Annotated in this window: 189 protein-coding genes, 2 tRNA genes, 5 pseudogenes and 1 riboswitch (1 of these 197 only partly in view); of the genes and pseudogenes, 83 read left to right on the forward strand and 113 right to left on the reverse strand. The window is 69.0% G+C overall.

Annotation, left to right across the window (positions count from 1 at the left end; all coding sequences use genetic code 11):
• The first annotated feature begins 162 nt into the window (after positions 1-162).
• From ACH4EW_RS14705 to ACH4EW_RS14730, 6 genes are all read left to right on the forward strand, one after another.
• On the forward strand, positions 163-1,212 hold the full coding sequence (locus ACH4EW_RS14705; protein WP_398256238.1) for an iron-siderophore ABC transporter substrate-binding protein: 1,050 nt from the start codon (positions 163-165) through the stop codon (positions 1,210-1,212).
• A 17-nt stretch (positions 1,213-1,229) separates the two neighbouring features.
• Positions 1,230-2,267, forward strand: coding sequence for a FecCD family ABC transporter permease (locus tag ACH4EW_RS14710; protein ID WP_398256241.1), 1,038 nt, complete (start codon positions 1,230-1,232; stop codon positions 2,265-2,267).
• Complete coding sequence (locus ACH4EW_RS14715; RefSeq protein ID WP_398256243.1) at positions 2,264-3,328, forward strand: FecCD family ABC transporter permease; 1,065 nt, start codon at positions 2,264-2,266, stop codon at positions 3,326-3,328. The genes ACH4EW_RS14710 and ACH4EW_RS14715 overlap by 4 nt, the downstream gene beginning before the upstream one ends.
• 124 nt (positions 3,329-3,452) lie before the next feature.
• Positions 3,453-4,307 carry a YndJ family protein gene (locus tag ACH4EW_RS14720; RefSeq protein WP_398256245.1) on the forward strand — a complete coding sequence of 285 codons (855 nt, stop codon included), beginning with the start codon at positions 3,453-3,455 and terminating at the stop codon, positions 4,305-4,307.
• Complete coding sequence (locus ACH4EW_RS14725) at positions 4,304-4,816, forward strand: DUF1990 family protein (RefSeq protein WP_398256248.1); 513 nt, start codon at positions 4,304-4,306, stop codon at positions 4,814-4,816. The genes ACH4EW_RS14720 and ACH4EW_RS14725 overlap by 4 nt, the downstream gene beginning before the upstream one ends.
• Positions 4,817-4,920: 104 nt before the next feature.
• On the forward strand, positions 4,921-6,357 hold the full coding sequence (locus tag ACH4EW_RS14730; RefSeq protein WP_398256250.1) for a lipase maturation factor family protein: 1,437 nt from the start codon (positions 4,921-4,923) through the stop codon (positions 6,355-6,357).
• Between the two features lie 67 nt (positions 6,358-6,424).
• Here the strand turns inward: ACH4EW_RS14730 and ACH4EW_RS14735 are convergent, their stop codons facing one another.
• Together ACH4EW_RS14735 and ACH4EW_RS14740 are read right to left on the reverse strand one after the other, a co-directional pair.
• Positions 6,425-6,601, reverse strand: a complete 177-nt coding sequence (locus tag ACH4EW_RS14735) for a hypothetical protein (protein WP_398256253.1) — start codon at positions 6,599-6,601, stop codon at positions 6,425-6,427.
• 350 nt (positions 6,602-6,951) lie between these two features.
• Positions 6,952-8,436: an SDR family NAD(P)-dependent oxidoreductase gene (locus ACH4EW_RS14740; protein WP_398256256.1), complete on the reverse strand. Its 1,485-nt coding sequence runs from the start codon at positions 8,434-8,436 to the stop codon at positions 6,952-6,954.
• Positions 8,437-8,753: 317 nt separating this feature from the next.
• Here ACH4EW_RS14740 and ACH4EW_RS14745 point away from each other — a divergent pair, with 317 nt between their 5' ends.
• A complete protein-coding gene (locus ACH4EW_RS14745) occupies positions 8,754-9,710 on the forward strand; it encodes a DMT family transporter (protein WP_398256259.1) in 957 nt (318 codons plus the stop codon).
• Here ACH4EW_RS14745 and ACH4EW_RS14750 read toward each other — a convergent pair.
• Positions 9,680-10,975, reverse strand: coding sequence for a transglycosylase family protein (locus ACH4EW_RS14750; RefSeq protein WP_398256262.1), 1,296 nt, complete (start codon positions 10,973-10,975; stop codon positions 9,680-9,682). The two genes, ACH4EW_RS14745 and ACH4EW_RS14750, sit on opposite strands and share 31 nt — an antisense overlap.
• Before the next feature lie 266 nt (positions 10,976-11,241).
• Here ACH4EW_RS14750 and gndA point away from each other — a divergent pair, with 266 nt between their 5' ends.
• From gndA to ACH4EW_RS14765, 3 genes are all read left to right on the forward strand, one after another.
• The gene (gene gndA, locus ACH4EW_RS14755; protein WP_398256264.1) at positions 11,242-12,684 is read left to right on the forward strand and encodes an NADP-dependent phosphogluconate dehydrogenase; all 1,443 of its coding nucleotides are present in this window, start codon (positions 11,242-11,244) and stop codon (positions 12,682-12,684) included.
• Between the two features lie 297 nt (positions 12,685-12,981).
• Positions 12,982-14,046, forward strand: a complete 1,065-nt coding sequence (locus ACH4EW_RS14760; protein WP_398256267.1) for a Dyp-type peroxidase — start codon at positions 12,982-12,984, stop codon at positions 14,044-14,046.
• Positions 14,043-14,840 carry a family 1 encapsulin nanocompartment shell protein gene (locus ACH4EW_RS14765; protein ID WP_398256270.1) on the forward strand — a complete coding sequence of 266 codons (798 nt, stop codon included), beginning with the start codon at positions 14,043-14,045 and terminating at the stop codon, positions 14,838-14,840. The genes ACH4EW_RS14760 and ACH4EW_RS14765 overlap by 4 nt, the downstream gene beginning before the upstream one ends.
• A 433-nt stretch (positions 14,841-15,273) precedes the next feature.
• Here ACH4EW_RS14765 and ACH4EW_RS14770 read toward each other — a convergent pair whose 3' ends face one another.
• Positions 15,274-15,477 carry a hypothetical protein gene (locus ACH4EW_RS14770; RefSeq protein WP_398256272.1) on the reverse strand — a complete coding sequence of 68 codons (204 nt, stop codon included), beginning with the start codon at positions 15,475-15,477 and terminating at the stop codon, positions 15,274-15,276.
• Positions 15,478-15,585: 108 nt separating this feature from the next.
• Positions 15,586-16,296 carry a ScbR family autoregulator-binding transcription factor gene (locus ACH4EW_RS14775; protein ID WP_398256274.1) on the reverse strand — a complete coding sequence of 237 codons (711 nt, stop codon included), beginning with the start codon at positions 16,294-16,296 and terminating at the stop codon, positions 15,586-15,588.
• 554 nt (positions 16,297-16,850) lie between these two features.
• Here ACH4EW_RS14775 and ACH4EW_RS14780 point away from each other — a divergent pair.
• The gene (locus ACH4EW_RS14780; protein WP_398256276.1) at positions 16,851-17,549 is read left to right on the forward strand and encodes an HAD family hydrolase; all 699 of its coding nucleotides are present in this window, start codon (positions 16,851-16,853) and stop codon (positions 17,547-17,549) included.
• Positions 17,550-17,733: 184 nt separating this feature from the next.
• On the opposite strand, the gene ACH4EW_RS14785 is transcribed toward ACH4EW_RS14780, so the two are convergent.
• Positions 17,734-18,261 (reverse strand): DoxX family protein, encoded by a 528-nt coding sequence (locus ACH4EW_RS14785; protein WP_398256278.1) that lies wholly within the window; start codon positions 18,259-18,261, stop codon positions 17,734-17,736.
• Between the two features lie 254 nt (positions 18,262-18,515).
• Between ACH4EW_RS14785 and ACH4EW_RS14790 the strand changes: the two genes are divergently transcribed.
• The 4 genes from ACH4EW_RS14790 (at position 18,516) to ACH4EW_RS14805 (ending at position 22,863) form a co-directional block, all read left to right on the forward strand.
• A complete protein-coding gene (locus tag ACH4EW_RS14790) occupies positions 18,516-20,531 on the forward strand; it encodes an FAD-dependent oxidoreductase (RefSeq protein ID WP_398256280.1) in 2,016 nt (671 codons plus the stop codon).
• Between the two features lie 89 nt (positions 20,532-20,620).
• Positions 20,621-21,160, forward strand: coding sequence for a PadR family transcriptional regulator (locus tag ACH4EW_RS14795; protein ID WP_398256282.1), 540 nt, complete (start codon positions 20,621-20,623; stop codon positions 21,158-21,160).
• A 116-nt stretch (positions 21,161-21,276) separates the two neighbouring features.
• Positions 21,277-22,104 (forward strand): SDR family oxidoreductase, encoded by an 828-nt coding sequence (locus tag ACH4EW_RS14800; RefSeq protein WP_398256283.1) that lies wholly within the window; start codon positions 21,277-21,279, stop codon positions 22,102-22,104.
• A gap of 66 nt (positions 22,105-22,170) precedes the next feature.
• Positions 22,171-22,863: a formylglycine-generating enzyme family protein gene (locus ACH4EW_RS14805; protein WP_398256285.1), complete on the forward strand. Its 693-nt coding sequence runs from the start codon at positions 22,171-22,173 to the stop codon at positions 22,861-22,863.
• Positions 22,864-22,933: 70 nt separating this feature from the next.
• On the opposite strand, the gene ACH4EW_RS14810 is transcribed toward ACH4EW_RS14805, so the two are convergent.
• From ACH4EW_RS14810 to ACH4EW_RS14820, 3 genes are all read right to left on the reverse strand, one after another.
• Positions 22,934-24,175 (reverse strand): cytochrome P450, encoded by a 1,242-nt coding sequence (locus ACH4EW_RS14810; RefSeq protein WP_398256287.1) that lies wholly within the window; start codon positions 24,173-24,175, stop codon positions 22,934-22,936.
• 225 nt (positions 24,176-24,400) lie between these two features.
• Positions 24,401-25,747, reverse strand: a complete 1,347-nt coding sequence (locus tag ACH4EW_RS14815) for a carboxylesterase/lipase family protein (protein WP_398256290.1) — start codon at positions 25,745-25,747, stop codon at positions 24,401-24,403.
• Between the two features lie 194 nt (positions 25,748-25,941).
• A complete protein-coding gene (locus ACH4EW_RS14820) occupies positions 25,942-26,691 on the reverse strand; it encodes a TetR/AcrR family transcriptional regulator (RefSeq protein WP_398256293.1) in 750 nt (249 codons plus the stop codon).
• A gap of 93 nt (positions 26,692-26,784) precedes the next feature.
• On the opposite strand from ACH4EW_RS14820, the gene ACH4EW_RS14825 reads away from it, so the two are divergent.
• A complete protein-coding gene (locus ACH4EW_RS14825) occupies positions 26,785-28,419 on the forward strand; it encodes an amidohydrolase (RefSeq protein WP_398256295.1) in 1,635 nt (544 codons plus the stop codon).
• A gap of 341 nt (positions 28,420-28,760) precedes the next feature.
• Positions 28,761-29,915: a PP2C family protein-serine/threonine phosphatase gene (locus ACH4EW_RS14830; RefSeq protein ID WP_398256297.1), complete on the forward strand. Its 1,155-nt coding sequence runs from the start codon at positions 28,761-28,763 to the stop codon at positions 29,913-29,915.
• Between the two features lie 166 nt (positions 29,916-30,081).
• Here the strand turns inward: ACH4EW_RS14830 and ACH4EW_RS14835 are convergent.
• Positions 30,082-30,155, reverse strand: a tRNA-Pro gene (locus tag ACH4EW_RS14835).
• A 50-nt stretch (positions 30,156-30,205) separates the two neighbouring features.
• Entirely contained in the window at positions 30,206-32,839 is a 2,634-nt protein-coding gene (locus ACH4EW_RS14840; protein ID WP_398256300.1) for an ATP-binding protein, read from the reverse strand.
• Positions 32,840-32,947: 108 nt separating this feature from the next.
• On the opposite strand from ACH4EW_RS14840, the gene ACH4EW_RS14845 reads away from it, so the two are divergent.
• Together ACH4EW_RS14845 and cobF are read left to right on the forward strand one after the other, a co-directional pair.
• Entirely contained in the window at positions 32,948-33,466 is a 519-nt protein-coding gene (locus tag ACH4EW_RS14845) for a DUF309 domain-containing protein (protein WP_398256302.1), read from the forward strand.
• A 43-nt stretch (positions 33,467-33,509) separates the two neighbouring features.
• Positions 33,510-34,265 (forward strand): precorrin-6A synthase (deacetylating), encoded by a 756-nt coding sequence (cobF, locus tag ACH4EW_RS14850; RefSeq protein WP_398256305.1) that lies wholly within the window; start codon positions 33,510-33,512, stop codon positions 34,263-34,265.
• A gap of 1 nt (position 34,266) precedes the next feature.
• Here the strand turns inward: cobF and ACH4EW_RS14855 are convergent, their stop codons facing one another.
• Positions 34,267-35,028, reverse strand: coding sequence for a cobalt-precorrin-6A reductase (locus ACH4EW_RS14855; protein WP_398256307.1), 762 nt, complete (start codon positions 35,026-35,028; stop codon positions 34,267-34,269).
• Between the two features lie 80 nt (positions 35,029-35,108).
• Here ACH4EW_RS14855 and ACH4EW_RS14860 point away from each other — a divergent pair, with 80 nt between their 5' ends.
• Positions 35,109-35,513, forward strand: coding sequence for a hypothetical protein (locus ACH4EW_RS14860; protein ID WP_398256309.1), 405 nt, complete (start codon positions 35,109-35,111; stop codon positions 35,511-35,513).
• Between the two features lie 7 nt (positions 35,514-35,520).
• Here ACH4EW_RS14860 and ACH4EW_RS14865 read toward each other — a convergent pair whose 3' ends face one another.
• The 3 genes from ACH4EW_RS14865 to ACH4EW_RS14875 are packed head-to-tail and all read right to left on the reverse strand — an operon-like array spanning position 35,521 to position 39,648.
• Positions 35,521-36,753, reverse strand: coding sequence for an FAD-dependent oxidoreductase (locus ACH4EW_RS14865; RefSeq protein WP_398256312.1), 1,233 nt, complete (start codon positions 36,751-36,753; stop codon positions 35,521-35,523).
• On the reverse strand, positions 36,750-38,195 hold the full coding sequence (locus ACH4EW_RS14870; protein ID WP_398256315.1) for an NAD(P)/FAD-dependent oxidoreductase: 1,446 nt from the start codon (positions 38,193-38,195) through the stop codon (positions 36,750-36,752). Before ACH4EW_RS14870 ends, ACH4EW_RS14865 begins: the two co-directional genes overlap by 4 nt.
• A 19-nt stretch (positions 38,196-38,214) precedes the next feature.
• Complete coding sequence (locus tag ACH4EW_RS14875) at positions 38,215-39,648, reverse strand: FGGY family carbohydrate kinase (protein ID WP_398256318.1); 1,434 nt, start codon at positions 39,646-39,648, stop codon at positions 38,215-38,217.
• Between the two features lie 438 nt (positions 39,649-40,086).
• On the opposite strand from ACH4EW_RS14875, the gene ACH4EW_RS14880 reads away from it, so the two are divergent.
• Together ACH4EW_RS14880 and ACH4EW_RS14885 are read left to right on the forward strand one after the other, a co-directional pair.
• The gene (locus ACH4EW_RS14880) at positions 40,087-41,094 is read left to right on the forward strand and encodes a hypothetical protein (protein WP_398256320.1); all 1,008 of its coding nucleotides are present in this window, start codon (positions 40,087-40,089) and stop codon (positions 41,092-41,094) included.
• An 88-nt stretch (positions 41,095-41,182) separates the two neighbouring features.
• Complete coding sequence (locus tag ACH4EW_RS14885) at positions 41,183-42,712, forward strand: amino acid permease (RefSeq protein WP_398256323.1); 1,530 nt, start codon at positions 41,183-41,185, stop codon at positions 42,710-42,712.
• A gap of 152 nt (positions 42,713-42,864) precedes the next feature.
• On the opposite strand, the gene ACH4EW_RS14890 is transcribed toward ACH4EW_RS14885, so the two are convergent.
• The 4 genes from ACH4EW_RS14890 to ACH4EW_RS14905 form a co-directional block, all read right to left on the reverse strand.
• Positions 42,865-43,497 (reverse strand): lactate utilization protein C, encoded by a 633-nt coding sequence (locus ACH4EW_RS14890; RefSeq protein ID WP_398256327.1) that lies wholly within the window; start codon positions 43,495-43,497, stop codon positions 42,865-42,867.
• Positions 43,494-45,038 carry a lactate utilization protein B gene (locus ACH4EW_RS14895; protein WP_398256329.1) on the reverse strand — a complete coding sequence of 515 codons (1,545 nt, stop codon included), beginning with the start codon at positions 45,036-45,038 and terminating at the stop codon, positions 43,494-43,496. The genes ACH4EW_RS14890 and ACH4EW_RS14895 overlap by 4 nt, the downstream gene beginning before the upstream one ends.
• Positions 45,035-45,802: a (Fe-S)-binding protein gene (locus ACH4EW_RS14900; RefSeq protein ID WP_398256331.1), complete on the reverse strand. Its 768-nt coding sequence runs from the start codon at positions 45,800-45,802 to the stop codon at positions 45,035-45,037. The genes ACH4EW_RS14895 and ACH4EW_RS14900 overlap by 4 nt, the downstream gene beginning before the upstream one ends.
• Positions 45,803-45,955: 153 nt before the next feature.
• The gene (locus tag ACH4EW_RS14905) at positions 45,956-46,690 is read right to left on the reverse strand and encodes a FadR/GntR family transcriptional regulator (protein ID WP_398256334.1); all 735 of its coding nucleotides are present in this window, start codon (positions 46,688-46,690) and stop codon (positions 45,956-45,958) included.
• Positions 46,691-46,755: 65 nt separating this feature from the next.
• Here ACH4EW_RS14905 and ACH4EW_RS14910 point away from each other — a divergent pair, with 65 nt between their 5' ends.
• The 3 genes from ACH4EW_RS14910 (at position 46,756) to ACH4EW_RS14920 (ending at position 48,330) form a co-directional block, all read left to right on the forward strand.
• On the forward strand, positions 46,756-46,965 hold the full coding sequence (locus tag ACH4EW_RS14910; RefSeq protein WP_398256337.1) for a hypothetical protein: 210 nt from the start codon (positions 46,756-46,758) through the stop codon (positions 46,963-46,965).
• 48 nt (positions 46,966-47,013) lie between these two features.
• The gene (locus ACH4EW_RS14915) at positions 47,014-47,883 is read left to right on the forward strand and encodes a DUF2510 domain-containing protein (protein ID WP_398256339.1); all 870 of its coding nucleotides are present in this window, start codon (positions 47,014-47,016) and stop codon (positions 47,881-47,883) included.
• A gap of 120 nt (positions 47,884-48,003) precedes the next feature.
• Positions 48,004-48,330: a hypothetical protein gene (locus ACH4EW_RS14920; protein WP_398256342.1), complete on the forward strand. Its 327-nt coding sequence runs from the start codon at positions 48,004-48,006 to the stop codon at positions 48,328-48,330.
• A 39-nt stretch (positions 48,331-48,369) separates the two neighbouring features.
• Here ACH4EW_RS14920 and ACH4EW_RS14925 read toward each other — a convergent pair whose 3' ends face one another.
• Positions 48,370-49,002 (reverse strand): class I SAM-dependent methyltransferase, encoded by a 633-nt coding sequence (locus ACH4EW_RS14925; protein WP_398256345.1) that lies wholly within the window; start codon positions 49,000-49,002, stop codon positions 48,370-48,372.
• 542 nt (positions 49,003-49,544) lie between these two features.
• Between ACH4EW_RS14925 and fusA the strand changes: the two genes are divergently transcribed.
• Positions 49,545-51,644 carry an elongation factor G gene (gene fusA, locus ACH4EW_RS14930; protein ID WP_398256347.1) on the forward strand — a complete coding sequence of 700 codons (2,100 nt, stop codon included), beginning with the start codon at positions 49,545-49,547 and terminating at the stop codon, positions 51,642-51,644.
• Positions 51,645-51,848: 204 nt separating this feature from the next.
• On the opposite strand, the gene ACH4EW_RS14935 is transcribed toward fusA, so the two are convergent.
• The 3 genes from ACH4EW_RS14935 to ACH4EW_RS14945 all read right to left on the reverse strand — a co-directional run bounded on the left by ACH4EW_RS14935 (position 51,849) and on the right by ACH4EW_RS14945 (position 55,587).
• Positions 51,849-54,152 carry a beta-N-acetylglucosaminidase domain-containing protein gene (locus ACH4EW_RS14935; RefSeq protein WP_398256350.1) on the reverse strand — a complete coding sequence of 768 codons (2,304 nt, stop codon included), beginning with the start codon at positions 54,150-54,152 and terminating at the stop codon, positions 51,849-51,851.
• A gap of 148 nt (positions 54,153-54,300) precedes the next feature.
• Positions 54,301-54,510, reverse strand: a complete 210-nt coding sequence (locus ACH4EW_RS14940) for a hypothetical protein (RefSeq protein ID WP_398256353.1) — start codon at positions 54,508-54,510, stop codon at positions 54,301-54,303.
• 141 nt (positions 54,511-54,651) lie between these two features.
• Entirely contained in the window at positions 54,652-55,587 is a 936-nt protein-coding gene (locus tag ACH4EW_RS14945; protein WP_398256355.1) for a MurR/RpiR family transcriptional regulator, read from the reverse strand.
• Positions 55,588-56,305: 718 nt separating this feature from the next.
• Between ACH4EW_RS14945 and ACH4EW_RS14950 the strand changes: the two genes are divergently transcribed.
• From ACH4EW_RS14950 to ACH4EW_RS14965, 4 genes are all read left to right on the forward strand, one after another.
• The gene (locus tag ACH4EW_RS14950; RefSeq protein WP_398256358.1) at positions 56,306-57,496 is read left to right on the forward strand and encodes a glycoside hydrolase family protein; all 1,191 of its coding nucleotides are present in this window, start codon (positions 56,306-56,308) and stop codon (positions 57,494-57,496) included.
• Positions 57,497-57,611: 115 nt separating this feature from the next.
• On the forward strand, positions 57,612-57,749 hold the full coding sequence (locus ACH4EW_RS14955) for a hypothetical protein (protein WP_398256360.1): 138 nt from the start codon (positions 57,612-57,614) through the stop codon (positions 57,747-57,749).
• Between the two features lie 142 nt (positions 57,750-57,891).
• Positions 57,892-58,230 (forward strand): hypothetical protein, encoded by a 339-nt coding sequence (locus tag ACH4EW_RS14960; RefSeq protein ID WP_398256363.1) that lies wholly within the window; start codon positions 57,892-57,894, stop codon positions 58,228-58,230.
• A gap of 645 nt (positions 58,231-58,875) precedes the next feature.
• On the forward strand, positions 58,876-62,544 hold the full coding sequence (locus ACH4EW_RS14965) for a S8 family serine peptidase (RefSeq protein WP_398256366.1): 3,669 nt from the start codon (positions 58,876-58,878) through the stop codon (positions 62,542-62,544).
• A 158-nt stretch (positions 62,545-62,702) separates the two neighbouring features.
• On the opposite strand, the gene ACH4EW_RS14970 is transcribed toward ACH4EW_RS14965, so the two are convergent.
• Positions 62,703-63,428, reverse strand: coding sequence for a GntR family transcriptional regulator (locus ACH4EW_RS14970; protein ID WP_398256369.1), 726 nt, complete (start codon positions 63,426-63,428; stop codon positions 62,703-62,705).
• Between the two features lie 304 nt (positions 63,429-63,732).
• Here ACH4EW_RS14970 and ACH4EW_RS14975 point away from each other — a divergent pair, with 304 nt between their 5' ends.
• The 11 genes from ACH4EW_RS14975 (at position 63,733) to ACH4EW_RS15025 (ending at position 74,868) form a co-directional block, all read left to right on the forward strand.
• Positions 63,733-64,821, forward strand: coding sequence for a sugar ABC transporter substrate-binding protein (locus tag ACH4EW_RS14975; protein WP_398256372.1), 1,089 nt, complete (start codon positions 63,733-63,735; stop codon positions 64,819-64,821).
• Between the two features lie 38 nt (positions 64,822-64,859).
• Positions 64,860-65,948, forward strand: a complete 1,089-nt coding sequence (locus tag ACH4EW_RS14980; RefSeq protein ID WP_398256374.1) for a mandelate racemase/muconate lactonizing enzyme family protein — start codon at positions 64,860-64,862, stop codon at positions 65,946-65,948.
• Positions 65,945-67,021 (forward strand): ABC transporter permease, encoded by a 1,077-nt coding sequence (locus tag ACH4EW_RS14985; RefSeq protein ID WP_398256377.1) that lies wholly within the window; start codon positions 65,945-65,947, stop codon positions 67,019-67,021. The genes ACH4EW_RS14980 and ACH4EW_RS14985 overlap by 4 nt, the downstream gene beginning before the upstream one ends.
• Entirely contained in the window at positions 67,018-68,088 is a 1,071-nt protein-coding gene (locus ACH4EW_RS14990) for an ABC transporter permease (protein WP_398256380.1), read from the forward strand. The genes ACH4EW_RS14985 and ACH4EW_RS14990 overlap by 4 nt, the downstream gene beginning before the upstream one ends.
• Positions 68,085-69,626, forward strand: a complete 1,542-nt coding sequence (locus ACH4EW_RS14995) for a sugar ABC transporter ATP-binding protein (RefSeq protein WP_398256382.1) — start codon at positions 68,085-68,087, stop codon at positions 69,624-69,626. Before ACH4EW_RS14990 ends, ACH4EW_RS14995 begins: the two co-directional genes overlap by 4 nt.
• Positions 69,623-69,946: an L-rhamnose mutarotase gene (locus ACH4EW_RS15000; RefSeq protein WP_398256384.1), complete on the forward strand. Its 324-nt coding sequence runs from the start codon at positions 69,623-69,625 to the stop codon at positions 69,944-69,946. The genes ACH4EW_RS14995 and ACH4EW_RS15000 overlap by 4 nt, the downstream gene beginning before the upstream one ends.
• Before the next feature lie 70 nt (positions 69,947-70,016).
• Entirely contained in the window at positions 70,017-70,868 is an 852-nt protein-coding gene (locus ACH4EW_RS15005; protein WP_398256387.1) for a fumarylacetoacetate hydrolase family protein, read from the forward strand.
• Positions 70,869-70,875: 7 nt separating this feature from the next.
• Complete coding sequence (locus ACH4EW_RS15010) at positions 70,876-72,240, forward strand: enolase C-terminal domain-like protein (RefSeq protein ID WP_398256389.1); 1,365 nt, start codon at positions 70,876-70,878, stop codon at positions 72,238-72,240.
• The gene (locus tag ACH4EW_RS15015) at positions 72,237-72,992 is read left to right on the forward strand and encodes an SDR family NAD(P)-dependent oxidoreductase (protein WP_398256391.1); all 756 of its coding nucleotides are present in this window, start codon (positions 72,237-72,239) and stop codon (positions 72,990-72,992) included. Before ACH4EW_RS15010 ends, ACH4EW_RS15015 begins: the two co-directional genes overlap by 4 nt.
• Positions 72,992-74,017 carry an aldo/keto reductase gene (locus tag ACH4EW_RS15020; protein ID WP_398256394.1) on the forward strand — a complete coding sequence of 342 codons (1,026 nt, stop codon included), beginning with the start codon at positions 72,992-72,994 and terminating at the stop codon, positions 74,015-74,017. Before ACH4EW_RS15015 ends, ACH4EW_RS15020 begins: the two co-directional genes overlap by 1 nt.
• The gene (locus ACH4EW_RS15025; RefSeq protein WP_398256397.1) at positions 74,014-74,868 is read left to right on the forward strand and encodes an amidohydrolase family protein; all 855 of its coding nucleotides are present in this window, start codon (positions 74,014-74,016) and stop codon (positions 74,866-74,868) included. Before ACH4EW_RS15020 ends, ACH4EW_RS15025 begins: the two co-directional genes overlap by 4 nt.
• A gap of 27 nt (positions 74,869-74,895) precedes the next feature.
• On the opposite strand, the gene ACH4EW_RS15030 is transcribed toward ACH4EW_RS15025, so the two are convergent.
• Together ACH4EW_RS15030 and ACH4EW_RS15035 are read right to left on the reverse strand one after the other, a co-directional pair.
• Positions 74,896-75,612 (reverse strand): GntR family transcriptional regulator, encoded by a 717-nt coding sequence (locus tag ACH4EW_RS15030; RefSeq protein WP_398256399.1) that lies wholly within the window; start codon positions 75,610-75,612, stop codon positions 74,896-74,898.
• A gap of 142 nt (positions 75,613-75,754) precedes the next feature.
• The gene (locus tag ACH4EW_RS15035; protein WP_398256401.1) at positions 75,755-77,962 is read right to left on the reverse strand and encodes a DUF4838 domain-containing protein; all 2,208 of its coding nucleotides are present in this window, start codon (positions 77,960-77,962) and stop codon (positions 75,755-75,757) included.
• Between the two features lie 523 nt (positions 77,963-78,485).
• Here ACH4EW_RS15035 and ACH4EW_RS15040 point away from each other — a divergent pair.
• The 9 genes from ACH4EW_RS15040 (at position 78,486) to ACH4EW_RS15080 (ending at position 92,375) form a co-directional block, all read left to right on the forward strand.
• A complete protein-coding gene (locus tag ACH4EW_RS15040; protein WP_398256403.1) occupies positions 78,486-79,625 on the forward strand; it encodes an ROK family transcriptional regulator in 1,140 nt (379 codons plus the stop codon).
• A gap of 384 nt (positions 79,626-80,009) precedes the next feature.
• Positions 80,010-84,224, forward strand: coding sequence for a carboxypeptidase regulatory-like domain-containing protein (locus ACH4EW_RS15045; RefSeq protein ID WP_398256406.1), 4,215 nt, complete (start codon positions 80,010-80,012; stop codon positions 84,222-84,224).
• A 221-nt stretch (positions 84,225-84,445) separates the two neighbouring features.
• Positions 84,446-85,588 (forward strand): ROK family transcriptional regulator, encoded by a 1,143-nt coding sequence (locus ACH4EW_RS15050; protein WP_398256409.1) that lies wholly within the window; start codon positions 84,446-84,448, stop codon positions 85,586-85,588.
• A 224-nt stretch (positions 85,589-85,812) separates the two neighbouring features.
• The gene (locus ACH4EW_RS15055) at positions 85,813-87,273 is read left to right on the forward strand and encodes a sulfatase-like hydrolase/transferase (RefSeq protein WP_398256411.1); all 1,461 of its coding nucleotides are present in this window, start codon (positions 85,813-85,815) and stop codon (positions 87,271-87,273) included.
• A 77-nt stretch (positions 87,274-87,350) separates the two neighbouring features.
• Positions 87,351-88,175 carry an ABC transporter permease gene (locus ACH4EW_RS15060; protein WP_398256851.1) on the forward strand — a complete coding sequence of 275 codons (825 nt, stop codon included), beginning with the start codon at positions 87,351-87,353 and terminating at the stop codon, positions 88,173-88,175.
• Positions 88,176-88,178: 3 nt separating this feature from the next.
• Complete coding sequence (locus ACH4EW_RS15065) at positions 88,179-88,961, forward strand: ABC transporter ATP-binding protein (RefSeq protein WP_398256414.1); 783 nt, start codon at positions 88,179-88,181, stop codon at positions 88,959-88,961.
• Positions 88,958-89,968 carry an aliphatic sulfonate ABC transporter substrate-binding protein gene (locus ACH4EW_RS15070; RefSeq protein WP_398256417.1) on the forward strand — a complete coding sequence of 337 codons (1,011 nt, stop codon included), beginning with the start codon at positions 88,958-88,960 and terminating at the stop codon, positions 89,966-89,968. The genes ACH4EW_RS15065 and ACH4EW_RS15070 overlap by 4 nt, the downstream gene beginning before the upstream one ends.
• A gap of 60 nt (positions 89,969-90,028) precedes the next feature.
• On the forward strand, positions 90,029-91,078 hold the full coding sequence (locus tag ACH4EW_RS15075; protein ID WP_398256419.1) for a formylglycine-generating enzyme family protein: 1,050 nt from the start codon (positions 90,029-90,031) through the stop codon (positions 91,076-91,078).
• Between the two features lie 175 nt (positions 91,079-91,253).
• On the forward strand, positions 91,254-92,375 hold the full coding sequence (locus tag ACH4EW_RS15080; protein ID WP_398256421.1) for a PucR family transcriptional regulator: 1,122 nt from the start codon (positions 91,254-91,256) through the stop codon (positions 92,373-92,375).
• Positions 92,376-92,519: 144 nt separating this feature from the next.
• Here ACH4EW_RS15080 and ACH4EW_RS15085 read toward each other — a convergent pair whose 3' ends face one another.
• The 12 genes and pseudogenes from ACH4EW_RS15085 to ACH4EW_RS15140 all read right to left on the reverse strand — a co-directional run bounded on the left by ACH4EW_RS15085 (position 92,520) and on the right by ACH4EW_RS15140 (position 114,004).
• The gene (locus ACH4EW_RS15085; protein ID WP_398256853.1) at positions 92,520-95,120 is read right to left on the reverse strand and encodes a carboxypeptidase regulatory-like domain-containing protein; all 2,601 of its coding nucleotides are present in this window, start codon (positions 95,118-95,120) and stop codon (positions 92,520-92,522) included.
• Between the two features lie 9 nt (positions 95,121-95,129).
• Positions 95,130-96,656 (reverse strand): annotated as a pseudogene (locus ACH4EW_RS15090) (S8 family serine peptidase); the annotation flags it as partial.
• Positions 96,657-97,451: 795 nt separating this feature from the next.
• Positions 97,452-101,567: a carboxypeptidase regulatory-like domain-containing protein gene (locus tag ACH4EW_RS15095; RefSeq protein ID WP_398256424.1), complete on the reverse strand. Its 4,116-nt coding sequence runs from the start codon at positions 101,565-101,567 to the stop codon at positions 97,452-97,454.
• Between the two features lie 165 nt (positions 101,568-101,732).
• A complete protein-coding gene (locus tag ACH4EW_RS15100; RefSeq protein WP_398256427.1) occupies positions 101,733-101,906 on the reverse strand; it encodes a hypothetical protein in 174 nt (57 codons plus the stop codon).
• A 514-nt stretch (positions 101,907-102,420) separates the two neighbouring features.
• Complete coding sequence (locus ACH4EW_RS15105; protein ID WP_398256856.1) at positions 102,421-105,015, reverse strand: kelch repeat-containing protein; 2,595 nt, start codon at positions 105,013-105,015, stop codon at positions 102,421-102,423.
• Between the two features lie 9 nt (positions 105,016-105,024).
• Positions 105,025-106,542: pseudogene (locus tag ACH4EW_RS15110) on the reverse strand (S8 family serine peptidase); the annotation flags it as partial.
• Between the two features lie 834 nt (positions 106,543-107,376).
• Positions 107,377-107,817 carry a hypothetical protein gene (locus ACH4EW_RS15115; protein WP_398256429.1) on the reverse strand — a complete coding sequence of 147 codons (441 nt, stop codon included), beginning with the start codon at positions 107,815-107,817 and terminating at the stop codon, positions 107,377-107,379.
• Positions 107,807-108,919, reverse strand: coding sequence for a hypothetical protein (locus tag ACH4EW_RS15120; protein ID WP_398256432.1), 1,113 nt, complete (start codon positions 108,917-108,919; stop codon positions 107,807-107,809). The genes ACH4EW_RS15115 and ACH4EW_RS15120 overlap by 11 nt, the downstream gene beginning before the upstream one ends.
• Positions 108,916-110,760 (reverse strand): hypothetical protein, encoded by a 1,845-nt coding sequence (locus ACH4EW_RS15125; RefSeq protein ID WP_398256434.1) that lies wholly within the window; start codon positions 110,758-110,760, stop codon positions 108,916-108,918. Before ACH4EW_RS15125 ends, ACH4EW_RS15120 begins: the two co-directional genes overlap by 4 nt.
• Before the next feature lie 152 nt (positions 110,761-110,912).
• On the reverse strand, positions 110,913-111,665 hold the full coding sequence (locus ACH4EW_RS15130; RefSeq protein WP_398256437.1) for a toll/interleukin-1 receptor domain-containing protein: 753 nt from the start codon (positions 111,663-111,665) through the stop codon (positions 110,913-110,915).
• Between the two features lie 14 nt (positions 111,666-111,679).
• Positions 111,680-112,924, reverse strand: coding sequence for a helix-turn-helix domain-containing protein (locus ACH4EW_RS15135; protein WP_398256440.1), 1,245 nt, complete (start codon positions 112,922-112,924; stop codon positions 111,680-111,682).
• 1,006 nt (positions 112,925-113,930) lie between these two features.
• Positions 113,931-114,004: transfer RNA gene (locus ACH4EW_RS15140), tRNA-Pro, on the reverse strand.
• Positions 114,005-114,130: 126 nt separating this feature from the next.
• Between ACH4EW_RS15140 and ACH4EW_RS15145 the strand changes: the two genes are divergently transcribed.
• On the forward strand, positions 114,131-114,832 hold the full coding sequence (locus ACH4EW_RS15145) for a transketolase (RefSeq protein ID WP_398256443.1): 702 nt from the start codon (positions 114,131-114,133) through the stop codon (positions 114,830-114,832).
• 59 nt (positions 114,833-114,891) lie between these two features.
• Complete coding sequence (locus ACH4EW_RS15150; protein ID WP_398256445.1) at positions 114,892-115,794, forward strand: transketolase family protein; 903 nt, start codon at positions 114,892-114,894, stop codon at positions 115,792-115,794.
• Between the two features lie 82 nt (positions 115,795-115,876).
• On the opposite strand, the gene ACH4EW_RS15155 is transcribed toward ACH4EW_RS15150, so the two are convergent.
• From ACH4EW_RS15155 to ACH4EW_RS15220, 14 genes are all read right to left on the reverse strand, one after another.
• Positions 115,877-116,440 carry a GAF domain-containing protein gene (locus tag ACH4EW_RS15155; RefSeq protein ID WP_398256858.1) on the reverse strand — a complete coding sequence of 188 codons (564 nt, stop codon included), beginning with the start codon at positions 116,438-116,440 and terminating at the stop codon, positions 115,877-115,879.
• A 20-nt stretch (positions 116,441-116,460) separates the two neighbouring features.
• The gene (locus tag ACH4EW_RS15160) at positions 116,461-117,021 is read right to left on the reverse strand and encodes a GTP-binding protein (protein ID WP_398256861.1); all 561 of its coding nucleotides are present in this window, start codon (positions 117,019-117,021) and stop codon (positions 116,461-116,463) included.
• Between the two features lie 301 nt (positions 117,022-117,322).
• Positions 117,323-117,694: a DUF742 domain-containing protein gene (locus ACH4EW_RS15165; protein WP_398256447.1), complete on the reverse strand. Its 372-nt coding sequence runs from the start codon at positions 117,692-117,694 to the stop codon at positions 117,323-117,325.
• A gap of 2 nt (positions 117,695-117,696) precedes the next feature.
• Entirely contained in the window at positions 117,697-118,131 is a 435-nt protein-coding gene (locus ACH4EW_RS15170; protein ID WP_398256450.1) for a roadblock/LC7 domain-containing protein, read from the reverse strand.
• A gap of 6 nt (positions 118,132-118,137) precedes the next feature.
• The gene (locus tag ACH4EW_RS15175) at positions 118,138-120,105 is read right to left on the reverse strand and encodes an ATP-binding protein (protein ID WP_398256452.1); all 1,968 of its coding nucleotides are present in this window, start codon (positions 120,103-120,105) and stop codon (positions 118,138-118,140) included.
• 513 nt (positions 120,106-120,618) lie between these two features.
• Complete coding sequence (locus ACH4EW_RS15180) at positions 120,619-121,905, reverse strand: vanadium-dependent haloperoxidase (RefSeq protein ID WP_398256455.1); 1,287 nt, start codon at positions 121,903-121,905, stop codon at positions 120,619-120,621.
• 500 nt (positions 121,906-122,405) lie between these two features.
• Positions 122,406-123,434 (reverse strand): LacI family DNA-binding transcriptional regulator, encoded by a 1,029-nt coding sequence (locus tag ACH4EW_RS15185; RefSeq protein WP_398256458.1) that lies wholly within the window; start codon positions 123,432-123,434, stop codon positions 122,406-122,408.
• A 58-nt stretch (positions 123,435-123,492) separates the two neighbouring features.
• Positions 123,493-125,385, reverse strand: a complete 1,893-nt coding sequence (locus ACH4EW_RS15190; protein ID WP_398256461.1) for a glycoside hydrolase family 36 protein — start codon at positions 125,383-125,385, stop codon at positions 123,493-123,495.
• 7 nt (positions 125,386-125,392) lie between these two features.
• The gene (locus tag ACH4EW_RS15195) at positions 125,393-126,208 is read right to left on the reverse strand and encodes a carbohydrate ABC transporter permease (RefSeq protein WP_398256463.1); all 816 of its coding nucleotides are present in this window, start codon (positions 126,206-126,208) and stop codon (positions 125,393-125,395) included.
• Positions 126,205-127,155: a carbohydrate ABC transporter permease gene (locus ACH4EW_RS15200; RefSeq protein WP_398256466.1), complete on the reverse strand. Its 951-nt coding sequence runs from the start codon at positions 127,153-127,155 to the stop codon at positions 126,205-126,207. Before ACH4EW_RS15200 ends, ACH4EW_RS15195 begins: the two co-directional genes overlap by 4 nt.
• A gap of 5 nt (positions 127,156-127,160) precedes the next feature.
• On the reverse strand, positions 127,161-128,492 hold the full coding sequence (locus ACH4EW_RS15205; RefSeq protein WP_398256468.1) for an ABC transporter substrate-binding protein: 1,332 nt from the start codon (positions 128,490-128,492) through the stop codon (positions 127,161-127,163).
• Entirely contained in the window at positions 128,477-129,679 is a 1,203-nt protein-coding gene (locus ACH4EW_RS15210; protein WP_398256470.1) for an aminotransferase class V-fold PLP-dependent enzyme, read from the reverse strand. Before ACH4EW_RS15210 ends, ACH4EW_RS15205 begins: the two co-directional genes overlap by 16 nt.
• A 382-nt stretch (positions 129,680-130,061) precedes the next feature.
• On the reverse strand, positions 130,062-131,303 hold the full coding sequence (locus ACH4EW_RS15215; RefSeq protein ID WP_398256471.1) for an MBL fold metallo-hydrolase: 1,242 nt from the start codon (positions 131,301-131,303) through the stop codon (positions 130,062-130,064).
• A gap of 127 nt (positions 131,304-131,430) precedes the next feature.
• Positions 131,431-131,871 (reverse strand): PPOX class F420-dependent oxidoreductase, encoded by a 441-nt coding sequence (locus ACH4EW_RS15220; RefSeq protein WP_398256473.1) that lies wholly within the window; start codon positions 131,869-131,871, stop codon positions 131,431-131,433.
• A 344-nt stretch (positions 131,872-132,215) separates the two neighbouring features.
• Here ACH4EW_RS15220 and ACH4EW_RS15225 point away from each other — a divergent pair, with 344 nt between their 5' ends.
• The 3 genes from ACH4EW_RS15225 to ACH4EW_RS15235 all read left to right on the forward strand — a co-directional run bounded on the left by ACH4EW_RS15225 (position 132,216) and on the right by ACH4EW_RS15235 (position 136,128).
• Entirely contained in the window at positions 132,216-133,838 is a 1,623-nt protein-coding gene (locus ACH4EW_RS15225; protein ID WP_398256475.1) for a thiamine pyrophosphate-dependent enzyme, read from the forward strand.
• Entirely contained in the window at positions 133,835-135,055 is a 1,221-nt protein-coding gene (locus ACH4EW_RS15230; RefSeq protein ID WP_398256477.1) for a Glu/Leu/Phe/Val dehydrogenase dimerization domain-containing protein, read from the forward strand. Before ACH4EW_RS15225 ends, ACH4EW_RS15230 begins: the two co-directional genes overlap by 4 nt.
• A 461-nt stretch (positions 135,056-135,516) precedes the next feature.
• Positions 135,517-136,128, forward strand: coding sequence for a TetR/AcrR family transcriptional regulator (locus tag ACH4EW_RS15235; RefSeq protein ID WP_398256480.1), 612 nt, complete (start codon positions 135,517-135,519; stop codon positions 136,126-136,128).
• 166 nt (positions 136,129-136,294) lie between these two features.
• Here ACH4EW_RS15235 and ACH4EW_RS15240 read toward each other — a convergent pair whose 3' ends face one another.
• On the reverse strand, positions 136,295-137,296 hold the full coding sequence (locus tag ACH4EW_RS15240) for a DUF6745 domain-containing protein (protein WP_398256482.1): 1,002 nt from the start codon (positions 137,294-137,296) through the stop codon (positions 136,295-136,297).
• A gap of 108 nt (positions 137,297-137,404) precedes the next feature.
• Positions 137,405-137,731, reverse strand: coding sequence for a hypothetical protein (locus ACH4EW_RS15245; RefSeq protein WP_114247858.1), 327 nt, complete (start codon positions 137,729-137,731; stop codon positions 137,405-137,407).
• A 200-nt stretch (positions 137,732-137,931) separates the two neighbouring features.
• Here ACH4EW_RS15245 and ACH4EW_RS15250 point away from each other — a divergent pair, with 200 nt between their 5' ends.
• The 6 genes from ACH4EW_RS15250 to ACH4EW_RS15275 are packed head-to-tail and all read left to right on the forward strand — an operon-like array spanning position 137,932 to position 143,283.
• Positions 137,932-138,888 (forward strand): STM4015 family protein, encoded by a 957-nt coding sequence (locus tag ACH4EW_RS15250; protein WP_398256485.1) that lies wholly within the window; start codon positions 137,932-137,934, stop codon positions 138,886-138,888.
• A gap of 6 nt (positions 138,889-138,894) precedes the next feature.
• A complete protein-coding gene (locus tag ACH4EW_RS15255) occupies positions 138,895-139,047 on the forward strand; it encodes a hypothetical protein (RefSeq protein ID WP_398256488.1) in 153 nt (50 codons plus the stop codon).
• Entirely contained in the window at positions 139,028-140,182 is a 1,155-nt protein-coding gene (locus tag ACH4EW_RS15260) for an STM4014 family protein (RefSeq protein WP_398256491.1), read from the forward strand. The genes ACH4EW_RS15255 and ACH4EW_RS15260 overlap by 20 nt, the downstream gene beginning before the upstream one ends.
• Before the next feature lie 37 nt (positions 140,183-140,219).
• A complete protein-coding gene (locus ACH4EW_RS15265; RefSeq protein ID WP_398256863.1) occupies positions 140,220-141,035 on the forward strand; it encodes an STM4013/SEN3800 family hydrolase in 816 nt (271 codons plus the stop codon).
• Entirely contained in the window at positions 141,032-142,396 is a 1,365-nt protein-coding gene (locus ACH4EW_RS15270) for an STM4012 family radical SAM protein (protein WP_398256493.1), read from the forward strand. The genes ACH4EW_RS15265 and ACH4EW_RS15270 overlap by 4 nt, the downstream gene beginning before the upstream one ends.
• An 8-nt stretch (positions 142,397-142,404) precedes the next feature.
• Entirely contained in the window at positions 142,405-143,283 is an 879-nt protein-coding gene (locus tag ACH4EW_RS15275; protein WP_398256496.1) for an STM4011 family radical SAM protein, read from the forward strand.
• 43 nt (positions 143,284-143,326) lie between these two features.
• Here the strand turns inward: ACH4EW_RS15275 and ACH4EW_RS15280 are convergent, their stop codons facing one another.
• The 3 genes and pseudogenes from ACH4EW_RS15280 to ACH4EW_RS15290 form a co-directional block, all read right to left on the reverse strand.
• Positions 143,327-144,172 (reverse strand): SGNH/GDSL hydrolase family protein, encoded by an 846-nt coding sequence (locus tag ACH4EW_RS15280; protein ID WP_398256499.1) that lies wholly within the window; start codon positions 144,170-144,172, stop codon positions 143,327-143,329.
• A gap of 237 nt (positions 144,173-144,409) precedes the next feature.
• On the reverse strand, positions 144,410-145,363 hold the full coding sequence (locus ACH4EW_RS15285) for a peptidoglycan DD-metalloendopeptidase family protein (protein WP_398256502.1): 954 nt from the start codon (positions 145,361-145,363) through the stop codon (positions 144,410-144,412).
• Between the two features lie 5 nt (positions 145,364-145,368).
• A riboswitch (cyclic di-AMP (ydaO/yuaA leader) is annotated at positions 145,369-145,527 on the reverse strand.
• Positions 145,528-145,858: 331 nt separating this feature from the next.
• Positions 145,859-146,374, reverse strand: a pseudogene (locus ACH4EW_RS15290) (alpha-galactosidase); the annotation flags it as partial.
• Between the two features lie 137 nt (positions 146,375-146,511).
• Between ACH4EW_RS15290 and ACH4EW_RS15295 the strand changes: the two are divergent.
• A complete protein-coding gene (locus ACH4EW_RS15295) occupies positions 146,512-147,324 on the forward strand; it encodes a tyrosine-protein phosphatase (protein ID WP_398256505.1) in 813 nt (270 codons plus the stop codon).
• Positions 147,325-147,340: 16 nt separating this feature from the next.
• On the opposite strand, the gene ACH4EW_RS15300 is transcribed toward ACH4EW_RS15295, so the two are convergent.
• The 18 genes from ACH4EW_RS15300 to ACH4EW_RS15385 all read right to left on the reverse strand — a co-directional run bounded on the left by ACH4EW_RS15300 (position 147,341) and on the right by ACH4EW_RS15385 (position 167,425).
• Positions 147,341-147,532, reverse strand: coding sequence for a DUF6126 family protein (locus tag ACH4EW_RS15300; protein ID WP_398256507.1), 192 nt, complete (start codon positions 147,530-147,532; stop codon positions 147,341-147,343).
• A 31-nt stretch (positions 147,533-147,563) separates the two neighbouring features.
• Positions 147,564-148,172, reverse strand: coding sequence for a helix-turn-helix domain-containing protein (locus tag ACH4EW_RS15305; RefSeq protein WP_398256510.1), 609 nt, complete (start codon positions 148,170-148,172; stop codon positions 147,564-147,566).
• Between the two features lie 84 nt (positions 148,173-148,256).
• Positions 148,257-149,654: an aspartate aminotransferase family protein gene (locus tag ACH4EW_RS15310; protein ID WP_398256513.1), complete on the reverse strand. Its 1,398-nt coding sequence runs from the start codon at positions 149,652-149,654 to the stop codon at positions 148,257-148,259.
• Entirely contained in the window at positions 149,651-151,552 is a 1,902-nt protein-coding gene (gene dxs / locus ACH4EW_RS15315) for a 1-deoxy-D-xylulose-5-phosphate synthase (RefSeq protein WP_398256516.1), read from the reverse strand. Before dxs ends, ACH4EW_RS15310 begins: the two co-directional genes overlap by 4 nt.
• A 134-nt stretch (positions 151,553-151,686) precedes the next feature.
• Complete coding sequence (hpnH, locus tag ACH4EW_RS15320) at positions 151,687-152,706, reverse strand: adenosyl-hopene transferase HpnH (RefSeq protein ID WP_398256518.1); 1,020 nt, start codon at positions 152,704-152,706, stop codon at positions 151,687-151,689.
• 5 nt (positions 152,707-152,711) lie between these two features.
• Complete coding sequence (locus ACH4EW_RS15325) at positions 152,712-153,371, reverse strand: 1-hydroxy-2-methyl-2-butenyl 4-diphosphate reductase (RefSeq protein ID WP_398256521.1); 660 nt, start codon at positions 153,369-153,371, stop codon at positions 152,712-152,714.
• The gene (gene shc / locus ACH4EW_RS15330; protein WP_398256523.1) at positions 153,371-155,371 is read right to left on the reverse strand and encodes a squalene--hopene cyclase; all 2,001 of its coding nucleotides are present in this window, start codon (positions 155,369-155,371) and stop codon (positions 153,371-153,373) included. Before shc ends, ACH4EW_RS15325 begins: the two co-directional genes overlap by 1 nt.
• 107 nt (positions 155,372-155,478) lie before the next feature.
• Entirely contained in the window at positions 155,479-156,582 is a 1,104-nt protein-coding gene (locus tag ACH4EW_RS15335; protein ID WP_398256526.1) for a polyprenyl synthetase family protein, read from the reverse strand.
• On the reverse strand, positions 156,579-157,967 hold the full coding sequence (hpnE, locus tag ACH4EW_RS15340; protein WP_398256528.1) for a hydroxysqualene dehydroxylase HpnE: 1,389 nt from the start codon (positions 157,965-157,967) through the stop codon (positions 156,579-156,581). Before hpnE ends, ACH4EW_RS15335 begins: the two co-directional genes overlap by 4 nt.
• Positions 157,968-158,085: 118 nt before the next feature.
• Positions 158,086-159,006, reverse strand: a complete 921-nt coding sequence (gene hpnD, locus ACH4EW_RS15345; protein ID WP_398256530.1) for a presqualene diphosphate synthase HpnD — start codon at positions 159,004-159,006, stop codon at positions 158,086-158,088.
• A 29-nt stretch (positions 159,007-159,035) separates the two neighbouring features.
• Complete coding sequence (gene hpnC / locus ACH4EW_RS15350; protein WP_398256533.1) at positions 159,036-159,956, reverse strand: squalene synthase HpnC; 921 nt, start codon at positions 159,954-159,956, stop codon at positions 159,036-159,038.
• A gap of 444 nt (positions 159,957-160,400) precedes the next feature.
• Entirely contained in the window at positions 160,401-161,186 is a 786-nt protein-coding gene (locus ACH4EW_RS15355; protein WP_398256536.1) for an ABC transporter ATP-binding protein, read from the reverse strand.
• A complete protein-coding gene (locus ACH4EW_RS15360) occupies positions 161,179-162,108 on the reverse strand; it encodes an ABC transporter permease (protein WP_398256539.1) in 930 nt (309 codons plus the stop codon). The genes ACH4EW_RS15355 and ACH4EW_RS15360 overlap by 8 nt, the downstream gene beginning before the upstream one ends.
• 111 nt (positions 162,109-162,219) lie before the next feature.
• Entirely contained in the window at positions 162,220-163,092 is an 873-nt protein-coding gene (locus tag ACH4EW_RS15365) for a glycosyltransferase family 2 protein (RefSeq protein WP_398256866.1), read from the reverse strand.
• Between the two features lie 8 nt (positions 163,093-163,100).
• Positions 163,101-163,880 (reverse strand): CDP-alcohol phosphatidyltransferase family protein, encoded by a 780-nt coding sequence (locus ACH4EW_RS15370; protein WP_398256541.1) that lies wholly within the window; start codon positions 163,878-163,880, stop codon positions 163,101-163,103.
• The gene (locus tag ACH4EW_RS15375) at positions 163,858-164,919 is read right to left on the reverse strand and encodes an iron-containing alcohol dehydrogenase family protein (RefSeq protein WP_398256544.1); all 1,062 of its coding nucleotides are present in this window, start codon (positions 164,917-164,919) and stop codon (positions 163,858-163,860) included. The genes ACH4EW_RS15370 and ACH4EW_RS15375 overlap by 23 nt, the downstream gene beginning before the upstream one ends.
• Positions 164,907-165,644, reverse strand: a complete 738-nt coding sequence (locus tag ACH4EW_RS15380; protein ID WP_398256546.1) for a sugar phosphate nucleotidyltransferase — start codon at positions 165,642-165,644, stop codon at positions 164,907-164,909. The genes ACH4EW_RS15375 and ACH4EW_RS15380 overlap by 13 nt, the downstream gene beginning before the upstream one ends.
• Positions 165,641-167,425 carry a DUF5941 domain-containing protein gene (locus ACH4EW_RS15385; RefSeq protein WP_398256548.1) on the reverse strand — a complete coding sequence of 595 codons (1,785 nt, stop codon included), beginning with the start codon at positions 167,423-167,425 and terminating at the stop codon, positions 165,641-165,643. The genes ACH4EW_RS15380 and ACH4EW_RS15385 overlap by 4 nt, the downstream gene beginning before the upstream one ends.
• 384 nt (positions 167,426-167,809) lie before the next feature.
• Between ACH4EW_RS15385 and galE the strand changes: the two genes are divergently transcribed.
• From galE to idi, 3 genes are all read left to right on the forward strand, one after another.
• The gene (gene galE, locus ACH4EW_RS15390; protein ID WP_398256550.1) at positions 167,810-168,790 is read left to right on the forward strand and encodes a UDP-glucose 4-epimerase GalE; all 981 of its coding nucleotides are present in this window, start codon (positions 167,810-167,812) and stop codon (positions 168,788-168,790) included.
• Between the two features lie 167 nt (positions 168,791-168,957).
• A complete protein-coding gene (locus ACH4EW_RS15395; RefSeq protein WP_398256552.1) occupies positions 168,958-169,899 on the forward strand; it encodes a cation diffusion facilitator family transporter in 942 nt (313 codons plus the stop codon).
• A 317-nt stretch (positions 169,900-170,216) separates the two neighbouring features.
• Entirely contained in the window at positions 170,217-170,810 is a 594-nt protein-coding gene (gene idi / locus ACH4EW_RS15400) for an isopentenyl-diphosphate Delta-isomerase (protein ID WP_398256554.1), read from the forward strand.
• 39 nt (positions 170,811-170,849) lie between these two features.
• Here the strand turns inward: idi and ACH4EW_RS15405 are convergent, their stop codons facing one another.
• Together ACH4EW_RS15405 and ACH4EW_RS15410 are read right to left on the reverse strand one after the other, a co-directional pair.
• A complete protein-coding gene (locus ACH4EW_RS15405; RefSeq protein WP_398256556.1) occupies positions 170,850-171,305 on the reverse strand; it encodes an ATP-binding protein in 456 nt (151 codons plus the stop codon).
• Positions 171,306-171,439: 134 nt separating this feature from the next.
• A complete protein-coding gene (locus tag ACH4EW_RS15410; protein ID WP_398256558.1) occupies positions 171,440-171,646 on the reverse strand; it encodes a hypothetical protein in 207 nt (68 codons plus the stop codon).
• A 31-nt stretch (positions 171,647-171,677) separates the two neighbouring features.
• On the opposite strand from ACH4EW_RS15410, the gene ACH4EW_RS15415 reads away from it, so the two are divergent.
• Positions 171,678-172,436 carry an enoyl-CoA hydratase/isomerase family protein gene (locus tag ACH4EW_RS15415; protein WP_398256560.1) on the forward strand — a complete coding sequence of 253 codons (759 nt, stop codon included), beginning with the start codon at positions 171,678-171,680 and terminating at the stop codon, positions 172,434-172,436.
• Positions 172,437-172,447: 11 nt separating this feature from the next.
• On the opposite strand, the gene ACH4EW_RS15420 is transcribed toward ACH4EW_RS15415, so the two are convergent.
• Both ACH4EW_RS15420 and ACH4EW_RS15425 read right to left on the reverse strand, forming a co-directional pair.
• Positions 172,448-173,086: a DJ-1/PfpI family protein gene (locus ACH4EW_RS15420; RefSeq protein ID WP_398256562.1), complete on the reverse strand. Its 639-nt coding sequence runs from the start codon at positions 173,084-173,086 to the stop codon at positions 172,448-172,450.
• An 18-nt stretch (positions 173,087-173,104) separates the two neighbouring features.
• Positions 173,105-173,413 (reverse strand): annotated as a pseudogene (locus tag ACH4EW_RS15425) (helix-turn-helix domain-containing protein); the annotation flags it as partial.
• A gap of 344 nt (positions 173,414-173,757) precedes the next feature.
• On the opposite strand from ACH4EW_RS15425, the gene ACH4EW_RS15430 reads away from it, so the two are divergent.
• Positions 173,758-176,166, forward strand: a complete 2,409-nt coding sequence (locus tag ACH4EW_RS15430; protein ID WP_398256565.1) for a Tex family protein — start codon at positions 173,758-173,760, stop codon at positions 176,164-176,166.
• Between the two features lie 131 nt (positions 176,167-176,297).
• On the opposite strand, the gene ACH4EW_RS15435 is transcribed toward ACH4EW_RS15430, so the two are convergent.
• Positions 176,298-177,935 carry an ABC-F family ATP-binding cassette domain-containing protein gene (locus tag ACH4EW_RS15435; RefSeq protein WP_398256567.1) on the reverse strand — a complete coding sequence of 546 codons (1,638 nt, stop codon included), beginning with the start codon at positions 177,933-177,935 and terminating at the stop codon, positions 176,298-176,300.
• A 133-nt stretch (positions 177,936-178,068) separates the two neighbouring features.
• Positions 178,069-179,340: an RNA-guided endonuclease InsQ/TnpB family protein gene (locus ACH4EW_RS15440; RefSeq protein ID WP_398256868.1), complete on the reverse strand. Its 1,272-nt coding sequence runs from the start codon at positions 179,338-179,340 to the stop codon at positions 178,069-178,071.
• Between the two features lie 77 nt (positions 179,341-179,417).
• Here ACH4EW_RS15440 and tnpA point away from each other — a divergent pair, with 77 nt between their 5' ends.
• Both tnpA and ACH4EW_RS15450 read left to right on the forward strand, forming a co-directional pair.
• Complete coding sequence (gene tnpA / locus ACH4EW_RS15445) at positions 179,418-179,774, forward strand: IS200/IS605 family transposase (RefSeq protein WP_398256570.1); 357 nt, start codon at positions 179,418-179,420, stop codon at positions 179,772-179,774.
• 212 nt (positions 179,775-179,986) lie between these two features.
• On the forward strand, positions 179,987-181,480 hold the full coding sequence (locus tag ACH4EW_RS15450; RefSeq protein ID WP_398256573.1) for a M1 family metallopeptidase: 1,494 nt from the start codon (positions 179,987-179,989) through the stop codon (positions 181,478-181,480).
• A gap of 126 nt (positions 181,481-181,606) precedes the next feature.
• Here the strand turns inward: ACH4EW_RS15450 and ACH4EW_RS15455 are convergent, their stop codons facing one another.
• The 3 genes from ACH4EW_RS15455 to ACH4EW_RS15465 all read right to left on the reverse strand — a co-directional run bounded on the left by ACH4EW_RS15455 (position 181,607) and on the right by ACH4EW_RS15465 (position 183,851).
• Entirely contained in the window at positions 181,607-182,524 is a 918-nt protein-coding gene (locus ACH4EW_RS15455; protein WP_398256575.1) for an oxygenase MpaB family protein, read from the reverse strand.
• A gap of 614 nt (positions 182,525-183,138) precedes the next feature.
• On the reverse strand, positions 183,139-183,615 hold the full coding sequence (locus tag ACH4EW_RS15460) for a macro domain-containing protein (protein ID WP_398256578.1): 477 nt from the start codon (positions 183,613-183,615) through the stop codon (positions 183,139-183,141).
• A 44-nt stretch (positions 183,616-183,659) separates the two neighbouring features.
• On the reverse strand, positions 183,660-183,851 hold the full coding sequence (locus ACH4EW_RS15465) for a hypothetical protein (protein WP_398256581.1): 192 nt from the start codon (positions 183,849-183,851) through the stop codon (positions 183,660-183,662).
• A gap of 90 nt (positions 183,852-183,941) precedes the next feature.
• Here ACH4EW_RS15465 and ACH4EW_RS15470 point away from each other — a divergent pair, with 90 nt between their 5' ends.
• Positions 183,942-184,673 (forward strand): MerR family transcriptional regulator, encoded by a 732-nt coding sequence (locus ACH4EW_RS15470; RefSeq protein ID WP_398256584.1) that lies wholly within the window; start codon positions 183,942-183,944, stop codon positions 184,671-184,673.
• A gap of 21 nt (positions 184,674-184,694) precedes the next feature.
• On the opposite strand, the gene ACH4EW_RS15475 is transcribed toward ACH4EW_RS15470, so the two are convergent.
• From ACH4EW_RS15475 to ACH4EW_RS15485, 3 genes are all read right to left on the reverse strand, one after another.
• Positions 184,695-186,902 carry a 3-hydroxyacyl-CoA dehydrogenase NAD-binding domain-containing protein gene (locus tag ACH4EW_RS15475; protein WP_398256586.1) on the reverse strand — a complete coding sequence of 736 codons (2,208 nt, stop codon included), beginning with the start codon at positions 186,900-186,902 and terminating at the stop codon, positions 184,695-184,697.
• Positions 186,903-186,940: 38 nt separating this feature from the next.
• Entirely contained in the window at positions 186,941-188,155 is a 1,215-nt protein-coding gene (locus tag ACH4EW_RS15480; protein ID WP_398256589.1) for an acetyl-CoA C-acetyltransferase, read from the reverse strand.
• Between the two features lie 127 nt (positions 188,156-188,282).
• The gene (locus ACH4EW_RS15485) at positions 188,283-189,425 is read right to left on the reverse strand and encodes a CaiB/BaiF CoA transferase family protein (RefSeq protein ID WP_398256591.1); all 1,143 of its coding nucleotides are present in this window, start codon (positions 189,423-189,425) and stop codon (positions 188,283-188,285) included.
• Between the two features lie 207 nt (positions 189,426-189,632).
• Here ACH4EW_RS15485 and ACH4EW_RS15490 point away from each other — a divergent pair.
• Positions 189,633-189,860 (forward strand): annotated as a pseudogene (locus ACH4EW_RS15490) (saccharopine dehydrogenase); the annotation flags it as partial.
• Positions 189,861-190,071: 211 nt separating this feature from the next.
• Here ACH4EW_RS15490 and mmpA read toward each other — a convergent pair.
• Together mmpA and ACH4EW_RS15500 are read right to left on the reverse strand one after the other, a co-directional pair.
• Positions 190,072-190,215 carry a morphogenic membrane protein MmpA gene (gene mmpA, locus ACH4EW_RS15495; RefSeq protein WP_398256594.1) on the reverse strand — a complete coding sequence of 48 codons (144 nt, stop codon included), beginning with the start codon at positions 190,213-190,215 and terminating at the stop codon, positions 190,072-190,074.
• Between the two features lie 57 nt (positions 190,216-190,272).
• Positions 190,273-190,950, reverse strand: coding sequence for an endonuclease V (locus ACH4EW_RS15500; RefSeq protein ID WP_398256597.1), 678 nt, complete (start codon positions 190,948-190,950; stop codon positions 190,273-190,275).
• Between the two features lie 141 nt (positions 190,951-191,091).
• Here ACH4EW_RS15500 and ACH4EW_RS15505 point away from each other — a divergent pair, with 141 nt between their 5' ends.
• Both ACH4EW_RS15505 and ACH4EW_RS15510 read left to right on the forward strand, forming a co-directional pair.
• On the forward strand, positions 191,092-191,232 hold the full coding sequence (locus ACH4EW_RS15505) for a hypothetical protein (RefSeq protein ID WP_398256599.1): 141 nt from the start codon (positions 191,092-191,094) through the stop codon (positions 191,230-191,232).
• A 60-nt stretch (positions 191,233-191,292) separates the two neighbouring features.
• Positions 191,293-191,592, forward strand: coding sequence for a YciI family protein (locus ACH4EW_RS15510; protein ID WP_398256602.1), 300 nt, complete (start codon positions 191,293-191,295; stop codon positions 191,590-191,592).
• Between the two features lie 30 nt (positions 191,593-191,622).
• On the opposite strand, the gene ACH4EW_RS15515 is transcribed toward ACH4EW_RS15510, so the two are convergent.
• Entirely contained in the window at positions 191,623-192,723 is a 1,101-nt protein-coding gene (locus tag ACH4EW_RS15515) for a WD40/YVTN/BNR-like repeat-containing protein (RefSeq protein ID WP_398256604.1), read from the reverse strand.
• A gap of 196 nt (positions 192,724-192,919) precedes the next feature.
• Between ACH4EW_RS15515 and ACH4EW_RS15520 the strand changes: the two genes are divergently transcribed.
• Both ACH4EW_RS15520 and ACH4EW_RS15525 read left to right on the forward strand, forming a co-directional pair.
• Complete coding sequence (locus tag ACH4EW_RS15520) at positions 192,920-193,336, forward strand: SsgA family sporulation/cell division regulator (RefSeq protein ID WP_398256606.1); 417 nt, start codon at positions 192,920-192,922, stop codon at positions 193,334-193,336.
• A 102-nt stretch (positions 193,337-193,438) separates the two neighbouring features.
• On the forward strand, positions 193,439-194,617 hold the full coding sequence (locus tag ACH4EW_RS15525; RefSeq protein ID WP_398256608.1) for a GDSL-type esterase/lipase family protein: 1,179 nt from the start codon (positions 193,439-193,441) through the stop codon (positions 194,615-194,617).
• A gap of 132 nt (positions 194,618-194,749) precedes the next feature.
• Here ACH4EW_RS15525 and ACH4EW_RS15530 read toward each other — a convergent pair whose 3' ends face one another.
• A complete protein-coding gene (locus tag ACH4EW_RS15530) occupies positions 194,750-195,223 on the reverse strand; it encodes an ATP-binding protein (protein ID WP_398256611.1) in 474 nt (157 codons plus the stop codon).
• A 152-nt stretch (positions 195,224-195,375) separates the two neighbouring features.
• Here ACH4EW_RS15530 and ACH4EW_RS15535 point away from each other — a divergent pair, with 152 nt between their 5' ends.
• The 3 genes from ACH4EW_RS15535 (at position 195,376) to ACH4EW_RS15545 (ending at position 197,940) form a co-directional block, all read left to right on the forward strand.
• Entirely contained in the window at positions 195,376-196,227 is an 852-nt protein-coding gene (locus tag ACH4EW_RS15535) for a helix-turn-helix domain-containing protein (RefSeq protein WP_398256614.1), read from the forward strand.
• A gap of 11 nt (positions 196,228-196,238) precedes the next feature.
• Complete coding sequence (locus tag ACH4EW_RS15540; protein WP_398256616.1) at positions 196,239-196,433, forward strand: hypothetical protein; 195 nt, start codon at positions 196,239-196,241, stop codon at positions 196,431-196,433.
• A gap of 532 nt (positions 196,434-196,965) precedes the next feature.
• A complete protein-coding gene (locus tag ACH4EW_RS15545; protein WP_398256619.1) occupies positions 196,966-197,940 on the forward strand; it encodes an acyl-ACP desaturase in 975 nt (324 codons plus the stop codon).
• Positions 197,941-198,210: 270 nt separating this feature from the next.
• On the opposite strand, the gene ACH4EW_RS15550 is transcribed toward ACH4EW_RS15545, so the two are convergent.
• Positions 198,211-198,465 carry a WhiB family transcriptional regulator gene (locus tag ACH4EW_RS15550; RefSeq protein WP_398256621.1) on the reverse strand — a complete coding sequence of 85 codons (255 nt, stop codon included), beginning with the start codon at positions 198,463-198,465 and terminating at the stop codon, positions 198,211-198,213.
• A gap of 73 nt (positions 198,466-198,538) precedes the next feature.
• On the reverse strand, positions 198,539-199,339 hold the full coding sequence (locus tag ACH4EW_RS15555) for a VOC family protein (protein WP_398256624.1): 801 nt from the start codon (positions 199,337-199,339) through the stop codon (positions 198,539-198,541).
• A 310-nt stretch (positions 199,340-199,649) separates the two neighbouring features.
• Between ACH4EW_RS15555 and ACH4EW_RS15560 the strand changes: the two genes are divergently transcribed.
• Positions 199,650-201,863 carry a DEAD/DEAH box helicase gene (locus ACH4EW_RS15560; RefSeq protein ID WP_398256627.1) on the forward strand — a complete coding sequence of 738 codons (2,214 nt, stop codon included), beginning with the start codon at positions 199,650-199,652 and terminating at the stop codon, positions 201,861-201,863.
• A gap of 5 nt (positions 201,864-201,868) precedes the next feature.
• Here ACH4EW_RS15560 and ACH4EW_RS15565 read toward each other — a convergent pair whose 3' ends face one another.
• Positions 201,869-202,963, reverse strand: a complete 1,095-nt coding sequence (locus ACH4EW_RS15565; protein ID WP_398256629.1) for a multicopper oxidase domain-containing protein — start codon at positions 202,961-202,963, stop codon at positions 201,869-201,871.
• A gap of 287 nt (positions 202,964-203,250) precedes the next feature.
• Between ACH4EW_RS15565 and ACH4EW_RS15570 the strand changes: the two genes are divergently transcribed.
• Positions 203,251-205,743, forward strand: a complete 2,493-nt coding sequence (locus tag ACH4EW_RS15570) for a ThuA domain-containing protein (protein WP_398256631.1) — start codon at positions 203,251-203,253, stop codon at positions 205,741-205,743.
• Positions 205,740-207,971, forward strand: coding sequence for an OmpL47-type beta-barrel domain-containing protein (locus ACH4EW_RS15575; protein ID WP_398256633.1), 2,232 nt, complete (start codon positions 205,740-205,742; stop codon positions 207,969-207,971). The genes ACH4EW_RS15570 and ACH4EW_RS15575 overlap by 4 nt, the downstream gene beginning before the upstream one ends.
• Before the next feature lie 12 nt (positions 207,972-207,983).
• On the opposite strand, the gene ACH4EW_RS15580 is transcribed toward ACH4EW_RS15575, so the two are convergent.
• Positions 207,984-209,063 (reverse strand): ABC transporter permease, encoded by a 1,080-nt coding sequence (locus ACH4EW_RS15580; RefSeq protein WP_398256636.1) that lies wholly within the window; start codon positions 209,061-209,063, stop codon positions 207,984-207,986.
• Complete coding sequence (gene ligD, locus ACH4EW_RS15585) at positions 209,060-210,070, reverse strand: non-homologous end-joining DNA ligase (RefSeq protein WP_398256871.1); 1,011 nt, start codon at positions 210,068-210,070, stop codon at positions 209,060-209,062. The genes ACH4EW_RS15580 and ligD overlap by 4 nt, the downstream gene beginning before the upstream one ends.
• Before the next feature lie 98 nt (positions 210,071-210,168).
• On the opposite strand from ligD, the gene ACH4EW_RS15590 reads away from it, so the two are divergent.
• Positions 210,169-211,236: an ATP-dependent DNA ligase gene (locus tag ACH4EW_RS15590; protein WP_398256639.1), complete on the forward strand. Its 1,068-nt coding sequence runs from the start codon at positions 210,169-210,171 to the stop codon at positions 211,234-211,236.
• Positions 211,237-211,282: 46 nt separating this feature from the next.
• Here ACH4EW_RS15590 and ACH4EW_RS15595 read toward each other — a convergent pair whose 3' ends face one another.
• The 17 genes from ACH4EW_RS15595 to ACH4EW_RS15675 all read right to left on the reverse strand — a co-directional run bounded on the left by ACH4EW_RS15595 (position 211,283) and on the right by ACH4EW_RS15675 (position 228,752).
• Entirely contained in the window at positions 211,283-212,479 is a 1,197-nt protein-coding gene (locus tag ACH4EW_RS15595) for a lytic murein transglycosylase (RefSeq protein WP_398256641.1), read from the reverse strand.
• Positions 212,480-212,501: 22 nt separating this feature from the next.
• Entirely contained in the window at positions 212,502-213,248 is a 747-nt protein-coding gene (locus ACH4EW_RS15600; protein ID WP_398256644.1) for a hypothetical protein, read from the reverse strand.
• 256 nt (positions 213,249-213,504) lie between these two features.
• Positions 213,505-214,035: a hypothetical protein gene (locus tag ACH4EW_RS15605; protein ID WP_398256646.1), complete on the reverse strand. Its 531-nt coding sequence runs from the start codon at positions 214,033-214,035 to the stop codon at positions 213,505-213,507.
• Positions 214,036-214,089: 54 nt separating this feature from the next.
• Entirely contained in the window at positions 214,090-214,680 is a 591-nt protein-coding gene (locus tag ACH4EW_RS15610; RefSeq protein WP_398256649.1) for a hypothetical protein, read from the reverse strand.
• A 23-nt stretch (positions 214,681-214,703) separates the two neighbouring features.
• Positions 214,704-215,225 carry a hypothetical protein gene (locus ACH4EW_RS15615; RefSeq protein WP_398256652.1) on the reverse strand — a complete coding sequence of 174 codons (522 nt, stop codon included), beginning with the start codon at positions 215,223-215,225 and terminating at the stop codon, positions 214,704-214,706.
• Positions 215,222-216,484, reverse strand: coding sequence for an MCE family protein (locus tag ACH4EW_RS15620; RefSeq protein WP_398256654.1), 1,263 nt, complete (start codon positions 216,482-216,484; stop codon positions 215,222-215,224). Before ACH4EW_RS15620 ends, ACH4EW_RS15615 begins: the two co-directional genes overlap by 4 nt.
• Positions 216,484-217,635 carry an MCE family protein gene (locus tag ACH4EW_RS15625; protein ID WP_398256657.1) on the reverse strand — a complete coding sequence of 384 codons (1,152 nt, stop codon included), beginning with the start codon at positions 217,633-217,635 and terminating at the stop codon, positions 216,484-216,486. The genes ACH4EW_RS15620 and ACH4EW_RS15625 overlap by 1 nt, the downstream gene beginning before the upstream one ends.
• Positions 217,632-218,753 carry an MCE family protein gene (locus ACH4EW_RS15630; protein WP_398256660.1) on the reverse strand — a complete coding sequence of 374 codons (1,122 nt, stop codon included), beginning with the start codon at positions 218,751-218,753 and terminating at the stop codon, positions 217,632-217,634. Before ACH4EW_RS15630 ends, ACH4EW_RS15625 begins: the two co-directional genes overlap by 4 nt.
• A gap of 1 nt (position 218,754) precedes the next feature.
• Positions 218,755-219,774 carry an MCE family protein gene (locus ACH4EW_RS15635; protein WP_398256662.1) on the reverse strand — a complete coding sequence of 340 codons (1,020 nt, stop codon included), beginning with the start codon at positions 219,772-219,774 and terminating at the stop codon, positions 218,755-218,757.
• On the reverse strand, positions 219,771-220,802 hold the full coding sequence (locus ACH4EW_RS15640; RefSeq protein ID WP_398256664.1) for an MCE family protein: 1,032 nt from the start codon (positions 220,800-220,802) through the stop codon (positions 219,771-219,773). Before ACH4EW_RS15640 ends, ACH4EW_RS15635 begins: the two co-directional genes overlap by 4 nt.
• Entirely contained in the window at positions 220,799-222,112 is a 1,314-nt protein-coding gene (locus tag ACH4EW_RS15645) for an MCE family protein (RefSeq protein ID WP_398256667.1), read from the reverse strand. Before ACH4EW_RS15645 ends, ACH4EW_RS15640 begins: the two co-directional genes overlap by 4 nt.
• Positions 222,112-222,915: an MlaE family ABC transporter permease gene (locus ACH4EW_RS15650; protein ID WP_398256670.1), complete on the reverse strand. Its 804-nt coding sequence runs from the start codon at positions 222,913-222,915 to the stop codon at positions 222,112-222,114. Before ACH4EW_RS15650 ends, ACH4EW_RS15645 begins: the two co-directional genes overlap by 1 nt.
• 3 nt (positions 222,916-222,918) lie before the next feature.
• On the reverse strand, positions 222,919-223,779 hold the full coding sequence (locus ACH4EW_RS15655; RefSeq protein WP_398256673.1) for an MlaE family ABC transporter permease: 861 nt from the start codon (positions 223,777-223,779) through the stop codon (positions 222,919-222,921).
• A complete protein-coding gene (locus ACH4EW_RS15660; RefSeq protein WP_398256676.1) occupies positions 223,776-224,771 on the reverse strand; it encodes an ABC transporter ATP-binding protein in 996 nt (331 codons plus the stop codon). Before ACH4EW_RS15660 ends, ACH4EW_RS15655 begins: the two co-directional genes overlap by 4 nt.
• A gap of 294 nt (positions 224,772-225,065) precedes the next feature.
• Complete coding sequence (locus ACH4EW_RS15665) at positions 225,066-226,547, reverse strand: DUF6801 domain-containing protein (protein WP_398256678.1); 1,482 nt, start codon at positions 226,545-226,547, stop codon at positions 225,066-225,068.
• A 318-nt stretch (positions 226,548-226,865) separates the two neighbouring features.
• Positions 226,866-227,531: a hypothetical protein gene (locus ACH4EW_RS15670; RefSeq protein ID WP_398256680.1), complete on the reverse strand. Its 666-nt coding sequence runs from the start codon at positions 227,529-227,531 to the stop codon at positions 226,866-226,868.
• Between the two features lie 288 nt (positions 227,532-227,819).
• Complete coding sequence (locus tag ACH4EW_RS15675; protein ID WP_398256683.1) at positions 227,820-228,752, reverse strand: hypothetical protein; 933 nt, start codon at positions 228,750-228,752, stop codon at positions 227,820-227,822.
• 903 nt (positions 228,753-229,655) lie between these two features.
• On the opposite strand from ACH4EW_RS15675, the gene ACH4EW_RS15680 reads away from it, so the two are divergent.
• A protein-coding gene (locus ACH4EW_RS15680) for a helix-turn-helix domain-containing protein (RefSeq protein ID WP_398256685.1) crosses the window boundary here: on the forward strand, positions 229,656-230,686 show its 5' portion. Its footprint extends 202 nt past the window's final position; only the first 1,031 of its 1,233 coding nucleotides appear in the window; its start codon is at positions 229,656-229,658; the stop codon falls past the right edge of the window.

The following is a 230,686-nucleotide window of genomic DNA, read 5'->3' on the forward strand; positions in this document are numbered from 1 at the left end:
CAGATCGGCCCAGACTTTTCGTCAATGAGCCCGAACCAAAGGCGATTACCGGTAACCGGAGGCCGGTTGTAGACAGAAGCCAACTTAGCTTAGGCTTACCTAACCCTTCGCAGTCCGCGTGGGATCCAACGGCTCCGTCCACCAACCCATGAGGAAACACCCATGTCCCGGTTCACCCGCGTGCGTCGCCGGACGCTCGCCGCAACTGCCACCGCGGCAGCTTTCGTTCTCGTCCTCGGCGGTTGTTCGTCGAACGACGACGGCAAGGAGACCTCCGGCGCATCCGGGAAGAGCGGCGGAGCGTTCCCCGTCTCGATCAAGAGCGCCCTCGGCACCGCCGAGATCGAGCAACAGCCCGAACGGATCGTCACCCTCGGCCAGGGCTCGGCGGAGACCGCCATCGCGCTCGGCCACACCCCGGTGGGCATGGAGAGCTACGAGTGGGGCAGCGACAGGACGGGCTATCTGCCCTGGATCCACGAGGCGGTGAAGAAGTCCGGCGACAAGCTGCCGACGCAGTTCACGGGTGGTGAGGACATCGACTTCGAGGCCATCACCGAGCTCGAACCGGATGTCATCCTGGCGCCGTGGTCCGGGATCACGCAGAAGGATTACGACATCCTCAAGGACATCGCCCCCACCGTCGCCTACCCCGATCTGGCGTGGAGCACGGACTGGGACCAGCAGATAGACATCATCGCCAAGGCGCTGGGGCAGCCGGACAAGGCGAAGACCCTCATCTCGGAGATCGAGAAGCAACTGTTCGACGCGGCAGCGACCCGGCCGGACTACAAGAACTACACATTCTCGTACATCTACAACACCGGCCCCGGCACCCTCGGCGTGTTCAAGCCCGACGAGCAGCGCGTCAAGATGGTGTCCTCCCTCGGCCTCACCGTCGACCCGGTGGTGAACACCTTCAAGGAGACCAAGGGCACCGACTCGGCGCTCATCGGTCTGGAGAACGCCGAGAAGCTGAAGGACAGCGACCTGGTCTTCACCTTCTACATGGACGACAAGTCCCGCAAGGAAATCGAGGCTCAGCCGCTGTACGCGGCGATCCCCGCGGTCAAGAGCGGCGCCGTGGTCTCCAGCAAGGACAACTCCTTCGTCACGGCCTCCTCGATCATCAACCCGCTCACCGTGCCGTGGGTGATCGACCGCTACCTGCCGCTGATCGACAAGGCCATCAAGGCCGCCGACAACGGCTGAGGCCGGCCACCACCCACATGGCCACCACCACACACGCACCGCCGAGCGGTGCCGGCACCTCACGGACCGTCACCGCTCGGCGGGTGTATTCCCTCGTCATCGCAGTCGTCGTCCTCGTTCTCGCCGTGTTCGCGAGCGTCATGTTCGGCAGCCGGACCACCTCGTTCAGCGATGTGCTGCACGTCCTGTCCGGCACCGCCGATCCGAATGTCACCACCATCGTCGAGAGCCGCTGTCCGAGGACCGCGCTCGGTGTACTCGCCGGTCTCTGTCTGGCCGTCTCGGGCACGCTCATGCAGGGCGTGACCCGTAATCCGCTGGCCGATCCCGGTCTCCTCGGTATCAACGCGGGCGCCTCCGCGAGCATCGTCGCCGCGACGGCCTTCCTGGGGGCGTCGGGCAGTACGGAAACCATGTGGTGGGCGCTGCCGGGAGCGCTGATCGCCGGCCTGCTCGTCCATGCGATCGGATCGGCGGGTTCGGGCAGCGGACCGGTGCGGCTCGTGCTCGCCGGTGCGGTGCTCTCCGCCGTGCTGATGGCGTTCATCCAGGCGGTGACCCTGAGCCGGCCGCAGGTGTTCGACAGCTACCGGTACTGGGTCGTCGGCGCGCTAGGCGGCAGGGACTTCGACGTCTTCCTGTCGGTTCTGCCGTTCGCCGTGGTCGGTCTGGTGATGGCCGCGGTGCTGGGGCCCGGCCTCAACACGCTCGCACTCGGTGACTCGACCGCGGCGTCTCTCGGGGCGAATCCGGCCCTGGTCCGGGCGGGCGGCCTGCTCTCGGCCACACTGCTGAGCGCCGCGGCAACTGCGGCGGTCGGCCCGATCGCCTTCGTCGGCCTGGCCGTTCCGCATGTGGTGCGGGCCCTGGTCGGTGTCGACTTTCGTGAGCAGATCCTTTTCTCGGCTCTGGTCGGTCCCGCGCTGCTGCTCCTCGCGGATGTCGTGGGGCGGGTGGTCATGCGCCCGCAGGAACTGATGGTCGGTGTCGTGACAGCGTTCATCGGGGCGCCCGCACTGCTCATTGCCGTACGCAGGATGAGGGGCAACGCATGACGTCGCATCAGGCCGGATTCCCTACCGCCTCGCCCAGGGGGTTGCTGACGATCGGCAGGGCGGTGGCGTTGCCGTTCCGGCGCGTGTCCGTGCTGACGGCACTTGTGCTGTTCGTGCTGCTCGTGGTGGCCGCCGTCGCCACGCTGTCGCTCGGGCGGCTGGGCATTCCGCTCGCCGATCTCATCGGGGCGGTGACGGGCGGGGCCGAGGGCAAGAACGCATTCGTCCTGGAACGCCTGCGCGGCCCGCGTCTGGTGGTCGCCATGGGCACCGGCGCGGCGCTCGGTCTTTCCGGGGCACTGTTCCAGTCCGTCACCCGCAATCCGCTCGGCAGCCCGGATGTGATCGGGCTGGCGTCCGGTGCCGGCGCGGGCGCCGCGATCACCGCGCTGATGTTCCCGGACACCGTACCGGTGGCACTCGGCGCACTGCTCGGTGCCGTCCTCGCCATGGTGCTGGTCCATGTGTCGACCGGCACCGGGTTCCGCAACCCCGCACGGCTCGTCGTCGCCGGAATCGGTGTCGCCGCGATCGGCACGGCGGTCACCCAGTACGTCGTCTACGCCATGGAACGCGACCGGGCCGCCGTCCTCACCGCCTACGTCAACGGCAGCCTGTCGGCACGGTCCTGGGACGACGCCACCACCATCTGGCTCGTCCTGCTGGTCGTGGCCCCACTCGCCGCCCTGATCGCACGGCGGCTGGACATCGGGGAGATGGGCGACGACATCGCGGGCGCACTCGGATCCGAGCCCCGCAGCACGAAGACGATCGCCATCGTGCTGGCGATCGTGCTCTCGGCGGGCGCCGTCAGTGTCGCCGGGCCGATCGCGTTCATCTCGCTGACGGCTCCGCAGATCGCCAAGCGGATCACCCGGGTCTCCGGCCCGCACCTGTTGCTGTCGGCGCTGACCGGCGCGCTGCTGCTGGTGATCGCGGATCTCTGTGCCCAGCAACTGCCGCTGTTCGAAAGCCTGCCCGTGGGGATCTACACGATGGCCATCGGGGGTGTGTACCTCGGCTGGCTGCTGGTACGGGAGTGGCGCCGGGGAGTGCTGTGAGGCCCTTCGGGGCCCCAGGCGTGCATCGCCTGCCCCCACCCCAAGGCCCATCTTGAACACGTTCAAGATGGGCCTTAGAGTCATCGCCGAGCACACTTGAACACGTTCAAGTCGGGGAGTGGTCATGTCAGTCCTGGTCGGTCTGATCGTCATGCTGGGCATGCTGGTGGTGGTTCCGGTGGGGCTGCGGCTGGACGGTGCGCCCGAGCTGGACCGGATGCGCCGTCTGTGGCCGCTCTTCGCCGTGCCCGGCGCCGTCGCACTCTGGCTGCCGCGCGGCGGGCCCGCCACCACCCTCGCAATCTGCTATGCGCTCGGTGCCGTACTCCTCGCCCTGCACGCCCCGTCACGGCTGCTCCGCAACCTCGCAGCGTCCGGAACCTCCGCCGTGGCGCCCAACGAAATCGCCCTGCTCACCGCCCTGGTCACCCCTTCGATCGCCGCCATCGCGCTGGTCGCCGAACGCTCGGGGCACACGCTCTTCGGCTTCGGGCTCGGCATCCTGGCACTGACCGTGCCGCACTTCCACTACGCCGGATTCGCCGCCGCGCTGGTCTCGGGGCTCGTCTGCCGGATCGCCGACAGCGCTGCGGGAAGGTTCGCTGCGCTGAGCGTGCCGCTGGGCACCCTGCTCGTCCTGATCGGATATTTCATCGGGGACTGGGCCGAGCTGGCCGGGGCAGTCGTTCTGACAGCGGGAATGTGGACCGTCGCCCTGCTCACCTGGCGATCGATCCGCGACGGGCAACGGGACCCGATCACCCGGCTGCTGCTCGCCACCTCGTCCGCCGTGCTCGCGGTCACCATGGTGCTGGCGCTGAGCTGGGCACTCGGCGAGGCCGCCGGACTCCCTCACCCCACGCTGACGTGGATGACCGCCACCCACGGTCTCGGCAACGCACTCGGCTTCGCGCTCTGCTCCATGCTTGCCTGGCGCAGACTCCAGAACCACACCGATCACGAAGGCAGGACCGCATGAACACCTTCACCTACCCCGAGGTCGGAGTCACTCGCCTCGGCCCGCTCCCCGACGGCTACAGCCACCTGCACCACCGGACCCGGGTCGGGCACGGCCGGGCCGACTTCGAGGCGGCGGGCGCGGCGGTCACCGAATGGCGCATGCATCGCACCAGCGGAGCCCGGGTCCGCGCGTCGGCGCCCCGCGCCGAGGCCGGGGTCCTCGTGCGGGTGTCGCTCGGCATCGGCCCGTTCCGGTTCGTCGCACCCTGCCGGGTCGTCTGGGCGGCGTACGAGAAGCACCGCATCGGATTCGGCTACGGGACGCTGGTCCGGCACCCCGAGTGCGGTGAGGAGTCCTTCGTGGTGGAGCTGGCGGACGACGGGGCCGTGTGGTTCACCGTCATGGCGTTCAGCCGACCGGCGGCCTGGCACACCCGGCTCGCGGGGCCTGTCGTACCGGTGATCCAGCGGTGGTACGCCCGTCGGCTCGGCACCACGCTGCGCCAAATCGTCACCGAAAGCCGGTAACGACCTCGCCCACGATGGGCCGCGACGCCGCTGACAATCGTGAGCGAGGTCGTGAGCGCGGGTCTGAAGGGCCGAGCCGCGTCACCGGACCGATACTGGAAACGATGGAGTGGTTCACCGCAGACGGCTACTGGCTCAGCCGGCTGATCTTCCAGCGGGCTCTGGCCGGCATCTATCTGGTCGCGTTTCTCACCGCAGCCCTCCAGTTCCGGGCGCTGATCGGCGAGAGCGGCATGCTGCCGGTACCCGATTTCCTGCGGCGTACGGACTGGCGCAGCACGCCCGGCCTCTTCCGGCTCCACTACTCCGACCGCTTCTTCGCCCTCGTCTGCTGGGCCGGCTGCGCGCTCGCCGTCGCACTGATGGCGGGCGTGGACGCTCATGTTCCGCTCTGGGCGGCGATGGTGCTCTGGGCGCTGCCCTGGGCTCTCTATCTGTCGATCGTCCAGGTCGGCCAGACCTGGTACGGCTTCGGCTGGGAGTCCCTGCTGCTGGAGACCGGCTTCCTCGCCGTCTTTCTCGGCAACGGGGACACGGCACCGCCCGTGCTGGTGCTGTGGCTGCTGCGCTGGGTGCTGTTCCGGGTGGAGTTCGGCGCCGGGTTGATCAAGATCCGCGGCGACGAGTGCTGGCGCAATCTGACGTGTCTGTACTTCCACCATGAGACCCAGCCGATGCCGGGACCGCTGAGCTGGTTCTTCCACCGGCTGCCGAGGCCCGTTCACCGGGTCGAGGTGGCGGCCAACCATGTCACTCAACTCCTGGTGCCGGTCCTCCTCTTCACTCCGCAGCCGGTGGCGAGCGCGGCCGCCGGGCTGATGATCGTCACCCAGCTGTGGCTGGTCGTCTCGGGTAACTTCGCCTGGCTGAACTGGGTGACGATCACTCTCGCCCTCTCCGCCGTCGACTGGTCCCTGTTCGCTGAGCCGCCCGCACAGTCCGCGCCGCCGCTCTGGTACGAGATCGTCGTCATCGCGGTCACCGCGCTGGTCGTGTTCCTCAGCTACCGCCCGGCACGCAATCTGATCTCCCGCCGCCAGGTGATGAATCGCTCGTTCGACCCGCTGCATCTGGTCAATACCTACGGTGCGTTCGGCAGCATCAGCCGGGTCCGGCTGGAGGTGGTGGTCGAGGGCACCGACGAGCAGCTGCTCCACGACGGCACGGTCTGGCAGGAGTACGGCTTCCGCGGCAAGCCGGGCGATCCGCGCCGGCTGCCGCGCCAGTTCGCCCCGTATCATCTGCGGCTCGACTGGCTGATGTGGTTCGCGGCGCTCTCCCCCGCGTACGCGGGCCCCTGGTTCGGCCCCTTCGTGGCGCGGCTGCTGGAGAACGACCGGGACACGCTGCGGCTGCTGCGTCACAACCCGTTCCCCGAGGTCCCGCCTGCACATGTCCGCGCCAGGTTGTACCACTACCGGTACACGACCTGGCGCGAACTGCGGGCCACGGGGCACTGGTGGCACCGCACCTACGTGCGGGACTTCATGCCCCCCGTCTCGCTCGGTCCCTCCCGGGTCAGCCCGACCGGACGGCCTTGAACTGCCGAGCTCCGCCCCACCCCCTCACGGGGGCGGACCGGAGCTCTTGTGTGAAGGTGTGAAGCGGTCAGTCGACGCTGGGCAGGATGTGCGGCTCGGCGAGGTCGTCCTCGTAGCCGGCCAGCCGGATCGGTGCGGACCTGGCCCAGACCTCGATGTTCCGGAGCTTCTCGGGCCTGCGGGGCCGCTCTCCGTGCCGTTCGTTCGGTCGCTTCTCGCGCTTCGTCAGTTCTGGTGTCGTCACCGCGCACTCCTTTGTGTCGCGTAACCCCGGGGGCGTCGCCGACGCCGCGGCCTCATTACCGGGGGTCGAGCACCCGCGAGGGGCAGGGGCAAGAACGGTTCGGTCGCGGTGGCGCCGGGTATGGGGCGGGACGGCGACGTGGTTGACAGGTCTGCCCCAGGACGGTCGAGGAGGTTTTGTGGACTCCTCGATGACGTCCGTTCGCATCAGGGTAACCAAATGAGCGCGATCGCGCTCGATAGAATGTGTGCACTAGGTCACTTTCAGCCATCGAGTACGGAAAAGACCCGGCCGGGAACGAGTCCCGGGCCGGGTCCACCGCGCCGCATGAACGCTGCGCAATCGGTTGACTACCAGTTGGCGGGCGCGTAGTCCTTGAGGAAGCAGCCGTACAGGTCCTCGCCCGCCTCGCCGCGCACGATCGGGTCGTAGACGCGGGCGGCGCCGTCGACCAGGTCGAGCGGGGCGTGGAAGCCCTCTTCGGCCAGGCGGATCTTGTCGGGGTGCGGGCGCTCGTCGGTGATCCAGCCGGTGTCGACGGCTGTCATCAGGATGCCGTCCTTCTGGAACATCTCCTGGGCGCTGGTGCGCGTGAGCATGTTCAGCGCGGCCTTGGCCATGTTGGTGTGCGGGTGGCCCGCGCCCTTGTAGCCACGGCTGAACACGCCCTCCATCGCGGAGACGTTGACCACGTAGGCGCGCTCGGCGGCGGTCGCCGCCATTGCCGGGCGGAGCCGGCTGATCAGGATGAACGGCGCGGTGGAGTTGCAGAGCTGGACTTCCAGCAGCTCGATCGGTTCGACCTCTTCGACGGTCTGGATCCAGCTGTTGGTGTCATGCAGGTCGGGTACGAGGCCGCCCGCGTCGATCGCCGTTCCGGCGGCGATCCGCTCCAGGGAGGCGGACCCGGTGACCAGGGCGAGCTCGGTGACGTCCTGCGCGCTCAGTCCTTCCTTGCGGGCGGCCGGGAGAGCCGCGACACGGTCGACGGTGCCGCTGCCGAAAGTACCGATGACCTCGGCGGCAGGAAGCTCACCCGCCGGAAGCGGGGCGGACTCGGCGTTGACCAGTTCGCTGTACGCGTTCGCGGAGCGGCGCACGGTCTGTGCCGCGTTGTTGATCAGAATGTCCAGCGGGCCCTCGGCCGCGACCGAGTCGGCGAGCGCGACGACCTGGGCGGGGTCGCGCAGATCGATGCCGACGATCTTCAGCCGGTGGATCCACTCGTCGCTGTCCGGCATCGCCTTGAAGCGGCGGATCGCGTCATTGGGGAATCGGGTGGTGATGGTGGTGTGCGCACCGTCGCGCAGCAGCCGCAGCGCGATGTACATGCCGATCTTCGCGCGGCCGCCGGTGAGGAGCGCGCGCCGGCCGGTGAGGTCGGTCCGTGCGTCGCGGCGCGAACGGTTCTCCTTGGCGCACTGCTGGCAGAGCTGGTGGTAGAACGCGTCCACCTCGACGTACCTGGTCTTGCAGATGTAGCAGGACCGGGGCCGCTGGAGGACGCCCGCGATCTCGCCACGGGTCGAGGACGACGGCAGGACCCCCTGGGTCTCGTCGTCGATACGGTCGGCCGAACCGGTCGCGGTGGCCTCGGTGACGGCCTTGTCGTGCGCGGTCTTGGCGGCGCGGCGCTCCTGACGGCGGCGCTGCTTCACGGTCCTGTAGATCCCGGCCGTGGCGCGGCGCACGGTGATGGCGTCGGGGTGGTCGACCTCGATGTTGTCGAGTTCGTCGAGCACGCTCAGGCAGACGGCCAGCCGCTCCGGGTCGATACCGGGACCGAACTCCTCAGTACCGGGAGCGAGCTCAGGGCTGTCCTCTGTCACCGTCATTGCCGTTCCTCTGTCGCTTGTCACTCGTGGCGCCGACCGCCATACATGGTCCTGCCGGGCCGAACGCCCCGATCAAGTCTGCCATGCACCGGATGCTGCTCCGTTCGCGTGACTTCACAGGGCTCGCGGTACGCAGTGCGAAGAATCCGCCCACGGAGGCCGCTGACGGCTCGTCCATCACGCTGCTCCTTCCTCCGGAGGGAGGACCACCGTCGGCAGGAGGACCCCGGAGCCATTCCCGTACTACCGAGGCAGTACGCAGGATCGCCGCCTCAAGGACGACGACGCAGCCGCTTCGAAGGGACATTGTGGTGTGCATGAGTTCCCTTGCGCTGTCCGTGCTTCTGTCACTGGTCTCCGCGGTCGCCTACGCCGCCGGGGCGATCGTCCAGGAGCGCGTGGCCACGGCTGGAGACGGCCGCTCGCTCGCGCCCTTACGCAACCGTGTCTGGTGGGCCGCCGTGGCACTGAACGGTGTGGGCGCGGTGCTGCATGTCGTGGCGCTGGCCTACGGTCCGCTCAGTCTCGTCCAGCCGCTCGGCGCGCTGACCATCGTCTTCGCCCTGCCGATGGCGGCACTCTTCGTACGCCGCCGGGCAGGTGCCACCGCATGGCGCGGCGCGATCATGGCGACCGTCGGTCTGGCCGGCCTGCTCGCGCTCACCGGGAACGCCGAGCCGCATACCCTGAGCGGCCCGGATCAGCTGATGCTCGCCGGCGTGGCGATCGGTGCGGTCGCGTCCCTCTTCCTGATCTCCAAGGGCTCGAACCGGCCGGTGGTGCGCAGCGTGATCCTGGCCGGGGCCGCAGGCGTCGCCTTCGGTATCGCCTCGGTGTTCACGAAGACGGTGACCGTGCAGTGGGCCTCCGGTGCGGCAGGGGCCGGTATGCCGGCGCTGGTGGCGATAGCCGCTTTTGCGGCCGCTGGGCTGCTGCTCTCCCAGACCGCATACCGGGGCGCCGGGCTGACCGCGCCGCTGGCCACGGTGACGGTGGTGAACCCGGTGATGGCCGCAGCTGTCGGCATCACCCTGTTCGACGAGCAGTTCCGGCTCGGCACGGCGGGCACCATGCTCGCGCTGGCCTGCGGGGTGGTCGCCGCGGGCGGGCTGATACTCCTCACGACGGAGCGGCTGGGCGCGGAGCACCGCGCCGAAGGAACTGCGGAACCGGCGTCGGGTCTGGCCCGGCCGACTGAGACGCGGACGGTCGTCGTTCTTCCCGAGCACGCGGCAGGGGCCGTTCAGACGCTGACGCCGCCCGCCCTGAGGTAGGCCAGCGGGTCGATGTCCGAGCCGTAACCGGGGCCGGTACGGATCTCGAAGTGCAGGTGCGGACCGGTGACGTTCCCGGTCGAGCCCGAGCGCGCAATCCGCTGGCCTGCGGAGACATGCCGGCCCTCACGCACATGAAGCGCGGACAGATGGGCGTACTGGCTGTACTTGCCGTCGCTGTGCCGGATGACGATCTGGTATCCGTACGCCCCCGCCCAGCCGGCCGATACGACCGTACCGGAGCCGACCGCCTTCACCGAAGTGCCGGTCGGGACAGGGAAATCGACACCGGTGTGATGGCCACTGGCCCAGGAACCGGCCTGGTGGTACGGGGTACCGATACCCGCCGCGACCGGCGCGACGAGGCCGTCGGAGTGCTTCTCCGCTCGCTGCGGTTTGTGGCTCTCGGTCTTCTTCGGGCGCTGCTTCGGCCTGGCGGGCTGGTGTTGGGGCTTCGCGGCCCCGTGTTGGGGCTTCGCCGTTTGCTGCTTCGGCTCGGTGGTCCGGTGCTGCGGCTCTGCCCTCTGATGCGGTACGGTCTCCGGCTTCGCGGCCGCCGTCGAGCCCGCCTCGGAATCCGCTTTCGGTGCCTGGGCCACATCGAGGCTCAGACGCTGTCCCGGAAAGATGAGATCCGGATCGTCCCCCACGACCGTGCGGTTCGCCGCATACAGATGCTGCCAGCCGCCCCTGACATGCTTGGTCGCCGCGATCGCGGAGAGCGAGTCACCGGTGGCCACGGTGTACGACTCGCGCTTGCCGGGCACGTTGGTCGGCTCGGCGGGCGTGGACGTCCGCTTGGTCCCCGGCTTCCCGGCGGCGGCCTTCCCGGGTGCTTGTACGTGGCTGGTCCGCTGCGACTGCGGGTTGATGCCGGGGGCTTCCCCGCCCTTGGTCAGCCCCGCCCGTGTCGAGCAACCCGGCCAGGCGCCGGGCCCCTGCCTTTCGAGCACCTTCTCCGCGATGGCTATCTGCTGGTCCCTGGTGGCCAGATCGGCGCGCGGGGCGTAGACCGTGCCGCCGTAGGCCGCCCAGGTCGACCGGGTGAACTGAAGGCCACCGAAGTAGCCGTTGCCGCTGTTGATGTGCCAGTTTCCGGTGGACTCGCAGGCGGCTACCTTCTCCCAGACATCCGTCGAGGCGGCGCCCGCCGACGCGGCTGCGATGAGCGGGAGCGCGATGCCCACACCGCCGACGGTCACCGTGAGCGAGGCACGGTTGAGCCGGCTGGGCTGATATCTGCGGTGCCGTCCGTTTGCGGCCATGACTTGGTTCCCCCACTGGCATTAGGACACGTCGCAAGCGCTCAACTTATGGTCGGACAAAGGCCGGTGACAAGAGCCTGAGACGAAGTCCCGCATCACGGACGGATGTACCGGTGGACATCCACCAGCACATCCGGACGGTGAGCGCCCGGCCTGTGAGACATCTCGGGCCGAGCCCATACGGCCCATGCTGAACAGGCTGTCTCCACTCCCCGTATCCATACTGAAGATCCCGGCGTCCCCCACACGGATTGAAGAGCAGACAGATGAGCGGCACTGCGCAGATCGGCATCACAGGGCTCGCGGTCATGGGCCGCAATCTCGCTCGTAACTTCGCCCGCAACGGCTTCACGGTCGCCGCGCACAACCGCACAACCGCGAAGACGGACGCCCTGGTCAAGGAGTTCGGCGACGAGGGTTCCTTCGTCGCCGCGCGCACACCGGAGGAGTTCGTCGCGGCTCTGGAACGTCCGCGCCGACTGGTCATCATGGTGAAGGCGGGGGATCCGACGGACGCCGTGATCCAGGAGTTCGCCCCGCTCCTCGAAGAGGGCGACGTCATCATCGACGGCGGCAACGCACACTTCGAGGACACCCGCCGCCGTGAGAAGAAACTGCGCGAGCGCGGCATTCACTTCGTGGGCATCGGCATCTCAGGCGGCGAGGAGGGCGCGCTGAACGGGCCGAGCATCATGCCGGGCGGCTCGTCCCAGTCGTACGAATCGCTGGGGCCGCTGCTGGAGAAGATCGCCGCCAAGGCGAAGGACGGCACCCCGTGCACCACCCACATCGGTCCCGACGGTGCCGGGCACTTCGTGAAGATGGTCCACAACGGCATCGAGTACGCGGACATGCAGCTGATCGCGGAGGCGTACCACCTGCTGCGTGCCGTGGCGGGCTACTCCCCCGCGAAGATCGCCGAGACATTCCGCAGCTGGAATACCGGCCGCCTGGACTCGTATCTGATCGAGATCACAGCCGAGGTCCTCGCCCACACCGACGCCACCACCGGAAAGCCCTTCGTCGACATCGTGCAGGACCGGGCGGAGCAGAAGGGCACAGGCCGCTGGACGGTGCAGATCGCGCTGGATCTGGGGGTGCCCGTCTCCGGTATCGCGGAGGCCGTCTTCGCCCGCTCGCTGTCCGGCCATGCGGATCTGCGCGAGGCGGCGCAGGGCCTGCCGGGCCCGTCGCCCACGGCACTCGGCGAGACGGAGGCGGCGGCCTTCGCCGACCGGGTGGAGCAGGCGCTGTACGCGTCCAAGATCGTCTCGTACACGCAAGGGTTCCACCAGATCCGGGCGGGCAGCGAAACCTACGACTGGAACATCGACCTCGGCGCGGTGGCGGCGATCTGGCGGGCCGGGTGCATCATCAGGGCCGCGTTCCTGGATCGGATCCGGGCGGCCTACGACGCCCGCCCCGGCCTGCTGAGCCTGCTCTCCGACGAGCAGTTCGCCGAGGAGATCGGTGCGGCGCAGGACGACTGGCGCAGGGTGGTCGCCGAGGCGGTACGGCAGGGGGTGCCGACGCCCGGGTTCGCAGCCGCGCTCTCGTACTACGACGGACTGCGCGCGGACCGGCTGCCCGCGGCGCTCACCCAGGGGCAGCGCGACTTCTTCGGGGCGCACACATACCGGCGTACGGACCGCGAGGGCTCCTTCCACACGCTCTGGGGCGGCGACCGGTCGGAGGTCGAAGCGGGCTGATGCACGCGGCGCCGGTGGGCGCTGAACGCCCCGCGCCTCGGATGCGTCGTCCTCCGGCCCGGCGGACGCCAGGGTGTCCGCAGTCCGCTCGGCGTTCTCCGGGGCGCCGTCGGCGTCGGGGTCCGGGCTGCCCTGTCCACGGCTGGTACGACACCGCCCGCGGCGGCAACGCCCGGTCGGGCGACCCGGGGTGCGGCGTCGTCGTACGTGTGCGTAAGTAGCAGCGGGCCTCTTGTCGCCACACCGCCCGCGAGCCCGCTGCCGTCCCGTACCGCTGACGCCCCATGGAGCACCCGTATGCCCGACGCCACGCCGGAACCGGTCGCGGCCCAGCCTGTTGTCGCGCCGCTGACGAGCGCCGCCCTGATCCTGGTCGCCACGATCGAGCCCGGCGGTGAACCCGTCGTACGCAAGGTTCTGCCGGATCTGGCGGCGATCGCCCGCTCCATCGGATTCCGGTTCCCGGGCGCCGGCCTGGTCCCCGTGACCGCTTTCGGCTCCGACGCCTGGGACCGGCTGTTCGCGGGGCCGCGGCCGGCGGGGCTCCACCCGTTCCAGGAACTGCACGGTGCCCGCCACCATGCCCCCGCCACCCCGGGGGATCTGCTGTTCCACATCCGGGCCGAGCGGATGGACGTCTGTTACGAGTGGGCGGCCCAGCTCCTCGACCGGCTCGGCGGGGCGGTGAAGGTCGTCGACGAGACACAGGGGTTCCGCTACTTCGACCACCGGGATCTGCTCGGCTTCGTCGACGGCACCGAGAATCCCGTGGGGGCAGATGCACGATCGGCGGCCCTGGTCGGCGCCGAGGATCCGGAGTTCGCGGCCGGCAGCTATGTCACCGTGCAGAAGTATCTGCACGACCTCGCATCCTGGAACGCGCTGAGCACCGAGGCGCAGGAGCGGGTCATCGGCCGTACGAAGTTCGCCGACATCGAGCTCTCCGACGACGTCAAGCCCGCCGACTCGCATGTCGCCCTCAATACGATCAACGAACCGGACGGCACGTCGCGCGAGATCCTGCGGGCCAACATGGCGTTCGGCAGCTTCGGACAGGGCGAGTTCGGCACGTATTTCATCGGTTACGCCGCCGATCCGGGCGTGACCGAGCAGATGCTCCGCAATATGTTCCTCGGCAGTCCGCCCGGTACGTACGACCGCATCCTCGACTTCTCGACGGCGGTCACCGGCACGCTCTTCTACGCCCCCAGCGCCGACTTCTTCGACACCCCGCCGCCGTCGCCCGCCGTGACCGAGGCCGTGCCGGAGCCGACGTCCGCGCCGGCAGTGGCACAGGCCCCGGTCCGTTCGGCCGACGGTTCGCTGCACATCGGCAGCCTGCAAGAAAGCGCCCATCGATGAACAACCTCCACCGCGAACTCGCCCCTGTCACGGAAGCCGCCTGGGACCAGATCGAAGAAGAGGCCCGGCGTACCTTCTGCCGCCATCTGGCGGGCCGCCGTGTCGTCGATGTCACCGGCCCGGACGGCCCCGAGCTGGCAGCCGTCGGCGACGGTCATCTGCGCGACATCGATCCGCCCACACCGGACGTGACCGCCCGGGCCCGCACCTCGGTGCCCGTCATCGAATGGCGGGTGCCGTTCACGGTGACCCGGTCGGCCGTGGACGATGTCGAGCGCGGTTCCGACGACAGCGACTGGCAGCCCGTCAAGGACGCGGCCCGCACCTGTGCGTTCGCCGAGGACATGTCGATCATCGACGGGTACGCATCCGCCGGGATCACCGGACTCCGGGACGGTTCCTCGCACTCACCGCTGCCGCTGCCTGCCGACGCCCGCGACTACCCGACCGCCGTCAGCCAGGGACTGACCCAGCTGCGGCTGGCCGGTGTCGACGGACCGTACCGGCTGCTGCTGGGTGCCGATGCCTTCACCGAGGCGACCGAGACCTCCGACCACGGATACCCGGTGGCCACCCACCTGGCCCGGCTGCTCGACGACCAGATCCTGTGGGCACCCGCCGTCACGGGAGGTGTGCTGCTGTCCACCCGTGGCGGCGACTTCGAACTGCGCCTGGGCCAGGATCTGTCGATCGGGTATCAGGACCACGACGCGACCAGCATCCGGCTCTACTTCCATCAGGCGTTCACCTTCCGAATGCTGACGCCCGAGGCCGTGATCCCGATCATCGCCTGAGGCATTACGCGTACTCACCGAAGCCGCGGCGCGGGCGAACGCCGTCCCGGCCGGGGCCTGAGGTGCACCGCCCGGACGGACAGACCCCGTGCAGCGCACCGGACGGCGGTCATCCGGCCGACCGGGGTGACGGCTCCGGTGCCGGCATCGGCTCGGGTGTGGGCGGCTGCGGAATCGGATCCGGTGACGGGCCGGGCGGGACGGGTCCGGGCGGCGGGGGCGGCGGGGGCGGCAGCGGCGACGGAGGCCCTGGCATCGGTCCCGGGGTGGGCGCCGGTGGCACGGGGTCGGGGTACGGATTGGTCATCAGGGGCCTCCGAGCGGTTCGGGGTGGATCTCCTTCCACCGTCCCCCGGAGCGGCTGCCCGCGCCTGGTGAGTCCATACGCACAGGTTCCGAATGATCCGTGCGGGTCCGGAACCCGAACGGCAGGTCAGCGCGCGGCGGCGAGTCCCGGCCGGGGGCCGGAGAGCACCGCGATCAAGGTGGCCGTACGGGTGACCGCATCGGCCATGGACGCCTGCGCCGGCACGATCACATCGGCATCCGTCACCGCGTCGGTCGCGGCCGAGGCCTCGACCAGGTCCGGACAGCCGTCGCGGTCACCGGCCTCGACGCACGCCCAGGCGCCCTCCACGAAGAGGGTACGGACATCGACAGGCCGGTTTCCCGCCTCTTCGGTGAGCAGCGCGAAGGGTCGGCTCCAGGGTGTCGGCTCGGGCAGAGCGGGACGACGGAGACGCCCTCACGGCCCGTCGTGGCGACCTGGCGCCGGGCTGTCTCGCTCGGACCAGGTGGGCGGGCCGTTCACAGGGAACCGTGCTCGAGCTCGTGCAATCAGGGCGGCGGGGTCGGGCCGCGCCTGGAGCGCGTTCAGGACCAGGAGCCACCACTGGTCCAGCCGTGACCCGAGTTCCTGTTCCCTCGCGACCTCGTCGGTGAGGCTGTACAGACCGAAGAGCGCGCACACGAGTGTCGTGGCGGTGCCCGACGGCTCGATCCCCTCGGCGAGTTCGCCGTTGGACCGGGCCTCGGCCAGAAGCCGTGTGGCGGCCGCCGTCCAGGCGGCAAACGGTGTGGGCACGGTCGCGTCGATGCCCTGGCGCTCGGCCCACAGGCGGGCGCCGGCGCGGGCTACGACGTCCTCGCGCAGGACTCTGGCGATTTCGAAGCTCAGAGCGACGAGCTTCTCAAGCGGCGGGACGTCCGGGGCCGCGTAGTGCTGAGCCAATTGCGGCCATGCGGCGAACTGTTCACCGACAACGGCGAGGGCCAGCTTTTCCTTGCTGGCGTAATGAAAGTAGATGGCTCCACTGGTCTTCCCGGAGCGGCCACTTATGTCATTGATGCTGGTGCCCGCGTATCCCTGTTCGACAAAAAGTTGTGCTGCGGCTTCCAATAGGGATCTCCGGGTAGCTCGCGCCCTGTCTTGCACGTATGTTCCACCTTCGTTCATTCATGCAATGAGTCGGCGCAGGAGAGTAGTGCGCCCGCGCATTGGCGGCACTGCACCGCCGGCCGCTGAGCTTTTATTATTCTTCGACCGTGCGTGCATGTGGGTGACATCTGTGAAATTTTCGACCTCATCCCGATGGCTCCGCGAATGAGGCTGCCCCCGTGCGGTCACTACGACAACGCTTGAATCAACTGACCTGTTTTACAGGGCAGTTGTGAAGACTTACGGCGCTCCACGGCCGCCCCTCGGCCGCCCCGCCCCTCGCGTCTAGCCTGCGACCGGCCTGCCCGTCAAACACTCGAAGTAGTGATTGCGCACCTCTTCGCACAAAATTAACGTAGCGACCACGATGTTTTCGGGCTCGACCCATGAGACAGCTGATGTCCGGAGCGACGGGCCCCACGCAGGCGAATCGACCACTTTCACGGACGGTCAAGAAGGAAGACGGTTCGGCATCCCGGTCTCAACAGTCGAGCGCATCCCTCCCGCAGTCCGGCATCTCGCGAACCGGTCGACAGAGCGGGGTCGGCAAACTCTCCGAGAACGGCAGAGAAATGACATCTCATCGCATCCTTGACTGGTCCCCGGCCGCTATCGTCTTCGATTGCGACGGAACCCTGATGGACTCCGAAATCCACTGGCAGGACGCACGCAACAGAGTCTTCAGAGAGTTCGGCCTCAAGCCCCCGGCCGGATTCGCCGAGCGAGCCAAGGGGGTGCATTACACCGAGTGCGGGAGCCTCATGGCCGAGGAGACCGGAAAGCCTGACCTCACCGCCGATATGACCGATTCGCTTCTCCGGCACTTCACGGCGCTGGTCGCCGCAAACCCCGTCACCATGCCGGGCGCGGCAGCGCTGGTCCGCCTGGCCGCACACCATCTGCCACTCGCGGTTGCCAGCAACTGCCCCCTGGACATGGTGAAGTCCAGCCTGGACCGGGCCGGACTGCTGGGCCACTTCGGCCACATCGTCGTCGCGGGCGGCACGTTGCGGCCGAAGCCCCATCCGGACGTCTATGCCGCCGCGGCGGATCTCTGCGGCGTGCGGCCACAGGACGCACTGGCGGTGGAGGACTCCGTCACCGGAATCGACTCGGCTCGAAGCGCCGGTTTGCGCGTGCTGGGGACCGGCCCCCGCCCCGCCGGCCGGGGTGCGGACCGGGCCGATTTATGGGTCCGCGCCCTGAATGACCCGGAACTGGTGGCCTGGGCCAACGCCCGGATCGCCAAGGCAGAGCCACCCCGCGAATGAGGTGCCGGGCACCTCGTCGAAATCCGCGCACAGGCTCTCCACCCAACCGGATCGGTCCGCACGTGCGTTGATGCGCCAGTACGAACGCTGGTCGACCTGGCGCTCACGCCGGGACGCCGGTGGCCCTGCGCCACCGGCACACCCGCGGTCCCTGTCCTCCCGGGTGGTCCGTCCTGCCGGGTGGTCAGGTCGTGTCGGGGTCGACCACGGCCCGGCCTCTGGCGCGCTTGCCGACGATGGCTGCCACCGCGACCGCGCTGCCCACGAAGGCGAGGGGGACCATCCATGGCTGGTTGAACACGTGCCAGGTGGCGTGGTCGAGGGAGTACCGGCCGGGTCCGGTCAGGCCGATCGCCGCAGCGGTGAAGCCGAGGAAGGCCGGGTACTCGTAGCCGCCCCCCTGTGCGAAGAATCCGGCGGGTGCGTGGACGGCCACGGCGCCCGCCATCGCGCCGGCAGCGGCCGCACCGGCCGCCGGGGTGGCGAGACCGAGGGCCAGCAGTGCGCCGCCGCCTGCCTCACCGAGTCCAGCAGCGACCGCGCTGTGCTTCGGCGGATGGAAGCCCATGGCCTCCATCGCGGCAGTGGTGCCTTCGATGCCCCCACCGCCGAACCAGCCGGCCAGCTTCTGGGCGCCGTGCGCGACCAGTACCGCGCCGGTACCGACGCGCAGGACGAGCAGGCCGAGGTCACGCCGGTCGAGGCAGGCCATGAGAGTCTCCGCGAGGTCCGGGGGTCAGGGGGCTTCGACGCGCCACCCGCGCCGTGGCGAACGGGCGCCACGGTTCCACTTGGCGCCACGGTTCCACTTTCCGTGACCCGGGGCGCCGGCGTGTCCTGGTGTTACGCCGTCCGAGGGACGACCGCACTCGTGACTCTGCGACGTACACCATTGTGCAACTTGTTGCACAATGGTGTACCGGTGGTCTACAACTGGCGCAACGACACTGCGCGAGGAGCCGCCTCATGAGCCCGTACCCGAATCTGCTGAGCCCGCTCGACCTCGGGTTCACCACCCTCCCCAACCGGGTGCTGATGGGGTCGATGCACATCGGTCTGGAGGAGGTCGAGCGCGGCTTCGAGCGGATGGCCGCCTTCTACGCGGAACGCGCCCGGGGCGGCGTCGGCCTGATCGTCACCGGCGGCATCGCTCCGAACGCCCGCGCCTGCTCACTGCCCGGCGGCGCCAAGATGACCACCGAGGCCGAGGCCGAGCAGCATGCGCGGGTCGCCGCCGCCGTGCACGAGGCGGGCGGCCGGATCGCCATGCAGATCCTGCATTTCGGCCGGTACGCGCACCATCCCGGCCTGGTTGCGCCGAGCGCGATCCAGGCGCCGATCAGCGCATTCACTCCGCACGCCCTCACAGACGACGAGGTCGAGGAGACCATCGAGGACTTTGCCAGGGCCGCCGAGCTCGCGCAGCGTGCCGGGTACGACGGTGTGGAGATCATGGGCTCCGAGGGCTATCTGATCAACGAGTTCATCGCCGCCGCCACCAATCACCGCACCGACCGCTGGGGCGGCTCGTACGAGAACCGCATCCGGTTCCCCGTCGAGATCGTGCGCCGGGTCCGCGAACGGGTCGGCAGCGATTTCATCCTGATCTACCGGCTCTCGATGCTGGATCTGGTGCCCGGCGGTTCCTCGCTGGAGGAGGTCGTGCAACTGGCCCGCGAGATCGAGGCCGCCGGCGCGACGATCATCAATACGGGAATCGGCTGGCACGAGGCCCGTATCCCCACCATCGCCACCTCGGTGCCACGCGGCGCCTACACCTGGGTCACCGAAAAGGTGCGCGGTGCCGTCTCCGTACCGCTGGTGACGAGCAACCGCATCAACACGCCCGAGGTCGCCGAGAAGATCCTCGCCTCGGGGCGGGCGGACATGGTGTCGATGGCCCGGCCGTTCCTCGCCGACCCGGACTTCGTCGTCAAGGCGTCCGAGGGCCGCGCCGACGCGATCAACACCTGCATCGGCTGCAACCAGGCCTGCCTGGACCACGTCTTCAGCGGCCAGGTCACCTCCTGCCTGGTCAATCCGCGGGCCTGCCACGAGACCGAGCTCACCTTGTCACCGACCCGCACCGTCAAGCGGGTGGCGGTCGTCGGCGCCGGGCCCGCCGGTCTCGCGTGCGCCGTCGCGGCGTCCGAGCGCGGTCACAAGGTGACCCTCTTCGACGCCGCCGAGGAGATCGGCGGCCAGCTGAATGTGGCGCGCAGGGTTCCCGGCAAGGAAGAGTTCAACGAGACGCTGCGCTACTTCCGTACCCGGATCGCGGAGGAGAAGGTCGAACTGCGGCTCGGTACGCGGGCCACGGCCGATGTGCTCGACGGCTTCGACGAGGTCGTCCTCGCCACCGGTGTCACGCCCCGCTCCCCCGCGATACCGGGTCTGGACCACCCCAGCGTGGTCAGCTACCTCGATGTCCTGCATGACGGGGCGCAGGTCGGCGACCGGGTCGCGATCATCGGGGCGGGCGGGATCGGCTTCGACGTCGCCGAGTTCCTGACGGACTCGGGTGATGCGGCAAGTCTCGACCCCGAGGTGTTCTTCCGGCAGTGGGGCGTCGACACCGACTACCGCGACCGGGGCGGTCTTCGCGCCCCGGAGCGTCCGAAGACGCCGCGCACCGTCCATCTGATCCAGCGCAAGACCAGCAAGGTCGGTGCGGGATTGGGCAGGACGACCGGGTGGATCCACCGCACCGAGTTGCGGCACCGCGGCGTCACGATGATCGCGGGCGCCTCCTACGACCGGATCGACAACGACGGACTGCACCTCACGGTCGACGGCGAACAGCACCTTCTGCCGGTCGACACGGTGGTGCTCTGCGCGGGCCAGGAGCCGCGCCGCGAGCTGTTCGAGCAGCTGCTCGCCGCCGGCCGCCCGGCGCATCTGATCGGTGGCGCCGATGTGGCCGCCGAACTGGATGCCAAGCGCGCGATCCGCCAGGGAACGGAGCTCGCGGCTTCGCTGTGACGGATCCGGAAACCCCCGGCCCGGGGGTTTCCGACCGGCCGGCCCCTCCGTCATGGGGCCACTGCCCGTCCGTCCTTAGGATGCACCCCATGTCACTCCCGCATGCGATCCTCACCGCTCTGCTCGAAAAGCCGTCGTCAGGGCTTGAGCTGACCCGCAGGTTCGACCGGTCGATCGGCTATTTCTGGTCCGCCACGCATCAGCAGATCTACCGCGAGCTGGGGAAGCTGGAGCAGGCCGGGCAGATCCGGGCGCTGCCGTCGGAGCAGCCCGCCCGTGGGCAGAAGAAGGAGTACGAGGTACTGCCCGCGGGCCGGGAGGCGTTGTCCGCATGGGTGGCCCGCCCCGAGGACCCCAAGCAGATCCGGGATCCGCTGCTGCTGCGGATGCGGGCGGCGGCGGTCGTCGGGGCGCCCGGCCTGGATGCGGAGCTGCGCCGCCATCTGAGGCTGCACCGTAGGCAGCTGGAGAAGTACCTGGAGATCGAGGAGCGGGACTTCCCGCCCGAGCGGAACTCCGACGAGGACCGGCTGCGGCATCTGGTTCTGCGTGGCGGCATCGATCTGGAAAACTTCTGGATCGGCTGGCTGACGCGGGCACTGGCCCGGGACGAGGAGCCGCGTCCGTAGGTGGGTTGCTTCAGCACGTGACAGTTCGGCCTTGGCGACGACTGGTTCACCAAACAAACGATTGGTAGCTTTATCGAACCGATCAGCGTGCACTTCGGCCCCAGCAGAGGCGGACCATGGACATCGGCAATCCGATCGACTTCACGGGACGGGCAGTGCTCGTCACCGGTGGCACGAAGGGTATCGGCGCCTCGATCGCCGAGGCCTTTCTCTCCGCCGGTGCGGATGTGCTGGTCTGCGGGCGCAACGAACCGCCAGAACCTGCGGCCGGCGGCACCCGGCAGGCACACTTCCGCGCGACCGATGTCCGCGACCCGGTGGCCGCCGCCGCTCTGGTCGACACGGCGGTGGAACGGTTCGGACGGCTGGATGTGCTCGTCAACAACGCGGGCGGCTCCCCCGACGCCGACGCGGCCACCGTTTCGCCGCGGTTCGTGGAGAAGATCGTCGCGCTCAATCTGCTGGCCCCGTTCTATGTGGCGCAGGCCGCCAACCGGATCATGCAGGGCCAGAGCGAGGGCGGCTCGGTCATCAACATCGGCAGCGTCTCCGCGCACACCCCGCAGCCCGGCACCGCCGCCTATACGGCGGCGAAGGCCGGGCTGCTCGCACTGACCCGGGCACTGGCTCTCGAATGGGCGCCGAAGGTGCGCGTCAACCACATCACGACCGGTCTGATCCGCACCGAGAGCGCCGCACCGGTGTACGGGGAGGACGGCGGCGCCGCGGTGGCCGGGGTGATTCCGATGCGACGGATGGCCGTACCGGACGATGTGGCACGCGCCTGCCTGTATCTGGCGGGCGGTCTGGCTCCGTACGTCAGCGGGGCCGATCTGGCGGTGCACGGCGGGGGTGAGGTGCCGGCCAGGTTCGTCGCCTCGAAGGGCGAACTGGGGCGCGGGTTCCGGTCTGTATCGTCACCTCTCGAAAGCCCAGACGTATGAGCCGCCCCCGGGGCCGCTGACAGTCAGCGCGCCGACCTCGTACGCCGACGCACATGAGGAGCTGCGATGAGCCCTGGATCGATACTCCGACAGGAGCTCGCCGCAGGCCTGAGGAGCATCCCTGCCGGGGAGATCACCCTGCGGGACGAGGGCACGAAGACGGAGTGGAACGTCGAGGTCGGAGCCTTCCGGCTGGCGCCGTATCCCGTGACCCGCGAGCTGTACCGAGCCGTTCGGGGAGAGGCGCCGGCGAGTTCGGCGGGGCCGAGGACTCCGGTGACGGAGGTCTCCTGGAAGCAGGCCGTTCGGTTCTGCAACCTGCTCTCGCAGGCGGCTGGACTCGAACCCTGCTACTCGATCGGTGACGACCGCGACGGGCAGGACGTGGTCTGCGACTGGGCGGCCGACGGCTATCGGCTCCCGTCCGAGGCCGAGTGGGAGTACGCGTGCAGGGCCGGTACCTCCGGTGCACGCTACGGAGAGCTGGACGAGATCGCCTGGTACCGCGGGAACTCCGGCGGCGAGGTGCACGATGTCGCGACCAAGGCACCGAACGCGTGGGGCCTCCACGACATGATCGGCAACGTGTGGGAGTGGTGCTGGGATGTCTACGATCCCCGGGTCTACGGCCCGTACCGCGTGTTCCGTGGCGGAGGTGGATACGATCACCCCCGAGGATGCCGGGCGTCGTGCCGCCGCAAGAGTCACCCGACCTTTCGTATCGACGACCTCGGATTCCGGCTCGCCCGATCGCTCTGAACGGGGGACGTGCAACGCGTCCGGTCGATGCTGTTCGTCCTGGGACGCCCCCACCGGCCGGGCAGGTGGCTCAGGAACGACTGCCGACGGTCGCGTCATCGGATGTGAAGGTGACCGGTAGGTGTTCGGGGCCGCGCAATCCGCCCGGCCGCCATCGCAGTTCGTCCGGGGGCACGCCCAGGGCGAGGTCGGGAAGGCGGCGCAGGGCGGTGCCGATCGCGATCTGGCCCTCCAGCCGGGCCAGCGGTGCACCCAGGCAGTAGTGGATGCCGTGTCCGAACGCGAGGTGGGCGTTGTCCTGCCGGGCGATGTCCAGGCGGTCGGGTTCGGGGAAGTGCTCCGGGTCGCGGTCGGCGATGGCGGAGGCGACCAGCACGGTCGCGCCGCGCGGGACGTTCACCCCGGCGATGGTGACGTCCTCGCGCGCGAACCGGGCGATGCCGGGGTTGACGGGTCCGTCGTAGCGCAGGAATTCCTCGATCGCGCCCGGCAGCAGCTCCGGGTCGTCCCGCAGCATCCGCAGCTGGTCGGGGTGGGCGAGCAGCGCGGCGATGCCGCTGCCGATCAGGTTGACCGTGGTGATGTATCCGGCCGCCAGCAGGAGGAATGCCATGGCGATCAACTCGTCCTCGTCCAGCCGCTGTTCCTCGTCCCTCGCCACGATCAGCGCGCTGAGCAGGTCGTCCCCGGGCCGGGCTCGTTTGGCCTCCAGGAGCTTGGTCAGGTACGAACGCATCTGCCCCCACGCCTCGTCCACCCGGGCCGGGTCCGGCGGCTCGGTCCCCCGGAGGGTCATGTCGTCGGTCCACCGCTGGAAGTCATGCCGGTCGGCCACGGGTACCCCGAGCAGTTCGCTGATCACGGTGACCGGAAGCGGCAGCGCGTAGCTCTCGATGAGGTCGGCGCGACCGGCGGGCACGATCTCGTCGAGCAGCCGGTCGGCGATCTCCTGGACGCGGGGCCGCAGCTCCGCCACCCTGTGCGCGGTGAACGCCTTGGAGACCAGTCGGCGCAGGCGGGTGTGGTCGGGCGGGTCGGATCGGAGCATGTTGCACAGCACCGACTCACGCTCGGTGGCGGGCAGCCGCTCGATGAGCCGGGGATCCGACGCATCGCGGACGTCGCTGCTCAGCTGCGGGTGGGACAGGGCCATGAGGCCGTCCTCATACCGCGTGACCAGCCAGGCTTCCAGGCCCCCGGCGATGACGGCGCGCCGCACCGGGCCGGCCTCGCGCAGCTGTGTGTAGAGCGGAAAGGGATCAGCCACGAAGGCCGGGTCGGTATAGGGCAGGAGGACCGGCTGCTGGCTCATCATGCCTCCCGTAGGGCATCGCGCCTCTTTGCGCGGCTTGAAATGTTTTGTACAGGGATGTCCCACCGTAATGGGTCTGCGGCGGCGCCGGAGGGAAGCCACTCGTCTGTCACCAGCACAGCTCGGCTTCAGACTGCGGGACCGCCTGCAGGCGACGCGCACGGGCAGTTCGATCACCTTCCCGGTTGCCTGTGCCCCAACCCCGCCGACGCCGCTCACAGCGGTTCAGGGCAGCAAAGTCTCACGTACACGACGCAGTGGGTCATGCAGCGTGCGGGGTTCGGTGGCCCATATTCGGGTCGCGCGGGTGTCGTGCGTGTAGGGCGGCCAGGCCGGGCCCGGGTCGATGTCGCGGACGAAACGGACCCAGGACGCGTGGATGGCGTCGGCGAGCGGCTGGGGTGGGTGGGCGCCCACGGCCTCGGGGACGCCGGGGGCGTTCAGGAGGTCGAAGGCGAAGGGGATGTCCACGCAGTGATGCGCCAAGCCCTCGAAGGCGGGCGCCGTCGCAGTCCACTCGAACTGGTAGAGCCAGGTGGGACGGGACGCCCGGGCTCGGGCCTCGGCGATGGCGATGGCGGGGGCGCGGAACAGCTCGTCCGTGAGGGACTGTCCCACCTCGGCGGGCTGGATCATGTTGAACTCGTGGGCGGTGAAGCCGATCATCAACGGCACGTCCGCGCCCGCCTCTTCGTCGATGAGTGCCTCCGGCACCGGCCTCGGAACGAGTTCGCCGTCGGCAAAGGGCGCGAGGACCAGCATCGGGAGTGCGTCGCGGTCCGGGCCCGGCTCGCCCAGCCTGTCCTGGAGGACGAGGAGTTCGTTGTCCGTCAGGTCGCGCAGCGCGGCCGCTGTCGCAGGTGTGCCGGTACGGGCGGTGAACAGCGTCGACACCATCTCGGCCAGGTCTCTGCCCTGCGGCCGCATGGTCGCGCCGGAAACCGATATCGCCGCCCTGAACAAACCTTGGGCTGCGGGCACGGCGAGCAGCGTCTGGACGGCCCCGCCGCCCGCCGACTGGCCGGCGACGGTGACCTTGGCCGGGTCACCGCCGAAGTCCGCGATATTGTCGCGGACCCACTCCAGGGCGGCGACCCAGTCCCGCACCCCCCGGTTGTCGGGGGCGTCCTCAAGGTGCAGGTAGCCCTCGATGCCCAGTCGGTAGCCGACCGACACCAGGATCACCCCGTCCCGGTTGAACGCGGCCCCGTCGTACCAGGGGCTGGCGGCCGAGCCTGCCACGTACCCGCCGCCGTGGATCCACACGAGAACCGGCAGCGGTTCGGCGGGGGCGAGGTCAGGGGTGAAGACATTGAGGTTCAGGACCGCGTCGCCCGGAATGGACGGCTCGGGAATGGTGGTGACCTCGGCGAACGGACGGCGCTGGGCTGTCGGGCCGTACGCGGTGGCGTCCAGCGGCTCGGTCCACGGCTCGGGCGGTACGGGCGCGGCGAAGCGGAGTTCGCCGACCGGCGGCTGCGCGTACGGGATGCCGAGGAAGCGGAGGCTTCCGTCGGTGCGGCGTTCACCTCGCACCGGGCCGTGCGTGGTGCGGACAAGGGTGTCGGTCATCGAAGAGTGCTCCTGTTGTGTGCGGCTCGGTTGCGGGGGCGTCGTGTTCGACGTAGTTGCGGATCTTCCGGGACGTCTCGGGATGGGGACCTTTGCACCGTACGCGCGGTCACCGGCGCCACCGTGATCCGGCCGTCGTGCAAGACTGATCCGCCGAAGCCAGGAGGGGGCGGCTGATCGGAGCCCGACAGGCTCTATCCAGCGGCCCCCTCCTGCTTCCCACCACCTGATCCTCCTGGGCCGCTCGTGGCGGGCCGTCGCGCCGCCATCGCGTCCAGTATCAGTTCCAGGGCAAAGGGATAACCGCTGTCGCGCATGTCGGCGGCGAGCAGGGGGAAGGTCGCGGCGATGTTCGGGTGCGTGGTGGCCGACAGCTTGCCGTACACCGTGTTCCAGACCTCCGTGTCCGCCTCCAGGGCAGCCTGCGGAAGGGCGAGGGCGGCGGCGTCCTGGGCCGCGAAGGCGAGGGCCTGGTCGACGAAGGCGTGGTACATCCGCACCGCGAGAGGGTCCGGGAAGCCCGCCGAGCGCAGGACGCCCAGGATCGTCTCTACGGCCTCGGTCTCGTGGACGCGTCCGGTCGTACGGTGCGCCGCCAGCAGGGCGGCCTGCGGATTGGACCGGTAGGAGGCATGAATCCGCAGACCGATCGCACGGAGGTCGGCGCGCCAGTCGCCGGTGGGCGCCCAGCCCTCCTGCGCGCGGCCGACCAGCTCGTCGGCGAGGGTGAGCAGCAGTGCGTCGGTATTGTGGAAATACCGGTAGATGGCGCTGGGGTCGGCACCCAGTGCGGCACCGAGCCGCCGCACCGAGAGCGCCTCCGCACCGTGCTGAGCGACCAGGCGCAGCGCGGTCTCGACGATCAGCCGTTCCGAGAGGACTGCGCCCTGCTTGGTCGGCCTGCGCCGCCGTCGCTCGCTTTCGGGAACCACGCGTTCAGCCATGCGGCGACATTACGTCAACACCCTTGACGTGTAAATGGCCGAACCGCTTGCATGGCGCCGCACCTCATGCTTCCTCACGTTCTGGAGCACCGTATGAGCACCGCCGATCTGGTCTTCACCCGCGGAGCCGTCTTCACCGCCGATCCGGCCCGCACCCGGGCCACTTCACTCGCCGTCGTCGGCGACCGGATCGCCGCCGTCGGGCACGACGACGTGCGCGATCTCATCGGTCCCGGCACCGAGGTCGTCGACCTTCGGGGGAAGCTGCTGCTCCCCGGCTTCCAGGACGCCCACATCCACGCGGTGTTCGGCGGGACGGAGCTGGCCGAGTGCGACCTGACCGGCACCGTCGGCGTCGAGGAGTACCTGGGCCGGATACGGGCCTACGCGGACTCCCACCCCGACCACCCGTGGATCACCGGCGGCGGGTGGTCCATGGAAAGCTTCGACGGTGGCCTGCCGACACGGCAGTTGCTCGACTCCGTGGTCCCGGACCGTCCGGTCCTGCTGTCGAACCGCGACCACCACGGCGCATGGGCCAACACCCGGGCACTCGAACTCGCCGGAATCACCGCCGCCACCCCCGACCCCGCCGACGGCCGCATCGAGCGCGAACCGGACGGCACACCCAGCGGGATGCTCCAGGAGGGCGCCACGGCGCTGGTCTCCCGCCTGGTCCCGGCGAGCACCCCCGCGGACCGGCTCGCCGGACTGCTGCGGGCCCAGAAGCTGCTGCACTCCCTCGGCATCACCGGCTGGCAGGACGCCCTGCTCGGCGAGTTCAGCGGCAGGCCCGACCCGTCGGACGCCTATCTGGCCGCCGCCCGCGACGGCTCGCTCACCGCCCGCGTCACCGGCGCGCTGTGGTGGGATCGTGAGCGCGGCGCCGAGCAGATCGACGAACTGGTCGCGCTGCGCGCGAAGTTGAGCCATGGCCGCTTCCGGGCCGGCTCGGTGAAGATCATGCAGGACGGCATCGCCGAGAACTTCACCGCGGCGATGACCTCCCCGTATCTCGACAGCTGCGGCTGTGCCACCGCCAACACCGGCCTGAGCTTCGTCGACCCCGCCGCTCTGCGCGATTACGTCACCCGGCTCGACGCCCTCGACTTCCAGGTCCACTTCCACGCCCTCGGCGACCGGGCCGTCCGCGAGGCCCTCGACTCGATCGAGGCCGCCATCGAAGCCAACGGACACCGAGGCAACCGCCACCACCTCGCCCACCTCCAGGTCGTGCATCCCGACGACCTCGCGCGCTTCGCCCAGCTCGGCGCCATCGCCAACATCCAGCCGCTCTGGGCCGCGCACGAACCGCAGATGGACGAGCTGACCCTCCCCTTCCTGGGCCCCGAACGCGCCGCCTGGCAGTATCCGTTCGGCGGTCTGCTGCGCCACGGCGCCACCCTGGCCGCCGGCAGCGACTGGCCCGTCAGCAGCCCCGACCCGATCGCGGGCATCCATGTCGCGGTCAACCGGATGGAGCCGGGGGCAACCGACGGCCGGGTCTTCCTCCCCGAGCAGCGTCTCGACCTGGCAACGGCCGTCGCCGCCTACACCGCGGGCACCGCCCATGTGAACGGCCTGGACGACACCGGCACCCTGCGTCCCGGTAACCTCGCCGACCTGGTGGTCCTGGACCGCGACATCTTCACGGCGCCGGCGGAGGAGATCGCCGAGGCACGCGTCCTGCGGACCTACGTGGGCGGCACGCTCGTGCACACCGCCTGAGAGCCGACGCCGGACGACCCGGCTCACCTGCCGTCCCCCGGGACATCGAATCGACCCGCACGCATGGGACTGTCAGTGCCGACTGCGACACTGACCGCAATCGCCAGGCGCGATCACCGTGCAGCGCTCCCCGCAAGCGGGGTGGCTCATTGTCGGGTCGGTGGTCGTGGTGGCGGCGGGCAGGCCGATGTGCCGGGACTGGATGCCTGCCCTCGCGCGCCGGGCCCGTGTCATGCGCATGTAGGTGACGGAGCGGGGTACTCTCCCGCCGGCACCGTCGCCTGGCAGGGGCCGGCCGGCTCCTCTCGCTATCCGCCCTGGGTGGGTGCAATGTGGAAGACATGGCTTCCAGGCGGCGCTTTGCCGGGATGGGGCAGCTACGGCCGGCCCATGCGTTGCTGGTGCTCCCGGTCGCGCTCATCGTGTTGATCACAGTCGTGGACGTAGCGACCCCCAACATCGTCCTCGGCCCCCTGCTGGTGATCGCGCCCGCGATCGCCGCGTCGTTCGCCGGGCCCTGGGCGACGGGCGGCATCGGAGCCCTGGCCGTGGCGGCGCAGGCGTTCATCGGCTGGCACCTCGGCGTGCAGTACTCGCAGAACCTGCTGGTGCAGGTGTTCGCCCTCACGGTGCTCTCCTTGCTGATCGTGTTCTTCTCCGTGGTGCGCCGTTGGCGCAGCCGCCAACTGGCCCAGGTGCGGTCGGTCGCCGAGGCCGCCCAGCAAGCCCTGCTGTGGCCACTACCCAGCAGGCTCGGCCCGCTGCAACTCGCCTGCCTCTACCTGTCCGCCGAGGAGGAGGCCGAGATCGGCGGCGACCTGTACGCCGCCGCCCGTACCGACAGCGCAGTGCGTGTGATGATCGGCGACGTACAGGGCAAGGGGCTGCCCGCCATCGGCGAGGCCGCCCTCCTGCTCGGCGCCTTCCGCGAGGCCGCTCACCAGCACGCCGCCCTGCCCCAAATGGCCCTTGCCCTGGAACGCAGCGTGACCCGCTACCTGGCCGACTTCGAACCGGCGGATGAGGCCGGGGAACGCTTCGTCACCGCTGTCCTGCTGGAAATCCCCGACGACGAACCCGTCATTCAAATGACCAGCTGCGGCCATCCGGCGCCCTTGCTGTTCGGTCCGGACAACACCGTGACCGTCCCGAACCTGCACCCCGCACCCCCACTGGGCGTCGGCATCACCGACCCGGACGACCACACCCTCGACGTGCTGCCCTTCGACTCCGACAACACCCTGCTCCTCTACACCGACGGCGTCATCGAGGCCCGCGACCGCCACGGCGCCTTCTACCCGTTCGCGGAACGCGCCGCCCAGTGGTCCGACAAAAGCCCCGAAGTCCTGCTTCACCACATCCAGCGGGACCTGCTCGCCCACACCGGAGGGAGCCTCGGCGACGACATCGCCCTCATCGCCATCCGCCGCGCAACCACCCCGCACCCCAGCCACCGCTCGTGGAGCCACCAGGCGACGCAGAAGGTGAGCGATTGAGGTGACCCCTGTCCGGTGGACACCTGAGAGGGCGGTTCGTGATTTTTGACGTGGGTCGTGGCACGGGGAGCGATGGGAGCATCAGGAGCAGGAGAGGGCGCCCCAGTTGCTCCCGGATATGGCTCAGGGGCCATCCGTAGATGGCCCCTGAACTGCGACGTTACCGTCGGGACGACAGGATTTGAACCTGCGACCCCTTGACCCCCAGTCAAGTGCGCTACCAAGCTGCGCCACGTCCCGATGCGATTCCCCCCGGTGTTCCCGGGCGGCTGCGCAGGACAAACATTACCTCACTCCGAGGACCGGATCGACGCCTGTGCCTGGTGGGCACGGTTTGCCAGGGTTTCGGCGCCGCACGCCGTGGCCAGTTTGTGGGCTCTGGCGAGTTCGCGCGGGGAGCGGATCGCGATGCCGTAGTCGACAAGGGCCAGGGCATGTTCGTACGCGGACGGGGACGCCTCCAGGTGGCGGACCGACTCGGCCAGCAGATGCGTGGCGTCCTCGGGGCCGGCGAAGAGGGCCGCACAGCGCAGGGCCTCACCGATCGCGGTGGCCGTGCCGAAGCGTTCGGCGTGCGCCCGGGCCGAGTTGGCGAGTTGGGCGGCGCGGCCCGGGTCCTCCTCGGCCAGTGCTCGGGCGAGATCGCCGGCCCAGGGAGCCCAGACGCCGTTGAACCTGCCGCGGGGTTCGAGGGCCTGACCGGCCGCTTCCAGTTCGCTGGCCGCTTCCTTCGTACGGCCTTCGGCCAGCAGCAGCCGTCCGCGTACGCATGGCGCGTCGGGCAGCACCATCGCGCTGGGGTAGGGCGATCCGAAGTCGTAGCGGTCGGCGACTGCGCGGGCCTTGGTGACACGGCCGCGGGCGACCAGTGTGTCGATCAGCAGGCAGGCCGCGTCCCAGTGGACGGGAAGTCCGCTGCCGACACGGTCGGCGAGGCGCAGTCCTTCGCGGAGGAAGCCCTCGGCCTCGGCCAGCCGGCCACGACGGCGGTGGACCAGCCCGAGCAGGGTGTGTGCGAACGCGAGATGTGCACCGCTCCAGCCTGAGATCTCGAAGGCGCGGACGGCCTCGCCGAAGAGCTCCTCGGCCCGGTCGAGCTGGTCCGTGAAGGCGTAGGTGATGCCGACGAGGGTCGGGAGTTCGAATCCCCACTCGCTGTCGGTCCAGCCGAGCCCGCGCGCTGGGTGGCCGTCGACCAGGGCGCGTTCGCAGAGGTCGACGATGAGCTGGGAGTTCTCGCCGCGCATCATGGCGTCGAAGGCGCGGATGGTGAGCAGGGCACGCTCGGCATTGTCGCGGCCGGACAGCTGGTCGGCGTTGCGGGCGAGCCGGGCCGAGCGGGCGGGTCCGTCATCCTCGGCGGCCTGCATGCCCTCCCAGAGGAAGTGGGCGGCCTGGAGCCGCATCAGGCCTGGGCCGGGTGCGGTGCGTGCGGCCTCGGCCGCGAGGGCGCGTGCCGCTTCCTTCAGCTGGTTGTTGTGGGAATGCGCGGCCGCGAGCCGGTAGGTGGCGTCGACCCGCTGGTCGTCGGAGAGTCCGGGCATCTCGAGGGCGGCCCGCAGATGCTGGACGGTGGTGGCCGGGGAGCTGAGTAGCGTGGCGCAGCCCAGTTCGTACAGCAGGGTGGCCTCGACCGGATGGCGCGGCGATTCCTGCAGGGCGCGTTCGAGGCAGCGGCGGGCGGCCTCCGGGGCACCGACCGCGAGGTGGTGTTTGGCTGCTTCGCGGAGCTGCTCGACCAGTTCCTGGTCGTCGTCGGGGTGTACTTCGAGGAGGTGGCGGGAGGCCGCGGCGGGGCCGAGTCCCGCCCGGGTGATCGCCCAGGCGGCCTGACCGTGCATGGCGGTGCGGGTGGCCGGCGGGATGGAGCGGTACACCGCGGTCGCGATCAGCGGGTGGACGAACTCCAGCGGGTCGAAGCCGGTGACGATACGGGCCTCGCGCAGGCGCGCCGTGCAGTCGGCGGCCTCGGCGGGGCTCATTCCGGCAAGGGTGGCTGCGAGATCCTGCGAGATGTCCGTACCGAGGACGGCGGCGGCCCAGGCGAACCGGGTGGCGCTGGTACCGATCCGTTCGAGCCGGGCGACGAGTCCGCTGCCGCGGGCCGATGCGCCGAGTTCGCGCAGCAGTCCGGCCGACTCCTCCAGGGGCGCCAGTTCGCGGTCCTGGACCTTGGCGACGAGTTCGACGGCCTCGTAGGGGTTGCCGCCGGTGACGGCCCACACCTCGCGGCAGAACGGGTCGTCGGCGTGTTCACCGAGGCCTGTGCGGACCAGTTCGGCGGTGGCGTCCGGAGTGAGGGCGCGCAGCGCGACCCGGACCTGGGAGAGGTGGGCGCTGCCCGGTGCGCTCTCCGTCTGCCGCGCTGCCAGTTCTTCCGGCCGGTGGGCCTGGACGACCAGGACGGGCAGTTCACCGAGGCGCGCGGTGAACGAGGCGAGCCAGGCGAGGGATTCGCCGTCCGCCCAGTGTGCGTCGTCGACGACGAGCATCGGCGGACGGTGCCTCAGCCGGGATGCGAGCTGGGAGACAACCCAGTCGAGGCCGTCCCGCACACCCTGCGGATCGGGCTGGGGGCCGCTCGGTTCGGCGAGTCCGAGTGCGGGCGCGGCGATCTCGTACCAGGCCCCGAACAGGGCCCGCACCTCGTCGGGCGGGAACTGGTCGAGGGCGGGCTGCAGGAGTTGGCGCACGACGTGGAACGGCACGGATGTGACCGTTTCGCCGCCGCGTGCTGACCAGACCGTGCAGCGGTCGGCAGCCATCGCCTGGATCTCGGCGAGCAGTGCGGTCTTGCCGATGCCTGCCTCGCCGCTGAAGACCAGCAGCCCGCCGGCTGCCTGGGCGCCGCACAGAGCTTCTACGGCTTGTGCGGCAGCGGCGAGTTCCGGTTCGCGCTCGTACAGCGGCCGGGACTGCTTCATCCCTACCCTCCCCAAAGTGGTGCAGACGACTGTCGACACTAGTCGTGCGCGGGGGTCCACGGACAGTGGTTCGGGCAGTTCGTCGCAGGTACGGGGCACAATCGAGGGGTGGAGGAGACTCACAGGGACCGCGATGCCGAGGGCCGCGCGCGCAATGCGCGCCCGCGTGACGGCCTGGGGCGCCCCCTGCCGTACGGGGCACCGGGAGTGGAGCGGCAGCCCGAGGGTGCGGCCCGTACCCCCGAGGAGACATTGCGTGAGGCGCAACGGCTGCTGGACGCGGGGATGCCGTTCCATGCGCACGAAGTTTTCGAAGATGCGTGGAAATCGGGCCCGGTGGCGGAGCGGGAGTTGTGGCGCGGTCTTGCGCAGCTCGCCGTGGGGCTGACGCATGCGGCGCGGGGCAATGCGACGGGCGGGGCCCGGCTGTTGCGACGGGGCGCGGCGGCGCTCGCGGAGTTCGGCGCCACCCTTCCTCACGGGATCGGGGTCGATGGGCTGATCGGCTGGGCCGAGGAGCTGGCGGAGCGGGTCGAGGCGAAGCAGTCCTGCGCCTCGGACGCGGGGCGTGTGCGGCCCGTCGACGCGGCCGACGAGGCGCCGTGTCTGCGGCCCGGGGGCCGGTAGCCCGGACGCCCGGGATGTTGAGGCATAGGGCAGACTCGGTGCAGTGAGAAAGATCTATGTCATCGGCATCGGCGCGGGCGACCCCGACCATCTGACCCTCCAGGCCGTCAAGGCGCTGAACCGGGCGGATGCGTTCTTCATCCTCGACAAGGGTGAGGAGAAGTCAGATCTGACCGGGCTGCGGCGGGACATCCTCGATGTGCATGTGAAGAACTCCTCGTACCGGCTCGTCGAGGCGCGGGATCCGGAGCGGGACCGCAGGACGTCGGACTACTCACCCGCGGTGGACGACTGGCGCAGGCGCCGCGCGGATCTGTACGAGCGGTTCATCGCGGAGGATCTCGGCGAGGACGAGTGCGGGGCGTTCCTGGTGTGGGGTGATCCCGCGCTGTACGACTCCACGCTCGGCATCCTCGAAGAGATCCTCGACCGGGGTTCGGTCGCCTTCGACCACGAGGTGGTGCCGGGGATCAGCAGTGTCTCCGCGCTGCTGGCCAAGCACCGGACGGGGCTGAACCGGGTGGCGAGGCCGGTGCAGATCACGACGGGCCGGCGGCTGGCCGAAGGCTGGCCCGAGGGAGTCGACGACGTGGTGGTGATGCTCGACGCACGGCAGGCGTTCACCCGCCATCTCGACCAGGATCTTCACATCTACTGGGGCGCGTACGTGGGGACCGAGGACGAGATCCTGGTCTCGGGGCGCCTCGCCGAGGTGTCGGACCGGATCGAGGAGCTGCGGGCCGGGGCGCGCGCCCGCAAGGGCTGGATCATGGATACGTATCTGCTGCGTCGCGACTGAATCAGCCTTCCTGGCACAGCAGTTGGAGCGCAGACGCCACATCGTGCACGACGGGTACGCCGTCGGGCGATGGCGGTCGGCGGACCACGACCACGGGCAGGCCGAGGTTTCTGGCGGCGGTGAGTTTCGCCGCGGTGGCGGGGCCGCCGCTGTCCTTGGTGACGAGGACGTCGATGACGCGGTCGCGCAGCAGCGCCGTCTCTCCTTCGACGGTGTACGGACCGCGGTCGAGGATTACGTCGGTGTGACGGGGCAGCGGTGGCTCGGGGGGTTCCACGGACCGTACAAGGAAGTGGAGCGCGTCCGCGCCCGGGGCGGTGGCGAAGGCGGCCAGGCCCAGGCGGCCGGTGGTGAGGAAGATCCGGCGGCCCAGGTCGGGAAGTTGCGCGGCGGCGTGCGCGAGGTCGTCGGCCGGGTGCCAGCGGTCGCCGGGGCCTGCCGTCCACCCGGGGCGGCGCAGCGCGAACAGTGCGGTACCGGTGGCCTTCGCGGCCTCGGCGGCGTTGGCGCTGATGGTGCCGGCGAACGGGTGGGTGGCGTCGACGACGGTGTCCACACTGTGCGTACGCAGCCAGTCGGCGAGGCCCTGGGAGCCGCCGAAGCCTCCGATGCGTACGTCGCCGGCGGGCATCCGGGGCCGGGCGACCCGGCCGGCCAGCGAGGTGGTGACGCGCACCGTCGCATCGCCGCCGGTCCCGGTCAGCTCGGCGGCGAGCTGCCGGGCTTCGGTCGTACCGCCGAGGATCAGAATGTGGCCGGACATGCACCGAACCTACGTCACCTTCGCCGCCCGACGCGCGGAGCGGTGAACAGGGCGGCCCGCAGCCATTACGATCCGGCGTCATGAGCACTTCTGACCAAAACCAGGCCGTGCACACCCCGATAGCCGCTCCCGAGGCCGTTGCGGAATCCGATTCCGAGGCTGTTTCGGAAATTGTTCCCGAGACCGATTCCGAGGCTGCTGCCGAGACCGTCACCGAGACCGAGGGCCGAAGGCTGACGCCTCGCCAGGCGAGACGGTTGCGCATCGTCCTCTCGTCGGTCGGCATGGCGGCGATGGCGGTCGTTCTTGCGCTGCGGATCGCCAGCCGGTCGTCGGTACTGGTGGTCGGGGTGTACGGGATCGCGCTGATCCTGTGCGGAATCGTGATCGAGCTCAGCAGGAACGGCCGTACCCGGCTGGGCAGTTGGCTGCTGGCCGTCAATCTGCTGGCGGCGATCGGTTCGGACTGGCTGCTGATTCCCTGACGTACGGTCAGCGCACCGCGATCCGCACGGTCGCGCCGTGCGGATCGACCCGCTCGAGCCAGTCGGCGCGCAGTTGGAACGGACGGCCCGGTACGGCGGGCAGCAGCAGTCGCTGACGGTGGAGCACACGGCCCTCCTGGCGGACGACGAGCAGCGGTGAGGGCAGTCTCCGGGTGGTGCGCAGCGTGAAGCGGCCACGGAGCCGGGTGTCGCGTCCGGGACCGATGAGGTTCGGTGCGATCCACTGGAGCGGGGAATCGACCGCGACGGACAATCGGTCGGCAGGCCAGGCATCGGCTGCCAGGTGACGCAGTACGGGCGCGGCGACGGCGCGTCCTTCGGCGGCCGCGATGCCGGCGCTTTCCACACCGTGCAGCAGATTGCCGACGGCGAAGACTCCGGTCTCGGTCGTGCGGTACGAGGCGTCGTACGCGGGGCCGCGGGTGCCGGGGTCCAGGGTGACCGCGCCGCGCCGGGCCAGTTCGTGGTCGGGGATCCAGTCACCGGTGAAGACGACCGTGTCGCAGCGCAGGGTCGTGGTCCGGCCGTCGTGATGCCGCAGCGCCACTCCGGTGAGCCGTTCCCGGCCGGTCAGGGCGGTGACGGAGGCACGGGTGAGAAGCGGGGTGCGGTCCAGGGGCCGGGTCAGGGCCGTGAGCCGGGCGGGCGGCTGGTCGGTGACCAGGGCCACGACGTCCAGTCCGGCGAGGCGCAGGGTGTCGGCCGCGGCACGGCTGACGGGTTCGTTGCCGATGACGACCGCGCGGGTCCCGATCCGCTGCCGGTGAAGATGGACGGCCTGCTGGAGTTCGCCGGTGGTGTAGACGCCGGGCGGGCGGGAGCCGGGGACGAGACGGGCGCTGCGGGGGCGTTCGCGGGCGCCGGTGGCGAGGACGACTGCGCGGGCGGTGATCCGTTCCAGTCCGGTCGGTGCGGTGGTGTCGACGGTCAGCGGTCCGGCCCAGCCGGTTACGGTGACGCCGGTTCGCAGGGTGGCTCCGGCCCGTTCGGCCGCGGCGACGCTTCTCCGGGCGTACGCGGGTCCGGTCACCCCTCCCCCGGTGGCGCGGCCACCGAAGCCGCCGTGGAAGCAGTGGCGCGGGATGCCGCCCGCGGCCTGTTCACGCTCCAGGATCTCGACCCTGCCCGCACCGGATGCGGCGAGTTCGGCCCCGGCGCCGAGGCCGGCCGGACCGCCGCCGATGACCAGTACGTCGACGGTCCGCTCGAGCCGGGTCATGGCCGGGCCTCCTCGATCAGTGCGCGGACCGCGGCTCCGCAGTAGAACCCCTGACATCGCCCGTTGCCGGCCCTGGTTCTGCGGCGCAGCCCGTCCCGGGTGAGCGGTGGGATCGTGCCGGACAGGGCGTCCCTGATCTCCCCCGCGGAGACCCGCTCGCAGTGGCAGACGAGCGTGCCGTAGGCCGGGTCCTCGGCGATCAGTTCGGCGTTCTCGTACGGGCGGGGGAATGCCTCGCCGAGGTTGGGCATGGTGACGGGCGGCAATTCGGACGGCGTACCGAGATCGAGGCCCGAGCCGCTGAGCAGTTCGGTGACATACGCGGCGATGGCCATCGAGGCGGTGAGTCCGGTGGAGCGGATGCCGCCGACGGCGATGTAGCGCCGGTCCGGGTAGTCCTGGATGCGATAGTCCTCCTGGCCGGTGGCGGCGCGCAGCCCGGCGTAGACGGCCGTGACTTCTTCGTCGAGCAGTTCGGGCAGGACGCGGCGGCCCTTTTCGCGCAGCACGGCGATTCCGTCCGCGGTCGATCCGGTGGCGGTCTTGTCGTCGAGTTCTTCGGCTGTGGGGCCGAGCAGCACGTTGCCGAAGACGGTCGGCGCGACCAGAACTCCCTTGCCGACGGCGGTGGGTACGGGAAGCAGGATGTGGCTGACGAGATCGCGGGCGAGCTTGTCGAAGACGATGAGCTGGCCGCGGCGCGGGGTGACGGTGAAGACGTCGTGGCCGAGTTCCCGGTCGAGTACGTCGGAGTACAGTCCGGCGGCGTTGATCAGATGACGGGTGCGCAGTGTCCCGCGGGTGGTGGTGAGGGTGTGGACGTCGTCGTCGCTGTCGATGTGCTGTACCCGGCAGTTGAGGTGCAGATGGATTCCGGCCCGCACCGCCTGGGTGGCGTAGGCGAGCGGAGTCGTCCAGGGGCAGATGATGCTTTCGTCGGGGATTTCGAGTGCGCCGAGGGCGCCTGGCCCCAAGTGAGGTTCGCGCTCCCGCAGTTCGTCGGCGTCCAGGAGGCGTGCCGCGTGGTAGTCGTTGCGTTCGGCCTTCGCCAACAGACCGGGAAGTGCGGCCAGCTGTTCCTCGTCCCAGGCGATCAGGAGGGCGCCGACACGTTCGACGGGGATGCCGGTCTCGGCAGCGTAGGCACGGAGTCTGTGTCGGCCCTCGCGTACGAGCCGGGCTTCCAGCGAGCCGGGTACGGCATCGAAACCGGTGTGCAGGATGGCGGTGTTGGCCTTCGATGTGCCGTTGCCGATGTCGTCCGAGGCGTCGACGAGGGCGGTACGCAGCCGGTAGCGGGCCAGTTCACGGGCAATGGCGGCGCCGACGACGCCTGCGCCGACGACGGTCACGTCGTAGGCCGGCGCTTCGGGCCGCTCGCCCGCGCAATCCCCGGGCAGGTCGGCCGCCAGGTCTCCGGCCGTTGTGATCGTGCGGTTCATCGCATAACTCTCGTACGTATCAGGCGTGTTCCAGCAGGGTCTGCACGGCCGCGCGGAATCCGGCAAGGCGTTCGACCGCCTCGTCGGGGCCGATCCGGGGCTCGTACACGGCTGCGGGCTTCCATTCGGGTACGGCCTGCTGGAGCGGGAGCCGGGGGTCGACGCCGAGGCGGGCGACGGCTCCGACGCCGAGTGCGGTGACATCGGGCAGCGCGGACACTTCGACGGGTCGTTGCAGCAGATCGGCCTGGGTCTGCATGAGCAGTGCGGAGCGGGTCAGGCCGCCGTCGACGCGGAGCGAGGTCAACGGGGAGCCCAGGTCGCTCGCGACCGCTTCGGTGAGTTCGACGACCTGCGCGGCGATGCCCTCGCACAGCGCGCGCACCAGGTGCCCCGCGGTGGTGTCGAGGCCGAGGCCGGTCACCGATCCGCGCAGATCGCCGCGCCACCACGGGGCGGCGAGTCCGGCGAGTGCCGGTACGAACGTGACACCGCCGGAGTCGGGGACGGTGGCGCCGACCGGATCGAGGTCGGCCGCGCCGGAGATCACCCCCAGGCCGGTGAGCCAGTTGACGGCGGACGCGGCGGTGTAGACCTGTCCGTCGAGGCAGTAGCTCGTACGTCCGCCGAGCCGCCAGGCGACACAGCTGACCAGTCCGCTGGAGCTGCGGCGTGGGGCGGGACCGGTCTGGGCGAGCAGGAATGCGCCCGTGCCGTAGGTGCACTTGGCGTTTCCCGGGTCAAGTGCGTTCTGAGCGAGCAGGGCGGCCTGCTGGTCGACGAGGAGCCCGGTCAGCGGGAGTTCACCACCGAAGGCGGTCGTCGTACCGACGGTCCTGTCGGAGTCGACAACGGCCGGCAGGCGTTCGTCGCCGAGGCCGAAGATCTCCAGGGCCGCGGGCGACCAGCCGACCCGGTCGAGGTCGAGCAGTTGGGTGCGTCCTGCGGTCGCCGCGTCCGTGACGAACGCACCGGTCAGCTGATGGACGAGCCAGGAGTCACTGGTGGTGACGACGCCCTCGCGGGTCAGCTCACGGCGGATCCAGGCCATCTTGGGCGCGGCGAAGTACGGATCGAGCGGCAGTCCGGTGAGTTTCGTCAACTCTTCTCGGTGAGGGGAGAGTTCGTCACAGATCTGGGCGGATCGCCGGTCCTGCCAGACGATCGCGTCGGTGAGCGGCTGCCCCGTCCCGGGATCCCAGGCGAGCACTGTCTCGCCCTGGTTGGCGAGGCCGACGGCGGCCACCGGCTCACCCGCTTCGTGCAGCGCCCGGCGTCCGGCATCGACGACCGAGCCCAGCAGCTCGGCGGGGTCGACCTCGACGGCTCCCTGGGCACCGTGACGCGGCCGCACCGGCACCGAACCGGATCCGATCACACCACGCTCGGGGCAGATCACCAGAGCCTTGGTTCCCGATGTGCCCTGGTCCACGGCGAGTACCGGGCCTGTCATCGACACTCCAGCTGTGCGGAAGCTCTGCGGCTTGAACGGAATCGTGATCATTGATCTTCGACGCCCAGAGTGGTGCAGACCACCGTGTACGTCAAGAGCTGCCCGGGCGCCCGTCCGGAACCGTATGCCTGGCAACGTCCTTGCGAATGAGATGACTTGAGTAAGATCCGCGAATCGGTCCAGAGTTTCGAGCAACTGGCCTTACACTCACCGCCGAGCAATAACCGGACGCTTTCGAGCAGTTCGTTATTCAACAGCTGCTTCTGCCCCCACGTCCTTGAGGATTGATGACCGACACTCTGCCCCGAGCGCCGAGATCCCGGCTCTCGGGCCTTCCGCATCTGCACGGGTTCCATGCCACCGCCGGGTTGCGTGACGTACTGAGGAGATCCCCCATCCGTCGCATGTCGTCCCGTCGAACGGGGGCCGGGCGAGTCCATGGCCAACAGTGATTTCCGGCCGGTCTATCACCCGGCCGGCCATGACAACGACTTACGCGTCGCGTTACAGGATTTGCGCACCGGACGCTGGATGTCCATGCGGAATCTACTGGAGCGTACGCCGGACTGGACTCTGTGGACCCAGCGCACACAGGTGCTCGGGGCGATTGCCGCCGGTTCGGACGCGGTGCAGGCCTGGCTGGCCGAGGAGCCCCGGAGTGTCGCCGCGGCCGTGATGCACGCACGGGTCGTCGTGGAACGGGCCGTGCGGGCCCACCGCGAAGGCCGCCCCCGTGCACAGGAGCTGTGGCAGGAAGCCTGGGGAGCGTGCCGTACTGCCGCGCACACCTCGCCCGCGGACCCGGTGCCATGGGTGTGCCTGCTGGCCCTGTCCCAGTTGGACGAGCGGCAGCAGTTGGAGGAGCACCGGCTGCATCCGCCGGGACCGATGCTCTTCCCCGGCCCGTGGGGTCTGCTGGCGGAGGCCGACAAGCGCGATCCGTGCAACCGCGAGGCCTACCATCGGATGCTCCAGTTCGTGTACGCGCGAAAGGCCGGGGGAACGCTCTCGGATGCGTTCAACTTCGTGCAGTGGGCAGCCTCTTCCGCTCCGGACGGCTCCGCGCTGCATGTGCTGCCGCTGTATGTACGGGTCGAGCGCTACCGCCGTGAGCGCGGGCACGAGAAGGCTCTGGATCTCCACTGGGTCACCGAGGATGCCGAGCGGGACGCGGCCCGGGCCCTGGAGCTCTGGTTCCGTCGCACGGCCCCGATCTCCCATTCCCTGCTCGACCTGAACCATTTGGCCCATGCCCTGTGGGGAGCCCTCCAATTCGCCGATGCCGCACCGGTGTTCCAGGAGCTCGGCCCCTATTTCACGTCGGTTCCGTGGGCGTACCGCGCCCGTGATCCCGAAGCCCCAGGAGGCGCCGAGGAGGTTTTCCTGCGCGCCCGTGGCCGTTGTCTCGCCGGGTCCCGCGACCCCGGACGGGGGCCGCACGGCTGAGATCTGTCGGGTGACGCCGCGCTGTTTCCCCGCTTCGAACCGACCGCTTTCCATCTCTTCCCCATCACCGCTCATGGAGGTTCTTCCCATGTCCATATCCACCCGGACCCAGTCGGGTGCGGAGGCCGCCCCACTCAGGGACGAGGAGCAGCGGCTGCGTGAACTCGGCTACCAGCCGGTGCTCGCCCGCCGCATGGGCGGCTTCGGCAACTTCGCCATCAGCTTCTCCGTCATCTCGATCCTGTCCGGCTGCATGACCCTGTACGGCTTCGGCATGTCGACCGGTGGCCCGGCGGTGATGCTCTGGGGCTGGGCCGGTGTCGGCCTCTTCGTGCTCTGCGTCGGCATGGCACTCGCCGAGGTGACCAGCGCCTACCCGACCTCGGGGGCGTTGTACTACATGGCCGACCGGCTCGGCGGCCGCAAGTGGGGCTGGTACACCGGCTGGCTCAATCTGCTCGGGCTGCTCGGCGCGATCGCCGGTATCGACTATGGTGCCGCGCTGTTCACCGGCGCGCTGATGAATCTGCAGTGGGGATTCACCCCCACACCGGGCAAGACCATGATCATCTTTGTCTGCATTCTGCTGCTGCACGCCACGCTGAATCTCTTCGGTGTCCGCCTCGTCAGCGTGCTCAACTCCATCAGTGTGTGGTGGCATCTCGCCGGTGTCGCGGTGATCGTCGCCGTACTGGCCATCGTGCCCTCGAACCACCAGTCGCCGTCGTTCGTCTTCACCGAGTTCGTCAATGACACGGGCTGGCACAACCCGTTGTACGTGGCGGCGATCGGCCTGCTCCTCGCGCAGTACACCTTCAGCGGCTACGACGCCTCCGCGCATCTGTCGGAGGAGACTTCCAATGCCTCGGTGACCGCCGCCAAGGGCATCGTCCGCGCGATCTGGGTCTCCTGGGTCGCCGGTTTCGCACTGCTCGCCGGGCTTACCTTCGCGATCCAGGACTACGCGGCCGCCCAGGACAGCGCCACCGGGGTACCGCCGGCCCAGATCATGATCGACGCGCTGGGCACCTCCGGAGCCACCGCTCTGCTCCTGATCGTCATCGCGGCGCAGTTGTTCTGCGGCAACGCCGAGGTCGCCGCCGCCAGCCGGATGGTGTTCGCGTTCAGCCGTGACAACGCACTGCCGGGCTCGGCGCTGTGGCGCAAGGTGAGCTCGCGCACCCAGACACCCGTCAACGCGGTGTGGCTGTCGGTCGTCGTCGCGGGAGCGCTCGCGCTGCCGTCGCTGTACTCCGCCACCGCATACGGTGCGGTGACCGCGATCAATGTCATCGGCATCACGCCCGCCTATGCGATCCCGATCTTCCTGAAGCTGCGCTCCGGCGACCGGTTCGAACGCGGTCCCTGGCACCTGGGCCGCTGGAGCAAGCCGATCGGCTGGATCGCCGTGGCGTGGGTCGCATTCGTGACCGTGCTGTTCCTGCTCCCGCAGTCGTCCCCGGTGACGGTCGACTCGATGAACTACGCGTCGATCGCGCTGGTCGCGGTGCTGGTTCTGGCCACCGTGTGGTGGTTCGTCGCGCGCCGTTCGTACAGCACGCCGTCGGCGTACGGGAGCGCTCGTGAGCAGGCGGAAATCGAGGAAGGCATCATCTGACCCGGCCCCGCGCACACACCTCAGCCCTCCCCGGTCGCAGCGAGCAGCGGTCGGGAAGGGCTGAGGTGTGTGCGGTGGCGGTTACGGAACCCTGTGCGCGGTCGGCGCAGGAGCAGCTGGAGTCCGCCGAGGAGGCCGCGTACCCCGCCCTCCTACACGTCCGTCCGGATCAGCACGGCAAGCGTGCGCGGACCGTGCACGCCCTCCACCCGCTCCAGTTCGATGTCGGACGTGGCCGAAGGGCCGCTGATCAGCGTCGTCGGCCGCTCCGGCACCAGCCGGGCCACCGCCTCCGGTACCCCGACCTCGACCGTCGACAGGTCGACGACACACACATGCAGGTCGGGGACGAGGGACAGCGCCCGCCGCCCCTGGTCAGGCGAGCCGTCGAGAAAGATCGTGCCCGTCTCCGCGCAGCTGACGGCCGAGTTGGTGACGACCCCGTCCAATGCGTCGAGCCGGGGCGCCGGAATGCCGGCGGAGTCCTGCTGGACCTCACCGTCGTACGCGCCGAGCCACGACGCGTCGAGTCCGGCCGGCACACCGATCCGCTGTGCACCGTACTCCCGCAGCACCTCGGCGACGGCCTGCGCGGTGCCGTCGGCGGTGCAGGTGTGCACGTGCGCCTTGTAGTCGACGAGCCGGTCGGTGAAGAGGGCCAGGCGCTCGTCGTCGGGGAGGGTGCGGCCGGTGCGGTAGGCACGGCGGACGATGCTGTCCGCTGCCGGGGCGAGAGCCAGGGCGTCCCTGATCCTGCCCAGCACAGTTTCACGAGCGGTCGTCACTTCTCCCCCTCCTTCTTCTTCCGGTTCTTCTCGTACTCGTCGGCGGCGGCCCGCATCGTCGCGGCACCTTCGGCCGATGCCAGCCAGGAACGGAAGGTCTGCTTGGGCGGGGCGTCGGTGTCGCGGCTGTCGCTCCAGCCGTTGAACGGCGGCGGCAGATGCGAGATCTTCCCGTTCCGCCCGGCGACGACGCGGCCGATCGCCGCGCCCTTCTGCGCGGCGGTGTACAGCTTCGGTCTCTTCATCACCCCGGCCGCGGCCTTCATCGCCAGCTTCTCCGCCGTCGTACCGGACTGTTCGGTGTGCTGGTGGCGCAGCTCGACCAGCAGCGACGGAATGTCGATCTTGACCGGGCAGGCGTCGAAGCAGGCGCCGCAGAGGCTGGAGGCATACGGCAGGGAGCTGTTGGGGTCGCCTTTGGCCGCGTGCATCCCGGCGAGCTGGGGGGTGAGGACCGCGCCGATCGGTCCGGGGTACGTCGATCCGTACGCATGGCCGCCGGCCCGTTCGTACACCGGGCAGACATTGAGGCAGGCCGAGCAGCGGATGCAGTTGAGTGCCTCGCGCCCGATCCGGTCGGCAAGTGCCGCGGTGCGTCCGTTGTCGAGCAGGACCAGATGGAAGTCCTGCGGTCCGTCGCCGGGTGTCACACCGGTCCACATCGAGGTGTACGGGTTCATCCGCTCACCGGTGGAGGAGCGCGGCAGCAACTGCAGGAAGACTTCGAGGTCCTGATAGCGCGGCAGCACCTTCTCGATGCCCATGACGGTGATCAGGGTCTCGGGCAGAGTCAGGCACATGCGGCCATTGCCCTCGGACTCGACGACACAGAGGGTGCCGGTCTCGGCGATACCGAAGTTGGCGCCGGAGATCGCCACCTTGGTCGTCATGAACTTCTCGCGCAAATAGGCGCGGGCCGCGGCGGCGAGATGCGCGGGCACGTTGTCGAGGCCCGGGTCGACGCCCGGGATCTCCTTGAGGAAGATCTGCCGGATCTCGTCGCGGTTGCGGTGGATCGCCGGTACCAGGATGTGCGACGGCTTGTCGTGCGCGAGTTGGACGATCAGTTCGGCGAGGTCCGTCTCGTACGGGGTGATGCCGACCGATTCGAGGTGCTCGTTGAGTCCGATCTCCTGAGTGGCCATGGACTTGACCTTGATGACGTCGCTGGTGCCCGTCGCCTTGACGAGCCGGGCGACGATCTCGTTGGCCTCGACTCCGTCGCGCGCCCAGTGGACGGTGCCGCCGCGCTCGGTGACCTTGCGCTCCAGTTGTTCCAGGAGTTCGGGGAGCCGGTTCATGGTGTCGGTCTTGATGGCCGAGCCGGCGTCGCGCAGTTCTTCCCAGTCGGGCAGTTCGCCGGTGACGTTCAGGCGTTTGGCGCGGATCGTGCGGGTGGCCCTGCCGAGATTGCGGCGCAGTTGTTCGTTGCGCAGTTCGTCGTGGGCGGCCTCGGGGAACTTCCGGTCGCCGCGCAGATTTCCCGTGCCGTACGGGGAGCGGGGCGGGGTCGCGGGCATGCCGAGGAAGGTGCTGCTCATCGGACGGCCTCCGTCGGGACGTACGGCGAGGTGCGGGTGGAGGAGAGGATCTGCGCGAGGTGCAGGGTGCGGGTGCCCGACTTGATACGGGAGAGTCCGCCGCCGATGTGCATCAGGCAGGACGAGTCGCCGGCGGTGCAGATTTCGGCTCCGGTGGTGGCGATGTTGCGCATCTTGTCCTGGAGCATGGCCGTCGACGTCTCGGCGTTCTTGACGGCGAAGGTGCCGCCGAATCCGCAACAGGAGTCGGCTTCGGGGAGCTCGACGAGGTCGATGGAGTCGACGGCGCGGAGCAGCTTCAGCGGCTTTTCGCCGACCCGGAGCATGCGCAGGGAGTGGCAGGTGGGGTGGTACGTGACCCGGTGCGGGAAGTATGCCCCGACCCGAGTGACGTCCAGGACGTCGACGAGGAACTCCGACAGCTCGTACGTCTTGGCCTTGACGGTGGCAACACCCGCGCGCAGCGCAGCGTCCCCGTACCGCTCGGCGACGATCTCGTGCTGATGCCGGACCGATCCCGCGCACGATCCGGACGGCATGACGACGGCGTCGATCGACGCGTCACCGAACTGCTCGGCGAAATTCCGCACCAGGGGCACGGGTTCGCGCTGGTATCCGGTGTTGACGTGCATCTGGCCGCAGCAGGTCTGCCCCGGTGGGAACACCACGTCGTGGCCCAGGCGGGCGAGCAGGACCGCGGTCGATTTCACCGCCTCGGGGAAGAGCGTGTCTCCCAGACAGGTGGCGAAGAGTCCGATGCGCATGGGGGCTCCCCGATCGATTCTCCAGCTTTTATGGTCCGACCATACTAGCCTCAGTCCGGAAAGCGAAGGACGCGACACGCATGGAGCGACAATGAGGAAAGGTCATGTTCCTGACAATTCCTTGGGCGAGGCGCCGGTCGTCGATCAGCGCCCTTACGGCCGGTCGGGGTTCTCGTCGACCAGCGTGCCGTGGAGGCTGCGGATGTGCTGCTCGACCACGTCGGCGGCGTCCGCGCCCTTGCCCGCGCGCACCAGCCGCAGGAGTTCGGTGTGTTCCGCGTTGAGCGCGGCGGCCGTGGCCGGCCAGTCCTCGGCCTCCTCCAGGGCTCGCAGGATCAGCGGGCGCACCGACTCGCGCACGGCGGAGGTGAGCGTGGAGGTCAGTTCATTGCCGGAGCTGCGGGCGATGTGCACATGGAACCGGGTGTCCAGGTCGTTGAACTCGGGCGCCTCGACATCCGGTTCCCCCATCCGTACAACCAGGGCCTCCGCCTCGTCGAGGTCCTCCTTCGAGGCGTGCCGCGCGGCCGCCTCGAAGCTCGACCTCTCCAGCACGACGCGCACTTCCAGGACGTCATGAAGGCTGTAGCTGCCGAGGGCGAAGTGCAGACGCAGCAGCCGGCCGAGGGCATCGTCCGGGTTGCGTACGATCCGCGCCCCGGCATCCGGCCCCCGCCCCGGCTGGGCGACCAGCACACCGATGGTCTCCAGCACCCTCAGCGCCTCACGCAGCGCGGACCGGCTGACCCCGAGAACCGGCGCGAGCTCACGCTCGGGCGGCAGCCGGTCGCCGGCCCTGAGCTCTCCGGCGAACACCCGCTGCTCGATGCTCTGGAGCACGAGTTCATGCGTACGGGACTGCCGTACGGGTTGCCACTCGACGGGCATCCGTCACCCCCTGCCTCGGCCGGAATCGTCCGGTTGCCGTCGCACCTGCTGCCCGATCTCCAACTATGTCACACATCACGTATGGTCGGACCAAAGACTCTGTAGCGCAGAACTCGCCCACTGTCGCTGTCGGCGGTCCGGAAACCGCGCGGCGGCCCACCCCGTCCACCGGCGAGCGGCTGGCCGAAGGACCCGTGACGGCTCGCACCGCAGCCGAACCGGTCGGCACCCGTCTGCGGGTGGCCATGTTCGCCCGGCTCACCCGGTTCATCTGATTCGGCGGATTCATCAGATTCTCACGCAACCGTTCTACGGTGGACCGTGTGACCCAGACGAGCCCGCCCGGCTGGCATCCAGACCCCGGGTATACAGGAACTGGCCCCGTTCACGAACGCTGGTGGGACGGCAACCAGTGGACCGACCATCTCCGCGTGCCGCCCGCCACGATCCGGCGCCGCCGGATGCGTATGGGCATCACCGCAGGTGCGGTCGTTCTCGCCACCATCGGGGGCGGCCTCTTTCTGCTGTCGGAGAATTCCGACGACAAGAACGAGAACGCGGCCACAGCCCCATCCACCCCGCCTTCCGATGCGCCCGGAGGCGGCGGTGGCGGCGGCGAGAACCGGGCACCCGAGCAGCAGATTCCGCAGATCGAGGACGGCTACGCCACGGACCTGGCCAGCGGAGTCAGCCTCCCGGTTCCCAACGGCTGGACGGGCAGGTCGGGGATCGCGGGCGCAGACGTGACCACGGGCGAATACGCCTGTCCCGGCGACGCGTCCCAGGAGTGCGTGCGCGGCGGGGTGTTCTCCATGCCGGCGAAGGCCCTGAAGCTCGACACCACAACGGCGAAGGCCACGGCGACGAAGGACATCTCCGCCAACGCGACGGAGTCCTACGGCGAGAAGATCTACGGAGGCATCACCTCGCATCAGGAGCTCAAGTCGCAGCCGGTCACCGTAGCCGGTGAGCAGGGCTATCTGGTGCGCTGGAAGGTGATGACGAAGAGCGGCAACGACGGGTACGTCCAGTCGCTGGCGTTCCCGTCCCCGCGCTCCAAGGACACGCTGACCGTCGTCCGTTCCGGTTTCGACATCAACAGCAAGGCGCCGGACCTCTCCGTCATGGACGACATCACCAAGGGCATCAAGCCCGCATCGGGAGCGGGCTCCCGTCCCGGCACCACCGCGTAGGAGCGTGGCGGACGATCACGCCCGGCGGGGCGGGCGTCGTACACCGGTGAGTACGAAAGGACGGCCGGACTGAGTACGTCGTCCGATTCCTCACCGGGCCACCGCTGATCGAATGACACCATGGCTTCTGACGCACCGCCCCACCCCCGCATGCAGCACGTCACCACCGCCGGTACGGCCCTGGCCGTGACCCTGGCCCCGCTGGTGATCGGCGTGCTGCTGGCCAGGACCATGGCAATGGATCCGATGACGCCGGTCAACGCGTTGGTCACCAGGGGCGGGCAGTCAGCATCCATCTCGCCGGCGCAGTGGCGCGGATGCGGCAGGCATGCGCTTCGCAAGTGCAGGGGCTCGCTGGGCGCCTGCAAGCACCCGGGCTCTCTTGTGCGGCGGTGCCCCGAAGTGCATAGCCCGCGACGGCTCGGGGTGCTGCTGCGCCAGCGCTGAGAGAGCGATGGGCCTGCCCTCCAGGCAGGCCCGGCTACGTCAGGCCCGCCGGCAGTGCAGAAACAACTGGGGCTCGGCCACCGCTGCTTCGTAGGCCGGGGTGAACAGGCCGCTCTGCTCCCACAGAATCGTGAATCCGGCCCCGGCGACCAGCTCGGTGAATTCGTCGGCGCCGAAGCTGGTCGCCTGCACCGTCTGTCCCATGAAGACAACGCTGACGTCCTCGACGTCCAGCGGCACCGTAGCGACGACAAGGTGGCCTCCGGTGACCAGCAGCCGCCCCAGCTTCCGCAGGAGTCGGGACTGGTCTTCGCGGGACATCTGCAGCAACGAGAAGTACACGCAGACCGCGTCGAAACTCCCTTCTTCCAAGGCAAGTTCACGAATGTCCGCGCACTCGAAGGACGCACCGGGCACTTGTCGGGCCGCCAGGTCCACCATGACGGGCGAGACATCGACACCCAGCACGTCATGACCGGCGTCGGCCAGGGTCTGCGCGGTCGGCCGGCCTGTTCCGCAGCCCACGTCCAGGACCCGGCTGTGCGGTGCGAGGTGCTCCAACAGCCGGCGCAGCGAAGCGTGATGGGTGGCTGATTCCGCGAACGCCCGCTCGTACTCGGCGCCCAGAGCATCGAACACCTTCGCGGCCGGGAGGCCGTGTGCTTCGTCCATCGATGTGCGTCCTTCCGTTGCCCCGGCAGTTCCTCGGGATCGTTCCATCATTCGCAGCGGCCTTCAACGCCCCATCCAGGCATGTCACATGGGGAATCAGGGCGGCCGATACAGGGAAACCGCGCCGCTTGACCGGCTGATGCACAGCGCGCTTCGTGGCTCCGGCCGCAGGCCGAAAACCCGATGACCTGTCGGCACCGGGTTCATTACACTCGCCACCAACCGCACGCTGCAACAACATGGCAGCGCGCACCGTGAAGAGTGAGGGGAGACCGGCCGTGCGATACCGCACCGCTGTTGCCGCCCCCCGGTCACGGTACGAGGTGATCCTGGTGTCTTCGTGTCCCTGGTGCCTGCTGCGCGGCCGACACCGGATGTCCTTGGCGAACAACTGACCCATGCATTGACGGCATTGGGCCGCTCTGGCAGCTGGATGCCGATGCGGTGCGCCGCATCAGGGGTTTCCGCGGGGCCGGACCACAGGCCGGTTCGTCCGGGAATTGCGCCGACCCGATCCGGAGCACCCCGAAAGGCCATGGGCCATGCGTACCGACCTGCACCGTCATCTCACCAGTCCGCTGACCGGCGTTCGTAATCTGGGCATCCTCGCCCACGTCGATGCCGGCAAGACCACCGTCACCGAACGGATCCTCTACCTCACCGGCGCCACCCACAAGCGGGGCGAGGTCCACGACGGGACGACCGTCACCGACTTCGATTCCCAGGAACGCGACCGTGGGATCACCATCTTTGCGGCTGCGGTGAGTTGTTCCTGGGACGGCCATCGGATCAATCTGATCGACACCCCGGGCCACGTCGACTTCTCCGACGAGGTGGAGCGCTCGCTGCGGGTGCTCGACGGCGCGATCGCGGTGTTCGATGCTGTCGCCGGGGTCGAACCGCAGAGCGAGTCCGTGTGGCGGCAGGCCGATCGGCACGGGGTGCCGCGAATCGCCTTCGTCAACAAGCTGGACCGTGCCGGTGCCGACCTCGACGCGGCGGTCGCGTCGATACGGGCGCGGCTGCACACGGTCCCGCTGGTGGTACAGCTGCCGATCGGAAAGGAGGACGGGTTCACCGGGGTGGTGGATCTGCTGCGTATGCGGTCGCTGGTCTGGGCCGACGGCCGCGGCAGGTTCGAGGAGGGCCAGGTGCCGGACACCCTGTGGGATGAGGCGCACCGGCGCCGCCGACTGCTCGAGGAGACGGTGGCGGAACTCCATCCGGTCGCATTGGAGGAGTTCTGCACGGAGTCGACGGTCTCCGCACGGACTCTGGCCGCCGCGCTGCGCGACCTGACCCGTACCGGTGAGGGAGTTGTGGTGCTGTGCGGTTCGGCCTACCGCAATCGAGGAATCGAGCCGCTGCTGGAGGCCGTCGTGGCCTATCTGCCCTCGCCGCTGGATGTGCCGCCGGTACGCGGCACCCTGGACGGCGCGGTGCAGGAGCGGTCCGCCGACCCGGCGGCACCGTTCGCCGCGCTGGTGTTCAAGGTGAACTCGACCGCCACCGGGCGGCTGACCTATCTGCGCGTGTATTCGGGAACGATCCGGAAGGGGGACGCGGTGCTGGACGTGGGCGCGCGAGGCAACGAGCGAATCAGCCGGATCCTGCGGGTACAGGCCGGACAGCACTCGGACGTGGACCAGGCGGTGGCCGGGGACATCGTCGCGGTGATCGGACTGAAGGCCGCCCGTGCCGGGGCAACCCTGTGCACACCCGCGGCGCCATTGGTTCTCGAACCGCCCTCCGTTGCCGATCCGGTCGTCTCCGTAGCGGTCGAGGCCCGCAGAAGCATCGACGCCGAACGCTTGGTGTCGGCGCTGGCGCGTTTGATCGAGGAGGATCCTTCGCTGGCGGTCCGGACCGATCCCGAGACCGGTCAGACGGTGCTGTCCGGAATGGGGGAACTGCATCTGGAGGTCGCGGTGGAGAAGATCCGTCGTGCTCATGGGCTGGAGGTCGGCGTCGGCCGGCCGCAGGTGTCCTACCGGGAGACGGTCGTCCGCGGCGTGTCCGGGCTGGTGTACCGGCATGTCAAGCAGGACGGGGGTGCCGGCCAGTTCGCTCACGTCGTCCTCGATGTGGAGCCGCTGGAAGCCGCCGGTGACAACGACAGCGGCGGCGCAGCGGAGTTCGCGTTCCGGTCGACCGTCGTCGGTGGCCGGGTGCCGCAGGAGTACGTCCGTTCGGTGGAGGCCGGCTGCCGGGATGCCCTGGCCGAGGGCCCTCTCGGCGGGCACCCGGTGACCGGACTGCGGGTCACACTGGTTGACGGAGCCACTCACTCCAAGGACTCCTCGGAGCCGGCGTTCCGGACTGCCGGCCGCCTCGCGCTGCGGGAGGCACTGCGCAACAGCGTGATGGTGCTGCTGGAACCGGTGGTGGAGGTCACGGTCACCGTGCCCGATGACGCCGTGGGCGGGGTACTCGGTGACCTGGCGGCGCGGCGCGGCCGGGTCTCGGGCTCGACGGCGAGGGCAGGCACGGCGGTGATCACCGCGACCGTGCCGCTGGCGGAGTTGTTCGGCTATGCCACGCGGCTGCGCAGCCGGACCCAGGGCCGGGGAACCTTCACCACCCGGGCCACCGGCTATGCCCCGGCGCCGAGCGCGGTGCCCCGCGGGGCAGCGCCCCGGTAGAAGCAGGGATGGCCCGGCCCGTACGCGGGCGGGGCCATCGAAGGCGCGGGGTCGGTTGTGGCCGAAGCCTCCGACGTGCACGAGATCGAGGACAGCGAGGGCCGGGCTCCCCCGTGCCCCCGGGATCACCTACGACGACCCCGGGTGCGTGCGGAAGACGTTCCCCGGATTCCAGGAGGCGTTCGCGGAGTTCCGGACGGCGGCTCAGCGCTCGTAGACGCTGACCTCCCACAGCGCGATGCCGCGGCCCGTGTTCGACCGGCCCTCGCCGCTCAGGCGCACATAGCGCCCTTCGGCGGCGAGGCCACGCAGCTCGTCCGCGCCGCCGTCCACGGTCGCCGCGGTGTGCACGGTCGTCCAGGACGTACCGTCGTCCGACACCTCGACCCGGTACGACTTCGGGTACGAGGCGTCCCGGTTGAGGCGCACGCTGCCGATGGTGCGTCGTTCGCCCAGATCGATGCGCAGCCACTGGGAGTTGGACGCCTGGCTCTCCCAGCGGGTGGACGCGTCGCCGTCCACCGCGTATGCGGCCGCCCGGCTCGCCGAGATCTGCCCGGAAGCGGTCACCGGGCGGTTCACCGCCAGGTCGGGCAGCCCGATGTTCAGCACCCGGGACAGGAAGCTGTCCGCCGTACCGCCGGTGAGCTGCTGCGGGATCGCCGCCAGTGCGGCCCGTTGTTCGCGCAGCACGTCCGCGAGACGCGCGACCTCCGCCGTGTCGCCCGCCGCATCCGCCCGCAGCAGCTCCACCGCGGTACGGCCGGCCTCCCCGTACGCGCCGAGCTTCTCCAGCCACGGGCCGGCCTGCGCGGCGAACGCCGGGTCGCCCATGTCGCGCTCGATCCGGCCGGGTGCTTCCGCCAACTCGCCGAAGTAGTCGCCCAGTTCGGCCAGTGCTTCCGTGTCGCCGGGCTTCTCCCACACAGCCGCCACCAGAGCCTTCAGCCGCCCCGCGTCCGCCGTCGACGTCAGCGGCCCGCTCCGCGAGTTCTCCGCGAACACCTTCAGTGCCGGGTACGCCTTCCCGCCCAGCTCGCGCAGCGCCCGGTCCCAGGACGCCTCCGGATCGTACGCGGCCGTGTTCCAGGTGAAGTCCGCCGCCGTGAACAGGGCGATCAGGGACGGCGCGTGCTGGTTCATCTGGTTCGTGGTGATGCCCTCGACCGTGCCGGTCAGCGTCGGGTCGCGGTCGGTCAGCGGTCCCAGGTGGAGGCGGTTGGACGCGTAGTCGTTCACGGGGTAGTTGTCGAAGATCAGCATGTTGCGGTTGCCGTACGCAGCCTTCGCCGCGGTCGCCTGCGCGTTGGTGATCTGCGGGGAGACCACCTCCGGGCCGGTCCAGTAGATCGAGGTGTCCTTCTCCACCAGCTCGTTGTAGCGCTTCTTGTACGAGGACGGCGTCGCGTTCCAGTACTCGGTAGGGATGGTGATCAGCCGGCTGCCCGGGTGTGACCTGATGAAGTTCGTGTACACGTGGTTCGTGACGTATGCCTGGGCCGCCGCCTTCGGGTTCGCGTCGCCGCCGAACTTCGCGCGGTCCGCCGCACAGCTGATCGGGTTGGAGACATCGTCCCAGCCGAGCGAGAGATCGCGGACGCCGATGTCGTACAGCTGCTGGAAGCGGGCGAGGACGAGCTTCAGCTCCTCGGGATCCGCATGGCAGATGCCGTATCCGGGGGCGGTCGGCGCCTCCGGGCCGAGCCGGTAGATGAACCTGATGTGCCGCTGCTTCGCCTCCGCGACGACCGTCCGCAGCTCCTCCAGCCGCGCACCGCTGTACGGCTCGCGCCACTTCTGCGCCGCGTTGTGCGGGTCGCCGATACGCGGGTGGTAGAGGAACGTGTTCTGCTTGTGCGCGCCGAGAAAGCGGATCTCGCGCAGCTCGTCCTCGTACGACCACTTCGCGCCGTAGAAGGACTCCTGGCCGCCGCGGGTCGCGAAGTCCGGCCAGTCGCGGACGGTGGCGGAGACGACCTTGCGGCCCGTGAACAGCTGCCGGAAGGTTTCGGCGGCGTAGTACGTGCCTGCGTCGTCCACGCCGTCCAGGACGGTGCGGTGCCGGGAGACGGAGACGACATGCCCGCCCGGCTTCAGGCCCTCGGCGGCGGGCGAAGCGGGACGCGTGCCGACGTACACGGGGTACGCACCCGGGCGGGCCGCCGATGCCTGGGTGACCTCGCGCACGCCGGCCGCCCGCAGGGCCTCGGTCACGGTCGCCACGGCCTGCGGATCGCTCTCCGCGTCGCGCACCACCACGGCGCGCCGCGGCACCGGGAACTTCTTCCCGTACGAAATCTCGTGCGGGACGGGTGAGACGGTCGGTGTGTGGTCAACGCCCTTGCCTGCCGCTTGCGCCGCCTCCGCCGCACCGGCCGGCGGCGGCGCGAGCAGCCCCGCGGGCAACGTCGGCTGCGGGTCGTCCGCCGCCCGAGCCGGGACGGTGACCGCCGCCGTCGACAGCGCCGTGATCACCCCTATGAGAGCTGACCTCAAGAAGCGTTGCATGCCTACCTCCTCGTAAGGCCCGCCACATGGAGGCGGGCGGAGTGGGGAACCGACTGTCGTGGTGGCGATGCCGACTATGGCCGGAGGCAGCCGTCCTGGGCGCCGCGAGGCCCGCTGGAGGCCGTGGTACTTGTCATGACTGCCTCTTTCATCCGTCGACGTGGTCGAAGTGGGTGAGTGTGAGCAGTGCTTCGTCCGTGGGCAGCGTCCAGGTGCCGGTGGCTGCCGAGGCGGCCAGGCCGAGGGCGCCGCGCAGCGGTTCGCCGTGGAATGCCGCGAGGCGTACGCGGGGGCGCAGTCCTGCCGCCGCCGCGCAGCACGTCCACGCCCATGACGACCAGGTGCGCGATGTCCTCACGGACGGCTCGCACGGCCAGCAGCACCTGCTGGTCCTGGTCGGTGATCGGGTCGACGAGCTCGGGCACGCCGAGCTCGTCCAGGTCGTGCGTCGCCGGGTTGCGGGCCTCGGTCAGTGGCGGCGGGGCGTTCTCCCTCCCCGTCATGGTCGTTCCCTTCCTTCACCGGTGCCGTGCTCACTCACGGTCCGGTGCCGCTCGACCGCGCGGTGGGCGCGGCTCAGCGCGGAGTTGGTGGCATCCGGGCCACTTGTCTGAGCCAGGCGCACGTACAGGCAGTCCACAACGAAGAGTTGGCTGATGCGGCTGACGGTGGCCCCGCTGCGGAAGGGCGCCTCGCGTCCCGCGGAGCAAAGCACCAGATCGGCCAGTGCGGTGATGGGGGATCCGCTGTCATGGGTGAGCGCGAGGGTTGTCGCACCGCGCAGGGCCGCCTCACGCAGTGGGTCGAGAGTCTCCTGGGTGCGGCCGGAGTGCGAGATTCCGACAGCCACGTCGCCAGGCCGCAGATGTGCTGCGTTCATCAGGGCACGGTGCACATCGCTGAACGCGGAGCAGGGCAGCCCCAGATGCTGCAGCTTATACTCCATGTCCGCGGCCACGAGTCCGCTTGACCCGACGCCGTACACCTCGATCCGCCGGGCCCGGGCAAGCAGCCGGCTCGCCGCGTCCAGGGCTGCGGCATCGAGCTGTTCCACGCTGTCCTGGATGGCGCCGGCGTCCGCGTGCGCCATCTTGACAATGACCTCGGCGGCTGTGTCGTCGGGCTCGATATCGCCCCGCATGCCTACGCGCAGCCGCCACCCGGAGTGCGCGTGCTGCACCGCCGCGGCGAGAGCCAGCCGCAGCTCGGGGTAGCCGGTGAGCCCGATTCGGCGACAGAACCGGGTCACCGAGGTGTCCGACGCCTCGGCACGTCGGGCGACCTGGGAAATGCTCAGCTGGGCGATGCCGGCCGGATCTCCCAGCACCACCTCTGCTATCGCCTGCTCCTTCGTGGACAGTGAGGGCAGTAGTCCGCGAAGCCGGACCAGTACACCGGCGGTGCAGTCGTCCGGGCGGACGTCCTCTTCGCTCATGTGGAAGTTCCCCATCTCAAGCCAAGTTGGCGTGAATCTTCAACGCGCGGCACGTGGCTGTCAAGGGTCCTGGACGTCTGTCCATCCCATGGCGCGGTTCCGGTGTGGCGGGTCTCCGCATCGTTGACCGACGCCGGGAGGGCCGCACGGGAGCGGTTACCCGAGACACAGATCGCCCGGCTGAGGCGGGAGTTGGAACTGGCTCACTCCAGCGAGAAGAGCCCACAAAAAGCTATAGGATTCCCTCGGCCGGAAGGAAGGGCGGACTTGCCGCCGAAGATACGCCCGGCATTCACGAGGCCGGCCCGGACGCCCCGCGGTGACACCCGGACTCCCCAGCCGGCAGGCACCGGCCGATAAGCCACGAAGCGGTCAAATCCCTGCCAGGCAGGCCCTGCACGCTACCGCAGCCGGTACGACGAGGTTGCCTGGGCGCGGTCCACGCGTCGAGGCCTACAGGACGGCGGGCTTCAACCGGTCCCGGGTGGATCTCTCCCGCCCCACATCTTGACGCGCCCCCGATAGGCGGAAAATCATATAGGCCACACCCCAGCCACCCCGGTTCGGCGCCTTACGGAGGCTCGGGGAGCTACACCTCGGTGTCGAATCTCCTCCCCCTGGCTTCACTCCACCAACAGGCAATGAGACAGGGAAAGTTGAAAAATCTTGAAGGGGCCGACGCGCGACGATGAGCCCCAAGGAACGAAAGGAGCTGGCCTTGACCAGCAGCAATGGCATGACACGACGCAGAGCGCTCATGACGATACCGGCGGCCCTGGCCGCCACCTCCCTCAGTGGACCGGCGGCCGCCGACAGCTCAACCGGACCGTCCTCCCCCGATTTCCAGGCAGCGGTCCAGCCGATCGACCCAGCGGTGCAGATCTTCGGTACCGACGGCTGGTACACCTGGGGCGGCACCCCCATCCGCGGCCGTGACGGTGCGTACTACCTCTTCTATTCACGATGGCAGCACGGTTCGGCCGGCCGCGGCAGCGACCCCTCGGAGAAGATCTTCTACGGCTTCAGTGGTTGGATGAAGTACAGCGAGATCGCCGTCGCGGTCTCCCCGGGCCCCCAGGGTCCGTACCGGCACTTGCGGACCGTCGTGCAGGGGACAGGGGACCCCGGCCGCTGGGACCGCTACAACGCGCACAACCCGCACATCCGCCGCTTCCACGGCCGCTACTACCTGTACTTCATCGCCAACAACCCGGCGAACACCCCCGAGCCGTGGTACTCCAAGCAGCCCACCCTCTGGCTGAAGTACCACGCCGGCCAGCGCATCGGTGTGATCACCGCCCACACCCTGGAGGACCTGATCGCCGGCCGCGGTACCCGCAGCGACGTCCCCATCGCCGGCCCCGACTACATGAACACCTTCCAGATGACGGTCAACCCGTCCGTCACCGAGGCCCCCGCCGTGGGCGGTCGGCCCCGCTTCCTCATGACGTACAAGGCCTGGAATGCCAAGGGCGTCTACATCACCGTCGTCGGCCAGTCCGACCGTCCCGAAGGCCCCTTCCCTTACACCGCCACCGCCCTGGGCACGACCGAGACCCAGGCGGAGGATCCGTATCTCTGGTACGACCGTGCCGACCGCCGCTTCTACGCGATCGTCAAGGACTTCTATGCGGGAGCCGACCGGTCCAAGGCGCTCACTCCCCAGTACGGGGCGCTCGGCCTGGTCACCTCGACGGACGGCCTCGCATGGGAGCCGGCCGAGCACCCGGTGGTCTCGCTGAAGCAGTTGAGGCTCACCGACGGCTCGCTGATCACTCTCGGTTCGCTGGAGCGACCCCAGCTCCTCTTCGACCACAACGGCCGCCCGATAACACTGCACGCTGCCATGGCCCGCGGCGGCACCGCCGCTGGAACCCAGAACGTCGCCATCCCGCTGCGCTGGCCGTAAGAACGCAGTCCGTGACGCGAGACCGCGCCGGTACTCAACACCCGCGTAAATAAATGCGGTCGGGCTGCTTTCAGTACACCCTCCCCTTCTGATCGCTGCGACACTGAAGATGCACATGGGTTCTCACCGCCGCCGCTTCGGGCATCGCCCGCCGACCATGGTCTGCGCGCTCGCCCTGTCCGCCGGGATCCTCACCACCGGCACGGCTCTCGCGAAACCGATGGCTGTACCGCAGGAGTATTTCGTCGACTGATCAGGGGAGGCAGTCGCCAACGAGCACACAACCAGGCACGCGTGCCCGGCCGTTCACCTCGCTGGCACAGATCGACCAACGCACGCTGCGTCCGGGCAGTGAGGTCTGTCTCGCGCGCGGCACGACCTGTCAGGGCACCTTGGTGCTCGACGATTCGGGGACCGCGGCCCGGCCGGTCCGGGTCGGCGCCTATGGCGATCCGGACCGGCCTGCACCACGGATCGACGCGGCCGGTGCCCAGCAGGCCGTGCTGCTGTCCGACGCGGAATATGTCCGCATCGCCGACCTCGAACTCACCGCCGACCTGACCGGCAGCTTCACCGTGGATCTCCCGCAGTCCCGCACGTTCGACCAGATCCGTCCTGGCGAGGACATCGCCCGGGGCCAGCACGTCGAACAGTTCGCCGTCGACGCGTGGAACGGCTCGTACTCGGCTCCAGGCCGCCGCCCCGACCCCTCCGTTGGGCCGCCACTTGGATGATTCATCCAGCTGTCCACGCCAGGGGCGCGATCCCCGGAGTGCGGAGCGCGAATCTCTTACCACTTGGCGGATCACCGTCATGCCGGTGTCCCGCCGTGGAATCCGGGGTTGCCACTGGTCGGCTGTGGAAGAGTCCCAGTGCTCTCCCATCGCACCGCGCGTCCCGACAGGCGTGCACGAACCTGGCCGCCAACCGTGGTCTGATCCCCGAACCGCAGCCCGGCCCCACGCCGCTGGCCGACCCGCCCAACACGTCCGACCGGACCGATTTTTCGGACCCCACAGCGCAGCGAGGTTCCCGTGCCTGACATACCGGCGGCGCACGGCCGCCGCATCAACACGGCGCGCGGTCCGCCGACCTGGTGCCGCCGCTCACCCATGAAAGAGCAGCACAACCACACACACCGTCAAACGCAGTGATCCGACGTGGCGTCGAATTTCCGCAACCGCGTGGCTTTCGCACGCCCTTGTTCCCCCTCAGAGAAGGTCAACGCCTTGATGAGAGAGTCACAACCGGCTGGATCGACGAGATCCTCGGCCAGCCCGACCACCCCCATAGCCTACCGGCTGACACGCCGTCCAGTACGGACGGCCCTGGGGATTCTCACCGCGGCCTGTGTGGCCGGCACGCTCGGCGTCCTCCCCGTGGCCACCGCAGCGACACCGACAGCGCAGGCCGAACAGCCGCGGCAGAACAGCCCCGTTGTCGCCACACACAAGCTCACCCTCGTCACCGGCGAGATGGTGACCCTGGAGCGTCACGCCGACGGCTTCCAGGCGGCGACGGTCGCGCCCGCGGAGGACGGCACCCCGGCAGCGTTCTCCACCATGAAGGTGGGTGAAGAGGTCTACGTCATCCCCGACAAGGCCCAGCCCTACCTAGCCGCGAACGAACTCGACCGCGAACTGTTCAACATCACCAAGCTGGTCGAGTACGGCTACGACGACGCCCACCGCCCCGCCGTACCGCTGATCGCGACCTACGCCGGCGCGCCGGGCAAGGCCGGCAAGGCGCTCAAGCAGGCCGCACCGGCCGGTTCGGTGAAGGCCGACGAGCTGCCCAGCGCCAACGCCGTGGCGCTGCACGCGAGCAAGAAGAAGGCAGCGACCTTCTGGGAGGCGGTCGACGACGACAGCACGGCCGCCACGAAGGCACCGAAGCTCGCCGACGGCATCAAGAAGCTCTGGCTGGACAAGCCGGTCAAGGTGACGCTGGACCAGAGCGTGCCGCAGATCGGTGCCCCGGAAGCCTGGGCGGCCGGCTACGACGGCAGCGGCACCAAGGTCGCCATTCTCGACACCGGTATCGACTCCAGCCACCCCGACGTGGCAGGGCGGGTAAAGACGGCGCAGAACTTCACCGACGACCCCGACGCGGTCGACCACCACGGTCACGGCACGCACGTCGCCTCGACCATCGCCGGCTCCGGTGCCGCCTCGGGCGGCAAGTACAAGGGTGTGGCGCCGGGCGCCGACCTGTACATCGGCAAGGTCCTCAACAACGCCGGTGAAGGCCCCCAGTCCGGGGTCATCGCCGGCATGGAGTGGGCAGTGGACCAGGGCGCGGACGTCGTCAGCATGAGCCTGGGCTCAGCGGCCGGCAGCGACGGCACCGACCCGCTCAGCCAGGCCGTCAACGAACTCACCGAGTCCTCCGACACGCTGTTCGTCATCGCGGCCGGCAACACGGGTCCGACCAAGGGGACCGTGGGTTCGCCGGGCGCCGCCGAGGACGCGCTGACCGTCGGCGCGGTGAACAAGCAGGACCAACTCGCGGGCTTCTCCAGCCGGGGCCCGGTCAAGGACACCTTCGCGGTCAAGCCGGAGATCACCGCACCCGGCGTGGGCATCGTCGCCGCGCGCGCCGCCGGCACCTCGATGGGTACGCCGGTCGACGGCAACTACACCTCGGCCAACGGCACCTCGATGGCCACACCGCATGTGTCCGGCGCCGCGGCGATCCTCGTCCAGCGCCATCCGGACTGGACCGCCGACCGGCTCAAGCAGGTGCTCGTCAGCACCGCCAAGCAGGGCTCGTACAACGCCTACCAGGGCGGCAACGGCCGGGTCGACGTGCCCAAGGCGATCGACGCCACGGTCTACTCCAGCCCCGCCGTCGTCAGCATGGGCAAGAAGTCGGCCGAGAGCGCGCCGGTCACCAAGACGGTCAGCTACGTCAACACCTCCGGCGCGGACAAGACGCTGTCGCTCAGCCTGTTCACCCTCGGGGAGAGCTCGGTCCCGCCGAACGGCACGTTCACGCTCAGCGCCAACAGCGTGACGGTCCCGGCGAACTCCACCGCGAGCGTGACGGTGACCTACCACCCCGAGCTCGGCGCCATGGGTGACTACACCGGCCTCATCACCGCCACCGCGGCCGACGGCACCTCGATCCGCACCACCGTCGGCGCGACGAAGGACGTGCCCACCGTCGACCTCACCGTCAACACGATCGACCGGCACGGAAACCCGGCGACCGGCGAGCTCGTGGTGTTCGACCTGGACACGGGGGTCGTCCGCGAGGTCCTCCCCCAGGGCGGAACCAAGACGGTCGCACTGCCGCAGGGCCGCTACTCCGTCATGGGTGTCGTCTACACGAGGGACAAGGTCTCGAACCAGATCACGAGCCACACCCTCGCGGGCGACCCCGTGCTGGAGCTGAAGGCGGATCAGGCGATCACGCTGGATGCCCGGCAGGGCAAGGAGGTCAAGGTCGCGACGCCCAAGGAGTCCGAGCCGAACGGCTACAAGCTCGGGTACCGCCAGCAGCTCCCCGGCAAGCTGGGAATCGACTTCCTGAAGGGCGCGTCGAGCCCGCTCTGGGACCACGCCTATGTGGTTCCCACCGAGCCGGTGAAGCTCGGCACCTTCGAGTTCAACTTCCAGCAGCGCAGGTACTCGCCGGTGATCCGGGCGTCCTTCGCCGGACAGGGAGGCGCGCTCCCGCTCGAGCCCGTGATGTACGCGGCCCGGCTGTACGGCCCGAGCACGCTCCAGGCGGTCAACGCCGGCATGGGACGGCCGGAGGACCTGGCCGGCAAGGACCTCGCCGGCAAGCTCGCGGTCGTCACCCGCGACGCCACCCGGAAGACTCCCGACCAGATCGCCGCAGTGACCGCTGCCGGCGCCAAGGCAGTGATCATCGTCAACGACCGGCCCGGCCCCTTCGCCACCATCGTGCCGCGCGTCGCCCGCACCACCATCCCGGCCTGGAGCCTCACCCAGGACCAGGGCGCGGTGCTCTTCGGCCGGATGGCCGACGGTCCCACGCAGATCAACCTGCAGGGCATCGACAACCACCCCTACGTGTACAACATCGCGATGATGGTCCCCGGTGGCATCCCCGCCGACCCCGTCGACGCGGTCACTACGGAGAACTCGGCCGTGGTGAAGTCCCACTACCGAAGCACCAAGGGCACCTACCTCGGCGAGACCGACTCGGCGATCCGCCCGGGAGAGACCTTCATCACCCAGGTGCTGGACTACTTCGACGCGCCGACGGACCGGGAGGAGTGGTACTCCACCGGCAGCAAGTGGCCGACGATGAAGCAGATGGGTTGGTTCCACTCGGTCTACCCGGACCGCGCCGACATCATCCGCGCCGTGAAGGACCTGACCCGTTACTACAAGCCGGGCGCGCAGCACGAGGAGACCTGGCTGGGCGCGGCGAGCGGCCCCGCCGGACCGGAGGCCGCCTACGCTTTCCGCGAGGGTGACAATTTCAACCTCACCATCGCGGAGATGGGTGACAGCGAAGCGGGGCACTGGGGGCAGTTCGCCAACGACGCCGACAAGGCGACGGTGCGGGTGTACCAGAACGGCCAGCTCCTCAAGGAGACGCCTCGACTCTCGCTGACCAAGGTGCCGGTCAGCGCCGCCCCGGCGACCTACCGGATCACCATGGACACGGACCGCCCGGCGTGGTTCCCGCTGTCCACCAAGACCAGCACCGCATGGACCTTCAAGTCCGCCCGGCCGGCGGGCGGCAAGGAGAACCTGGCGCTGCTCTGGCCGAAGTACGGCCTGAACCTGGACGCGGAGAACACCACCCAGGGTGGCGACACCTACGGCTTCGACCTGTCGTTCGCGCTCCAGACCGGCGCCACTCCGGACATCGACGGGGTCGAGGTGGAGATGTCCACCGACGACGGTGCCACCTGGAGCCCCGCGACGGTGAAGACCAAGAGTGACGGCCACTACAAGGTGTCCGTGAGCAACCCGGCAAAGGGGTTTGTGTCCCTGCGCGTCAAGGCGCAGGACACCAACGGCAGCAAGATCGAGCAGACCCTGATCAAGGCCTACGCCGTGCGCTGACCCTCACGGCACACCCTTCCCGACCGCGCCCCTGGCAAGAGGCATGACCTTGTGCCAGGGGCGCAGCCCTCGGGTCAGCGCACGGCGACGCGGTCGCCTGTCTCACGAGGGAACCGAGATCAGCGGGTCAGGTGAACCAGCGACGTTGAACAACAAGCTCAGGCACCGTCGTTGTACCGGCTGAGTTGACGCTGCAGGCTGAGTTCCAGGTGGTCGCGCATGGCCTGTGACGCGCGTTCGGGGCTGCGCCGGAGCACCGCTCTCAGGATCCGGCTGTGCTCCATGGCCGTGGCCGGGCTGCCGCCCGTGACTGCACTGAGACGGAATAGGTGCAGGTGCGTGTGCAGCCTCTCCACCGCCGCGGCGAGCATGGTGCGCCCCGACGCGGCGGCGAGCGCGTCGTGGAACTGCTGGTCCAGCACCGCGAACTGCCCATAGACGGCGTAGCTGTGGCCGTTGTCGGGCAGGCCTTGCATCTCCTCGACCAACGACTCCACTCGGTCGAGTTCGGCATCCCCGATGTGTTCGGCGGCCAGAGCGGCAGCCCTGGTCTCCAGCAACAGCCGCATCTCGAACAGCTCCTCGACGCCCTGGCGGGTCAGGAGCTCGGTGGCGCGGTAGCCCGAGAGCGATCGCTTGACGACCAGGCCGTCGGCCTCGAGTCGGGCGAGGGCCTCGCGTACCGGAGTGGCCGATACTCCGAGCGAGCGCGAGAGCGCCTCGATGCCGACTCGGGCACCCGGCTGGATCACGTGGTCCATCACCATGGCCTTGACTGCTTCGTAGACGCTGTCCGTCAGCACCTCCCGTCTCGGGGACGCAGGGGCGCTGGGTGTTGCGCAGGTCGGCGTGACTCCTCCGACAGCATCCATGTTCGACGGCATGACTTCGATCTCCCTCCACCTCCAGCAAATCCTATGCGATTGAAAGCAGCTTTCGGCTTCCAGGCTTCCAAGCCCCGAGAGCCTCCACCCCCGGCGTCTCCGAAATCCCGAGGGGCCGCGACGCTTGAAGTGCAGGACATCACAGCACGTCAGATCGCGTGTGACACAAACCGGGAGAGAGGCTCGAGCCCTCCACCGATGGAGCTTGCGGGGATAGTTGCCGTACAGGTCTTGACGGGGCGGTCAACCCTCCCACAGGATCACGGGCAACGAAATCCTATTTGATTCGACTGAGGCAACCATCATGACCCGTCGTAGATCCGTGCTGTCGGCCGCCGTCACCCTCGCCCTTCTCGCCACCGCCTCGGCGGCCTGCACCGTCAAGAATTCGGACGAACCGGGGAAGGCCGGGGCCGCTTCCGCCAAGCCCGGCAGCGGAACGGCAGAGCTCGCCGACGGCTCCGGAACCAAGGTCGCTCTCGTACCCGGCGGTGCCCACCCCTACTTCCAGCCCTGGAAGCAGGCCGGCGCGGATGCCGGGAAGACGCTCGGGCTGGGCGACGTCACCTTCGACGAGACCGCCGAATGGGACCAGCAGAAGCAGAACAACCTGGTCTCGACGCTCGCCGCTCGCGGCTACAACGCTTTCGGCATCTTCGGGGTGTCCCCGACCGACATCAACACCACCTTCGCCGACCTCAAGTCCCAGGGCTTCGCCGTGGCGTCGCTCGGCTCCTGCCCCGCCGGCGGCAAGAACGAGGCCGACTTCTGCCTGTCCACCGACGTCGAACTCGCCGCCTACAAGGCCGCGCAGGCCGCCATCGAAGCGATGGGCGGCAAGGGCGCCCTCGTCCATCTGACGGGCAACAACGTCGACGCCAACACACAACTGCGCAGGAAGGGCGTCGAGAAGGCGGTGAAGGAGACCGGCGGCAAGGTCACGCTCCTGCAGACCATCACCGACATCGACAAGGACCTCCAGACCGCGCAGAAGGCGGTCTCCGACCTGCTTGCCGCCAAGGGCGCCCAGATCCAGGGCATCGTCTCGACCGCCTACAACCCGGCGGTCGCCGCGGCCGAGGCCGTGCGCGAGTCCGGCTCGAAGGCCGAGGTCGTGGCCATCGACGACGACGCCAAGATCCTCAATTCGGTCAGGAACGGCTCCGTCAGTGCCACGGTCGTGCAGAACCCCGTCGGTCAGGCGGAGATCGGCAGCTGGGCCCTCGCGCTGCTGCAGACCAAGCAGTGCACGATGACGAAGCCCGGACAGATCGTCGACTCCGGTTCCTTCGTCGTCACGAAGAAGAACGTCGTTGACTACGACGGCGAGCGGCAGGCGAAGACCGCCGAGCTGAAGAAGCAGTTCGCCGACGACTTCCTCTCCTGCGGCTGAGCGCCCCGGCCACGGATCACAGAAAGCCGGCATACGACATGACCATCATCACCAACGCCACGGCCCTGCTGGCCGACATCGCGGTGGAGACCGACCGCACCGACGCGGTGCAGTCCTTCGTGAAGCAGGAGACGATCCTCGTCCGCCTGACCACGGCGGACGGCATCGAGGGAACCGGCTACGCCTACACGATCGGCACCGGCGGAACCTCCGTACTGGCCCTGCTGCGCGACCATCTCCTGCCGCTCCTCGCCGGGAAGGACGCACGCAACGTCGAAGGGCTCTGGCAGGAGCTGTTCGGCCTGACCCGCGCGACCACCACCGGAGCCATCACCTCGCTCGCTCTCGCCGCGATCGACACGGCCCTGTGGGACCTGCGCTGCAAGCGGGCGGGCGAACCGCTGTGGCGGCTGGCCGGCGGCCACCGCCGACAGGTCCCGGTGTACGACACCGAGGGAGGCTGGCTCCATCTCGGCACCGAGGACCTGGTCAAGTCGGCCCTCGCGGCCAGGAACGCACAGTGGGCCGGCGTCAAGATCAAGGTGGGCAAACCGCACGTCGCCGAGGACGCGGAGCGGCTGCGTGCCGTACGCGAGGCCGTCGGACCGTCCCTGCACATCATGACGGACGCCAACCAGTCGCAGTCGCTGTCCTCCGCCGTTCAGCTGGCCGCCGCCCTCGAGCCCTACGACCCGTACTGGCTCGAGGAGCCCATGCCCGCGGACGACCTCAGCGGTCATGCACGGCTGGCCCGCTCGACCAGGATCCCGATCGCGGTCGGCGAGTCGATGTACTCGCCGATGCAGTTCCGGAACTATCTGGAGACCGGTGCCGCCTCCGTGGTGCAGGTCGACGTCGCCCGCGTCGGCGGTATCACTCCCTGGCTGAAGGTCGCCCACCTGGCAGAGACCTTCAATGTCAAGGTCTGCCCGCACTTCCTGATGGAACTTCACGTCAGCCTCGTCGCCGCGGTCAGCAACGGCGCGTACGTGGAGTACATCCCGCAGCTGCGTGCCGTGACCCGCACCGAACTGACCCTGCGCGACGGACAGGCCGTGGCCCCGGACGAGCCGGGCATCGGCATCGACTGGGACATGGACGCCATCGACGACCGGAGGGCGTCATGAAGACGGCCGTCACTCGCCCCGACAGCGAGACGGACCGCCCCACCGACGGAGCACGCCCCGCGCACCGGCTGCCCATCTGGGTCAACCAGCGGCTGGGACTGCTCGTGCTCATCGTCGCGCTCGGCGCACTCTTCGGAGCCCTGCGCCCGGCGTTCTTCGACGAGCGGCTGGTGCTCTTCCCGCTCCTGAGGGACATTTCCACACTGACGGTGGTGGCCCTCGCGCAGATGGTCGTGCTCTCCGTCGGGCACATGAACCTGGCCGTCGGGCGCATGGCAGCCTTTGGCGCCTTCTTCGCCGGATTCGGCTACGACCGGCTCGGCCTGCCTCTCCCGATGGGCCTCGTGCTCTGCCTTGCCGCCGGCTGCGCCATCGGGGCTCTGACCGGCTGGATCATCGCCCGCACGGGCGTGAGTTCCTTCGTCGTGACGCTGGCCATGGACTTCGCCCTGCTGGGTCTGGTCTCCCTGCTGTACTCGGCCTTCACCGAGAACGCCGCGTTCACCACGCGGCCGGACGGGCTCGCCGAGCTGCGTTCCTACTCGCTCGCCGACATCTGCCTCGGGCCCGTCTGCGGCTCCCCGGCCGTTCCGCAGATGGCCCAGTTCACCGTGCTGGCCCTCATCGGCCTCGGCTTCCTCTACGCCCGCACCCGTATGGGCCGCGAGCTGCTGCTCACCGGTGCGAACCCGGCCGCCGCCGAACTGTCCGGCATCCCGACGGGACGCAGGGTCGTCCTGGCGCACGCCCTGTCCGGTCTCCTCGCCGCGCTCGCCGGTTTCATGGCCGCCGTGGGCACGGGCACGTTCCGCGCCTCCATCGGTGACGACTTCATGCTCCCCTCCTTCCTCGGTGCGGTCCTCGGCGGGACGCTGCTCACCGGCGGCGTCGTCTCGGTCATCGGCGCCCTGCTCGGCACCTCCCTGGTCGGCGTCATCCGCAAGGGCCTCGACCTGCTCGGCGTCGGTCTGGAAAGTCTCAACATCTACCTCGGCTGCGTACTTCTGCTGGCTCTGTCCGCGGACCGGGTGCGCACGGTCGTGTCCTATCGCAAGGTGGTGCGCTCCACATGATCCCGCTCCGCGAACGGGGAGCCGCGGCCCTGCCGGCACTGCGGCGCTTCTCCCGCTCCACGACGACGACCCTGCTGTGCGTGGTCCTCGCGGGCTACGTGGCGCTGGGAGTCGCCTCGTCCGGCTCTTTCTTCGAGGGCCCCTCCGTCCGTACATTCCTGCAGTACCTCGCCACACCGATCCTCATCGGGCTGGCCCAGATGGTGGCCCTGTGCGTGGGTCAGCTCAACCTGGCCGTCGGTGCGCTGGGCGGCTTCAGCGCCTGCCTGATGGGCGTGCTGATGGCCGACAGCGGTGTGCCCGCGGGAGTCGCCGTCCTCGTCGGCGTGCTGGCCGCCACGCTGATCGGCCTGGTGACGGGCGTGTTCATCGTCGCCACGCGCATCAACGGCTTCATCGTCACGCTCGGCACCATGACCATCCTGCTCGGAGCGCAGTACCGGCTGTCCGGGACGCGCACCATCGACGGATACTCCGCCACGCTGCGCGACCTCGGCCGCGCCGCCCCGCTGAACATCCCGCTCGTCTTCGTCACCGCGCTCGTCGCGGCGGCCCTGCTCGCCGCGTTCATGTACCGCACCGTGGCCGGCCGCCGACTGCTCGCCGCCGGCGGCAATCCGGTCGCGGCCCGACTGTCCGGCATCTCCACCGACCGGCAGATCGTGCTCGCCCACACCCTGTCGGGACTGCTCGTCGGCATCGCCGCGCTGACCGCCACCGCATCGCTGCCGGGCGTCAACCGCAGTGTGGGCGGCGACTGGCTGCTGCCCAGCTTCGCGGCACCCATCATCGGCGGCGTCGCTCTGACCGGCGGCTCCGTGGCGATCCTCGGCACCGTGCTCGCCGCCTTCGTCATGCGGCTCATCGACACCGCGCGCGCCCAGTTCTCGCTCGACCCGAGCTGGGTCAACTTCCTCATCGGAGTGGTTGTCCTCGGCACGGTCGTGGGCGGCCGCATTCACCAGGCCCGTCTCGTCAAGAAGGGCGGGGCGCCCGGACGGCCCGCGCCGCCGCAGAGCGACGCGCAGCCGGCCACCGCGCTGCCGACCACCGGAGGTACCCCATGAGCGACGTGCTGCTGGAATGCGACGACATCGTCAAGGTCTTCCCCGGTGTGCGCGCCCTCGACGGCGTGCGCCTGAGGCTCACCGCCGGGTCCGTGCACGCCCTGCTCGGCGAGAACGGCGCCGGCAAGTCCACGCTGATCAAGGTGATCACGGGTGTGCACACGCCCGACGGCGGCAGGCTCACCTGGCGCGGCGAGGAGATCCGTCTGCGCTCCCCCCTGGAAGCCACCCACGCCGGGATCGGTGTCGTCCATCAGGAACGCAACCTGATCCCCGACTTCTCCGTCGCGGAGAACATCACGCTGCAGAGTCCGCCGTCGCGCCGCGGTCTGGTCGACCGGAAGGCGATGACCGCCCCGGCCCTCCACTGCCTGGCCGAGCTCGGCCTCGACATCGACCCGCACCAACCGGTGCGGGAACTGTCCGTGGCCCAGCAGCAGTTGGTGGAAATCGCCAAGGCTCTCTACACCGAGAGCAGGGTGCTCCTGCTCGACGAGCCCACCGCCTCCCTCTCGCCTCAGGAATCCGAGCACCTCTTCGACGTGGTGCGGCGGCTCACGGCACGCGGTACCTGCGTCGTCTTCGTCAGCCACAAGCTGGAGGAAGTGTTCGCCATCTGCGACACCGTCACCGTCCTGCGCGACGGCCGCTCCGTGCTCGAGTCGGCGCCACTCGCCGAGCACACCCAGGACGACGTGGTCACCCTCATGGTCGGCCGCGCCCACGCGGTGACGGACATGACCCCGCGCACCGTTGACATGTCCGCCGCCCCTGCGCTCTCTCTCGACGGGCTCTCCACCGCCGCCGGCCACGAGGACGTCTCGCTCGACGTCCGCCCCGGGGAGATCGTCGGCCTCTACGGCCTGGTCGGCGCGGGCCGCAGCGAACTGGTCAAGGCCGTCCTCGGCCTGGACCGCGTCACGGGCGGCGAGATCCGGGTGTACGGCGAGGCTGCGAAGATCGGCTCCCCGCGCGAGGCCCTCCACACGTACGGCATCGGCTATCTGACCGAGAACCGCAAGGAGGAAGGCGTCTTCCTGGAGCAGCCCATCGTCCGGAACATCACGGTCACGGTGTGGAAGAAGCTCGCCCGTGCCCTCGGACATGTCTCGTCCCGCCGGGAGAAGGAGATCTCCGAGGACCTCGTCGCCCGCCTCGGCATCCGTGTCTCCGGTCTCGAGCAGCATGCCGGTGAACTGTCCGGCGGCAACCAGCAGAAGGTCAGCCTGGCGAAGTGGCTCGCCGCCGACACCCGCCTGCTGGTCGTCGACGAGCCGACCGTCGGCGTGGACGTGCGCACCAAGCACGCCTTCCATGAACTGCTGTGGGAACTGGCCCGCGGCGGTCTGCCCATCCTGCTGATCAGCAGCGACCTGGCCGAAATGATCACGTTGGCCGACCGGGTGGTCGTCATGGCCGATCACCACGTCCGCGGCGAGGTGGAGAACGACCACGACTACGACCGGATGAGCGGGAAAATCATCCGCATGATCCACGAAAGCAGCTCCGCCCAGCCCGCTCGGAGCGGCACCGCATGAGACGCGTCGCGCAGGTCATCCGTGTCCGCCCCGAGAAGGTGGACGAGTACCGCGAACTGCACCGCGAGGTGCCCGAGCCCGTCCTCGACCGGCTGCGGCGCTGCCACATCGCCGACTACTCGATCCACCTGCTCGGCGACCGGCTGTTCAGCTATTTCGAGTACCACGGCGACGACCTCGCGGCGGACCTGGCCCTGATGGCCGCCGACCGGGCCACCCGGGACTGGTGGCAGCTCACCGCCCCCTGCCAGCAGCCCGTCGACGAAGCCGCGCCCGGCGAGTGGTGGGCCTCCATGGAGCAGGTCTTCCTCATGGAGTAACGACCTCGCCCGTAGAAGACCCCGACCCACCCCCGCGGTGTCCGAGCACCGCGACCGCAAGGAGAACCACGTGAAACTGCTGCGCCTCGGCGCCCCGGGCCACGAGCGCCCGTCCGTCCTCGCCGACGACGGACGCACCTACGATCTGACCGGCCTGACCGACGACATCGACGGCGCGTTCCTGGCCGCCGGGGGCATCGACCGGGTCCGCACGGCCCTCCGGGCCGGCACTCTGCCCGTCCTGGACCCCACTGGACTGCGCATCGGCGCACCGGTCGCCCGTCCCGGCAAGGTGGTGTGCATCGGCCTCAACTACCGCGACCACGCCGAGGAGACCGGGGCCCCCGTACCGGAGCGGCCGGTGGTGTTCATGAAGGACCCCGGCACCGTCGTCGGTCCCCACGACACCGTGTTGGTGCCGCGCGGCTCCGAGAAGACCGACTGGGAGGTGGAACTCGCGGTGGTGATCGGCCGCCGGGCCCGCTACCTGGAGAGCCCCGCCGACGCCGTCGGCGTGATCGCGGGCTTCGCGATCAGCAACGACGTGTCCGAACGCGCCTTCCAGCTCGAACTGTCCCCGCAGTGGGACCTCGGCAAGTCGTGCGAGACCTTCAACCCGTTCGGCCCCTGGCTCGTCACGGCCGACGAGGTACCGGACCCGCAGGCGCTCGGCATGCGCCTGAGTGTCAACGGCGTGCCGAGGCAGAACGGCACCACCAAGAACATGGTCTTCTCCGTGGCGTACCTCGTCCAGTACCTGAGCCGGTTCATGGTGCTGGAGCCCGGCGACGTCATCAACACCGGAACACCGGCCGGGGTGGCCCTCGGTCTGCCGGACACCCCCTACCTGCGCGCCGGCGACACGGTGGAGCTGGAGATCGACGGACTCGGCAGCCAGCGGCAGACGTTCGAGGATGCGTGAGGGCGGCATGAACAGCAGCCGCACGGCACGCATCACCGAGGTCGACGTGATCGACATCCGTTTTCCCACCTCGCGCGAGCTCGACGGCTCCGACGCGATGAACCCCGACCCCGACTACTCGGCCGCCTATGTGGTCCTGCGGACCGACGCGGGCAACGGGCTGGAGGGCCATGGCTTCACGTTCACCATCGGACGCGGCAACGAGGTGCAGGCGGCGGCGATCGCCGCGCTGCGCGGCCATGTCGTCGGCCTGTCCGTCGACGCGGTGTGCGCCGACCCAGGATCGGTCAGCCGTGCCTTGAACGGCGACAGCCAGTTGCGCTGGCTCGGGCCGGAGAAGGGCGTGATGCACATGGCGATCGGCGCCGTCGTCAACGCGGTGTGGGACCTCGTGGCCAAACGTGCCGGCAGACCGGTCTGGGAGCTTCTCGCCGAGGCCGAACCCGAATGGCTCGCCGACCAGGTGGACTTCCGATACATCGAGGACGCCCTCAGCAGGGAGGAAGCCGTCGCCCTGCTCCGCAAGGGGAAGGACGGCGCCGCCGAACGCAAGACCCGGCTCCTGGCACACGGTTACCCGGCCTACACCACGTCACCCGGCTGGCTCGGCTACTCCGACGAGAAACTGGTCCGGCTCGCCCGGCAAGCGGTCGCCGACGGCTTCACCCAGATCAAACTGAAGGTCGGCGCCGATCTGTCCGACGACATCCGCCGTCTGCGGGCGGCACGCGCGGCCGTCGGCCCGGACATCCGGATCGCGGTCGACGCCAACCAGCGCTGGAACGTCGCCGAGGCCGTCGAGTGGACCAACGCGCTCAGCGACAGCACCCCCTACTGGATCGAGGAGCCGACCAGCCCGGACGACATCCTCGGACACGCCGCCGTACGCAAGGGGGTGACCCCAGTCAAGGTCGCCACCGGGGAGCACGTGCAGAACCGCATCGTCTTCAAGCAGCTGCTGCAGGCCGGCGCGATCGACGTCCTGCAGATCGACGCGGCAAGGGTGGGCGGCGTCAACGAGAATCTGGCCATCCTGCTGCTGGCCGCCAAGTACGGTGTCCCGGTCTGCCCGCACGCCGGCGGCGTCGGACTGTGCGAGCTGGTGCGCCACCTGTCCATGTTCGACTACGTGGCACTGTCCGGGACGACCGAGGACCGGGTGATCGAGTACGTCGACCACCTCCACGAACACTTCAAGGACCCCGTGGTCGTCGCAGGCGGGCATTACACGGCCCCCACCGTTCCCGGATTCTCGTCGGAGATGCACCCCGCATCGATCGACGCATACCGCTATCCGGACGGCGCTTTCTGGGCTGCCGACCTCGCCGGCCTCACCGAGGTCACCGAAGAGAAGAAGAGGACGAACCGATGAGTGAACTGACCGGGCTCAGGGCCCTGGTGACCGGTGGCGCGTCCGGCATCGGAAAGGCCACCGCCGACCTGCTGGCGGCACGGGGCGCGGACGTCGCCGTGCTCGATCTCGATGCGTCAGGGGTGGACAAGCCCCTGCGCGGGTACACCGCGGACGTGTCCGACGACCCCTCCGTACGGTCCGCCGTCGCAGCCGCGGCCGCCGACCTCGGCGGCATCGACATCCTGGTCAACAACGCCGGCATCGGCGCGGTGGGCACGGTCGAGGACAACGACGACGCCCAGTGGCACCGGGTCCTCGACGTGAACGTCCTCGGCATGGTCCGCACCACGCGCGCGGCCCTCCCCCATCTGCGCGGCTCCGCACACGCCGCCGTCGTCAACACCTGCTCGATCGCGGCCACGGCCGGGCTGCCGCAACGTGCCCTCTACAGCGCCAGCAAGGGCGCGGTCCTGTCGCTGACGCTGGCCATGGCGGCGGACCACGTCCGGGAGGGGATCCGCGTCAACTGCGTCAATCCCGGTACGGCGGACACCCCCTGGGTGGGCCGCCTCCTCGATCAGGCGGCCGACCCGGCCGCCGAACGGGCGGCGCTCAACGCCCGCCAGCCCATGGGCCGGCTGGTGACGGCCGAGGAGGTCGCCGCTGCCGTCGTGTACCTGGCGAGTCCCGCCGCCGCGTCCGTCACCGGCACCGCTCTGGCGGTGGACGGCGGGATGCAGGGCCTGCGGCTGCGTCCGGAGGGGCAGTGATGCGAACGGACGAAAGCGGTGCCGGGCCGGCACTGCCGAGCCGCACTCTCGGCCGCAGCGGTGTCCGTGTGACCGCCCTCGGCTTCGGCGCCGCCGCTGTCGCCGGCCTGTACGAGGCCGTGGGCGAGGACGAGGCGGCGACCGCTGTGGACGCGGCCTGGGATGCGGGCATCCGCTACTTCGACACCGCCCCGCACTACGGGCTCGGCCTGTCGGAGCGCAGACTGGGCGCGGCCTTGCGGGCCAGGCCCCGGGACGAGTTCACCGTGTCCACCAAGGTGGGCAGGGTACTCGTCCCGTACGACGGCGGCGGTGACGACCGGGCCGCCGGCTTCGCCGTACCGGCCACCCACCGGCGTATGTGGGACTTCAGCGCCGACGGGGTACGCCGCTCGCTGGAGGACAGCCTCACCCGGCTCGGACTGGACCGCGTCGACCTCGTCCTTCTGCACGATCCGGACGACCATGAGGAGCGGGCGTTCCGGGAGGCGTATCCGGCACTCGAGGAGCTGCGGTCGCAGGGAGTCGTCCGCGCGATCGGCGCGGGCATGAACCAGAGCCGGATGCTGGCGCGTTTCCTGACGGACACGGACGTCGACGCCGTGCTGTGCGCGGGGCGCTACACACTCCTCGAACAGGGCGCGTTGGATGCCCTGCTGCCCGCCGCGGAGGCAGCGGGCAAGAGCGTGATCGTCGGGGGCGTGTTCAACTCCGGGCTGCTGGCCGACCCGGAACCGGGTGCCAGGTACGACTACGCCGCGGCCCCCGAGGACGTCCTGCGCCGGGCCGTCCGGATGCGCGAGATCACCGAGTCGCAGGGCGTGCCGTTGCGTGCCGCCGCGCTCCGCTTCCCCTTCGGGCATCCGGCTGTCGCCTCGGTGCTCGTCGGGGCGCGGTCGGCACATCAGGTCCGTGACGCCGCGGAGCAGTTCCACCGGCCCGTCCCGGACACGGTGTGGCAGGCTCTGCGGGCGCAGGACCTGCTGTCCGGCGGTGTACCTGTACCCGGGAAGAGAGTGCCATGACCGTCATCGATGCCCATCACCATCTGTGGGACCTCGGCGTACGCGACCAGGAGTGGATCAGCGGCCCCGAACTCGCCCCGCTGCGACGTTCCTTCATGCCGGCGGACCTCGAGTCGGAGATCGGGGAAGCGGGGGTGGCGGCCACGGTGCTCGTGCAGACGGTCACCCTGCCCGAGGAGACTCCCGAGTTCCTGTCCCTGGCTGCGGGCAGCGACGTGATCGGAGCGGTCGTGGGATGGACCGATCTGACGTCGCCCGGCGTCGCCGGTGAACTGGCACGGCTGCGCTCGCTGCCCGGCGGCGGGTTCCTGCGCGGTATCCGCCACCAGGTCCAGGGGGAGCCGGACCCCGACTGGCTGACGCGGCCCGAGGTGCTGCGCGGTCTGCGCGCGGTCGCGGAGGCCGGGCTCGTCTACGACCTCGTCGTCCTGCCGCACCAGTTGCCGGCGGCGGCGAGGGCGGCCGCGGCCGTCCCCGGCCTCACCTTCGTCCTCGACCACTTGGGGAAGCCGCCGATCGCGTCCGGGCAGCGGGAACCGTGGTCAAGGCACGTACATGAGCTGGCCGCCCTGCCGAACACGGTGTGCAAGCTCTCCGGCATGGTGACCGAGGCCGACTGGCCGTCGTGGACGATCGAGGGCCTGCGGCCGTACGCCGACACCGTGATCGACGCCTTCGGCCCCCGGCGGCTGATGTTCGGCTCCGACTGGCCGGTGTGCACCCTCGCTGCCGGCTACGGCGAGGTCGTGGCCGCAACTCGGGAGCTCACCGCCGCCCTCACCGCGGCCGAGCAGGACCAGGTGTGGGCCGGTACCGCCCGGCGCGTCTACCGGATGGACGACGTCGGCTGAGCCGGCGGCGGGGCGCCGACCGGCCGGTCACTCCTGTTCGAACCGGCCGAGCTGGCGCTCCAGGCTGCGGTTGAGATGGTCCGCCATCGCCTCGGCGGCACGGTCGGCCCTGCGGCGCAGTATCGCGCGCACCACGCGCTCGTGCTCCGCCACGGTCGGATCGCCCTCGCTGTGCAGGCTGCTCAGGCGGAAGATGTGCAGATGCGAGTGGAGCCGCTCCACCGCGTCCGCGAGCAGGGGCCGGTGGGCGGCCTGAGCGACGGCGTCGTGGAAACGCTGGTCCAGGGCGGCGAAGTCGCGGTAGGACGCGTACGGTCCCACGGGACCGGGGTGGGACTGCATGTCTTCCAGGAGCCCCTCGATGGAGTCGAATTGCGAGTCGTCGGCGTGGCGGGCGGCCAGTGCGGCGGCCCTCGGCTCGAGGAGCAGCCGCATCTCGAACAGTTCCTCCACCCCCTGCCGGGTGAGCAGTTCGGTGGCCCGGTAACCGGACAACGAGCGCTTGACGACGAGTCCGTCGGCCTCCAGCCGGGCCAGCGCCTCGCGTACGGGGGTCGGGGAGACGTTGAGCGTGCGTGCCAGGGCTTCGATACCGACCCGAGCGCCGGGGGCGATCTCATGGTCCATGACCATGGCCTTGATGTCCTCGTAGACGCTGTCGGACAACACCTGGCGGACCGGCGGCGCGGACAGCCTCGTCGTCCCGGCCACGTCGTCGCAGACGGACGGGTCGTGTGCCGGCATCCGGGTCTCTCCTCTGTGCTCCAGGGCTGTGCTGTGAGGTGTTGCGGTCACCGGCAGTTTACGGCCTCGCCCACGATTGGCAGTGGGAGAAGGAGCGGCGTCCGCACGGCAAGGACGAGGGGCGGCGCGCGGCGGAGGGACTCTACCGGGACACGGTCATGGTGCACCGAGCGGACGTCAGATTTTCGCCGTCAACAGCGAAGGTGACCGTTACGGCGTAGTTCCCGGGCGCGACGGCGGATCCGGCACTGAGGCGGACCGTTTCCGAAGCCTCGAGCGGGCCCGAGGCTCGCAAACGGCCCTGGGTGCGCTCGGCGGTGAGTCCCTGAGGCGTGATGAGCGTCCAGGCCACGTCATGCCCCTGGAAGTCGACGTCCTGGGCGGTGATCGTCACATCGGCGGAGCCACCCTGCCGCACGGTGAACCGGATCTGCGGCAGGTAGCCCCATGCCGGGGAGCGGTACTCCTTGGCGATCTGCGCTCGGGTGACCTGTTCGCCATAGCGCGGGGTGGTGTAACTCGATTCGAGCTGAATGCCGTTGAAGCGGTGCCGCTGGGTCAGCCGGCGGTACAGAGCCATTGCCTGCTGCTTGCCGACCTGGTCGTTGGCCTGGGTGCAACGGCTGATGTCGATGTCGGCCAGGGCGAGTTCGCAGCCCCAGGCCAGCCGGTCGAGGACGAGCGCGGCGGCGCTGGTCCCGGCGGTCTTCGCGCGTGCCGCGGCGACGTCGGCCGCGGCAGCCCGGTACTTGGTCCGCAAGGCCACGCCTTGGCCGGGCGTGTCGAGGACGGTCGGGTCGTCCGAGGTACGCAGCAGGTAGTCGGCCATCTCCTGCGCTGCGGGCCCGAACCGCGCGGGCAGGTAGCTGCTCGTGAAGTCGTCGTAGGTCAGCGCCGGATCCCAGGCGCTGCGGGCGCCGAACAGATGGACCGCCTCGAACTGCAGCCAGTTCGCCGGCTCCGCGTACATACCGATGCCGTTGACGCCGACGCCGCGGTACATCTCCGCGTCCTGGGCGAGGACACCGATCGGGTTGCCGAGCTCGCGCCAGCGGTAACGGCGCGAGTAGTCGTAGATCGCCAGTGTGCCCGGGTGGGTCGCGCGCCAACGACGCAGCACGTCCAGGTGGTACGCGTTCACGGACGAGGACGGATCGCCGATCGAGACGGTGTACGTGCGCAGAATTGCGGCGAAGTCGATGATCACGTCCGGGTCGAACGCGTACCCGGCCGTGGGCGGGTCCAGGGCGGGTATGTACGCGATATGTTCGACCGGGACGTCGAGTCCGGCGTCGGCGAGTGCGGCAACGAGGCTGTTCACAACGTGGACTTCGGCGTTGGTGACGGTGCCGAACTCGGCGAGGGTCGCCCTCGGCCACGTCGCCCCGTCCGGCGGCCAGCAGTCGAATATGGCGATCTCGGGCCGGGCCCGCAGATAGGTGACGACCTCGGCGACATACTGGGACACCGCCGCTTCGTCGTGCACGTTGAAGACATTGGCCCCGGGGGTGTAGTACTGCGGGTGGTCGGCCCGGCGGAGAAACGCGTCGTACCCATGGCCGCCGACTTCCACGACGATGCCACGCTTGGCGAGTTCCGGTGCCATCCCTGCCGCGAAATCCTCGTAGCGGGTGACCCGAGCCCCGTAGTAGTCGTACGGAAAGACCAGGATGTTGAGCCGCTGCTTGCCCATCCAGTCGATCAGCGCGGTGAGGCCGGCCTGGCTGATGCTCCAGCCCTCCTCGATCGCTTTGCGCCGCACCGGCCAGGATGGAGTGACCAGGCTGGTCTGGGAACGGACTGTGATGTCTCCGCTCTGCGGTACGGTCTCGGCGGCACCCTGGTAGTAGCTGAACTGCGGTGCGAAGAAGCCGACTCCGAGCTGCTCCAGCAGGGCGTATGTCGCGTACACCACGCCGCGGTCGCCCACGCCGGTCAGCAGCACGCCGTGCGGGGTGGCGCTGACCAGGTAGCTGTCCGTCACCCGGTCGCGCAGCTGCGCGTCGGCCTTGGCCGGCCACACCGGCGGGACGCCGGTCGCTTGGCGTCGGTTTCCGGGTAGCACGAGCACTCCGGAGGTGGCCGTCTGCGACTGTCCGGGCCGTGCGCGCAGGATCTGGAGGCGGGCTCCGCTCATCCGCTGTACATAGTCGGCAAGTTCAGAGGCCGCGAACTGTGCGGTGGCGCCGCCCCACCACAGCACAGTCGCCTTGCCGTGGCCGTTGCGGACGAGCGCGAAGGCGGCTTCGGACCCGCTGTCCTCCGCCGCCCGGGCAGGCGCCCCGATCGTTGTCGCGGCGACCGATCCGGCCGCGCCGACAAGGAATGATCGACGCTTGACGTGATTCATGGCAGCTCCTGGGATCGGGCATCGTGTCACGGGCGTGTCTGTTGGCGGGCTGGCCGGCGCCTTGTGCAGGGACGTGCGGTCTTCGCCGTTGGCAGCGGAAGCCCGTATGACCGACGGGCTGTGCGGGGGTCCTGCGGGGTGTGCGGCGGGCGGTGGCGGACCAGGACCCCTTGCCGGTCGCGGCATTAGCTTTCTTCCGAAATCGGATCGTATTGAGAGCGAAGTCAGGCCCGCAAGAGGTCTGCACGAGAACCCCGTCTCCGGCGGCTGCAGCGGGTCTGTGCTTCTTTCGTTGCGATGTCTGTTGCCTGAAGGTCAGCCAGGCATCGGGGTCCGCGGCAACCATGCGCACCAGCAGTGCTACCGCATTCGTGCATGCCGTCGGAACGGAGGATCCGGTCAGCCCGAGGCTCACCCGCCACCGCCGAAGGAGCACCCGCCGCGCTGCGGGACATCCGGCCTCGCCGCGGAGCCTTTCTTCCCATCTTTGCCCGAATAGCGAGCAAGGATGCATCATGCTGCGGTGACCCCAACTCCTGCCCGCCGCAACAGGGCGGCCTACGACGATCTCGTTCTCGCCGAGCTTCGCCGGTCGGGGGCACTCAGTCGCGCCGAACTGAGCCGGCGCACCGGTCTGCCCAAGACCACGCTGTTCAGCATCGTCGCCGGACTGCTGGAAGCCGGTGTCCTGGTTGAGCAAGCCGCCGACGACACCGCGGGGCGCGGGGTCGGTCGACCCGCGACCCGCGTCGTGCTCAATCCTTCCGCCGGCCTGTACGTGGGGCTGGACATCGGCCGCAGCCGGATGCACCTGGTCATCGTCAATACCTCCCACGAGGTGGTGGCGAGCGGCATGTGCGACCTGCCGTCCGCCGTGCGCGCCGACGTAGCGGCCCCGGCGGCGGATCTGCTGCGGCGAGCCGTCGGTGAGGCGGCGGTCGACCCGTCGACGCTGGTGGCGGTGGGCGCGGGCCTCGCCGGAATCGTCGGCGTCGAGTGGAAGCCCGAGGAGACCGAAGCGCTGCGGGCGCGCATCGCCGAAGAGTTCGGCGTGCCGGTGGTGCTGGGCAACAACTCCCGTGCCGCGGCCCTGGCCGAGGCGACCTGGGGCGCGGGACGCTCGGTGGAGGACCTTGTGTATGTGCGCTGGTCCACGGGAATCGGCGGCGGTTTGGTGGTCGGCAGTCGAGCTGTGGCCGGGGCGCACGGGTGCGCCGGTGAGATCGGCCATGTAAGCGTGGATCCGGACGGGAAGCCCTGCCACTGCGGTGGCCGCGGCTGCCTTGAAGGAGTAGCCGGAGGAGCGGCGCTGCTGGAGCAGTGCGCCCGACACGGACTTGTCCTCGCCGACCTGGACGCGCTGGTCGCCACCGTCCGCAACCTTTCCTCGACCGCCGGCCGGGTGGTCTCCACTGCTGCGGACCGGTTGGGCAGGGTGCTGGCCGGGACTGTGGCGCAGCTGAATCCCTCACGGATCGTCGTCGGAGGCGAGTTGGCTCAGCTCGGTTCGCTGGTCCTGGACCCGATCCGCGAGGCGCTCGACCGGTTTGCCCTGCCTCACGCCGCGAGGCGAGTGGATGTGGTGCAGGCGGATCTGGGAGTCAATGCGGCGGCTCTCGGGGCGGTGGCGTTGCTGCTCCGGGAGGAGCCGGAGAGGTCGTAAGGGAGCGGTCAGCGATCACCGGGTGCCAACCCCTTGTGAGCCAGACCCCCCATGAATATGATCCGGTCCTGGAAAAAAGAGCCGCCCGAGAGCTCTCGGCTGCCTCTTCCTGCGCCCGGTCTGACGCTGCTCCCACTCGCTCCTCCTCCGGGAGCCGATCGGAAGGTCGTCTGCCTGTGTCACCCCGAACACCGACATGATCCTGGCCGACATCATCAGGTCGAAAGCGACCGAGTAGCCCCGAGCTTCCGGTGATCACGGTCGCCAGTCCGTACTGCAACACGCTTGACCCCCGGAGACGAGGCGCGGCTGCAGAAGGGCCGAGATCCGCCTGATCAAGAATTCACGATTCGGGTTTGCATGCACCCGGTAGGAGAGGTGTACGTGTTTCATCCCCCTTCCGCGCGACCGTCCCGCCTCAGATCGCTCCCCGTCGCGTCGACCACGACGGTCGGACGCGTCTTAGCGCTGATCACGGCACTCGCCGTCGCCGCACTCTCGCTGGTCGCTGTGCCGGCCGCGGCCTCCATCCCCGCTACCGCCGCCAAGGACCCCGTCCCGGCCACGAAGGCCGCTGACGCCACCTCGCCCGGCCAGCACCCCACCAATCAGGTGTGCGCCAAGCCGTCAAAGGCCGGCGAGATGTCCTGCCTCGCCATGGTCCGCACGGATGTCGTCGCGGCGAAGGTTCTTCAGGCTGATGCCGCTCCCGTCGGTTTCGGTCCGGCCGACCTGCGAAGCGCGTACAACCTGCCCGACGCCGGCTCCACTGAGACGGTCGCGATCGTCGACGCGTACGACAACCCGAACGCCGAGGCGGACATGGCCGTCTACCGTCAGCAGTACGGGTTGCCGCCATGCACCACGGCCAATGGCTGCTTCAAGAAGATCGACCAGCGCGGCGGCACGGACTATCCGTCACCGGACCCCGGGTGGGCCGCGGAGATCGCACTGGACATCGACATGGTCAGCGCGGTCTGCCCGAGCTGCAAGATCCTGCTGGTCGAGGCCGACGACAACGACATGGAAAACCTCGGCGCGGCCGTGAACCAGGCGGTCGCCCAGGGCGCCAAGTACGTCTCCAACAGCTACGGCGGCCGCGAAGGTTCCGACCAGAGCCAGTTCGACGAGGCCTACTTCAACCACCCCGGTGTCGCGATCACCGTCAGCAGCGGTGACTACGGTTACGGCGTCTCGTACCCGGCCTCGTCGCCCTATGTGACGTCGGTCGGCGGCACTTCTCTGGTCAAGAACGCCTCCACCAACCGCGGTTGGACCGAGAGCGCATGGAGCGGCGCGGGCAGTGGCTGCTCGGGGTATGCGTCCAAGCCGTCGTTCCAGAAGGACACCGGCTGCGCGCGTCGTGCGGTCGCGGATGTGTCAGCGGTCGCCAACCCGAACACCGGTGTCGCGGTCTACCACGGCGGCTGGCAGGTCTTCGGCGGCACCAGCGCGTCCGCCCCGATCATCGCCTCGGTCTACGCGCTGGCCGGGAAGCCGGCGGCGAGTTCGGCGCCGAACTCCTACCCTTACGCCCAGCCGTCCGCGCTCAACGATGTGACCTCCGGAAGCAACGGCAGTTGCTTCCCCAACGGCTACCTGTGCATGGCGGGGCCGGGTTATGACGGGCCGACCGGTCTCGGCACTCCGAACGGCGTCGCCGCCTTCCGTTCCGGGCCGCACGGCACCGTGACGGGTACCGTCACCGACGGCACCGCTCCGCTGGCGGCAGCCAAGATCACCGCGGGTGACGTCACGGCGATGACGGACGGCCAGGGACGCTACACCTTGAGCGTGCCACCGGGGACGTATGACGTCAGCGTGAGCAAGTTCGGATACGCCGGCAAGACCGTTTCGGATGTCACGATCGCCGACGGCCGGACGGTGACGGAAGACTTCGCGCTGACCGCGAAGCCGCGCGTCGACGTCACCGGCAAGGTCCATGACGGTTCCGGTCAGGGCTGGCCGCTGTATGCGACCGTGCGGGTCAAGGATGAGCCGACGGCGGTCGCCTATACCGACCCCAAGACGGGGAAGTACACGCTGAGTGTGCCCGCCGGGAACACGTACACCCTGCAGGTCGACCCGTTGTATCCAGGTTACAAGCGCAACTCTCGGGATGTGCCGGTGGGTTCGGCGGATGTGAAGCATGACGTCGACGCGTCGGTCGACCAGACGACCTGCAGCGCGGCCGGCTACGGCTTCCACTACGCCGGCGCCACCGAGTCGTTCAACAGCGGCACCACGTCGCCGGGCTGGACCGTCGACGACAAGGTGGGCAACGGTCAGACCTGGGTGTTCAACGATCCTGGCAGGCGCGGCAACAGGACCGGCGGGAAGGGCGGCTTCGCCAACGTCGACAGCAGCTACTACGGTCACGGAAAGACCCAGGACACGTCGCTGATCAGCCCGGTTATGGACTTCAGCCAGCGAAGCCACCCGATCGTGTCCTTCCGCACCGACTACTTCGGCTTCTCGTTCGGCCAGACCGGGGACGTCGATTTCAGCGTCGACGGCGGCCAGACGTGGACCAACGTCTGGCACCACACCAAGGACAGCGCCCGGGGGCCGCGGACCGAGGTCGTGGACCTCTCCCAGGCCGCCGGTAAGGACAACGTCCAGGTACGTTTCCACCTCACCGCCAGTTGGGGATGGTGGTGGCAGGTCGACGACGTCTTCATCGGCGACCGCACGTGCGACCCGGCACTGGGCGGCCTGGTCGTCGGCCGGGTGACCGACAAGAACACCGGAGCCGGGCTCAACGGCGCCACGGTGACCTCGGCCGACAAGACCGCGGAGAAGACGACCTCGGCGGCGACGCCGAACGACCCGAAGCTGGGCGACGGCTTCTACTGGATGTTCTCCTCGCTCACCGGGGAGCACAAGTTCTCCGCCACGGTGGGGAATTACTACACGGCACAGGACATCACCCTCGACGTCGCCCCCAACCGGGCAACCGACGGCACGGTCGCCCTGCCCGCACCGCGGATCGCGGTCAGCCAGGGCCGGCTCAGTAAGACCGTCGGCTGGAAGGGCCGGGGCAGCTCCACCCTGACCCTGAAGAACACCGGAACCGCCCCGGTGACCGCCAAGATCGATGAGCTGCCGGGCGTCCACCAGCCCGCCGCGAAGCAGCAGGGCGCTCCGTTGCAGGAGGTGAAGGGAAAATACAGCCCCCTGCGATTCCAGCCCGGCAGGACCACGCAGACAGCCGCCGCCAAGCCGTCCGTGACGCCGTACGAGGCACCGTGGACGACGGTGCCCGACTACCCCGTGCCGATCATGGACAACGGTGTGGCGACCATCGACGGCAAGGTCTACTCGGTCGCGGGAGTCGACGGCACGCATATGCTCAAGAATGCCTACGTCTACACCCCGGGCGCCCAGGCGTGGAGTGCCCTGCCGAATCTGAGTGTCGCCCGCGAGGCGCCGCAGGCGGCTGCCTACGGTGGCAAGCTCTACGTCTTCGGGGGCTGGGGCGCGGACTCGTCTCCGGTGGCCAAGACCGAGATCTACGACCCGGCGACCGGCACCTGGTCCACCGGCGCCGACAACCCGAAACCCTCCGCCGGCGCCGCCGTGACCGTACTGGACGGCAAGATCTACATCGTCGGCGGCTGCGGTCCGTCCACCTGCGGCACGACGGACGTACAGGTGTACAACCCGGCCACGAACTCCTGGAGTTCGAGCAAGGCCTACCCGGAGTCGATTGCCTGGCTCGGCTGCGGCGGCATCGAGGACAAGCTGTACTGCGCAGGTGGGATGTCGGGCAGTGCCGCCACCAAGCACGCCTACAGCTTCGACCCGGCGTCCGACAGCTGGACTCCCGTCGCCGACCTGCCGATCGACCTGTGGGGAATGGGCTACTCAGCGGCAAATGGCAAGCTCCTCGTGTCCGGCGGCGTGATCTACGGCTCCACCACGATCACCAACCGGGGCTTCACCTACGACCCGGGTTCCGACGCCTGGACCGCGCTGCCCAACTCCAACCAAACTCGCTACCGCAGCGGCTCCGCCTGCGGCTTCTACAAGATCGGAGGAACTACCGGAAGCTTCGTCGCCTTTACCAACTCGGAGCTGCTGCCCGGCTTCGACCAGTGCGCCGACACAACCGATGTCCCCTGGCTGTCGGCAAACAAAACCGACGTGACGCTTCAGCCGGGCGAGAGCGTTGACGTCACCGTGAGCTTCAACGCGGACATCGCCGAGATCACCCAGCCGGGCACGTTCACCGCGCAGCTCGTGATCAGCGCGAAGACCCCGTACGGGATCGCGCCGGTGCCGGTGGCACTCACGGTGAAGCCGCCCAAGACCTGGGGGAAGATCACTGGAACGGTCACCGGAGCCGACTGCGCCGGCACGCCGAAGCCGCTGGCCGGAGCGACCGTGCGGATCACCTCGAAGAAGGCGGGGAGCTACACACTGACGACCGACCGGAGCGGTCATTACGCGCTCTGGCTCGACGTCAGAAACAACCCTGCCACGGTGACCGCGTCCAAGGACAGTTGGGCGTCGCAGTCCACATCGGTCGAGATTGTGCCTCGCAAGGCGGTCACGGCCGACTTCTCTCTCAAACCCGACCACGCCTGCACTGATTGACCCCTTGTGCGGGGCCGGCCAGGCCCCGCACACGCAGGCGGGGCCCTGCCACCACTCCGATGATGCCATTGGCTGATCCGGGCTCGCGTGATATCGGTCCCCAAGACCTGGTTGGTCTTGGGGACCGACGTTGTTGTGGGGGTGGGTCCGACACCGACGGGCCGGGTGCCAATTCTTCCAGTTTCTGTCCTAATGCCGGGGCACGGGAGCATCATGGCATCGTGACCACTACCCCGAACGGCCGTCCGCGCACGGCCCACGACGACCTTGTCCTCGCCGAACTCCGTCGCTCCGGGGCTCTCAGCCGGGCCGAGCTCGGTCGCCGTACCGGACTGCCGAAGACCACCCTCTTCGGCACGGTGGCCGGGCTGCTCGAATCCGGTGTCCTCGTCGAGCAGTGCGCGGACCTCTCGGTCGACCGCGGCCGGGGCCGGCCTGCCGGAAAGGTCATGCTCAACCCGTCGGCGGGCCTGTACGCCGGCATCGACGCCGCCCGTGGTCGCATGCGGCTGGTCATTGTCAATGCCTCCCATGAAGTGGTGGGCAGTGCGACCCGCGCGCTGCCCGCCGCTCCCGACGCCGCAGTGGTGGGCCGAGCAGCGACAGACCTCATGCGCCAGGCTGCAGAGGAGGGCTCGGTAGGCCTTTCGACCCTCTTGGGCATCGCCATCGGCCTCCCGGGCATCCTGGGCGTCGAGCTCGCCGAGGGACACGTCGAAGAGGTACGCCGCTTGGTCGGCGAGGAGTTCGGCGTTCCCGTCTTCACCGGCAACAACTCCCGCGCCGCCGCGCTGGCAGAGGCGACCTGGGGGGCCGGCCGCAACGTGGAGGACCTGGTCTACGTTCGTTGGTCCGGCGGGATCGGCGGAGGGTTCGTGATCGGCGGCCGCGCGGTTGCCGGGGCGCACCAGGGTGCCGGTGAGATCGGCCATGTGAGCGTGGACCGCAACGGACCGGTCTGCCACTGCGGGGGGCGGGGCTGCCTCGAACTCGTCGCGGGCGGCGAGGCCTTGCTGGAGCAGTGCGCGAAGCGGGATCTCGTGCTCGATGACCTCGACGCCTTGGTGGACGCCATGCGGAACCTCTCCCCGACGGCGCATCGTGTGGTCTCCGCCGCGGCGAGGCAGATCGGAGCGGTGTTGGGCGGGAGTGTCGCGCAGTTGGACCCCGCGCGGATCGTGGTCGGGGGAGAGCTGGCACAGCTCGGCTCGCTGGTCCTGGACCCGATCCGCCAGGAGATCACTCGGTTGGCCCTCCCGCTCGCCGCACGGCAGGTGGAGGTCGTCCAGGCGGACCTGGGGGTCAACGCGGCCGCGCTCGGCGCAGTCGCCTGGCTCTTGCGCGAGGAGCCCTGTCCGGCATGACGGCCGTGCCCCGGGCCTGGCAACCGTGCGACGGGTGGTCAAATGACTGCAGGCCCCCTTGTGGGACACGTTTGGGCCTCAATATGATCCGGCCCGGGAAAAAATCATCTGTCCAGTGCTTTTGACGCTCCTCTCACGTCGCCCGGTGCCGCGCTCATCGCCTCCCGTCGAGGGGGCTGATCGGAAGGGTCATGCCTGTGCCGCCCTGCAGTGTTCTGTTCCTGATGACCGACCAGCACCGGGTCGACACGTTGGGCTGCTACGGCAACCCCGTCGTCAGCACTCCCGCGCTCGACTCCCTCGCCGCGGAGGGCACCCGGTTCGACAGCTTCTACACGCCGACCGCTATCTGCACTCCGGCCCGCGCGTCGCTGTTCACCGGGCAGCACCCCTTCCGGCACGGCCTGCTGGTCAACCCCGAGCGCAACGGAGGCGCCCGGGACGAGGTCGAGGACAGCGCCCCGGTCCTGTCCGCGCCCCTGCTGGAGGCGGGCTACGACCTCGGACATGTCGGCAAGTGGCACATCGGCCGGACCCGGGGGCCGGATTTCTACGGCATGGACGGCGAGCACCTGCCCGGTGCCCTCAACCCGTTCCACCACCCCTCCTATGAAGCGTGGCTCGATGCCAAGGGCTACCCCCGCTTCGCCGTCAAGGACGGGGTCTTCGGTGCCGCGCCCAACGGCATCGGCCGCGGCCACCTGATCGCCGGGCGCCTTCAGCAGCCCGTCGAGGCCACCATGGAGGCCTACCTCACCGGCCGGACCCTGGAGCTCCTCGACCGCTACGCCGACAACTGGCACTCCGAGGGAAAGCCGTTCATGCTCTCCTGCCACTGGTTCGGTCCCCACCTGCCCTACCTGATCCCGGACGAGTACTACGACATGTACGACCCGGCATCGGTGCCCCTGCCGGCCTCGATGGCCGAAACCTTCACGGGCAAGCCGGACGTCCAGCGCCGCTACGCCGAGTACTGGTCGGCCGACTCCTTCGACGGCGACGCCTGGCGCAAGCTCATCGCCGTCTACTGGGGTTACGTCACGATGATCGACCACCAGGTCGGCCGGCTCCTCGACGCCCTGAAGGAGCGCGGGCTGTGGGACGACACCGCGGTGGTCTTCACCGCCGACCACGGCGAGTTCACCGGCTCCCATCGGCTCAACGACAAGGGCCCTGCCATGTACGAGGACATCTACCGCATTCCGGGCCTGGTCCGGGTGCCCGGGTGCCCCCCGCAGGTCCGCGACGACTTCGCAACCCTGATCGATCTGTACGCCACCCTTCTCGACGTGGCCGAAGTGCCCGTCCCCGACGACTGCGACGGCCGGAGCCTGCTACCGGTGCTGAGCGGGGAGCCCGCCGACGGCACTCGTGAGGAGGTCGTCACCGAATTCCACGGCCACCACTTCCCCTACTCGCAGCGGATGATCCGTGACCGTCGCCACAAGCTCGTCTACAACCCCGACAGCGTCAACGAGCTCTACGACCTGGACGTCGACCCGCACGAACTGCACAACGTCCACGACGCGCCGGCCTACGCCCACGTACGCCGGGACCTGACCACCCGCCTGTACCAGGAGCTGCTGCGCCGCGGTGACCCTGCCTACACGTGGATGAGCTACATGTCCGACATCGGCTCGGATCGTGCGCCCGACGTCGACGGCGTCGCGGACGAGGTGGCATGAGCAGCGAGACCACGCCTGCCGAGGACCGCCGGCAGGCGGCTTGCCGACTGGAGGACCCCCTGAGGGGTGACAACTCCATGTCCGCGGGCGCTACCCGCGGGGGAACCGTTCCGGCCGCCGGGGCGACGGTCCGCCACCGGCCGCGGGGCAAAGGGGTCGACACCCGTGGGCTGCTGCTGTCGGCCTGCTCCGCGCTGCTCGGTCTCCTGGTGTGGATCGGACTGGCCCACAGCGGCATCCAGGGCTTCCCGGGCCCGCCGGCGGTGGCCGACCGCGGATGGCAGCTGATCCGGGACGGCATCCTGCTCGACGACCTCGCGGCCAGCCTGCGGCGGGTGCTCACCGGCTACGTCATCGGCGTCGCCGCCGCGATCCCCGTGGGGTTCGCGATGGGCTGGTACCCGATCGTGCGCCGGCTGGTCGAGCCGTGGCTGCAGTTCTTCCGGATGGTCCCGCCACTGGCGATCATCCCGCTGGCCATCGTGTTGATGGGCATCGACGAGACGCCCAAGATCTTCGTCATCTTCCTGGCCGCGTTCCTGTCCTCGGTGGTCTCCACCTTCCAGGGCGTGGTCTCGGTGGACGTCACCCTGGTCAACGCCGCCCGCGTGCTGGGAGCCGGGGACCGCCGCGTCTTCCTCGGCGTCGTGGTCCCTGCCTCCACCCCGTTCATCCTCGTCGGAATGCGGATCGGTCTCGGCGCTGCCTGGGCCACCGTGGTGGCGGCCGAGCTGATCGCGGCACAGAGCGGCCTTGGCTTCCGCATGCAGCAGGCCCAGCTCTATTACGACCTGCCCACCATGTTCGTCCAGTTGATCACCATCGGCGCCGTCGGCCTGGTCCTGGACCGGCTGCTGCTGTTGACCGAGCGCAAGCTGACCGGCTGGCAGGAGAGGAGATAACCCGTGCCCGCCATCAAGTTCAACGACGTCTACCGCGACTTCGACACCAAGAACGGTGGCTTCATCGCCCTCGACCACGTCAGCCTCACCATCGAGGACGGCGAGTTCGTCACCGTCGTCGGCCCGTCCGGATGCGGCAAGAGCACCATGCTCAACATCGCGGCCGGCCTGCTCGAAGCCGCCGGCGGAACGGTCACCGTGGACGACCGGCCGGTGAACGGCCCCAGCCCCGAGCGCGGCGTCATCTTCCAGCAGTACGCGCTCTTCCCCTGGATGACCGTCACCGGGAACGTCGAGTTCGGCCTCAAGGTCGCAGGAGTCGACAAGCGCGAGCGGCGGGCCACCGCCCTGCGGATGATCGACATGGTCGGTCTCACCGACTTCGCCGATGCCCTGCCCAAAACCCTCTCGGGCGGCATGAAGCAGCGGTGCGCCATCGCCCGCGCCTACGCCGTGAACCCGAAGGTCCTGCTCATGGACGAGCCCTTCGGCGCACTGGACGCCCTCACCCGCGTCCGCCTCCAGGACTCCCTTCTGGAGACCTGGAGCCGGGATCGGCGCACCGTCATGTTCATCACCCACGACGTCGACGAGGCCGTCTACCTCGCAGGCCGCGTCGCCGTGATGGCCGCGCGCCCCGGCCGCATCCAGCAGATCATCCCGGTCGACCTGCCTTACCCCCGCACCGAGGAGATGCGCCTGTCCGCCGAGTTCGCCGAACTGCGGCGCCAGGTCTGGAACGCCGTCCACCACCAGCCGACCACAGTCGAAGGAGCTGACTCTTGAACCGCAGGACCGCCGGCCTGAGGGCGGCCACGGTCATCCTCGTCCTGGCAGCATCCGCCACCGGTTGCAGCAGCGGCGTCGCCTCTTCCGGCGGCGCGGCCGCCACCCCCGTCAGCCTCGGCTACATCGCGGACTACAGCGGCTCCGCAGCCTTCGCCGTCGCCGCCAAGCAGGGCCTGTGGGCCAAGCAGGGCCTCAAGCCCGACCTGAAGGTGTTCACCAACGGTCCCCTCCAGGTCCAGGCACTCGGCGCCGGCGACCTCGACTTCGGCTACGTCGGCCCCGGTGCCTTGTGGCTGCCCGCCTCCGGCAAGGCCGAGATCGTTGCGGTCAACATGCTCGGCCAGGCCGACCGGGTCATCGCCCGCCCCGGCAGCGGCATCACCAAGCCCGCCGGCCTCAAGGGCAAGAAGGTCGCCGTCCCCGACGGCACCTCCGGCGACATGATCCTCAACCTCGCCCTGGAGCAGGCCGGCCTCAAGCCCGGCGACATCACCCGGGTCTCCATGGACCCCGGCACCGTCGTCACCGCCTTCTCCTCCGGACAGGTCGACGCGGCCGCCATCTGGTACCCGCTCATCGACACCATCAGGAAGCGGGTCCCCGACCTCGTCGAGGTCACCCGCACCCAGGACTTCTACCCGAAGCTGACCTTCCCCAGCGCCTTTGTCACCCGGCCCGGGCTGCCCGCCGACAACCCCGCGCTGGTCAAGAAGGTCACCACGGTGCTGCGCGAGGCCGACGACTGGATCGCCGCCCACCCGCAGGACTCCGAGAAGGTCACCGCCGACTTCCTCAAGCTCCCGGCCGACCAGCTCGCAGGGTCCACCAAGTACGTGAAGATCATGTCCTCGGCCGACCTGGCCAAGCTCACCCAGGACGGAACGGTCGACGGCTGGTTCAACAGGCTCGCCGACGTGTTCGTGACCATGGGCAAGCTCAAGGCCCCCGGCGACGCCAAGGACTACTACCTCGGCAGCCAGTACCAGGCCGCCACGGCCAAGTGACACAGCAATGCAACGGTCGGCAGTCCTCGCCGCCGACCGTTGCACCGAGCCGCTCCCGAGATGGAAAGGGACGCCGTGGTCCTCATCGGCATCGAGCCCGTCCAACCACCGACCGATCCCTGGCCAACGGCCAAAGGCGCGACCGGCCACGCCTGCTGCGGACCACACCGCAGCAACCGTTCACCGGCGGCCCCCTCACCCCTCGCCCCCGCGCCCTTCGCCGCCCCGCACCGAGAACCCAAGGACATCCTGCGCGGCATGGCTGCCGTCCCCGGCGGCACCTTCTGGATGGGCGGGGACGACCCCGACGCCTTCCCCGAGGACGGCGAAGGCCCGGTACGGCAGGTCGGCCTGCGCCCCTTCCACATCGACGTCCACGCCGTCTCCAACGCCAAGTTCGCCACCTTCGTCAAAGCCACCGGCTACGTCACCGAAGCCGAACGCTTCAACTGGTCGTACGTCTTCCAGGGCTTCCTCCACCCCGACGCGCGGCGGCACGTCCTCGATGGCACTGTCCCCGGCGCCCCCTGGTGGCGAGCGGTCCAGGGCGCCTTCTGGCGAGCCCCCGAAGGCCCCGGATCCTCCATCGGCAACCGGCCGAACCACCCGGTCGTCCACATCTCCTGGCACGACGCCAACGCCTACGCCACCTGGGCCGGCAAGCGCCTGCCGACTGAAGCCGAATGGGAGTGCGCAGCCCGCGGCGGACACGAACGCCGACGCTTCCCCTGGGGCGACGAGCTCGACCCCGACGGCCGCCGCCGCTGCAACATCTGGCGCGGAGACTTTCCGCACAACAACACCGCCGCCGACGGCTACCGCTCCACCGCGCCCGTCAACGCCTTTGCACCCAACGGCTACGGCCTCCACAACACCTCCGGCAACGTCTGGGAATGGTGTGCCGACTGGTTCAGCGCCGACTGGCACGCCCCCGACACCCCCGCCACCCGCAGCGACCCCACCGGCCCTTCCGGCGGCCACGTCCGCGTCATGCGCGGCGGATCCCACATGTGCCACCCCACCTACTGCAACCGCTACCGTCTCGCGGCCCGTACCGGCAATGCCCCCGACAGCTCTGCCGGCCACACCGGCTTCCGCTGCGCCTACTGACTGAGGGTGGCCGGCTGAGCTGATCAGCTGCGAACCAGGCTGCACCGCCCCGGAGGTTTTCACCATGTACCCGGAGCTTCAGCACCTCGTTGACTCGCTGGCGACCCAGCTGTCACGCCCGGCGACCGTCGAGGACCGTCGACAGCGGCTGGTGGTCTACAGCCGGCACAGCGAGGTGCCCGACGCCGTACGCCATGCTTCGATTCTGCAGCGCTGTGTATCCGGCGAGGTGCTGGCATGGCTGCGACGGTTCGAGCTGGCCAAGGCGCGACACCCGGTCCGCATTCCCCACAACCTCTCGCTCGGCATGCTGCCGCGGTTATGCATACCGATCCGGCACCACGACCTTCTCCTGGGGTATCTGTGGCTCATCGATGCCGACGAGTCGATGGGCTCGGAGCAGATCGCGCTGGCCGAAACCGCCGCCCAAGGCCTCGCTCTCGCGCTCTATCGTGAGGTGCTGACCGGCGAACTCGCGTCGAACCGGGAGACAGAGGCGATCAGGAACCTGCTGCTTTCCGGCAGCGACGTCCAGGCCTATGCGGCGCGCACCCTCATCGACAGCGGGCACTTCGACCCCTCCCTCGGCGTTGTCGTGCTGGTGGCACGGCCGGTGCTCACCCCCGGCACGGAGCCGGATGACCAGGTGCGGCTCGCCCTCGAGCATGCGCTCGTCAACACCCGTCACCGGCTGCCCGCAAGACACGCCGTCCACCTTGTCTCCTACAGCGACGGGTTGCTTCTCTTCGGTACGGAGGGAGAGGTCGACGAGCCAACGGTGAACCGCTGTGTGTCCCACCTCGACCACGCCCTGCAGACCGCTCTGTCCGGACTCGAGCAGGTGTCATCATGCGTGATCGGCGTCGGACAGCCACGGTCGGAGTTGGCGCAGGCACGTGGCTCCTATCTCGAGGCCGGCCAAGCCGCTCGTATCGCTGCTTCGATGCCTGACGTCGGCCGGATTGCCCGATGGTCCCACCTCGGCATCTACCGGGTACTCGCGCAGCTGTTCGGTCAGGACCTCGGCGAGCTCGTGCTTCATCCCGGGCTCGAGCGACTTTTCACCAATCCGGAGGCGCTGCCTCTGCTTCAGACGCTGGAGACCTACCTCGATCTCTCCGGGAACGCACTTGCGGCCTCCGAACGCCTGAAGCTGCATCGCACGTCGCTGTACTACCGCATTCAGCGTTTTGAGCACTTGGCAGGCGCCAACCTCAAAGACGGCAACGAACGTCTCTGCCTGCACCTCGGACTGAAACTCGCGCGGTTCACCGGCCGCTACCGGCCTGTCGGCTGAGCCCTACGGCCTCGACGTGGCTCCCGCCCGCTGTGGGCGGGAGGCAGCCGAGAAGGGTGACGGCCCCGCCATCGGATCGGTGGCGGGGCCGCGATCTGTCCGTGCGGGGTCGGGCCCGGGCACGACCCCGCGCGGAGTGTCGGATCAGGGGCAGGTGCGGTCGGGTTCGAGGGAGAAGTCGGCCATGGTTGCCGTACCCTGCTTGACCTTGACCGATCGGGTCTGCGACGCCCAGCCGTCCTTGGCCGCGATCACCGTGAGCGGGTTGTTGCTGACGTCCAGCCAGAGCACGTACTGACCGTTCCGGTCGGTCCTCAGCGTGTAGCTCGCCGTCTTCGAACTGATCCGCACGGTCGCTCCGGTCAGCGGCGCCGACGTGCCGGTGCAGCCGACCCCGGTGACCGTCCCGGTGATCTTTCCCCAGGTCTTGGGCGGGTTCACCGTGAGCGCCACCGGGACCGACGGGATCGCCCCGTACGGGGTCTTCGCGCTGACCGTGAGCTGCGCGGTGAGCGTGCCCGGCTGGGTGATCTCGGTGACGTTCGCGTCGAAACTCACGTTGATGTCAACACTCTCGCCCGGCTGGATCGTCACCTCGGTCCTGTCCACCGAGAGCCAGGGGATTCCGACACACTGGTCGTAGCCGGGCAGCAGCTCGGAGTTCTTGACCGCGTTCCACCCTTCGGTGGCGCCTCCGATCTTGTAGAAGCCGCAGGCGGAGCCGCCGCGGTAGACGGCGTTGTTGGAGTTGGGCAGCGCAGTCCAGGTGTCGGAACCCGGGTCGTAGGCGTAGCCCCGGTTGGTGATCGTGGTGAAGCCGTCGGTCACGCCGCCGGACACGAGGAGCTTGCCGTCTGCCGTCGAGTAGCCCATCCCCCACGAGTCGATCGGCAGGTCGGCAACGGCGGTCCAGCTGTGGGACGACGGATCGTAGCTGTAGGCGTGCTTGGTGGAGCTGCCCGACGACGCCCCGCCCGCGCAGTACAGCTTGTTCGCGATGGCGCCGCAGCCGAGCCAGGAAATCGGCTCCGGATACGCCATGCCCGAACTCCAGGAGTCCGAGGCCGGATCATACGCCTGCACGTCAGTCCTGCCACAGTCGGTGCCCGTGCAGCCGCCGATGATGTAGATCTTGCCGCCCAGCACGGTCACGGCGGCGGCCGCCCACGGCTTCGGGTTGTCGGCGCCAGTGGACCAGGCGCCGGTCGCCGGGTCGTAGATCTCGGTCTTGGCCACCGGTCTCTCGTAGGTGTCCCAGCCGCCGAAGACGTAGATCTTGCCACCGTAGGCGGCTGCCTGCGCCCCCGAACGGGCCATGCTCAGTTTCGGCAGGGCACTCCACGCCTGGGCTGCCGGGTCGTAGGCGTAGGCATTGTTCAGGAATTTGGTGCCGTCGAATCCGCCGACCGAGTAGACCTTGCCGTCGAGGGTCGCCACAGCGCTTTCCATGACCGGTACGGGGTAGTCGGCCACCGTCGTCCACGGTGCCTCGTACGGCATCGCCGAGGGCTTGGCGGCCGCCGGCCGCGTGGTCTTGCCGGGCCGGATCCGCAAGGGGCTGTAGTGTCCCTTCACCTCCTGCAGCGGAGCACCCTTCTGTGCCGCGGCGGGCTGGTGGCCGCCCGGCTGCTTACCGATTTTGACGGTGGCCGGGGCAGATCCGGTGTTCTTCAGGGTCACCGTGGAGCTGCCCTTGCCCTGCCAGTCGACGCTCTCGCTGACCTGGGCCGGGACCGCGATCCGGGGTGCGGGCAGGGCGAACGTGCCATCCGTTGCCTGATGCGGGGCCACGTTGACGGTGATGTCGTGTGCGCTGTAGGAGTTCCCCGCCGTGGCGGAGAACGTGTGCTCCCCGGTGAGCGAGGAGAACATCCAGTAGAAGCCGTCGCCCAGGTTCGGGTCCTTCGGCGTCGCCACCGAAGTCGTCTTCTCCGTAGGCTTGTCGGCCGACGTCACCGAGGCGCCGTTGATCGCGTCCCCGGTGTTCTTGTCGGTCACCTGGCCGACGACCAGGCCGCCCGGTGCCGGGTCGCACGTGCGATCGCCGAGGAAGACATCGTCGACCTGCCACCACCACCCATAGCTGGCGGTGAAGTGGAACCTCACCTGGACGTTGGCCTTGCCGGCGGCCTGGGACAGGTCCACGAGCTCGGTCCGCGGCCCCCGGACGCTGTCGGTGGTGTGGTGCCAGACGTTGGTCCACGTCTGGCCGCCGTCGACGCTGAGATCGACGTCCCCGGTCTGACCCGCGAGGCCGAAGTAGTCGGTGCGGAAGGACAGGGACGGGTGGGTCCGCCGGCTGAAGTCCATGACCGGGCTGATCAGCGAGCTGTCCTGTGAAGTGCCGCGGCCGTAGCGCGAGCTGTCGATGACGGCGAAGCCGCCGGACCCGCCGGTCTTGTTGCCGCGCTTGGCGGGGTCGTTGAACACCCAGGTCTGGCCATTGCCCAGCTTGTCGTCGACGGTCCAGCCCGATGGCGTGGTGGTGCCGTCGAACGACTCGGTGGCGCCGTCGTAATGGAGGCCGTACCCGGCCGCGCTGCAGGTCGTCTGGTCGACCGACGCGTCGACGTCATGCGTCACATCGGCCGAACCCACCTGAATTTCCCGTGAGTTGCGCTTGTAACCCGGGTACAGCGGGTCGACCTGCAGGGTGTAGGTGTCGGAGACGGGCACACTCAGCGTGTACTTCCCTGTCTTGGGGTCGGTGTAGACGACCGCCGTCGGCTCATCCTTGACCCGCACGGTCGCATACAGCGGCCAACCCTGACCGGAACCGTCATGGACCTTGCCCGTGACGTTCACGCGCGACTTCCCGTTCAGTGCGAAGTCCTCGGTCACCTTCTGCCGGTCGGCGACTGCGACATCCGAGACAGTCTTGGTGGCGTACCCGAACTTGCTCGCACTGACGTCATACGTTCCCGCCGGCACGGTCAGGTTGTAGCGCCCCTGACCATCCGTCATCTCTGTGATGTCACCCACGGTGATCTCGGCCGCGGCCAGCGGAGCGGTGCCGTCGGTGACGGTACCCGTGACGGTGCCGTGCGGCCCGGAACGGAACGCCGAGACGTTCATCAGCAGGTTGGGGGAACCGGTGCCCGGGGCTGTCACCACTCCGGTGGTGGCTGAGGAGGTCAGCGCCTCTGCTACCTGCGATGGGGCGGCGGTGGGGTTGTCGGCCAGGTAGAGCGCGGCTGCTCCGGCCACGTGCGGGGACGCCATCGAGGTGCCGGAGATGGTGTTGGTGGCAGTGTCGCCGGTGTTCCACGCCGACTTGATGGCTGTCCCGGGCGCGAAGATGTCCAGCGTGCTGCCGTAGTTGGAGAAGCTGGAGCGGGCGTCATTGCTGGCGGTGGAGCCGACGGTGAGGGCCTCGCTCACGCGGGCCGGGGACGAGGTGGCGGCATCCGTGCTGTCGTTGCCCGCCGCCACGGCGTAAGTTACCCCGGAGGCTATGGAGTTACGGACAGCTGTGTCCAGCGCCGTGTCGGTAGGGCCGCCGAGGCTCATGTTGGCAACCGCGGGCTTGACGGCGTTGGCGGTCACCCAGTCCACACCCGCGATCACCCCGGAAGTGGTGCCGGAGCCGGAGTTGTCGAGCACACGTACCGCGACGACCTTGGCCTGCTTGGCCACACCGTACGACGAGCCCGCAACCGTGCCGGCGACGTGCGTGCCATGGCCGTTGCCGTCCTCGGCGATGTTGTCGCCGTCCACCGCGTCGTACCCGTAGCCGGCACGGCCGCCGAAGTCCTGGTGACTGATGCGCACACCGGTGTCGATGATGTAGGCCGTGACTCCGCCGCCCGCCGTACCCGGGTAGGTGTAGCTGCTGTCGAGCGGCAGGGCTTGCTGGTCGATCCGGTCCAGCCCCCAGGAGGGCGGATTGGGCTGAGTGCTGGTCGGGTCAGTACCGGTCGCCTTGACGACCTGGTCCTGCACGACGGACTCCACGGCCGGATCGGCGGCGAACCGCTTGGCCTGTTTCTCCGTCAGCTCGACGGCATAGCCGTTGAGCGCCGCGTCATACGTCCTCTTGACCTTGGCACCGTACTTGGCAGCCAGCGCCTTGCCCTTGCGCGAGCCGGCGTCGGCTTCCTTGCCGAGCACCACGATGTACCGATCCTTGATGGCACCGGGCGCACCTGCACTCTCGATCGTGCCTTCGGCCTGACTCGCCGCCGCCGCGGGCAGCGCCGGACCGACGCCCAGCGTCAAGGCCGCAACAACGACCGCGGCCGCGCCCTTGAGGCTGCGCCGGGTACGTGACATCACTCGCATCACAGGGCCTCCTCTGCGACGACAGCGAGCGTCACGATCAACGCGCCGACGCGTCCGACCGTTGTGGTTGACGCAAGCGGACGCGATCTGAGGCGGGTTGGTTGAGGGGAAGGGGGATGAGACATGTACAGCTCTCCTACGGGGTGCATGCAAACCCGAATCGTGAATTTCTGATCAGGCAGATCTCGGCTCAGTCGCACTTCTTCGCCGCGGCTCGTCTCCGCGGCCCAGCGTGCTGCAGTACGGACCGGGGTCCGTGATCACGGGGAGCTTGAAGCCCCAACTCGGTCTCATTCGGCCGATGATGTCGGCCGGACCACACCGGGCTTTCCGCCGCCGTCACCGTCCGAGGCGGATTCCACGAGCACTAGCTTTCGCCACCACGAATACGATGACGAAACGCCAAGAACATACTTGTTACCGTGCTTCCGGAAGATGGATCACTCGGACGAGGACGAAACAATCCAGCCTCGAGGCGGTGCTCGGGAAGACGACAGGTTCAACAGGGTACGGTGCACGAGACTTTGTTCGTCCCCTCTGCCGGACAACGGGTTTGCGCGGACCTTACGGCCGGCGGCACAGCTCCGTCATCGGTTGAATGTCGGGACGATCCCGGCGCGAGCCCGACGAATGTCGAATCGTGCAGACGCCCGACGGCTCGGTATCCAGCGCGGCATCACCCCCCGGTCGATCGCCGACCGCCGAAAGCGTCCCGGCCCCGCCATGGGAACGGTGGCGGGGCCGAGAACTGTCCGTGCGGGCCGGGGCCGGGCCCGGCCCGCACGGAGCATCAGATCAGCTGCAGATTTCTTTGAGAGAGAAGTCGGCCGTGGTTGCCTTGCCCGGCTTGATCCCGACCGATCGGGTCTGCGGCTCCCAGCCGTCCTTGGACGCGGTCACCGTGACCGGGTTGTCTCTGACGTCGAGCCAGAGCACGTACTGGCCGTTCTTGTCGGTCTTCAGGGTGAAGCTCGCCGTCTTCGAGGCGATCTGCACGGTCGCTCCGGTCAACGGCGCCGACTTGCCGGTGCAGCCGACCCCGGCAACCGTCCCGGTGATCTTTCCCCAGGTCTTGGGCGGGTTCACCGTGAGCGCCACCGGCACCGAGGGGATCGCCCCGTACGGGGTCTTCGCGCCGATCGTGAGCTGCGCAGTGACCGTGCCCGGTTGGGTGATCTGGGCGAGGCTCGCGTCGAAACTCGCGTTGACGTCGACGCTCTCGCCCGGCTGGATCGTCACCTCGGTCTTGTCCACCGAGAGCCAGGGGACATCGCCTGTGGCGGCGCACTGGTCATAGCCGGGCAACAGCTCCGAGTTCCTGGAACCGTAGTAGTTTCCGGCGGAACCCCCGATCTTGTAGAAGCCGCAGGCGGAGCCTGCGCGGTAGAGAGTGTTGTTGGAGTTGGGCAACGCGGTCCAGGCATCGGAACCCGGGTCGTAGGCGAAGCCCTTGTTGGTGAGCACGCTGGAGTGATCGGTTACGCCGCCGGACACGAGCAGCTTGCCGGCCGACACCGAGTAGCCCATCCCCCACAGCTCGATCGGCAGGTCAGCGACGCGAGTCCATCTGGCGGTTGCCGGGTCGTAGCTGTAGGCGTGCGTGCTGGCCGGGCCTTGCCCGCCCGCGCAGTACAGCTTGTCCTCGATGGCACCGCAGCCGAGCCAGGAGACCTTCTCCGGATACGCCGTGCCCGAACTCCAGGAGTTCGCCGCCGGATCGTAGACCTGCACATTCGTCTTGCCGCAGTCGTTGCCGATGCAGCCGCCGACGAGGTAGATCTTGCCGCCCAGCTCGGCCACGCCGGCGCCGGAGCGCGGTTGCGGGTTGTCGGCGCCCGTGGACCAGGTACCGCTCGCCGGGTCGTAGATCTCGGTCTTGGCCACCGGCCTCGTGTAGTTGTCCCAGCCGCCGAAGGCGTAGAGCTTGCCACCATGGGCGGCTGCCTGCGCTCCGCCCCTGGCGACGCTCATGTTCGGCAGAGCACTCCACGCCTGGGCGCCCGGGTCGTAGGCGTAGGCCTTGTTGACGAAGTACGTGTCGTCGAATCCGCCGACCGAGTAGACCTTGCCGTTGATGGTCGCCACAGCGTTGTCCATGACCGGCATGGGGTAGTCGGCCGCTGTCGTCCACGGTGCCGCGTACGGCGTCACCGACGGCTTGGCAGCCGCCCGTGCGGTCTTGCCGGGCCGGAACGGCAGGGGGCTGTAATCTCCCTTCACCTGTTGCAGCGGAGCGCCCTGCTGCGCCGCGGCGGGCTGGTTGCCGCTCGGCGCGACCGGCCACTCACGGATCTTGGTGGTCACCGGGGCGGTTCCGGTGTTCTTCAAGGTCAGGGTGGAGTTGCCCTGGCCCTCCCAGTCGACGGTCGCGCTGACCTGGGCCGGGACCGCAATCCGTGGTGCGGGCAGGGCGAACGCGGCGTCCGTTGCCTCGTGCGGGGCCACGTTGACGGTGATGTCCTGTGGGCTGTAGTAGTTCCCCACCTTGGCGTTGAACTTGTGATCCCCGGTGAGCGAGGAGAACATCCAGTAGAAGCCGTCGCCCAGCTTCGGGTTGTTCGGCGTCGCCGCCGAGGTCGTCTTCTCGGCGGGCTTGTCGCCCGAGGTCACCGTGGCGCCGTTGATCCCGGCCCCGGTGTTCTTGTCGGTCACCCGGCCGACGACCAAACCGCCCGGCAGCGGGTCACAGGTGCGGCCGCCGAGGCGGACGTCGTCGACCTGCCACCACATGCCCCACTTGGCGGTGAAGTGGAACCGCACCTGGACTTTGGCCTTGCCGGCGGCCTGGGACAGGTCCACGACCTCGGTCCGCGGCCCCCAGGCTCTGTCGTTGGCGTGGTGCCAGAGGGTGTTCCACGTCTGGCCGCCGTCGACGCTGAGATCCACGTCTCCGGTCTGGTACACCATGCCGTTGTAGTCGGAGTGGAAGGTCAGGACCGGTTGGGCTTCCTGGCTGAAGTCCATGACCGGACTGATCAGCGAGCTGTCCTGTGAACTGTCGCGGCCGTGGTAATCGCTGTCGATGACGGCGAAACCGCCGGACCCGCCGGTCCTGTTGGGGCGATCGCGGGGGTCCTTGAACACCCAGGTCTGGCCGTTGCCCACCTTGTCGTCGACGGTCCAGCCCGTCGGCACGCTGGTGCCGTCGAACGGCTCGGTGGTGCCGTTGTAGTGGAAGCCGTACCCGGCGGCAGTGCAGCTCATCGGGTCGATCGACGCGTTGACGTCATGCGTCACATCCGCCGAACCCACTGGCACATCCTGCGAGTTGCGTTTGTAACCCGAGTACAACGGGTCGACCTGCAGGGTATAGGTGCCGGAGACGGGCACACTCAGGGTGTACTTCCCCGTCTTGGGGTCGGTATAGGCAACCGCCGTCGGCTCGTCCTTGACCCGCACGGTCGCATACAGCGGCCAGCCCTGACCGGAAGCGTCGTGGACCGTACCGGTGACGTTGACACGCGACTTGGAGCTCAGCGCGAAGTCCTCGGTCACCGTCTGCCCATCAGCGATCGCGACACCCGAAACGGTCTTGGTGGCGTACCCGAACTTGCTCGCACTGACGTCATACGTTCCCGCCGACACGGTCAGGGCGTAACGCCCCTGACCGTCCGTCATCACCGTGGCATCGCCCACAGTGACCTTGGCCGCCGCCAGCGGAGAAGTGCCGTCGGTCACCGTACCCGCGACAGTGCCGCGCGGCCCGGAGGGCACGGGGCGGAACGCGGCGACCCCGTTCGGGGTGCCGAGCCCGGTCGGCCCGTCATACCCCGGCCCGCCGTTGCACAGGTACGCAGCCGTGCAACTTCCGTTGCTTCCGGACGTCACATCATTCAGCGTGGCGGGCTGGGCATACGGGTAGGAGCTGGGCGCTGAACCCGCCGCCGGTTTCCCGGCCAGCGCGTAGACCGAGGCGATGATCGGGGCGGACGCGCTGGTGCCGCCGAAGACCTGCCAGCCACCGTTGTAGACCGCGACACCGGTGCTCGGGTCGGCGACCGCGGACACATCCGTGATCGTACGGCGCGCGCAGCCGGTGTCCTGCTGGAACGACGGCTTGGACACGAACCTCGAGCAGCCGCTGCCCGCATACCTCCATGCGCTTTCGGCCCAGCCGCGGGTGGTGGAGGTGTCCTTGACCAGCGAGGTGCCGCCGACCGCCGTCACGTACTGCGACGCGGCCGGGTACGCGACGCGGTAACCGCTGTCACCGCTGGCGAAGGTGATCGCGACACCGGGGTGGTTGAAGTAGGCCTCGTCGCTCTGGGGCTCGTCGGGAGTCTCGGTACTGCCCCAGCTGTTGGAAACGTACTTGGCGCCCTGGGCGACCGCCTGGTTCACGGCCGCGCCGAGGTTTTTCAGGGAGTTGTCGTCGGCCTCGACCAGCAGGATCTTGCAGCTCGGGCAGGTCGCGCTGACCATGTCGATGTCCAGTGCGATCTCCGCGGCCCACTGGGAGTTCGCCGGTGGATAGCTGGTGGCGCCGCGTTGATCGATCTTCTTGAAGCAGCCGTTGGCCGTGGTGCACTGCGGCAGCCCGTACTGCTGACGGTAGACGGCCAGGTCCGCCTCGGCGTGCGGGTTGTCGAACGCAGCCACGACGGCGACCGTCTCGGTGGAGCCGGCGTCGGGCAGGTTGTACGCGCTTCGCAGGTCGGCCGGGCCGAAACCGGCGGGAGCGGCATCAGCCTGGAGACCCTTCGCTGCGACGACATCCGTGCGGACCATGGCGAGGCAGGACATCTCGCCGGCCTTTGACGGCTTGGCGCACACCTGATCGGCGGGATGCCGGCCAGGCGAGGTGGAGCCGGCGGCCTTCGTGGTCGGGACGGGATGCTTGGCGGAGGGGGTGGAGGCGGAGGCCGCGGTCGGCACAGCGATCACCGTGGCCGCGGCGACGGCGAACGCCACGAGCAGCGTTAAGACGCTTGAGACGCGTCCGACCGCCGTGTCCAACGCGAGCGGACGCGATCTGAGGCGAGTTGGTCGAGCGGAGCGGGGATGAGACATGTACACCTCTCCTACGGGGTGCATGCAAACCCGAATCGTGAATTCTTGAGCAGGGCAGATTTCGGCTCAGTCGCACTTCTTCGGCTGCGATTCGATTCCGCGGCCCAGCGTGCTGCAGTACAAACTGACGTCCGTGATCACGGGGAGCTTGATGCTCCATTCCGTCTCGTCCGGCCGGATGTTGTCGGCCGCGATCATGTCGGGCTTTCCGTCGCCGACATGGCCCAAGACAGACTCCACGAGCACGTGCTCACGAATCGCATCCTCACAGGAGAACACGGGCTGCAGGAGGCCCTTTTCGATGATGGGCCGGCAGGTTCCTGTGCCTGAGCGCCCGTCGTCGGCAGGAAACTGGTTACTAGGGCTGTCGCCGCTCCGAATATGATGACGAAACGTCAAGAATGTGCTGTGTCATGCCACCAGAAGATGGACCAACCGGACGCAGTCGGCACTTTCTGCCCTCGAGGCGGTGCTCGGGGAGACAAAGGGTTCGACAGGATACGGTGCACGAGAATCTACTCGTCCCTTCTGCCGGACAACGGGTTTGCGCGGACTTTACGGCCGGCAGCACAGCTCCGTCATCGGTTGAATGTCGGGACGATCCCGGCGCGAGCCCGACGAATGTCGAATCGTGCAGACGCTCGGCGGCTCGGCATCCGCCTGACTGTGCAAGCGTCTCGGCCCCGCCACCGGATCGCCGGCGGGGCCGAGACCTGTCCGTGCGGGCCGGCCCCGGCCCGCACGGAGTGTCGGATCAGGTGCAGGTGTTCATGAGAGTGAAGTCGGCCGTGACCGCCCTACCGCCCTTGATCTTGACCGATTGGGTCTGCGGCTCCCAGCCGTCCCTGGACGCGGTCACCGTGAGCGGGCTTTCGCTGGCATCGAGCCAGAACACGTACTGACCGTTCTGATCGGTCTTCAGCGTGTGGCTCGCCGTCTTCGAGGTGATCTGCACGGTCGCTCCGGTCAGTGGCGCCGACTTGCCGGTGCAGCCGACTCCGGTGACCGTCCCGGTGATCTTCCCCCAGGTCTTGGGCGGCTTCACCGTGAGCGCCACCGGCACCGACGCGATCTGGTACGGGGTCTTCGCCCTGATCGTGAGCAGCGCGTTGAACGTGCCCGGCTGGGTGATCTCGGCGACGTTCGCGTCGAAACTCACGTTGACGTCAACGCTCTCGCCCGGCTGGATCGTCACCTCGGTCTTGTCCACCGAGAGCCAGGGGACATCGGTCGCGCAATAGCCGGGCAGCAGCTCGGATTTCTTGGTCGCGTCCCACTGGCCTGGTCCGGTGATACCTCCGATCTTGTACAAGCCGCAGGCGGAGCCGCCGCGGTAGACGGTGTTGTTGGAGTTGGGCAGCGGGGTCCAGGTGTCGGAACCCGGGTCGTAGGCGAAGCCCCGGTTGGTGATCGTGGTGGTGCCGTTGGTCACGCCGCCGGACAGGAGGAGCTTGCCGTCTCCCACGGAGTAGCCCATCGCCCACAGGTCGATCGGCAGGTCGGCGATGGGAGTCCATTTGGCGGTCTCCGGGTCGTAGCTGTAGGCGTGCTTGGTGGTGGTATTGCCCGACACCCCGCCCGCGCAGTACAGCTTGTTCGCGATGGTGCCGCAGCCGAGAAAGCCCCACGTTTCGGGGTAGGGCGTGGCCGAACTCCAGGAGTCCGACGCCGGGTCGTACACCTGCACGTCGTTCCTGTAGCAGCCGCCCGAGCAGCCGCCGACGATGTAGATCTTGCCGCCCAGCACGGTCACAGCGGCGCCGAAGTACGGTTTCGGCATATCGGCACCCGCGGACCAGGTACGGCTCGCCGGGTCGTAGATCTCGGTCTTGGCTATCTTGCTGTACGCATCCAAGCCGCCGAAGACGTAGATTTTCCCACCATAGGCGGCCGCCTGTGCCGCCTCACGGCCGACCTTCAGGTTCGGCAGAGCACTCCACGTCCGGGCGACCGGGTCGTAGACGTATGACTTGTTCGAGGCGGGAGTGTATCCGTCGCTTCCGCCGATCGAGTAGACCTTGCCGTCGAGGGTCACCACGGCGTTGTCCAGGATCGTCGTGGGGTAGTCGGGCACCGTCGTCCACGGCGCCGCGTGCGGCGTCACCGAGGACTTGGCGGCCGCCGGCTGCGCGGTCTTGCCGGGCCGGAACGGCTCAGGGCTGAAGTGTCCCTTCACCTCCCGCAGCGGAGCACCCTGCTGCTTCGCGGCAGGCTGGTGGCCGCCCGGCCACTCACCGATATTGGCGGTCACCGGGGCGGTTCCGGTGTTCTTGAAGGTCAGGGTGGTGCTGCCCTTGCCCTGCCAGTCGACCGTCTTGCTGAGCTGGGCCTGGCTGACCTCGAGCCGTGGTGCGGGCAGGACGAACGTGCTCGCCGTTGCCCGGTGCGGAGCCACGTCGACGGTGATGTCCTGTGCGCTGTAGTTGCTCCCCGCCGTGGCAGTGAACTTGTGCTCCCCAGTGAGCGAGGAGAACATCCAGTAGAAGCCGTCGCCCAGGTTCGGGTCGTTCGGCGTCGGCAGCGCGATCGCCTTCTCCGCGGGCTTGTCGGCCGAGGTCACCGTGGCGCCGTTGATCCCGGCCCCGGTGTTCTTGTCGGTCACCTGGCCGAGGACCAGGCCGCCCGGTGCCGGGTCGCACGTGCGGTCGCCGAGGAAGACGTCGTCGAGCTGCCAGAACCACCCCAAGCCGGCGGTGAAGTGGAACCGTACCTGGACATTGGCCTTGCCGGCGGCCTGGGGCAGCTCCACCATCTCGGACCGCGGCCCCCGGGCGCTGTCGCTGGTGTGGTGCCAGACGTTGGTCCAGGTCTGGCCGCCGTCGACGCTGAGATCGACGTCCCCGGTCTGGCCCGAGTAGCCGAAGTAGTCGGAGCGGAAGGACACGATCGGGTGGGTTCGCCGGCTGAAGTCCATAACCGGGCTGATCAGCGAGCTGTCCTGCCTGTTTCCGTAGCCGTATTTCGCGCTGTCGATGACGGCGAAGCCGCCGGACCCGCCGGTCGTGTTGCCGCGCTTGCCGGGGTCGTTGAACACCCAGGTCTGGCCCTTGCCGACCTTGTCGTCCACGGTCCAGCCCGATGGCGTGGCGTTGCCGTCGAACGGCTCGGTAGTGCCGTCGTAGTGGAGCCCGTATCCGGCTGCGCTGCAGGTCGTCCAGTCGACCGACGCGTTGACGTCATGCGTCACATCCGCCGAATCCACCTGCACATCCTGCGAGTTGCGCTTGTAGCCCGGGTACAACGGGTCGACCTGCAGACTGTAGGTGTCGGAGACGGGCACACTCAGCGTGTACTTCCCCGTCTTGGGGTCGGTGTAGGCGACCGACGTCGGCTCGCCCTTGACCCGCACGGTCGCATACAGCGGCCAGCCGTGACCCGAACCGTCATGGACCGTACCGGTGACGTTGACACTTGGCTTCGCGGTCAGCGCGAAGTTCTCGGTCACCGTCTGGCCGTCAGCGATCGCAACACCCGATACGGTCTTGGTGGCGTACCCGAATTTGCTCACGCTGATGTCATAGGTTCCCGGCGGTCGCACGGTCAGGGCGTAACGCCCCTGACCGTCCGTCATCACCGTGGCATCGCCCACAGTGACCTTGGCTGCCGCCAGCGGATTGGTGCCGTCGGTGACGGTACCCGTGACGGTGCCGTGCGGCCCGGCACGCAAGCCCGTGACGTTCAACAGCCGGTTGGGGGAACCGGAGCCGGGGTCGGTCACCACTCCGGTGATGGCTGAGGAGGTCAGCGCCTCTGCGACCAGCGACGGGGGGGCGGTGGGGTCCTGCGCCAGGTAGAGCGCGGCGGCTCCGGCCACGTGCGGGGACGCCATCGAGGTGCCGGAGATGGTGTTGGTGGCGGTGTCGCCGGTATACCACGTGGACGTGATGGCTGACCCGGGCGCGAAGATGTCCACCTTGCTGCCGAAGTTGGAGAAGCTGGAGCGGGCGTCGCCACTGGTGGTGGAGCCGACAGTGATGGCCTCGCTCACGCGGGCCGGGGACGAAGTGGAGGCATCCCTGTTCTCGTTGCCGGCCGCCACGGCGTAGGTGACCCCGGAAGCTATGGAGTTGCGGACAGCGGTGTCCAGCGCCGGGTCGGTACCGCCACCGAGGCTCATGTTGGCCACCGCGGGCTTGACGGCGTTGGCGGTCACCCAGTCCACGCCCGCGATGACGCCGGAGGTGGAGCCGGAGCCCTGGTTGTTCAGCACGCGTACCGCGACGATCTTGGCCTGCTTGGCCACACCGTACGACGAACCTGCGACCGTTCCGGCGACGTGCGTGCCGTGGCCGTTGCCGTCCTCGGCGTTGTTGTCGCCGTCCACAGCGTCGTACCCGTAACTGGCCCGGCCGCCGAAGTCCTGGTGACTGATATGCACACCGGTGTCGATGATGTAGGCCGTGACTCCGCGGCCCGCCGTATCCGGGTAGGTGTAGCGGCTGTCGAGCGGCAGGGCTTGCTGGTCGATCCGGTCCAGCCCCCACGAGGGCGGGTCGGGCTGATTGTCGGTCGCCTTGACGGTCCGGTCCTGCACGACGGACTCCACGGCCGGATCGGCGGCGAACCGCTTGGCCTGCTTCTCCGTCAACTCGACGGCGTACCCGTTGAGCGCCGCGTTGTAAGTCCTCTTGACCTTCGCACCGTACTTGGCAGCCAGCGCCTTGCCCTTGCGCGACTTGGAGTCGGCTCCCTTGCCGAGAACCACGATGTACCGATCCTTGATGGCACCGGGGGCGCCCGCGTTCGCGATCGTACCTTCGGCCTGACTCGCCGCCGTCGCGGGCAGCGCCGGACCGATACCAAGCGTCAGGGCCGCGACGGTGACCGCGGCCAAGCCCTTGAGGGTGCGCCGGGTAGTACGTGACATCACTGGCATCACAGGGCCTCCTCTGCGACGACGGCGAGCGTCACGATCAGCGCGCCGACGCGTCCGACCGTTGTGGTTGACGCAAGCGGACGCGATCTGAGGCGGGTTGGTTGAGGGGAAGGGGGATGAGGCATGGACAGCTCTCCTACGGGGTGCGTACAACCCCACATCGTGAATTTCTGATCAGGCAGATCTCGGCTCAGTCGCGCTTCTTCAACCGCGACTCGTCTCCGCGGCCCAGCGTGCTGCAGTACGGACTGGGGTCCGTGATCACGGGGAGCTTGAAGCCCCAACTCGGTCTCGTTCGGCCATGATGTCGGCCGGACCACACCGCGCTTTCCGCCGCCATCACCGTCCGAGGCGGATTCCACGAGCACGTGCTTTCGCCACCCCGAATGCGATGACGGGGAAAGCACCTATTGCCGCGCTTCCAGAAGATGGATCAACCGGACGGAAGCGGCTTTTTCCAGCCTTGCGGTGGTGCTCGGGGAGACGAGGGATTCGACAGGCTACGGTGCACAAGGCTTTGCTCGCCCCTTCTGCCGGATGACGGGTTTGCGCGGACCTTACGGCCGGCGGAACAGCTCCGTCATCGGTTGAATGTCGGGACGATCCCAGCGCGATCCCGACGAATGTCGAATCGTGGTCGCCTTCAAGCCACACCGTGTCGCGGGGGCAATGCTCGAGATTTCCGATTCCCCAGTGCCGGCGCCCACCGCGGCGAAGTCGCGGTGGGCGCCGGTGCAGTATCAGGATCCCGTAGGTCTGCTCGACTCAGCCAGGACATGGTCCGTTCGATCCTTCAACGGTGCCAGCCCAACGCGGAGGGTCTTGGGCTCGGTCCTACGCCTGAGCGGTGGGATGGTCTACGTGGAGGGTAAGACGGGAGATCCGGCCGGATTGGATGACGGGACCGTGCTGGACTCCCCCACTGATGGCGTTGTACACGTCGGTCCGTTGTGTATCCGCGTTCGCGGCCCTCTGCAGGGATGTGAGCAAATCGCGCAGGTCTTCGCCAGTCGCGGAGCCTGCCTGCAGAAGATGTTGCAGGTAGGCGTGCCACTGATTCCTGCTGTCGCGGATCGTTTGCTCATTACCTGCGGCCTCGGCGGCGAGCAGCCGGGTTCGGGCGGTATCCAAGTCGGCAATCGCGGTGCTGTCCGGACCAGTGCGCGAGAAGAATCGTCCGACGATTTCGCGGGCGTGCGTCCAGGAGTCGGTGACCATGAGCGAGACCAAGGTGGTCGCTCCCGATGCGGCGAGAGCCGCCAACTCACTGTCCATCGGTTGTCCTCTCGAACGGCGAGGCTGCGGGCGTCTCATCGGTTGTGTCCTGTGCGGAGGCCGGCGGCTCGCCGGCGTCCGGTGTGAAACTCGCCGGGGGGTCGAACCTGCGCAATAGGTCCTCAGCAGTCTCGTGCTGGTCCTGTGTCCTGATGACGTCGGCGATCTGCTTGACCAGCATCGGCCTCCGGTCGTCTCCGTCCGTGAAACCCATGCTGTTGAGAAAGGCCTCGAAGTGGTCCGCGGGCATCGGCTCTTGCTCGAAGGGAGGAGCCGGGTCCTGCAGCAGGTCCGGACCGGGCCGTTCCCCGTGCGGCCGGGGCATGAGATCACGCAGCCGTTCCGGCACGTCGGTGTCGTTGGCGGCAGACGTGAGCTGGGCGAGCAGACCGAGGTCGGCCACGGTCCTATCCACATGGTCATCGTTCTTGGCGAGCCACCAGACGACCGCGCTGCCGGTGTCTTTCAGTACGTCTTCGCTCAGGTACTGACGCTTGCTCTGCTCGTACTTCCGCTGGTGTTCCCACACCGCCTTGTCCTTGCGCACTTCGGCCAGTCGGTTCAGCCGCTCCTGGTCGTGTTCGCGCAGGACGAGCGTGATGTCCTCCGCCATGGCTTGAAGATGCCCGGTCGGGTCTGGGCGCATCCTGCTGAGCGCACCGCTCAATTCGTGCTGCACCAGGGAGGGCCGGCCTGGCTCCCGCTGCTCGGTGATCAGGCGGGCTCGTTCCAGAACCGCTTCGACCGCAAGTCCCGCTGGATTGAGGAGGGGTTCGTTGCCGGGTGCTTCAAGGGGGTACCACCGCACCGTCGCCGAGAACAAGAAGTCGTAGTCATCCCAGTTGCTGGGCAGCGCCACATGCCTGACGTGTAGTTCCCTGCGCTCGATAGGGGGGTCGGTGCGCTGTTCTTCGACGTCGACGTGCAAGGGCCCACGCCGTACCGCGGCGATCTTGAAGGCCATTGCGGGAACTCCGACGAGAAGTACGGCCAGTACGGGCCACGCGAACACAGGCCACTCCTGCATCAGGCCGAGGATGGTCAACAGCAGGCCGCACAAGGTGGTGAGGAAGATGGTCGTCGTCTTGCAGCCGGTAGTCACAGTGTGGTCCCCCTGGGTGATGCCGCCCGCGGCGGCGTGGCTTGCGGGCCGAGGCCCTGTGCTGCGGAGATCTTCTGGAGCAGCCGGTCGGTGGTCGCGGTAGCTCGCTCGTCCCCCGCAGGGGAGTTGCGCTCCGCGGCTCGGGCACTCGCGTACAGCGCGGCGAAGGTGGCGCCGCGCTTACCCTCACACCGGTCGGCCGCGCCGACGATGAGGTCCAGCAGCAGGTCACCGTGGCGTCCGCTGTCGGACGCCACGTGCAGCCAGCGTTCCGCGTCCGGCTGCCACTCTGCACGTGGCAACCTGTCCAGTACCGCATGCCAGCACCTGGTCACGGAGTCCTGCACCCCCCTCTCTTCTATCAGGGCGCGCGAGTTGTCGTAGGAGGCGATCAGTGGTGCTGGGTCACAGGCCTTCAGGAAGATGCCTGGTTCGGAGAGGGCAGAGCGTGCCAGTCGGTCGAGCAATCGTCGGCGCAGTCGGCTGCTCGTTGCCACCAACTCGCACAGTGCGTCCAGGGCGCGAGTGCTGTCGCGCTCGCGGCGAGCCAAGTAGTACAGCCGGAGCATGGCCTGATCCGGGTGGCTGGAGGCGATGACGTCCGCGCAGACCTGGACGAGTACCTGCGCGAACTCTCCCTTGAGCTGCTTGGTCGCACACCACTGGTAGATCCGTCGGCGGAAGCTCCCGCCGTGTGCGGGGTCGTTGAGTCCGCAGGTGAGTGCGTGGACGGCGGCCTCCAACTGGCCCCGGCTCGGCGTCGTGGCGCTCCAGTCCTCGGCCAGGGACGCCAGGCCGTCCTCGTGTCCGGTTCGCAAATACTGTGCGGCCAGCCGCGCTACCAGGCCGTCGCGAAGCTCCTGGGTGATATGTGGTCCGGTCAGGTCCACGCTGCGCACTGTCCAGGTGCCGAGATGCCGACGCAGGTCGGGCATGTGGTCCCAGAAATGAGCACGGACCGCGGTGTCGTAGTCCAGCTCCATGAACCGTGCGTGTCCGCCTGGTCCGGTACCGGCAGAGATCTCCTCGAGCTGCTGGGCGAGATCCTTGCGTTGAATCAACGGGAGTTCGTCCAGTGGGTACTTGACCGTCTTGAGCAGGAGTTGGGCTGCCTCGTGGATGACGTCGGCATGAGCACCGTGCAGCATTGCCAGGGTGATCAGCAAGGCCCGCTGCGGTCCCTCGCGTAATTCGGCGACGAGTGTGGCGATCTCCTTGCGCCGGTCGTCCCTCGCTCTGTGAGCCGTCGCACACCACTCAGCGAATCCGGTGCCGGCGCGAGCTGCCTCGCGGGCCCGGCGCACCAGGTCGGCGAAGGTCGCGATCTCCCGCATCGGCCTCTGCTCGCCCAGGAATTCCTTGGCCGTCGGGACGGACTCGGCTTGCATGTACTGCTCGTACGGCACGCCATATACGCGGAGGTGACGTCGGAAGACCCGCGCAGGTTCCGGGCGTTCGATCGCGACCCGGCAGAACTGCAAGTCGGAGTCGAGGGTGCTGCCGTGCGGCATGACGACCACGAGATGGGCGTGCTGGTCGTGTACGGCCTTACGGAGGGCGGAGAGGTCCGACTGGGCGGCCGGCCACCGGTGGGGGTCGGCTGCCGACAGGTCCAGCAGCAGCCGGTCGCCGGCTCCGACCAGTTCCCGGTCCCTCAGTGGCAACTCCTCCTCTTCGTCCGGGAGAAGTTCATGGAAGACGCCGGTGTCCTGGTGGTATTCGTGCAGAAGGACCCGTGCCGTCGAGGTCCGGCCGCTTCCCGGGGTGCCGTCCAGGATGACGGTGCCGGTGTCGGCCAGCTTGTGACGGGCCTCTCCCATGCCGGCCGGGGCGACCAACACCCTTCGTAACCACGACAGTTGATCTTCGGCAATACGCCGGAATGCGAATCTGTCCGCTCCATTCAGCTGCTCGCCGAGAGTGACGTACATGTCGCCACTGCCGGTGTGCATGGGGCCTCGGGGACTGTCGACCCGTGTATTGGAGTACCCGTTCACCCGTCATCGCCCTCGCGTCGGTCGGACTCGCCGAACTGGTGTCGGATGTCGCCGTGATGGTCGCCCTCGAAGTACGTCATCCCGTTGCCCGCGAAGTGCCGACCACCCGATACGTGACGCGAGTTCTGGTAGATATTTCCCTTTCCTGTGTGTACGGGCCCGTTGGATCCTTTGATGACGGTCCCACCGACGTCTCCGGTGAAGTCCCGGCTCTGTACGGCGGTTCCGTTGACGTCTCCGGTCGAGTTCGCCACAGAGCCGAGCGCAGGCGAAGATGTGGCATCCCGGTCCAGGTCGCGCAGCCCGGCCACATCAGCCACCAGGTCACCGAGGCGCTTCAGTCCCGTCTCGGTGTCGTGCCCGTCGAACGGAATGGACTGAAGGTCGGCCAACCTCGCCAACTTGTCCGGCAGTTCGGATCTGTTCAGCCGATCCGTCTTCCGGCCGTCCAATACAGGGACAACCGGGATCTCACAGGTGAACGCCTCCACAATCTCCTTGCGTACCCAGTCCTCCGGGTCTCGCAGCCGGGCCTGGAAGTTCGTCCAGTCAGGGCCGATGACCACCAGGACCACGGAGCTGCGGCGCAGACCGGTCAAAAGGGCGTCGGGGTAGGCGTCGCCCGGGGAGATGGACTTCGAGGCGCGGAAGATGCGGTCTCGCCCGAAGCGGCGCGACAGCTCGTGGTCGATCAGGGCCGCGGTCTTTTCGCCGTCGCCCGTACGGTAGTTGATGAACACATCGTTCATGGCGATACTCCTCGTCAGGTGGTGGGGAAGTGCGTCAACGTGCCGAGCCGGGCAGCCATCCGGCGTACCGAGGCGTGATCGACGTGGCGGCCCAGGACGCGGGCGAGGTGCCGGAGATCGATCGTGACGGTCGCGGAGCGGACCGCTGCCACTCCGTCGAGCAGCGGCGCCGTCAACGCACAGGCCTGGTCGATCTCACCGGCGGACGCGAGAGCGAGCGCTCGGCGTACGCCGTACCGCGCCTGCGTTCTCACCGCCTCGGGGGAGATCTGCGCGAGCTGCCGGGTCAGTTCCTCCGCCGCCTCCTGCGGTCGGCCGAGGTCGAACAAGCACCACCCGGTGACCATGCCGACCGAGTCGGGCAGGTGCATGCTGCCGATCACCGGAGTATCGGCATCACGTTCCTGGCGAGCCAGCAGTGTGCGGGCCCGGTCCAGAGCACGGAAGCACGCGTCGCGCTGTCCGGCGAGTGCGTGCCCCTGCGCCTCGCGCTGCGCGGCCAGCCCGCGAATGCGCGGTGGGAGCGTGTCCTTCTGTGCGCGTTGTGCCAGGGCGACTGTCTGCTCCGCGTCCTCCTGGTACAGCGTGACCAACGCTCGGCGGACGAGCGCGTATCCGGCGAGCGCCTGGTCACCAGCCGCAGCCGCGAGATCGACCGCGCGTTGCGTCCACCACAGTGCCGCCCGTTCGTCTCCGGTCTCCTGCACCAGCCATCCGATGTATTCGGCGTACCGGGAGCCGAGTGCCAGCAGCTGCCGGCGCGTGCGGGGATCCGCGTGCACGGACAGTTCTCGCAACGTGTGCGTCTGCGCGATCAGGCCCGGCAGCAGAAATCCGGGCTCCACGCTCTGGCCGAGCCGGCGGTAGTGCGTGAACAGTGAGCGGGACGCTTCGAGCATGCCGCCCCCGGCTGCCGGAGAGACTGACCCCTGACCACCCGCACGCCAGCTCATCAGCGAGGCAGCGCCGGCACTGACAACCTGTCGTCGGCCCACGGGCTGGAACCAGCTCGGACCGCCCGCAGACAGCTGCATCATCCACTCCTCCTCATCGAACCCGCTGGTCAACACTGCCTCTGGCGCGCCGGCAGCGGGCGCGGCGACCAAGGCGATCAGCGCTCCGTCGGCTTGCAGGGCTGCGTCGCACAGTCGAGCAAGATCGCGGCTGGGCGCTTTGATTCCTCGTTCGACCTTGCTCAGCTGCGCCTTGCTGTAGTGCACGGCGGCAGACAGCGCGGTGAGACTGAGGCCGGCTTCCAAACGCCGTTTCCTCAGCTCCTCACCAAAGTCGGTGGACGGCTGCGGCACGGAAAACCTCCATAACCGTCCATCCAGGTAAACGGGATTGCCACACGAAAGCGTGCGGCAACCCTGGCTGGACGGACAAGGCGAACGGTGCTGTTTCCCGTTTCCTTTCCCGCGGATGCGAGGCGGTATGAGACTGATCGCTCGGAGTAGGCACAGACCTCGAGGTGGGGCGCCAGTCTCCATGTCGAAAGGGGTGCGGGTGGAAATCCGTTGAGATGCACCAGCGTTCGATGCAGTACGTAGCAGCCGCTGGAACGGCTCGGACGTATCGCGCTCGCTGACCTGGTGTGCCACAGGCGCGGCCGACGCACCCTGCCCATCTTCCGGATGCTGATGCACCACGAGAGACGGCGAGAAGAAGAGCTTCTCGGAGAAGGACTTCGCCGCATTGCCGGATGCAGCTCACCAGCAGCCTGGCATGCCCGTCGTTCCGGTGTGGGACGACTCCCCCTGCATGGCTCAGCCTGCGACTGCCAAGTCAGGCATTGCGCCTCGCGACCACTGGCAGCCGCGTGGAGTGCTCCTATCACGCACAAGCGCCTGGTCGAGCAACATCTCCGTACTGCCCGCTATCGCCGCGTACCGCCACTCCCCAATCGACAAAGGGGAGCCACACGACACCCAGTACCTCAGCCGCACCCCCTCTGACCTGCACAGAACCCGGCGATCACGTTCAATGTCCTGATGTATTGACCATCCAGACATGGAGCCCTCACAGTCAAGGGGGCACTGAAATCGAACAAGTGGTCGCCTATTCACGCAGCAGGCCCGCCGCTGTGGGAGCACGGCCTTCTCGACCGTAGCGGGCGACCACGGTCAACATCGATTGACGCCCTCGATCACGGCTGGGAGCGATGGGAGCACGGGGAGCGAACGAGGGCTCCCGGACTGCTTCGACCAACGCATCGGGGGCCCTCCAAAGAGAGCCCCCGACCTGCGGAAACATCCGACATCGCTGTCGGGACGACAGGATTTGAACCTGCGACCCCTTGACCCCCAGTCAAGTGCGCTACCAAGCTGCGCCACGTCCCGATGCCCGCCTGACCTGGGGTTTTCCCTGGCCGAACGCGCATGAGAACAATACCGCACTTCGACGGGTGGTCACGAACACCTTTACCGGCTTGACCTCAACCAAACTTGATGTTCAACGCTGAGTTCATGACGAACATGACTGCTGCGCCGACAGGCGACTACCACGACATGGACCGGCTGATGAGCCTGATGACGGGGGACGAGAAGCACGGCCCCGCCGCGACCTCCACGCTGGATGCCCTCTGGGTGCTGTACGACCGGGTTCTGCGGGTGACACCCGGCACCGCCGACGCACCCGACCGCGACCGGTTCCTGCTGTCCAAGGGGCACGGCCCGATGGCGTACTACGCGGTCCTGGCCGCGCACGGCTTCTTCGGCGAGGAGCTGCTGTCCGGGTTCGGCGCGTACGACTCACCGCTCGGCCACCACCCGGACCGGACACTGGTGCCGGGGGTCGAGATCGGCAGCGGGTCGCTGGGGCACGGGCTGCCGCTGGCCGTGGGGAGCGTGCTCGGCCTGCGGGCGCAGGGGCTGACCTCCCCGAGGGTGTGGGTGCTGATCGGGGATGCCGAGCTGGACGAAGGCAGTGTCCACGAGGCGCTCGCCTACGCGGGGCCGGCCGGGCTGGAGCAGCTGCACACCGTGGTGATCGACAACGCGTCGGCGTCCTACGGACGGCCCGGCGGGATCGCTGCGCGGTTCGAGGCCGCGGACTGGTCGGTCGACTCCGTCGACGGACGGGACCACGAAGCGTTGTACGCGGCTTTCACGGCACCGCACCCTGGCCGGCCGCGGGCCGTGGTCGCGCGTGTCGACCCCAAGGACTGAAACGCACCCGGCGAGAACCGAAGACGCAGAAACCACGAAACGGGAGAAGGGCATTTCTCATGGACACGATGCGCGACCGCTTCATCTCGACCACGTCGCAGCTGCTGGACGAGAACCCGCGCCTCGCGCTGGTGCTGGCCGAGATCAGCCGGGACGGCTTCGACCGGGCCCAGCGGGCACACCCGGACCGGGTCATCAATGTCGGAATCAGGGAACAGCTGCTGATCGGGGCGGGCGCCGGGCTGGCGCTGACCGGGCTGCGACCGATCGTGCACACCTTCGCCAGCTTTCTGGTGGAGCGGCCGTTCGAGCAGGTGAAGCTGGACTTCGGCCATCAGGGTGTGGGCGGGGTGCTGGTGAGCGCCGGAGGCTCGTACGACTGGCCCGCCGGCGGCTTCACCCATATGTCACCGGGCGATGTCGCGCTCCTGGACACCCTCGACGGCTGGACGGTTCATGTCCCGGGCCATCCCGACGAAACCGAAGAGCTGCTGCGGCAGGCTGCGGCCGGGGACGGCCGGGTGTACGTACGGCTGTCGCTGCAGTCCAACGACCGGGCGCGGCCGGTCGGCGGCGGGACCGGGTTCACCGCGGTGAGGGAGGGCGGGGGCGGGGTTGTCATCGCGGTCGGACCGATGCTCGACAACGTGCTCGCGGCGACCGACGGCCTCGATGTGACCGTGCTGTACGCAACGACGGTGCGCCCGTTCGACGCGGCCGGGCTGCGGCGGGCGGTCGGTGATCACGGGACCGCCGATGTGGTCGTCGTCGAGCCGTATCTGGCGGGCACGTCCACCGCAGCGGCCAATGACGCGCTCACCGAGCTGCCGCACCGTGTGCTGGGTCTCGGGGTGAGGCGGGCCGAGCTGCGCAAGTACGGAGAGATGGACGAGCACATTGCCGCGCACGGCCTGGATGCGCGGGGGCTGCGGGCGCGAATCGGGGAGTTCCTCCACCGATGACCGGGCGGTGGCCCTCGGACCGGGGGGGCGATCAAGAAGCGGCCGGTGTCTGTTCGTGGACCGGCAGCCGGGGCCCGTCCGGTCAGATCCCGATGCTGTTGTCCTCCCGCCGATGGATGTGCCCGACGAGTTCCTGTGCCAGGGACTTGATCGTGTCGAGCCCTGCCCTGCCCCACGGGCGAGGCACGGTGTCGACCGCGCAGACGGCCCCCAGGGTGATGCCCGTGCGGTCGATGAGGGGCGCGCCGAGGTAGGAACGGATGCCTATTTCGTCAACTACAGGATTTCCGGCGAATCGTGGGTAGTCACAGACGTCCTCCAGGACGAGCGCCTTGCGCCGCACGACGACATGCGGGCAGTAGCCGCGGTCGAGGGCCATATACCGGTCGCCGCACCCGCTGCCCGCGGCCGTGACGCCCAGGTCGAAGCCCTTGTGCGTGCCGGCCGGGGTGTGCAGTCCGGCGTAGAACTGCCGATTGCCGTCGATGAAGTTGACCATCGAGAAGGGCACCTCGGTCAGTTCGGCCACCCGGTCGGCGAAGGCGTCGAAGCTGTCGAACGAGGCATCGGCACGTTCTCCGAGGCCCAAGGCCCGTAGCCGCTGGGTACGGACGAGGGCATCGCGGTCGACAGGCGTGAGCAGCATTCGGCCGCCGGAATATCGGGTCACCGGTGGGCTCCGAAGCCGGACAACGGGGCCGGGGCGGAGGTGGCGTTGATCAGGTGCTGGACCAGTGTGACCAATGCCCCGGTGCCGGAGCTGGCGATCCGGGCGTCGCAGAGCACGACCGGCACGTCCGGCCCCAGGTCGAGCGCGGCCCTTACCTCCTCGGGCGCGTAGCGGTAGGCGCCGTCGAACTCGTTCACCGCAACGATGAATCCGATGCCGCGCCGTTCGAAGAAGTCGACGGCGGCGAAGCACTCCGCCAGTCTGCGGGTGTCCGCGATCACGACCGCCCCCAGCGCACCATGGGACAGCTCGTCCCACATGAACCAGAAGCGTTCCTGGCCGGGGGTGCCGAACAGGTAGAGCGTGTGCTGCTCGTCGAGCGTGATGCGGCCGAAGTCCATCGCCACGGTGGTGGAGGTCTTGGACTCGATGCCGTCGAGGCTGTCGGTGGCGGCGCTGACCTGGGTCAGCAGCTCTTCCGTGCTCAGCGGTGCGATTTCGCTGACCGCGCCGACGAAGGTCGTCTTGCCGACGCCGAAACCGCCTGCCACCAACACTTTGAGCGCGACAGGAAAGCTTTCGAAGCCGCCGGATTCATTGGCTCCACCGGATCCGGCGGCTCTACCGACGTCATGACCGCCACCAGAGTCGTAAGTTCCACCGGAGTCGTGCACATCGCCGGATTCATAGGCGCCACGGGCGTCGCCGTAGCCCTCCCGATGGCCATGCCTTGCATGCCTTGCATGCCTTGCATGCCTTGCATTGCTTGCGTGGCTTGCATGCCCTGAGTGGCTTGCATGGCTTCCGAAGCCTTCGAAGCTTGCGCTGTTCTCGTACGCGGCGGAGCTGCCGAAGCCGTCAGAGCTGTCGTCGTAAGCCATCGAGCACTGCCTCCAGCAGAGATCGGTCGGTGGGCATGTCATGGAAGGCGGGCGGGTGTGCCGTGAGTGCCCCGCAGTCCACCAGGTCGGAGACGAGCACCTTGGTGACGACTGCGGGCAGCCGCAGGTGGGCGGCGATCTCGGCCACCGAGGTGGGGCCGCCGCACAGCCCCAGCGCGACGGAGTGCTCGGGACCGAGATGGATCTGCGGCTCTGTCCCGGTGGCCATCACGAGGGAGAGCAGGTCGAGCACGGTGGTCGGACGGGTACGGCCGTTGCTCACGGTGTACGGGCGGATGAGCCGGCCCGCCGCGTCGTCGAGCAACGGCCCGTCCTGCGGCACCGACACCCTCACAGCCCCGTGACGCCGGGTGCCCCGGCCGCTTGTCTCACCGGAGTCATCAGATAGGGCCGGACGCTCTTGACCAGCATGGTCATCTCGTAACCGAGCACCGCCGCGTCCGCCTCGCGGCCGGCGAGTACGGCGAGGCAGGTGCCCGACCCGGCAGTGGAGACGAACAGCAGCGTCGAGTCGAGCTCGACCACCACCTGTCGTACGTCGCCGCTGTCGCCGAAGCGCGCGCCGGCACTGCGGCCGAGCGAGTACAGGCCGGCTGCCAGCGCCGCCATGTGGTCGGCGCTGTCGGCGTCCATGCCGTGGAGGGATTTCACCAGCCCGTCGGCGGAGAGAAGGACTGCGCTGCGTGTGTACGGCACGCGCTGGACCAGTCCGCTCAGCAGCCAGTCGAGGTCCGAGACCTGACGGGACGGCATATCGGTCGCCATGGTGCTCTACTCCTTGGAGGTGTTCGCTTCGAGGGGGTCGGTGGCCGAGGCCGCGTGCGGATCCGGGGCCGGGGCCGGGCGGTGCGAGGCGGCGGTCCCGGTGAGTCCGCGGACCGGCAGTGGTCCGGGCGAGGTCTGGGGGTGCCAGTTCTGCGGGGCCGCCGTTTCAAGGCCCGTGTCCGGGACCCGGTCGGCGTCCGCCTCGGATTCGCCACGGGCCTCCGCGAGTTCGATGCCCCGCCGGAAGGCTGCCATGACTCCCGGGTCGTGCAGGGCTTGTTCGTCCTCGGTGCGCGGGGCCGGTGCCTCCCTGAGTTGCGGAACCAGGTGCTCCTGGTTGGCGCGCCTGGGGAGTTGTGGCCTGCCCGTGGTGCCGCGTACGACTCCGGGCTCGGACCGGGGTGCCGCGGGGGCGTCGTTCGTGCGTCGGATTCCGGGGCGGGCCGCGGCCGGGGTGGGACGGTCGACGCGCTCGGCGCGCAGTGGGAGCGGTGGGGCTTCGCCCTCGCGTCTCGCTTGCTGGGGTGGTTGATGCAGGCGGAGCGGTTGAGCGGGCACGTACGGCTGCCGATCGGCACCCGGCTGCGGGGCCGGTGACGGGCCCGGACCGAGGTTCAGGATCGGGTTCGGCCTGCGATGGCTTCCGGTGTCGTCCTCGGCCGGCGGGTGGTGTACGGGCCCCGAGGGCGGGACCGGAGCAGCGTCGGCCGCGGCCGGTGCGTGCCCGTCCACGCCCAGCAGGGATTGCGGAAGGACGAGTACGGCCTGAGTGCCTCCGTAGATGTTGCTCTGCAGCCGTACCGCGATGCCGTGCCGTCGGGCGAGTGACGCGACGACGAACAGGCCGATCCGGCCGTCCTGCAGGAGATGAGCCACATTGACCTGGTCGGGGTCGGCGAGCAGGGCGTTCATCCGCTTCTGCTCATTGCCCGGCATGCCCAGGCCCCGGTCCTCGACTTCCAGGGCCAGTCCCGCGGTGACCTGCTGGGCACGGAGCAGCACTTGGGTGTGCGGGGCGGAGAACACGGTGGCGTTCTCCACGAGTTCGGCCAGCAGATGGATCACATCGGCCACGGCGTGTCCGCGCAGCGTGCCGTCGATCGGCGGTACCAGTTTGACCCGCGGATACTGCTCGACCTCGGCGATCGCCGAGCGCAGCACCTCCGTCACGGTGACCGGGTTGCTCCACTGGCGCCGGGAGACGGCGCCACCGAGGACGGCGAGGTTCTCGGCGTGCCTGCGGATGCGGGTGGCCAGATGGTCGACATGGAAGAGGCCCTTGAGCAGATCGGGGTCCTCGACCTGGTGCTCCAGCTCGTCGAGCAGCTGGATCTCGCGGTGTACGAGCGACTGCAGCCGACGGGCGAGATTGACGAAGACCTCGACTTTCTGGTCCTCGACTTTCTGGTCCTCGCCGGTGTGGTCGAAGAGCCGGGATGCCTGCACGACCGCGGCCACGGCGACTTCCTGCTGGCGGAGGAGTTCCTGCGCGAGCAGCTCGAAGGCATCGCTGCCGGGCGCAACGGGCTGCACGGGCCCCCGTGCGGGCACGGGTTCGCCGTTGCGGAGCTGTTCCACCACCCGCTGGAGTTCGGCCTGGCCCTGTGCGCTGGCGCGGCGGAGCGCCAGGCAGCGGCCGGAGACGGAGGTGGCGACGCGGTTGGCGGCGAGGTACGCGGCCAGCACGGCGGCGACGGCCAGTGCGGCGGCCCCGCCCAGTGCGGTCCACAGCTCGGTGGACGGCCGGGCTCCGGTTGAGCGGACGGTGAAGATGACCGCTGCTGCTCCGCTCAGCACTGCGGCGACGGTCGGCAGCACCGCGGTGCGCAGAAGTTGCGGGCGCATACGTGCCTCGAGGGACGGCTGTGCGGCGCGCGGCCTGGCCGTGGCCGAGTGGGAACGGGCACCCGGTCGGCCGTGCCGTCCGCCCTCTCGGCGTTCCGGTCGCTCTTCGGGTGCGCGAAGTTGAGACATCAGTGTCCTCGGTACGTGGGGCACCAGGAATCGGCGTTCATGCGGTGGTACCTACGGTGGTCGGTCAGGCTCGGTTCATCGGTCGGGCAGGCTCGAAGACATGAACCCACCGTTGATCACCAGACACACACAGTAGTCGTCAATTACGCATGTGCGACGGTCGGTTGTCGAACTTGCCCGCCATTCGTCCCGCTCCGGTATGACCTCTCGCACGAGAGACCGATTACGTCGCATTGACACCTGGTCGGCCTGCACCTGATGGGCCCACCGGAGCGAACCCTCTCCGGGGCCGCCGAGTGCCGATCGGCACGTCGGCGACCGTCCGCTCGTGATAGCCGTGCACCCGCAGCGTCCGGCCGCGCAGTTCCCGGATCATCTTCTTGCCCGTGGCCGTGCCTTGCCCTCGTACGGCTGTTCTCCGAGCGTGGCAGGAGCCGACTGTACCCGGTACGCCGGGTACAGCCGGCTCCTGGCCACCGTCATGCGGCGCTTTGACGCCGCAGGTGCGGGCCGTCAGAGGCGGCGTGCCACGAAATCGGCCACACGCGTGCCGAGTTGTTGGCCCGCGCGGTTGTCGAGGGAGGTGTGCTGGCCGGACCAGAGCCGGCTGAGCCATGCTTCGGTGGCGGCTTCCTGGAAGCCGGCGAAGGTTCGGGTGACGCCCTTCGATGTCACCGCGATGCGGTGGTGCGCACCGTAGAACCCTGCGAGCGTCGTTGCCGCCGCCTGGCTGAGGGCGCCGTGAGCGCCCGGGTAGGACGGATCCGGAGCGGTCGGCAGCAGGGGGTTCCAGTGGGGATCGCCGACGATGCGCGGGTTGTAGTGCGTGCCACCGAGCCGTATGGCGGTCACGGGCCGCCATACGCGGTAGGCGTACTTGGCGTCGTACATCGCGATCGTGGTGTCGGCGAGGGACAGGTCGAGCCTGGCGAAGACCTTCACCGCCTTCTCCAGGCTTGCGTTCTGGGAGGTGACAAGGTCCTGCGCGACCTGGTTCCAGACGTTCCAGACAGGCGCTGCCGCCCAGAACTTCCCGGCCGCGGTCTGATCGGGAGTGCGGGTGGTACTGGTCTTGCTCCCCAGGCTCTTGACCTCGTTCAAGGCGGTGGCGTACGCGGCGGTGCTCACGGCCGGCGGCGCTGCCGGGCGGAACTGGCTTCCGTCGGCCAGCACGAACGGCTTGACCGAGCCCCAGTTGGTGAACACCGGTGTGGGGAAGTCGGGCGGTGTGGGCCGGTAGTCACCGGCCTTGTTGCCGGGGCTGAACGGCGGCGGCTTGGCCGCGGACCCGTCATGGGACCGCAGGCTGACCAGTCGGCGTGCGACCGCGGCTCCCACGCGAATGCCCGCCTGCTTGCCGGAGCCGTCGGGAATCGCGGACAACTGGCTGCTCAGCCGCCGGTCCACGCTTGCGCGCTTGGCCGGGTACAGGGCGACCAGCACATCGTGGGCCGCCTGGTTCGCTGCGGCATCCGCACGGGCGCCTCGCGGCGCCGCCACCGAGAACAAGTAGGCCGGTTCGGCCCGCGTGATCGACACCACCGCGTTGTACTCGGCGGCCTGGAGGAGCGCGAAGCTGCGTGTGGGGTGGACGGTGGACGGTTGGGCCTTCGGGTCGCTCAGGATGGTGATGAGCTCGCGGTTCCACTCCACGACCGACATCCCGGACCCTGGGGTGGCGGCGCGCAGGGTCGGCAAGTGAGCGCCGGTGGTGGCGGTGAACCCGAAGGCCGGGCTGGTGAGTCCGGCTGCCAGCGCGGTTCCGATCAGTACGGCGAGTGTCTTCTGCTTTCCACCCATGTTCTGTGGCTCCTTATCGCTGATGGCGGGCTGTGGCAACCGGTGGTCATACACTTCGACCACTGGGGCCGCTGCGGACCGGACGGTCAGCGGACACCGCGGATCGAGCAGGGTGTCCGCAGCACGTGCCGCAAAGAAGTACTCCGGGCAACTGCTCCGGAGTTCAACTGGGATGCGAGGCCAGTTCCCGTCTGCCTGATTCCTGTGCTGGGGCAGGTCGTTGGAGAATCGCGACTGGGCTCACCGGGATACCGGCCCGTGAGGCGGCACGCATCATCCACACCGAAGTTTCGGAGGGCTGACCGGGCGCGAATGGTTCTGCAACCTGATCACCTCTTTGTGTCATCAAGGCCGCCTGCCGGTTAAAGCCTGCGGGTACCCGTTCCATGCCGCAACTCCGGCCTTGCGGTCATCTGCCTGCCGTAGGCTACGCCGGTTGCTGGTTCGGAGCACGACGTGCCCCGCCTTCCCGCACGTGGTATGACGGCCGGCGTCCGCCGCTACCGCCCCGGCGTGCTGTCGCGCACGACCGGCTCCGCAGGGAGCAGCAGCCCGCTCGTCGGGGCGGCGGCGGGGTCCTCGACTGCGGTGATCAGCCGGTCGACGAGGGCATGGGCGATGGCAGCCAGGGGCAGGCGCGCGCTGGTGAGGGCGGGCTGGAGCAGCGTGCAGAGCGGGATGTCGTTGAAACCGGTGACGGCGACGTCGTCACCGACGGTGAGGCCTGCGGCGCGGACGGCCTGGTAGGCGGTCAGGGCGAGCCAGTCGCTTGCGCATACCAGGGCGGTCGGGCGGTCGGGGCCGGTGAGCAGGCGCTGGACGGCGTGGGAAAGCGCGGCCGGCTCGTCGTCGGGGACGCCGACCTCGTAGGCGCCGTCGGGGGCGGCGGCCGCGGCCTGCAGGAAGCCGGCCCTGCGGTCGGCGAGCCAGGGCAGGGACGCGGCGGAGCCGAGGTAGCAGATCCGGCGGTGGCCCTGGTCGAGCAGGAGTCCGACCAGGGCGGCGGTGGCGGCGGTGGAGTCGATGTCCACCCAGTTCTGCGGGCGGCCGGGGGCGGTTCGGCCGAAGGCGGCGAACGGGAATCCGGCCTCGGTCAGCACATCGACGCGGGGGTCGTCGTGGACGACGTCGGAGAGAACGAACCCGTCGACCTGGCGGGCCGCGATCAGTCCGTTGAAGGACCTGGCGACCGCTCTGGCGCCCTGCTGGGGGTCGGAGCGGAACACCAGGATGCGGTGGCCGACCGCGTCGGCGGCGGTCACCAGGGCCTGGAGGAAGCCGCCCATCAGGGGGTTGGGGTCGGCGGGGTTGTCGGCGGGGGCGGGATAGCCGATGACCTTGCGGGTGCCGGTGCGCAGGCTGCGGGCGGACTGGTCGGGCTGGTAACCGAGTTCGTCAATGGCGGCGGTGACCCGGGCGAGGGTGGTGGCGCGCAGCCGGTGGGGGGCGTTGAGGGCGTTCGAGACGGTCTGGCGGGAGACTCCGGCCGCGCGTGCGACGTCCTCGATGGTCACCGGTCGAGCGGTCATCGTTCCTCTGTGGTCGGCGGGCTGGGGGCGGTGGGTGGCCGCCCCCAGCCCGCAGTTGTCAGTGCTCGCGGGTCAGGGTGAGCAGGCCACCGGGCGGCACGGTCACCGGGTTCACCCCGGCGACGAGGTCGAGCACGGTCTCGGACAGGATCTCACCACGGCAGTCCTGGACGCGCGCGAGGGCCTGTTCCGGTCGGGTGGCGGTCAGGAGCACCGCAGGGTCGCCGTCCGCGTTGGCGACGAGCAGGGTCTGCGGGCCGTCCGCGGCGTGCCGGTCGGGGAGGGCGACGGGCAGTGGCGCGTAGCGTGCGACCACGGTGGTGTGTTGGTCGTGGGCGCGGACCAGGGGGTAGCCGAGGTCCGGTCGCGCGGGTTCCAGGACGCCGAGTTGGAGGACGTCGGCGTACTGGCGGAAGACTCCGAGCCAGAAGCGCAGGGTGGCTAGCTGGTCGGGGCTCTGGTCGGCGAGGTCGACGGAGATCTGCGGCACCGAGAACAGGGCGTTGACGAGGTGGACGGCGATGGCCTCGGGCGTGTCGGCGGAGTTCCACATGATCATGTCGGCGTGGACGGCGAGCGGGCCCGCGGTGAGCCGGCAGTCGACGGTGCGCTGGCGGTTCTCGGCGGGGCTGAGCGGGCAGTCGGTGGCGCGGATCATGGTGGCGTACGGCCACAGCCCGGGGCTGACGTACGGCTGGCGGTGCTCGACGATGATGTCCGGCCGGGTGCGGCGCAGGCGGGCGTCGAGGTCGGCGAGCAGTTGGAGCACGCCGTCGTGGACGGCGCTGTGGTCGGCTCCGGCCGGGGCGGGCGGGGGGTCGGTGACGGCGAAGCGGTCGATGAAGTCGAGCTTCAGACCGTCCATGTCCCACTGCTCGACGGCGCGGGAGACCCTCTCGACGAGGTAGGCGCGGACCTCGGGGTGGCGGGGGTCGAGCACGGCCGCTTCCAGGTCGGGCTCCTCGCGCAGGATCATGTCCTTGAAGCGGTCCCAGGCGTCGTTGTGCCGGCCGATGAACGGCAGTGCGTACCACAGGAGGTAGGCGAGGCCGAGCCGGTGGACCTCGGCGACGTGGGCCGCGGGGTCGGGGAAGGCCGCCGGGTTGGGCTCCCAGTCGCCGCAGTGGCCGTAGCCGCGGGCGCGGTCGGTGGTCTGCCAGCCGTCGTCGACGATGATGCTCTCGCAGCCGACGGTCACGGCGAGGGCGGCCTGGCGTTCGACGGCGGCGGTGTCGACGTTCTGGTGGAGGCTGTACCAGGTGGAGTAGGCGGGCATCCGGGCGGCGGGGGCGGTGCCGGGGTGGTGCAGGCCCTCGGCCCACCATGCGGTAACGGCCTGCAGGGTGGCGGCGAAGTGGCGGCCGCTGAGGTCGATCCGCAGCCGCAGCGGCGGCCCGTCCGCAGTGAGGTCCTGTTCGACGGCAAAGGCGAACTCGCCGCTCTCCTCCACCACGCCGGCGCCGACGCGCACGGGTGCGGAGGTCTCGCCCGCGGCTGCGGTGCACAGAGCGCGGTCATCGGCGCCGATCAGACTGGCGAGGGGGGCGCCCAGGGCCAGCGAGACGGTCCGGGGGGCGATCCAGGACGGCGGCAGCCAACGGGAGGCGTTGGTGTCCGGGGTCCAGTAGGCGGTTGCCGCGACGCAGGGGACCCTCCATTCGGCGCGGACGGTGGCCGCGGCCGACACCGTGACCTCGATCAGGACCACGCCGTCGTCGACCAGGGTGACGGCGGTCTCCAGCCGGTCGCAGCCGAGCCCGGTGAGGTAAACGGTGAGCGGGGCGTCGGCAAAGTGACGCAGGCCGGTGGCGAGCTGCCGGTGGACGACGGTGTCGGGGGTGGCCACGGCCGGCGTGTTCGGGCGCCACACCGGGGCAAACTGCTGCGGATCGGCGTCCGGCTCGGCGGGCATGTGCGTACTCTCGGCGCCGGGGTGCGGTTCGGTGGTCATGGTGTGGTCACTCCTTGGTGGCCCCGGCCAGCAGGCCGGAGATGAATTGGCGCTGCAGGACGAGGAAGAGGGCCATCACGGGGACGGCGGCGATGCCTGCAGCGAGCAGGACCTGCGCGTAGTTGGTGGTCGACAGCCCCTGCAGGGTGGCGGTGGCCACGGGCAGCGTGTACATCTCGGGGCTGCGCAGCGCGATCAGCGGCCAGACGAACTGGTTCCAGCTGCCGAGGAAGACGAACAGCGCGAGCGCCGCGATGATCGGCCGGTTGACCGGGATGACGATCTTCCACAGCACCCGGAGCTCGCCGGCGCCGTCGACGCGGGCCGCGTCCAGGAGTTCGTCGGGCATGGAGCGCAGGGCCTGCCGCATCAGGAAGATGCCGAACGGGGTGACCAGACCGGGCAGGATGACGGACTGGTAGGAGTCGATCAGGCCCAGTTCCATCATCATCTGGAAGATCGGGATCAGCATCACCGTGTCCGGGATGACCAGGGTACTGAGCAGCAGGACGAAGAACAGGTTGCGCCCGCGGAACTCGAACTTGGCGAAGGCGTATCCGGCCAGCACCGAGACGGCGACGGCACCGATCGTCTGGACGCCCGCCACCACCAGGGTGTTGAGCAGGACCCGGGTGAGTCCGATGGACTCCTCCAGCCCCCGGAGGTTCTCCATGAGGTGGCCGCCGGGCAGCAGTTTCGGTGGCCAGGAGAACACGTCCTTGTCCTCCTGGGTCGCGGCCATGGCGAGCCAGTAGAACGGACCGACGCAGAGCGCGAAGGCGCCCGCGAGCAGCAGCGTGAGCAGAGGGCCACGGGGCTTCACCGGCGCTCTCCCATCAGGCGGACCTGCAGGATGCCGAGCACGGACACGATCAGTGCGAGCACGTAGGCGAGGGCCGAGGCGTAACCGAAGTCGAAGTATTTGAAGCCGTTGTTGTAGAGGTACATGGTTACCGTCATGGTGGCGTTGTCGGGGCCGCCGCCGGTGAGGACGTACGGCTCGTCGAAGAGCTGCAAGGTGCCTATGGTGGAGAGCACCACGGTCAGCAGCAGGATCGGCCGCAGCTGGGGAAGGGTGATGGAGACGAAGCGGCGGATCGGTCCGGCGCCGTCGACCATCGCGGCCTCGTACAGCTCGGTGGGAATGCCCTGCAGGCCGGCGAGGTACATCACCGCGTTGTAGCCGGTGTAGTGCCAGGTGATGACGAGGACGACGCCCACACGGGCCCAGAAGGGGCTGCCGAGCCAGTTCACCGGGTCGATGCCGAGCAAGGAGAGGACCCAGTTCAGCAGTCCGGCGTCGCGGTTGAGGATCACGGAGAACATCACGCCCGCGGCGACCAGGCCGGTCAGCGAGGGGACGAAGACACCGAGTCGCCACAGCGGGCGCAGCCAGACCTTGGAGGAGTTGAGGGCGAGGGCCATGAGCAGGGCCAGGCCGAGCATCAGCGGCACCTGGACGACCAGGATCAGCGCGGTGTTCTTCAGCGCGGTCCAGAACAGCGGATCGTCCAGCAGGCGCCGGTAGTTGGCGAGTCCGGCGAAGGTCCGGTCGTCGCCGCTGCCGGTGGTGAGGCTGATCCAGAACGAGGAGACAATGGGGTACGCCTTGAAGATCGCGAAGCCCAGGACGGCGGGCATGATCAGCAGGTACGGGGCGGAGCCGCGGGTCAGCAGCCGGCGCCGGCGCGGGCGGGCGTGGCCGGTGTGCTTGGAGGTGCCGCGGCCGGCCGGGGTGGCGGGTGCGCGTTCGGACAGGGCGGAGGACATGGTGGTCAGGCCGCCTGCTGCCGGCCGGTCTGCTGCGCGAGCCGTTCGGCGGCGTCCCTGAGGGCACTGGCCGGATCGGCGCCCTTGACCAGCACCTGGCTCTGGGCATCGCTGGCGAGCTTGAGAGCACGGGTGTAGTCGCCGGTGAAGTTGGTGGCTTCGGATCCGGAACTGAGCGAGTCGACGAAGGACTTCAGCACCTTCTGGCCGCCGTAGAAGGGGTGGGGCGCGCTGAACCTCGGATCGTCGTACGCCGCGCTGAGGGCGGGGAAGACGCCACCGGAGGTGAACATCCGGTTGATCTCAGCGGGCTTGGTGAGCGCGTACTCGATGAAGCGCCAGGCGGCCCGGCGGCGCTTGCTCGATGCGGAGACGGTCAGGTAGGTGGAGTTGACGATGGCGCTGCGGCTGCCCCCGGGAACGGCGGCGGGAGGCTGCATGACGCGCCATTTCCCCTTCTGGTCGGGGAACTTGGCGGCCAGGTACTCGACGGCCCAGGCGGGGTCCGGGGCGGTGGCGAGCTTCCCCTGGCCGAGCAGGCGCTTCCTGGTGCCCTCACCCGCGGTGTCGGCGAGCAGGCCGTCGTCGTTGAGCCGCTTGATGACGGTGAGGGCCTGGACGGCTGCCGGGGAGGCGAGCGTGATCTTGCCTTCCTGGTCGAAGTAGAAGGCGCCCTGGAGCTGCATCAGGTTCTGGAAGAAGTCCATGTCCGGGGTGGTGCCGGGCTTGTCGAGCCCGAGCAGTTGGGCGCCGGAGGCGGTGCGGATCTTCGGCCCGGCGGCGATCAGGTCGTCCCAGTTCCTGATGCCGTCGGGGTCGACACCGGCCTTGTCGAAGTAGTCCTGCCGGTAGAACAGCCCGAGTGGGTTGACCTCCCACGGGAGGGCGTGGGCGGCCTTGTCCTTGCCTATGACGGTCGGCCACAGGCCCTTGGCGAAAGCGTCCTTGTACCGGTCGGCGCCGAGCCTGGACAGGTCGGCAAGGCCGTCGGGGAACTTCTCCAGGTAGCCGGGCAGGTAGTCGACACCGATGTGCAGGACGTCAGCGAGTCCCTTGCCGCTGGAGGCGAGGCCGACAGTGATCTTGTCCCAGATGGCCGGGTTGCCGACATCCTGGATATCGACCTTGATGCCGGGGTTGTCCCGCTCGAAGGAGGGGACGACGCCGCGCAGGGCCTCGGCCGCGGTGGTCCAGCTCCAGACCGTGATCCGGCCGCTGTCGCCGTCGGCGCCGGCGTTGCCGCCCGATCCGCTGCTGCCGCAGGCGGCCAGGCCGAGCCCGGCGGCGGAGGCGGTGGCGAGCTGGAGCAGTTGGCGGCGGCTCAGTTGATGGGACATCTCGGCTCCTGTGGATAGTGGGTTGTGCGGTGAGTGAGGGTGTGCAGTGCCTCGGCGAGCAGGTCCGCCGCGGCACCCGGGGTGGAGGCGTGGGGAGACAGTCGAATCCACTCGTCACGGCGGGTGGTGGTCAGGCCGGCCGCTTCGAGGGTGTGGTGGACGGTGGCGGGGTCGTGGCCGGGCAGGCGGAAGGTGCCGATGCCGGCGCGCTCGTGGGGGCCGAGTCCGTCCAGCAGGATGTCGGCGCCGGCCCGCCGTGCGCGGTCGAGCAGATCGGCAAGGGTGGCGCGGATACGGGCGCCGACGGCGGCCGGGCCGCCCTGGTCGAACAGGTCGTCGATGGCTGCGCCGATGGCCGCGGCGGCCGGGAAGTCCGGGTTGGTGGCGAGATGGGCGGCGGCCCCGGGCAGCGGCGGCGCCGGATGCCGAGGCGCGAAGGGCTCCGTGACGCCGGCCCATCCGCCGAGCCCGGGAGCCAGGCGCTCGGCGCACCGGTCGCGGATCATCAGCAGTGCGGCTCCCCAGCCGGCACGTAGCCACTTCTGGCCGCCGCTGACGAGGATGTCGGCGGCGTCCGCTTCGAGTGCGACGGCGCCCAGGCCCTGGATGGCGTCGACGATCAGCAGCCGCTCGGGCCCCAGGACCTCCTTGAGGGCGGCGAGCGGCGCCAGGTGGCCGGTGAGCGAGTCGACGGCGCTGACGGTGAGGGCGGTGACGTCGGGAGTCAGGTGGCGGCGCAGGAGGTCGGGGGTGATGTGCCGTTGCCCGGCCGGGTCGACGAGGCGGACCGCGGGGCCGCCGCGGTCGGCGAAGCGGAGCCAGGGGTAGAGGTTGGCGGGGAACTCGCCGCGGGGCACCAGGACGGTACCGGGGCCGTGGAGTGCGGCGGCCACAGTGAACAGGCCGTTGCTGGTGGACGGGGCGAGGGCGATTTCGTGCCGGCGGGCGTCGAGCAGCCGGGCCGCCGAGGTCCGGGCGGCGTCGCTGAGGGCGAACAGCCGGTCGAGGTCGGCGGGGTCGACGCGGGCGGCGAGCGTGGTCGTTACGGCGAGCGCGGCGGCGGCCGGGCGGGAGAGCGGGCCGACCCTGGCGTAGTCGAGATAGCCCGCCCTCGGACCGCGGGCGGTAGCCGGACCCGAGGCCGCGGGGGCGGTGGCTTCGGGCGTCCGGTGAATTTGATCGTTCAAAACTCTGCCCTAACGGAGCTTGCTGTGTGTGCTTCCAGGAATTTGAAGGTTCACATTAGGCAGATCGGGTCTACCCGGCAAGAGGTTCAGAGCAGCTACTTGCCGCCGAGCCGGCCTGCCCCGCGCGGGCGGCATGCGCAAGCCCGTCCCGGTCGCGTGGATCTGGTACGGCGCCGCCCGCGCGACGGCGTGGAACCGCATCCACCCTTCAGCAGCAACGCCGTCGGTGGCACCTACCGGAGGACGAGTTCGGCGACTCGGACGCCATCGAGGTCACGTCCCGGCCGGGTCGCCGCAAGCCTGCGGGACGACCATCACACGATCGAGCTGAACCGACCTCATGCATGCTCCCCAGCAAGCAGTTGCCAACCCCTGCCCCGAGTCACCGCTCACCTGCGAGATCGAGATCGCGATTGTCCTGATCCTGAGCAACGTCCGTTGCCTCGCCGCGGCGCCAGGGGTGTGCAATCGGGGCAGCCACGGACCGCCACCAGGGATCGAGGGGAAGCGTTCCCGCAGGTTCGAAGGGCTCGCCCGGCCGAGGAAATGCGGCTGGCTGCTCGGCTTCCTCGGCGGCATCCTTGGTCCACTCGCCGGGCTCTGCCCACGGATGCACGGAGAGGGTGAAGGTGCCCCAGTGGATGGGCATCATGACGCCGTGCGGCTTGCCCCCTTGCAGGTCAAGGTGTGCCTGGATCCCCTGAGCGGGCGTCATATGTATGTCGGGCCACCCACCGGGGAGTGGAGTGCAGTCCGTGTGGTTCCTGGGCCAGTAGTCGGAGTACGCGCCGATCTGGATCATCGTCGCGTCGAACGGGCCGTGTTCGGCACCGATGTCCTTGAAGCCGGAAAAATAGCCGGTGTCACCGCTGTGGTAGATGCGGTGCTCGGGTCCCGCGACGGCCCAGGAAGCCCAGAGCGTGTGCTGCTGGTTGCGCAGACCGCGGCCGCAGAAGTGCCGGGCGGGGGTGGCGGTCAGGCTGATGCCGGCGATCTTCGTGGTCTCGTTCCAGTCCAGTTCGCGCATCCGGTCGGCTGACACGCCCCACCGCTCCAGATGGGCGCCGACGCCGAGCGGAACGGCGAACACCGTCTCCGTGCCCGCGAGGGCGCGGATCGTCGGCAGATCGAGGTGGTCGTAGTGGTCGTGGGAGATCACCACCGCGTCGAGCGGTCCGAGGGCGGCGAGCGGCAGCGGCACCGGGTGCAGCCGCTTGGGCCCGGCGAAGGCAAAGGGCGAACAGCGCTCGCCCCATACCGGGTCGAACAGCACCCGACGGCCGTCGATCTCGGCGAGCACACTGGAATGACCCATCCAGGTGAGCCGCAGCCCGGTGGCGGGCGGCTCGGCGAGGTCGGCGTAGGTGGTGGCATGGACAGGCACGGTGCCGACCGGCGCCCTGCGCGCCCGCTCCTGCCTGCGGAAGTAGACCTTCGCGAACTCCAGGGCGGATCCGGACGGCCTGGTCCGCGCCCCCACCGGGTTCCGGAAGACGCCGTCGGCGAAGTTGGGCGAGCGGCGGATGCGCTCCATGCGTGCACCGCCCGGATCTGCACCGAATGCGGCGGGGCGCAGCGAACGCAGCCGGGTGCGGAGCGGAGGCAAGGGGTCAGCGCCGGTCACAGCATCTCCTGAGGGAGTCGATGTCGTCTCATTATGGTCGTGGGGTACGACAGTGCGAGTTGTGGTCGGGGTGGTACGGCACTGTGAGAGCGAAGCGGCCGAGGACTGATCGCCGGACCGGGCTCCGTCAGCCGCGCGGCTGCCCGTAAGCGTGCTCGATGCGCAGCCGCAGCACCACGCGGCGGTCCCGGACCATCGCATTGCGGTAGTCGTCCCAGTCGGGGTGTTCGCCCTGGACGTCGCGGTAGAGCGTGATCAGCTCCTCCACCGTCGCGTCGTGCGGATCAGTGGCGACCGGGGTCAGCTCGGCTGTGCCGTCCACGACCGTCCACGCCCAGCGGTCCGCGCTGGTGACGTGATAGCTCGCCCGCGGGTCGCGGCGGAGGTTCTTCGTCTTCGCCCGGTCCTCGGTGATCGAGACGCGGACGATGCGCTCCTCGGGGTAGTAGAAGTGATTGACATTGGACAGCTGGGGCCTGCCGTCCCGCTTGAGCGTCACGAGTACACCGCCGCTCTCCTCGCCGAGCAGCCCGAGCAGCGCGTCCTGCTGTGCGTCGAATCCCCTCATGCCGAATCCAACGTGCGTGCCCGCCAAAGGATTCCGCATTCGGCCGTCCGCCCGTGTCACGTCCGGGGGGGCCGTTCCCGGTGCCGGGCCGGAGCGCGACGTCATGGCATACGCGGAGGCGATGAGCTTCACCCCGGCCACAGGTCGGAGACGAGCCGGCGGAGCGGCCGCGGACCACGCTCGGCGGGGTGGAGCGCCCCGTAGGTCGTCAGGGCCGACGCGGTCCGGCCACTGAACGGCGATTCAGCAGTGGTCGCGTTGACAGCGGCGTTCCAGCTCACGATACTGACCGGCGATTCAGTAAATCACCCTGTTGATGTCTACCTGTCGATGGAGGGAGCCGCGTGCCCGAGCAACCGGGAACTGCGTCGTTGACCGGCGGCGAGGCCGTGGTCCGCGCGCTTGCGGCGCACGGGGTCACCAGGGCGTTCGGGATTCCCGGAACGCACAACCTGGAGATCTACCGGCATCTGGTCCCGTACGGGATCGCTCATGTCACGCCCCGGCACGAACAGGGCGCGGGATATGCGGCGGACGCGTACGCACGGGTCACCGAGCGGCCCGGGGTGGCGATCACCACCACCGGTCCGGCCCTGCTCAACATCACGGCAGCGGTCGGTCAGGCGTATTCGGACAGCGTGCCGCTACTGGTCGTGTCGCCCGGGATGCCGTTGTGCCATCCCCGTCAGCCGACCGGTCTGCTGCACGAGATGCGCAGCCAGACCGAGGCGCTGCGCGCGGTCGCAGCGTTCAGCCACCGTGTGTCGACGGTGGAAGAGATCGGCTCGGCGGTGGCGCGTGCGTTCACCCTGTTCCGTACCCGACGGCCACGCCCGGCCCATGTCGAGGTGCCGCTGGATCTGCTGGAGACGCTGCAGCAGGCGGGACCGGTGCGGCTCACGCCACCGCTGTCCGCCCCGGGCCCGGCCGGGCCCGCGCTCCGGGACGCGGCCCTGGCCCTGCGCTCGGCCCGCCGGCCCGCCGTGGTCCTCGGCGGAGGAGCACGTTCCGCGTCCGCCGAGTGCCTGGCGCTTGCCGAGGCGCTGGCCGCCCCGGTCGTCACCACCGCCAACGGCAAGGGAATCGTCGACGAGACGCATCCGCTGTCACTCGGGGTGTCGCTGCACAGCCCGTCCGTACAGAAGTGGCTGGCCGGCTGCGATGCGGTGCTCGCGGTCGGCACCGAGTTGGCCGAGTCCGATCTGTGGTCCGCGCCGCCGGCGCTGAGCGGCACACTGATCCGGGTCGACATCGATCCCGCCCAGATGTACGCGGGACTGCCCGCCGATCTGGCGCTGGTCGGCGCGGCGCGCCCCACGCTGGAGGCGCTGCGGGAGGCGCTGGAGGAAGCAACCGGGGACTCGGGCGCGCGGGACGGTGCCGCCGCGGTACGGGCGCTGCGCGCCGCGCGGGACGCCGAGACCGCGGAGCGCGACGCCCGCTGGGTGCCGTATCTGCGGGCCGCACGGACCGTGCTGGACGCCGACGCGATCTGGACCTCGGACAGTGCGCAGTGCTGCTACTACGGCGCCCTGCCCCACCTGCCCGTCGGCCCGCGCGGGCGCTATCTGCATCCGACCGGCTTCGGCACCCTCGGCTACGCGCTGCCCGCGGCGATCGGCGCGAAGACCGCGTATCCCCACCGGCAGGTCGTGGCGCTCAGTGGGGACGGCGGGCTGCAGTTCTCCGTGCAGGAGCTCGCCACCGCCGCCCAGCTGCGGCTGCCGCTGCCGGTCGTGGTGTTCGACAACGGGGGGTACGGGGAAATCCGCGACGAAATGGCGGCGCGGGGCGACACACCCGAGGGCGTCGATCTGCCGTCCGTCGACCTGCCCGCGCTGGCGCGGGCGTACGGCGGCCACGGCGCCCGTGCCGACACCCCTGAGGCGCTCGCCCGCGCCCTGTCCCTGGCCCTGACCACCCCCGGGCCCACCGTGATCACTGTGACCGAGGAGCCCCTCCGATGACGACACCTCCGCTGTCCCGCCCCACCGCCCCGTCCACCCCTCTGATCTCGCTCACCTGGACGGACCACATCACCGGCCGCCAGGGGTATCTGGTCGTCGACCGGCTGGTGCGCGGCGTGTCCAGCGGCGGGCTGCGGATGCGGGCGGGCTGCACCCTCGACGAGGTGGCGGGGCTGGCCCGCGGCATGACGATGAAGGAGGCCCTCCACTTCGACGCCGATGACACGGGGGCCCGCTACATACCGCTCGGCGGAGCCAAGGGCGGCATCGACTGCGACCCGCGCGCCCCGGAGGCGTACGGCGTTCTGGTGCGCTATCTGCGGGCCGTGCGCCCGTACATCGAGAGCGCATGGACGACGGGCGAGGACCTGGGACTCACCCAGGACATGGTGGACCGGGCGGCGGCCGAGGCCGGGCTCGTCTCCTCGATCCAGGCCGTCTATCCCCTGCTCGACGACGAAACGGCGGCGCGGCAGCGTCTCGCCGACGCGTTCGCCGTCGAGGTGGACGGCATCGGGCTCGACGAGTTGGTCGGCGGCTGCGGGGTCGCCGAGTCGGCGCTCGCGGCGCTGGACCGGGCGGGCGTCGCGTACCGGGAGGCAAGGGTCTCCGTACAGGGGCTCGGCACCATGGGCGGGGCTACGGCGCGGTTCCTGGCGCGGGCCGGGCTGACGGTGGTCGCCGTGGCCGACGTCAAGGGTACGATCGCCAATCCGGCCGGCCTGGACGTCGAGGCACTGCTGGCCGCCAGGGACGGGTACGGGACGGTGGACCGCGGCGTGCTCCGGGACGGGGACCGGGAGCTGCCCGCGGACGCCTGGCTGGAGCAGGAAGTCGAGATACTGGTACCGGCAGCCGTTTCGTATGCGATCGATGCCGCCAACCAGGCGCGGATAAAGGCCCGTTGGGTCATCGAGGCGGCGAACATGCCGGTACTCGCGGAGGCGGAGGCACTGCTCGCGGCGCGCGGGATCACGGTGTTGCCGGATGTGGTCGTCAACTCCGGTACGAACGCCTGGTGGTGGTGGACGCTGTTCGGTGACATCGGCGCGGACGCCGACGAGGCGTTCGGACACATCCGCCGCTCGATGCGGGCCCTCATCGACCTGATGCTGGCCCGCGCCGAGGCCGACGGCTGCACCCCGCGCACCGCCGCCCATGCCATCGTCGCCGACCGGCTGCCGGTGATGGCGGAACGGTTCGGCTGGTACCGCTGAACTCGGCTGCGCGGCCGGTCGTCATGGCGGTTCCGGACGGCCGTCGACGTGTATGGCGTACAGGGCGCCGCCGTCGCCTCGCAGGACTTCACCCGGGGCGGCGACGTCCGGGACATGCAGGGCCACGGCACCCGTGTGTCCTAGGGCGTGTTTCGAAAGTAGCGTCGTCCGCCCGCAGGGCGGGGGCCGGGGGCGTCTGGTGCGTGCGATCGCAAGGCGGAGGGAGGAGAGCGCAGCGGGCTGCGCCGACGACCGACAACGCAGCAAGCGTGCGTGCCAGACGCCCCCGGCCAGACGGGACTTTCGAAACACGCCCTGGATCACCGCCGGTCCCGGGGCCGCCTCCGAGGGCCGGTATGCGTGTGCCGCAGCGGGCGCGGAGCTCGTCGAGGGCATGGCGGGGCCGTGCGCGGTTCCGCCCTCGGCCTGCCCGGGCCCCGCGCATTCGTTAGGGTGACGCCGTGGCAAGAGTGCGGTTGAGTGTGGCGGAACGGCGCGAGGAGCTCCTGCGCGCTGCCGTCGAACAGATCGAGGTGCGGGGGGTCGCAGCGGTACGGATCGCCGACGTGGCCGCCGTGCTCGGTGTGAGCAATGCGCTTGTGCTCTACCACTTCTCGACCAAGGAGAAGCTGGTCGCGGCCGCCTTCGCGCATGCCGCCGAGGCCGACCTCGCCCATCTGCGCAAGCTGCTGAGCCGCCGCAGCAGTGCGGTACGGCGGCTGCGCGCCGCCGTCCGCTGGTACGCCCCGACGGGCCAGGCCAAGGGCTGGCGGCTGTGGATCGAGGGCTGGGCGGCCTCGCTGCGCGACCCGGCGCTGCGCAATGTGGCCGGCGATCTCGACCAGCAGTGGAAGGCGGAGCTGGCCGAGGTCATCGAAGAGGGCGCCGCCGCCGGTGAGTTCCGCTGCGACGACCCGATGTCCGCGGCCTGGCGGCTGACCGCCCTGCTGGACGGCCTGGCTGTGCAGATGACATCGTACGCGGGTCCGCTCTCCCGGGCCACGATGCTGGCCTGGACCGACGAGGCCCTCGCCCGCGAACTCGGCATCGACCGTGCGGCACTGACGGCCTGAAACGCGTCCTTTGTCGGGCCGAGCGTGATCTGACAACGTGCACTTCGCGTGCCGGGTCATATCACCCTCCGTCCCCCCGGCGCCGCCGGTCCAGGCCTTTGTCCGGATCGGCACCCACCTCAACGCCGGGAACCGAAAGGCGCTCCGCCTGCTCGGCCGACAAAGGTCAGGTCTGGCGCAGGGGTGCGTAGGCATCCCCCTGGAGTCCGAAGGTCCAGGCCACTCCTTCCTTCGCGGTCCTCGTGCCGGGCGGCACCCGGAGCCAGTAGGTGCGGTAAGTTCCGTCCGGCTCCGGGGTGGAGTTGACGACCTCGACCATCACCACGTCCTCGTCGCCGTCCAGCGCGATCCGCCAGAGGATGCCCGTCTCGTCCCGATGGACCGGCTCGGCGCCCGACTCGGTGAGGTAGCGGTCGTAACCGTAGAACTCCAGCATCACGCGGCGCAGTTCAGCGTTCTCCTCCTCACGTATCCGTTCGGGCGTCAGGGAGTTCAGTTCCGCGAGGAATTCGGCGGGCACGGGCATGCCCCGCCAGGCGTGGAGCGCAAAGCCGTCGCGGTAGGCGAGCGCCGGGCCGTCCCCGCGGTCGAGCCGGCCCGCCTCGTCCCGGTGGAGCGCTTCCGGGCGCTCGCTGATCACCACGACACGCTCGTAGGGCCACCACCAGCCCGCGTGCCTGGCCACCTCGGCCAGACCGTCCAGCCGGTCGCCCCGGCCGTCGAACGCGGCGAGCCAGGCCGCATCGTGCTGGCCCAGGACCGCGTCGAGCAGCACCAGCCGGACATCGGACTCGTCCTCGGGGCGCTTCGTGAGGTCCGCGACGACACCGCTCCTGATCCGCTCGGCGAGCGCTGCCGTGGTCTCCCAGAGCTGCGCCCCCGTGGCGGACCACAGGGCGGACCAGCCCGCCGGGCCCAGCTCGTCGTACATCCGGCGCCGCTCCTGCGCCCAGGGCCGGGTCCGTACCTCGTCACGTACCGAGCGTCCGGCGTCGACGAGCTTCTCGACGGCCTCCACGGCGGCCCTGGGCGAGTCGACCCAGACGATCCGCTCCGGCTCGGCAAGTCCTGCGCTGCGGTAGGCGAGCCGCAGCCCGTCCTCGGCCGCGCCCCGGTCCGCCGCACCGGTCGCCGCTGCCACGGCCCGCCATGAGTCCACGTACTGCATCGGTCTTCCCGTCCCCTGATTCCGTGTCGTTCAGTGTTCTGTGTTTGCGTGCTTCGGATCTCTGATCCGCCTCGGTGATCCGCTGCTGCCCGGGTGGGCCCGGCGGCGTCAGTCCGCGACGATGCGGACCGCCCCCGGCGCGTACTCCCGCTGGCGCACCACTCGGTACCAGCCCTTCGACAGCGGTATCGCCGCGTGCTCCTCGTGGACCACTCGCCCGCCTTCGGGGAGATGGAGCAGCATCGGCCCGAAGGCACCCGCCTCGCGCATCAGCCGGCCCGGGCCCTGAACCGCATGGGCATGGCCGGTGACCTCGCCCAGCGCGAGGATCATCCGCCCCCGGCCGTCCCTCGGTTCACCCGGCGCGTCCACGAGATGCGCGGGCACCGCCGACTCCTCCAACGACACGATCAGTACATCGCCCTGCCGGTACACAGACGTCTCCCCTCGATGGCCGCACCCGCTGTGCCGACCACGAGGAAAACGCTAAGGGGAGGGTCTGACAACCGACCCGCGACCGGCTCCCACGGGCGTCGGTGGACATGTCACGGACGGTCCCCGGTCGCACCGTTGTCAGTGCGGCTTGATAAACCTTGCGGACATCAGCCGTCCCCCAGTACCAGGAGCTCAGGGTCATGTCCGGTGTGGACCATCTGCACGAGTTGCTCGGCCTTCCCGCCGTCGACTTCCAGCACGCGACGAAGGAAGCGCCGGTGCAGGCCGCCGATGCGGCGGCCTGGCGCATCTCGGTCGATCCGTACGACGACGAGTGCGAGATGACCTGGGAGGAGGCGTTCCAGGCGTTTTTGACGGCGGTCGACCCGGCCGGTGTGCGGGCGCTGATCATCGGTCAGTGGGGCGAGTCGTACGAGGAGACCTCGTCCTACCCGATCGATCTGGTCATCGCCGCGGCCGACCGGCTGACCTCACTGGAGGCCGTCTTCGTCGGCGACATCACCCCGGAGGAGAACGAGATCTCCTGGATCGAGCAGTCCGACGTCACCGCGCTGCTGACCGCGTTTCCCGGTCTGCTGGAGCTGGGCGTGCGAGGCGGCACGGACCTGGTCTTCTCCCCCACGAAGCACGAGCTGCTGCGTTCACTGACCATCGAGACCGGCGGCCTGCCGGTCGGAGTGATCCGCGGCATTCTGGACAGCGAACTGCCCGCGCTGGAGCGGCTCGATCTCTGGCTCGGCGTCTCCGCGTACGGGGGCGACGCCGATGTGGCGGACCTGGCGCCGCTGCTCTCCGGCTCCCGCTTCCCCCGCCTCCACCACCTCGGTCTGCGCAACAGCGAGGTGCAGAACGAGATCGCCACTGCCGTCGCGGGTGCCCCGGTCGTCGCGCAGCTGCACACCCTCGACCTGTCGCACGGCACGCTCGGCGACGAGGGCGCGGCGGCGCTGCTGGACGGCCAGCCGCTGACCCATCTCGAAAGGCTCGATCTGCACCACCATTTCATGACCGAGCCGATGGAACGCCGGATCACCCAGGCGCTGGAACCCCATGGGGTGCAGGTCGATGTGTCGGAACGCGAGGAGCCCTGGGGTGACCGTGGCGTCGAAGGCCGCTACACCGCGATTTCGGAGTGATGTGCGATGACTGACATCGAACACCCGGTGACGTTCCACGGCCTGCCCCTCCTGACCCTGCCGGGACCGTCCTGGTCGCGCACCACCCCTCTGCCGGCCGCCGACTCGGACTGGGATCCGGAAGAGGGCGGCAACCGCCATGTCGCCGTCAGCCAATAGCGCAACCGGCCCGGCACCGCGCTTTGCCGTCGTGGGTGTGCCCGGCAACCGCCGGGTCGCACTCTTCCAGGACGCCGTGCGCGCCGCCGGGCTGCCGCCCGCGCGGGTCGTTCCCTGGCTGCACGTCCTGCGCGGCGAGGCCGCCTTCCGTCCGGGCGAGACCGTACGGATGGACTCGCCCGGTGAGGACGCCGAGGTGGAACGGCTGCTCCGGGCAGTCGGCGATCCAGCCAGGGTCGAGGGCACCGCCCTGTGGTACGCCCGGTTCACCTCGGCCGTACGTGCGGTGGCGCGGGCGGCAGCCGCTTCCGGTGCCGTCCTGCTCGACGACCCCGGCGATGTCGCGGTGCTGTTCGACAAGCGGCTCTGCCACGCCGTGCTGGACGGCGCCAAAGTGCCCGTACCCGCGTCGCCTACCTCGGGAGCCGCGGCCCCCGTGGTGCGCGACTGGGCGGACGTGCGCGACCGGATGGCCGCCCATGGCATGCCCCGGGCCTTTGTGAAGCCGGCGCACGGCTCGTCCGCGTCGGGGATCCTGGCCGTGGAGACAGCCGGGTCCGGCCGGGTCAGGGCGACCACTTCGGTGGAGCGCGACACGGTCGGCCGGCTCTTCAACTCGTTGCGAGTGCGCCGCTGTACGACAGAGCGGGAGGTCGCGACGATCGTCGACGCACTCGCACCGGACGGGCTGCACATCGAGCGCTGGCTGCCCAAGGCCACCCAGCACGGCCGGGCGGCGGATCTGCGGGTCGTGGTGGTAGCCGGCCGGGCCACCCACGCCGTCGTGCGCACCAGCCACTCCCCCATGACCAATCTTCACCTCGGCGGCGAGCGCGGAAGTCTCGACGCCGTCCGTGCGGCCGTCGAGGCGGCGGGCAGCAGCTGGGCCGAGGCCCTGGCCGTGTGCGAACGGGCAGCGGCCTGTTTCCCGGACACGTTGTGTGTGGGCGTCGATCTGCTGCCCGCGACCGGCTGGCGGCGCTTCGCCGTCGGCGAGGTCAACGCCTTCGGCGATCTGCTGCCAAGGCTGACCGGGCTTCCCGGCAGCGGCGCCGAGGGCCTGGACACCTATGCGGCGCAGGTCGCCGCCGTACTGAACAGAGCAAGGAACCACCGTGCAACCGCCACTCCCTGACACCGCGCCCGCCCTCGCGGACACCCGGAACCCGGACATGAGCAAGATCGTGGGCAGCCACGACCTACTGCTCATCACCCTCGACACGCTGCGCTACGACGTGGCGGCGGAGCTCGCCGCCGCCGGACGCATCCCGCATCTGGCGCGCCATCTGCCGGAAGGCGTCTGGGAGAAGCGGCATGCGCCCGGCAGCTTCACCTACGCCTCCCACCAGGCGATCTTCGCGGGATTCCTGCCGACACCGGTCGGCCAGGGTCCGCACCCACGACTGTTCGCTGCACGTTTCGCGGGCAGTGAGTCCACCGCTTCGGGCACCTTTGTCTTCGACACCCCCGATCTGCTGTCCGGCCTCGCCGATGCGGGCTACCGCACGGTGTGCATCGGCGGCGTCGGCTTCTTCAACCGGCAGGGACCGCTCGGCTCCGTACTGCCCGGTATGTTCCAGGAGAGCTACTGGGAACCGGAGTTCGGCGTCGCGTCACCCACGTCCTTCGAGGCGCAGGTGACCCGTGCCGAGCAGGTCGTCGCCGAACTCCCCGCCGAGCAGCGGCTGTTCCTCTTCGTCAATGTGGCCGCCCTGCACCAGCCCAATTGGTTCCATCAGCCAGGGGCCACGCGGGAGGCAGGCGATTCCCGCGCCACCCATGCCGCCGCGCTGGAGTACGTCGACGCCCACATTGGCCGGCTCTTCGCCGCCGCGAGCAGCCGCCGCCGCTGTTTCGCCATCGTCTGCTCCGACCACGGAACGGCGTACGGGGATGACGGCTACACCGGTCACCGGCTCGGTCACGAGTCCGTCTGGACCGTTCCGTACGCGCACTTCTTCCTGGAGCCGGGGGCCACCGCACCATGAGCCGCACCACAACCGTCGCGCAGACCACCCGCCCGTACCAGAGCTATGTCTACGCCTATCCGCACAAGACCGCCTATCGCCCCCTGGCCGACCGGCCGGCGTTGCGGGAGCTGTGGGCGGCCGAGCGCAAGGACGCGCTCTCGCTCTATCTCCACATACCGTTCTGCGAGGTCCGCTGCGGCTTCTGCAATCTCTTCACCCGGATCGGCGCGCCCGACGAGTTGACGACCCGGTATCTCGACGCTCTGGACCGGCAGGCAACCGCCGTCCGCGACGCGCTGGGAGACGCCGAGCCGGTGCGTTTCACCGCGGCGGCGTTCGGCGGGGGCACTCCCACGTTCCTGACCGCGGCGGAGCTGGACCGGCTCTGCGACATCGCGGAGAAGCGGATGGGCGCCGATCTGCGGTCCGTTCCGCTGTCGGTCGAGACGTCGCCGTCGACCGCGACGGCCGACCGGCTGGCCGTCCTCGCCGACCGCGGGACGACCAGGATCAGCATCGGCGTGCAGAGCTTCGTGGAAGCCGAGGCGCGTGCCGCTGTGCGGCCGCAGCACCGCGCCGATGTGGAGGCGGCGCTGGACCGGATACGTGATGCCCGCATCCCGATCCTGAACATCGACCTGATCTACGGCATCGCCGGGCAGACCGAGGAAAGCTGGCGCGCCTCGCTGGACGCGGCGCTCGGCTGGCTGCCGGAGGAGATGTATCTCTATCCGCTGTATGTCCGCCCGCTGACCGGTCTCGGGCGGTTCGGCACCGACGGCGAGGCAGCGGCGGACGCTGCCTGGGACGAACAGCGACTGCGGCTGTACCGCTCGGGCCGGGACCACCTCCTCGCCCACGGCTACGAGCAGGTGTCCATGCGCATGTTCCGCCGCGCCGACGCTCCGCGGACGGACGGCCCCGACGACTACGCCTGTCAGACCGACGGCATGATCGGCCTGGGGTGCGGCGCCCGTTCGTACACCTCGAAGCTGCACTACTCCTTCGACTATGCGGTGGAGATGCGCGAGATACGGGCGATCATCGACGGCTACACCGGGACCGAGGACTTCTCGCGCGCCGAGGTCGGGCGGTACATCGACGGCGACGAGGCGCGCCGCCGCCACCTCCTGCAGTCGGTCCTCCAGGCCGAGGGGCTGCAACTGGCCGACTACCGGGAACGGTTCGGCACCTCCCCGGCCGATGACTTCCCCGCTGAACTGGCCCGGTTCGAGGCGCGCGGCTGGCTCGACACGACGGCCGGGGCGCCCGGCCTGCTGCGGCTCTCCCCCGAGGGGCTGGCCCACTCCGACGCGCTGGGCCCCGAACTCTTCTCCCCCGACGTACGGGCCGCGATGGCCGCGTACGAACTGAAGTGAGCGCGCCCATGGATCTGACCATTCTCTACCGCGGACCGCTCGCGTCCTGCGACTACGACTGCCCGTACTGCCCGTTCGCCAAGCGGCGCGACAGCCGGGAGCAGCTGCGCGCCGACCGCGCCGCGCTGGAGCGGTTCACTGCGTGGGCCACGGCGCAGACAGGCGACCGGATCTCGGTCCTGTTCACCCCGTGGGGCGAGGGTCTGGTCCGCTCCTGGTACCGGCGTGCGCTGGTCGAGCTGGCGCAGCTGCCGCACATCGGCAGGGTCGCGATCCAGACCAATCTCAGCAGCCGTACGGGGTGGCTGGCAGAGGCGGGTGACGCCGGCCGCGAGAAGATCGCGCTCTGGTGCACGTACCACCCGGGACAGACGCCGTACGGGCGGTTCCTGACCAAGTGCCGGGAGCTGACCGCGCTCGGCATCCGCCACAGCGTCGGTGTCGTCGGTCTCGACGACCATCTCGACGAGGCACGGCGGCTGCGTGACACCCTGCCGGACGAGGTCTATCTCTGGGTGAACGCCGCGGAGGGACACACCTACACGGATGAGGAAGCGGACCGCTGGACGGACCTCGACCCGCTCTTCCCCTACAGCCGGCATCCGCACCGATCGGCCGGGCTGCCCTGCCGGACGGGCGAGTCGGTCATCTCGGTGGACGGCGCCGGCACGGTGCGGCGCTGCCATTTCGTCCCGGCGGAGCTCGGCAATCTCTACGACGGGAGCTACCGGCGCTCTCTCGGCCCACGGGCCTGTCCGCTGGCCGTCTGCGACTGCCACATCGGCTATGTACATCTGGAGACGCTGCCGCTGTACGACGTCTTCGCGGGCGGTGTGCTGGAACGGATACCGGCGCCGCCGTTGTCGCCCCTCGCCGGACGAACCTGAACCTCGAGCCCGTCCGGCGAGCGAGGGCACTACGGTGGCGGCACTAGAGCGGCAGGAGATCCGGCCGCTTCGCCTCGACATGGTCGCCGGATGACTCGCCGCGCAGCCGCCGTCCGATCCACGGGACCAGGTACTCGCGCGCCCAGTGGATGTCGTCGCGCCGTACTTCGAGCGTGCCGCGCTGTGCCTGCGGCGGCCATTCCTGGTCCGGGTCGGCCGGCACGTCGATGCCGAGGACCTGGGCGGCGCGCAGCGCGACCCTGGTGTGCCCCTCGGGCGACAGATGGAGCCGGTCGTCGTCCCAGGCGCGCCTGTCCTGAACGGACCGCAGCGACCACAGGTCGAGGACCGGGCAGTCGTAGCGGTCGGCGATGGATCGCACATGGGCGGTGTAAGTGGCGATCTTGCCGCGCAGATGGCGCAGCACGGGAACGCCTCGGGTGTCGAAGCCGGTGGTGACCAGGACGGTACCGACCGATTCGGTCAGCTCGGCGACCGCGCGCTCGAAACGCTCTGCCACGTCGTCGGGGTCGGTGCCGGGCCTGATGATGTCGTTGCCGCCCGCGCAGAAGCTCACCAGGTCGGGTGCGAGCTCCTTGGCGCGCGGTACCTGCTCCTCGACGATCTGATCGAGGAGGCGTCCGCGTACGGCGAGATTGGCGTACCTGAAGTTCCTGTGAGCGGAGCCTTCGGTGCTTGCCCCCGCATCGGGGTCAGGCAGTTGGTCCGCGAGAAGTACCGCGAAACGGTCCGCCCAGCCGACGAGGGTTCCGTCCGGGCCGGGGTCGCCGACTCCCTCGGTGAAGCTGTCGCCAATCGCTGCGTACGACCCGATGACGCCAGGTCGGTTGATGACGCCATGTTGATTTTTTCTCGAATCGTCTGCCACGACGGCTTATCCTGCACGGCCGAATGTGACCTACGCGACCGTAATAAGGGGTTGACGGGTGGTGAGATAGACCACCCGGTCAGGTTTTGGCAAAGGGGAATAAGGCCGACCGTCACATAGGGGTCGCCGTTCCCATGTGCCGGTCGGCCTGAGCAGAAGGGGCAGTGCGCCGCCGCGCACCGTCCCTTCCGTGCTGCTCAGGTCATGCTGTGTCGCTCAACTGCTCAGCGGTTCGACTCAGACGTGGATGCCGTGCGAAGCCAGGTAGGCGATCGGGTCGATGTCCGAGCCGTACGCCGGGCCCGTGCGGACCTCGAAGTGCAGGTGCGGGCCGGTGGCGTTGCCGGTGGCGCCGGAGAGGCCGATCTGCTGACCGGTACTCACGGTCTGGCCCGCGGAGACGGAGATCGAGGACAGGTGGCCGTACTGCGAGTAGTGGCCGTCGGCGTGCTTGATGACGACCTGGTTGCCGTACGCACCACCCCAGCCGGCGGTGACGACGGTGCCGGAGGTGATGGCCTTCACGCTGGTGCCGGTGGAGACGGGGAAGTCGATCCCGGTGTGGCTGCCGCTGGACCAGTTGGAGCCGGAGGCGCGGTATCCAGTGGTGTGGTTGCCGGGGACCGGGTGGCTGTAGCCGGAACTGCTGCTCCGGCCGGACGGGGCGGAGGTCTTGGACTCCGTGGCTGTCGAGACGTTGGCCGGGGCGGACTTGGCCGGGGCGGACTTCTCCGCGGCCGACGAGGGCACCGAGGGGGCCTTCGACGGGAGAGTTGCGCCCGCACCGGCACCGGTGGGCGCGGAGTGGCCCGACGCGTTGCCGCCGAGCGTCAGCTTCATGCCCGGGAAGATCAGGTTGGGGTCTTCGCCGACGACCTCGCGGTTGTCCTGGTACAGCTTCTGCCAGCCACCGTCGACCTTTTGCTCGGCGGCGATCTTCGACAGGTAGTCACCGGAGACAACGGGGTACGTCGTGGCGGCTTCCTGCTTCTGCGCGACCGGCTCGGCCGGGGCGGCGTGTGTGGCGGCGGAGGCCGACTGCGGGGCGGCCGGGGCGGCCTGCTCCGCGGCGTGGGCACCGGTGGCGCCGAGCAGCGGCAGAGCGATGACAGCGCCGCCGGCGCTCACGGCGGCCACGCCACGGGCGATGGTGCTGGACTTCCTACGACGGTGCTTACCCGATATGGGCATGACGTGCTTCCTCTCCGGCGCCTGCGAGGTGAGCTGTCGGGTTCGGGCTGGAGATGCCCGGCCGCGCCGAGCGCGACTTCACCCCTAGCCGGCCGGATTTCTCCGGTCGGCGGCCTACCTGGTTCCCCCGCTCCTGCCACACGATGAGTGGGTGCGAATTCCGGACGGCGGCAGGATTAGGCGGTCCGTCCGGATTGACGGCGACCGTAAGCGAGTCGGGACGGAGAGAACAAGCCACTGGTTCCGTTCCGGAATGCACGCCGGAAATCGGCGCGGAATTCCGGTCACACTCCGTGGATTAAGGATCTTGAATTTCCGTGCCGCGCACGGAATACCCAACCGTGCCGTCAGCACTCACCGTCACGGATATGATCCCGCTCACGAGAGGGAAGCCATCTCACGCACAAACGGGATATGTTGGGGTAAATGCATCCATTACGGACATGCCATGCCCCATCATTCGCGCCGGAGTCTCGGAACCCGCGCGTCGAGACCCCTGAGCCGGTCGATCAGCGGGCACAGGGCACCCACATGCTCGATCCAGAGCTTCTGCTGATGCTCCTTGCCCGGCCGGCCCGCTTCGGTGAAGCAGCGGTTGAAGTCCCCTTTCACATAGCCGACGGGCGCACTGGAGAGCAGCGCGTTTCCCATTGCGCCCACAGATGGTTCCGCACATCGGTGCGGGCCGGATCGAGTACCAATTGATTGCGGACTCGGTCCGTGCCCGCCCTGGGAAATGCTGCATCCAGTCGGGGCGTGCGCGATAGAGATCACTGTCGGCATTGACCATTTCCGACTCGCCCCGGATACCGAATTGCATGCCGAGTCCATGCACTTCGTCGGCGAGCGGCTTCAGCCCACCGGGAAGGCGTCCGGATTCGGCGTCCGGTCACCGAGCCCGGCCCGGTCGCTGATGCGCCGTCCGAACCATGAGTCGTCCACGACGAACGGTTCTACGCCCATCGCGGCGGCTCGCTCGGCGAGGGCGCACCACTGCTCCTGCGAGAAATTCGCCGCAGGAGTAACGGAGTTCGCGGAAGTGTCGACGAGCAAAGACCAAGATGATTGCCTGAGGAATCAATGTCGTATCGTCGCGGGAGTGGCCTTGTCGGCGACTCGCGCCGGCACCAGACACTCCAGGAGTCACTGTGACGCAGCAGTTGCCGCAGATCCCGTCGACGGAACCCGAGCTCGCTGGTGTCCGCAACTTCCGCGATGTGGGCGGACTGCCCACCATGGACGGTCGGCGGGTGCGGTACGGACGACTCTTCCGCAGTGGTCACCTCGCGCACGCCACCGCCGAGGACGCCGCCTTCCTCGGCGGTCTCGGTCTGCACACGGTCTTCGACTTCCGCGATGCGGCCGACCACCGGCTCGACGGCCCGGATGTGGAGCTGCCGGGCGTACGGAATGTGAACATCCCGCTCTCCGACCCCGCCGACGGCTCCGAGTTCTGGCAGATGGTCCGCGACGGCGATCTCGACCAGCTGCGCTCGGTCCTGGCCGACGGCAAGGCAACGAACCGGATGATCACCTCGTACCGCGCGATCATCCGGGACCGTACCGCCGAGCACAGCCGGGTTCTGCACGCCCTGGCCGAGGACAGCGTTCCCGCGTTGATGCACTGCGCGGCGGGCAAGGACCGGGCCGGTCTGTCCATCGCGGTGTCACTGCTCGCGGTCGGCGTCGAGCGCGATGCCATCGAGGCCGACTACCTGAAGTCGAACGACGCCCACCGCCGTTACAAGGTGCGTCGCAGCGACACCTCGGCGGACGGCATGTCGGCCGAGGTGATGGAGCTGCTCAATCCGCTCTTCGGCGCGCACGCCGACTACCTCGCTGCGGCCTTCGCCACGATCGAGGAGACCTGGGGCAGCACGGACCGCTACCTCTCCGAGGGCCTGAAGCTCGCGCCCGAGACCCGTGAGCGGCTGCGCGACCGGCTCCTCGACGAGGCCTGAGGGCTGTCGGCGGTGGTCAGCCCTTGCCGGCCACCGCGAAGAGCAGGTAGAGGAAGGCCGCGAAGATGTGCCCGGCGATGAGGTAGGCGAACAGCCGGATCACCACGCCGCGCGGAAACTTCCGCTCCTGGGCTTCGTACTTCTTCTTGGACCCGAGCGGGTCGAAGTTCTCTGAATCGAGCGTGTCGAATTTCTCTGAATCGGACATGACAGTCCTCTCTGACGACCGGGCGGGCCGGTCAGCGACGGTGGAAGCCGCTGCCGAGACACAGCTCGGCGGCGGGGCTCTGGAGCAGGGTGTGGACGAAGAGGAGCTCGGATCCGTCGCGGTCGACAGCGGTGATCCGGTGCGGGGTGAGCGAGTCGAAGTGCGCGCTGTCACCGGGGGCGAGATCGTGCACGGTATCCCCGAGCGTGACCCGGAGGTGCCCGGCGAGCACGTACAGCCACTCCTCGCCGGGGTGGACGCGCACGAGTTCTCCCTGCGCCCCGTACGGAACCCGGACGCGGAGCGCCTGCATCGCCCGGCCGGAGCCGCCGGCCTGCTGGTACATCCAGCCGTCGGCCTCGGCCCCCTCGAACTTCCCGCGGCGAATGATCGCCTCCCGTTCCGGGGGGGTCTCGCCCAGCAGTTCGGAAACCGTCATACCGTAGATCCTGGCAAGGCCGAGGAGCATCGGCAGCGAGGGCTGCCGACGGCCCGTCTCCAGCCGGGAGAGATGGGCGGGCGACAATCCCGCCCACTCGGCGGCGGTCTCCAGGGTGAGACCACGGTTGCGGCGCAGATCGCGCAGACGCGGCGCGACCCCGGGCAGCTCGTCGGCCGCCCCTCCATCTGGAGTGTTCATGTACCTATTGGGCCAGGAACTTTCCCGTGAGGCAAATCCCTTACCTCTGAGGCAAAGTTTCGGAGCTCGGACAGGCCCACGGGATCAGCGGTTGGCGACGGCCTGTTTCACCAGGATCCTGCCGAAGTCCCACATGAGCCCGCCGCCGCTGTGCGCGTCGTCCATCACCGCCGTGAACGCCGTGACGAACCGGTCGACCTCCGGCTCCCCGATCACCAGGGGCGGGATCAGCTTGATCACTTCGAGATGATCGCCCGAGACCTGCGTGAGGATGCGGTGCTTCTGCAACAGGGGCACCACCACCATCTGCGCGAAGAGGCCTTTGCGGGCGGCCTGCAGCACGGTCCAGCGGCTACGCAGCTTCAGTGACGACGGCCGGCCGAACTCGATGCCGATCATCAGCCCGCGCCCGCGCACCTCGTGCAGCAGCTCATAGCGGTCGACGAGCGCGGCCAGCCGCTCGCGCAGCAGATCACCGGTGCGGCGCGCCCCCGCGACGATTTCCTCGTCCTCCATCACCGCCAGGACCGCGAGCCCGGCTGCCATCGCCTGGGCGTTGGAGCCGAAGCTCGCGGAGTGGACGAGGACCCGGTCCATCGACGAGTAGACGCGTCTGAAGATCCAGTCCTTGCCGAGGGTCGCCCCGACCGGCACATAGCCGCCGGAGAGGGCCTTGGCGACACAGACCAGATCGGGTTCGACACCTTCCTCGTGCTGGTACGCGTAGAAGTCGCCGGTTCTCCCGAGGCCGGTCTGCACCTCGTCGGCGATGAGCAGCGCCTTGTGCTTGTGCAGCAGTTCCTGCGCCGCCCGCAGGAAGCCGGGCGGCGCGGCGTGGACGCCCTTGCCCTGGATGGGTTCCACGACCAGAGCCGCCACGTCGCCGCGTTTCAGCTCACGCCTCAGCGCATCGAGATCCCCGAGTTCGATGGCGGTGTCCGGCAGCAGCGGTGCGAAGCCGTCCCGGAAGCCGCTCTCCCCGTTGACCGAGAGCGAACCGGTCGTCAGCCCGTGGAAGGCGTGGGTGCAGTAGAGGATCCTGGGCCTGCCGGTGGCGTACCGGGCGAACTTCAGCGCAGTCTCGACGGCCTCCGTACCACTGTTGCCGAAGAAGACCCGGTCCAGATGCGGACTGTGGGCCAGCAGCCTCTCGGCCAGCAGTCCGGGCAGCGGCTGGCAGTCGAAGCGGGTGAGATCGGCGAGCGAGGCGTCGAGGACGTCGTGCAGGGCCTTGCGTACGACGGGGTGGTGCCGGCCGAGGCCCATCACCCCGAATCCGGCGAGCATGTCGAGGTAGTCATTGCCCTCCGCATCCCAGAAGTGCGCGCCCTCGGCCCGTTCGTAGACCTTGTCGAAGCCGAGGGTGTGCAGCATGCGGGGCAGCTGATGATTGAGGTAATTCGTGTGCAGCTCGTAACGCTCGGCGCCGCGCTCGGCGAGCAGCTGCGCCAGATCGAAACCCTTGGGCCCGTCGTCCTTCATGCCCCGCCCTCCTCGGTCCTTGTCGCTGCTTCCCTGGCGGTCAGTGCCGCGCTGATCCGCCCCGCAATCTCGACCGGTGTGAGCCCGATGTCCGCCAGCACCTCGGCGCGTTTGCCGTGGGCGAGGAACTGGTCGGGGATGCCGAACGTCCGCAGCGGTACGTCGACCCCGGCATCCCGCAACGCCTGCCCGACCGCCGAACCGACGCCCCCCGCCCGGCTGTTGTCCTCGACGACGGCGACCATCCGGTGCCGTTCGGCGAGCGGGGCGAGCTGTTCGTCGACCGGCTTGACCCAGCGCGGGTCGACGACGGTGCAGCGGATGCCGCCGCCCGCGAGCAGATCGGCGGCGCCCAGACAGACCGGGGCGAGCACGCCGACGGCCACCAGCAGCACATCGGCGTCGTCCGCCCGGTGCAGTACGTCCATGCCGCCGATCCGGCCGACGGCCGGGACCGGCTCCCCCACCGACTCCTTGGGGAACCGGATCACGGTGGGTGCGTCGTCGATGTCCACGGCCTCCCGGAGCTGGGCGCGCAGTTCGCCGGCGTCACGCGGGGCGGCGATCCGCAGTCCGGGGACAACCTGCAACATGGACATGTCCCACATGCCGTTGTGCGAGGGCCCGTCGGGTCCGGTGATCCCGGCCCGGTCGAGGACGAAGGTCACCCCGCACTTGTGCAGCGCGACATCCATCAGCAGTTGGTCGAAGGCCCGGTTGAGGAAGGTGGCGTAGACGGCGACCACCGGATGCAGTCCGCCGGTGGCGAGTCCCGCCGCGGAAACCGCCGCATGCTGCTCGGCGATCCCGACGTCCCAGACCCGGTCGGGGAACGCCTCGGCGAACTTCGTCAGTCCGACGGGATGCAGCATCGCGGCAGTGATGGCCACGACATCCGGCCGATCCGCGCCGATCGCGACGATCTCGTCCCCGAACACCGAGGTCCAGGAGGGCGCTCCGGACGGGACGAGCGGTGCGCAGGTCAGCGGGTCCATCGCGCCCACGGTGTGGAAGCGGTCGGCCTCGTCCCTCAGCGCGGGCGGGTAGCCGCGGCCCTTCTCGGTGAGGCAGTGCACCAGCACCGGACCGTGGAAGCGTTTCGCCCGGTGCAGGGCGGATTCGACGGCCGCGATGTCATGACCGTCTATCGGCCCGACGTACTTGAGCCCGAGGTCCTCGAACATGCCCTGTGGGGCGAAGGCGTCCTTGAAGCCCTTCTTCGCGCCGTGCAGCGACTCGTACAACGGCTGACCGATGACGGGCGTCTGCTGGAGCACGCCCTTGCCCCACGACAGGAAGCGCTCGTATCCGTCGGTGGTACGGAGGGTGGCGAGGTGGTTGGCGAGACCGCCGATCGTGGGGCCGTATGAGCGCTCGTTGTCGTTGACCACGATGATCAGCGGCCGGTCCCTCGCGGCCGCGATGTTGTTGAGCGCCTCCCAGGCCATCCCGCCGGTGAGGGCCCCGTCACCGATGACGGCCACGACATGGTCGCTCCGCCCCAGCACCTGATGGGCCTTGGCGATGCCGTCGGCCCAGCCCAGGACGGTCGAGGCATGCGAGTTCTCGATGACGTCGTGCTCGGACTCCTCGCGGGAGGGGTACCCGGACAGGCCCCCCTTGCCGCGCAGCTTGGAGAAGTCCTGCCGCCCGGTGAGCAGTTTGTGCACATAGCTCTGGTGCCCGGTGTCCCAGAGGATGCGGTCCACTGGCGAGTCGAAGGCCCGGTGCAGAGCGATCGAGAGTTCCACCACCCCCAGGTTGGGCCCCAGATGACCGCCGGTCCTCGCCACCGCCCCGACGAGGAACTGTCTGATGTCCTCGGCGAGTTCGTCGAGTTGTGCTTCGCTCAGCGCCTTGAGATCGTGCGGCCCCCGGATGTTCTCCAGAATCGTCACGCTCGGGCCCCTCTCTGGTTCTGTTTCAGCTCACAGTGACGGCGCGAACCCCGGAGGGTGTACGGCCCGTCGCGGGCGGCCGGGCCGGCAGCTCGGGGAGACCCAGTGCTGCCGGTTCTCCGGCGGTCATGACGTCACCCGTTCCCCGAGACGGTCTCGCGCATGGCGCGCAGGGATTCCTTCAGCGATCCCATGGTGGCGAGGACGGCGGTGGGCTCGTAGCCGCAGTGCGCCATGCAGTTGGCGCAACGCGGGTCCTTGCCCCGGCCGTACTTGTCCCAGTCGGTCTCCTCGATGAGTTCGCGATACGTGGGGACGTATCCGTCACTCATCAGATAGCAGGGCCGTTGCCAGCCGAAGAGCGAGTAGTTCGGGATCGCCCATGCGGTGCACGGAAAGTCCGCCTTGCCCTCCAGGAAGTCCAGGAAGAGCGGCGAGTGGTTCAGCCGCCAGCGGGACCGGTTGCCGCCCGCGAACGACTTCTTGAACAGTTCCCGGGTCTGCTCGACGCCGAGGAAGTGCTCCTGGTCGGGCGCCTTCTCGTACGCGTAGGCGGGCGAGATCATCATCTCGTCGACCTTCAGATCGTCATTGAGGTAGTTGAGGACCTCGATGACGGTCTGCGGGGTATCGGTGTTGAAGAAGGTGGAGTTCGTGGTGACCCGGAAGCCGCGGCGCTTGGCCTCCTTGATCGCCGCAATCGCCTCGTCGAAAACGCCTTCCTTGGCGACCGATTCGTCGTGCCGTTCGCGCAGCCCGTCGATGTGCACGGCGAAGGCGAAGAACGGCGAGGGCTTGAATTTCTCGATCTTCTTCCGCAGCAGCATGGCGTTGGTACAGAGAAAGACATACTTCTTGCGCGCGACCAACTGCCGGACAATTTCGTCGATCTGCGGATGCATCAACGGCTCACCGCCCGCGATGGAGACCATCGGGGCACCCGATTCGAGAACGGCACCCACAGCCTGGGCGACCGGCATGCGCTGTTTGAGCACTCCCGCCGGATGCTGGATCTTCCCGCAGCCCTCGCACGCGAGATTGCAGGCGAACAAAGGCTCCAGTTCCACAATGAGCGGGAACTTGTCCCGCTTGCGGAGCTTCTGTTCAATGAGGTACGTCGCTACCTTGATGGACTGACGGAGCGGCATGGCCATCTGGCTCACCTCCTGGGGAGCAGCAAAGATCGGTGCCATTCATAGAAAGCCGGCAGGACGGCACGGAGAACACGGAAAGCAGATATTCCACCGCGTATCGTGCCGATGCGGACGAGCTCATGCTCCGGAGCGTCCACGACCACCCGTACGGCCGCAACCGGGCGTGGCCCGGACCTCAGGGCGGCACGAAGAGTGGCGGCGGACTCCATGTCCACCGCGATCGCTCCGGTGGCCCGCAGCTCGGCCCGCTCGTGTCCGCGTACGACATGGGCGGAGCCGGTCAGCGGTCCGGTGTGGACGGTGCGGCCGGGCACCGTCCTGGCGAGGGCCTCGGCGAGCAGGCCCGTGCCGGTGCAGTACGTCGAGTCCCCGGCCTCCCGGGTCTCGGCGGCGACCACCAGGTCCCCGGGGTGCATGCCGGGTGACAGCCCGGCGCAGAATCCGGAGGCGAGGACCGCCGTGCCGGGCACCCGGTCCTGACCGAGTGCCCTCGACACGGCCGCCTCGGCGGCCTTGGGGCCCATGCCCGTACGGAGTACGGTCACCGGGCCCGGAGCATCACCGGCCCTGCCTCTGCCGCTGCGCAGGGCGATGTGCTCGATGCCGAGCGCACAGGCGATCAGCAGCGGCGCTGCGGGGCCGGCCGGCCCCGGACCATCGCCCATCAGGCCCCCTGACGGGTGGCCATCCGGTCGGCGAACGGTTCGCCGTGCACGTACCGCCCGAGTGCGGTGAGCGGGAAAACCTGCCGGTAGAGGTGGTAGTTGATGGAGAAGTCCCAGGGGAAGCCGGTGCCGGTGAAGTACGGCTCGTCCCAGGAGCCGTCGGCCAGCTGGGTCTCGGTGAGCCAGGACACCCCTCGCTGCACGGCCCTGCTGTCCCGCTGCCCCGCGGCGAGCAGCGCGAGCAGTGCCCACGCGGTCTGGGATGCGGTCGAGGCCCCGTGCCCGATCCACTTGTCCTCCCGGTACGAGCGCAGGTCCTCGCCCCAGCCACCGTCGTCGTTCTGTACGGACTCCAGCCAGCCGACCGCGCGGCGGATCGCCGGATGGGTGCCGGGCAACCCGGCGGCCACCAGCGCGGGCACGACCGACCCTGTTCCGTATACGTAGTTGACACCCCAGCGGCCGAACCAGCCGCCGCTCACGTCCTGTTCGGCGAGCAGCCACTCGATACCGCGCCGCGTGGCGGGGTGCCCGGACCGCCCTTCGACGGCGAGCATCTCGACCACGTGCCCGGTGACATCGGCGGAGGGCGGGTCGATGACCTCGCCGAAGTCGGAGAACGGAAGACGGTTGGGGAACGGGCTGGTGTTGTCCGCGTCGAACGCGCCCCAGGCCCCGTTGCGGGACTGCATGCCGAGGTTCCAGCGCACTCCGCGCCTGATGGCGGCCTCGATGCGAGCGGGGTCGGGGTGGCGGACCCGGCGCAGCGCGAGGACCACCTCCGCGGTGTCGTCGATGTCGGGGTAGTTGTCGTTGTGGAACTCGAACGCCCAGCCGCCCGGGTTGAGCCGGGGACGGCGCACGGACCAGTCGCCGGGCCGGACGATCTCCTCGCCGAGCATCCAGTCCGCGGCCTTCACGAGCGCCGGATGGTCGGGGCTGACACCGGCGTCGGCCAGCGCGATGGTGGCGAGGCAGGTGTCCCAGACCGGGGACTGACAGGCCTCGATCATCCGGGCGCCGTCCTCTCGCCAGACGGCGAACCGGTCGAGCGAGGCGAGTCCGGCCCGCATCACCGGGTGGTCCAGGTCGTAACCGAGCAGGTGCAGGGCGATCAGTGAGTACACGGCGGGCGGCTGGATTCCGCCCCAGCAGCCGTCGTTCTCCTGGCGTTCGATGATCCAGCGGGCCGCGGCGTTCATGGCGGTCCGGCGCAGCTTGCGCGGTGCGATCCGGTGGTATGCGTGCAGCGCCTTGTCTAAGCGCTGGAAGACTCCGTCCCAGCTCACCGCCGGAGCAAAGCGCCTGGGCGGGTTCGGGTGGCACGGATCGGTGTGCAGCTCGTCGAGTGCGAATGGGGCTGGGCGTACGGGCCGCTTGGCCGAGACGATGGTGAGCGGCACGATGGTCTGGCGGGCCCAGCAGCCGAAGTCGTAGATGTTGAGCGGAGCCCATTTGGGGAAGAACATCAGCTCAGGTGGCATCTCCGGCAGGTCGTCCCACTTCCACCAGCCGAAGAGAGCGAGCCAGATCCGGGTGAAGACGCGGCTCTCCGCGATGCCGCCCTGTTCCCTGATCCATCCCGAGGCCCGGGCCATGTGCGGTTCGTCCGGCCGGTCCCCGGCCAGCCGCAGCGCCACGTATGCCTCGATGGTGGTGGAGAGTTCGCCGGGGCCGCCGTGGAAGGTGGCCCAGGTGCCGTCGCCGAGCTGTTCGCCGCGAATGAAGCTGCCGGCCGCCTGAATGACAGCCTGGTCCTGAATGCCGAGGAATTGACGGAGCAGCAGGTCCTCGGCGTCCATGGTGACGTTGGTGGCGAGGTCGCCCTTCCACCAGCCCTGCTCGTCCTGCCTGCCGAGGAGATGCTCCACCGAGCGTTCCGCGGCCCGCCGCGCGGCGGCGAGTACATCGTCCGCGACGATGGTCGTATCGGTCGGATTACTGGCCGAGGCTGCGCGGGGGCGCACAGCCCCGGTGCTTCCGTCGGTCGTCGCTGTCATGGCTTCCCCTTCGTGCAGTTGTTCCTCTGCTGTGCTGGGGGCTCCGTCGGCCGGCGCCCGGGACGGGCACCGGCCGGCGACTGCGAGTCATATGAAGCAGATGGCGATCATCTCTTTCGTACGACGACGAAGTCCGCGAGCGCCGTGAGCTGCGCCCGCACGTTGTGCGGCATGTCGACCCGGTGCAGCGCCTCGATGGCGACCGCATGCTGTCGACGGGCCTCCTGGACGGTCCATTCGCGACCGCCCGCCTCCTCGATGAGCGCCGCACGGGCGGCGAACTCCTCTTCGGAGAAGCTGTCGAAATCACTGCTCTTGGCGTCGGCGGCGAGCAGTTCGCCCAGCCGTTCCGAGGCCGTTCCGCCTGCGGCGAGCGCGGCCACGACCGGCAGGGACTTCTTGCGCTGGCGCAGATCGCTCCAGGTCTGCTTGCCGGTGGACTCGGGGTCGCCCCAGATGCCGAGCAGATCGTCGACGGCCTGGAAGGCGAGGCCGAGGTGGTAGCCGTACGCCTCCAGGATGTCGGCGGCGCGGTCGTCGGCGCCGCCGAGGACCGCGCCGATGGAGCAGGCGCAGGCGAGCAGGGCGCCGGTCTTGTTGCCCTCCATCTCCAGGCACTCCTCGACGGTGACCCGCTCGCGGTGCTCGTAGGAGATGTCCTGGGCCTGCCCGTCGATGAGCTTGCGCGTGGCGACGGTCAGCCGGCGGGCCGCGCGGCCCGCCTCGACGGTGCCGAGCTCCAGCAGGATCTCGTTGGCGAGCGCGAAGAGCGCGTCGCCGACCAGGATCGCCTGTGCGGGGCCGTGCACCTTCCAGACGGTGTCGCGGTGGCGGCGCTGTTCGTCGCCGTCCATCAGGTCGTCGTGCAGCAGCGAGAAGTTGTGCACGAGTTCGACGGCCACTGCGCCGGGGATGCCTGCCTCGGCGGCGGCGCCGGCCGCCTCTGCGGACAGCAGGGCGAGCGCCGGGCGTACGGCCTTGCCGCCATCGCCGTCGGAGGGCTGTCCCTGGGAGTCGATCCAGCCGAAGTGGTAGGCGGCGACGGTGTCCATGGGCGGTGCGAGCCGGTCAACGGCGGCCCGGAGCACCGGCGTGGAAAGGGCCCTTCCGCGCTCCAGAAGCGCGGTGACGTCCGTGGTGTCGGCCACGGTGTCGAAAGCCGGATTCGCCGGGGTCACTGACTCTCCTCTTGTTCCGGTGGTACTGCTCATGCCGCCTCCTGCAGCGGATGTTCATGGGTGCGGCCGAGCGCCCGGAGTGCGGCGTCCGCTGCGCTGAACCCGCTGCGGACGGCGCCCTCCAGCGTCGCGGGCCAGCCGGTGGCCGTCCAGGCTCCGGCAAGGCTGATGCCGGGGGCACGGGTGCGGGCGCCGGGCCGCAGTCGACCGACGCCGGGGGCGGGGGCGAAGGTCGCCGTGCGCTCCCGGGTGACGAAGAAGTCCCTGATCCCGGCCCCGCGGGCGGCCGGAAGGAGCCGCTCCAGCTCGGGCAGGTAGCGCTTTCGCAGCTCGGCGACGGGGAGGTCGATCTCCTCGTCGGCGGCGGACTGGGAAACCGCCAGATACTGCCCGGGCCCGGTGAGGCCCGAGGCGTCCGTGCGATCGAAGACCCACTGGACCGGGGAGCCGAGCGCGGCGAAGAACGGGCGGCGCAGCACCTTGCGGTCGTAGACGACGTGCACATTGAGGATCGGCGATGTGCCGATGTCGAGCAGCCGCTCCGGCTCGTCGAGTGCGCCCTCGGGCAGCAGGTCATGGGACTCGCGCTGCGGGACGGCGAGGACGACGGTGTCCGCCTCGATCCGTTCGCCGCCGGTGTCGACGATCCAGCAGCCGTCCTCCGCACGGGTGATGGAGGATGCCTTCGTACGCAGCTCGGTGCGTACCCCGGCGGAGTCGAGGGCCTTGCGGGCCAGTGTGTCGTGCACCTCGCCCAGCGGCACACTCGTCCAGCCGATGTCGGCGGCGCCCGGTTCGGAGAGGAGTCCGGTCTTGAAGACCTTCGCGGCGAGGGCCAGCGAGGAGTTCGGGGCGGTGGCGTTGAGTGTGGCGACGCCGACCAGGTCCCAGAGGGCCTCGATGGTGCGCGGCGACTGCCCGTGACGGGCGAGCCAGCTGCCGAAGTCCATGGTGTCGAGCGCGGGGTCGTCCGGGTCCAGGCGGCCCAGCGCCAGTGCGGCTCGTCCGACGCTCGCCCGCTCGGTGAGCGAGAGATGCGGGTAGCCGGCGAGTCCGGCGGCAAGGTGGAACGGCACCGGCAGTGCGTTGCGGCGCAGTCGTCCCAGCCGGGGGCCCGAGGGGCGCCCGACATCGAGAACGGGCACGTCCAAACGGTTTTGCAGTGGTGCCAGCCGCGTCCCGTCGACGCGGTCGAGGAACCAGCGGTAGGCGGTGCAGCAGCGCAGATAGACATGCTGTCCGTTGTCGACCGTCAGTTCACCACGCCGGAAGGAGAAGGCGAGCCCGCCGAGCCTGGGCCGCCCTTCGAGCAGGGTCACATCAAGCCCTGCGTCGGCGAGACGCAGAGCCGTGGTGATTCCGGCGAGTCCGCCGCCGATCACGACCGCCCGGGAGGAGCGCGGGGCGTCGTCCGTCATGCGTCCTCCTTTCGCCAGGTCACTTCAGTCGGAGACGCGTCAGTACACCAGAAGGTTGACCGCCGGTCGAAGCGGCTCTCCGTGATGCACATGGTGCGCGAGATGTCCGTACGGCGCATCAGACACGCCCCCTGGCCGTGCGGCGGGAGATGTATCGCGCATCGAGGCCCGACAGTCCACGCACCGCGACATACGCCTTCTCGTGGCCGGGCAGCGAGACCCTGCCGCGCAGCACCGCCTCGGGGTCGCGCTCGATCCGGTCGAGCAGCCGCCGGTAGATACCTGCCATGGCCGCGACACAGGCGCCGCTGCGCCGGTCCAGCATCGGCAGCAGTCGGTATCCCTCGGCGAACAGGGCGCGGGCGCGCCGTACCTCGAAGTGGACCAGGCCCGCGAAGTCGGCGCCCGGCGGCGGGGTGGCCCGGTGGAAGCCGGTCGAACAGCCGAACTTGGCGAGGTCGTCGGTGGGCAGATACGTACGCCCGTTGCCCGCGTCCTCGCGTACGTCGCGCAGGATGTTGGTCAGCTGGAGCGCGAGGCCGAGCGTGTCGGCGTACTCCGCGGCCCGGTCGACGCCGGGAGCGCCCGGTTCCGTACCGAAGACGCCCAGGCTGAGGCGGCCGATGGCGCCCGCGACACAGCGGCAGTAGACCTTGAGATCGTCCCAGGTCTCGTACGTCGCGCCGCGCACATCCATCAGCACACCGTCGATGAGTTCGTCGAGCCCGCCGAGCGGTAGCGGGAATCTGCGCGCGGCGTCGGTGAGCGCGACGGCCACGGGGTCGGTGTCGTCCTCGTCGATCCCCCCGTCGCGGATCCGGTCCAGCAGCGTGCGGGTGCTCTCCAGGCGGGTCCGCTTGGTCTCCGGCTCCAGCTCGCCGTCACCGATGTCGTCGACACGACGGGAGAAGGCGTACAGCGCCGACATGGCCTGTCGCTTCTCGGCCGGCAGCAGTCTGATGCCGTACGCGAAGTTACGCGCCTGCTGTCCGGTGACCGCCTCGCAGTAACTGTATGCGGCCTGTACCGGTGCCGACATATACGTCGTCTGTCCCTCCACGGTCCGGCTCACCCCTCTCTACGCGCTCTTCGCAAGACAACTCCCACTTCGCGCAGCAGGCTGGGCTTGGTGGGCTTGGGCGGTCCGGGCAGTACGTCGAACCCGGCGGCCGCGATCGCGGTGAGGGCGGCACGCCCCCCTCCCACAAATCCGGCGAGAAGCAGCTTGAGCCTGCCGTGGACGCTACCCACCAGGGGGGCGCCTTCATGCAGCAGTTCCCGAGCGCGTTCCGCCTCGTACGCAACGAGCGAACGCACCGATGCGCCTCCCGACGGGGCGGCCAGATCGGTTTCGCGGACATGGAACCGGGCCATGTCCTGCGCGGGCAGGTAGATCCGGTCGCGGCCGAGGTCCTCGGTGACGTCCTGGAGGTGTTCGACGATCTGCAGGGCCGTGCAGACGGCGTCGGAGCGGCGGATGCGTTCGGGGCTGGCGGTTCCGGTGATCTGCAGGACAAGTCGGCCCACGGGGTTGGCGGAGAGCTCGCAGTAGGAGACGAGGTCCTCGTACGTCCCGTAGCGGCGGACCTTCTGGTCCTGCCGGTTCGCCTCGATGAGGCCGAGGAAGGGATCGGGCGTGAGCTCGCAGCGCCGCACAGTGGGGCGCAGGGCACGCAACAGAGGGTGCCGCGGGCCGTCGCCCGCGGTGTCGAAGACCCGGTGCAGATCCGCCTCGAAGCCATCGAGCATGGCGAGCCGGTCCGCGGTCTGCGCCGGGTCGAGCCCGAGATGGCGGGCGTCCGCGCCGCCGGGGGCGAGATCGCCGTCGCCGATGTCGTCGACGAGACGGGCATAGCCGTAGACGGCCATCAGATCGTCGCGCCAGGCACGCGGCAGAAAGAAGGGGGCTACGGGGAAATTCTCGTCCGCGGCCTTGTCGAGGGTGCTGGGCACGGCGGCATCGGGGTGCGCCTGCCGGGTACGGGTCACCACGGACCGCCCGGCGCTGGGACGGCGTGAGCACCTCGGAGCTGGAGATTTTCCGTCATAGCCGTCACATCTCCCGTTCTACACTGCTGACCCAAAACATCCCATTCCGGACACGCCGCCCGCTCTGCCGAGTGCGGAGCACGCCTGCAGGCCGTACGGCCGGGCGGTATCGCCCCACTTGCAACGAATCAGCACCGGTACAGCTTACGTTGTGCAACTCTCATCGATACCTCGGGGTATTACGCGTAGAAGAACAATGCCTCCTGCCCCGCCAACTTTCCCCGTGCACAAGGAAATTGACGTCATCCGACGGAAGGAGATCTTGTGCAGGGCGTACCGCCAGGGGTGGTGGGTCCCGCGGGAAGTCCACTATCCGGACACCAAGCGGCCCCCGCCGGAGAGTTCCGGCGGAGGCCGCCTCGGTGTCACGGGGCCTGAAAGCGACTACTTTCCCGTCTCGCGCTCATACGCCTTGAGGACCTCGTCCGTCGGACCGTCCATCAGCAGTTCGCCCTTTTCCAGCCACAGCACCCGGTCGCAGGTGTCCCTGATGGACTTGTTGCTGTGGCTGACCAGGAAGACGGTGCCGGCTTCCTTGCGGAGCTCCCTGATGCGCTTCTCCGAGCGGATCTGGAACTTGCGGTCACCGGTCGCCAGCGCCTCGTCGATCATGAGGACGTCGTGGTTCTTCGCGGCGGCGATGGAAAAACGCAGCCGGGCGGCCATACCGGAGGAGTACGTCCGCATCGGCAGTGTGATGAAGTCACCCTTCTCGTTGATGCCGGAGAAGTCGACGATGCCCTGGTAGCGCTCGCGGATCTCGTCGCGCGACATACCCATCGCGAGACCGCCGAGCACGACATTGCGCTCGCCGGTCAGATCGCTCATCAGTGCCGCGTTCACCCCGAGCAGCGAGGGCTGGCCGTCGGTGTACACCTTGCCGTGCTCGGTCGGCAGCAGACCGGCGATGGCCCGCAGCAGGGTCGATTTGCCGGAGCCGTTGGTCCCGATGAGGCCGATGGCCTCGCCGCGATAGGCGGTGAAGGAAACGCCGCGGACGGCGTGCACCTTCCGCACGCCGCGCGACTCGCCCTTGCCGCGGCGCAGTATCCGGCTCAGCGCCGCGGTGGCACTCCCCTTGCCTCCACCGGCGCCATTGACCCGGTACACGATGTGCACATCGTCGGCGATGACGGTGGGGACGCGTCCCGGAGTGTTTTTGTCAGCCACGGCCGTACCGTTCCTCTGCCTTCCAGAAGTACACAAAGCCCACGACCCCGACGAGGACCGCCCAGGCGAGCGCCACGCCCCAGACGTGCGCCGGCAGGTTCTCCGAGCCGTAGCCGTCGATCAGCGCGAAGCGGATCAGGTCCATGTAGATGGCCGCCGGGTTGTACTGGAGCACGTTGGCGATCCAGTCCGGCTTGTCCTCCAGCATCACCGGGATGGAGAACATGACGCCCGACGCATACATCCAGGTGCGCATGACGAACGGCATCAGCTGGGCGAGGTCGGGGGTCTTGCTGCCGAGCCTGGCCATGATCAACGCCAGGCCGGTGTTGAAGAAGAACTGCATCCCCAGCGCGGGGATGACCAGAAGCCAGGAGAGGGCCGGATAGCTGCCGAAGGCGATGGCCACGATCGCGAGCACGACCATCGAGAACAACAGCTGCTGGAGCTGTTGCAGCGAGAACGAGATGGGCAGCGAGGCGCGCGGGAAGTGCAGCGCCCGGACCAGTCCCAGGTTCCCGGAGATGGCCCGCACACCCGCCATCACCGAACTCTGGGTGAAGGTGAAGACAAAGACGCCGGTCACCAGGAACGGGATGAAGACCTCCTGGGTCATTCCCTTCCTGGTACCCAGAATCAGCCCGAAGATCAGGTAGTAGACCAGGGCGTTGAGCAGCGGTGTGGCCACCTGCCACAGCTGACCGAGCTTCGCCTGGCTGTACTGGGCGGTCAGCTTCGCTCGGGAGAACGCCATGATGAAGTGGCGGCGGCCCCAGAGCTGCCGGATGTACTCGAAGAGCCCTGGCCGGGCGCCGCTCACCGTCAGACCGTACTTGGCGGCCCTCTCGGCCGAGCTCAGGCCGTCGTCGGCGGATGGTGGGGTGCTCAGTGCGACCGCACCATCATGGGTTGTGTCACTCACCAGATGAAACTCTCGTATTCAAGATGCGCAGCCAGTCGCGTGCGCGGCTCGGAGCGGACAGGCAGGTCCCGTGGAGAAAACGTACGTCTCATGCTCTCAGAGGAGAGCCTCTCAGATCACGGGAGGTCGGCCGAGTCTGGTCAGCCGCCATACCGTGCGCCACTTCATCGGACGGCGGGTTCCGCACGGCGTGGACCAGCCTTCCCTGAAGCCGCCGAACCATGCCTTGAGGGCCGGGCCGGAGGGCTTGCGAAGCAGGGTCAGCAGCAGCCACACGCCGAGGTAGACGGGAACCAGCGGCGCCGGCAGATTACGCCGGGCCAGCCAGACCCGGTTGCGGGCCACCATGCGGTGGTACACCGCGTGCCGCGACGGGGCGGTCGTCGGGTGGTTGAGGACCATGTCCGCGCGGTAGTCGATCATCCAGCCGGCGTCCAGTGCCCGCCAGGCGAGATCGGTCTCCTCGTGCGCGTAGAAGAACCGGCCGGGCAGCGGACCGACCTCGGCGATGACCCTGCTGCGCACGGCGTTGGCGCCGCCGAGGAAGGTCGTCACACGCGAGGAGCGCATCGGGTCGGAGGCGCGCAGCCTCGGCACGTGGCGGCGCTGAGTGACGCCGGTGTCGGGGTCGGCGATACGGAAACTGATGATGCCCAGCTCGGGGTCGGCCTCGAACGCCTGCCGGCACAGCTCGGCGGTGTCGGTGAGCGGCAGCATTCCGTCGTCGTCAAGGAAGAGCAGCGCGTCCACGTCGCCGCCGGACGGCCCGAAGGCCTCGATCCCGGCATTGCGGCCGCCCGGGATGCCGAGGTTCTCGGGCAGCTCGACGGTGCGTACCCCCGCAGGGACGTCCGGTACGGGGGCGCCGTTGCCGACGACCACCACTTCGATCCGGTCGCCGTCCTGCTTGGCGACCGAATCGAGGAGGGCGCGCAGCTCTTCAGGGCGGTTGCCCATCGTGATGATGACCGCGCCGAGCTTCATGGGGGTGCTCACTTCAGCCTGCTCGACGCCAGGATCGAAACGAGGTGCAGCAAGGTCTGCAGCAGGGCGATGCCGGCCAGTACCGCGACCATGAGACGGCTGAAGAACAGATCGTCCCTGACCGCATCGAGGACGGCCGCCACCAGGATCACCAGTGACGCCTCGACGCCGAGGATCAGCCGGTGGAACTTGAGCGCACCGGCGGCCCGGCGGGCGAGCGCCATGCCGGACGAGCGCGGCTCGGAGGCGGCCTCCTTGACGGGCGGCAGACCGCCCTGGTGGCGTGCGACACCGACGAGGTCGGTCTCGGCCTTGATCAGGATGGCGCCGAGGGCCGCGAGAGTGCCCAGGAAGGCCCACAGCCAGTCGATCCGTCCGGAGCCCCACAGATCGGCGGCGCGCAGGCCGAAGCCGACCAGTACGGCCGCGTCGCAGAGGTAGGCGCCGACCCGGTCCAGGTAGACCCCGCCCAGTGAGAACTGCTTCTTCCAGCGGGCCACCTCGCCGTCGACGCAGTCGAGCAGCAGGTAGAGCTGGACCATGAGGACGCCGAGCAGCGCGCCGGGAATGCCGGGAAGGAGCAGCGCCGGCGCGGCGAGCACGCCCGCGACGGTCATCACGTAGGTCAGCTGGTTGGGCGTGATCTTGGTGTTCACCAGGTGCCGGTCCACGCGCAGGGAGATCTCGCGCATATAGAGCCGACCCGCCCAGTGTTCGCCGCTGCGCCGGTCCTTCACGCCCGGAGGGTGCACGACCGGACGGAGTTCAGCTATGGATGGCTTTTGCATAGTCGGCGTACGCGTCCCTGATCTGGTCGGTGGACAGGTTGAGGTGTTCCAGGATCGTGAAGCGTCCCGGGCGGGTCTGCGGGGCGTAGTCGACGGCCTGGACGAACTCGTCGGCGGTGAAACCGATGTCTTCGGGCAGGACGGGCAGACCGTGGCGGCGCAGGGTGACTGCCATGAGCAGCGATTCCTCGCGCGCGCCGCGCAGATACATGGCGAAGCAGGCGCCGAGGCCGACCTGTTCGCCATGGCTGGCCGCACGCTTGGGGTACAGCAGATCGAAGGCGTGGTTGATCTCGTGGCAGGCGCCCGAGGCCGGCCGGGAGTCCCCGGCGACCGACATCGAGATACCGGTCAGCACGAGGCCCTCGGCCAGCACCTTGAGGAAGGCGTCGTCGCCGACCCCGCCGGGGTGGCGCAGCACCGCCTCGCCGGCCTGCCGGGCCATGGCCGCGGCCAGTCCGTCGATCTCCTCGCCCTTGACCGTGTGGGCGAGTTCCCAGTCGGCCACACAGGAGATGTTGGAGACCGCGTCACCGATGCCGGAGCGTACGAAGCGGGACGGCGCCTCGCGGACGACATCGAGGTCGATGACGACAGCGATCGGGGTGGGGACTCCGTAGGAGCCCCGGCCGTTGTCGTTGTCCAGTGTCGCGACAGGCGAGCAGAGACCGTCGTGGGCGAGGTTCGTCGCCACCGCGACCAGGGGCAGGCCGACACGCGCGGCGGCGTACTTCGCCACGTCGATGATCTTGCCGCCGCCGAGGCCGACCACGGCGTCGTACCGGTTGCCCTTGATGTCGTCAGCGAGCTTGACGGCCGAGTCGAGGGTGCCGTCGGCGACCGGGTACCAGTGGGCGCCGGGCAGCGCGGGTGCCAGACGTTCGCGCAGAGCGCGCCCCGAACCGTCGCTGATCGCGACGGCGAGCTTGCCGGAGGCGGAGATCCGCTGGTCGGCGAGGAGGCCGGCCAGATCGTCCAGGGCGCCGCGGCGAATGTCGACGACGACCGGGGACGGGATGAGCCGGGTCAGTACTGGCACGCGATCTCACGGCCCTTCGCGAGGTCGTCGTGGTTGTCGATCTCGACCCACGTCACTTCGCCTATAGGGGCCACGTCGACGGTGAAGCCGCGGTTCACGAGCTCCTGGTAGCCGTCCTCGTAGTAGAGGTCGGGGTCGCGCAGATACGTCGTCTTCAGGGCGTCGGCGAGCTCCGCGGCGGCCTCCGGCTCGATGAGGGTGACGCCGATGTACTCACCGGTCGCGGTGGCCGGGTCCATCAGCTTGGTGATGCGTCGCACCCCCTTGTCGCCCTCGGTGATGACCTTCATCTCCTCGTCGGCGAGGTGCTTCACCGTGTCGAGGGCGAGGATGATCTTCTGGCCGTTGCCGCGGGCGGCGAGCAGGGTCTTCTCGACGGAGACCGGGTGGACGGTGTCGCCGTTGGCCAGGATGACACCACGCGACAGGACGTCACGGGCGCACCACAGGGAGTAGGCGTTGTTCCACTCCTCGGCCTTGTCGTTGTCGATCAGGGTGAGAGTCACGCCGTACTTCGCCTCGAGCTCGGCCTTGCGGTCGTACACGGCTTCCTTGCGGTAGCCGACGACGACGGCGACCTCTGTGAGGCCGACCTCCGCGAAGTTCGCCAGCGTCAGGTCCAGGACCGTCTTCTCGCCGTCGACAGGCACGAGAGCCTTCGGAAGCGTGTCGGTGTAGGGGCGCAGACGCCGTCCTGCACCGGCTGCCAGTACGAGGCCGATCATGCGGGTTCTCCTTCGTCGTGTACGGCGGGTGCTCCGGAGGACACCCAGAAGCGGATGGACTCCACGAGCACCACCAGCGCCACAGCCACTGCGACAGCGGTGAGTGCCACGGTGAACGCCGAATGCCGAGTGAATACGGCGGCGAGTACGGCCACCACCAGGGTGCGGCCCTCGTGCCCACCGATCGTGCGTACCAGCCACTGGGGCGGCGCGCCGGTGCCGCCGCGAATGCGGTAGACCGTGTCGTAGTGATGGTAGGCGACGGCCGAGACCAGCCCGAAGGCTGCGGGAAGCGCACCGGCGACATCGCTGCGGGCGGCGAGAACGAGGATGGTGCAGTACTCCGCCGCCCTGAATATCGGGGGTACGAGCCAGTCCAGGGCGCCCTTGAGCGGGCGGGAGACCGCCCTGCCGGAGAACAGCGCGTAGACCACTGCCGCGAGAATGGTGTGCCAGCTGCCGAAAGGCTGCGAGAGCGCGGAGGCGATCATGATCGCCGCGGCGAGCAGGGCCATGACGGGGGCGCTCCAGCTGCCGCCGAGCCGGGGCACCGCAGCCGCCACGGTCTGGGCCAGTGGACCGGAATCGGCCAGGTCGGCGAGTGCCCGGCCGGCGCGGTCGGTGCGTTCCGCCTTGCGGGTCAGCGAGCGCAGCAGGCGTCCCGCGGTGGTGTAGCAGGCCGCAAAGGCGCAGCCGATGAGCAGGGCGTAGAAGACGATCCGGGGCGTGGTCACCGCGGTCAGGACCGCGATCATCGCCCAACGCTCACCGATCGGCAGCACTATCATCCGGCGCAGCCAGACCGTCCAGCCAACGCTGTCGAGCCTGTCGGAGAGGGCTGCCGTGGGGCTCGAGTTGGCCACCGCGTCATGGTTCGCCTCGTTGAACGAGAAGTCGATGACATGGCGGCAGGTCTGGAGCACCATCGCGCCGAGGGCCAGTGCCCATACGTCGTCACCACCGCGGGCGGCGCCGAGCGCGAGGCCTGCGTAGTACGCGTACTCCTTGGCCCGGTCGAAGGTGGCGTCCAGCCAGGCGCCCATCGTCGAGTACTGCAGCGAGTAACGGGCGAGCTGCCCGTCGGTGCAGTCCAGGACGAAGGAGAAGAGCAGCAGGAGTCCGGCGGCGACGTAGCCGCCACGGGTGCCGGTCGCCGCGCTGCCCGCCGCGATCAGCGCGGTGAGCAGGGATGCGGTGGTGACCTGGTTCGGAGTGAGGCCGCGGCGGGCACACCAGCGAGCGATGTAGCGGGAGTACGGGCTGATGAAGAACGTGGTGAAGAAGCCGTCACGGGCCTTCACGGCGCTGCGCAGCCGTACCGCCTCGTCGTCGACCGCGGCGACGGCGCTCTGCGCGGTGGTGCGCGCGGACTCGTCGACCGGAACGACTGCGACCAGCGAGCCGAGCTCGGGGCGCTGTACAGCGGTGCCTTCGGCTTCCATGGCGACGGCCAGACGGCCCGGCACGGTGTGGTCGGTGACCGTCGCCGTGGCCGCGCCCGGGCCGGTCGGGACGCCCACGCCGACTGCCGCGACGGTGGTGCTCAGGGCGCGGACGAGCGCGGGGCGCGCCTCGGGCTGCGCGGTGAGGGCACCGGGCACGGTGGCGGCGGGGAAGCGCGGGTCGGTCAGCCCGAGCCTAAGGGCATGGACATGGCCGACGAAACGGGGGTCGACCAGTGCGACGCGGCGGCCGGCGGGTACTTCCGGGAGCAGCCGTGCGGCCTCGGTCACATCGGTGGAGATCTGTACGTCGAAGCCCAGTGACCGCAGATCGTCCACGAGCGACGATCCGGGTACCGGTGCACCGATGAGGATGGCGGTCGACAGACGAACTCACTCCTTGGTGCTGACGGGGTCGGCGCGCGACAGTGCGGCCCGGAAGCGGGCCTGTGGCACGTCGGCAGAGGCTATCGGATGAACGGAAGCGGGAGTTCACGGCCCGTTTGTGCTCCGTTCGGAGTGGACCGGCATCCTGCGGCGCCGTCCGCGATCATCATCGTCGATCCCCGCCTCGGCTGACAAAACGCGATGGCATGCAACCAGTGCCGCGACCGGCAGGGCTGCCGGTCGCGGCACCAGGGCGTGTTTCGAACGTGGCGTCGTCCGCCCGCAGGGCGCCCCCGGCCAGACGGGACTTTCGAAACACGCCCTAGGCTGTCCCGCATGACATGGCTGATCACAGGCGGAGCGGGATATATCGGCGCACATGTAGTGCGGTCCATGGTGGGTGCCGGTGAGCGGGTGGTGGTCCTCGACGACCTCTCGACCGGCGTCGCCGAGCGGCTCCCCGCCGACGTTCCGCTGATCCGGGGCTCGGCCGCCGACCGTGCGCTGCTCGACCGGGTACTGGCTCAGTACGCGGTGACCGGTGTGGTGCATCTCGCAGCGCAGAAGCAGGTCGGCGAGTCCGTCGAGAAGCCGCTGCTGTACTACCGGGAGAACGTGGCCGGGCTCACCGTCCTCCTGGAGGCCGTCGTCGCCGCCGGTGTGCGGTGCTTCCTGTTCTCGTCCTCGGCCGCGGTGTACGGCGTGCCGGATGTGGAACTCATCACCGAGGACACTCCTTGTGTCCCGATCAATCCGTACGGTGAGACGAAGCTCGCCGGGGAGTGGCTGGTCCGGGCGACCGGGAGAGCGCACTCCCTGTCCACCGGCTGTCTGCGCTACTTCAACGTGGCCGGAGCTGCCACGCCGGATCTGTCGGACACCGGTGTCTTCAATGTGATTCCGATGTTCTTCGACCGGCTGACCCGAGGCGAGGCCCCCCGGATCTTCGGTGACGACTATCCGACACCCGACGGCACCTGCATCCGCGACTACATCCATGTCTCGGACCTCGCCGACGCGCATCTGGCCGTCGCCCGGAGGCTGGCGGAGCAGGACACCGGGGACCTGACCGTGAACATCGGCCGCGGTGCGGGCGTCTCGGTGCGCGAGCTCGCCGATCTGGTGGGCGAGGTGAGCGGCCGGCCGGAGAAGCCGGAGATCGAGGCCCGCCGCCCCGGCGATGCGGCAAAGGCCGTCGCATCCGCCGTCCGGATGTCCGAGGAGCTCGGCTGGGCGGCCCGGCGCGGGGTGCGCGAGATGGTCGAATCGGCCTGGGAGGGCTGGTGTCTGCACCACCCCGAGGCGCGCCGCAACTGAGCCGTCGGTGATCGCTCCACAGCCCTGACCTGCAGCCATTTCCGCAGGTCAGGGCATATGACAACGGTGTTCAGTACCGTGTTGCCCGATACCCCCCACCCGTAGTTCACTGGCATTGCTCGGGGCAGATCGCGTCCGAGTCCGCGAGACGACCTGGAGGGGTCCCCATGGGGGCAGGGCACGACCACGGGCACACACACGGCGGGCCGCCGCCCACCGGCACGGCAGCTGCCGCATACAAAGGACGGCTGCGGGTCGCGCTGTGCATCACGCTCACCGTGATGGTCACGGAGATCGTCGGCGGGCTGCTGGCCGACTCACTCGCCCTGATCGCCGACGCCGCCCATATGGCGACCGATGCCCTGGGTCTGGGCATGGCGCTGCTGGCGATCCACTTCGCCAACCGGCCGGCAGGGCTCAACCGCACCTTCGGCTTCGCCCGCGCCGAGATCCTCGCCGCCCTGGCCAACTGTCTGCTACTGCTCGGTGTGGGCGGCTTTCTGCTCTTCGAGGCGATCCAGCGCTTCATCACCCCGGCCGAGACCAGGGGCGGGCTGACGGTCGTCTTCGCCCTGGTCGGCATGGTCGCCAACATGGTCTCCCTGTCACTGCTGCTCCGCGGGCAGAAGGACAGCCTCAATGTGCGCGGCGCCTATCTGGAGGTGCTCGCGGACACGCTCGGCTCGTTCGCCGTGCTGATCTCGGCGGGAATCATCCTGGCCACGGGCTGGCAGGCCGCCGACCCGATCGCCTCGCTCGTGATCGGCCTGATGATCGTCCCCCGTACGGTGAAGCTGCTCAGGGAGACGCTCAATGTGCTCTTGGAGGCGGCGCCCAAGGGCGTGGACATGGGCGAGGTACGGGCCCACATCACGGACCTGCCCGGGGTGCTGGACGTCCATGACCTGCACGCCTGGACGATCACATCGGGGATGCCGGTGCTCTCCGCGCATGTGGTGGTGCGCCAGGAGGTACTCGACTCGATCGGTCACGAGAAGCTCCTTCATGAGCTGCAGGGCTGCCTCGGTGTCCACTTCGACGTGGAGCACTGCACATTCCAGCTGGAACCGAGCGGCCATGCCGAGCACGAGGCCGGACTCTGTCACTGAACTGCCGTTCAGCAGCGCTGTGCAGGGTATTCGGCAAGGCGTATGGGCCTCCCCGTGTCTGAGACAGGAGCTGGGGTCGATGACCGTCGCGACGGCACCTGCCCGGCGCAGTGTCCGGTCCCTCTTCATCTCCCGGGTTCTCGGCGCAGCGCTGTCCTGGGTCCGTGCCGGTGCAACGGGGCACGATCCGGTACCCGGCGGCTTTCGGCGCCGGACATGCCAGGACCCGAAGTACGGGCGCGCGGCTTTTGTACGGCAGACTTGAGCAGACTCGACGGGACCGGCGCACAAGGCCGGGACCATAGCGAAGGATGGGTATGCCGACCACACCAGCCACCGCGGCGAACAGCTCGTCGAACGGCACAGCAGAAGCGATCATGCTCGAACTGGTCGATGAGAACGGCACCACCATCGGTACGGCGGAGAAGCTCGCCGCCCATCAGCCGCCTGGTCAACTGCACCGGGCCTTCTCCGTGTTCCTCTTCGACGAACAGGGCAGGCTGCTGTTGCAGCGTCGCGCGCTCGGCAAGTACCACTCCCCCGGCGTCTGGTCGAACACCTGCTGCGGGCACCCCTACCCGGGTGAGGCGCCCTTCGCTGCCGCCGCCCGGCGTACGTACGAGGAGCTGGGGGTCTCGCCCTCCCTGCTGGCCGAGGCGGGGACGGTCCGCTACAACCATCCCGATCCGGCCTCCGGTCTGGTGGAACAGGAGTTCAACCATCTCTTCGTGGGAATGGCGCAGGACCGGCTGCACCCGGACCCGGAGGAAGTCGGCGAGACCGCGTTCGTGACGGCCGACGAGCTGGCCGAGCGGCATGCCAGGTCACCGTTCTCGGCCTGGTTCATGACGGTGCTGGATGCCGCACGGCCGGCGATCAGGGAGCTGACCGGGCCGTCCGCAGGCTGGTAGAGGGCCGACGGCACCGGGTGTCGCAGCACGCAGGGACGGTCAGGGCCGCGGACTCAGCGGCAGCGCCGCCCAGATGATCTTTCCGCCGCCTGCGGTGTGTTCCGCATCGCAGGCGCCGCCCGCTTCCCGGGTGATCTCCCGGACCAGCAGCAGGCCGCGGCCGCCGGTCTGCGCGTAGTCCGTCTCCAGGGCCGTCGGACGGTAGGGATGGTTGTCCTCGACACAGACCCTGATCCATTCGGCGCCGACGGCCACCTCGACAGCGAGCTCCGGCGAGAGCAGCGCGGCATGCTTCACGGCATTGGTGACCAGCTCGGAGACGATGAGCAGCAGGTCCTCGGCGATGTCGTCGTCCATCGGCACGCCCTGGCGGTTCAGCAGGTCGCGTACGGCGTGCCTGGCCTGCGGCACGGAGACGTCCACGGCCGGGGCGGTGAACCGCCAGACTCCCTCGTACGACGCGGGTCGGGCGGGGACACTCCCGCGGCTCTCCATAGTCCGGTACCCGCTCTCGACTCGGTGGTGACTGCACGTCGAGTACAGAGTGCGGGGCGTAGTTGGCCCGGACCGTGCTACTGAACACAAGTCGACTTCTATCGACAGGCTTTGACCGGCTGTGCGCGAAAACCTCAGCCCTTGGACCGGTTCTCATCCTCTCCTATGGGCGTGTCCGGCAGTTCTCCAGTCACTCCTTGATCCGAGACCATGGAGACGATAAGGCGGCCGCCGACCCCGAGCACGATCAGGCCGAGCCCGTCGAAGATCAGCGCCGGCGAGAAGAAGAGGCCGGGAAACTCCTCATGGTGCGTGCCTGTCCGGCGGCCCTTCTTGATCATAGGTTCGAACCGTACGGATAGCATCCGGCGCATGGACCGTACGGAACCCCGGCTGGAGCACACCGTCGCGAACGGTGTCGCCACCGTCGTCATCAGCAACCCCGCCAAACGCAATGCGATGACGGCCACTATGTGGAGCGCGCTGCCCGGTCTGCTGGAGCGGCTGGCCACCGACCCGGAGGTCCGGGTGCTGGTGCTGACGGGCGCCGGAGACACCTTCTGTGCCGGTGCGGACATCTCCTCTCTCCGGGACACGGCGGGCGACCCGCAGGCGCTCGCCGTAGTGGCCGAGGAGGCGCTGGCCGCGTTCCCCAGGCCGACGCTGGCGGCGGTCCGCGGCTACTGCGTGGGCGGCGGCAGCCAGCTCGCGGCCGCCTGCGATCTGCGGTTCGCCGAGGAGGGTGCTTCGTTCGGCGTGACACCGGCCAAGCTCGGGATCGTCTACGCCGCGTCATCGACCCGGCGGCTGGTGGCGCTGGTCGGGCCGGCCGCCGCGAAGCATCTGCTTTTCTCCGGTGAGCTGATCGACACCGCTCGGGCGCTGCGGACCGGCCTGGTGGACGAGGTGCTGGCCGCCGGTGAGCTGGACAAGCGGGTCGATTCGTACGTTCGGACCCTGGTAGCGCGCTCGCAGCTGACGCAGGAGGCGGCGAAGGAGTTCGCCACGGGGCGCGAGGACAGGGACGTGTACTGGGCGGAGCAGGCGCGGCGCAGCGGCGACACCGCGGAGGGTGTCGCCGCGTTTCTGGAGCGGCGCGCGCCGCGCTTCACCTGGACGACAGGGCCGTGACGCCCGCGCGGCTACTGGAGGATGAAGCGGCTCTTGGTACGGAATTCCTCGACCAGTGCCGCCGGGGCCTTGGCCGGTGAGCCCGCGTCGTACGGCGGCTGCGGGTCGTACTCGCTCAGCAGCTGTACGGCCATGGCGTGCTCGTCGCCCGCGATCCGGCCGAGCAGGGTGAGCCCCATGTCGATGCCGGAGGAGACACCGGCGGCCGTGGCGTACTTGCCGTCGATGACGACGCGTTCGCCGGCCGACTCCGCGTCGAACGTCTTCAGGGCGTCCAGGGCGAGCCAGTGCGATGTGGCGCGCCGCCCCTTCAGCAGGCCGGCCGCGGCGAGCAGCAGCGAACCGGTGCAGACGGAGGTCGTCCAGGTGCTGGTGGCATCGGCCGCGCGCAGCCAGCCGAGCAGCGTCTCGTTCTCCATCTGAGCGTTCTGGCCGGGGCCGCCGGGAACGATCACCACATCCGGCGCGGGTACGTCGTCGAGGGTCTTGTCGGCGACGAGCGCGAGGCTGCCGCTGTTGTCGTTGCGCACGGGGCCGGTCCGCTCGGCGACGAAGACGGTCTCGGCTCCGGGGATGCGGGAGAGGATTTCGTAGGGGCCGACGGCGTCGAGTGCTGTGAAGCGGTCGAAGAGGACGATGGCGATCTGCATGGGGTTCCTTTGGCGGGGTCAGTCGATGGCGGGTTGGGGTCGGAAGCGTCGGCGGTATTCGGCGGGTGCCGTACCGAACGCCTTGATGAACGCGCGGCGCATGGCCTCCGGGGTGCCGTAGCCGCAGGCGCGCGAGATGCCGGTGACGCTGTCGGTGGTGTCCTCCAGCAGCCGACGGGCGTGTTCCAGGCGTACACGGTCGACGTACCGCCCCGGTGTGAGGCCCGTCTCGGCCTGGAAGGCGCGGGCGAAGTGCCGGGGCGAGAGGCGGGCGCGGGCGGCGAGCGCGTCGACCGAGAGGTCGTCGCCGGGGTGCTCGGTGATCCAGTCACCCGACAGGCCCTGAGCCGCCGACCGGTGGACAAGTGGGTGGTCGGGCGACACGGCGCCCGACCACCCGGCACAATGCAGGCGAAGGGGTCCCGCCCCGGTAACGGCCTCACCCACGATTGGCAGTGGGAGAAGGAGCGGTGCCTGGGGCCTTCGAATCCAAGGCGGAGGAGGAAGTGATGGCGAATGGGGTCTCCCCTGCTCGAGCGAAGCCGAGAGCTCGGGGAACATCGCGACTGACGACAACGCAGGAGGCGAAGGTCCCAGGCGCTGCGACGCCGCTGCCAATCGTGGGTGAGGCCGTAAGCACAGCCAGTACGAGAAGGCGAGTCGGTAGAACCGTGACGACGTCCATCGAAGGCAGGATCGCCGAGGAGCTCGGCGTACGCGAGCGGCAGGTGAAGGCAGCCGTCGAGCTGCTCGACGGCGGGTCGACCGTGCCGTTCATCGCGCGCTACCGCAAGGAAGCGACCGAGATGCTCGACGACGCGCAGCTGCGCACACTCGAGGAGCGGTTGCGCTACTTGCGGGAGCTGGAGGACCGTCGTAAGGCGATCCTCGACTCGGTACGCGAGCAGGGCAAGCTGGACAAGGCGCTGGAGGCGCAGATCCGGGCCGCCGACACCAAGGCGCGCCTTGAGGACATCTATCTGCCGTTCAAGCCCAAGCGGCGAACGAAGGCGCAGATTGCCAGGGAGGCAGGGCTCGAGCCGCTCGCCGACGGCCTGCTCGGCGACCCGTCGGTGGAGCCGCTCGCCGCTGCCGCCGCCTTCGTCGCCGCCGACAAGGGCGTCGCGGACAGTGCGGCTGCACTGGAGGGGGCTCGCGCCATCCTCACCGAGCGATTCTCGGAGGACGCCGATCTGATCGGTGAGCTGCGTGAGCGCATGTGGTCGCGTGGGCGGCTGGCCGCCAGGGTGCGGGAGGGCAAGGAAGAGGCGGGGGCGAAGTTCGCCGACTACTTCGACTTCGCGGAGCCGTTCACCGCGCTGCCCTCGCACCGGGTGCTCGCGATGCTGCGGGGTGAGAAGGAGGACGTGCTCGACCTGGTCCTGGAGCCGGAGGAGCCCTCCCAGACGCCCGGCCCTTCGACGTACGAGAACATGGTCGCTCGACGCTTCGGGGTCAGCGACCGCGGCCGCCCCGGCGACAAGTGGCTCGGCGACACCGTGCGCTGGGCCTGGCGGACCCGGATCCTGGTGCACCTCGGTATCGATCTGCGGTTGCGGCTGCGTACGGCGGCGGAGGACGAGGCGGTACGCGTCTTCGCGTCGAACCTGCGCGATCTGCTGCTTGCCGCGCCGGCCGGTACGCGGGCCACGCTGGGGCTCGACCCCGGTTTCCGTACGGGTGTGAAGGTTGCCGTCGTCGACGCGACCGGCAAGGTCGTCGCGACGGATGTCATCCACCCGCACGTCCCGGCGAACAAGTGGGACCAGTCGCTGGCCAGACTGGAGCAGTTGGCGAAGGCCCACGACGTCGACCTGATCGCGATCGGCAACGGCACGGCGTCCCGCGAGACCGACAAGCTCGCCGGTGAACTCATCGACAAACACCCGGAGTTGAAGCTCACCAAGGTGATGGTGTCGGAGGCGGGCGCGTCGGTGTACTCGGCCTCGGCCTTCGCCTCGCAGGAACTCCCCGACATGGACGTGTCGTTGCGCGGTGCCGTCTCGATCGCGCGGCGCCTGCAGGACCCCCTCGCAGAGCTGGTGAAGATCGACCCGAAGTCGATCGGTGTCGGCCAGTACCAGCACGACCTGTCCGAGGTGAAGCTGTCGCGTTCGCTGGACGCGGTCGTCGAGGACTGTGTCAACGGTGTCGGTGTCGACGTCAACACCGCGTCGGCGCCACTGCTTTCACGGGTCTCGGGAATCGGCTCGGGGCTCGCCGAGAACATCGTCGCGTACCGTGATGCGAACGGGCCTTTCCGGTCGCGCAAGGCGCTCAAGGATGTGCCGCGGCTGGGTCCGAAGGCGTACGAGCAATGCGCGGGCTTCCTGCGCATCCGGGGCGACGATCCGCTGGACGCGTCGAGCGTGCACCCGGAGGCATACCCGGTGGTGCGGGCCATGGTGAAGCGGACAGCCAGTGACGTCGCCTCACTGATCGGCAACACGAGCGTGCTGCGGTCGCTGCGGGCCGACGACTTCGTGGACGAGAAGTTCGGTCTGCCGACCGTCACCGACATCCTGAAGGAGCTGGAGAAGCCGGGGCGTGACCCGCGTCCCGCATTCAAGACGGCCACCTTCAAGGACGGCGTCGAGAAGATCGGTGATCTGGTCTCCGGGATGGTGCTGGAGGGCGTCGTGACCAATGTCGCGGCGTTCGGTGCGTTCGTGGACATCGGTGTGCATCAGGACGGCCTGGTGCATGTGTCGGCGATGTCGCGCACCTTCGTGAAGGACCCGCGGGATGTCGTGAAGCCGGGCGACATCGTGAAGGTCAAGGTCATGGACGTCGACATTCCGCGGAAGCGGATCTCGTTGACGCTGCGGCTCGAGGACGAGGCGTCGACGGGAGCCGGGAGCCAGGCCGGCGGGCCCAGGCGGGAGCGGGGCGGCCAGGGCGGCCGGCCGCCGCGGCAGCGGCAGCGGCAGGGACAGGGCGGTCAGGACCGTGACCGGCGCGGTGGCGGTGGTGGGGGCGGTTCTGCTCGTCCGGCGCCGGCGCCGGTGAACAGTGCGATGGCGGATGCGTTGCGGCGGGCCGGGCTGGCAGATCCGAAGCACGGCGGTAAGAGAGGCTGACGTCGGGGCGGGGTGGGGTGCGGTCCGCTGCGCGGGGCCGCACCCCACCCCGCACCCTCCCCGGAACCGGGACTCCGCCCTGGACCCCGCTCCTCGGGTGCCGGACGGGCTGGAGAATCCGGAGGAGCCCCTCAGATCTCCTTCACCTTGCCGTCCACCACCTCGACGCGCCGTGTCGTCCGTACCGCTTCCAGCATTCGGCGGTCGTGCGTGACGAGCAGCAACGTCCCCGTGTACGACTCCAGCGCCGATTCCAGCTGCTCGATCGCGGGCAGATCGAGGTGGTTCGTCGGCTCGTCCAGGACGAGGAGATTGACGCCTCTGCCCTGGAGCAGGGCCAGCGCCGCCCTCGTGCGTTCGCCCGGTGAGAGTGTCGTCGCGGGACGCATCACATGGTCCGCGCGCAAGCCGAACTTGGCGAGCAGCGTACGGACTTCGGCCGGTTCGGTCTCGGGGACGGCCGCGCAGAACGCCTCCAGGAGCGACTGGGAGCCGTGGAACAGCTTGCGTGCCTGGTCGACCTCACCGACCACCACGCCCGAGCCGAGCGTCGCGTGCCCGGCATCCAGGGGGAGGCGGCCCAGGAGTGCGGCGAGGAGGGTGGACTTGCCCGCTCCGTTGGCGCCGGTGATGGCGACCCGGTCCGCCCAGTCGATCTGCAGGGATGCCGGGCCGAAGCCGAAGTCACCGCGTACGACCTGCGCTTCGCGCAACGTTGCCACGACCGAGCCGGAACGGGGCGCGGCGGCGATCTCCATCCGCAGCTCCCACTCCTTGCGCGGCTCGTCCACGACCTCGAGCCGTTCGATCATGCGCTGGGTCTGCCGGGCCTTCGCGGCCTGCTTCTCGCTCGACTCGCTGCGGAACTTGCGGCCGGTCTTGTCGTTGTCGGTGGCCTTGCGGCGGGCGTTCTTGACACCCTTGTCCATCCAGCCGCGCTGCATCTGCGCGCGGCCTTCGAGGGCGGAGCGCTTGTCGGCGTACTCCTCGTACTCCTCACGCGCATGCCTGCGAGCCCGCTCGCGCTCCTCCAGATAGGCCCCGTAGCCGCCGCCGTACAGGTTGATCTGCTGCTGGGCCAGGTCCAGTTCGAGGACCTTGGTGACCGTACGCATCAGGAATTCGCGGTCGTGGCTGATGACGACCGTACCTGCGCGCAGCCCGGAGACGTAGCGCTCCAGCCGCTCCAGGCCGTCCAGGTCGAGGTCGTTGGTGGGCTCGTCGAGCAGGAAGACATCGTAGCGGGACAGCAGCAGGGAAGCCAGGCCCGCGCGGGCTGCCTGGCCCCCGGAGAGTGCGGTCATCGGCAGGTCGAGGCCGACGGTCAGTCCGAGGTCGGCGGCGACCTCCTCGGCGCGCTCCACCAGGTCCGCGCCGCCGAGAGCCAGCCAGCGTTCCAGCGTCTCGGAGTACGCGTCGTCCGCGCCCGGCGCCCCGTCGACGAGGGCCTGCGTCGCGGCGTCCATCGCGGTCTGGGCATCGGCGACGCCGGTGCGGCGGGCCAGGAACTCCCGCACGGTCTCCTGCGGACGCCGCTCCGGTTCCTGAGGGAGGTGCCCCACAGTGGCGGTGGGCGGGGAGAGCCGCAGCTCGCCCTCCTCCGGCCGGTCGAGTCCGGCGAGCAGCCGGAGCAGGGACGATTTGCCGGCGCCGTTGACTCCGACGAGACCGATCACATCACCGGGCGCGACAACGAGGTCGAGTCCGGCGAAGAGTGTGCGGTCGCCGTGTCCGGCGGCGAGGTCCTTGGCTACGAGAGTGGCAGTCATCAGGGTGTCGATCCTAATCGGCGGCCGGGGAGGGCGGAGCAGCCCGGCCGGCCGGCGCTCATTTCGTGGAACAGCAAACAGCATCGGCTTGACCGTTTGTGCAACAGGGGCGATCGGCGATCAACACGAGTGCTCACGCTTTGACGTGCTCCCTGGCCTGAAGTCCAGGGATTCCGGCCTGGGTCGTGTGACCCTTCCGGGGGCTTCCTGCTTCAACGCGCTGTGCCGGGACTTTCGCCCCGGTCCTACCGGCGCTCTGCGAGGCGTTTAGCGTCTCCGCCCGTCCGGCGGCGACGATACGACGTCCTTCGAACAGGACGTTGCGGGCTGCGTTGTGGTCACGGTCGTGCACGGTGCCACACGCGCCGCACGTCCACTGCCTCACGTGCAGGGGCTTGGGACCGTCCCGAAATCCGCAGGCCGAACAGACCTGAGAAGACGGGAAAGCACGGCCCACCTTGACGAACATGCGGCCGTGCTTGACCGCCTTGTACTCCAGCATGCCCACGAACGCGGACCACCCCGCGTCATACACGGACTTGGCGAGCCGGGTACGGCCGAGACCGGACACCGCGAGATCTTCCACATACACCGCTTGGCTGTCGCGAATGATCTGCGTGGACACCTTGTGGTGCCAGCCCCGGCGCCGGTCCGCGACCTTGGCATGCTGGCGTGCGACCTTGATACGGGCCTTGGCCCGGTTCTTCGACCCCTTGGCCTTGCGGGACAGCTCCCGCTGAAGACGCCTGAGCTTCTTCTCCGCCCGGCGCAGGAAGCGCGGGCTGTCGATCTTCCGGCCATTGGACAGGACCACGAAGGCGGACAGACCCAGGTCGATACCCGACTCCGTCTCCACCTCGGGAAGGATGTCCGGCTCGGTGTCCACCACGAAGCTGAGGAAGTACCGCCCCGAACTGTCCTTGGTGACGGTCAGGGACGTAGGCGCGGCCGGAAGCCGACGCGACCACTTGACCTTGAGATCGCCGACCTTGGCCACATACACCGTGCCGTTCTCCTTCAGGGAGAAGGCGTTGGTGTTGAGGCGGATCGACTGCCGGGTGTCCTTCTTCGACTTGTACCGGGGCGCCCCGACCTTCCGGCCCTGCCGCTTTCCCTTGAGACTGTCGAAGAAGTTCTTGTAGGCGGTGTCGAGATCCCGAAGGGACTGCTGCAGAACGACCGCCGACACATCCGCGAGCCAAGCCCGTTCCCCGGTGCGCTTGGCCTCGGTGATACGAAGCCGGGACAACTGGGCCGACGTCACATACGGCAGCCCCGCCGCGTGCGCTTCCTTCCGATCGCGCAGGCAGTCGTTCCACACCACCCGGGCGCACCCGAACGCCCGGTCCAGCGCACGGCGCTGGGCCGCATCCGGATAAACCCGATAGTTGTAGCGAAGCTGCACAACCAAGACCCTAGTGTGATTGGTCTCGTGAATCAGGAGAACGACTAAAGGCGCCGAAGACACGTGGTTTTGTCCACTTGGTCTTCGTGACGAAGTACCGGCGCGGAGTCTTCAACGACGAGATGCTGACACGCTGCGAAGAGATCACGCGCAAGGTGTGCGAGGACTTCGAGGCGGAACCGAAGGAGTTCAACGGCGAACGCGATCACGTCCACATCCTGATCAACTACCCGCCCAACGTCGCCGTCTCCAAACTGGTCAACAGCCTCAAGGGCGTCTCCGCCCGCCGGATACGCCAGGAATTCACCGGCCACATCAACCGCGCCATCACGCACGGACACCTTTGGTCGCCCTCGTACTTCTCGGCATCCTGCGGCGGAGCACCGCCGGCGATCGTCCGTCAGTACATCGAGCAGCAGAAACGCCCGCTCTGAAGTGCGGGTCAGAGCAGCCCTCAGATGCATTCATCCCTGGCGTGAACACCGGGGCCTTCTGCAAGAGTCCCGGTAATGACGGACCGTGTGCCATGTGGCCGAATGTCGATCGTGTGACAGCTGCGGGCATGGACACGACTGATGCGGCAGTTGCTGAATAGTGTCGACGTGACGGTTCGAAAAGTCATTCGCCCCGACGACTTGGAGCATGCGTGCACCGCAGATTCATCGTCCCGAGCGCACTCGCGGCCTCCCTCCTGCTGGCGATCCCGGCCTCGGCCGCCGAAGGCACCGTGGGCGCCCCGGGTATCGGCGACCCCTACTACCCGGCCAGCGGCAACGGCGGCTACGACGTCTCCCACTACGACCTGCGACTGAAGTATCAGCCCGCAACCGACCTGCTGGAGGGCACGGCGACGATCCTCGCCACGGCCACCCAGGAACTCTCGCGTTTCAACCTCGACTTCGGGCTGGACGTCTCCGAGGTGCGGGTGAACGGCAAGAAGGCCGGTTATGCCAGGAGCGGCGACCAGGAGCTGGAGATCACCCCGGCGGCGGCGCCGGCGAAGGGCAAGGCCGTCTCGATTGTCGTGCGGTACGCCGGGAAGCCGTCGGAACTGAAGATCAACGGCTGGACCTCCTGGGCCCGCACCCCGGACGGCGCGGTGGCCGCGCAGGAGCCGGAATCGGCCGTGTGGTGGTTCCCCAGCAATGACCACCCGCTGGACAAGGCCACGTACGACATCTCGGTGTCCGTGCCCGACGGCACCCAGGCGATCAGCAACGGCGTGCTCCAGTCGCAGAGTTCGAAGCTCGGCTGGACCCGCTTCAACTGGCGCTCCGCCAAGCCGCAGGCGACATATCTGACGACGCTGGCGATCGGCAAGTTCGACATCACCACGGACACCACGTCGGACGGGCTGCCGGTCGTCAACGCGTACAGCAAGGATCTCGGCGCCAACGGCGGTGCGGCCCGCGCCAGCATCGAGCGGACCACCGAGGTCGCCGAGTGGCTGACGGAGGTCTTCGGGCCCTATCCCTTCGACGCGCTCGGCGGTTACTCCCCGAATGTGAAGAGCGGATTCGCGCTGGAGACACAGACCAGGCCCTTCTACAGCCCGAGGCAGTTCGCGAACGGTGCGAACGTCTCAGTCGTCGTCCATGAGCTGGCGCACCAATGGTACGGCGACAGCGTGTCCGTCAACGGCTGGAAGGACATCTGGATCAACGAAGGCTTTGCCCGCTACAGCCAGTGGCTGTGGTCGGAGAAGGAAGGCGAGGGCACCGCGCAGGAGCTGGCGGACTACACCTACGCCCAGCATCCGGCGGACGACGCCTTCTGGACGGTGAAGCCGGGCGACCCGGGCCCTGACAACCAGTTCGACGCGGCTGTCTACGACCGGGGGGCGTTGGCGATCCAGGCACTGCGCAACAAGGTGGGTGACGAGACGTTCTTCGAGCTGCTGAAGGGCTGGCCGGCCGAACATGCCTACGGGAACGCGAGCGTGGCGGACTTTGTGACGTACGCGGAACGGGTCTCGGGCCGGCCGCTCGCCGACTTCTTCGACACGTGGCTGTACCAGCCGACACGGCCTCAGGCCCCCGCGGCGGCCTCGGCGCGCTCCTCGCGGACAACCGCACAGTTCGCACAGCCGGCCTCATGGAAGCAGATCGCGGCCACGAACACGATTCACGACCACCGCTGACTGTCCGCGGACCGGGTCCGGGCACCGTCGCCTCCCTCTCCTCGGCGGGGCGACGGGCCCCGGGCACGGCAGGGGCGACCCATTGGGCTGATGGTGTCGGCGAGGGTGGCGAGCTCGAATCGGTGATCACGCCGCCCCAGCCGGAGCACCGGGCTTCCGCCTGAGCTTCCCGTCGCCCCGGACGGCCTCGCGGTGCGCCGCCCGCGCCCTGCGCGCGTACGGCAGATAGCGCAGCCGCTCGGGCAGCACGGGCACGACGCGCCGCACCACCCCGCAGAACCGCCGGAGCTTGCGCTCCTGCGCATCCGTCCACTCCAGCCCGATCGCCGCCCGCGCGTCCGGCGGCATCAGCCCGATGGTCACGAAGCGGCGGAACCGGGCCAGCGGCGGAAACAGCACCGGCCACAGTGCCTTCAGCAGCAGCCGGACCAGCAGCGGCCCACGGTCCGGCGGCGGTACGGGGCGATCGGTGGCGATCAGGTCCTCGACGACGACGGTCAGCTCGATCTCGTCGGCGAGCACCTTTCGGAAGTACGGCCAGAACTCCTCGATCGTCTGCGGCATGTCCCGGTCGTGAATGCCGAGAATCCTGCCCACCTGGAGCCACTCCCGGTACAGGGCCCGTTCCTGCGCGTCGGTGAGCGGCCGGGCGAGATAGCGCGCGGCGTGCTGGTAGACGGGGAAGCCCGTGGCGTGCACCCACGCATAGTTCGCCGGGGACAACGCATGGTAACGGCGCCCCCGGGTGTCGGTGCCCTGGATGGTGCGGTGCAGCTTGCGGAGCCTGCGTCCTTCTTCGGCGGCCGCCTCACCCCCGTACACCCATAGCTGGAGCGACCGCAGTGACCTCTCGCCGCGCCCCCACGGGTCCGTACGGAAGACGGAGTGTTCGTCGACGCCCGCACCGACCGCCGGGTGGGCGACCTGGAGGGTGAGGGCGGCGGGCAGCATGAGGAGGGCTCGGATGTCGCCGGAGAGGCTCCAGAGCACCCCGCCGGGCCGCGGCGGGGCGGGGGTGCCGCCTCTGGCTGCTTCGGTGTTCATGCGGTGCTCCCGACGGTCGGCGGGGCGTGCGGCTCGGTGCCCGACCCTTGTGTGATCCAGTATGCGATCGCTTCCGGGCAAGTGCGCACGGGCCCCTGGGGTGCCTTCCTGTCGCTGGCGCTTCGACGGTTTTGACGCGACTGATGAAACAAGTCAACAGTATTTGTATCTTTGGCTCCTTCGATTCGATTGACCGTCAGATTTCTTAAAATTCAAGAGAGTTGAGCGAAAGAGAAGACGAACCCCTTGACTTGCGCGGTCGCGCGGAGGGCCGAGGCCCGGTCGTCGCGCTGATAATCGCGGCGTTGGCATCGGTCCCCCTTGTGGCAGGTTGCGGCGGCATGCAGGCAACCTCTGCAGCAGGAAGAGTCCGGTCGGCGCCGCTCGGGACTCCGGCCTCAAAATTTCGTGACGGCCCGTCGGATTCTGCGACGAGCCGTTTCGACGCTTCGGGGTGGGAAGGCAGCGGTCAGCGCGCACCGGTGCCACTCGGCAAGTGGCGCCCGAGGTTTCCTTCCGGGGCGCGGCGGCGTCCTGCTTCTCGGAGTGCACCAGGACAAGTATCCCGACTGACTCCTTACGACCTGATCAACTCCCTATCGTCCCCCAGGTCGTTAGTCGTAGTCGTACACGGTCACCGCTATTCCCCGGCTCAGCAGCCGCTTCTCTATCAGCGGCTCGATCCGTGACCACTTGCCGCCCGCCAGCCCGCAGCCGATCCGCGGCATATGGACCGAAGCCCCGAGTTCGACGGCCCGGTCGGCCACAGCCGCCAATGCTGTGTCGATCGCCTCGTAGCGCACGGGTACTCCCTTGCTGCCCGTGCGCAACCCCCGCTGGCCCACCATGTTCGCCACCCAGAGGTGTGGGTCCACCTGGACGAACTGCGCCGCGCCCAGGGCGAAGTCGTTGCCCGCGCGATCCCGGTACCAGCGGCGGTAGGCCATCTCCGGTTCGGGCCAGCGGCGCGAAACGGCCAGGACGAAGCCCTTGCCCCAGCCTCCCAGGTCGTTGCAGACATGCGCGATCAGCCTGACGCCCTGGCCCTGTGGGGCGGTGGCGTCCCCCCGTACATACGTGATCTCCGACATGACACCAGCGTAGGAGCCACCACTGACAAGTGCCCCGGGCCAGGTCAGTCCCGGCCGTCCTCCCCGTACAGCGCATCGATCAACTCGCCGTCCTTGTCGCGGATCACCCGTCGGCGCAGCGTGGGGGTCGATGCCGTGGGCCGCCGCCCAGGCAGACGCCGCCGCCTCCTGTCGCCATCGACCGGACCGTGCGGGTCCGTACCGGAGCGGGACTGCACTTGGATGCTGCCGGACACTTTCACAACAGTGGTGAGACAGCAATACTGTTGAACCTGATTGGTGCAGACACAGCAGTTCGCCGCTGGGTCGGAACGCAAGGAGCAGACATGTCGACCGGGACCGGGGACCCGACGCTCACCGTCGACGAGCTGGCGGCGCGCGCCGGTGTCACCGTACGCACTGTGCGTTTCTACAGCACCCGGGGTCTGCTGCCGCCTCCGGTGATCGGACCGCGTCGCGTCGGGCACTACGGGCACGAGCATCTTTCCCGGCTCGCCCTCATCGAGGAGCTCCAGCACCAGGGCATGACGCTGGCCGCGATCGAACGCTATCTGGAGCAGCTTCCGCCGGATCTGAGCGCACACGATCTGGCGATCCACCGGGCGCTGGTGGCGTCCTGGGCGCCGGATTCGGCGGAGGATGCGACGCGGGCGGAGCTGGAGCGGCGTGCGGGCCGGGCGCTGACCGAACAGGACCTGGCGCGGCTGGCAGCCATGGGGGTGCTGGAGTGTGCGGAGCCGACCGACGGCAGCTACCGGGTGGACCCGGGGCTGCTGCGGCTCGGGGTCGAGCTGCTCGGCGTGCCGATCGCGCACGGGACGATCCTGGCGGCGCGCACGGTTCTGCTGGAGCACTCCCGGTCCGCCGCGCGGGAGCTGACCCGGCTGTTCCGCGACGAGGTGTGGGGTCCGTACCGGGAGCGGGAGTCGGACCCGGAGCATGTGGCGGCGATGAAGTCGCTGTCGGCTCATATGCAGCCGATGGTGCTTCAGGCGCTGGTGACCGCGTTCCAGCGGTCGTTGAAGGAAGAGCTGCGGGCCGCGTTCACGGAGGAGTGAACGCGGCCCGCGAGGCTGTCGTCAGTCGTGGAAGGTCTCGCCCTTCTCGGCCTTCTCCACGAGCAGCGCGGGCGGCAGGAAGCGGTCGCCGTACCGCTCCGCGAGCTCCCGGGCGCGTGCCACGAAGCCGGGCAGGCCGCCCTCGTATCCGTTGATGTACTGGAGTACGCCGCCGGTCCACGGCGGGAAGCCGATGCCCATGATGGAGCCGATGTTGGCGTCGGCGACGGAAATGAGGACGTTCTCCTCCAGGCAGCGGACGCTGTCCAGTGCCTCGGAGAACAGCATCCGCTCCTTCATGTCGATGAAGGGGATGCCGGTGTCGGGATTCGTGCTGCGCTCACCCGGGGGACGACCCCCCAAGCCCCCGAAATGCTCTCGCAGACCGGGCCAGAGGCGGGTGCGCTTGCCGGCCTCGTCGTACTCGTAGAAGCCCGCGCCGCCGCTGCGTCCCGGACGGTCGAACTCGTCGACCATCCGGTCGATGACCGCGTCCGCCGGGTGGCCGGCCCAGGTGCCGCCGGCCTCCTCGACGGCCCGCCTGGTCTCGTTGCGGATCTTGCGGGGCAGGGTGAGGGTCAGCTCGTCCATCAGGGACAGCACCTTGGCCGGGTAGCCGGACTGTGCCGCGGCCTGTTCGACCGACGCGGGCTCGACGCCCTCGCCGACCATGGCGACCCCCTCGTTGATGAACTGGCCGATGACCCGCGAAGTGAAGAAGCCGCGTGAGTCGTTGACGACGATCGGCGTCTTCTTGATCCGGCGGACCAGGTCGAACGCGCGGGCGAGGGCCTCGTCGCCGGTCCGCTCGCCCTTGATGATCTCGACCAGCGGCATCTTGTCCACGGGCGAGAAGAAGTGCAGCCCGATGAAGTCTGCGGGGCGCGAGACGCCCTCGGCGAGGACGGTGATGGGCAGGGTCGATGTGTTGGAGCAGAGCAGGGCATCCGGCTCGATGATGTCCTGGATCTCCTGGAACACCTTGTGCTTGAGCGCGGTGTCCTCGAAGACGGCCTCGATGACGGCGTCGCAGCCGGCCAGATCGGCCGGGTCGCCGGTCGGGGTGATGCGGGCCAGCAGCTCGTCGCGCTTGGCCTCGGTGGTACGGCCGCGGGAGAGCGCCTTGTCGAGGAGCTTCTCGCTGTACGCCTTGCCCTTGACGGCGGCCTCCGCGGAGACGTCCTTGAGGACGACGTCGATGCCCGCGCGGGCGCAGGAGTACGCGATGCCCGCGCCCATCATCCCGGCGCCGAGGACGGCGACCTTGCGGACCTGGCGCTCCTCGATGCCTTTGGGGCGGCTGGCGCCGGAGTTGACGGCCTGGAGGTCGAAGAAGAACGCCTGGATCATGTTCTTCGAGACCTGGCCGGTGACCAGCTCGGTGAAGTAGCGGGCCTCGATGGTCAGCGCGGTCTCGAAGTCGACCTGCGAGCCCTCGACGGCGGCGGCCAGGATGTTGCGGGGTGCGGGCATCGGGGCGCCCGCGATCTGCTTCTTCAGGTTGGCCGGGAAGGCGGGCAGATTAGCGGCGAACTTCGGGTTGGACGGGGTGCCGCCGGGGATCCTGTAACCCTTGACGTCCCAGGGCTGCTGGGATTCGGGGTGGGTGTCGATGAAGGCGCGGGCCTTGTCGAGCATCTCCTCACGGGTGGCGGCGACCTCGTGGACCAGGCCGTTCTCCAGGGCGCGCTGCGGGGTGTACTGGGTGCCCTGGAGGAGGACCTTCAGCAGCGCGTCGGCAATACCCATGAGGCGTACGGTGCGGGTGACGCCGCCGCCCGCGGGCAGCAGGCCGAGGGTGACCTCGGGCAGGCCGATGCGGGAGCCGGGTGCGTCGAGGGCGATGCGGTGGTGGGAGGCGAGCGCGATCTCGTAACCACCGCCGAGCGCCGCGCCGTTGATGGCGGCGACGACGGGAATGCCAAGGGTCTCGATGCGGCGCAGCGAGCTCTTGATGGCGGTGCCGACGTCGAAGGCGTCCTGGGCGTTCTCCGGACCGACCTTGATCATGTCCTTGAGGTCGCCGCCCGCGAAGAAGGTCTTCTTGGCAGAGGTGTAGATGATGCCGCGGATGGAGTCCTTCTCGGCCTCGGCGCGGTCGGCGATGGCCGCGATGGAGTGCTTGAAGGCCTGGTTCATCGTGTTGGCGGACTGGTTCGGGTCGTCGAGTACCAGGGTGACGACGCCGGTCTCGTCCTGTTCCCAGCGGATGGTCGTGCTCTCGGTCATTGCTTTTCTTCTCCGTAAGCAGGGGTGGCCGGGGACGGTCAGAGACGCTCGATGACGGTGGCGATGCCCATGCCGCCGCCGACGCAGAGGGTGGCGAGGCCGTACCGCTTCTCGCGCCGTTCCAGTTCGTCGATGAGCGTGCCCAGGATCATCGCGCCGGTGGCGCCGAGCGGGTGGCCGAGCGCGATCGCGCCGCCGTTGACGTTGATCTTGTCGAGGGAGAGCCCCATGTCCCTGGCGAAGCGCAGCACGACGCCGGCGAACGCCTCGTTGATCTCGACGAGGTCGATGTCGTCGATGGTGAGTCCGGCCTTGGCAAGGGCCTTGCGTGTGGCGGGCGCGGGGCCGGTCAGCATGATGGTGGGCTCGGAGCCGGAGACGGCGGCGGAGACGATGCGGGCGCGCGGCGTGAGTCCGTACCGCTCACCGATTTCCTGGTTGCCGATCGCGACGAGCGCGGCGCCGTCGACGATGCCGGAGGAGTTGCCCGCGTGGTGCACGTGGTCGATCTTCTCGACCCAGTGGTACTTCTGCAGCGCCACCGCGTCGAAGCCGCCCATCTCACCGATCGCGGCGAACGACGGCTTGAGCGCGGCGAGCGAGTCGGGGGTGGTGCCGGGCCGCATGTGCTCGTCGTGGTCGAGGACGACGAGGCCGTTGCGGTCCTTGACGGGGACGACGGAGCGTGCGAAACGACCGTCCTTCCACGCTTCGGCGGCGCGCTCCTGGGAGAGAGCGGCGAACTCGTCGACGTCACGGCGGGAGAAGCCTTCAATGGTGGCGATGAGGTCGGCGCCGACGCCCTGCGGGGCGAAACCGGTCTCGAAGTTGGTCATCGGGTCCATCGCCCAGGCACCGCCGTCGGAGCCCATCGGGACACGGGACATCGACTCGACACCCCCTGCAAGGATGAGGTCCTCCCAGCCCGAACGGACCTTGGCCGCAGCCAGGTTGACGGCCTCCAGACCCGAGGCACAGAAGCGGTTCTCCTGGACGCCTGCGACGGAGTCCGGGAGGCCGGCCGCGATGGCGGCGATCCGGGCGATGTCGGATCCCTGGTCGCCGAGCGGGCTGACCACACCGAGGACGATGTCGTCGATGGCCGCCGGGTCCAGGCCGGGGAAGCGGCTGCGGATTTCGTGGATGAGGCCCACGACGAGGTCGATCGGCTTGGTGCCGTGCAGGGCGCCATTGGCCTTGCCGCGCCCGCGAGGGGTGCGGATCGCGTCGTAGACAAACGCTTCGGTACTCAAGACAGCAGCCTTTCGAGGGTGGTTGTGCGTCAGGGGTCAGGCGAGCAGCGAGCGACCGATGATCTCCTTCATGATCTCGGTCGTGCCGTCGTGGATGCCGGTCCGGTCCGGGGCCGACGGGAGTCCATCAGTCGGTGGTGTCCTTCCGGTTCCTCGTGATGCTGGGTACGTCCCAGTCGGCGGCGACGGCCTCGGTGTCCGCGCCGGGCCGCGCGGGCCCGTTGCGCACGGACAGGGGGGTGACGGAGAAACGGGGTGCGGGGGCGGGCTGGGTGAGTCCGCCGTGCTCGACGAAGGTGGAGCGGGCGGCGATGTGCGGATGGCGGGGCGCCTCACGGAGCGAGAGGACGGGGGCGACGCAGGCGTCCGTGCCCTCGAACACCTCGGTCCACTCCGCGCGCGTACGGGTCCTGAACCGGTCGGCGACGACTGCGCGCAGCTCCTCCCACCGGGCGATGTCCCCCCGGTCCGGGGCCTCGTCCTCGATGCCGAGGAGCTTGCTGAACTCGTCGTAGAACCGCTGCTCCAACGGGCCGACCGCCATGTACTGGCCGTCGGCGGTCTCGTACGAACCGTAGAACGGGCAGCCGCCGTCCAGGAGGTTGGAGCCCCGCCGGTCCTGCCAGCCACCGGCCGCCAGCATGCCGTGGATCATCGTGGCGAGATGGGCGGCGCCGTCGACGATCGCCGCGTCCACGACTTGGCCCCGGCCGCCGGGGGTGCGGGCGTGCTGCAGGGCAGCGAGGACACCGACGACGAGATAGAGCGAGCCGCCCGCGTAGTCGCCGACCAGATTGGCTGGGACGGCGGGAGGCTCACCGGGCTTGCCGATCACGGAGAGGGTGCCGGTGAGGGCGATGTAGGCGATGTCGTGCCCGGCTCGTTCGGCGAGCGGCCCTTCCTGGCCCCAGCCAGTCATCCGCCCGTAGACGAGCTGCGGATTGCGGGCCAGCGCGGCGTCCGGCCCGACGCCGAGTCGTTCGGCGACGCCCGGCCGGTAGCCCTCGATCAGGATGTCTGCTCGCTCGACCAGATCGAGCACCTTGGCGGGTCCGTCCTCGGCCTTGAGGTCGACGAGCACCGAGCGTTTGTTGCGGTTGGTGAGGTCGTACGCGGGATCGATGCCGAGCCCCGCGCCGCCGGGCCGGTCGACCCTGACGACGTCGGCGCCGAGGTCGGCCAGCAGCATCGCGGCGAACGGGCCGGGGCCGATGCCCGCCAGCTCGACCACGCGCACACCCTCCAGCGGGCCGTGCTCTGTCGTTGCCATCAAACCCCCAGCGGTGTGACACAACTGATGTAACAGCGATGATGCTAAGAATGCTCCACGCTCCGCACAACCCTTTCGGCCGAGCAAGCGCTTAGTTCTTTCTCCTGGATCCTCCCCCACGAGCGCCGCCCGCCTGCACACCGCCACGAATCCCCTCCGCCAACATCTGCCTGCTACATCGACACCGGCCCCTGCGGGGGGCACTCGCGCTACGTCGGCGAAGGTGTCGGGGACCGGCTCCTCGCCGAGGTGCCGGGCGGCGACCCGGGCTACGGCGAAACGGCGAAGTTGCTCGCCCGGTCCGCGCTCTGTCTCACTCCGGACGAGCGTCCGTCGACATCGGGGCAGTTCACCACGGCCGTCGCGATGGGTGACTCACTGCTGGAGCGGCTGCGTGCAGCCGGGCTGCGTTTCAGGGTCGCGCCGGCTCACTGAGCGGACCGGCACCCGGGCGCGGCGGGGTCGGCATGCCGATGTCCGGCCGCCCCGGGCCGGGTGGCCGGACACCTGTCCTACTTCTGCTGATCTGGGTTCGCGTCACGGCGGCGGTGAAGGCCCAGGGCGGTGACGCCGGCGCCCTTGCTGCCTGGAAGGTCTCGGCGTTAGCGGCAGTCCCGGAGCCGAAGGCCCCGTCCACCGCGCCCCTTCAGAGCGCCCAGGCCACCAGCGTGCAGATCATCGAGACGGCCCAGACCGCTCCCGCGAGAATGCCGAGAGTCATCCCCACCGCGACCCGGCGCTGGGCGAGATAGACGGTTCCTGGTCGCGCGGACGTTCGATGTTCGGTCATGCGTACCAGTCTGCCCGTCGTGATCAGCGGGCGTTATCCGCACACATACTCAGATACTCAGGCGGTCGCTTCCCGCAAGGCCTGACGGCAGAGCGCGTCGGCCCTGCGGGTGGTCTCCGGCTGACGGAAGTCGCGGGCCAGCAGCAGGGTGTGGGCGCAGGCGTTGTCCAGGCCGGTCCGGTGGCCGACGGAGACGAAGACCGGCTTGACGCCGTCCTGGGTGCGCAGCGCCCGGCCCACCTCCTCATCGCCGTCGAGCAGTGGCGACCAGTCGCCCCGGCAGGGGCCCGGTTGCTCGTACGAGAAGGTGAACGGATTCTTGGCGACGCCGATCACCGGAAGTCCGGTGAGTACCCCGAGGTGACTGGCGAGTCCGAAGCGGCGCGGGTGCGCCAGGCCGTATCCGTCACAGATCACGAGTCCGGGGTCGGCCGGCAGGGATTCCAGCGCGGCCAGCACGGTCGGGATCTCCCGGAAGGCGAGGAGTCCGGGGATGTACGGGAAGGTGACCCTGCCGACGGCGGTGGCCTCGGCGACCACGTCGAGCGTCGCCTCGTCGAGTACGACCGCTGCGGCCACGACGACATCGCGCTCGTCGTCGTAGGCGACGTCCACCCCCGTGACCCGGCCGGTGCCGGGCGGCGGGCCGGGTTCGTCGAGCACCACCCGGGATCGCAGAGCGTCCTGAACGGCTCGGGCTTCGGCCTCGTCGGCGGGCATCGGGAGCGTTGTCATAGTGCCGTCGAGTTTAAGACCGACCGGCAAATGGGGGGTGGGAGAAGAAGCGGGGCTGGGTGCGTGCAGCTGCGAGGCGGAGGATTGAGGCAGATGGGGTCTCCCCTGCTCGAGCGCAGCCGAGAGCTTGGGGAAGGAGCCATGGTGATTGACGACAACGCGGCAGATGTGCGCACCCAGCCCCGCGACGCCGCCCCCCATTTGCCGGTCGGTCTAAGACCGACCGGCAAGACGGTGGCTGCCTTGAGCAACGGGCACGGCGGCCGGTTCGGCGGCGGGTGAGGCAGGACTTCGCAGACATGGCCCAGGGTCGGCACGCCCTCGTCCCATAGGCTGGAGATCATGTTCGTACTCGAGTTGACCTACACCGCACCCGTCGAGCGCATCGACGCAACTCTGCAGGACCATGTCGCCTGGCTGGACACGCAATATGAGGCCGGGGTATTCATCGCGTCGGGCCGCAAGAACCCGCGCGACGGCGGGGTGATCCTGGCCGTCGGGGACGACCGGGCGCAGATCGAGAAGATCACGGCGGAGGATCCGTTCGTCGCACAGGGCGTGTGCGCGTACCGGATCACGGAGTTCATCGCGACGAAGACCTCGGACGAACTCGCCCCGTACCGGCAGCAGTTGCCCGGGTAGCGGCATCCGCCACCCGGGTACCGCCACCCTTCAGTATCCCGTGCGCGCCACTCGTCCGCTCTCGCCCGCGGCCCAGCAGCCGCCGTCCGGTGTGCAGTCGACCGTGTCGTACGACCCGGTGTCGACCGTGCGCCAGGTGCGGCCGCCGTCCACGGTGAGGTCCGTGCCGGTCGGGCCGACCGCCAGCGCACCCGACCTGCTGTGCGGGAGCCAGGCGACGCCCGAGCGGTAGGCGGCCGGCGGGGCGGCGGACTGCTGCCAGCTGCGGCCGGCGTCGCCCGTCACCGCCGCGGCGTTCGGCGACGGCCGGCCGGCCCGGTAGTCACCGCCGACCGCGATGCCGTGGTGGCGGTCGCGGAAGGCCAGGCCGAAGACGCCGCGTGCCGGGTCGCCGGCCGGGATCGTGGATTCGGTGGCGCTCCAGGTCATCCCGCGGTCGGCGGAGTGCAGCACCCGTGCGGTGGCGGCGCCCCCGGTCGCCAGCCAGACGTCCTTCGGGCCCGATGCGACCAGGCACTGACCGCTGGCGGCGAACCCCGCCTCACCGGCCTGGGCATCCGGCATGCCCGCACTGGGCAGCACCCGCCAGCTCCGGCCGCCGTCAGCGGTCGACAGGATGCGGTACTTCCCGTCGACGGGATCGCTCATCGCAAGTCCGTGCCGGCTGTCGAAGAAGGTGAGGCAGTCGTAGAAGGCGCGGGCATCGGTGTTACGGAACGACTCCGTCCAGGTCGCTCCCCCGTCGTCCGTACGGAACACCCTGGAGGCCTCGCCCTCCCCGATGGCCAGTGCCACCGCGCGCCGGGCGTCGAATGCCTCGATGTCACGGAACTCCAGCGCCTCCTGAGCCGCACCGGGCGGTGACACATCGCGCCAGTGACGGCCGCCGTCCAAGGTGCGCAGCACCGTGCCCTTCGAGCCCGCAACCCAGGCGGTGCGACGGCTGACTGCGGCGAGGCCGCGGAAACGGGCGTCGGTCCCTGTCTCGGTGAGCGTCCAGGCCGGCCGTTCGCCGGGCCGGTGCGGCTCCCCCTGTGTTGCCGCGGCTGCCGGTGTGGCCAGTGTTGCGGTCAGCGCCGCCGCACAGAGCCCCCATGACATCAGTCGTCTCGTCTTCCCCTTGGCCCTCATGGCGCTGGAAGCTAGCCCACGAGCTGTGCTCCGTCCAGGGGCACCGGTCGGAAGTGGGCACGCGATCGGCGCGACGACGTGCGGTGACGACGTGCGGTGATTCAACTCACGTCACCTTCGGGTGCACGGATGAGGGAGTTCCGGCGTCTCCATCACTGCCGGGAACCGTTCATCTGGCCGAGAAAGGGAGCAGGTCTTGTCCACCGTTATCGAGCAATCCGTGCAGGCCCGCATGGTCGCATCCGCGCCGCGGATGGAAACCCTTCCCGCCACCCTGCAGTACGACCGGAGGGACCCGTTCGCGGTACGCATGGCGTTCCCTGCGACGGCGACTCTGGAGGGCACCGATGTGTCCTGGGAGTTCTCCCGTGAGCTGCTCATGGCGGGAATGGACCAAGCCGCAGGCGTCGGTGACGTGCGCATCAGGCCGTTCGGATACGACCGCACGGTCCTGGAGTTTCATGCCACCGAGGGAATCGCGATGGTGCACGTCCGCACTGCGGAGCTGCGCCGCTTTCTCGAGCGGGCGCAGGAACTGGTGCCTGCCGGCGACGAGCACCGGTTTCTGGATCTCGACCGAAGCCTGACCGATCTGCTCGGCGGGGCCTGCTGACCGCGCATCCGGCGGAACGGCGCGGCAGCAGTCCCCCGCACCGCCGGAGGCGGTCCGCTCCGCCACGCACCGCTGAACATTTCCGATACTGAGGCTGAGGCAATGAACACCAGGCATTACACGATCACCACACCTGTCACCGCGGATATGCTGCGCGGTCACCTGGACGTGGAAGCGACCGCGCACGGTCTGTTGCCGCATCGGCTGCCGGCCCGGGCTCGCCAGCAGATCCCTGACAACCAACTGGCCGTGGCCGAGGCGCAGCCCTCCGGCGTGCGGTTGGTCTTCCGCACCCGGGCCACCACCATCGGACTGGACACGTTGCCGACCAAGCGGGTCTACCGAGGTTTCCCGGCCCCGGCCGACGGCCTGTACGACCTGCTGGTCGACGGCCGTCTCGCGGCCCAGGCCACGGTGGCCGGCGGAAACGTCCGCACGATTACCGACATGGTCACCCAGTGCTCCGAGCTGTCGCAGGGGCCTGCCGGCACCGCTCGGTTCACCGATCTGCCGGCGCGTGACAAGGATGTCGAGATCTGGCTCCCGCATACGGAGACCACCGAGCTGATCGCCCTGCGCACCGACGCCCCCATCGAGCCCGGGCCGGACAGCGGGCGCAGGGTGTGGCTGCACCACGGCAGTTCCATCAGCCACGGCTCGAACGCCGCCCACCCGACCGCCATCTGGCCCGCCCTGGCTGCCGCCCAGGGCGAAGTGGAGCTGATCAACCTGGGGTTCGGCGGCAGCGCGCTGCTCGACCCGTTCACTGCCCGTGCGATGCGGGACACCCCGGCGGACCTGATCAGCCTCAAGATCGGCATCAATGTCGTCAACACCGACGCAATGCGCCTGCGCGCCTTAGCCCCTGCGGTCCACGGCTTCCTCGACACCATCCGCGAGGGGCATCCGACGACGCCGCTGCTGGTCGTGTCCCCCATTCTGTGCCCGGTCCAGGAGGACACCCCCGGCCCCCTCGCGCCCGAATTCGACGGCGGAACCTTGCGGTTCAAGGCCACGGGCGATCCGGCCGAACGCGCTGCCGGGCGCCTGACGCTCAATGTCATCCGCGACGAACTCGCCCGGATCGTCGAACAGCGGGCGGCTGACGACCCGAACCTGCACTACCTCGACGGCCGTGGCCTTTACGGCGAGACGGACTATGCCGAACTCCCGCTGCCCGACGAGGTCCACCCTGATCCCGCAGGACACCGCCGCATCGCCGAGAACTTCGCGCGGCTCGCGTTCGGCGGTGACGGCCCCTTCGCCGCCAGGACAAGCTGACCAGGATCACGTTGACGCAGACCGCGGTCGCCACATCGCCGTGCTGCCGATCGCTGTCGAACCAGTTGTTCACCCGAAGATCCGGGCCCCCCATCTCACCTCATGGATCCTGGCGTACCGGACACGCTGGGGTCACGGGTGAAGTAAGGCCCAGGCCTTGCAGCCGCCGGACGGGGTCAGCGCGGGGGCCAGCCCCCAGTCCCCGCCGCTCGAATCGACCGCGGCTGCCAGCAGCCACATGCTCTCGCTGCGGCGTTCGCGGCATTGCTCGGACTTCTCGGCCGAGCCATGGGACGGGTGCTGATCGTAGAGGGTGATGCGCAGCGCATCGAACTGCCAGTGGACCCGCAGCAGCATTTCCCGGTCCGGGGTGAACCGGTAGGCAGCCGCGACCAGTTCGGAGGCGGCGAGTACGGCAGTTTCACGGAGTTCTGCGAGGCCGTGCCGGGTGATGAGTTCACCGACGGCGCCGCGTGCGAGGCCGGCGCAGAAGGCGCCACCGGGCAGTGCGAACGAGTAGCTGAGGTTGTCCACCACCGGCGGGTGGGGTCCGGCTGGTGCGAGAGCCGGGAGACAACGCAGTGCGCCCTTTATCAAGATGCTCACATTTCCGGTAATCATATTAACGATCACACAAAGGCGCGGTCGCCCCGTGTGAGACTTGCACTACCGACCGTAGCGCACGCTGGAGCACAGTGCTACTACTTGTGCGGTTCCGGTCATTTCATTCAACCTCCGCCCTCGGAAGGACATTTGCCGTGCCGCCCAGAAGCGCCCCGACCGCCAGACAGCAACGCCTCGGACACGAACTGCGCAAGCTGCGCAAGCAGTCGGGAATGACGGCGCAGCAGGCCGCTGCGCTGCTGGGCGTCGACCGCACCCGCATCCCGAACATCGAATCGGGCCGGTTCGGCATCAGCGCCGAGCGGGTCCGCACCCTGGCCTGTAACTACGGCTGCCCGGACACCGACCTGGTCGATCTGCTGGCCGAGATGGCCCAGGAGCGGGCCGGGGGTTGGTGGGAGGAGTATCGCGGACTGCTGCTGCCGGGACTGCTCGACATCGCCGAACTGGAGAATCACGCATTGGAGTTGATCACCGCGACCACCACGCACATCCCCGGGCTGCTGCAGACCCAGGAGCATGCGCGGGCGGTTTTCGAGACCGCCGATCCGCAGCTGCCGGGGCCCGATCTGGTGGCCCGGCTCTGCCTGCGACTGCGCCGCCAGGAGGTGTTGAACCGGGACCGGCCACCGCTGTACGAGTCGGTGATCCACGAGGCGGCCCTGCGCATGCAGTTCGGCGGCCCCAAGGTGGCCAGGGCGCAGCTGGAGCACATCGTCGACCAGTCCGAGCGGGACCGGATCACGGTCCGGGTGATCCCGTTCGCCGCCGGCGGTTTCCCGGGCGCCGGACAGTCGTTCACCTATGCGGGCGCTGCGGCACCTCAGCTCGACACCGTTCAGCTCGATTCCTCGCACGGTTCGATATTGCTGGACTCCGACATGCAACTGCGCCGCTACCGTGGCCTGTTGGGGCATCTTCGCACGCTCGCGATGCCGGTCGAGGAATCGCGCGACTTCATCCGATCCATAGCCCAGGACCTCTGAGGAGAAAGACCATGACCGTCGACATCCGCTGGGACGACGCCTTCTGCAGCGAGGGCGCCAACTGCTTCCGATTCGGACTGGATGACCAGGGCAGGGCGTACATCGGCTCCACCACGGACACCGCCGCCTACGTCAGCGACTCCATGGAGGCGCTGCGAGCGCTGATCTCCGCGGTGAAGTCCGGCGCGGCAGACCATCTGCTCTGACAGTCCGGCCCAACCGTGCACCGTGCCCCCGTACGCGTCCGCTCCGAGTACGCCGACAGCTCTGAGCGATTCGCCCGCGGGGGCCGGCCCGGCCCCGGAAAAGATCCAGACCGTCCGAAGAATGCAGACAGAAGCTGTCCGGTATCGCGGTCGACTTCGACCGCATGGATCGGAACACGGACCGGAGCATCGTCATCACCCGGGCGCGCGCGAACAATCTGCGTGAGGTCTCCTTCACTGCCCCGAAAGGGCGGATCACCGGCTTCACCGGAGTGTCCGGGGCGGGCAAGTCGTCAATCGCCTTCGACCCCATCAAAGACCGACACAGCGCCGTATTAGTGGATATGACGGAGTTTGGAACGGCTGACGGCCGAGCGGACTGTCGGCCGCCACGCCCCCCACGACCTGCACACATAACGTTACGTAATCGGACATTGAGGGGCCGGGCTTGGCGATGGCCTTGGTGCCGCTTTAACCTACGGTCTCGTAACCTACGTATCCGTAGGTAATTCTCCCGTCTCCAGGAGTCCCCGTGACGATCACCGCTCCCCACCTCGGCAGCCCGAAGGCGTGGACCGACGCCCAGCTGCTGTACGCCTTGGAAGAGGTGGTGGAGAAGGAGCTCAACCGCCATCTCAAGGTCGCCAAGGACTGGATGCCCCACGAGTACGTGCCGTTCTCCGACGGACGGAACTTCCCCGGCGTCTTCGAGGACGGTGAGGCATGGCAGGCCGATCAGTCCAAGGTCACCGACATCGGCAAGGTCGCGCTGGTCGTGAATCTGCTGACCGAGGACAACCTCCCCAGCTACCACCACGAGATCGCCTCACTCTTCGGCCGTGACGGCGCCTGGGGGACCTGGGTGCACCGCTGGACCGCGGAGGAGGGCCGGCACGGCATCGTGATGCGCGACTACCTGCTCACCTCGCGCGCCGTCGACCCGGACAAGCTGGAGCGGTTCCGGATGGCGCACATGGCGGAGGGCTTCGAGTCCGACAACCGCCACTCGATGCTGCACTCCGTGGCGTACGTCGCCTTCCAGGAGCTGGCCACCCGTGTCTCGCACCGCAACACCGGCCGCCAGTCGGGCGACCCCGTCTGCGACCGCATGCTGGCGCGGATCGCGACCGACGAGAACCTGCACATGGTCTTCTACCGCAACCTCCTCGGTGCGGCCTTCGAGCTCGCCCCGGACCTGACGATGCAGGCCGTGCGCGATGTCGTCGTCAACTTCCGGATGCCCGGTCACGGCATGCCGGGCTTCGAGCGGGCCGCCGCGCAGATGGCGATCGGCGAGATCTACAACATGCGCATCCACCACGACGACGTGATCCAGCCCGTGCTGCGCTATCTGAAGGTCCTCGACATCGGCGGCCTGAGCCCCGACGGCCTGAAGGCGCAGGAGGAGCTGGGCATGTTCATGGGCGGCCTGGACGGCGAGGCGTCGAAGTTCGACGAGAAGCTGGCGGCCCGGAAGGCACGGATGGCAGCGCGCGCCGTGGCCTGACTGCCCGCACGACGGTCGTCGGCCGCCGGCCGGGCCACTGCTCCGCACCCCTGTCCGGCGGCCCAGGGCCGGTCCGGCGGATCAGGGCCGGTCAGTCCGCGGGCCGGGCGCCGGGCTCACATCGTTCCGTGCAGGTACTGCGCGTAGTGCTCGACGCCTCTCGCATCGCCCCAGCCCGACACGGCCCGTCCAGCCGCGGGAACTCCGGCCTGCATGTGCGGGTGCCGCCGTTGCCCGGGCAGGCCGGATTGTTGTGCGGGCAGGACGAGTTCAGGCCAGTTTGCGATTGGTTCTGCGCAGCCGGTCCCGCTCCTTCTCGGAGAGGCCGCCCCATACGCCGAACCGCTCGTCGTTGGCGAGGGCGTACTCCAGGCAGGCCTCGCGCCCCTCGCAGGCGTTGCAGAGCTGCTTGGCCTCACGCGTGGAGCTGCCGGGGGCAGGAAAGAAGAACTCGGGCCCCGCCTGCGCGCACAGCGCTGTCTCCTGCCAGGCGAGCGCGGGGTCGGCCGCGGTGTTGATCAGCATGGAGCCCACAGTGCCCGGTCGCGATAAACGACTGATCAACGCCGCATCAATACGGCGCGCCGATGGCTTCCGGTCAGCCTTCCGGTGCCTGCGCGGTCTTGATCAGGGCGAATTCCGCCCCGTCAGGATCGGCGACGTCGGCAAACTTGCCCACGCCCTCCATCTCCATCGGCTCCAGCGTCAGTTTGCCGCCCAGCCGCTCCACGTCCGCGACGGCGGCGTCGCAGTCGTCGACCTCGAAGTAGGGCAGCCAGTGCGGTCCGGCGACCGCTTGTGTCGCAACGGCGTTGAGGGGCACCAGACCACCGAAGCTCGCGTCCTCGCCGCCGCCCTTGGTCCGGATCACCGTATAGGACCCCCCGCCTCCCGGGAACGGTGTCTGCGCGGTCTCCCATCCGAACACGGTGCCGTAGAACGCGGCGGCCGCCGGGACGTCCGGGGTGTACAGCTCGGCCCAGCACAGCGAGCCCGCGACACTCACGGCACCGAGGCCCGGATTCTCCCTCGGCTCCCAGATACCGAAGAACGCGCCCGCCCGGTCCTTGAAGCCGGCCATCCTGCCGAAGTCCAGGACATCCGTCGGGGCGAACGGCACACTGCCGCCGGCCTGCTCGACCGCCTTCGCCGTGGCGTCGGCGTCCGACGACCGGAAGTACACCGACCAGGACGGCTTCGCCTGCTCCTCGGTGACCACCATCACGCCCCCGACCGTCTTCCCGTCCAGCATGAACATGCCGTAGCCGCCGGTCTCCGGGCCTCCGGCCAGATACTCCCAGCCGAAGAGACCGGTGTAGAACGCGATGGCCCCGTCGAGGTCGGGCGTGCCCAGATCGATCCAGTTGGGCGCTCCGTTGACAAAACGGGTGGTGAGCATGGCGAGCTCCTTCGATGAAACCCGTTCTTGCGGTGGCAGGGGTCCTTCCTGACGTTCCGAGTCTTGCACCGGGCACGGACAACCGCAGCCCGCGGCCGAGGCACCGGGCGGGCCCATTCCATGCCCGGTCTCCCCTGTGACCGCGAGGAAGAATCATGCCGCGTAGGTGCCCTTCGCTCCGGCGGCGCCGGGAATGCGAACCGATCGTTCTGAGCCGAAGGCACTGTCGGCGCCGCGTGGCACGATATGAATCGCTCGGGGCAGGTACCGGGCAGGACGGCAGCCGGGCTGCGCGGACAGAGGAACGTACATGACAGAGGCCGGACCGACGGAGGCCGGGGCGCCCACGGGAAGGGCCGCCCGGGAGCTGATGGCGCAGGCCGAGCAGCTGCTGGACACGGCACGCGCGCTGCTGGCCGATCACGCCCGCGCCGTCGATGCCGTGCACACGACGCTGACTCCGCTGCTCGATTCCCTCGTCCGTCGCGAACTGTCGGCCATCCCGGTCACCAGGCTCAAGGACGTCACCGAGGGCAGACTGCGGCTCGGCGCGATCGAGCAGGCCGGCTTCACGACCGTCGGCCAGGTCCATGAAGCAAACCGTTACGAGCTCCGCCAGATCCCCGGGGTCGGTGCGCAGACCGCCGACCAGGCGCTGGCCGCGGCCGGGCAGATCGCCCACGCGGTACGGGACACCGTCGCGGTCCGGATAGACGTGGACACCCCGGACGACTCCACGACCGCACTGGTCACCGCCTTGCACCGGCTGGTCGAGGCCGGTCCCGACGTCCGCCGGGCCGTGGATGCGGCGGGCCGGCTCGTCGGACACCTCGATCCCTTGTTGGCCACGGCGGGACCCGCGCGGGGGCGGATGCGCATGCTGTTCACCCGGCGCCGGGCCCGCGCCCAGGCGCTGGAAGCCGTGACCTCGGTACGGGCCGCCGTCGCCGAAGCGGCCGCGCGCGGGCTTCTTCTGCTGTTCGGACAGGTGTCGGTCGATCTGCTGCGGGACGCGGAGTCGGACGTCGCGGCGTGGGTCGATTTCGAGCTGCGGTCCGCCGAGTACTACAGCCTGCTCGCCGAGATGTCGGGCACCGGCCCGGACCGGGACGCGGCCGAGGGGTTCCTCCCGTCCAAGATCGCCGACCGGGTGCGCGGTCTGCGGCTGGACGACGCCCATCTGCGCGTCTCCCTGCGCGGCTACCAGTCGTTCGGTGCCCGGTTCGCGCTGGCGCAGAAACGGGTGATCCTCGGCGACGAGATGGGTCTCGGTAAGACCGTCCAGGCCATTGCCGCGCTCGCGCACCTCTCGGCGCGGGGCGAGACACACTTTCTGGTGGTCTGCCCGGCGAGCGTGCTCATCAGCTGGGCGCGCGAGGTCCGTTCCCGCTCCACCCTGCGCGCGCTGCCGGTGCACGGCCCCGAACGACAGGGGGCCTTCACCGAGTGGCGTGAGAGCGGCGGGGTCGCCCTCACCACGTTCGATGCCCTGCACACCCTGCCGGCCGCCCGGGACTGCGGCATGAGGCCCGGCATGCTGGTCGTCGACGAGGCACACTACGTCAAGAACCCCGAGACCCGCCGCTCCCGGGCGGTGTCCGGCTGGACGCAACGTACCGAGCGAGTCCTGTTCCTGACCGGTACGCCGATGGAGAACCGGGTCGAGGAGTTCCGCAGCCTCGTCCGCCATCTCCAGCCCGAACTGGCGCCCTCGATCCACACCACCCATGGAGCCGCCGGTTCGCACGCGTTCCGCAGGGCCGTCGCCCCGGCCTATCTGCGGCGCAATCAGGAGGATGTGCTGACCGAACTCCCGGCGCTGGTGCAGGTCGACGAATGGGAGGAGTTCAGCGAGGACGATCTCGATGCCTACCGCGAGGCGGTGGGCGCCGGGCAGTTCATGCGGATGCGCCGCGCCGCCTACGCCCGGCCCGCCACGTCCGCGAAACTGAACCGGCTGCGCGAGCTTGTCGCAGAGGCTGCGGACAACGGCCTCAAGGTCGTCGTGTTCTCGTACTTCCGCGAAGTGCTCCTCACGGTCGGACAAGCCCTGGGAGCGGGGGTGTTCGGGCCGCTCTCGGGTAGTCTCCCGGCTGCCCGGCGCCAGGAGATGATCGACGAGTTCGGTGCCGTCGAGGGCCATGCCGTTCTGCTGAGCCAGATCCAGGCGGGCGGTGTCGGACTGAACATGCAGGCCGCCTCCGTCGTCATCATCTGCGAACCGCAGATCAAGCCGACGATGGAGCACCAGGCCGTGGCCCGCGCCCATCGGATGGGTCAGATACGGACCGTCCAGGTGCACCGGCTCCTCGCGGCCGACAGCGTCGACGAGCGGATGCTGGACATCCTGGCCCGCAAGGAGCGGCTGTTCGACCTGTACGCACGGCGCAGCGATGTCGCCGAGACGACGCCGGACGCCGTGGATGTGTCGGACGGGGCTCTGGCCCGACGCATCGTCGAGGAGGAACAGCTGCGCCTCGCCACCGGAGCGGCCGGAGCAGCCGGAGCGGTGTCGGAGACCTGACTGCGTCAGGACCCGTGCACCGCCGGGTCGTGGGCAGCCGACTCCTTCGCCGTCCTGCCGGGAGCGGTTTCGCCCGAATCGGTCTTGCCGGGAGCCGCGACGCCCGGAGCGGTCTTGCCCGGCGCGGCCGTGTCGTGGGCCGTCACGCCGTGCGGGTCGTAGCCCGGCACAGTGCCGTCCGCCTTGGCGACCAGCAGCAGTCCGGCCATGCCCATGTCGGAATGGCTCTGCACATGGCAGTGGTACATCCAGGCGCCGGCGCCCACGCGTTCGCCCGCGATGACCTGGAAGCCGAAGGAGTCCGCCGGGCCGACGATCTTTGTGTCGATGACACGGCTCGGGTCGTCGGGGCCGGTGAGCAGGCCGGTACGGTTGTCCGCCCAGCGATGACCGTGGATGTGGAACGTGTGGTAGTACTCGCCGTGCGTGATCATGACTACTTCGAGCCGGTCCCCCACCGTGGCCTCGAAGTTGGGGCTCTTGTGGTCCGCCTTGTTGTTGATCGTCATGTCGTTGAAGACGATCGTGATCGTCTTGTCCGGCAGGACATCGCCCTTGCGTCGGACGATCAGCGGACCGTACAGGCCCTTGCGGATGCCGCCGGTGCCGTGATCCGTACCGACGACATGGTCGTGGTAGTGCCAGTAGCCCGCGCTGCCCGGCTGCCAAGTGCCGTCCTTGCGTCGGCCCGCCACGTGGGTACGCCAGGTGTAGGTACGGGTGCCGCCCGGTTCGACGATGCTCTTGTTCATCCGGGTGCCGTCGCTGGCGATGTCGTAGTCGACGCCGTGCGCATGAAGGCTGGCCGGCACATCCATGGTGTTCTCGAACTCGATGTGCAGCGTGTCGCCCTCGTTGATCTCGATGAGCGGTCCCGGGATCGACGCCTTGCCCTTCTCCAGGCCGTATCCCATCTGACCGTCGGCCAGCTTCTCCGCATACAGCTTGAGATGGCGGACGGCGCCTCCTGCCGGGGCGGTCCTGGGCGGGGGCTCTGTCGAGCCGGCCTCGATCGTACCGAGTGACAACGATGTCGCGCCGGTCGCGGCCGCCACCCCACCGCCTACCAGAATCCGTCGGTTGAAGCTCCTTCTGTCCATGTCGAACTCCCCACTGCACTAAGGAATTTGCCGAATTTTTGCGAACTTGCCCAGATCGCGCAGACCGCGCAGATTACGGAGGTTACGGGGGTTGCGGCGGCTTCAGAGGTTGCCGAGGCCGGCGGGGCACAGGCGCCCCCGGACGGCCCACACCGTAGCCGGGAGATCTCCGTTTATCCACACCCAGGACAAAGTTCGTGCCATTGCTGCCATACCTATTGGCGATCCACGAGAAGAGGTCTAGCTTCATCCGCTGTTGCAGTGACCAAAGAGGGGTGGGTGACCACATGCAGCGCACACCACATCACAGGTCCAGATCGCGACGCGGACTTGCGGCGGCCCTGGCAGCCGGCGCACTGACCGCTTCCCTGCTCGGCGGCAACGCCGCCAGTGCCAGGCCCTATCCGGAACCGGCGCGCAGCATTGCGACAACGTTGTCCCTTCCGTCGCCGCCGGGCGGCACCAACGTCAAGGTTCTGGTGTTCCATGCCTCCGCGACCGAGGAGTCCCCGACCGTCGACGCCGGGATCGCGGCGATCGAGAGGATCGGTCTCAGCGGGCCGGAGGCCGGTCGGTTCAGGACCGTCGCCACCGACGACCCGGCCGTCTTCACCAACGGCAAACAGCTCGGCAGGTACAACGCCGTCGTCTTCCTGACCGGTGGCGGCGATGTGCTCGACCCGGAGCAGGAGGCCGGTCTCGAGGCCTACATGGAGGCGGGCGGCGGATTCCTCGGCATCCACAACGCGGCGCGCACCGAGCCGTACTCCGACTGGTTCACCGGTCTGGTCGGGGCCCGTCCGGCAGCCGACAGCCCAACCAACGTACAGCGTGCGACAGTTGAAATCGGGGACCGGAAACATCCGGCGACCAGGAACCTGCCGCTGGAGTGGAAGCGCCCGGACAAGTGGCTGAACTGGACGAAGAATCCTTCCGGTGATGTGCACACCGTGGCGCGCGTCCGGGAGATCACGTACAGGCCGGGCGCGAGCGCCAACGGCTGGGACCACCCGGTCTCCTGGTGCCGCGACTACGACGGCGGCAGGTCCTTCTACACGGCGATGGGCGGTACGGTCGACAGCTTCGCGGAGACCGACTTCCGCGACCATCTGCGCGGTGCGCTCGACTGGACGACACGGATCTCGCAGGCCGATTGCAAGGCGACGATCACCTCCAACTACAAGGCGGAGCGCGTCACTCAGCCCAATCAGCCGGGCCTGAACGACCAGATCGGCGAGCCGCACGGCCTGGTCGCCGCCCCGGACGGGCGGGTGCTGTACATCGGACGCGGTGGCGCCGACGGCAGCAAGCCGGTCGTCACCGACTGGAACAGCCCGGACATCGGCAAGGGTCTGGGACAGATCCATGTCTACGACCCGAAGACCAAGAAGGTCACCCTCGCCGGCGAGCTGACGATCTTCGGCAACAAGGGCGGCGGCGACGAGTTGGTCAAGGTCGAGGAGGGACTGCTCGGGATCGAGCTGGACCCGGACTTCGAGAAGAACGGCTGGGTGTATCTGCACTACACGCCCCACTCGAAGATCGACCGTGACAGACAGATGGCAGTACGTCAGGTCTCCCGCTTCACCCTCGACCTGGCCACCAACAGGCTGAATCTGTCCTCCGAGAAGGTGCTGCTGCACTGGCCGGTCCAGATCCACAGCTGCTGCCACGCGGGTGGCGGAATGGCCTGGGACTCGAAGGGCAACCTGTACATCGCGACGGGTGACAACAACTCCTCAGGTTTCAGCGAAGGTTACTCGGGAAACAACCCGCAGCCGAGCTACAAGGGCGTCTCGTTCGCCGACGCCCGGCGCACCGCGGGCAATACGAACAACCTCAACGGGAAGATCCTGCGGATCCACCCCGAGGACGACGGCACCTACACACTCCCCGAGGGCAATCTCTTCACCGGCAAGGAGCCCGATGAAGGCGGCGGCAAGACCCGCGGCGAGATCTATGTGATGGGGGTGCGCAACCCGGCCCGGATCTCCGTCGACAAGACCACCGACACGCTGTACGCGGGCTGGGTCGGCCCCGACGCGGGCTCGCCGAGCACCACTTGGGGTCCGGCCAAGTACGACACGTTCGCCGCGATCACCAAGGCGGGCAACCACGGCTGGCCGTACTGCATGGGCAACAAGCAGCCGTACCGGGACCGCAATCTGCCGGACCCGAGCAAGCCACTCGGCTGGTACGACTGCGACCGTCCCAAGAACGATTCGCCGAACAACGACGGCTTGGTGAATCTGCCGCCGATCACGTCCAACACCATCTGGTACTCCCCGCAGGGCGGTGGCGTGGACTACCCGCGCGACGCGAACGGCATCCCGAGCTACAAGGCGCAGGAGCAGAAGCAGCTCCTGCCGTGGCTCAAGGGCGGCGGCCAGGCCACGATGAACGGACCGGTCTACCGGTACGACGCGGCGAGCACCAGCGCCGACAAGTGGCCCTCCTACTGGGACGGCAAATGGTTCGTCGGTGACTTCTACGACGGCACCCAGCCGCGGCACGCCGTGCTCACCGACCCGAAGACGGCCGGCAAGGGCGGTCTGCCCACACACGCCGAGTCCCTGAAGAAGATCATCCCGGTCGGGGCCGACGGCATCCGCAACCTGATGGACTGGAGGTTCGCCCCGGACGGTTCGCTGTACGTCCTTGACTACGGGCGCGGCTTCTTCACCTCCGACTCCAAGTCCGCGCTGTGGCGTGTGACGTACAAGGGGGGCGGTCCGACCCCGGCCGCCGAGGATCTGGCCAGGAAGGCGGCAGTGCAGTGAGACACCATTCGGTCTTCTCGCGACGGCGGTACCGGCCCGCCCGCTTGTGGCTCGCCCTGCTGGGTTCGTTCCTGATGGTGCTGGGGCTGACCTCGACGGCGGCGTACGGCCGTACGGCGGCTCCCGCCGCTGCGGCGGCCGACCAGGTCCTCACCTGGACGGCGGGCGACCCCATCGACCACTATCTGTCCGCTCCGAAGACCGCGGTGGCCGGCAGGGCGACCATCGTCTTCGAGAACAGCGCGGCGACCGGCAACACCACGGGGATGCCGCACACCCTCACCTTCAGCGTCTCGGACCCGGAGTTCAACAACGACGTCACACTGAACATCCTGGCCAACCCTGCCGACGACCGGGGCGGCAGGCACACCGCCGAGGTCACGCTGTCCCCCGGCCGGTACTTCTACCACTGCACCATGCCGGGGCACGAGGCAATGCAGGGCATTCTCACCGTGACGGACGGCGGTGGTACGGACACCACGGCACCCGAGACCTCGGCGAAGGTCGACGGTGACAAGAACGCCGACGGCGCATACATCGGTCAGGCGACGGTCACCGTCTCGGCGACCGACGACGGCTCCGGTGTCGGCACCGTCGAGTACGCGGTCGGGGCGGACGGCGCCTGGCAGCCGTACACCACACCGGTCGTGGTGAACGAGGTCGGTGCACACACCATCCGGTACCGCGCCACCGACAAGGCGGGCAACACCTCAGCGGAGAAGTCCGTCGAGTTCGCGGTCGCCGCACCGCCGACGGACGACAGGACGCCGCCGGAGACCTCGGCGACCGTGTCCGGTGAGAAGGACGGCCAGGGGCAGTACCTGGGAATGGCGACGATCACCGTGACTGCCTCCGACACCGGGTCCGGTGTCAACACCATCGAGTACGCGATCGGGGCGGACGGCGCCTGGCAGCCGTACACCGCCCCCGTGATGGTGCACGAGACCGGCACGCACCGGGTCCGCTACCGGGCCACCGACAGGGCCGGCAACGCGGCAGCGGAGCGGTCGGTCGAGTTCACCGTCGTCGCACCGCCGGCACAGGACAAGACGCCGCCGGAGACCTCGGCCAAGGTCGAAGGCGACAAGAACTCCGACAACGCCTACATCACCAGCGCCAAGGTGACCGTCACCGCGACCGACACCGAATCCGGCGTGGACAAGGTCGAGTACTCGCTCGACGGCGGCCCGTACCTCGCGTACACCGGCACCGTCGTCGTCGACCGCGTCGGCCACCACACGGTCGCTCACCGGGCGACGGACAAGGCCGGCAACACCTCCGTCGCGAAGCAGGTGTCGTTCACCGTCGCGGAGAGCGGGGGCGTACCGGCGCCGAACTGCCCGGAGTTCGACGAGCGGCTCACCGTCATCGTCGGCACGGTCGACACCGGAGTGCCCAACCGCGTCACCGGCAACCGCTGCACCATCAATGAGCTGATCGAGGACGAGAAGGACTGGTCGTCGCACGCGCTGTTTCTCAAGCACGTCGACAGCGTCCTCGACAAGCTGCTCGCCGCCGGTGTGATCGACGCCCGCGAGCACAGGAAGATCTACCGGGCGGCAAAGCAGTCGGGGATCGGCATGCCGGGCCAGGACGAGGGCTACAAGAAGCTCTTCGACGGCACGGCTGAGTCGTTCGCCAGGTGGCAGCAGGTCGGTGGCGGCAAGTTCGGGCTCAATGCCGACGGCACGATCACCAGCTCCACCGCGGTGGGCGGCATGGGCATGCTCTGGTTCCCCGGCCGGCAGTACGGCGACTTCTCGCTGAAGCTCCAGTGGCGCGACGACGCTCCCGGCACGGGCAATGCCAACAGCGGTGTGTTCGTCCGCTTCCCGAACGTCCACAACAACCCGGAGGAGCCGCGTCCGGAGTGGGTCGCCATCAAGTACGGCCATGAGGTGCAGATCCTCGACCGTCCGGACGGCGACATGTACAAGACCGGCTCGGTCTACGGCTTCGACCGGATCGGACTGGCCGGTGCCGGGGTCACGCCCAAGGGCACCTGGAACGACTACGAGATCCGGGTGGTGGACCAGCACTACTCGGTCTACCGCAACGGTGTCCTGCTCAACGAGTTCGACAACAACGGCGGCCAGGTCTTCGAGCCGCCGCGCGGTGACGATCCGGGCACCGACGGCCGGCGGTACGCCTCCGGTTACATCGGTCTCCAGGTCCACGGCACCACGGACGTGGTCTCGTACCGCGACATCCGAATCAAGGAGCTGTAGCCCGGGCCGGCCTCAGGTGGCCGTGGCCGCATGCTGAGGCATGGGGTCGCGGCCTCCCGGGTGCCGGTGGCGCCGTATCCAGAACACCGTGCAGGAGACCAGCGCCCATCCGGCCAGCACCAGGTACGGGAAGACCGGCTGGTGCCCCTGGTAGTAGACGGCGGCGTGCTGGGCGTTGACCGAGGCGCCCGGGGGAAGCCAGCGGCCGATGAAGCCGAGCACCGACGGCAGCAGCGGCCAGGACACCGCACCACCGGAGGACGGGTTGCCGAGCATCACCATCAGTCCCCAGGTGGGGATCACCGCCCAGCGCCCGATCAGGACGTTGAACATGGTGAAGACCATGCCCGTGGTGAACATGGTGGAAGCGAGGATCAACCACGACTGGACGAAAGGCAGGTCGACGGAGCCGAGCAGCCAGTCCACCACGGCGGCGATGGCGAACCCGCCGAGCAGTGCGTAGGCGACGGTGAACCCGACCCGCTCCAGGGGCTCCAGGGCCTCGGCGTGCACACTCAGCTGGATCGCGCCCATGAACCCGACGATCACCGCGGCGAGCGAGATGTAGAAGAGAGCGAGACCGCGCGGGTCGCCTCGCTGCAGGGGCTTCACGTCCGTGACCTCCACCGGCACATGGACCGCTTCCCCCACCTTCAGCGTGGACTCGGCGAGCAACTGGGCGACCGAGGCTCCGGACGCGCTCGCGACCTCCAGGCCGACTCCGCCGTTCTCGGACCGCAGGACGGCGAAGACCTTCTGCTCCTCCAGCGCGACACGGGCTTCGGCTTCGGTGGCGTACCCGTGCAGCACCAGCGAGGTGTCGAGCGCGCCCTCCAGCCGGTCGAGGAAGGCCTTGTCGCGCAGGGTGTCGAGCCGGCCGACCACGGCGGCCGGGATGTTGCGCGGGGTCGGGTTGGCCATCGCGTACGTGTAGGAGCCCGCAAAGAGACCGGCCGAGGCCGCGATGATGAACAGGAGAACGACGGCGGGCAGATACGGGGACGCCTTGAACGCCGCCCATCGGTCACCGCGGGCCGGGGGCCGGGCGTGTTCCCCGCGCGGGGTGACGGGCTCCAGGCCGGGTGCGCTCATGCATCGCCGTCCCCTCCGTGCCGGGCCCTGCTCGGCTGGACCCGTTTCGGCTCGCCCGGCATCTTCGGGTGCTCCGGCGGGTAAGGCAGGTCGCCGAGTCCACGTTCCCGCTCGTCCCGGTCCGCCAGCTCCAGCAGCCCGTCGAGCCGGAAGACGTGCTCGTCCATGTCCGCGTGTACGTCGCCGGCCTCCGCGTAGCGCTTGGGCATGGTCCTGATGTCGAAGTCGCCCGGTTCGGCGTCGTCGATCTCCTCCCAGCGGAGCGGGGCGGAGACCGGGGCGAGCGGAAAGGGGCGCACGGAGTAGGCGGAGGCGATGGTGCGGTCGCGGGCGGTCTGGTTGAAGTCGACGAAGATCCGCTGGCCGCGCTCCTCCTTCCACCAGGCGGTGGTCACCCGGTCCGGCATCCGCCGCTCCAGTTCGCGCCCGGTGGCGATGGCGGCTCGCCGGACCTCGGTGAAGGTCCAGTGCGGCTCGATGGGGACGAGGACATGAATGCCCCGGCCGCCGGAGGTCTTGGGCCAGCCGCGCAGACCGTGGTTGTCGAGGACGGACCGCAGCTCATGGGCGGCCCTCACCGCGTCGGCGTAGTCCGTTCCGGGCTGTGGGTCGAGGTCGATGCGCAGCTCGTCCGGATGGTCGGTGTCGGTGTTCCGTACCGGCCAGGGATGGAAGGTGAGCGTGCCGAGGTTGGCCGCCCAGATGACGGCGGCGATTTCGGTGGGGCAGATCTCGTCGGCCGGGCGGCCGCTGGGGAACGCGACCCGGGCGGTGGGGATCCAGTCGGGGAGGTTCTTCGGGGCCCTTTTCTGGTAGAAGAACTCGCCCTCGACGCCGTCCACGAAGCGCTGGAGGGTGGTCGGCCGGTTGCGCAGGGCGCGAGTGATGCCCGGGCCCACAGCCAGGAAGTACTCGGCCACGTCCCTTTTCGTATAGCCCTTCTCCGGGAAGTAGACCTTGTCCGGACTGGACAGCCGTACGGCCCGTCCGCCGGCTTCCAGCTCCACCGCTCTTCCCGCTGCGCCCATGACGGTCACGGTAGGCCGGGCTCACATATGCCGCATATCGGGAGACTTATGGTCACCCGTGGGCAAGAATCGGGGCCATGGATCTGCCGGTGATGCCGCCTGTGAAGCCGATGCTCGCCAAGTCCGTCGCGAAGATCCCGCCCGGTATGCAGTACGAGGCCAAGTGGGACGGCTTCCGCGCGATCGTGCACCGCGACGGCGACGAGGTGGTGATCGGCAGTCGCACCGGAAAGCCGCTCACCCGCTACTTCCCCGAGCTGGTCACCGCCGTCCGGGACAATCTGCCGCCGCGCTGTGTGATCGACGGCGAGATCGTGATCGCGTACGGCGGACGGCTGGACTTCGACCGGCTCAGCGAGCGCATCCACCCCGCCGATTCCCGGGTGCGGCTGCTCGCCGAGCAGACCCCGGCCAGTCTGGTCGCCTTCGACATCCTGGCGGTGGGCGACGATTCGCTGCTCTCCACCCGGCAGTCCGGCCGGCGCGCCGTACTGGAGGCGGCCCTGTCCGGTGCGTCGGCCCCCGTCCATCTCGCACCGGCGACCACGGACCCGGCAGTCGCCCAGGAGTGGTTCGAACGGTACGAGGGCGCGGGACTCGACGGTGTGGTCGCCAAACCGCTCGATCTGCCGTACCGGCCCGACACCCGGGTGATGTACAAGATCAAGCACGAACGGACCGCCGACTGTGTGGTGGCGGGGTACCGCTTCCACAGAAGCGGCCCGGTCGTCGGCTCGCTGCTGCTCGGCCTGTACGACACCGAGGGCGTGCTGCAGCACGTCGGAGTCTGTGCGGCCTTCTCGATGAAGCGGCGCGAGGAGCTGGTCGCGGAACTGGAGCCGCTGCGCATCGAATTCACCGGCCACCCGTGGGCGGCCTGGGCGGACGCCGAGGCGCACGAGCACGCCCGGCTGCCCGGGACGCAGAGCCGCTGGTCCGGGAAGAAGGACCAGTCGTGGGTGGCGCTGCGTCCGGAGCGGGTCTGCGAGGTGGCGTACGACCACATGGAGGGCGACCGCTTCCGGCACACGGCCCGGTTCCGCCGGTGGCGGCCGGACCGCACCCCGGACAGCTGCACCTACGCGCAGCTGGAAGAGGTGGTGCGGTACGACCTGGCCGAGGTGCTGTCAGGCGGTGGTCTCTGAGCCTGTCGGGTGGCCTTCGACCGGTCAGAGGTCATCCGACAGGCTCTCAGCCCGGCGGCGTGGCGCACGGGTCCTCGCTCGTGGTCGGTTCGGGCGACGGGGACTCGGTCGTCCCGGCCGAGTCGGTCGGCTCGGGGGACGCGGAGTCCGTCGGGCAGCCGGGGTTCGTCCCCGGGTCGGGTGTCGAGCTGCTGGGGTCGGGGTCGGGGCTCGTACCGGGGTCGGGGGTGGCCGGTCCGCTGCCGGTCGGATCGGGGGAGCCGCTCGGACCGGGGGGCTCCGGGGAACGGGTCGGCGACCCTGAGGGCTTCGGGGCCGCCGATGACGAGGGGCGGGGCGAACCGCCGGGCTGCGGGCCCACGACGATGCCGCCGCCCGGGGCGCCGGGGCCGCCCACCGGGTGCGCCGGCTTGTTCGGTCCGCCCGCACCGGGACTCTTCGGTAGGGGACCCTTGCCGTCGGCCACCGGGTGGATGCCCTTGCGGTAGAACTCAAGCCAGGACAGCACGGTGCGCAGATAGGTGTCCGAGTGGTTGTAGCTGAGGATCGCCCGGTCCAGATCGGCCTTCTCCGACAGATCGCGCGGTCCGGCACAGAGGTAGTACCCGGCGGCCAGGGCGGCGTCGTAGACATTGCTCGGATCGCGCCGGCCGTCGCCGTTTCCGTCCTTGCCCCAGTGGGCCCAGGTGGAGGGTATGAACTGCATCGGGCCGACCGCCCGGTCGTACGTCCTGTCCCCGTCGTACGCACCGCCGTCGGTGTCCGGGATGTTCGCGAACCCGGCGCCGTTGAGCACCGGCCCGAGGATCGGGGTGAGCGTGGTGCCATCGGCGTCGACCCGTCCTCCTCCGGCCTGGCCGGACTCGACCTTGCCGATCGCCGCGAGTAATTGCCACGGCAGACGGCATCCGGGGTCGGTGCGGCCGAGCGCGCTCTCCGCCTTGCGGTAGGCGGCGAGCACCGTGGCCGGGATGCCCGCCTCGGACCACGACCGGGCGACGGCCGGGCTCTGCTTCACACCGGTCTTCGGCGGCTCCGGCACATGCGGCGGTGGCAGTTCGGTGTGGTACGAGTCGTCGTTGGGCACATGCGACCACGTGACCTCGTCGGATTCCTGGCGCTGCGTCGCGGTCTGTTCATGGCGGACGAGTCCGGGTGCCTGGGACGCGGTGAGCGCGGCCATCGCGGCGACCGCGGCTGCCGTGCCGCCGATTCCGCGGCGCATGGTGCCGTTGAATTTCATGCGTGCTCCCCTTCTCCGCGGGTCACTGGGTGAACGTATCGACGGCGGAGATCCGCCAGGTGCCGCCGCGGCGGACTGCGTCCACGGCGAACATGGCCGCCGCGTAGGCCGTCTCGTCGGACTTGCCGGTACGGGTGTTGCTCTGATCTGCGAAGATCAGCAGCCGAGCCCGGTCGCCGTCGAGGAGTTCCACGCCGCTGTCCGTGACGGTCGTGGTCAGCACGAGCTTCTGCTTCTGCCCCTGGGCGCGTACCTGGGCGAGCATGTCCTCGTGCTGTTGAACGGCCTTTCCGACCAGGTAACTCTGCACCGCACGACGGGACTTGCCGGGCGAGGCGTAGTTGTACGAGAACACCGCACCGACGGCCTCGGAGATCTGCCCCTTCACCTCGCTGGTGCGGCTGATGTCGGTGAGGGCGGTGTTCTGCCGGGCCGGTTCGTCGCGCAGACTGCCGGCCGAGCTGAACGCCCAGGCGGCGAAGGCGCCGAAGAACACGGTGAGGGCGCAGAGGACGGCGGGCAGCCGGATACGGAGGCGAGGTGGCCGCTCGCGTCGCGATTCCGCCTTCTCCGGCTCCTCTGACTCCCCCGTATCGGTGCCGTCGGTGACCGCCTCATCGACAGTGGTGTCTTCCGCGGCCGGGGTCCCTCCGGGCTCGTCATGTGATGAGCCCGGAGGCACGGGCCTGCGCGGCGGGGTGGTGGCGCGTTCCGCGGCGACGGTGTCCAGCCGGCGCCGGCGGTTGACGAGGTGACGGGTCGTCGACATGTGCGGGGTCCTCTCGGGTGGCGGGGGAGTCGGTGATGTCAGAGCTTGTCGGGTGACCTTCGTCCGCCCGATCAGAGATCGCCCGGCAGGCTCTTACGACCTCGCTCACGATTGGCAGTGGGAGAAGGAGCGGTGTCTGGGGCCTTCGAATCCAAGGCGGAGGAGGGAGTGATGGCGGAGCCATCGCGACTGACGACAACGCGGGAGGCGGAGGTCCCAGGCGCTGCGACGCCGCTGCCAATCGTGAGCGAGGTCGTTAGCCGGCCGTGTTGCCGACGGGTGCCTGGCCGAGGGCGCTGAGCTTCCACCCGTCGGAAGTACGGGTGAGCTGCCCGAGCATCCGGCTCTCCTTCACCGCGGGCTTGCCCTTCGGCGCCGTCACGGTGACCCGCAGCGCCACCATGATCCCCGCCTTGCCGGCCCGGTCGTCGAGTTCGGTCACGGCCCCGGACAGGACTTGCGCCGTGCTGACGGTCTTCGCCTGCTGGATCTGTTTCACGAACGCGCCCCGTCCGTCGACGAGTTGCTTGTGCAGATCACCGGTGGTGGAGTCCTCCCAGCTGTTGAGGCCCTTCTCCAGCTTCTGGTGGTCGAGCGTGTTCAGGTTCTGCACAGCCTGTTCGCCCGCTGCCAGCGCATCGTCGCGGGCCTGCGCATACGCCGCCGATTCGTCGTGTGCCGCGTCGTACCGGGACAGTCCGCCCCAGCCGGCCGCGCCCGCCGCGGCGACGGTCAGCACGATCGCCACCGCCACCAGCGGGTTCCTCGTCATCCGTACCCGTGCCATTGCTGTCTCTCCCTGCCGGCCGATCCATGCCGTTTTCCGCGCGTGTGTGCTGTGCTATCTGGAGGTGATCTCGACGACGGTCCAGTGACCGTCGCGCAGTTGGGCCGTGACGGAGAGCTGTGCCGCCGCGGTGGTGGCCGGCTTGCCTTCGCGTTCGTAGACCTGGTCGAGGAAGACGAGCAAGTGGGCGCTGTCGTCCGCCAGCCGGGTGACTCCGGCACGCACGACATGGGTGGTGAGGGTCAGCTTCTGGTCTGCGGCCTGCTTCTCGACCTGGCCGAACAGAGCCGCGTATTGCTGGAGCGCCTTGCCCGCCAGGAGTTGTTTCGCCGCCTCCTTGGTCACGCCCGTTGCCTGCGGGCTGTAGGAGAAGACCTTGCCGAGCGCATTGCTGACATCGCCCGCGACGCGGGTGGTCGCCTCGCTGTCGGTCAGCGCGCGGTTCGATGTGGCGGGGGTGTCGCGCAGCTGTCTGCCCTCGGCGAAGAGTCCGCCGCCTGCCGCGAGCAGTGCGACGACCAGCACCGCTGCCACGATGCGCGGCCACCGGCGGCCCGACTCGGGCGTGTCCGGCCGGTCTTCGTCAGCGGCCGCATCGAGTTCCTCGACGCCCTCGGCTTCCTCCACGTCCACGTCGGTGCTCACGACTGCCGTCCCTCCCCGCTGCTTCATGCGCCGCCCCCGACGGGGATCGCCGTGAGCGCCTTGACCTTCCAGCCGTCCGCGGTCCGGGCGAGCGTGGCCTCGAAGCGTTTGCGTTCGATGCCGCCCTTGCCGGTGCGCGGGGTGACCTCGACATCGACGGTCGCGATCATCTCCGCCGTACCGGCCCGCTCGTCGAGCGTGGTGAGCGCCGCGTCGGTGACCTTGCCGCGCGCGGTGGAACCGGACTTCGTCAGTTCGCTCGCATCCTTGCTCCGGGTGCGCTTCAACCGGTCGTGCAGCGGCCCGGTCGAGGAATCGAGCCAGGCGCCGAGGCCCGCGTCGACGCTCTTGGCGTCCTTGCCGTCGAGGCTGTTCAGTCGGGCGAGGCAGTCCTCTCCGTCGGCCAGCGCCACATCGCGCATCTTCGCGTACGACAGGTCTTCGTCGCTGCGTGCGTCGGCGTACGACCAGCCGCCGAGTGCGCAGATCAGAGCTGCGGCGAGCAGCGCCGCCCAGCCGCTCAGGGTCTTCGTGCGGGATGTCATGCGCCGCCTCCCTGTCCGATTCCCAGCAGGCCGGCCAGGCCGTCGACCGCGGGCCGGGGGTCCCCGGTGACGCCGAGTGCGCCGGGAAGCCGGTCCGCGGAGTCGTGCCCGAGCAGCATCGAACCGGGCTTGGCGGGCTTGGGCACTGCGCCGCCCTTCGGTGCGTTGGCGCTGCCTCGCACATTGATACCGGTGCCGGGCGACGAGGTGCAGCGGGCCTTGGTGTTGACCGGCGGACCTGCCGAGGTGTCGAGACCGTTGCGGTAGACCGTGGAGCCGTATCCGGCGGTGCAGGGCAGCGGTTCGAAGAAGGTGACCGACATGCCGAACCGGGCCCCGTTCTCGTCCACCGCGCTCGATCCCGCGGCTGCCACCGCGGGCAGTTTCACCAGGAGTTCCTCCAGTCCGCGCTGCCGGGTGACTGCGACCTCGGAGGTGGTGAGCAGGTTGGCCACGACGACGCCGAAGCTCGGGTCGAGGTCCCGCAGCAGTCCGCTGATCTGTCCGGTCGCACCGGGGGCGACCGCGATCAGCTTGCGCAGGTCGGAGTCGGATCCCTTGAGTTCGGCGGCCAGTTCCTCGGCGCCGGAAGCGAATTGCTTGAGTGCCTCGCCCTGTTCGGCCTGGGTGCGCAGCACGGTCTCGCCGTCGGCCATGAGCCGGGTGCTGACCGGCAGTGCGTCGTCGGCTGCCTCGACGAAATCGCTCCCGGTGTCCAGCAGCACCTGGAGGTCGTCTCCGCGCCCCTCGAACGCGGTGCCGAACTCGTCGACGACCGTGCGCAGGGAGTCCAGGTCGACGGAGCCCGCCAGGTCGTTGACGCTGGTGAGGATGTTGGTGACGGGGGCCGGAACGGTCGTGTCGGCCTGGTCGATGACCGAGCCGTTCACCAGGTAGGGGCCCTTCGTACGGGTGGGCCGCAGATCCACGTACTGCTCGCCGACCGCGGACAGGTTGGCGACGACGGCCTTGAGGCTGTCCGGGATGGGCGGGGTGTCCTTCTCGATGCGCAGTTCGGCCTCGACTCCGTCGTCGGTGAGCTCGATCGGCCCGACCCGGCCCACGGACACACCTCGGTAGGTGACGTTGGAGTGGGTGTACAGACCTCCGGTACGCGGCAGTTGGACCGTGACGGTGTAGTAGCTGCGCATACCGATGTAGTGGCCGAGGCCGGCGTACCGCACCCCGAGGAAACCGAGGACGAGCACCGCGATGATCAGGAAGGCGATGTTCTTGAGCCGGATGGCGAGGGTGATCATCAGCTGTTCCCCTTCGTGCCCGACGTCGAGACCGAGGGAAGGGGCAGCGGCAGCGCCGAGGAGGCGTGCTTGTTCGTGCCGCTCGTGGAGGCCGGGGGGACGTCCGGCTCGAGCGGCGGGATGATCTGTGTGCCGGGCATGGCCGTCACATCCAGGTAGACGTTGAGGTAGTCGCCCTTCACCCCGCGCAGCACCTCGTCCGTGAACGGGTAGGTGAGCAGCACCTGGAGGGAGTCCGGCAGGTCGCTGCCGGAGTCGGCGAGCGCCTTGAGGCTGGGGGCGATGGCCTTGAGGTCGGCGATCATGTCGGCCTTGCTCTTGTTGATCGTGTCGACGGCGACGGTGGAGAGGGTGTCGAGCGAGCGCAGCATGGTGAGGAGCGAACCGCGCTGTTTCTCCAGGACCTTCAGACCGGGGCTGAGCCCGGTGAGGACCGTGCCGACGTCCTGTTTACGGGTGGCGAGGGTGGCGGCGAGCCGGTTGACCCCGTCGAGTGCGTCGGTGATGTCCTCCTTGTGGCCGTCCAGGTTCGTGACGAGGGTGTTGACCCTGTTGAGCATGGAGCGGACCTGGGGTTCCTGTCCGGCGAGTGCCTTGTTGAGCTCGGTGGTGATCGTCTTGAGCTGGTTGATGCCACCGCCGTTGAGGAGCATCGACAGGGCGCCGAAGACCTCTTCGACTTCGGGGTTGCGGTTGGTCCGCGTCAGCGCGATCCGGTCTCCGTCGGCGAGCCTGCCCTGTGCGGTGCCGGTCGCGGGCGGCGAGAGCTGGATGTACTTCTCGCCGAGGAGACTGGACTGTTCGAGGTGGGCGTAGGCGTTCGCGGGCAGCTCGACCTGGCCGTTGACCCGCATGGTGACCTCGGCGTTCCAGCTGCCCGGACTCAGGGAGATCTTGGTGACGCGGCCGACGGCGACATCGTTGACCTTCACCGAGGACTGCGGGGCAAGGCTGAGCACGTCCGCGAATTCTGCGGTGATCTCGTACGGGTGGTCGCCGAGGTCGGCTCCGCCGGGCAGCGGCACCTGGTCGATGCCGGTGAACGCCGGCAGGCCGGAACCGGTGACGGCCAGGGCCAGGCCGACGCCCACGGCCAGCACCGCGACGACACCGGTCGTGCGGGCTCCGGGTCTGCGGAGGGCACGGCTCATCGGTTCGCCCCCTTCTTCTTCTCCGTGGCGGTCTTCGCCGGGGTGCCGTAGACGGTGCCGACGGGCGGGAGCGGCAGGGCGGGCAGTGCCTTCTGCCGTGTGCCGTCGACCGGTGCGAGGCCCGCGAGTCCGGTGGCCGGGCCCGAGGTGAGCGGCCCGCCCATGGAGAGCTCATTGAGGTTCGTCCGGCCGTTGAGAGTGCGGTTCACCGGGTCGTACGCGTTGACCACGTTGTCCGCCGCGAGCGGCAGCGTGTCCATCGACTCGGCAAGTGAGGCACGCTGGTCGACCAGGGTCTGGGTGAGCGGCACCAGGGCGTCCACGTTCGCCTTCAGCGCGCCACGGTTCTTCTGGATGAAGCTCTTGACCTGGCCCAGGGCGGTGCCCAGTTCCTTCAGCGCCGCGCTGAGATTCTCCTTGTCGTCGGCGAGGAATGCGGTGACGGAGTTGAGCTGCTGTTCGGCAGCGCGCACATTGCCGTCGTTGTCCTTCAGCATGGTGGTGAAGGACTGCAGGTAGGACAGCGTGTCGAAGAGGTCCCCGCTGCTCTTGTCGAGGGTCTTGGTCGCCTTGCCGAACTGTTCGATGGAGTTCCCGATGGCTTTTCCGTTGCCGTCGAGGTTCTTGGCTCCGGTGTCGAGGAGTCCGGAGAGTGCTCCGTCCGCGTTGGCTCCGTCCGGGCCGAGGGCCGTGGAGAACTCAGTGATGGAGTCGTAGAGCTGATCGATCTCGACCGGTGTGGCGTTGTTCGCGGCCGGCAGTACGGCGTCGTCCGCGATCAGCGGTCCCCCGTCGTATGCGGGGGCGAGCTGGACGTAGCGGTCCGCGACAAGGCTGGGGGCGACGACCACGGCGTGCGCCTCCTTGGGGACCTTGACGCCCTTGTCGATCCGCAGGGTGACCCTGACCTCGTCGCCTCGCGGCGTGACCGATTCGACCCTGCCGGCCTTGACGCCGAGAATCCGCAGGTCCGATCCGGCGTACACGCCGGTGACCTGGTCGAAGTAGGCAGTGACGGTCGTCGTTCCTTCGTCGTCGATGGCCATGACACCGGTAGTGGCCGCGACGGCCACGACGGCGAGTCCGGCACCGATGCCGACGATGCGTGCGATTCTCATGTCAGCGGCCGCCTTGCTGCTGGGGTGGCATGCATCCGGTCGCCGGGGGTGTGCCGGCGGGCAGGTAGTTCTTCGGGACGACGCCGCAGACGTAGTTGTCGAACCAGCGGCCGCTGCCGAGGGTGTTGCCCACGAGCCGGCTGTACGAGCCGGCGAGCGACAGCACCTTGTCGAGGCTCTTGCGGTTCTTCACCAGCACCGCGGTGACCCGGCCGAGCGAGTCCAGGGTGGGCTTCAACTGCTTGTTGTTGTCCTCGACGAGGCCGGTGAGCTGAGTGCCCAGGTTCCGGGTGCCGGTGAGCAGCAGATGGATGGAGTCGCGGCGCGCCTGGATCTCACCGAGGAGCAGGTTGCCGTCCTCCAGGAGGGTTTCGAAGCTGCTCTTCTTGTCGGCGAGCATCCTGGTCAGCTGCTTGCTGCTTTTGAGGAGCGTGGCAAGCTGGGCGTCCCGCTCGGAGACCGTCCTGGAGAGCGCGGAGAGCCCGTCGGCTGCGCTCTTCACGTCCGGCGGGGAGTCCTTGAAGGTGGCGGAGATCGTCTCGAAGCTCTTGGCGAGCTGTCGGGTGTCGATCTCCCCCATGGTCTCGCCGAGTCCGTTGAACGCCTGGGTGACGTCGTACGGGGAGGTGGTGCGGCTCACCGTGATGCGCTCGTGCGGGTCCTGCGGGGAGTCTCCCAGCGGGTCGACGGCGAGATATTTCTCGCCCAGCAGTGTCTTGATGGCGATGCCCACGGTGGAGGAGTTGCCGATCCAGACTTCCTTGACCTCGAAATCGACCTTCACCTCGGAGCCGTCGAGCCGGACGCCGGTGACTTCACCGACCTTCACTCCGGCGACCCGTACCTCATCGCCTTCGCTGAGTCCGGCGGACTCGGTGAAATCGGCGGTGTAGGTGGTACCGCCGCCGATGAACGGCAGCGAGTCGGCACGGTAGGCGGCCAGGCCGATGAGGGCGAGGACAAGCAGACCGACGACGGCGACGGCTACGGGGTTGCGTTCCCGTACGGGTTTGATTCTCATGCCAGGCACCTCGGTTGGGTGATCGCGATGCCGGTGGGCGGAGCGCTGCCGTCCTCGGTCGTCACACCGCTGACCTTGGCCTCGCAGAGGTAGAGGTTGAGCCAGGAGCCGTACGAGGCGAGGCGGCTGATCGCTGCCATCTTGGCCGGGGTCTTCTGCAGGAAGTTCTCGATCTGCGGGACTCCCTTGCCCAACTGGTCGGAGAGACGTCCGAGTTGCTTGATGTCGTCCTTGAGCGGTTCCCGGCCGTCATCGAGGAGGTCCGCGGTGACGGTGGTGAGCGCACCCATCGCGGTCACTGCCTGGCCGATTGGTTTGCGGTCACCGGAGAACCCGGTGACGAGCTTCTGGAGGGTGACGACGAGGTCGTCGAAACCGGCCTCGCGGTCGTTGACGGTCTTCAGGACCGTGTTGAGGTTCTTGATCACCTCGCCGATCACCTTGTCCTTGGCGGCGACCGTGCCGGTCAGCGAGCCGACGTGCTGCAGGATGCTGTCGACGGTGCCGCCCTCTCCCTGAAGCACCTGGACGATGGAGCCCGCGAGCTGGTTGACGTCCGGCGGGGAGAGCCCTTCGAAGAGCGGCTGGAAGCCGTTGAAGAGCTGGGTGAGATCGAGCGCCGGGGTGGTGCGGGAGAGCGGAATGGTCGCTCCGGCGGCGAAGCTGCGGCCGACCGGCCCGGCACCCTGGTCGAGGTCGATGTACCGCTGGCCGACCATGTTGAGGTACTTGATCGAGGCGGTCACCGAAGCGGGGAGCTTTCGCCCCTTGCGGACGGCGAAGCCGACCTCGGCAAGCCGCTTGTCGGCCACCTCGATGGACTCGACCTGTCCGACCTCGACCCCGGCGATCCGGACGCTGTCGCCGACGATCAGTCCGGTGACGTCGGTGAACCTGGCCTTGTACGCGGTGGTGTCGCCGACCCCCGTATTGGCGATGGACAGTCCCAGGACGGTGGTCGCCAGAACGGTCACCAGGATGAAGACGATCGATTTCGCGAGCGGTCCGGCGATGGAACGGCGCTTCACTTGAGCTTCACCTCCGCACCGCGGAAGGCCGGACCGATGAGCACGCTGCTCCAGTCGGGCAGGGCCTGCGGCTGGACTTTCAGTGAAGGAGCGACCAGCTCGTTGACGAGTTGGCTCTCCTGCGGGGAGTTGGGCATGCCGAGGGCGGAATCCTTGTCCGAGGGTGCGATACCGGTCGGTTCGTCGTCGGCCGGCGTGCCGGCCGGGACGGCCGAATCGGCCGTGCGGGCGTCCGCGGTCGGTACGGTCCGGCCCATGTACGGCACGGAGTAGCAGTGCGGCCCACCGGTCGCGTCGTAGACCGGGGTGTCCTTGCCGGGCACGTACTTGCCCTTGGACTTCACGGGCTTGACGGTGACGTGGAGTCCGGGCTGGTCCGTGCCCTTGCCGAGCGCCTTGTCCATGGCCGGGACGAAGCCGGCCAAGGTCCGCAGGGTGCAGGGGAATTCGTCCGAGTACTGCGCCAGCAGTTCCAGTGTCGGTCGGCCCGTGGCGGAGAGCCGGATCAGGTTGTCCTTGTTCTCCTGCAGGAACGAGGTGATCTCCTGCGCGGAGGCCGTGGTGGACCCGTACAGGTCGGCGAGTTGCGCCTGCTGTTCGGCGATGGTGCCGCTGGTGGTGGTGAAGTCGGTGAGCGCGTCGAGGACGTCGGGCGCGGCGTCCCCGTACACCTTGCTCACCTTGACGAGTTCCTTGATGTCTGCGTTGAGCTTGGGGAGTTGGGGGTTGAACTTCGCCAGGTGGGCGTCGAGCGTGAGGAGTGTGTCGCCGAGCTTCTCGCCGCGTCCCTCGAGCGCCTGGGAGACCGCGCCCAGGGTTGCCGCGAGCTTCTGCGGCTTCACCGCGGTCAGCAGCGGCAGGACGTTGTCGAGGACCTCCTCCAGCTCGATGGCGTTGCTGGAGCGGTCCTGCGGGATGACGGCCCCCGGGCGCAGTGACTGCGCGGACGGCACCTCGGGCGGTACGAGCGCCACGAACCGTTCCCCGAAGAGTGTGGTGGGCAGCATCTGGGCGGTCACGTCGGCGGGGATGCGGTCGAGCTTGCCGGGCTCGATGGCAAGGGTGAGCCGGGCCCCGCCCCCGTCGGCCGAGATGTTGCGAACCTGTCCGACGACGACGCCGCGCAGCTTCACATCCGCGTTGTCGTGCATTTCGTTGCCGACGCTTCCGGTGCGTACGGTCACGGTGGCGTCGTCGGTGAAATCCTTCCTGTACACCGAGACCGACACCCACACGAGCACGGCGGGCACGAGAAGAAAGGTGACTCCGGCGAGTCTGCGGCGGACGGTCTGCGTCCGGTGTGAATTCATCAGCCGGCCACCTTCACCGTTGTCGTGGCACCCCAGATGGCCAGGGAGAGGAAGAAGTCGGTGACGCTGATGATCACGATGGCGTTGCGCACGGACCGGCCGACGGCCACCCCCACTCCGGCGGGCCCGCCCGTGGCGTGGAAGCCGTAGTAGCAGTGGGCAAGGATCACCATCACGCTGAAGATCAGCACCTTGAGCACCGACAGCAGCACGTCGTCCGGGGAGAGGAAGAGATTGAAGTAATGGTCGTAGGTGCCCGCGGACTGTCCGTTGAACAGGATCGTGACAAAGCGGGAAGCGAGGTACGAGGAGAGCAGCCCGATCGCGTACAGCGGAATGATCGCGACGACCCCCGCGATGATCCGGGTGGTGACGAGGTAGGGCATGGACCTCACGCCCATGGCCTCCAGGGCGTCGACCTCCTCGTTGATCCGCATCGCGCCGAGCTGGGCGGTGAAGCCGGCGCCGACGGTCGCGGAGAGCGCGAGACCGGCGACGAGCGGGGCGATCTCCCGGGTGTTGAAGTAGGCGGAGATGAAGCCGGTGAAGGCGGAGGTGCCGATCTGGTTGAGGGCCGCGTACCCCTGGAGGCCGACGACCGTGCCGGTGAAGAGGGTCATGGCGATCATCACGCCGATGGTGCCGCCGATGACTCCGAGACCGCCGCTGCCGAAGGCCACTTCGGCCAGCAGCCGCTGCACCTCCCGCAAGTAGCGGCGCAGGGTCCGCGGAATCCAGATCAATGCCCTTGTGTAGAAGGTGAGTTGTTCGCCCGATCGGTCGAGCCAGCTGAGCATCGGCATCGGTCAGCTCCCCTTCGCGGGGACGATCTGGAGGTAGATCGCCGTCAGGACCATGTTCACGAAGAACAGCAGCATGAAGGTGATGACGACGGATTGGTTGACCGCGTCACCCACGCCCTTGGGGCCGCCGCGCGGGTTGAGGCCGCGGTAGGCGGCGACGATCCCTGCGATGAAGCCGAAGATCAGCGCCTTGACCTCGCTGATGTACAGGTCGGGGAGCTGGGCGAGGGCGGAGAAGCTGGCCAGGTAGGCCCCGGGGGTGCCGTGCTGCAGGATCACGTTGAAGAAGTAGCCGCCGAGCGTGCCGACGACGGAGACCAGGCCGTTCAGCAGGACGGCCACCAGCATGGTGGCCAGGACGCGCGGGACGACGAGGCGCTGCACGGGAGAGACACCCATGACCTCCATCGCGTCGAGTTCCTCACGGATCTTCCGCGAACCGAGGTCGGCGCAGATGGCCGAGCCTGCCGCGCCGGAGATCAGCAGCGCCACGATGATCGGGCTGGCCTGCTGGATGACGGCGAGGACGCTGGCACCACCGGTGAACGACTGGGCGCCGAGCTGCTGGGTCAGCGAGCCGACCTGGAGGGCGATGACCGCACCGAACGGGATGGATACCAGCGCGGCGGGCAAAATGGTGACGCTGGCGACGAACCAGAACTGCTCGATGAACTCCCGTACCTGAAAAGGTCTGCGGAAGATCTCTCGGCTCACGGTCCCGGCGAGGGAGAACAGCTTCCCGGTCTCGCGCAGCGGGGCGAGCAGCCGCGCCGGAGGCCGCTGCTCCGGGGCCTTGTGCAAGGTCGTGCGGGCCGCGCCGGTCGTGGGCGGCTCGGGGGGCCGCACCGGCATGGGGGCCGTCACGGGCGTCCACCGCCCGCGGCCGGGGTGTAACTGTTCATGATGGCCGTACGGGCGGCCTCCGGCAGCTGACCCATCATCGACAGGACCCGCTCACGACGGCGCAGGGCCGCCTGCCGTACGGGCATGCCCGGCGACGGTTCCAGCTGCGGTACGACGGTGCGCGGGCCGTTGGCGGAACTGATACCGGCCCCGTAGCCGTTCACCTCCTCGGCGGCAAGAGTCGCTGCGTCCTTCTCCTCGGCCATCCCGATGGGGCCTTCGCGGCGCCCTGCGAGGAATTGGGAGACGACCGGCACGTCGCTGGTGAGCAGCACCTCGCGCGGCCCGAAGGTGACGAGGTTGCGGCAGAACAGCATGCCCATGTTGTCCGGCACGGTGGCCGCGATGTCGAGGTTGTGGGTGACGATGAGCATCGTCGCGTCGATCTGCGCATTGAGATCGATGAGCAACTGGGAGATATAGGCGGTGCGGACCGGGTCGAGTCCGGAGTCCGGTTCGTCGCAGAGAATGATCTGCGGGTCCAGGACAAGGGCGCGGGCCAGGCCGGCACGCTTGCGCATACCGCCGGATATCTCGCCGGGCAGTTTGTCCTCGGCGCCGAGGAGACCGACGATGTCGATCCGCTCCATGACGATCCGGCGGATTTCCGATTCCTTCTTGCGGGTGTGCTCACGCAACGGGAAGGCGATGTTGTCGAAGAGTGACATCGAGCCGAAGAGGGCACCGTCCTGGAACATGAGCCCGAAGAGTTTTCGGGTCTCCATTATCTCGCGTTCGGGACTGTTCACCATGTCGACGCCGTTGATGAGGACGCGCCCCTGTTCGGGCTTCAGCAGACCGATGATGGATTTCAGAAAGACGGTCTTTCCGGTGCCGGAAGGGCCGAGCATCACGCTCACCTCACCGGCGGGCAAGGTGAGGGTGACGTCCTGCCAGATGTTTTGCTTGCCGAAGGACTTCGTGAGGCCTTCGACCACTATTTCGATCCCCATCTGCCCTCCTTCGAAGTTGTTGTGAACGAAGTCATCTGTCAGCGCTCCGGCTCTGAGAAATCCAATGGCGGCTCGTCACACATGCACCAGGGGGCGCACGTTATGTCCGTCGAAACCGCCAGGACAAGGCATTGAACAGCGAAAATCTACGAACGTTGTGCTGGATGTGGATCACTTGTCAATCGTTGACAAGTCCGTCCCCCGGTCTTGTCGAAAACTGCGCAAGCGCTCCCCGCAGAGGGGCGCGACCGGGACTCCAGGTACAGCTCCGACGTGAAACGTGGCAGGTGCCGCTCATCGTTCGGGTGTCGGGACCTTCGGCGGACAGTCGGGACCGTCCGGGTTCGTCGCGACACACAGCGCGGCCTGCGTCATCTTGGTGTAGTTGTCGGCGTCCCTGCCCGCGCTGGAGATCGCGGCGGTGAAGACGGCGTCGAGGTTCTCATCCACCCCGCATCCCTTGAACGGCGGTATGTGCGCGTAGCCGGACAGGGTTCCGCCGTACGCCACGAGGTAGCCGGCGCGCGGATAGCTCTGGCCCCACGCCTTGAGGACCTGTTCGAAGGGCTCGGCCGTCCGGCAGTTGTCGCCCACGTCCAGCGGGACGCCGTTCACCTTGACGTCATGTATCCGCATGGAGAGCTTTGCGGTGACTGTCGTGCTTTCCGGGTACTCGGGCGTGTTGGTGACCGTATGGGTCTGCACGACGGCCGGCCCGCCCACCTGTTCCAGTTCCACAGTGGCGGTGGTGGGCATGAACCCGTACGTCAGGAAGGTGGATTTGGCCGGCGGCAGCTGTCGCCGTCCCTTGTACTCGAATTCCGCCTCGGACGTCACATCGACCGTGGAAGCGCACGAGTCGTTGATGTAGACCTTGTTCAGCGTCACCTTCATGTGCGCGGGCCCCAGCGCCACAGCGCCGTCCATCTTGGCGGCGTTGGCATAGCCCGCCACATAGGTGTCCGCCGTCGTCATCACCCACTCGGGCGGGATCACGATGGGACAGCTGTCACCGGGGTCGTCCTCGCCGGCCAGCATCCTGTCGGTGAGCGCCTCGATCTTCTTGCGGGTGCCCGAGGGCAACCCTCCTCCAGGCCGGGGGTCCGTCGTGGCCGGCGCGGGAGTGCTCACCTGGGGCTCGGGCGTGGGGCCGGAGCCGGAGCCCTCGACGAGCACGGTCGCGAGCGTGGAGTCCTGGTCCGGTGCGAGCTCGCATACGACCTGGAGACTCGGTGGCGACGTCGGGGAGTTGTCGGCCTTGCGGGGAGTGAGGGACAGGGCGAGACCGGCGGGCGAGAGGGTGGCCTTCCCGGGCGAGCCGAACGTCGCCGTGGGCACCTCGCCGGCCGCGGTCAGCGCCAGCCCGCCCTCGGCAGGGATCGGCACCGGCGGCGCGTCGAGATTCGCCCATGCGGCATCGGCCGACTGGTCACCGCTGCGGTGCTGAACGGTGAGCTGCGCGACGGCCGACAGACTCGTCGCCTCCAGGCCGGTGAATTGTTCGAGGGCCGCTTGTGTCAGTTTCACCGCGACCGAGACATTTTCGGGCCGAACCGCCTCCCCCGTTTCCACCGACGGGGGGAGCGAGGCAGAAACGGTGACGCCGACTCCCGCAGCACCCGAGGGGAATTCGCATTCGTAGGCGAGCGCGACCTCGGAATTCTGGTCGGCCGCCATCGATTCAGCGCCCGGAATGAATGCGGTGGCGACGACGAGCACCCCGCCCACTGCCAGGTGGAGCGGTCGCCGTGCCGAGATGCGTGCGTCGACGGTCATGCACTTGAGTCCTTCCAGCATGAGTGGACATGAATGCCACATGGTTGCGGATGTGGGTCCACTTATGGGCAGCGGGCCTTCGAACGGCTGAATCCTGCCCTTACCGATGGGTAGGCTACGCACACCGGTCGCGGCTGGGAAGAGTTGCGTTTCGTTTCAAACAACAGCAGGAAATTCTTGTCATTCGATGACAAAGCAGCGGCGTGGATTTGTCACCCACTGCGCAAAGGGCCGGACGCCATGCGTCGCACGGGTGCCCAGCCACACAGGGTGTGACTGGGCACCCGTACGCGTTCCTCCGGCCTCTCCGGGGAATCGTCAGCCGACGATGACCGGCGAGGGCGTGCCGGCGCCCGTGGTCTTGATCGTGTACAGACCCGCGAAGCTCGCCGTGGCGCCGACGATCCCGCAGCCGCCGCCGACCTTGCTGCCGATGGTCAGCGTGAGACCACCGCCCGTGGTGTCGAGAGTGCCGTTGGAGCCGCCCGCGCTGGGGTTGTTGTACTTCGCCGCGACGCTGCCGGTGACGTTGAAGGTGCAGGGTCCGAGGATGCTGCTGCCGGTCACCGTCGCTTTGATCGCCTGGATCTGACCGGTGGTCTGACCGGTGGAGTTGGTGCCGGCGCCCGCCGCGTAGCTGTTGCCCCAGAGCTCCCACGGGGGCGTGACAGTGGTCTTCACGGTCCAGGTGGAGCTGAACGGCCCGGTGCAGGGCGAGTTGAACGAGATGGACGTGATGTCCGCCAGCTTCGCCGGGCTGCCGCTGGCGGATGCCGGGAGGTTCCCCGCCGCGGTGGACGTCTGGCACTGGATCTTGTTGCCGTTGTTGTCCGTCAGTACCGTGACACCGGCGTTCCCGGTGAAGGCGCCGCTCGGCGTGATGGTCCAGGATGCGGCCGGACCGGCGAACGCCGACGGAGTGGCCAGCGCCACCGCGGCGGCCGCGGCACCGACTGCGGTCAGGATTCTCGTCTTCTTGCGCATGGAACTTCTCCCTTTTCCTGTCCCGTTGGGGAATGATTTGGACCCGGACGAAGCGACGCCACGGTCCAACTGTGGATTTCTCTTGGGGAAGTACTCCCGCCGACGTACGGGGCGGGTTGCAACTGGGCCCGTAAATCTTTCGAGCGCAGAATTCACGCGATGCGTTCCGGACGGTGATTCTCATTCATGTTACGTACGGGCGACCACCGAGAAATACGGTACTCCATCAATTCATAATCGAGAAGAGCCCGTACTTCAATTCATCTGCTTTCCGAACGTGACGCACGCTTACCGGATTGCGGAGTGCCAGTACTCCGACAGGGCCTTGCCTTCGTTCGGGGCCAGGCCTGCGGGGTCGTAGGGGCTCGCGAAGTACGTGGAGGCCTGATTCAGGACCACGTTGTTCTTGCCCGAGGCCGAGGGAAGGCCGGTCTTCAGGTTGACGGCCCAGTCCAGCAGGCCGGCGCCGCAGCCACTGGCACCCGGGACCGCGTAGTCGGAGTCCTTCTGATCGGCACCCGCGAAGGTGTAGCGCCCCATCTCGCCCGAGTCGCTGGGTGTCCCGTTGCGGTCGAACTGCTGGAGCGAGAGGGAGGGGGCAGTGATGTTCTGCGGCCGCAGCACGATCGGGTTCGAGGTGGTCCCGATGTAGCACTTGTCGCCGAGGAACGGGTTCCGCAGGTGGATACGGACTGGAATCGCCAGGATCGGCACGTCGGTGGTGAAACTCGCGGCCATGTTGAAGTCCCGCGGGTCACCGGCCGGTTCGATGGTGGCGGTGACCTTGTTGAGGGTGCTGTTCGTTATCTGTTCGCAGATCCCCGATACGACAGGGATGCCGCTCGGGCACATCAGGCCGAGCAGACCTCCGGGGAGATCCGCGGAGTCGGCGACCAGTGCGCCCTCGTCCGGAGCGACCAGGGAGCTGGTGCCGTCGCTGTGCTGGACCACTCCGAGCTGCAGGTCGGTGTTGCCGGTCGGCACCTGCGTGTTGCCGAGCTTGATCGATCCGCCGGCGGAGCGGGAGGAGATACAGGTCGCGATGTTCGTCATGCCGTCGGCCGCCAGCATGGCGGGAGCGTCCACAGGGCACCGGCTGAATGGCGCCCAGTGACCGTTCAGTTGGGTGACAGCGGTGGCTGTTCCGGTGGAGAGCACGGCAGCGAACGCAGTGGAGGCTGCCAGCAGCCCCACACGCGCTCCGGTCGAAACAGTTCTCATGTCGTCCCCTCTTGACTGCCGCCCCCATGGCGGCGTCTTACATGGAGTTGGCCGGTTTCAACGCAGGCGGCATCGACGCCACGAATCACTTGCATGCGTTGCGTGCAGGACTTTCCGAGGGCTGACCGCGCCGGGGGGGCGCCGACGGCCCGGTGTCGGTGGTGCGTGGTGGGCAGACCCGAAGGTGAAGAACCAAAGGCGATTACAGGCGAAATTCACGCCTTAATTGGCCGAGCCGTGATGTTACTTGCGGGAAACACGGCGGCACAATCCCGCCGCTTAAGATCTTTTGCGGTACTCGGATTTTGATCCGGAACTGAGCAGAAGGACCCGACGGCTTGTCAAGGAATGCGTATTTATTCGTTTCCGATGGTGTGTCCGGACCGCGAAGGGTGTCCCCCGCGCGACGGCCGACGGCGGAGCGAGGGAGTCTGGAACACGCCGTACACCCGGGCGGCGGCCGAAACGCACCGCACCAGGTCCGGCGTCAGCCCCCGCTTGCCGTCATGCCCCCCACGGCCGCGACGGCGGCCGGGTCCGACGCACGTTCGCTTTGGCCGGCTTCGCCCGACCGTCTCGCGGAAAGACCGACGCTCGTTCCCGGCGAGCCCTTCGCCGAAGACCCGGCGTCGGCATCAGAACACCGGCCGCCGCTTTTTGTCGTCAGGAAACAAGCGGCCGAAATACATTGTCCGAAAGTGAGCACTGCCACCCCACCTGCACCGAAGCCCCACAACGCGGCCGAGATGTGTGCCCGCTGCGCTGCGATCTGGCACAAGTGGTGGGCACAGCTGCCGACTTGCTCTATCTTCATCGCGGACTTGGTACGCACCTGTCGGTCAGTGGGAGCGCTTCCCCCCACCGCCTCACCCCAACCGGGCGCCGGAGAGCAAGGGGACAGTCATGCCAAAACTCATACAGCCGTCGGACACCGGAGACCCGCTGGACCCGCTGGACCCGCTGGACCCGCTCCCGCAGGAATTCGCCGCAATCCTGCGGCCCGAGCTGCCGAGCCTGATCAAGGAAATCGGCGTCGAGGTCACCCGGGCTTATCCGGAATACGCGCGTCTGCTCAACGGCCCGAACGGTCAGGCCATTCGCGTCGGCGTGGAACAAAGCCTTGCGTCGTTCGTCGATCTGGTCGCCGAGCCCTCCTCCCCCACCACGCTTCGCGACGACATGTGCCGTCGTTTCGGCCGGTTCGAGGCCTATGAAGGCCGCAACATGGAAACACTGCAGGGCGCCTATCGGCTCGGCGCCCGGGTGGCACTGCGCCGGGCCAAGAAGGTCGGCCGGAGTTACAACCTCTCACCGGCCCTCATGCTCAGCTTCGCCGATGCGCTCTTCGCCTATATCGACGAACTCGAGTCCCTGTCCAGGGAGGGCTTCCTGGAGGTGCAGTCGCAGACCGGCGCGCAGAGCGAGGCCATGCGCCGGCGCCTGCTTCACCTGATCCTCGCCGGCCGCCCCGCGCCCCGTACCGCCATCGCCGAACTGTGCGAGCAGACGGGATGGGCGCTCCCCGAACAGGTCACCCTGATCGCCACGCGCTCCCCCGCCAGCCTGGACCGGGCCGTTGTGGACAGCGACATCCTGGCCGATCTCAGCGATCCCCAGCCGCACTTACTCATCCCGGGCGCGCTCGACGACGCACGACGACGCATGCTGGACCAGGCCCGCCTCGGCACCCACGCCGCGATCGGCCTGACGGTCCCCACCGCCCTGGCCTCGGACTCGATCCGCTGGGCCCGCCGCGTCCTCGAACTCGTCGACGCGGGCGTCATCGACGACGCGCCCGTCATCCTCTGCGAGGACCACCTCATCACCCTGTGGCTGCTCTCCGACCCGGCCCTCGTCGACCAGCTCGCCCAGCGGGAACTGGCGCCGATCTCCGGAATCAGCGCCACCCGGAGGGAGCGGCTGATCGAGACGCT

This window comes from Streptomyces sp. NPDC018000, from assembly GCF_044328025.1.
Taxonomy (GTDB): Bacteria; Actinomycetota; Actinomycetes; order Streptomycetales; family Streptomycetaceae; genus Streptomyces.

Bases quoted from the DNA above. Each gene is read 5' to 3' on its own strand.
- ACH4EW_RS14725 (WP_398256248.1), top strand. From the start codon at position 4,304: ATGAACACCTTCACCTACCCCGAGGTCGGAGTCACTCGCCTCGGCCCG.
- ACH4EW_RS15030 (WP_398256399.1), bottom strand. From the start codon at position 75,612: ATGCCGGCACACGACCCGTCCGTCTGCGACGACGTGGCCGGGACGACG.
- ACH4EW_RS15540 (WP_398256616.1), top strand. From the start codon at position 196,239: ATGACCGTCGACATCCGCTGGGACGACGCCTTCTGCAGCGAGGGCGCC.
- ACH4EW_RS14910 (WP_398256337.1), top strand. From the start codon at position 46,756: ATGTCACACATCACGTATGGTCGGACCAAAGACTCTGTAGCGCAGAAC.
- ACH4EW_RS14990 (WP_398256380.1), top strand. From the start codon at position 67,018: ATGATCCCGCTCCGCGAACGGGGAGCCGCGGCCCTGCCGGCACTGCGG.
- ACH4EW_RS14935 (WP_398256350.1), bottom strand. From the start codon at position 54,152: ATGCAACGCTTCTTGAGGTCAGCTCTCATAGGGGTGATCACGGCGCTG.
- ACH4EW_RS14955 (WP_398256360.1), top strand. From the start codon at position 57,612: ATGGGTTCTCACCGCCGCCGCTTCGGGCATCGCCCGCCGACCATGGTC.
- ACH4EW_RS14920 (WP_398256342.1), top strand. From the start codon at position 48,004: ATGGCTTCTGACGCACCGCCCCACCCCCGCATGCAGCACGTCACCACC.
- ACH4EW_RS15620 (WP_398256654.1), bottom strand. From the start codon at position 216,484: ATGATCACCCTCGCCATCCGGCTCAAGAACATCGCCTTCCTGATCATC.
- ACH4EW_RS15175 (WP_398256452.1), bottom strand. From the start codon at position 120,105: ATGTCTCAACTTCGCGCACCCGAAGAGCGACCGGAACGCCGAGAGGGC.
- ACH4EW_RS15060 (WP_398256851.1), top strand. From the start codon at position 87,351: ATGTCCGCGGGCGCTACCCGCGGGGGAACCGTTCCGGCCGCCGGGGCG.
- ACH4EW_RS15335 (WP_398256526.1), bottom strand. From the start codon at position 156,582: ATGAGCAGTACCACCGGAACAAGAGGAGAGTCAGTGACCCCGGCGAAT.
- gndA (WP_398256264.1), top strand. From the start codon at position 11,242: ATGAGCGGCACTGCGCAGATCGGCATCACAGGGCTCGCGGTCATGGGC.
- ACH4EW_RS15000 (WP_398256384.1), top strand. From the start codon at position 69,623: ATGAGACGCGTCGCGCAGGTCATCCGTGTCCGCCCCGAGAAGGTGGAC.
- ACH4EW_RS15525 (WP_398256608.1), top strand. From the start codon at position 193,439: ATGAACACCAGGCATTACACGATCACCACACCTGTCACCGCGGATATG.
- mmpA (WP_398256594.1), bottom strand. From the start codon at position 190,215: ATGACCGAACATCGAACGTCCGCGCGACCAGGAACCGTCTATCTCGCC.
- ACH4EW_RS14885 (WP_398256323.1), top strand. From the start codon at position 41,183: ATGTCCATATCCACCCGGACCCAGTCGGGTGCGGAGGCCGCCCCACTC.
- ACH4EW_RS15605 (WP_398256646.1), bottom strand. From the start codon at position 214,035: ATGGCACGGGTACGGATGACGAGGAACCCGCTGGTGGCGGTGGCGATC.
- ACH4EW_RS15650 (WP_398256670.1), bottom strand. From the start codon at position 222,915: ATGCCGATGCTCAGCTGGCTCGACCGATCGGGCGAACAACTCACCTTC.
- ACH4EW_RS14830 (WP_398256297.1), top strand. From the start codon at position 28,761: ATGGCTTCCAGGCGGCGCTTTGCCGGGATGGGGCAGCTACGGCCGGCC.
- ACH4EW_RS15555 (WP_398256624.1), bottom strand. From the start codon at position 199,339: ATGCTCACCACCCGTTTTGTCAACGGAGCGCCCAACTGGATCGATCTG.
- ACH4EW_RS15370 (WP_398256541.1), bottom strand. From the start codon at position 163,880: ATGCAAAAGCCATCCATAGCTGAACTCCGTCCGGTCGTGCACCCTCCG.
- ACH4EW_RS14730 (WP_398256250.1), top strand. From the start codon at position 4,921: ATGGAGTGGTTCACCGCAGACGGCTACTGGCTCAGCCGGCTGATCTTC.
- ACH4EW_RS14785 (WP_398256278.1), bottom strand. From the start codon at position 18,261: ATGGCCTGCCTCGACCGGCGTGACCTCGGCCTGCTCGTCCTGCGCGTC.
- ACH4EW_RS15270 (WP_398256493.1), top strand. From the start codon at position 141,032: ATGAGCCGCACCACAACCGTCGCGCAGACCACCCGCCCGTACCAGAGC.
- ACH4EW_RS14825 (WP_398256295.1), top strand. From the start codon at position 26,785: ATGAGCACCGCCGATCTGGTCTTCACCCGCGGAGCCGTCTTCACCGCC.
- ACH4EW_RS14795 (WP_398256282.1), top strand. From the start codon at position 20,621: ATGTCACTCCCGCATGCGATCCTCACCGCTCTGCTCGAAAAGCCGTCG.
- ACH4EW_RS14870 (WP_398256315.1), bottom strand. From the start codon at position 38,195: ATGAACCGCACGATCACAACGGCCGGAGACCTGGCGGCCGACCTGCCC.
- ACH4EW_RS15560 (WP_398256627.1), top strand. From the start codon at position 199,650: ATGACAGAGGCCGGACCGACGGAGGCCGGGGCGCCCACGGGAAGGGCC.
- ACH4EW_RS15455 (WP_398256575.1), bottom strand. From the start codon at position 182,524: ATGAACACCGAAGCAGCCAGAGGCGGCACCCCCGCCCCGCCGCGGCCC.
- ACH4EW_RS14985 (WP_398256377.1), top strand. From the start codon at position 65,945: ATGAAGACGGCCGTCACTCGCCCCGACAGCGAGACGGACCGCCCCACC.
- ACH4EW_RS15190 (WP_398256461.1), bottom strand. From the start codon at position 125,385: ATGACCACCGAACCGCACCCCGGCGCCGAGAGTACGCACATGCCCGCC.
- ACH4EW_RS15055 (WP_398256411.1), top strand. From the start codon at position 85,813: ATGACCGACCAGCACCGGGTCGACACGTTGGGCTGCTACGGCAACCCC.
- ACH4EW_RS14750 (WP_398256262.1), bottom strand. From the start codon at position 10,975: ATGGCCGCAAACGGACGGCACCGCAGATATCAGCCCAGCCGGCTCAAC.
- ACH4EW_RS15420 (WP_398256562.1), bottom strand. From the start codon at position 173,086: ATGCAGATCGCCATCGTCCTCTTCGACCGCTTCACAGCACTCGACGCC.
- ACH4EW_RS15380 (WP_398256546.1), bottom strand. From the start codon at position 165,644: ATGATCGGCCTCGTACTGGCAGCCGGTGCAGGACGGCGTCTGCGCCCC.
- ACH4EW_RS15150 (WP_398256445.1), top strand. From the start codon at position 114,892: ATGGACACGATGCGCGACCGCTTCATCTCGACCACGTCGCAGCTGCTG.
- ACH4EW_RS15325 (WP_398256521.1), bottom strand. From the start codon at position 153,371: ATGGGCGATGGTCCGGGGCCGGCCGGCCCCGCAGCGCCGCTGCTGATC.
- ACH4EW_RS15015 (WP_398256391.1), top strand. From the start codon at position 72,237: ATGAGTGAACTGACCGGGCTCAGGGCCCTGGTGACCGGTGGCGCGTCC.
- ACH4EW_RS15665 (WP_398256678.1), bottom strand. From the start codon at position 226,547: ATGACCGTCGACGCACGCATCTCGGCACGGCGACCGCTCCACCTGGCA.
- ACH4EW_RS14860 (WP_398256309.1), top strand. From the start codon at position 35,109: ATGAGCACTTCTGACCAAAACCAGGCCGTGCACACCCCGATAGCCGCT.
- ACH4EW_RS14980 (WP_398256374.1), top strand. From the start codon at position 64,860: ATGACCATCATCACCAACGCCACGGCCCTGCTGGCCGACATCGCGGTG.
- ACH4EW_RS15410 (WP_398256558.1), bottom strand. From the start codon at position 171,646: ATGATCAAGAAGGGCCGCCGGACAGGCACGCACCATGAGGAGTTTCCC.
- ACH4EW_RS15460 (WP_398256578.1), bottom strand. From the start codon at position 183,615: ATGTCGGAGATCACGTATGTACGGGGGGACGCCACCGCCCCACAGGGC.
- ACH4EW_RS14765 (WP_398256270.1), top strand. From the start codon at position 14,043: ATGAACAACCTCCACCGCGAACTCGCCCCTGTCACGGAAGCCGCCTGG.
- ACH4EW_RS15115 (WP_398256429.1), bottom strand. From the start codon at position 107,817: ATGGACAGTGAGTTGGCGGCTCTCGCCGCATCGGGAGCGACCACCTTG.
- ACH4EW_RS15220 (WP_398256473.1), bottom strand. From the start codon at position 131,871: ATGAGGGGATTCGACGCACAGCAGGACGCGCTGCTCGGGCTGCTCGGC.
- ACH4EW_RS14710 (WP_398256241.1), top strand. From the start codon at position 1,230: ATGGCCACCACCACACACGCACCGCCGAGCGGTGCCGGCACCTCACGG.
- ACH4EW_RS14900 (WP_398256331.1), bottom strand. From the start codon at position 45,802: ATGCGCATCGGACTCTTCGCCACCTGTCTGGGAGACACGCTCTTCCCC.
- ACH4EW_RS15630 (WP_398256660.1), bottom strand. From the start codon at position 218,753: ATGAGAATCGCACGCATCGTCGGCATCGGTGCCGGACTCGCCGTCGTG.
- ACH4EW_RS15675 (WP_398256683.1), bottom strand. From the start codon at position 228,752: ATGAGAACTGTTTCGACCGGAGCGCGTGTGGGGCTGCTGGCAGCCTCC.
- ACH4EW_RS14720 (WP_398256245.1), top strand. From the start codon at position 3,453: ATGTCAGTCCTGGTCGGTCTGATCGTCATGCTGGGCATGCTGGTGGTG.
- ACH4EW_RS15435 (WP_398256567.1), bottom strand. From the start codon at position 177,935: ATGACTGCCACTCTCGTAGCCAAGGACCTCGCCGCCGGACACGGCGAC.
- galE (WP_398256550.1), top strand. From the start codon at position 167,810: ATGACATGGCTGATCACAGGCGGAGCGGGATATATCGGCGCACATGTA.
- ACH4EW_RS15260 (WP_398256491.1), top strand. From the start codon at position 139,028: ATGTCGCCGTCAGCCAATAGCGCAACCGGCCCGGCACCGCGCTTTGCC.
- ACH4EW_RS14880 (WP_398256320.1), top strand. From the start codon at position 40,087: ATGGCCAACAGTGATTTCCGGCCGGTCTATCACCCGGCCGGCCATGAC.
- ACH4EW_RS15010 (WP_398256389.1), top strand. From the start codon at position 70,876: ATGAACAGCAGCCGCACGGCACGCATCACCGAGGTCGACGTGATCGAC.
- ACH4EW_RS15035 (WP_398256401.1), bottom strand. From the start codon at position 77,962: ATGAATCACGTCAAGCGTCGATCATTCCTTGTCGGCGCGGCCGGATCG.
- ACH4EW_RS15365 (WP_398256866.1), bottom strand. From the start codon at position 163,092: ATGAAGCTCGGCGCGGTCATCATCACGATGGGCAACCGCCCTGAAGAG.
- ACH4EW_RS15615 (WP_398256652.1), bottom strand. From the start codon at position 215,225: ATGACATCCCGCACGAAGACCCTGAGCGGCTGGGCGGCGCTGCTCGCC.
- ACH4EW_RS14905 (WP_398256334.1), bottom strand. From the start codon at position 46,690: ATGCCCGTCGAGTGGCAACCCGTACGGCAGTCCCGTACGCATGAACTC.
- ACH4EW_RS15025 (WP_398256397.1), top strand. From the start codon at position 74,014: ATGACCGTCATCGATGCCCATCACCATCTGTGGGACCTCGGCGTACGC.
- ACH4EW_RS15180 (WP_398256455.1), bottom strand. From the start codon at position 121,905: ATGGGTGGAAAGCAGAAGACACTCGCCGTACTGATCGGAACCGCGCTG.
- ACH4EW_RS15415 (WP_398256560.1), top strand. From the start codon at position 171,678: ATGGACCGTACGGAACCCCGGCTGGAGCACACCGTCGCGAACGGTGTC.
- ACH4EW_RS15660 (WP_398256676.1), bottom strand. From the start codon at position 224,771: ATGGGGATCGAAATAGTGGTCGAAGGCCTCACGAAGTCCTTCGGCAAG.
- ACH4EW_RS15305 (WP_398256510.1), bottom strand. From the start codon at position 148,172: ATGAACACTCCAGATGGAGGGGCGGCCGACGAGCTGCCCGGGGTCGCG.
- ACH4EW_RS15300 (WP_398256507.1), bottom strand. From the start codon at position 147,532: ATGTCCGATTCAGAGAAATTCGACACGCTCGATTCAGAGAACTTCGAC.
- hpnD (WP_398256530.1), bottom strand. From the start codon at position 159,006: ATGTCGGCACCGGTACAGGCCGCATACAGTTACTGCGAGGCGGTCACC.
- ACH4EW_RS15635 (WP_398256662.1), bottom strand. From the start codon at position 219,774: ATGAGAATCAAACCCGTACGGGAACGCAACCCCGTAGCCGTCGCCGTC.
- ACH4EW_RS14995 (WP_398256382.1), top strand. From the start codon at position 68,085: ATGAGCGACGTGCTGCTGGAATGCGACGACATCGTCAAGGTCTTCCCC.
- ACH4EW_RS15590 (WP_398256639.1), top strand. From the start codon at position 210,169: ATGGATCTGCCGGTGATGCCGCCTGTGAAGCCGATGCTCGCCAAGTCC.
- ACH4EW_RS14975 (WP_398256372.1), top strand. From the start codon at position 63,733: ATGACCCGTCGTAGATCCGTGCTGTCGGCCGCCGTCACCCTCGCCCTT.
- ACH4EW_RS14745 (WP_398256259.1), top strand. From the start codon at position 8,754: ATGAGTTCCCTTGCGCTGTCCGTGCTTCTGTCACTGGTCTCCGCGGTC.
- ACH4EW_RS14865 (WP_398256312.1), bottom strand. From the start codon at position 36,753: ATGACCCGGCTCGAGCGGACCGTCGACGTACTGGTCATCGGCGGCGGT.
- ACH4EW_RS15275 (WP_398256496.1), top strand. From the start codon at position 142,405: ATGGATCTGACCATTCTCTACCGCGGACCGCTCGCGTCCTGCGACTAC.
- ACH4EW_RS14775 (WP_398256274.1), bottom strand. From the start codon at position 16,296: ATGAACGAAGGTGGAACATACGTGCAAGACAGGGCGCGAGCTACCCGG.
- ACH4EW_RS15265 (WP_398256863.1), top strand. From the start codon at position 140,220: ATGAGCAAGATCGTGGGCAGCCACGACCTACTGCTCATCACCCTCGAC.
- ACH4EW_RS15145 (WP_398256443.1), top strand. From the start codon at position 114,131: ATGACGAACATGACTGCTGCGCCGACAGGCGACTACCACGACATGGAC.
- ACH4EW_RS14715 (WP_398256243.1), top strand. From the start codon at position 2,264: ATGACGTCGCATCAGGCCGGATTCCCTACCGCCTCGCCCAGGGGGTTG.
- ACH4EW_RS15475 (WP_398256586.1), bottom strand. From the start codon at position 186,902: ATGACCGAGAGCACGACCATCCGCTGGGAACAGGACGAGACCGGCGTC.
- ACH4EW_RS14895 (WP_398256329.1), bottom strand. From the start codon at position 45,038: ATGAGCAGCACCTTCCTCGGCATGCCCGCGACCCCGCCCCGCTCCCCG.
- ACH4EW_RS15485 (WP_398256591.1), bottom strand. From the start codon at position 189,425: ATGGCAACGACAGAGCACGGCCCGCTGGAGGGTGTGCGCGTGGTCGAG.
- idi (WP_398256554.1), top strand. From the start codon at position 170,217: ATGCCGACCACACCAGCCACCGCGGCGAACAGCTCGTCGAACGGCACA.
- ACH4EW_RS15580 (WP_398256636.1), bottom strand. From the start codon at position 209,063: ATGAGCGCACCCGGCCTGGAGCCCGTCACCCCGCGCGGGGAACACGCC.
- ACH4EW_RS15595 (WP_398256641.1), bottom strand. From the start codon at position 212,479: ATGAAATTCAACGGCACCATGCGCCGCGGAATCGGCGGCACGGCAGCC.
- ACH4EW_RS15405 (WP_398256556.1), bottom strand. From the start codon at position 171,305: ATGGAGAGCCGCGGGAGTGTCCCCGCCCGACCCGCGTCGTACGAGGGA.
- ACH4EW_RS15395 (WP_398256552.1), top strand. From the start codon at position 168,958: ATGGGGGCAGGGCACGACCACGGGCACACACACGGCGGGCCGCCGCCC.
- ACH4EW_RS14815 (WP_398256290.1), bottom strand. From the start codon at position 25,747: ATGACCGACACCCTTGTCCGCACCACGCACGGCCCGGTGCGAGGTGAA.
- ACH4EW_RS14855 (WP_398256307.1), bottom strand. From the start codon at position 35,028: ATGTCCGGCCACATTCTGATCCTCGGCGGTACGACCGAAGCCCGGCAG.
- ACH4EW_RS14840 (WP_398256300.1), bottom strand. From the start codon at position 32,839: ATGAAGCAGTCCCGGCCGCTGTACGAGCGCGAACCGGAACTCGCCGCT.
- ACH4EW_RS15550 (WP_398256621.1), bottom strand. From the start codon at position 198,465: ATGCTGATCAACACCGCGGCCGACCCCGCGCTCGCCTGGCAGGAGACA.
- ACH4EW_RS15510 (WP_398256602.1), top strand. From the start codon at position 191,293: ATGTTCGTACTCGAGTTGACCTACACCGCACCCGTCGAGCGCATCGAC.
- ACH4EW_RS14790 (WP_398256280.1), top strand. From the start codon at position 18,516: ATGAGCCCGTACCCGAATCTGCTGAGCCCGCTCGACCTCGGGTTCACC.
- ACH4EW_RS15200 (WP_398256466.1), bottom strand. From the start codon at position 127,155: ATGTCCTCCGCCCTGTCCGAACGCGCACCCGCCACCCCGGCCGGCCGC.
- ACH4EW_RS15075 (WP_398256419.1), top strand. From the start codon at position 90,029: ATGGAAAGGGACGCCGTGGTCCTCATCGGCATCGAGCCCGTCCAACCA.
- ACH4EW_RS15310 (WP_398256513.1), bottom strand. From the start codon at position 149,654: ATGAAGGACGACGGGCCCAAGGGTTTCGATCTGGCGCAGCTGCTCGCC.
- ACH4EW_RS15515 (WP_398256604.1), bottom strand. From the start codon at position 192,723: ATGAGGGCCAAGGGGAAGACGAGACGACTGATGTCATGGGGGCTCTGT.
- ACH4EW_RS15625 (WP_398256657.1), bottom strand. From the start codon at position 217,635: ATGAGCCGTGCCCTCCGCAGACCCGGAGCCCGCACGACCGGTGTCGTC.
- ACH4EW_RS14945 (WP_398256355.1), bottom strand. From the start codon at position 55,587: ATGAGCGAAGAGGACGTCCGCCCGGACGACTGCACCGCCGGTGTACTG.
- ACH4EW_RS14705 (WP_398256238.1), top strand. From the start codon at position 163: ATGTCCCGGTTCACCCGCGTGCGTCGCCGGACGCTCGCCGCAACTGCC.
- ACH4EW_RS15185 (WP_398256458.1), bottom strand. From the start codon at position 123,434: ATGACCGCTCGACCGGTGACCATCGAGGACGTCGCACGCGCGGCCGGA.
- ACH4EW_RS15230 (WP_398256477.1), top strand. From the start codon at position 133,835: ATGACGACACCTCCGCTGTCCCGCCCCACCGCCCCGTCCACCCCTCTG.
- ACH4EW_RS14780 (WP_398256276.1), top strand. From the start codon at position 16,851: ATGACATCTCATCGCATCCTTGACTGGTCCCCGGCCGCTATCGTCTTC.
- ACH4EW_RS15505 (WP_398256599.1), top strand. From the start codon at position 191,092: ATGGTGATTGACGACAACGCGGCAGATGTGCGCACCCAGCCCCGCGAC.
- ACH4EW_RS14925 (WP_398256345.1), bottom strand. From the start codon at position 49,002: ATGGACGAAGCACACGGCCTCCCGGCCGCGAAGGTGTTCGATGCTCTG.
- ACH4EW_RS15205 (WP_398256468.1), bottom strand. From the start codon at position 128,492: ATGTCCCATCAACTGAGCCGCCGCCAACTGCTCCAGCTCGCCACCGCC.
- ACH4EW_RS15255 (WP_398256488.1), top strand. From the start codon at position 138,895: ATGACTGACATCGAACACCCGGTGACGTTCCACGGCCTGCCCCTCCTG.
- ACH4EW_RS14970 (WP_398256369.1), bottom strand. From the start codon at position 63,428: ATGCCGTCGAACATGGATGCTGTCGGAGGAGTCACGCCGACCTGCGCA.
- ACH4EW_RS15130 (WP_398256437.1), bottom strand. From the start codon at position 111,665: ATGAACGATGTGTTCATCAACTACCGTACGGGCGACGGCGAAAAGACC.
- ACH4EW_RS14875 (WP_398256318.1), bottom strand. From the start codon at position 39,648: ATGACAGGCCCGGTACTCGCCGTGGACCAGGGCACATCGGGAACCAAG.
- hpnE (WP_398256528.1), bottom strand. From the start codon at position 157,967: ATGACGGACGACGCCCCGCGCTCCTCCCGGGCGGTCGTGATCGGCGGC.
- ACH4EW_RS15670 (WP_398256680.1), bottom strand. From the start codon at position 227,531: ATGCGCAAGAAGACGAGAATCCTGACCGCAGTCGGTGCCGCGGCCGCC.
- ACH4EW_RS15285 (WP_398256502.1), bottom strand. From the start codon at position 145,363: ATGCCCATATCGGGTAAGCACCGTCGTAGGAAGTCCAGCACCATCGCC.
- ACH4EW_RS15600 (WP_398256644.1), bottom strand. From the start codon at position 213,248: ATGTCGACGACCCGTCACCTCGTCAACCGCCGGCGCCGGCTGGACACC.
- ACH4EW_RS14740 (WP_398256256.1), bottom strand. From the start codon at position 8,436: ATGACGGTGACAGAGGACAGCCCTGAGCTCGCTCCCGGTACTGAGGAG.
- ACH4EW_RS15240 (WP_398256482.1), bottom strand. From the start codon at position 137,296: ATGCAGTACGTGGACTCATGGCGGGCCGTGGCAGCGGCGACCGGTGCG.
- ACH4EW_RS15565 (WP_398256629.1), bottom strand. From the start codon at position 202,963: ATGGACAGAAGGAGCTTCAACCGACGGATTCTGGTAGGCGGTGGGGTG.
- ACH4EW_RS14805 (WP_398256285.1), top strand. From the start codon at position 22,171: ATGAGCCCTGGATCGATACTCCGACAGGAGCTCGCCGCAGGCCTGAGG.
- ACH4EW_RS15170 (WP_398256450.1), bottom strand. From the start codon at position 118,131: ATGGCGACCGATATGCCGTCCCGTCAGGTCTCGGACCTCGACTGGCTG.
- ACH4EW_RS15250 (WP_398256485.1), top strand. From the start codon at position 137,932: ATGTCCGGTGTGGACCATCTGCACGAGTTGCTCGGCCTTCCCGCCGTC.
- ACH4EW_RS14760 (WP_398256267.1), top strand. From the start codon at position 12,982: ATGCCCGACGCCACGCCGGAACCGGTCGCGGCCCAGCCTGTTGTCGCG.
- ACH4EW_RS15470 (WP_398256584.1), top strand. From the start codon at position 183,942: ATGTCGACCGGGACCGGGGACCCGACGCTCACCGTCGACGAGCTGGCG.
- hpnH (WP_398256518.1), bottom strand. From the start codon at position 152,706: ATGGCCATGCCGCTCCGTCAGTCCATCAAGGTAGCGACGTACCTCATT.
- fusA (WP_398256347.1), top strand. From the start codon at position 49,545: ATGCGTACCGACCTGCACCGTCATCTCACCAGTCCGCTGACCGGCGTT.
- ACH4EW_RS15500 (WP_398256597.1), bottom strand. From the start codon at position 190,950: ATGACAACGCTCCCGATGCCCGCCGACGAGGCCGAAGCCCGAGCCGTT.
- shc (WP_398256523.1), bottom strand. From the start codon at position 155,371: ATGACAGCGACGACCGACGGAAGCACCGGGGCTGTGCGCCCCCGCGCA.
- ACH4EW_RS14810 (WP_398256287.1), bottom strand. From the start codon at position 24,175: ATGAGCCAGCAGCCGGTCCTCCTGCCCTATACCGACCCGGCCTTCGTG.
- ACH4EW_RS14800 (WP_398256283.1), top strand. From the start codon at position 21,277: ATGGACATCGGCAATCCGATCGACTTCACGGGACGGGCAGTGCTCGTC.
- ACH4EW_RS15155 (WP_398256858.1), bottom strand. From the start codon at position 116,440: ATGCTGCTCACGCCTGTCGACCGCGATGCCCTCGTCCGTACCCAGCGG.
- ACH4EW_RS15570 (WP_398256631.1), top strand. From the start codon at position 203,251: ATGCAGCGCACACCACATCACAGGTCCAGATCGCGACGCGGACTTGCG.
- ACH4EW_RS15020 (WP_398256394.1), top strand. From the start codon at position 72,992: ATGCGAACGGACGAAAGCGGTGCCGGGCCGGCACTGCCGAGCCGCACT.
- ACH4EW_RS14820 (WP_398256293.1), bottom strand. From the start codon at position 26,691: ATGGCTGAACGCGTGGTTCCCGAAAGCGAGCGACGGCGGCGCAGGCCG.
- ACH4EW_RS15645 (WP_398256667.1), bottom strand. From the start codon at position 222,112: ATGAATTCACACCGGACGCAGACCGTCCGCCGCAGACTCGCCGGAGTC.